Source organism: Leclercia sp. EC_58 (assembly GCF_019584355.1).
In the GTDB taxonomy this organism is placed as follows: domain Bacteria; phylum Pseudomonadota; class Gammaproteobacteria; order Enterobacterales; family Enterobacteriaceae; genus Enterobacter.
Window position 1 is genome coordinate 2,761,752 of sequence record NZ_VDAM01000001.1, and the last position, 175,345, is coordinate 2,937,096.

The window sequence follows — 175,345 nt, forward strand, 5'->3', positions numbered from 1 at the left end:
TGGCAAGGCTGGGACGGAAGTCACTGTCGTTCTCAAAATCGGTGGAGCTGCATGACAAGGTCATCGGGCATTATCTGAACATAAAACACTATCAGTAAGTTGGAGTCATTACCCATTTTATTTTAAATAAAGGGCGATTAATCAGGGAAATAATGCTCTCTGGTTAGCCGGGAGAGGCATTTTAATTTAAAGGGAAACGCAGAAGGGATGAGTTTTAGGACCGGAGGGCATCGGTCAACGTCATCATGAATAACAAGTAAAGTTGAGCGTAATAATGAAGAATCAATTTCGCGTAGCTGCAATTCTGGCGGGCACGCTGGCCTCTGGTGCCGCGTTTTCTAATAATATGACTACGAATCCGGGTGCTGGCGCGGGTACGCAAAATACCGGCGGGATTGTGGAGTTCAGCGGTGAAATCGTCGACGCCTCCTGCAATATCACCACCAAAAGCAAAGACGTGCAGGTGGACCTGGGGAAATGGGGCGCAAGCTATTTCACCGCAGCGGGCACCGAAACGACTAAAACCCCTTTCAAAATTGAGGTAGATAACTGTCCGGCGTCGGTGACGACAGTTGCCGTGCTGTTCGATGGTCAAAAAGATGCCCTTGATGCCACCCTGCTGGCGGTGGCCGGTGGGGCGAAAGGTGTGGGTATCAAATTGTACAACAACGGCGCATCCAGCTCTCAGGTTGCCCTGGGGACGGTTTCAGCAAGCGTTCCGGTTGCTTCCGGTAAAGCCACGGTACCCTTTTCCGCCGACTACGTCTCTACAGAGAAGACCGTTACCCCGGGTGCGGCTAATGGCGTTGCAAACTTCCTGATGGTTTACAACTGATCCCCGCATGAGCAGGCCCTGCGCCTGTTCATTCTCTTTTCTGTCCAATGGTACCTGCACGATGAAACAGCTTTTTGCCGCTGTGATGACCGCTTTTCTTCTGGTCTGCGCTACCGCGCAGGCCGGGGTAGTGATGGGCGGAACTCGCGTGATCTATGAGGAAGGAAAACGCGAAGCCACCATTACGGTGACGAACATGGATACCCGCGTTCCGTATCTGGTGCAGTCGTGGGTGGAAAACCAGGCCGCAGACGATAAACGCCCGGTGCCTTTTGTGGTTACGCCGCCGCTTTTTCGCCTCGATCCTGAGCAGGAGAACGTCCTGCGAATAAGCTTTACCGGGGGCGCATTACCCACAGACCGGGAGTCAGTGTACTGGCTGTGCGTGAAAAACATCGCCCCAACGCAAAAAGCGGCGTCCAACAAGCTCCAGATCAACGTGAAATCGAAGTTCAAGCTCTTCTGGCGGCCAAAAGGGCTGGGCGAGGCCAAAGACGCCTGGCAGAAGCTGACCTTTACCCGGCAGGGTAATCGGCTGGTGGCCCATAACCCGACGCCGTTTTATGTCTCCCTCTACAGCCTGACGGTTGGCGGCAAAGCGATCCCCGAACCGGGCATGATCGCGCCTCAGAGCAGCCAGACGTGGACGGGTGTCGGCACCGGGCAGGTGACGTGGCGCGCCATTAACGACTCTGGCGGTATCACTGACGCCGCGCAGCAGTAACCGGGGGCGAGGGTGAAAACGAACACTTCACGCCGCGACGGTGCGTTACTGCTGGCAACGCTCCCCACTGCGCTGTTGATGCTCTCGAGGCCCGGGGTGGTGCGGGCAGAAGATTACTTCGATCCGGCGGCGCTGGAGCTGAGCTCACCGCAGCAAAAAACTGCCGATCTGCACTATTTTGCCACCGCGGGCGGGCAGCAGCCCGGCACCTGGCCGGTCACCATCTGGGTCAATGACCAGCAGGTCAGCGAGGGGAATATCACCTTCGTGGAGGAGAATGGCACCCTTGCACCGGTGCTGACGGTGGCCCAGCTGGCGGAATATGGCGTCAATGTCAGCGCGTTCTCCTCATTTGAACGTCTGCACGACGGGGAGACCTTCACCCGTATCGACCAGTACATCCCCGACGCCAGCAGCCGGTTCGACTTCCCGACCCAGCGGCTGAACCTGAGTATTCCCCAGGCGGCAATGAATGTTCAGCGCGAGGGGGATATTGATCCCGCACGCTGGGATGAGGGAATACCGGCGGCGTTTGTCGACTACACGCTCTCCGGCGCGCAAACCGGGCAATCCACCCATAACGGTCGCTCCACCTTTCTCAACCTGCGCAGCGGGGTGAACCTCGGGCCATGGCGGTTGCGCAATACCTCATCCATGCAGTATGACTCCACCCGGCGCTGGCAGTCGCTCAGTACATACCTGCAACGGGACGTCGCCCCGCTGAAAAGCCAGCTGCGGATTGGGGATACCTACACCAGCGGGGAGGTGTTTGACAGCGTGCAGTTTCGCGGCGTCCAGCTGATGTCAAATGAAGAGATGCTCCCGGACAGCCAGCGCGGTTTTGCTCCGGTGATCCGCGGCGTGGCCCACAGTAACGCCAAAGTGACCATCTCCCAGCATGGCTACGTAATCTACGAAACCTACGTCTCGCCGGGGGCGTTTGCTATTAAGGATCTCTACCCGACCGCGCAGAGCGGCGACCTGGAGGTCAACGTGAAGGAGAGCGACGGTTCGGAGCGCACCTTTACCCAGCCGTTCTCGTCGGTGCCGTTTATGCTGCGGGAGGAGCGGGTAAAATACAGCCTCAGCGCCGGGCGCTTTCACGCAGGCAAGGATGAGAGCCGCACCCCGGCGTTTATCCAGAGCACGCTGTTTTACGGTTTACCGGCAGCCTTTACCCTTTTTGGTGGCACGCAACTGGCCGACGATTATCACGCGCTGGCCCTCGGGGTGGGGCATAGCTTAGGGGAGCTGGGTTCGCTTGGCACCGACGTGACGCTGGCGGGCACCACAACCCCTTCCGGCAAGCGCTACCGCGGCCACTCCCTGCGGGCGCAGTATCAGAAAAGTTTTGCCCGGGTGGGCACCTCGTTCAGCCTCGCCATCTACCGCTACTCCTCCAGCGGGTTTTACGACTTCAGTGAGGCGATGAGGCTGGAGAAACGTTACGGGCTGGTGGATAACAAACGCACCCGGGAAGAGGTTGCCATCAGCCAGACCCTCGGCGAGATGGGTAACCTGTCATTTTCCGCTTACGTTCAGGATTACTGGCATAACCAGAGCAGCGACAAAACGCTCCATGCCGGTTTTTACAGCGCCTGGAAAGGGGTCTCCTGGGGGCTGGGCTACTACTACACCCAGTCCAGCGGACACAATAATCCCGATCGCTCCTGGTCCTTCAATATCACCATTCCGCTGGGGGGGGCGCTTGCCAGCAGTTCGGTGAGCTACACCACCTCGTCGGATAATCGCGGCTATACCTCGCACCAGGTGTCGATGTATGGCTCGGTGCCGAAGAGCCCGAATCTCTACTACGCCGTGCAACAGGGCTACGCCAGCCAGGGGCAGGGGAGTAACAGCGGCGCATCCCTCGACTACCACGGCGGCTATGGTCAGGCCCAGCTGGGTTATCGGCACGATCGCGACAGCAGCCAGCTCACCTGGGGGGCGTCGGGCTCCATCGTCGCGCATCCGCATGGCATCACATTGGGGCAGAGTCTGGGCGACAGCTTTGCCATCGTGCGTGCACCGGGAGCGGTCAACGTGGCTGTTCAGAACGGCAGCAACGTTCATACCGACTGGCGGGGTTACGCGGTGGTGCCTGCGCTGACGGCCTGGCACAAAAACGTCATTACCCTTGATACCGAATCGATGACCAGCGACACCGACGTCGAACAGTTCGGCGCGACGGTGATCCCCGGCGGTGGGGCGGTGGTCGAGGCAAACTTCCGGACCCATATCGGCCATCGCGTGCTGTTTACCCTGCATGATCGTTCGGGGCCAGTGCCGTTTGGCGCCAGCGCCCAGCTGGCTGGCGATCGCAACGCCGCCACCGGCATGGTGGCCGACGGCGGAACGGTCTACCTGAGCGGTATTCCGGATACCGGCATCCTGGAGGTGAACTGGAATGACAAAGGGGAGGCCCACCGCTGCACGCTGCCTTTCCACATCGCCGCTGACCAGCCGGATGCGGTGAAGCGTATTGATGCAGCCTGTTTATCACAATGAGGATATTAACCATGCGGTTAGTCTGTTTACTTCTGACGGTCGCCGGGCTGTTCAGCCCTGGCCTATGGGCGGCTGCCTGCAATGGCGATACCGGCCAGATGACGATTAACGTTCAGAACATCAAATACCTGCCTTCGCTGCGTAACAACACCCAGATGACCAGCATCATGGCCGACAGCGGCAGCGGGTTTCGTTTTAGCTGCGATCAGGAGGCCCGGCAGGCCGGGGCGATAGCGGTGAAATATGAACAGGAGCGCACCGGGAATGAGACCTTCATCAATGGCCGAATGGTGTTTGAGTCGGCCATTCCGGGTATCGGCTATGCCCTGGGCTTTCAGTGTAACGGCGGGCCGATCCACTACCTGGATGGCTCCGGTATGCATGAGACGGACGTCTGTAACAGCAGCGAGAACCCCGCGCTGCTGCACCAGGAACATATCGTGGTGAAGGCGTTTATCACCTTCTTTAAAACCGGCAACGTCAGCCTGGTCAGCGGCAACCACACCAACGCCTCGCCGTTGGGGGCGGTCGGTAAACTCTATGTCGATATTCCCGGCTCAGGCACAACCGGCACGCCCATCAGCGCCGACCTGACGGCGATGAACGTGGATATCGGCGCGGTGGGCAGTTGTAATGTCACCACCCCGGCCATTTTTGTCGATTTAGGCAAGGTTAACCGCGCCGATTTTAAAGGAGTGGGGCAGACGGCGGGGACGGCGAAGACATTGACCATTCCAGTCTATTGTTCGCAGCCAGCGCAGATCAAAATTGGCTTTTTCGGCACCCCAGCCGCCACCGGCGTAACCGATACGCTGGCCATTACCCCGTCGCCGTCGAGCGCCAGCGGCGTGGGAGTCAGGCTGAGCTACGGCAATAATGGTGCCAGTGCGCCGGTCGCGGGCACCGCCCTGCACATCAACGAGGCCGGAAACCTGCCGGGTCTGGGACAGGTGACCGCGACAAATGCGGCCAGCGCCCAGCCTTTCCACTTTGTTGCCCAGCTGGTACAGACCGACCCGACCGTGACAGCGGGGTGGGCAAACACCACTGCTACCTTTGCGCTGGAGTATAACTAGCCCTGCGAACGGGCGTCGGTTCACGGGGGCCCGTTTTACATCTTCCCGTCAGGCCTGCAAAATAGCGCTCTCACTTTTCGCTAAAGATCATAACGATGAAAAAATCCCTGCTCTGTACGCTCCTCGTTTGCCTGTCCGGTTCTGCTCTGGCCACTTCCCCGGAGGAGTCGCAGGTCGCGGAGGCGGTGAAACCTACGCTTACCGCGCTGATGAACGACCAGTCGATCCCGGGCATGGCCGTTGCGGTCATCTACAAGGGCCAGACCTATTTCTTCATCCAAGGGCTGGCCGATGTCGCCGGGAAAAAGCCCGTCACCCGGCAAACCCTGTTTGAGCTTGGCTCGGTGAGTAAAACCTTTACCGGGGTGCTCGGCGGCGATGCGGTGGCGCGCGGGGAGATTGCCCTCAACGATCCGGCCAGCAAGTACTGGCCCGCGCTGTCAGGCAAGCAGTGGCAGGGCATCAGCCTCCTCCATCTGGCGACCTACACCGCAGGGGGACTCCCGCTCCAGGTGCCGGAGAGCGTGACCGATGCCGCAGCGCTGCAAACGTACTATCAGACCTGGCAGCCAGCGTGGACCCCGGGTACTAAACGCCTCTACGCCAACGCCAGCATCGGCCTGTTCGGCGCCCTGGCGGTCAAGCCCTCAAAGATGAGTTTCGAGCAGGCGCTTACCCGCCGGGTGCTGGAGCCGTTGAAGCTGAGCCACACCTGGGTGACCGTACCGGCAAGCGAACAGGCGAATTATGCCTGGGGCTACCGGGACGGTAAGGCGGTGCACGTCTCGCCAGGGATGCTCGATGCCGAGGCCTACGGGGTAAAAACCTCCATCGTGGATATGGCAGGCTGGCTACAGGCCAACCTGCAACCGGACAGCATTAAAGACGCATCGCTGAAAAAAGGGGTGGAGATTGCCCAGTCACGCTACTGGCAGGTGGGGGAGATGTATCAGGGGCTGGGCTGGGAGATGCTCAACTGGCCGGTCTCCTCCCGGACGCTGGAACAGGGGGCCGATAATAAATATGCCCTGGCCGCCCGCGAGGCCACCGCTATCGCGCCTCCACAGCCGCCGATGCAGGCCTCATGGGTACACAAAACCGGCTCGACCGGCGGATTCGGCAGCTACATCGCCTTTATCCCTGAGAAGAACCTCGGCATTGTGATGCTGGCGAATAAAAGTTATCCCAACAGCGAGCGGGTCAAGGCAGCGTACCGCATTCTTGCAGCATTGCAGTAAGGTTGATTGCCCTGAAAGGCCCGGCAGCGCTACGCTTGCCGGGCCAGTAGCGGGGCACCAACAAACTTCAACAGGTAAACGCCATCTCCTTCGCCAGCAGGAACGGACGAAGATAACACACCGTATTCGAGAGCGGGATCACCTCATCCGCCAGATTGATGTTTAACACCTCGCGAATGTACGTCCGGCGGCTGGTAATCCGCGCCCACAGCGCCGGGTACGCCGCCTGAATCTTCTCCTGCAAGGCCTGGTCCGCCAGAGCGACGCTCTCCTCGGCGCTCACGCCGGTATAGCCAGGAACCGAGGGGATGATATCGAGTTGCAGGATCATGCCGCTTTTTAACGTCTCGGCAGAGCCCGGGTAGATGGGGGAGGACATCCACTCCTCGTCGGCGCTAAGGTGCCCGGGATTAAGATGCCAGCCATACTGCGTTTTATTGAGCACCTGTTCGATATGGGCATACAGCTCGCCGCCCGGCATGCCGATTTTAATCTGCTCAAGCCAGCTGGCGACGGCGGCAAAATAGGGTTTCGCCACCCGATCCAGATAATCTTTCTGGCTGTCCGGCAGCTCGCTCTCGTCAGCAATCACAAACCCGGTCCGGCTGGACAGCCCACCCTTAAAGCCGGTGGTCATCGACAGCGGCTGCCCGCGCTCCAGCTTTTTATAGGTGGGGTAGAAATTTGCCTTCTCAAAACGCTGTCCGGCGGCGGCAATGGTCACCACCGTCTGATACTGGCCCTCTGCCGCCAGCCGCGCCCCCAGTTCGGTTTCGCGCATCCCCGGCTCCACCGCGTCCATGGCGTTCAGGATGCAGGTCGAGGCCAGATTTGCGCCATATTCATAATGCGCGATTTCGTTCTCGTTGTTGGTGATGCGGGCGCCGTTTTCGCCGCCGATAAACAGGTGTGTGGCGTTCTCAAGCGACGCATCGGTGCTGTTTTTCAGCGCCTCGACGATAAAATAAGGGAGATCGAAAAGCTGCCTGTTATCCGCTCCGGCTGCGGTAAACATCTTCCAGCCCACCAGTCCGATTCGGCCATGCGCATGCAGACCCGCTTCGCGAAACAGCGACTCCAGCGAGGTTTCATTATCCATCGGCTGATTGGGCAGCGAGAAAAACGGGCAGTGTTTGAGGGTAACCGGAATGCGGGAATGGCGGGCCATCTTGAGATTTTCATTGCCGAGGATCGCCGTCGCCGCGCCGCTCTTTTCCAGAATCAGCAGTCCCTCCTCAAAGCGCGGCACAAACCCGGTCAGGTACTCAAAGTTGCTGCCGTGTTCTTTGTCGGCATAGATCACCAGGGCGTCATAGCCCGCCTCGTTGATGCGGGCCAGCACTTTATTTTTGCGCTCAAGCAGGGTGGCATCGGTAAGCAACACCGGAGCCACATCGGTGAAGGTACGTGGCGCAGGAATGGTCTGCAGCTGGATCATGATTTCCCTCGTCGTCAGAAGGCGGATCAGGCGCTTTTTTGCGCATGAACCCGCACGGTGGAGGCAGGCGCGTTTACCAGCTTATTCGCCGGACGCACCGGGCGGCGCACCAGCTCCCCCTGGCAGTTAGGGCAGCGATGGTGAAGGTGGGTGTCGGCACAGGTCGCGCAGAAGGTGCACTCAAAGGAGCAGATCCGCGCGTCCAGATCATCAGGAGGCAGGTCACGATCGCACCATTCGCAGTTCGGGCGGAGTTCAAGCATGGTTCTTATCCTGTTGGGTGAGGGGCCTTCTTTTCACTATGCCAGAGAGTAAAAAAAGCCGCGACAGCATAATAGTAACGTGACGCGGGGAGCGTTAACTCCCCTGTTGCACGCTTCTGAAATCGTCAGGGGTATCGATATCAACAATAATCTCCGGGCGATCGAGGGCCACGCGCTGGTGTTTACCTTGCATCAGGGCCTGGCGCATGCTGCGGATAGCCGGACGGGAGATCGCCTGTTGCAGGCTGGCGCGATCAATCAAAACAGGGTGGCCGGGCGTACCGTGATAGTGCGGCAGGATCGCCCCCCCTGTGCGTAATGCCCACAGTTCGCGGTAAATCTCCCCGTCCAGGCAGGGCAGATCGCCGGGGGTAATAAAACAGTAATCCGTGCTCACCGCCCGGGCACCGGTTATCACCGAACTGACCAGTCCGTTTTCATAATCGGGATTATGAACCAGGATGACATTTTCCCGATGCTGATATCGCGCCTGTAGCTCCTGGCCGCGAAAACCGGTGACGAGAATAATGCGCGAGCAAAACTGCAGGGCGTTGTTGATACTGGCATCCAGAAGGGTCCCCTCGCGCCAGGGTAACATCATTTTCCACGTTCCCATGCGGGAGGAGAGTCCTGCGGCAGTAATAATACAGTCGACCGGCATTGTCTTATCCCTTTATCAACGTGAAAGAAGGTAAAGTGAAAATATACCGCAAATTTCGGGATTTAACGCGCTGACCGTCGCCTGCTAAAAAGCCCCCCAGAGGCGGGGGGCAATCCGCGCAATTTTCAGCGTGTCAGGTAGCGGGGGGCGGGTTCGCCGGTGCGGGCGCTGGCAAACAGCGCCAGCCGCGCCTCTTCGTAGCGCGTCCACAGGGCTTCATCGTGCATCGGCGGGATGGTGATCAGCTCGCCCTGATCGAGCCCCGCCAGCGCCGCATCCACCATATTGTCGGTGGTCATCACCGACCCGGCGGGCAGAGCGTCGGCGCTGATGCCGGACAGCTCCCAAATCTCCGTGGCCGTAGCTGCGGGCAATACCGCCTGGATACGCACCTGGCTGTCGGCAAACTCCTCCTGTAATCCGCGCGTAAAATTCAGCACCCAGGCTTTGGTGGCGCTGTACAGCGCGCTGCCCGCCCGGGCATGGATCGACAGTACCGAGGCGATATTAATCAAAGTACCGCGGTTGTTTTGCGCCAGACGCGGCAGCAGGGCATAAGTGAGACGCATCAGCGCGGTGGTGTTGAGCATATTGATCGCCTGATGCTGCGCCACATCCCCCTCGAGGAATGGCGCCATCTGCGCAGTACCGGCATTGTTGATCAGCGTGTCGATAGCGGCGTTGTTGCGCAACATCTCCTCCACAGCGCGGATCCCGCTTTCATCGGTAAGATCCGCCGTCAGGGTGGTGACCTTCACGCCATAGCGCTGCCTGAGCTGTTCCGCCAGCGCCAGCAGACGCGCCTCCCGGCGGGCCACCAGCACCAGATCGTAACCGCGAGCGGCGAGACGATCGGCGTAGACCGCGCCAATCCCGGAAGATGCACCTGTAATCAAAGCCGTTGAACGTTGCGTAGTCATTGTCGTACCTCTTGAAGGGGGAGAGTGGTTTTAATATGAAACTAAATAAACTGTGCGCCATTTGGTTTTATTATGCAACCATATCGCCGGGATTTTTTGATCTCTGCGTTGGGCGGTGGAGATGACCGTCCGCAAAAGCGCGGTTTTACAGTAAAGTGAATAGACAAACTCACGATCCCACCGTCGGTCCGGAACGGTCTCTCTCAGGAAGGGTATGAAAAAGCTGTTGCTGGTTCTCTTTGTCTTATCTGCATTTGCAGCGAACTCCATTCTTTGCCGCATCGCCCTGAAGAACGGCCATGCCGATCCTGAAACCTTCAGCATGCTGAGATTGCTGGGGGGAGCGGCAGTGCTGTTTGTCTGGCATCTGGCGCGGGGAAGGCTGAAAGAGATACGCTGGAAAATCATCGACGCCCTGCTGCTGTGCGCCTATGTTCTCTTTTTCTCGCTGGCGTACGTCCAGCTCAATACGGCGACAGGCGCATTGCTGCTGTTTGGCGCAGTCCAGGTCTGTATGATCGGCTGGAGCGTGGTAAAAGGCGAGAAACTGAGCGGCTATAAGGCCTGCGGGATCGTCATTGCCGTAGGGGGCATTATTACCTTACTGCTTCCTGGCGCGACGGCGCCTCCGCTAGCGGCGGCCATTACGATGGTGGCCTCTGGCCTCGCGTGGGGAGCCTATTCGCTGCGCGGCAAAAATATCCAGGCTGCGGCGGGAACGACGAACGGAAATTTCATCCTGAGCCTGCCGGTTATTCTCGTTGTGAGCCTGATACGACAGGCGCCAGTCCATATTGACGCCAGCGGCATCATCCTGGCCCTGCTTTCCGGCGGGCTGGCATCTGGCGTTGCTTACGTGCTCTGGTATGCCCTGGTCGGCACGCTCTCTTCAGCAACCGCCAGCACGCTGCAGCTGAGCGTTCCGTGTATTGCGGCGGCAGGGGGCGTGTTATTTCTTGGCGAGGTACCGGATCTGCGGATGTTGCTTTGCACGCTGGCGGTGCTGGCCGGAATAGCAATGGTTATCGCCGCCGATAACAAGAAGCGGCAACAGCCGGAAAAAAACGGTTTATGAACGGGCAGGAGGTAATGATTCTCCCGCCCTCATCTGGCTTTCACTGAGTAGTGATAAAATTTAAACCTATATATTTCTGTGTGTTTAATTGCATTATATAAGTGGGTAGATTATTTTTTGTACAGATCCAATAAAATTTGCCCTAACTGAAATAAATGTACAGACTTTACTTAATCATTTTTAAAAGAAGTAAAAATTTAACTTATTGATTTTAATGATTTATTGTATAAATGATTTTGTTGCTGCAATAATAGGCAGGGAGCATATATTAATAGCACGTTAACTAAATTATAATTCTTTCATATCCGGCAGATAGGTGAGGTTAGTATGCGGTTTATTGTCATGTTGTTAAGCGTTGTGGTTGCCACCCATGCCTGGGCGGGTGAACTGCCCAAACCTGCCGGTAAAGCGCTTTTAACCCTGTCCGGTAATATTCAAAATACAAACGAAGAGGGTAAAGCCGTTTTCGATGTCGCCAGCCTTGAGAAACTCGGGATGGTCAGTTTTCAGACCACTTCGCCCTGGTATAATGGACGTACAACCTTTACGGGTGTGCCGCTGCAAAAGATCATGGATTACGTTGGAGCAAAAGGCACCGTTGCTAAGGTCATTGCGCTCAATGACTATACCACCGTTATCCCGCTCAGTGATTTCAAAAAATACAACGTTATCCTTGCCTTGAAAGTCAACGGTGAATACATGCGTATCCGTGACAAAGGCCCGCTATTCATTGTGTATCCCTATGACAGCCTGCACGAGCTGAATAATCAAATTTATTATTCACGATCGGCATGGCAGGTCAGCAAAATGAATATTGAGTAGGAGTTCAGAAGCGCAACATGAACAGGATACTGGCGGGCATCATTTTTTTCCTATTTATCTCTACGGGATATATCTCTTTTCTTGTGCACGAGAGGCAACAAGAGCTACAAAAACTGACGCACTATACGGACTCATGGTCTGCAGCTCAGCTGGTATCAGAATTTTATCGATTCGAATCAACGCTTGGTCTTTACGCCAACGGTATTGACGCATTGACGATAGACGACGTGCGCCTGCGTCTTGACATTATGCTCAGCCAAAGCGGTTTAATGAAAGAAGGTGATCTGGGGCGCTATATCGCCAGCAATAAAGCCCATCATGAACTGGCGGTAAATATAGAAAATATTCTCAAAGATCTGGACGCTAATCTTGAGAAAATGGATCGTTCAGAGCTCCAGACATACCTGGTTCAAATGCACCTGCTTGATGCCCCTTTAAGCCGCCTGTCATCCAGTGCATTAGATAATGATATTAACTCGATCAATAAAGCTAATCTTAAAATACAGACATTATATTATATTTATTCAGCCGCTTCTTTACTGCTCATCATTTTGAGCGGCATTCTTGGGGTACTCATATTCTTCCAGAACAGAAATATTCTGACGGCGCATCTTCAGGTCAAAAGCCTTGCTGAAGAGCTGCAAAAATCTAAGGAAAAGCTGCAAATCCAGAATACGCAACTGGAATATGATGTTTACCATGACTCGCTGACAGGAATGAATAACCGTCAGTTTTTCTGGGAAAATATAAAGAAAATCATTCAGGTGGCAGAAAAAAATAATGATTCTGTAACGGTAATGCTGTTTGATTTAGATCGTTTCAAGGAGATCAATGATACTTATGGTCATGATGTTGGCGATATGTTGCTGCGCCAGATCTCCGAACGCCTGATTGCCATGAGCCTGACATCCGATACGCTTTATCGCTTAGGCGGGGATGAGTTTGCCTTTCTCTCAAGCGGTTTGACAGAGAGCAGCGCCGTTTCACGCGCGCGGAAAATATGTGCTTCCATCAACCAACCGTACACCATTTATAACACCATCATTAATATCGCCACCTGTGTCGGGATTGTTATCTCAGACACGGAACGCCGCTCCGACTTTCTCTATAAATTTGCCGATCTGGCCCTGTATGAAGCCAAAAAAGAGGGCCCCGGTCAGATAAAAGTCTTCCGGCCGATCATGTTACAAAAGCTGCAGGAGAGCAGAACCCTTGAGCACGATCTGGCGATGGCCTTAGCGAATAAAGAATTCGTGGTTTATTATCAGCCCATTGTCGATTCGTTCAGCCGGGAAATTTACAGCTATGAAGCCCTGGTTCGCTGGGTGCATCCATTAAAGGGCCTTCTGTCGCCCGATAGCTTTATTCCCGTTGCTGAAAAAACAGGCATGATTAATGAGCTCGGAAGATCGGTGCTTGAAATTGCCTGTCGGGAAGCGGCGACCTGGGTGGTTCCGGCAAAAATCTCCGTGAATGTTTCGCCTATCCAGCTCAGCAGCAAAGCCTTTGCCGGCATCGTGCTCTCCATTCTGGAGGAGACAGGGCTTTCGGCCAATCGTCTGGAGCTGGAGGTGACGGAATCCTCTCTCTTTACCGATAACGATACTCCGCTCAATACTCTCAACATGCTCAGAGCCCGTGGCGTGCAAATCTCCATTGATGATTTTGGTACGGGATATTCTTCCCTTTCGCGGTTGAGTAAGCTCGCCTTCGATAAAATTAAAATCGATAAATCCTTTGTGCATTCGATATCTGACCAGGACGACGCCCTGACCATCATCAAACTGATCACCGGTATGGCGAAGTCTCTTAATATGAAGGCGGTTGCAGAAGGGGTCGAAACGCAGGAACAGCTGGAAAGTCTTCAGGCGCTGGGCTGCGATCTCGCCCAGGGCTATCTGTTTGGTAAACCGCAGCCGGGAATCGATGGCAGGATCCGCAACGGATAAATCGCGTGGCTGAATGAAGGCGTGGTAAAAAAAAACATAAATGCCCGTCAGGGCATTTATGTTTTAAAAAGCGATTAATGGAAGAACAGTGCAATCAGGATAATGATTGGAATAGGTACGCCTAAAAAGAAGAGTAATAGTGAGCGCATTTTAAACCTCCTGCTTAATTAAGAATTATAAATCACGTTGACGACCACCGAAGGTCGCACACAGGCTGGCAACGAAAGCACCGGCCAGCAGCGCAATAAATGTCCAGAGCATCAGATAGCTCGTGGTTTTACGTGCGGCGTCAGCAGCTTGCTGCGCTTTCTCCTTCGTTTCTTTTAATTTAGCCTGGGCTTTGTCATAGGTGGTTTGTACACGCTGTTCAGCTTCTTGCTGACTGATACCCGTCTTTTGTACAATCAGCTGGGCAACATACTGACGATCTTCCGGCGGTAAGGTACCGGTGGTGATGCTATTGGCAAAAATACCGGTCACTTCACTTACCTGCGCAGGCGTTAATGGCTCAGCAGGTGCAGCTGGCGTGGCGGGAGCAGGCGCAGGTGCAGCGGTTGGGTCAGCAGGATCGGTGGCACCGTTTGCTGGTGCGGCCGGTGCCGGTGTGGCAGGGTTACTCGCCCTGAACATCGAATTCACAAAATAGTCCATGGATGAACCCGGTGCCTCAGACGAACTGTTCGCCATACCCGCCGCGCCAGCTGCCGTGGCCGTCGCAGCCCCGCCAGCAACGGTACCCACGACTTTAGCGCCGCCGCCAATCAGGGCGCCCACGGTGCTTGTAAACAGCGCTGCAGAAACCAGTGCCGCGACAGCCCAGGTTAAAAAACCGTGGGCAGTATCGCGGAAGTACACTTCATCGGTACGGGTATCGACCCATTTGGTACGCAGGCGCCCGGCTAAATAGCCGCCCATGCCCGACGCCACAATTTGTGTGAACGTCAGCCAGGCGATGGCTGCGATACCCACCGTACCGGCGTCGAGCCCGCGGTTTTCCCAGGGCGAAATCGTTGTCAGGCCCAGCCCGGTGCCCAGCATAAGTAAAATCAACGACAGGGAGGCCGCTGCCGCCGCGCCGGCAAAGATGGCACCCCATGATACGGCGCTGCTGTTCGTCGCAGGCAGGGGCAGCCGCGAATCGGGATACGTAGTGTTAACCGTGGCGTGTTTATGAATGTGAGTCATAGCTGTTGTCCTTTAATTAATCTTTGCGTTCGGAACCAGGAACTGATTGAAAAACAGGAAACATTATCAACTTGAACGTTTAAGTCCTTAAGGGACCGGATGATGTCATTTATAACGAGGAAGGCTGTAAAACTGACCGAAATAAAAAACAAAAATCAACGATCTAAGAATAGTTGATAATTTTGCGCCGGACGGCTTTTCAGCTTTAAAAATCCGTTACCGCTTCGGATAACGGATTTTATAATTAGCCTTGTTGTCGTCAGGCGCGTCAAAATAAAGGCAACAGAATTAGACTACGCCGGTACCGCCGTCTGAGCACCAGACCTGACCGGAGGCATACGAACACTCTTCAGATGCCAGCAGAACATAGAGCGGCGCAATCTCCACAGGCTGACCCGGTCTGCCCAGCGGGGTATCTCCCCCGAACTGCTGCACCTTCTCCTGCGGCTGTCCGCCGCTTGACTGCAATGGCGTCCAGTAAGGGCCCGGCGCCACGGCATTCACGCGGATGCCTTTCGGCCCAAGCTGTTTTGCTAGGGATTTGGTAAATGCCACGTTACAGGCTTTGGTCTGGGCGTAATCCAGCAGGATTTCGCTGGGCTTAAAGGCCTGAACCGAAGAGGTATTAATAATCACCGCGCCTTCCGACAGATGACGCAGAGCGGCGCGGGTGATCCAGAAGGGGGCATAAACGTTGGTTTTGAATGTCGCGTCGAAGGCGGCGGTGGTCAGATCTTCAATGGATTCGCAGAACTGCTGTCTGCCCGCATTGTTGACTAAAATATCGAGTCCACCCAGCTCCGTCACCGCGCGCTCAACCAGCGTCTCACAGAACGACTCTACCCGAATATCACCCGGGATCGCGACGGCTTTGCGTCCTTCCGCCTGAATCAGGGCAATAACGGCTGCAGCATCGGACTCCTCTTCCGGCAGATAGCCAATGGCCACGTCCGCACCTTCACGGGCGTAGGCAATCGCCACCGCGCGACCAATCCCGGAATCGCCGCCGGTAATCAGCGCTTTTTTGCCAGAAAGTCTGCCCGAGCCGGTATAACTCGTCTCGCCATGATCGGGGATTGGCTTCATCTCTGACGCCAGTCCGGGCGTTTGCTGCGGCTGCTCCACAAACGGGGGTTGTGGGTAGTTTTTTGAAGTGGTGTTTCCTGATGTCATCCCGACCTCCTTAATCAATGAATTTAAAGCGTAGCCACTGTGACGGAACGCACCTTTCTGGAAGGGATAATTCAGATTATTCTTCTTCTGGATATATTTTTGATTTTGTCTTCACTTTGTAAGATCACTAAACAAGCGCCCCCTATTTGGCCGTAAGCATGAGGGGGATGAGGTTATTTGTGCGGTTGTTTACGGGTAATACCGGAAATGAAGCGTCTGAGATGTTTTTTGGGTGAGCGTCTGCGTGTGGCGTTGATTTTTGCCGGTTCGACTACGACCTTATTCACTTCCGGGAGGATCGGCTTTTGGCCGCCCGAGCGAAGTTGCCAGAGTGCACCTGAATCGCCCTGAATAATCAACGCGCCTGAAATGAGGAGGGGAAATAAGATCTTCTTCATCCTCTTTAGCCTCTCTCCTGAACGAGCATGCAAGCAGGGCAGAGTTTCCGCCGACCCTCTGCCCGCTGTGCTACCTTATTTCTCTATCATCTGGATAATTTGATCCCGGTTGATCGCATGTTCATTTCCCGCGATATCTTCATAAGTAATGAGGCCATTATCATCATCAACTTCGGGTTTGCCGTGAGTAATAATCATCTCACCATTTTTCTTCTGTAAAACATAATCGCTTGAACATCCGGCGACGGTGAGGCTCAATAGCACCAGGCTTATTACAGCCACAACTTTCTTCATTACAACTCCTTATTTACTCAAGCCTGTCACAGGCACAATGATGCTGCACGCTAGTTAAATTGCGTCAGAAGCAGTGCAGCATAAATCACGAACATGAAAAAGAGCGTACCGATAACGACGCGTCGTTCGAGAGCCGAACTATTTTTGTCAGCACGCTTCTCTGGTTTATTTAACATGATTACCTCTTTTCGTTAGCCCACCATTACCCCTGAAACCCTTACCGGTAGGTTATATTTGTGGGTATGTTGTAAGAAGTTTTCTACTTTTGCAGCAGAGTCGTTCCATTCGTAGGCCTTATTAAGTAAGGCGTATTTCCCGGTGCCAAAACGATGGTAGGGCAGTAATTCGATAAATTTGAACGCGGGGCGATGCCAGGTCAGGGAATGTATCAGCATTAACAATTTTTCAGCCTGTTCGGGACTATCGTTAAAGTCTGGAATCACCGGGATACGGATAATAATCTGTCGATCTCCCTGCAATAATCTTTCAAGGTTGCGCAGGATGATCTTATTACACACCCCGGTATAGCGTTTATGCTGCTCGTCATCGGCGCTTTTCAGGTCATAGAGAATCAAATCGCAAACCGATGCGATCTGTTGAACGGCGCGCCACGGGGCGTACCCGGCGGTTTCAATTGCCGTGTGAATATCCTCTGCGCTAATTCGTTGGATGAGTTGTCTGGCAAAATCGGGCTGGGTACAGACTTCGCCCCCGCTGAGGGTGATGCCGCCCCCGGATTGACGAAACCAGGTTTCATCCGCCATGACGCGGTGAAAAACGGCCTCTGAGGTCAGTTTTTCCCCTGTCACATTGAGAGCACCAGCCGGGCAGCGCTCCTCGCATCGCCTGCAACCCTGGCACTGACGCGAGCGATCAAGCGTGTGCACACCGTCCACCCAACGATGTACGCCGGCCGGGCAGTGCAGGGCACATTTTCCGCAGTGAAGGCAGCGCTCAGCATGCCAGAAGATCTCGCTGCCAGGGTTGAGTCCTTCCGGGTTGGCGCACCAGCGGCAGCGCATCTGGCAGCCTTTCAGAAACACAACGCTGCGGATCCCCTGTCCGTCATGCAGCGAAAACCGCTGAATATGTGTTATCCAGCCGGATGCCGGCTCAGAAGCGACGTTGAGTGGTTCGGCTGATGATCTCATCCTGCACCTCTTTACTTAATTCAACGAAAAAGGCGCTGTATCCTGCGACACGGATCATCAGGTTGCGGTACTCCTCCGGATTTTGCTGCGCCTTCAGCAGCGTTTCATCATCCAGGTAGCTGAACTGCAACTGGGCATTTCCCAGGATACTGGCTGTCCGCAGCAGATGAATAAGGCTGTTTTGCCCTTCCGGCGTTTCCAGCATGCCGTACATAAGCTTGATGTTATGGACCATGCCGATATCCATCTCTTCGACATTGATTCGGCTGACCGAGTTGATGATCGCGGTGGGGCCCAGATAATCCGTCTGCTGGGCAGGGCTTATTCCATCCGCCAGCGGCTTGCCCGCAAGACGACCGGATGGAAGGGCGCCGGTTATTAGCCCGAAAGGCGTATTGTTCGAGATGGAGAGCGTGCCGAATGCAAAAGGTGCATACAGCATCCGGTACTGACGATGCTCCTTTTCCAGAAAGTGCACGCTTTCGCGGGCAATCTCATCCACGGCGGCAATGTCGTTACCGTATTTCGGCACCCGCAGACATGCAGTAAGGAGCGCCTCATAACCGACAAAATTATGGTCGAGCGCGTCAACAATCTGTTGAAGCGTGAAGCGGGAGGTTTCAAATACCAGCGTCTTGATGACCATCAGAGAGTTCACGAAGTCGGCAAGCCCCGTCCAGATAAGACCCGGCCCCGCATTCAGAAACGCGCCGCCCTGGGTGACATCCTTCGCGGTTGCCATACAGCCCTCGATGAGGCTCGACATCAGCGGTTTTCTGGCATGATCCGCATGCAGTTTCTGCACGATGAGCGTGACCTGCGCGGCCTTTCTGACCATAGCGGATAACTGGGCCATAACCGCACGTTTGACATCTTCATAGCAGTGGAACTGCGATACCTCGCCGGTGCGGGGGCCTGTCTGCTTCCCGGCGCGCGAGCGGCCGTTATGCAGCGCCATCTCGATCGCTGCGGTGAAGGTGGTATAACCCACCGAGGTCCACTGGTACACTTTGCCCGCTTTCTGTGGCTCGACGCAGCCCATCAGACAGTAGTCGCGGGCATCTTCATAGCTGAACCCTTTATGCAGCATCATGCGAATATGCGCATCATCGAAATGGCATGCCGGAAACCCCATTCCGCTGCGCACCACATCCACCACCTTGCGCATAAACGACTGCGGCGACTGATTGTGAATTCGCACGGCCAGGCCCGGCTGATAAATTTTTAATCGCGCGGAGCAGTCCATAATGAGCAGCGTGAGCGGATTGGTGGCATCGCCGCCTTCACGCTTCTGTCCGCCGACCACGAGGTTGATAAAGGGCTGATACCCGGCGAAATACATCGCCGTCGATTCGCTGCAAATCCACAGGGTTTCCGCCATCTTAATCAGCCAGCAGCAAAGCAGCTCTTCAGCCTGGGCATGCGTTAAGGTCCCGTCACTGAGATCGCGCTCCAGCAACGGCCAGAGATATTGATCGACGCGGCCAAGGGAGATCCCGGTCTGATTCTCTTCCAGCATAAACAGCGAATGTACGAACCAGATAGCCTGCAGAGCATCGTAAAAATGCTGCGGAGGATGTTCAGGGACACGCTCGCAAATCGTGGCAATATGCAGCAGTTCTTTCCGGCGAAGGGGGCGGGTCTCGGCCCCGGCCAGCTGGCGCAGATAACGCGCATAGCGCCGGCTGTAAGCCATCACGCCGTCACAGGTGTGCTGCACGGCGGTATAAAAATTAAACGCCTCGATGCCCTCGGAGGTGGCGGGATCGAGGGCGGCCAGGTGCGCGGCTGCCTCATCCTGTATTCCCTTTATCCCTTTGGTCAGCAGAATGTTGTCGTAGCCCGGGCAAGCGTCACCGCCGCCGTTTTGTGTTTTAATCGTGACGTCGCATATCGCATCGTCATGACACCACTCCCACAGCCCGACGGTTTTTAGCTGCGTCTCCGCCATCTCATCCAGTGAGCGGCCTTGCCAGTAAGGAAATACCTCTTCCCGCAGGATACGTTTCGTTTCGTCGTCAATCTGGTAGGGATCCTGGGCCCGGAAAGGGAGGTTATCCAGCTCGTCGGCCACCCAGCGCCAGCTTATTTCCGGCGAAACTTCACCCCCGCGCGCGCCGCCCGCAGGGTGGCTGACGATAAGCTCGTTTTCGGCGACATATAAAGGCGCGTTCTCGCAGGCATGACGAAACGCTAACGCCCTGAGCAGAATATTATCCATTCCCGGATTGGCCTGATAAACCCGGGTGACGCTAAGGGCACGATGGGCAGAAATAAAGGGCTTCGCCTGTAAAAAGGCGTCGCGCAGCCGTTCCACACGCGATGGAAGGGGGTTGCTATTCATACTGTCGATCCTTTAAAACGCAATCACAATGAGTCCGGCGACGATGCAGCCGATCCCCACCTTTTCCAGGGCGCTGCTGCGCAGTTGATAAAAAATGCTGCTCAGGAGTGAAATCATCACAATGCCGGTTCCTGACCAGGCGGCATAGGCGACAACCGGTGAAATCCAGCCCATTAGCATCGACAGGGCAAAAAAGGATGTCGCGTAACAAATCAGGCAGAGAACCGTTATCAGCGTATTTTTGAATGTATTGGTTTGCGGCAGCATCAAGGTGGCAATCACTTCCATTGAGACGGAAATAAAAAGCCAGAAAAAGCCAAATAAAATATTCACCATTTAAAACCACACTGTTATCTTTTTTGTTTGATAGCAAGATTGAGAATTAATGTGCCAATAATAACCATACCCACACCTATCCACGTATCCTGTGTCAGGGTGAAATCAAAGTAACGGGTTTGTATAAAGGTGATACTTATGATCCCGACCGCAGACCAGATAGCATAAGCCACACCTATATGAATCCTCCGCAGGGCGAGAGATAAAAAATAGTAGCTTACGCCATAACAGATAATGGCCAGTACACCAACGGAGATAATTTTAAAACTGTCAGAAAGCGATAATAATGTTGTCGCGACGATTTCAATGGATACGGCAGCAATAAGCGCAGTAACGCATCTGGTTAAAGTCATTGGATTATCCTTGGTTATAAGTCACCAATAGTGTTTGGTTCAGGTAACAGGATGCCGGGCAGAATTTAATCCGCTTATTCTATTCTCGGTGAATTAAATGAATACTGTAAAACAGGTCTGTTTAAATAATAAACACCCCCTCAATGACCAGACAGGCCTCGCCCGTCAGCGCCACGCGGCCCGTATCGTTAATATGGCAGATCAACTCTCCTTTACGGCTGCCGCCCTGTTGCGCATGGAGCGTTTTTTTCGCCAGCTTGTCGCTCCACAGCGGTGCCAGAAAGGTATGCGCTGAGCCGGTAACGGGATCTTCATTGACGCCCACCTGAGGCCCAAACCAGCGGGAGCGAAAATCAAACTGACGAGAAGGCGCCGTCACGACCACGCCGCGGGTGTTGAATTTCGCCAGGGCGGTGAAATCTGGCGTTAAGCCATCAAGTTGCGCTTCGTCATCCATGACCACGATCAGATCGGAGGCCTGCCAGATTTCAGTCGCCCCGGCAACGATGCCAAGCGCTGACAAAAGCCCGTCCGGGGCCACAATCCTGCGGGGGGTGACGAGGGGAAAATCCATCGTGAATTTTCCGTTATCAGAGGTAACGGTCAACTCACCGCTGCGGGTGAAAAAACGCACCGTCTTACCCGTCTCTTCGCAACGCAGAAGGACACTGGCTGCGGCAAGCGTCGCATGACCGCAAAGGTCGACTTCAACGGCAGGGGTAAACCAGCGAAGGGCGTAATCGTGCCCCTGCTTAACGACAAACGCCGTTTCGGAGAGATTATTCTCGCTGGCTATACGCTGTAACAGCGCATCCTCCGGCCACGCTTCCAGCAGACAAACCGCTGCGGGATTACCCGTAAACGGGCCCTGAGAGAAAGCATCCACCTGGTAAAAAGGAATGCGTTGCGGATAGCTATTTTTCATTCATCACCTCAAGATCGTTATAAACCGTATAGCGTGTCACACCCAGCGCCTGGGCCGCATGTTGCACGCCCCCCCTCATTTTAAAAATGCCTTTATCGCGCATCTCCGCAACGATTTTAAGACGTTGCGTTTTCTGAATTTTCTTTCCGGTAACGGTATGTTTTTCGATGATTTCCTGAATTGATTGCTCAACAAGGCCACCCAGGTTGAGATCGGCTGCATCCGTTTCGGCAGGCGCGGTGGCCATGATGATGTCGAGACTTTTGCGAATATGTTCATACGGCGAGGTGTCGACATTCATGCAGAAAGCCATCAGCGGATGGCCGTCATCGCTGTAGTAAATGGTGGAGGCGCTGTTGAGGATCTTCTCCGAGGCGGTCACGGTTTTATAATCTTTAACCGTCAACGATTTACGGCCCTCATTTTTACTGAGCAACAGGGCAAATCCCTTATCTTTCTCGGGGCCAGATAACAGGTGGTCGCCTTGACGTCTGCCGCTGACGTGCCCGTTAATGATTTTGACAATCGAGCATTCGGGCGTGGTGAGATTGTGTAAAACGGCTTCCTGATTGGCGGAGAGCGTACCCGCCAGCGCATCCATGGCAGCTTCCAGTGGCCCGGAAATCAGCTTAATTTGTTCTGCATATTCTGACTTCATCATTTTTCCTTCGTCTGGGTCATTGTCAGGGCCACGAGTTTACCATTTGCCACGCGAACCTTCGCCTCTGCAGGGGAGGGATGGGCTGGCAGTCTTAAATTATACTCATAATGTTTAATTATCAACAAAAAGTTGATTTGTGCTTTTTGCAGGGGTAAATTCACTGCCACTGATGGCGGGCTTTCCAGCCGGGAGCCTCTGAAAAGTGGGAACAAGTATGAAAATCATTGGACTTATAGCGTTAGCGGGTATCCTGACGGCGTGCAGTGTTATCCATCCCTTTGGTGATGCGACGGTGTATCAGGTCTATTCGGTCTCTTCTCACCCGGGGCTGGTGGGGCGCTACCACTGTCTGCGCGATGCCTTGTCGGCAGAGGGCTATGGCGTTGAGGTGATTTATCCTGAGGCGGATACCCCTAACTTTTTTGATATCAACAAAGCGCAGCAGCGGATCGCTCAGGTAGATATGTACCATGTACGCGGGTCAGAAGAGATCAGTATCACGCTCATTGCCGGGGCAAAAACAGATCTCCGTACGCTGGATGGCATCATGCAACCCTGTGTAAGACGGTAATAGGCTGAGGGGAAAGGCCATCCTAATGGGGCAATATGTTAGGATAAAAACAATCAGGCGCTAAATAAGAGGGAGAGGCATGATAAGAAAAAACAGAATCGTTGTGGATTATTCATTATCAGCCCTGGAGCGTACTAACGCTGGCAAGCTCATCAACGATCATAAAAAAGAACACCTCAAACCTTACGGTTCTCTTTTTCTCATTCATAAGGCTGCGGTCTTTGTTTTAGCTGTGGCGGCCTTATTTAATTTTATCACCCTGTTGCAGTTAAGCCTGCAAACCGCTCCCGACGGTGATTTTCTCGCCAGAACAAAAATGTTCAGTATCGCGCTGCTCGTGCTGTTTGGCGTCGCGTTGGCGCTGTTCAAACTCTATGATGTGGTCATGAATAAGGTCATGCAAAAGCAGCAGCAGGCTGAGCAGGAAGACGAGGAGACTTTACAGAAAGTGAAGCTCAACCGCTTCTTTATAGAAAATATCACTAACACCGCCAGCGTTAAAATCTATTGGGAAAAAGTGAAGGAAAGCTACAGGAAAGGGGGTTTTATTTTTATCCATATGCGCAGTGATAATTGTGTGGTGATACCCGAGAGAGTATTTGCCTCAGCAAACGAAGCCGCGGAGGTGTTTGACTTTATCAACGCGCAGATAGCGCAAAATAGATAATCGATGACAACCCAACAGCAGTTCAGCTTTGCGGTAATGACTCCAACTTACTGATAGTGTTTTATGTTCAGATAATGCCCGATGACCTTGTCATGCAGCTCCACCGATTTTGAGAACGACAGTGACTTCCGTCCCAGCCTTGCCACGCCACCCGACATGTACTGGCTGTCGCCAGTTGTCGAACCCCGGTCGGGGGTTCTCATCCCCCCAGCGGAGAATATAAAAGAAAAAAGCCCGTACTTTCGTACGAGCTCTCATCTCGAATATGGCGGTGAGGGGGGGGATTGACTCGCTGCGCTCGCCCTGCGGGCAGCCTGTTCGCTGCGCTCTCAGTCTGTCCAACTGGCTGTCGCCAGTTGTCGAACCCCGGTCGGGGGTTCTCATCCCCCCAGCGGAGAATATAAAAGAAAAAAGCCCGTACTTTCGTACGAGCTCTCATCTTGAATATGGCGGTGAGTTACGCACCACGCCTTCAGTAGCGGAGCAGGAAGGACATCTGATGGAAATGGAAGCCACGCGAGCACCTTAAAATCACCATCATACACTAAATCAGTAAGTTGGCAGCATTACCCAGCTTTGCCACCCGCCCGCTGGTGCCTTTTGCCCATGATTACACCCATGGTGAAACGGAGCCCTGGCACAGCCATACCTGCGCCCAGCTTCTGCATACCCTCAGCGGGGTGGTGCGGGTGGAGACCGGGCAGGGGGTCTGGATTGTGCCGCCGGGGCGGGGCGTCTGGCTGCCTGCCGGGACGCAACATCGGCTGCTGATCACCGGTGACGTGGCGGCCCGGACGCTCTTTATCGATCCCTTCGCCCGGGCGGATTTACCCTCGGTCTGCCAGGTTGTGCAAATCTCCACCCTGCTGCGCGAGCTGATCGTCGCCTCGCTGCAACTGCCGGAAAGCTACGCCGCGGGCAGCCGGGCGGAGCGCATTTACGAGCTGATCCTCGATGAAATCAGGGGGATCGGCGTACTGCCGTTTAACCTGCCGGAACCCCAGGCCCCCGCGCTGCTGGCCCTGTGCCGCCAGATCCAGGCCGAGCCGGGAACAAAATGGACGACGGCGCTGGCAGCAAAAACGCTCAATATCAGTGAACGCACCCTGCTGCGGCACTTCCGCCAGCAGACCGGTCTGGCATTCAGTGAATGGTTGCGCCGGGCGCGGCTGATGGAGGCGCTGAACCGCCTCGCGCAGGGGCAATCGGTGCTGCGGGTGGCGCTGGACCTCGGTTATGAGAGTCACAGCGCCTTTAGCGCCATGTTCCGCCGCACGCTCGGCGTGGCGCCTAGCGACTACTTCCCGCCCGAGGCGCTCTCCGGCAACGCATTCAGCAAAGCCTGAAGCGACGCCCGGGAAACATCGTTGTCGATGCCCGTTCCCCAGCGGCTGGCACCCTGCTTAAAGCTGCAGCGGATATAGGCCGCCGAGCGGCTTTCGCTGCATCTCCCGAGGGTATGCTCGTGATAATCCTCAATGGCGAAGGCCAGATGAAAACAGGTTTTTATCGCGCTGGCGGCGGCAGAGAGCAGGCCGTTGCCGTTCCCCTTCAGGATCACAATCCCGTCGGCGGTCTGGACGCGGGCCCACAGCAGCAGCCCGCCGTCGGCCTGGCTTTCGGTGCGGTAATCCAGCAGCTGTCGCGGGGCGTGCTGATGTGGCCCGTACAGCTCGCGATAAAGCTGCCACAACGCACTCAGCGTCATCTCGGTACCTTCCCGATCGGTGTGCGCCTGAACGTGGCGGCTAAAATCCTGTTGTAGGGCCCGGGGCAGCACCAGGCCATGATTTTGCTCCAGCATCCACGCCGCGCCGCTTTTCCCGGACTGGCTGTTCACGCGGATCACCGCCTCATAGCTACAGCCGATATCTTCCGGGTCAACCGGGAGATAGGGCATCTCCCAGCGCGGGGAGGCGGACTGTTCCCGGGCGTGAAATCCCTTTTTGATGGCGTCCTGATGTGAGCCAGAGAAGGCGGTAAAGGCCAGCTTACCGGCGTAAGGATGGCGGGGATGCACCGGCAGCTGGTTGCACTGCTCCACAAGTTCCACCACCTGCTTCATATCGCTGAAATCGAGCTGCGGCGAGATCCCCTGGCTGTAGAGATTCATCGCCAGGGTCACCAGACAGACGTTCCCGGTGCGCTCCCCGTTACCGAACAGGCAACCTTCCACCCGGTCGGCACCCGCCAGCAGGGCGAGCTCGGCGCTGGCAACGCCGCTGCCGCGATCGTTATGGGGATGGACGCTGATGCAGACCTCGCTCCGACGGGAGATGTGGCGGCAGAAATACTCGATCTGATCGGCATAGACGTTTGGGGTGTTGACCTCCACCGTGGCAGGCAGGTTGACGATCATCGGCCGTTCGGCAGAGGGTTCCCAGACATCCGCCACCGCCTCGCAGATGTGCAGGGCAAACTCCGGTTCGGTAAAGCAGAAGGTTTCCGGCGAATACTCATAGGTCCAGCGCGTCTGCGGGTTGGCCTCGCACAGCGCGCGTATCTGCCGCGTGGCGCTGACCGCCAGCTGCACAATCTCCTCCTGGCTCTGACGAAAGACCAGTTGGCGGAACAGCGGCGCGGTGGCGTTATAGAGATGCACCGTGGCGCGTTTTGCCCCATCGAGGGAAACAAAGGTGCGCTCAATCAGATCGCTGCGGGCCTGGGTAAGCACCTGAATGGTGACATCATCCGGGATGCGCTGCTCCTCAATCAGCTGGCGGACAAACTGAAAGTCCGTTTCGGATGCGGAGGGGAACGCCACCTCAATCTCCTTGAAGCCGCATTTGAGCAGCTGCTCCCAGAAGCGCAGCTTGCGGGGGATATCCATCGGTTCCGCCAGCGCCTGGTTGCCGTCACGCAGGTCGGTTGAAAGCCAGCGCGGGGCGTCGGTCAGGATCTTATCCGGCCACTGGCGGTCGGGTAACGAAATGGGGGCATAGGCCACGTACTTTTGCGAAGGGTTGCGCAACATAGGGGTTCTCCAGGTGATGTTCTGTTTTTTATCCTGGCGAAGAACGGGGCAGGGCACTGGCGCATAACTGACAACCTGTGGCGAGGAACCGCCATTTATTTCACTCCGAGCAGAGCCTGCTCCATCAGTTGCGCCAGCAGGGCCTGCGCCCGTGGCTCTGCCTCGCTGCCGTGCTGTTCGAGGGTGATCCCCAGCCTGCCCGGCGTGGGCAGGACGCTTCCCGCCACCCGCAGGCTGGCAGGCATCCCGATCCGGGTCCGCAGCGTCACGCCGAGCCCGGCCTGCACTGCCGCCCAGATCCCGCTCAGGCTGTGGCTGACAAAGACCACCCGCCAGGGAATGCCCGCCCGGTTCAGGCAGTCGATGGCGTGGGCGCGCATCAGGCAGGGGGTGTCGAACATCACCAGCGGCAGGGGCTCGCCTCGGGCAAGCAGGGAACGGATCTCCATCTCCGGGGGCTGGATCCACACCATCTGGCTCTGGCCGATCGACCGTCCCTTGCGTGGCTCGCTCTCGTTCTGCCACAGCAGCACCATATCCAGGGCGTGATCATCGAAGGCGTTGAGCAGTGCCCGGTTGCGATCCACTCTGGCAACGATCCGCACCCCCGGATGGTGGCGTCTGAATTTGCCCAGGATGCCCGGCATTAGCGACTCTCCAAAATCCTCCTGCATGCCGATGCGGATCTCCGCCTGCAGCAGCTCGCCTTTCAGCGCGAACTGCACCTCGTCATTCAGCGCCAGCATGCGGCGGGCGTAGCTCATGACGATCTCTCCGTTGCGGGTCAGCGTCAGGCCACGGCCCTTTTTCATGACCAGCTCTGCACCGCACTGCTGCTCCAGCTTTTTGAGCTGGGCGCTCACCGCCGAGGTGGAGCGGCAGAGATGGGTCGCGGCCAGGGCAAAGCTGCCGCATTCAATGCCGGTGACAAAACTGCGCAGCGCATCGAGGTCGAGCGTCGGAGGGAGCTTGTTCATAAATGTCCTGAAATGCGGGATGGTGGTGAAAATATAATTTGATTTTCAGGATGAAACTATGGGGCCAGAATCGCCTTACTGTCAATGCGGAGAGAACATCATGGCCACATCCCTTACTTCTGAAACCCTGAGCCGCGTCGCGCCGAAACTGGCCGAGCTGAGCAAGGAGGTGCTGTTCAATGACATCTGGAAACGCGACGCGCTCTCCCCGCGCGATCGCAGCCTCATCACCCTGGGCGCGCTGACGGCGCTGGGACGGGTGCAGCAACTGCCCTGGCATATCGACTTCGCCCAGCAAAACGGCCTGACCCGGGAGGAAATTACCGAAGTGTTCACTCATCTGGCGTTCTACGCCGGCTGGCCTGCGGCGGTCTCCGCTCTCGGCTGCCTGGAAGAGGAGTAACCCGATGCCCTTTACACGTATCTCCCTGCGTCCGGGGTACAGCGACGCGCAGATAGCACGGATCTCCGACATCCTCCAGCAGAGCCTGGAGGCGGAATTCGCGGTTCCGCCGGGGGACCGCTTCCAGATTTTCGAGGAGATCCCGGCCACGCGGCATCTATTCGATCGCCACTATAAAAGCGGCGGGCGCAGCGACAAGTTTATTCAGTTTCACATCCTGGCGGGCAAGCCCCGCACCGCTGCGCAAAAGCAAAATCTCTGCCGCCGGCTCTGTGAAGAGCTGCACAGGACGCTGGCTATTCACCCGGATGACGTGATGGTGATGATCCAGTTCAATACCGCCGAAGAGTGGAGCTTTAGTCGGGGACAGATGCTGTCTGAGGAGGGGTTATGATCGTTATGCAATATCGCTTCACGCTGCCAGCCGACTACGATATGACCATTATTGAACGGCGCATCGCGGAGCATGGTGCGAAACTGAACGGCTTTCCCGGCCTGCTGTTTAAGGCCTTCCTTGTTGCCAGACGCGATGCCGATTTTAGCGTGGAAAACCGCTATGCACCGCTCTACGTCTGGGAGAGTGTCGCCGCGATGACGCAGTTTTTACAGAGCCCCGGCTTTCGCAGGCTGACACAGGATTTTGGCTGGCCGCAGATCGACACCTGGCTGGCGCTGCGCCTGCCGGCTGTGGCAGAGGTGAAAAGTGCCGCCTGGCTGTCGATTGCCCTTGAGACGATCCCCGCGCACAGCGACCTGTCGGCAGTGGAACTGAACGCTCCGCTCTGCGGGTGGGATGTCAGCCGCTGGCAACTGTTGCAGGTGGATTTTGTCGGGGCGCCGCAGGCAGGAAAGGAGAATTATCGGGTTGCGTATGTGGCGAGTGAGGACATAGGTTAAGCCCTCCACCGTTGATTAGGCTTAACACTTGATACAAGGTGTCCGGCGAACCGGGCACCTGTTTTTTCCTTTCAAGGCTCTCTATTTCGGATGGACATAAAAGAATAGATGCTAAGGCGCTGGACGCTGGAAGGGCAAAATGCCGGTTACATATGGGATTTGCCCAGGATGGAGCGGCCTCAAAAGCTTCAAGCAATGCCCATCTATCCAGGATAATAGAATTCGATTCTGATGCCGCTCGGTTCGTAACACATCATATGCATTGATGGCCCCTCCCGGATTAAAGTGGGTTCAAATTCGATTTCAATCTGATTCGCCTTTAATAGGTCAACAAGCCTGAACAGATCCACTTTATTTTCGACCCGTAAAGCTAAGTGATGAAGTCCGACATTGGTTTTACGATTAAATGTAATGGGCTCATCGGTTTGTGTTTTCCATAGCGTGATGGTCAGCGCATCATCTCTTACGAAGATGGCGGGATAATCTTCACGTCGTTTCACTTCCTCCCAACCCAATATATTGGTAAAAAACGCAGCGCTTTCTTCAAGCTTAGCTACGGCTAAGCCGATATGTTGCACACCAGCAGTAACAGCCATCGTTGTGTTCTCCAGAGAAAGTGTTTTAGCCAACGTTTACATCACCCATCGGTAAAGACGTCTGGCGGATGTGGCGGTCAAGGAAGTCCCGAATATCAGACCCTATCTCTCTGGCGTGCGTTTCAAGGGCAAAGTGGCCCGTGTCGTAGAAGCGGATTTCCGCGTCTGGCAGATCGCGTTTCCAGGCTTCAGCGCCCGCCGCCATGAAAAAGGGATCGTGTTTACCCCACACGGCCAATAACGGGGGCTGATGCTGACGAAAATAGTGCTGAAACAGAGGATACATCTTCACGTTTGAGGCGTAATCCAGTAACAGGTCAAGCTGAATCTCGGCATTACCAGGCCGTAATACCTGCATTCCTTCAAGGGAATAGCCATCGGGTGAAACCAGGCTTTGATCGGCAACACCTTCCAGATACTGCCATTTGATTGAAGCCGGGGTCGGAAACTCACGCAGCGCATGCCGGTTTTCAGGCGTGGGCTCGCGCCAGTATCTCTGAATGGGTTCCCAGGCCTCGCCCAGGCCCTCTTCGTAGGCATTGCCATTCTGGGAAATAAGCGCTGTCACACGCTCCGGATGGGCTAATGCCAGCCGCCATCCGACAGGGGCACCGTAGTCATGAACCAACAGCGCATAGCGGTTGAGATTAAGTGCTTCGGTAAACCGGTCAATGGTTTCCGCGAGCTGGTCAAAGGTATAAGCATATTCACCGCGCGCTGGCGCCTCGGTAAAACCGAAGGCCGGCAAATCTGGCGCGATTAAGTGATAACGATCCGCCAGCTGGGCAAAAAGATCCCGAAACATAAATGATGAGCCCGCGAAGCCGTGAAGCATCAGCAATAGAGGCGATGCCGGATCGCCGGCCTCACGGTAGAAAACGTTAACATCACCTGCCTGTTTATAGCGGTAATGCACCGGCGTAGCGGGAGCAGATAAATCCGTAGTGGAAGAGATCATGATAAGCCTCATGTAACCTTTAAAGTGGTCATTTGAAGGTTACATGTAAATTTGGTAACCTGTCAAAATGATTTTATGAGTTACGGAGCGGTATGGAATTTAAACAACCTTCTTCTCAGCCCCTCTTCCTGGCTGACAACCTTGCGCTGGATTTTATTAACAGTGAATACGGGACAGGGGATGAACGGCACGACTGTTTTGAAGACGATACCCGCGTCATCGACTGGCTGGTGATAGCGGGGCTTGTGCCGAAAGGTACTAAGGCTCCTGATGGGCTCGTGGCGGAAGCCCGGCAGCTGCGCGATGCCGCCAGGGCAGTCGTGCATGCCGCGATGAAGTCCGTTGCGGCTGACCTGACGGTGATTAACCACGTACTCCAGGTGGGGCGTCCTGAGACGACTCTGCAGTGGGACAAAGAGACGCAGCGATACCGGATTACTGTTCGGCCGGAGGTGCTCAGCCCCGCAGGCCTGCTCTGGCCTGTTGCGGATGCGTTGGTGAAACTCATCGCTGACGATAAGTTTGAATACGTGCGGCAATGTGAAGCGCATAACTGTATTTTGCTGTTTCATGATTTGAGTAAATCCCATCGCCGCCGCTGGTGCAGTATGGCGACGTGCGGCAATCGCATGAAGGTAGCGGCATTCCGGAACAGGAAAAATTCGTAGCGATTCTGGACGAAAAGAGAATTGACTGAGGAGAACGATCGTTCTACCATTACTCTATGAACAAAAATACGACTGACACACGAGAAAAAATCCTCGCGTCCGCTGAAGAACTCATTTACCAGAACGGCATCCATGCCACCGGTATGGACCTTCTGGTGAAGACCTCAGGTGTGGCCCGGAAAAGCATCTATCGCTATTTCGCGAACAAAGACGAAGTGGCGGCTGCCGCGCTGAACGCGCGGGATGTCCGCTGGATGGAGTGGTTCAGAAGCGAGTGCGACAAAGGGGACACGCCGCAGGAACGTATCCTGAATATGTTCACCGTGCTTAAAGGCTGGTTTGAGTCGGAAGGATACCGCGGGTGTGCATTCATCAATACCGCCGGGGAAGTAGGGGACAGTGCCGATCCCATCCGCCAGATTGCCAGACTGCACAAACAGAAAATACTGGATTATGCCCTGGAGTTGACCGGGCAACTGAATATTGAGCACGCTTCAGCCCTGGCAAGGCAATTGCTGCTATTGATTGAAGGCGCTATAACCGTATCACGCGTCATGGGCGAATACAGCGCCGCCGATGATGCAAAAGATATTGCTCAATTGTTACTGAAACAGGTCTCGTAAAAGAGACCTGAACTCAGAGGGAAACAGACACTGAAACAGAAATAATTCATCCTCATACCTTTCATACTTATATTCTGTTTCTATGAACAGGATATAAAATTTCATAAAATATCTCCTCTCTTGTCGGATATTTATTCCCGACGCTATTCCCTGCCGCCTTTTTTCTATTCTGACCGGGTACGATTTTCGTATCGCAAAGGCCATAAAATTAAGGTGCTATAATCATATGCTTTTGTATATAAAAGGATTTAGTCGGCTTGCTTGTAAGGGGACGGTAAAATAAAAATATAGATAATGACATTTTTTATTTTTTTAATCCTTTTACAGACACACGCTTGACGAGGTAGAATGATCGTTCTACCATGAGTGCATGGACAACAGGAACTCTCTGGTAAATGGATATTGCGCGACTGCATATTGCAAAATCGCCATGAATGAAAAGGACGTTAAATAACAGGGGAAATAGTTTATGTCTGTCTCTCGAAAATGCGTATTAACCCTCTATCCCAATTTACGGGAGTCTTAACCATGTCTGATGCACAAATTCGTCCGCCACTGCCTCCGTTTACGCTTGAATCAGCAATTGAAAAAGTCAGGCTTGCTGAAGATGGCTGGAATAGCCGCGACGCTGAAAAAGTCGCGCTGGCCTATTCTCTGGATACCAAATGGCGTAATCGCGCAGAATTTGCGAATAATCGCGAAGAAGCCAAAGGCTTCCTGGAACGTAAATGGAAAAAAGAACTTGAGTATCGCCTGATTAAAGAATTATGGGCATTTGGCGGCAACCGCATTGCCGTCCGTTACGCTTATGAATGGCGCGATGATTCCGGTAACTGGTTCCGCTCTTACGGAAATGAGAACTGGGAATTTGGCGAAGATGGCCTGATGCAGCGCCGTTTCGCCTGCATCAACGATATGCCTATCAAGGAAAGCGAACGTAAATTCCACTGGCCGCTGGGGCGTCGTCCTGACGATCATCCAGGGTTATCGGAACTGGGTCTTTAACGTCCCGTTTTATTCCGCAACGCCCGACGACTGTCCTGGTCGGGCGTTTGTGTTGTTTCACTCAGTTATTTCGCCTGCGGATACTTCGCCACCACTTCACCTGGCCCCAGCTCCCGCCCATCACTTGCCACCATCGTGAGCTTGCGTAGCGGCTGGCGATCCCGCGCGTCCACCAGCACCGTACCGGTATCCCCCTCGGCGAACAGGTGTTCATTTCCCCACTGGGAGAGCGCCAGCAGCACGGTTTGCAGCTCGCGGCCTTTTGTGGTCAGCACATACTCCTGCCAGGCGCTGCCGTCGGAGGCGGGTTGCAACGTCAGTATGCCTTCGTCCACCAGCAGCTTCAGCCGGGTCGCCAGCATGTTTTTGGCGATGCCGAGGCTTTTCTGAAACTCACCAAAACGTGTAATGCCGCTCAGGGCATCACGCACAATCAGCAGGGACCACCAGTCGCCGATAATATCCAGCGAGCGGGCGACAGGGCAGGGGCTCTCTTCGAGGCGGGTACGTTTCACGGTCTCTCCTTATCAGCAGTAAGTTTAATTATAAAACCAATTACTCCCGCGTACAAAGCAAGCCGTCACTTTGCGGGCAGGCTCCAGGTAATTCGTCACAGATCTGTCACACTGTTAACGACAATAAACAGGTGAGGAATTAGGGATGAGAAAAGCACTAATCGCTGTCGCCGTGGCGGGCAGCATCGGGCTCTCTGGTGGCGTTCAGGCGCAAACCGCGCCGGAAGGGTATCAGCTGGAACAGATTCTGATCATGAGCCGTCATAACCTGCGTGCGCCGCTGGCCAATAACGGCAGCGTGCTGGAGCAGTCGACTCCGGAAAAATGGCCAGAGTGGGATGTGCCTGGCGGGCAGCTCACCACCAAAGGTGGGGTGCTGGAAGTCTACATGGGGCACTACATGCGTGAATGGCTGGCAGAGCAGGGGCTGGTGACCGCCGGGGAGTGTCCGGCAGCGAACAGCGTCTATGCCTATGCCAACAGCCTGCAACGCACGGTGGCGACCGCGCAGTTCTTCATTACCGGCGCCTTCCCGGGCTGTGATGTGCCGGTGCACCATCAGGAACAGATGGGCACTATGGACCCCACGTTTAACCCGGTGATCACCGACAACTCCCCGGAATTCCGCGAAAAAGCGCTCCAGGCGATGAACAAAGAACGCCAGGGGATGCAGCTTGACGAGAGCTACAAACTGCTGGAGCAGATGACCGACTACAAACAGTCTCCGTCCTGCAAAGAGAAACAGGTCTGTTCCCTGACGGACGCGAAAGATACCTACAGCGCCGAGTACCAGAAAGAGCCTGGCGTATCCGGTCCGCTGAAGGTAGGTAACTCGCTGGTGGACGCCTTCACCTTGCAGTATTACGAAGGCTTCCCGCTGGATCAGGTGGCGTGGGGCGAGATCAAAACCGACCAGCAGTGGCGGGTGCTCTCTCAGCTGAAAAATGGCTATCAGGATTCGCTTTTTACCTCGGCAGAGGTGGCGCGTAACGTGGCGAAACCGCTGGTGAAATATATCGATAACGCACTGGTCACCGACCGGGCGAAAGCGCCAAAAATCACCGTGCTGGTGGGGCATGACTCCAACATCGCCTCCCTGCTGAAGGCGCTGGATTTTAAACCCTATCAGCTGCACGGCCAGTACGAGCGCACGCCGATTGGCGGCAAGATCGTCTTCCAGCGCTGGCACGACAAAACCGGCAATCGCGATTTGATGAAAATTGAGTATGTCTATCAGAGTACCGAGCAGCTGCGTAATGCCCAGGTGCTGACATTAGAAGCCCCGGCCCAGCGCGTTACCCTGGAGCTGAATGGCTGTCCGGTGGATGCAGACGGATTCTGCCCAGTGGAGAGCTTTAATAAGGTATTGAATACCGCGGCGCAGTAAGTTCAGCCCCTCTCCCTGAAGGGGAGAGGGGCTGAAATGTCGGGTGGCGCTTCGCTTACCCGACCTACAAAATCCAACTCTGGTTCCGAATCCCGTAGGCCTGATAAGCGTAGCGCCATCAGGCGTTTTTTGTCCGCACGATTATCAGACGTTTTTACGCTCAATGGTCTGCTCGCCCCAGAACAGCGAGTCTTTGTCGGTTTTTTGGAAGGCTAACATCAGAACTTCATCATTACCTTCTTCCCAGATTTTCTCTGCCAGTTTTTCGTCATATTTTGCGACTTCAAAAATCGCCTCAGCGATCTCCGGTGACGTATTACGTAAGCGCGCAAATTCCCCGACGCGATGTGCTTTAGCTTCTTGAGTTGGCATAGTAATCCTCCTGTTGAGAGTTAACCTTTCAGTTTTGCAGCCAGGCCGGCGACATATTCACCCTGATAGCGGGCAATGTTCAGTTCTGCTTCCGAAGGCTGACGTGAACCGTCGCCCCCGGCAATCGTTGTTGCGCCATACGGCGTACCGCCGCGGAGCTGGGAAAGATCAAACAGTTCCGGGGTGCCGTAGCCGATGGGCACAATCACCATCCCGTGGTGCGCAAGGGTGGTCCAGGTTGAGGTGATGGTCTGCTCTTGTCCACCACCAGTGCCGGTGGAGCTGAACACGCTGGCGACTTTGCCGAGTAACGCATTTTTGGCCCACAATCCTCCGGTCTGGTCGAGGAAGGTGCGCATCTGGCCGGCCATATTGCCGAAGCGCGTTGGGGTACCAAAGATGATTGCGTCATAATCGCCCAGTTCCTGCGGGGAGGCCACCGGCGCGTCCTGCGCTTTACCGCCCGCTTTGGCAAAAGCTTCTGCCTGCATGGTTTCCGGTACGCGTTTGATCACCACCTCAACCCCCTCGATTTTCCTGGCGCCTTCCGCAACTGCATGAGCCATGGTTTCGATGTGTCCGTACATGGAATAGTAGAGCACCAGAATTTTCGTCATTTCGCTTCACTCCTCGCATGATTTTTACGGTCAGCGGCATGCTGCCCTCTTTTAAAGATATGACGTGACAGCGAGACTGCAAATCTGGACGCCATTTATTTGATTTTAAACAATAAAGAATGACAGACTTTCGTCGTAGCAAAATGAAACATTTTCACTAGGGCAAATTTTTGGAATGATAAGAAAGGCTTATGGTTCCGTTTCGGCAGGCTTCATACAAAAGGCTGATATCGTATTGCAGGATATTACGATTCGCTGGCCGAATGCGCCTGCTCCACTAAGCTTAAGTTCACGCGGCGCAGTTAAAGACTCTTTTTTAGCGTCGTCAGGTGGAAGAATTCGCTTTCACTGAATGCAGAATTAAATCTTATGTTTTTAACTCTGGAGGTCCGACATGGCAAACCATCGTGGTGGGTCAGGTAATTTTGCAGAAGACCGTGAAAGAGCATCAGAAGCAGGACGTAAAGGTGGCCAGCAAAGTGGGGGTAACTTTAAAAACGACCCTCAACGTGCATCCGAAGCTGGCAAAAAAGGGGGCAAAAATAGCCATGGCGGCAACAAGAGCAGTTAAGTTGCAGCCGTCTGAAGTAGGGGTCTTTTGACCTCTGGCACCCCCGCCGCCGGGATCCCCGGCGGTTTTTTTATGCCTGTTATTGAAGTGTTATCAAATTCCTTCCACACTAGCGGATTGACTCTTTGTGCTGGTGCCCCATGTCTCTCTCCCGTTATGCCTTTTCGATCAAACCGCAGGAAGCGATCCTGATCCTTATCACCATGTTCTGGGGTGGGACCTTTCTTGCCGTACAGTACGCCGTCACGCAGAGCGGCCCTTTCTTCTTTGTCGGCCTGCGTTTTGCCACGGCTGCGCTGACGGTGGCGCTCATTTCGCTCAAAACCCTGCGCGGCCTGACCCTGACCGAACTGAAAGCGGGGCTGGCGATCGGGGTGGCGATCGCGATGGGCTACAGCCTGCAAACCTGGGGATTACAGACTATTCCCAGCAGTAAATCGGCGTTTATTACCGCCATGTATGTCCCGCTGGTGCCGCTGCTGCAGTGGCTCTGCCTGCGCCGTATGCCGGGAATGATGTCCTGCATCGGCATTGTGCTGGCCTTTATCGGGCTGATCCTGCTGGCAGGGCCGGAAGATAACCTGCTGGCGCTCGGGCCTGGAGAGATGATCACCCTGGTGGGCGCGGTGGCGATTGCCGCCGAGATCATCCTCATCAGCGCCTGGGCTGGAAAGGTGGACGTCAAGCGTGTCACCGTCGTGCAGCTGGCGACCGCCTCGCTGGTGGCGTTTCTGACCATGATCCCAGCCGGGGAGTCGGTTCCGCCGATGTCGGCAGGGCTGTGGATGGTGGCCCTTGGGCTGGGGATTTTCAGCGCCATTATTCAGGTGACCATGAACTGGGCCCAGCGCAGCGTCTCGCCAACCCGGGCGACCGTTATCTATACCGGCGAACCGGTCTGGGCGGGGATCTTTGGCCGTCTGGCCGGGGAGCGCCTGCCGCTGCTTGCCCTGGTGGGTGCCGCCTTTATCATCGCGGGCGTGCTGGTGAGTGAGCTGAAGCTGAAAAGAAAAAAGAAGGCGCTGCCGGACGACAGCGCCACGCTGGATCAGTCCTGAGCCGCCACTGTGCCCTGCGTCACCCCCGCCATCCGGCGGCTGAGCAGGGCGTTAAGGGCAATCGCGCCAAAGGTGGCCGTGCCGATCCCGCCCAGGGTAAAGCCGCCGAGCGAAAGGGCAAAATCCCCCGCACCCAGCACAAGCGTTACGGCGACCATAATCAGGTTGCCGTTTTGACTGAGATCGACACGGTTCTGCACCCAGATCCGCGCCCCGGCCACCGCAATCAGGCCAAACACCACAATCGACGCACCGCCAATCACCGGCCCTGGGATGGTGTGGATCAAGGCACCGAATTTAGGTGAAAAGCCGAGCAGCACGGCAATCACCGCTGCCGCCACGAACACCAGCGTCGAGTAGACCTTGGTGACCGCCATCACGCCGATATTCTCGGCATAGGTGGTCACGCCGCTGCCGCCCACCGAACCCGACAGCATGGTCGCCAGCCCGTCTCCCACAAATGCTCGCCCCATATAGGGGTCCATATTGCGTCCGGTCATGCCGGCCACCGCTTTCAAATGGCCGAGGTTTTCCGCCACCAGGATCACCGCCACCGGGGCAATCAGCATGATCGCCTGGCCGTTAAAGGTGGGCGAGGTGAGTTGCGGAAGGCCAAACCACGCCGCCTGTTGCACGAGAGCAAAATCGACCGGTTTACCGAACCCGAAGACATTGGTCAGCAGACCGTAGAGCAGGCAGGCGAAGATCAGCCCCACCAGGATCAGCAGCCGCTGGATCATCCCCCGGGTAAACACCGCCACCAGGCCGATGCAGAGCACCGTCATCACCGCCATCCAGCTGTCAAAGGCGGAGCCGGAAACTCCTTTGACGGCGATGGGTGCCAGGTTGAGGCCAATCGCCATCACCACCGCCCCGGTGACCACCGGCGGCATCAGGCGTTCGATCCAGCGGGTGCCCAGCTTCATCACCACCAGACCGACCGCGGTGTAGATTGCCCCGCAGGCGATGATCCCGCCCAGCGCCACGCTCAGCTGCGGGTTTACCCCCTGGCCGGAAAAGCCGGTGGCGGCAATCACCACCCCGACAAAGGCAGCGCTGGAGCCGAGATAGCTCGGCACCCGTCCGCCGGTGATGAAAAAGAAGAGCAGGGTGCCAATGCCCGACATCAGAATCGACAGGTTAGGATCCAGCCCCATCAAAATGGGCATCAGCACCGTGGCGCCAAACATCGCCACCGCATGCTGTACCCCCATCACCGCGGTTTGCGCCAGCGGGAGACGTTCATCCGGCGCGACCACGCCGCTATCAGAGGAGGTCGATTTCAACTGCCAGTGAGGAAAACCGAATAGTGCCATCAGCTGCTCCTTAAGGAGGATTAACAGGCGGGTCGCATCAGCGCGTGGTAGCCGCGGTCAAACCACACCAGGCCCTGGGGCACCGGGTGGCGGGTTATTGCAACGATCTCGCAAAACAGAATGTCGTGGGTGCCGACGCTCACCACCTGGCTAATGCGGCAGTCGAACGAGGCCAGCGCCTCGTCGAGACGTGGACAGCCGGTGGCACCCGTCTGCCAGCCTGCTGCGGCAAAGCGATCGGCCATCGGGGTTTTGCCGCCAAACAGATTCGAGAGCGACTCCTGCCCGGCGCTCAGGGTGTTGACGCACAGGGTGCGGTTGTCGTTAAACACCGGCCACACCGAGGCGCTACGATTCAGGCACACCAGCAGGGTTGGCGGTGAGTCGGTCACGCTGCATACCGCGCTGGCGGTAAAGCCCGCCTGGCCGGCCGGGCCGTCGGTGGTGATGATATTGACCGCCGCGCCCAGACAGGCCATGGCATCACGAAACGTTTGTTTATCGATATTCATGGTGGCTCCTTATGCCAGCCCGCAGGCGTCTTCAAAACTCAGGCGGGGCAGTCGCCCGTAAAGTTTGCTGGTATCGCCGTAGCCGATGTTGATCAGCAGATTGCTTTTCAGGTTGCTGCCGGTGAAGAAGGCCGCGTCCACCTTCTCCCGGTCAAAACCGGACATCGGCCCGGTATCCAGCCCCAGTGCCCGGCAGGCAACGATCAGATAGGCCGCCTGCATGGTGCTATTGCGAAAGGCGGTCTCCTCGGCGAGCTGCGGGCTGGCGGTAAACCAGCTGCGGGCATCGCCGTGGGGGAACAGCTCCGGCAGCCGGTCGTAAAACTGGCTGTCCCAGGCAACGATAACCGTCACCGGGGCGGTGAGGGTCTTTTGCAGATTGCCGCTGGAGAGGGCCGGGCGCAGCTTCTCTTTACCTTCCGGGGTGCGGATAAAGACCATCCGCGCCGGAGAGCAGTTGGCGGAGGTGGGCCCCCACTTCATCAGGTCGTAGATTTCACGCAGCGTCTCGTCGCTGACCGGACGATCCAGCCAGCCGTTATGGGTTCGCGCTTCGGTAAACAGCGCATGCTGCGCCGTCGGGGTGATGGCTTCACTCATGGCAACTCCTTCAGTAAACGTTCGTGGCGGTGCAGCAGGCTGGCGAGCCCGTTTTGCAGCAGGGCGTTAAACGCCTCCGGCTCGGTCACGTTGCAGGCGTGTCCGCCCCGGGGCATCACGGTAAGCAGGCTGCCGGGCAGGGCGGCATGCAGCTCTGCTGAACAGACCGAGGGCACCAGCAGATCGTCGGCGGCGCAAAGTATCTGCACCGGGCAGTGAATGCGCGCCGTCAGGCGGCTGAAATCGGCCCGCTTCAGGGCATTCAGCCTGCGCAGGAGCGTGGTTTTGCCCTGGAAGTGGGCCAGGGCCAGCGCCTCTTCCGCCTCCATGCGCGGCTGACGGGCCGCCATCCAGTCGGCGGGATAGAGAAAGAGCGGCTGGGCTTCCACCCACGCCTGCGCCCCTCCGGCATGCAGCAGCCGCTCGCGGATCTGGAAGCAGCGGCGGGTATGGGGATGCAGCGTCAGCCAGCCGTTAACGCATACCAGGGCACCGATCGCCTCCGGGTGATCCACTGCCAGCTGCAGGCCGATTAGCGCCCCCAGGGCATGGCCCACCACGCTGAACCGCGCGATCCCTGCGAGAGAGAGCGCCTGCCACAGCTCGTCGGCCATCGCTGCCAGGGTGTAATCTTCCGGCAGCTCGCCGGGGTTATTGCCGGTGCCGCGCTGGTCGTAGCAGACCACCTGATACCCTTGCTCCAGGTCGGCGAGCTGAGGCAGCCAGTAGCTGCCGCTGCCCCCCAGTCCGGCGATCAGCACCACAACCGGCGCATCCGCAAAGGGCGGCGGTGAAATGGAAAGATTCATGGCAACCTCACCGGTCAATGTGGGCGATGGTGGCGATCTCCACCAGCGCCTCGGGTTTCACCAGCCCGCACTGAATGCAGAAGCGCGCCGGTTTATCGCCGGGGAAAAATTCGGCGTAGATCTCGTTAATCGCGGCGTAGTTTTTCCAGTCGGTAATAAAGATGCTGTTGAAGGTCACGTCCGCCATGGTCCCGCCCGCCGTTTCGATAACGCGCTGGATGGTCTGCAGCACGTAGCGGGTTTGCGCCTTTGGGTCATCGGGAAACACCACGTTGTTATTCGCGTCGAACGGCAGGGTGCCCGAGACGTAAACCACCCCGTCCGCGAGAGTGCCAGGGACGAAGGGGGCAATCGGCGTGCTGGTGCCCTGGGGGATAATCACAGATTTCGGCATAGGGTAGCTCCTCAGGCGATACGGGCATAAGCGGCAGGGGAAAGGGCGTCGCAGAAGGTGGCGACGTCAGTAACCCAGCCAAAAAAGGTTTCGATGTTGAACAGCGCGGCCTGCTGGGCAAATGCCGGCCCCGCCTGGTAGGTGGCGTCTTCCAGCACCACGCCGAAGTACTCCAGGAAGAAGCCGTCGCGCAGGGTGGACTCCACGCAGACGTTGGTGGCGATGCCGGTAAAGATCAGGTGGCGGATGCCGCGGCTGCGCAAAATGCTGTCCAGCGGGGTGTTGAAAAAGCCGCTGTAGCGCGGTTTCGGCAGCACGATGTCTCCCGGCTCCGGCACCAGCTCATTCACCAGCTGATAATCCCAGCCGCCTTTCGCCAGCAGCTTGCCGTGCAGCTCCGGGCGCTGGCGCATGGTTTTCAGCGCGTTCGATTTGTGGAAGTTGGGCGAGCCAGGGCCGCCCGCCTCCACATACTCTTCATCCCAGCCGTTCTGGAACCAGATAATCAGCATCCCGGCGTTGCGGGCGGCGGCCACCGCGGTGCGGATATTCTCGATCACCGGCCGGGTGGCGGAGACGTCAAACCCGGCGAGGTCGAGATAGCCGCCAGGGCTGGCGTAGGCGTTTTGCATATCCACCACGATCAGCGCACTCTGCTGGGCGTCAAAGGTGATGGCTTCCGGGCGTGCGGGCAGAGTGGTCATCACGCCACCTCCTTTGTCATAACCGGAATATGGGCGCGGCACTGCATCAGCGGCTGGATGCGCTCGCCAAAGGTTTCAATCCCGGCAATAAAATCATCAAAGGTCAGAAGCACCCCTTCGGCGCCCGGCACGCTGGCAACCTCATCGAGCATCCGCGCCACGCTGGCATAGGAGCCCACCAGGGTGCCCATGTTGATATTCACCGCTGAGGTCGGGTCGGCCATCTGCCGCACGTTGGTATCCGCTCCGGAGCGGGTGTCCTTCTGGCTCTGCTCGCTGAGCCAGCTCAGGGCTTCGTCGTCGGCCCCGGCTTTGTAGTGCTCCCACTTCGCCCGCGCCGCCTCGTCGGTCTCGTCGGCAATGACCATAAACAGCACGTAGGAGCCGACATCGCGCCCGGTTTTTTCAGCGGCCTGTTTCATGCGCGCAGCGGTAGGGGCAAAGGCCGTTGGGGTGTTGACCCCTTTGCCGAAGCAGAAGTTGAAGTCGGCATATTTCGCCGAGAACTCCATCCCGGCATCGCTCTGCCCGGCGCAGATCACCTTCATCGGCACCGACGGCTGGGGGCTGACGCGGCAGTCGTTCATGGTGAAGAACTCACCCTTGAAATCGCTCTTGCCGGTGCCCCACAGATCCCGCAGGACCTGCACATACTCGGTGAGGTAGTCATAGCGCTTCGAAAAATAGTCATCTCCCGGCCAGAGCCCCATCTGCTCATACTCCGGCTTCTGCCAGCCGGTGACGAGGTTAACGCCAAAGCGGCCGCCGGAGATGGTGTCGATGGTGGAAGCCATCCGCGCCACGATAGCCGGGGGCAGGGTCAGGGTGGCGGCGGTAGCGTAGATCTGGATGCGGGAGGTGACCGCCGCCAGCCCCGCCATCAGGGTGAAGGACTCCAGGTTGTGATCCCAGAATTCGGTTTTCCCGCCGAAGCCGCGGAGCTTGATCATCGATAGGGCAAAATCGAAGTGATAGTGCTCTGCCTTCTGCACGATGGCTTTGTTCAGCTCAAAGGTCGGCATGTACTGCGGCGCGTGGGTAGAGATCAACCAGCCGTTATTGCCAATGGGAACGAATACGCCAATTTTCATCACGAACCTCTCTTCATCTCAGCATGGGGTGAAAGTCAGACGTGGCGCTGCATCCTGCATCTCCTGTTCAGCCGCGTAGTCTCGGTTTTGCAAAGGGGATGCCAGTTTTGAAATCTGTAATGTTATTAGGGTGTTAAGAAATGGTTGATGAATTGCAGGTAATAAAAGTGGACTGTCTGGTCAAAATAGTTGCACACAAAGCAGGCAGTCGTGCGCGGTGGCGGTGCAGATAGTCGTGGTAAGGCAGGGGTTTTTGCTATGCTGGGAGCTGATCAACACGGAGTGAGCAAATGGCACAAGGCGCAGTGAAGACAGGCGGTAAACGTTCGCAGGCGGTGAGCGCGAAAAAACAGGCGATCCTCTCGGCGGCGCTGGAGACCTTCTCGCAGTTTGGCATCCACGGCACGCGGCTGGAGCAGGTGGCCGAGCTGGCGGGGGTGTCAAAAACCAATCTGCTCTACTACTTCCCCTCCAAAGAGGCGCTGTACGTCTCCGTTCTGCAACAGATCCTCGATATCTGGCTGGCCCCGCTGAAGGCGTTTCGCGAGGAGCTGACCCCGCTGGTGGCGATCCAGCAGTATATCCGCCTGAAGCTGGAGGTCTCCCGGGACTATCCCCAGGCGTCGCGACTGTTCTGTCTGGAGATGCTGCAGGGGGCACCGCTGCTGAAAACGGTGCTGAGCGGGGATATGAAATCGCTGGTGGATGAGAAGTCAGCGATCATAGCCGGGTGGGTCGCTACCGGCAAACTGGCGCCGGTCGATCCGCACCATCTGATCTTTATGATCTGGGCGGCGACCCAACACTACGCCGACTTTTCCGCCCAGGTGGAAGCGGTGACGGGCAAGACGCTCAAGGATGACGACTTTTTCCACAGCACGGTGGAAAACGTTGAGCGGATGATTATCGAAGGGATCCGGGTGCGTTAATTCCCCGGGGGCAGCGGGCAGCTTAAATCGCCCTCTTCGCACTGCATCAGCGTAGCCAGATAGGCTTCCCGTTCGTTGGTTTTATCCGCCAGGCACTGGTTCACAATCATCGGCTGAATGGAGCCGCCTTGAGTGCCGGAGCCGATAAAGGCGCAGTCGGCATCGCGTAGGGCGATCCACGCCTGTTGCGCCTTTTTCAGCAGCTCACGCTGGGGGGCGTCGGCGCGCTTGATGGCTGACTGATACGTCTGGTTCAGGGTTTTATCCGCGGCCTGATACTGCTGCGCGGTGCAGCTGTTCATCTCCGCCTGGGTGCTGGCGTTGGCGCACTCATCTGCTAGCGCGCTGGTGCTCAGCAGTAACGCGGCACCGGCGATAAAAGCTCGTTTCATCTTTCCCTCCCTATAAAAAAGCCGGATGCGCTGCGCTTATCCGGCCTACAAAAACAGAATGTCACCTCTGTAGCCCCGGTAAGCGTAGCGCCACCGGGGAGAGATTGCACGCTTAACCGATAGTCATCAGGCTGGCGTTACCCCCTGCTGCAGCGGTGTTCACGCTGAGCGAACGCTCCACGTACAGACGCTCCAGCTGCAGGTTGGTTTCACCCCGGGCGAAGCCCTGCACGGAGACAATCGCCCCGCTGCGGGCCGCAACCTGCTCGCACAGCTCGCGTAACTGGTCGGAGTCACCGTGATAGATCACCGCGTCAAACGGCTGGCTGGTCAGCACATCAGCTTTGGCGAAACGAATCCGTTCCGTCACCGCCTTCGGCAGCTGCTTCGCCAGGTCACGGTGCAGGCTATCTTCCGGCCACAGCACTTCACACCCGGTCGCCATCGCTGCCGCCAGCTGGATCAGCGCATCCTGCTCGTTATCCGCCACGCACAGCACACGCTCGCGCGGCATCAGCGTCCAGGTGTTGCGCTCGCCCGTTGGCCCTGGCAGTACGCGCTGGGTACCGGCCTGAGCCAGCTCGCCATACTCCTGACACAGCTCGCGCAGTTCAGGGCGTTTTTCCGCCCACGCTTTTAATGCTTCCAGCGGCTGGGTCAGCACCGTTTTCACCTGGGTGTCAACCGCGTACTGCGCATCCTGACGCGCCAGGGTAACGCCCAGCGCATTGGCCGGACGGTTCGCCAGCAGGCGATAGAGGTACATTGGACCACCGGCTTTCGGACCAGTGCCCGACAGCCCTTCGCCGCCGAACGGCTGCACGCCGACCACGGCGCCGACCATGTTGCGGTTCACGTAGAGGTTGCCGACGTTGGCGCTGCCGGTCACCTGGGCGATGGTTTCGTCGATACGAGTATGCACCCCCAGGGTCAGACCGTAGCCGGAGGCGTTGATCTGCGCGATCAGCTGGTCGAGGTTGTTACGGTTGTAGCGCACCACGTGCAGCACCGGGCCAAATACCTCTTTCTTCAGCTCATCGAAGCTCGCCAGCTCAATCAGGGTTGGCGCCACAAAGGTGCCGCTGGTCCATTCGCGGGCATCTTCGCTGTTCTCACGCACCGCCTGATAGACCGGACGGCCTTTGGCACGCATCGCCTGGATGTGGTTTTCGATGTTGGCTTTCGCTTCGGCGTCGATCACCGGGCCAATGTCGGTGGTCAGACGGCCAGGGTTGCCCATCCGGCACTCCGCCATCGCGCCACGCAGCATTTTCAGGGTGTGATCGGCCACTTCATCCTGCACGCAGAGCACGCGCAGGGCAGAGCAGCGCTGTCCGGCACTGTCGAAGGCCGAAGCCACCACATCCACCACTACCTGCTCGGTAAGGGCGGAGGAGTCGACGATCATCGCGTTCATACCGCCGGTTTCCGCAATCAGCGGCGTTGGACGGCCCTGGGCATCCAGACGGGTGGCGATGTTGCGCTGCAACAGGGAGGCCACTTCGGTGGAGCCGGTGAACATTACGCCGCGCACGCGGTTGTCGGCGGTGAGTTTGGCACCCACGGTCTCGCCGCGGCCTGGCAGCAGTTGCACGACGCCCGCCGGGACACCCGCTTCCAGCAGGATATTGATCCCCTGAGCGGCAATCAGCGGGGTCTGTTCCGCCGGTTTGGCCAGCACGCTGTTACCCGCGGCAAGGGCGGCGGCAATCTGGCCGGTGAAGATCGCCAGCGGGAAGTTCCACGGGCTGATACAGACCACCGGGCCCAGCGGGCGGTGGGTTTCGTTGTCGAAATCGTCACGCACCTGACCGGCATAGTAGTGCAGGAAGTCAACGGCCTCGCGCACTTCGGCGATGGCGTTGCTGAAGGTTTTACCCGCTTCACGCACCAGAATGCCAATCAGCTGCTGCATCTGATCTTCCATCAGCACCGCAGCGCGCTCCAGAATGGCTGCACGCTCCTGCGGCGGGGTGGCGAACCAGATCGGCGCGTTGTTCACCGCGCTGTCGAGGGCCAGATCCACTTCCTCTTCGGTCGCTTCGCGGACAAAGCCGACAATGTCTTTCGGTTCGGCCGGGTTGATCACCGGCTGCATTTCGCCATTGCTGACCGGCTGCTCCAGGATCGGTTTCGCCTGCCATTTTTGCAGGGCGCTGTTGAGCAGTGACGAGGAGAGCGATGCCAGACGGTGTTCGTTCGCCAGGTCGAGGCCCGCGGAGTTGATGCGGCCATTGCCGTACAGCTCGCGCGGCAGGGCAATCTTCGGATGCGGCAGACCCACCTGACCCTCCTGGGCGGCCAGCTTTTCCACCGCCTGTACCGGGTCCGCCACCAGCTCATCCAGCGGCAGGGTGGCATCGGCAATGCGGTTAACGAAGGAGGTGTTGGCCCCGTTCTCCAGCAGACGACGCACCAGGTACGCCAGCAGGGTTTCGTGAGTACCGACCGGGGCGTAGATACGGCACGGACGATTCAGTTTACCCTCGGACACTTTACCGGTGACCTGCTCGTACAGCGGTTCACCCATGCCGTGCAGGCACTGGAACTCGTACTGGCCCGGATAGTAGTTCTGACCGGCCAGCTGGTAGATGGCCGCCAGGGTGTGGGCGTTGTGGGTGGCGAACTGCGGATAGATCAGGTTCGGCACGCCGAGCAGCTTTTTGGCGCAGGCGAGGTAGGAGACGTCGGTGTAGACCTTGCGGGTATAGACCGGATAACCCTCCAGACCCTCCATCTGCGCGCGTTTGATTTCGCTGTCCCAGTAGGCGCCCTTCACCAGACGGATCATCAGGCGGCGACGGCTGCGGGTGGCGAGATCAATCAGGTAATCAATGACGAACGGGCAGCGTTTCTGGTAGGCCTGAATGACAAAGCCAATCCCGTTCCAGCCCGCCAGCTCCGGCTCGAAGCAGAGTTTTTCCAGCAGATCGAGGGAGATCTCCAGGCGGTCGGCCTCTTCGGCGTCGATGTTGATGCCGATGTCATACTGGCGCGCCAGCAGGGTCAGGGACTTCAGGCGCGGATAGAGCTCTTCCATCACCCGGTCGTACTGGGCGCGGCTGTAGCGCGGGTGCAGGGCGGAGAGCTTGATGGAGATCCCCGGGCCTTCATAAATGCCGCGACCGTTGGAGGCTTTACCGATGGCGTGGATCGCCTGCTGGTACGAGACCAGATAGGCCTGCGCGTCGGCGGCGGTCAGCGCCGCTTCGCCCAGCATGTCATAGGAGTAGCGGAAGCCTTTATCTTCCAGCTTGCGGGCGTTAGCCAGCGCTTCGGCGATGGTTTCGCCGGTGACGAACTGCTCGCCCATCAGGCGCATCGCCATGTCCACGCCTTTCCGGATCAGCGGTTCACCGCTCTTGCCTATAATGCGGTTCAGGGAGCGGGAGAGGCTCGCTTCGTTGTGGGTGGAGACCAGACGGCCAGTGAACAGCAGGCCCCAGGTGGCGGCGTTAACGAAGAGCGACGGGCTGCGGCCAATGTGCGAATGCCAGTTACCGTTGCTGATCTTGTCGCGGATCAGCGCGTCGCGGGTCGCTTTGTCCGGAATACGCAGCAGCGCTTCCGCCAGACACATTAACGCTACGCCCTCCTGGGATGAGAGGGAGAACTCCTGCAGCAGGCTCTGCACCATGCCAGCGCGGCCGGAGGCCGTTTTCTGGTTACGCAGTTTTTCGGCAAGCTGATACGCCAGGCTGTGCGCCTGGGAGGCGACTGGCTCCGGCAGACGCGCCTGTTCCAGCAGCATCGGCACGGCATCGGTCTCTGCGCGACGGTACGCGGCGGTAATGGCCGCACGGCTCACCGACTGGGGCAGGATCTGCTCGGCAAACTCAAGGAACGGCTGGTGAACCTCTTCGACCGCCTCGGCCTGTTCGTCGCTCTCGTTGGCGGCACCGGCCAGCAGGGCAGGCAGCTCTGGCAGATCGTCATTGCTCTCCAGTTTTTCCAGATAGTTAAAGATCGCCTGCTTGATTAACCAGTGTGGCGTGCGGTCAATTCGGGTCGCAGCCGATTTAATCCGTTCGCGGGTCGCATCATCCAGCTTAACCCCCATGGTGGTCATGCCCATGCCAAAAACTCCTGTGATTCAGTAGCGCTAGTGTAGTTAACGTGAAATATCCACTATGTTGCAACTTTGTGCAACCACGTTAAATGTGACCCGGTTTGCAAGCTGGAAAATGAATGGAATGTTACGTGATGGTTAACCGTAAAAAAGTTGTGGATTTTAGCGATCAACCCTGGTTTCATGCGGCGCTTAACACTTTTTGCAGGTGCAACCTCAAAAAACGTGAGCGAGTGCAACCTCCAGGAAACTGGTGTGAAACCGGGGATGAAATTCATGTAAATGCAGTGTTAAATCGTTTGTGTCATGGAGGCGCATACGGCAGGATACGCGCGGCCAACAGAAACACACATCATCACCCTCTCGTTCCGGGGGTGTAATAAAGACGGTCAAAAAGGCTGTCGAACATCTTTGCGGAGTATTTAAATGGCAATTAGCACACCGATGCTGGTGACATTTCTTATCTATATTTTTGGCATGATCCTGATAGGGTTCCTTGCATGGCGTTCTACCAAGAACTTTGACGACTACATCCTCGGCGGGCGAAGCCTTGGGCCGTTCGTGACGGCGCTCTCTGCGGGCGCGTCAGATATGAGCGGCTGGCTGCTGATGGGCCTGCCGGGCGCCATCTTCATCTCCGGTATTTCAGAAAGCTGGATCGCCATCGGTCTGACGCTGGGGGCATGGATTAACTGGAAGCTGGTGGCCGGGCGTCTGCGCGTGCACACCGAAGCCAACAACAACGCCCTGACCCTGCCGGACTACTTCACCGGCCGTTTCGAAGATAACAGCCGCATCCTGCGTATTATCTCCGCGTTGGTTATTCTGCTGTTCTTCACCATCTACTGTGCCTCCGGCATCGTGGCAGGCGCGCGTCTGTTCGAAAGCACCTTCGGCATGAGCTATGAAACCGCACTGTGGGCGGGCGCGGCGGCGACCATCCTCTACACCTTTGTGGGCGGGTTCCTGGCGGTCAGCTGGACCGACACCGTGCAGGCCAGCCTGATGATTTTTGCCCTGATCCTGACCCCGGTAATTGTGATCCTGTCGGTAGGCGGCCTGGGTGATTCCCTGGCGGTGATCCAGCAGAAGAGCATCGAAAACGTCGATATGCTGAAAGGGCTGAACTTTGTTGCCATCGTGTCGCTGATGGGCTGGGGGCTGGGTTACTTCGGCCAGCCGCACATCCTGGCGCGCTTTATGGCGGCGGATTCGCACCACACCATCGTCCATGCCCGTCGTATCAGTATGGCGTGGATGATCCTCTGCCTGGGCGGTGCCTGCGCGGTGGGCTTCTTCGGTATCGCCTACTTCAACAACAACCCGTCGCTGGCAGGTGCAGTAAACCAGAACGCCGAGCGCGTGTTTATCGAGCTGGCGCAGGTGCTGTTTAACCCGTGGATCGCCGGGATTCTGCTCTCCGCTATTCTGGCGGCGGTAATGTCCACCCTGAGCTGCCAGCTGCTGGTCTGCTCCAGTGCCATCACGGAAGATCTCTACAAAGCCTTCCTGCGTAAGGGCGCAAGCCAGAAAGAGCTGGTGTGGGTCGGCCGATTTATGGTGCTGGTGGTGGCGCTGGTCGCTATCGCGCTGGCGTCAAACCCGGAAAACCGCGTGCTGGGTCTGGTGAGCTACGCCTGGGCGGGCTTTGGTGCCGCCTTTGGTCCGGTGGTGCTGTTCTCCGTGATGTGGTCCCGCATGACCCGTAATGGCGCCCTGGCGGGGATGATCATCGGTGCGGTTACCGTTATCGTCTGGAAGCAGTTCGCCTGGCTGGGCCTGTATGAAATCATTCCGGGCTTTATCTTCGGCAGCATCGGGATCGTGGTCTTCAGCCTGATGGGTAAAGCGCCCTCTACCTCAATGCAGAAACGCTTTGCGGAAGCCGACGCGCAGTACCACTCCACCGCGCCGACGAAGTTGCAGGCGCAGTAAGTGACAGACACGCTATAAGCCGGGCTTGCCCGGCTTTTTTTATTGCTAATTTCCGTGATTTACGCTGATATCGCTGGGCAAATTACAATGAGGATAGCGAAGAATGAGACTTAAAAACGGACTTATGGCGGGCGCGCTTTTACTGCTGGCAGGCTGTAATGCCCCCTCTCACAGCACCGCGGACAACACCTGCAAAGCCGATAACCAGATGCAGCAGACCACCCTCTATTTCGGCCTGAACCGTCCGGCAGGGGAGGCGATCACCGGCCAGGAGTGGCAGCAGTTTGTGGACCAGGACGTCACGCCACGTTTTCGTGATGGCTTAACGGTGTTTGATGCCCGCGGGCAGTGGCTGGGTAACGATGGAAAAGTGGCGCGTGAGGCGAGCAAGGCGCTGATGCTGATCCACGGTAAAGATGCGCAAAGCGAGAGCAATATCGAGGCGCTGCGCGGGATCTATAAAACGCGCTTCGCCCAGGAGTCGGTGATGCGCGTTGACCAGCCGGTGTGCGTGCAGTTTTGATAAGACCGGGTGCGGCCTGTTTGCCGGGTGGCGCTAGCGCTTACCCGGCCTACTTATCCTGTAGGCCCGTGTAAGCGCAGCGCCGCCGGGCAACAAACTACAACACTAATCCCGCAAAGCTCGCCGATAACAGGCTCACCAGCGTCGCGCCGTACACCAGGCGCAGACCGAAGCGTGACACCACGTTGCCTTGTTTCTCGTTCAGCCCCTTAATCGCCCCGGCGACAATACCGATAGAAGCAAAGTTAGCGAAAGAGACCAGGAATACCGACAGAATGCCCAGCCCGCGCGGGGTCATCTCTGCGGCAATCTTTTGCAGCTCGATCATCGCCACGAACTCGTTCGCTACCAGCTTGGTCGCCATAATGCCGCCCGCGTGCAGGGCATCGCTCAGCGGGATCCCCACCAGCCAGGCCAGGGGATAGAAGACATAGCCCAGAATCTGCTGGAAGCTCAGGCCGAACAGGCTGGAGAAGAGGGCGTTGACGGCGCTGATCAGGGCAATAAAGCCAATCAGCATCGCCAGAATAATCATCGCCACTTTGAAGCCAGCCAGAATATATTCCCCCAGCATCTCAAAGAAACTTTGGGACTCATGCATCTTCTCCAGCTTAATTTCCGGCTCCGCTTCCGGGCGGGTCGGGTTAATCACCGTGAGGATGATAAAGGTGCTGAACATATTCAGGATCAGCGCCGCGACCACATATTTTGCCTCCAGCATCGTCATATAGGCGCCGACGATGGAGAGCGACACGGTGGACATCGCGGTGGCCGCCATGGTGAACAGACGACGCGAGGAGAGATCGCCCAGCACCCCTTTGTAAGCAATGAAGTTTTCTGACTGGCCCAGCGTCAGGGAGCTGATGGCGTTAAACGACTCCAGCTTGCCCATGCCGTTCACTTTCGACAGCAGGGTGCCGACAACGCGAATAATTACCGGCAGAATGCGCCAGTGCTGCAGAATGCCGATCAGTGCGGAAATAAAGATAATCGGACACAACACCCCCAGGAAAATAAACGCCAGCCCTTTTTCGCCCATCCCGCCAAAGACAAAGTTGGTCCCTTCGGCGGCATATTTCAGTAACGATTCAAAGAAGCCCGAGACGTACTGAATAACGAACAGGCCGCTTTCGGCATGGAGGAAAAAGAACGCCAGCGCAATCTCAATGACAATGAGTTGAATGACGTAGCGAATACGGACGTTGCGGCGGTCGAAGCTGACCAGCCAGGCCAGCGCAAGGATAACCACCAGCGCCAGCAAGAAGTGCAGAAATTGATACATAGTTGATTTTCAGCAGATTAATGAGGCGCATATTTAGCCACAGCCTGCTGTGAGCGTAAATGGGCATTTACGTTATAACTTATTCACCTTTTAGTCACTTATGTGACTATTTTCCCGGTACGGGTTTACATCCTGTCATCAAAATACAGCATATTTCGCTTGTATTTCTTATTGCCGTAATGATAATCACTATCACAAGAATTTACCTTTCTTTGCATGAGTTGACGGCGAAAAACATTTAAGGTGTCGCATGTTTGTTCCATTCCTCATTATGTTACGTGAAGGGCTCGAAGCAGCCTTAATTGTCAGTCTTATCGCCAGCTATCTGAAACGCACCCAGCGGGGCCGCTGGATCGGCGTGATGTGGATTGGTGTCTTCCTTGCTGCTGCCCTCTGCCTGGGGCTGGGCATTGCCATCAACGAAACCACCGGTGAATTCCCGCAAAAAGAGCAGGAGCTGTTTGAAGGGATCGTGGCGCTGATTGCGGTGGTGATCCTTACCTGGATGGTCTTCTGGATGCGTAAAGTGTCCCGTAACGTCAAAGTCCAGCTGGAGCAGGCGGTGGACAGCGCGCTGGCGAAGGGCAAGAGCCACGGCTGGGCACTGATCATGATGGTCTTTTTCGCCGTGGCGCGTGAAGGGCTGGAGTCGGTCTTCTTCCTGCTGGCCGCCTTCCAGCAGGATGTCGGGATCTGGCCGCCGCTGGGGGCGGTGCTGGGCCTGGCGACCGCGGTGGTGCTCGGCTTCCTGCTCTACTGGGGCGGCATTCGTCTCAATCTGGGCGCCTTCTTCAAATGGACCAGCCTGTTTATTCTGCTGGTGGCCGCCGGGCTGGCGGCGGGGGCGATCCGCGCCTTCCATGAGGCGGGCCTGTGGAACCACTTCCAGGAGGTGGCGTTCGATCTGAGTAACGTCCTCTCTACCCATTCGCTGACCGGCACCCTGCTGGAAGGGATCTTTGGCTATCAGGAGACACCGAGCGTCAGCGAAGTGGCGGTGTACTTTATCTATCTTATTCCGGCGCTGGGGCTGTTCTTTATGCCATCGCGCCCCAGCGCTCAGCCGTCGCGTACTGCGCCCTGAAGTGCTCATTGTAGTTACAACATACTCTAAAAGGTTAAGGGAAAAGTCATGGCAATCCATTTTCGTCGCAGTGCATTACAGGCTGGCGTGGCAGCGCTGATCGCTTCTGCATTCGCCGCACAGGCCGCGGATGTTCCACAGGTAAAAGTCACCGTCAATGATAAACAGTGTGAGCCGATGACCATTACGGTCAACAGCGGTAAAACCCAGTTCATCATCCAGAACCACAGCCAGAAAGCGCTGGAGTGGGAGATCCTCAAAGGGGTCATGGTGGTGGAAGAGCGGGAAAACATCGCGCCGGGCTTTAGCCAGAAGATGACCGCCAACCTTGAGCCGGGCGAATACGACATGACCTGCGGCCTGCTGACCAACCCGAAAGGCAAGCTGATCGTGAAAGGTGCCGCCACCGCCGATGCCGCCAAAGGCGACGCGCTGTTGAGCCTCGGCGATGCCATTACCGCCTATAAAGCGTACGTCACTAAAGAGACTGCGGATCTGGTCGCGGGCACCAAAGCCTTTACCGACGCGGTGAAAGCGGGCGATATCGAAAAAGCGAAATCCCTCTATGCGCCGACCCGTCAGCACTACGAGCGTATCGAGCCGATTGCCGAGCTCTTCTCGGATCTCGATGGCAGCATCGACGCCCGTGAAGACGACTACGAGCAGAAAGCTGCCGATCCGAAATTCACCGGTTTCCACCGTCTGGAGAAAGCACTGTTTGGCGACAATTCCACCAAAGGGATGGAGCAGTACGCGGAGCAGCTGAACAGCGACGTGCTGGAGCTGCAAAAACGCATCAGCGAACTGGCCTTCCCGCCGTCAAAAGTGGTGGGTGGCGCGGCAGGGCTGATTGAAGAAGTGGCCGCCAGCAAAATCAGCGGGGAAGAAGACCGCTACAGCCATACCGACCTGTGGGACTTCCAGGCCAACGTCGAAGGCGCGCAGAAGATCGTTGACCTGCTGCGTCCTCAGCTGCAAAAAGATAACAGCGCCCTGCTGGAAAAAGTGGATGCCAACTTTAAGAAAGTGAATACCATTCTGGCGAAGTACCGCACCAAAGAGGGCTTTGAGACTTACGACAAGCTGACCGATGCCGACCGTAACGCCCTGAAAGGGCCGATTACCACCCTGGCGGAAGATCTGGCTCAGCTGCGCGGTGTACTGGGTCTGGACTAAGTTGATGAACAAGCATGACGAGTACGACGTGGCTGAACCTTCACGACGTCGGTTGTTAAAAGGGGTAGGGGCGCTTGGCGGCGCCCTTGCTCTGGCGGGTGGCTGTCCGGTGGCGCATGCGGCAAAACCGCAGAGTGCGCCGGGCACGCTCTCCCCGGATGCGCGGATGGAGACCCAGCCGTTTCACGGCCTGCATCAGGCCGGGATCTTAACCCCGCAGCAGGCATCAATGATGCTGGTGGCCTTTGACGTGCTCGCCAGCGATAAAAGCGAGCTGGAGCGTCTGTTCCGTCTGCTGACCCAGCGCATTACCTTTCTGACCACCGGCGGCCCGGCGCCTGAGACACCGAACCCGCGTCTGCCGCCGATGGATTCCGGTATTCTGGGGAGCTATATCGCCCCGGATAACCTCACCATGACGGTGTCGCTGGGGGCATCGCTTTTTGATGACCGCTTTGGTCTGGCGGCGCAGAAACCGAAATCGTTGCAGAAGATGGTGCGCTTCCCGAATGACTCCCTGGATGCGGCGTTGTGCCATGGCGATCTGCTGATCCAGATCTGCGCCAATACTCAGGACACGGTGATCCACACCCTGCGGGATCTCATCAAGCACACCCCGGATCTGTTAAGCGTGCGCTGGAAGCGGGAAGGGTTTATCTCTGACCACGCCGCGCGCAGCAAAGGCAAAGAGACCCCGGTGAACCTGCTCGGCTTTAAGGATGGCACCGCCAACCCCAACAGCCAGGATGGGCCGTTAATGGATCGGGTGGTGTGGGTGACCGCCGATCAGGGCGAACCGGCCTGGGCGGTGGGCGGCAGCTATCAGGCTGTACGCATTATCCAGTTCCGCGTGGAGTTCTGGGACCGGACGCCGCTGAAAGAACAGCAGACCATTTTTGGCCGCGACAAGCAGAGCGGTGCGCCGCTGGGCATGAAGAACGAGCACGACGTGCCGGATTACGCCAGCGACCCGGAGGGCAATGTTATCGCCCTCGACAGTCATATCCGCCTCGCCAACCCGCGTACGCAGGAGACTGAACAAAACCTGATGATGCGCCGGGGTTACAGCTACTCGCTGGGGGTGACCAATTCCGGTCAGCTGGATATGGGGCTGCTGTTTGTCTGCTTCCAGCACGATCTGGAGAAGGGCTTCTTGACCGTGCAGAAGCGCCTGAACGGCGAGGCGCTGGAGGAGTACGTCAAACCCATCGGCGGAGGCTACTTCTTTGCGCTGCCTGGCGTACAGGATAAAAACGGCTGGCTTGCCCAGGGACTGCTTGAGACCTGATTCCCGTCCCGCTTACCCCTTAAGCGGGACAGTTTTTTCACGTCCCGCTATCTCTTTGTTATAATTCTGTAATATCCCCATAGCAGACTAAGTATCGCTGTCAGGCGAATCTTAAAAGTTGCATTCAGGTAAAAATAATGTTGCATTCATGCTAAATCCTGATGTACTTAGATTAAGAAAGCGGTAAACCTTACAGTGAACATGAATCACTCTGGAGATCGCGAATGGTTGGGTCCTCAACTGGACATGGTAAACGCAACAACCGCAGCACACGGCGCGGAGGCCCACACTCCGGCAGCGATCTCTTCACCGAAAAATTCTCCCCCTCCACAGCAAATCCTGATTTTTCCGACCTGACGAATGGTGAGCATAGCGATTCGGCCGGGTCATTTAACCAAGCAAGCTATGGCTTAGAAGGAAGCCAACCCTCAGATGTTTGTTCGCCTAATCGCACCGACTCTGGTGCGAGTGATGAATACCAACAACTCAAGGTGCTATCCATGGGAAGACAAAAAGCAGTGATCAAAGCTCGTCGTGAAGCAAAACGTGTGCTGAGACGGGATTCACGTAGTCATAAACAGCGTGAAGAAGAGTCGGTCACCTCGCTTGTGCAGATGAGTGGTGTTGAAGCAATTGGCATGGCGCGGGACTGCCGTGATACGACCCCGATTGCGGCACGCAACGACGCTCAGGCGCAGTACCTGAATGCTATCGAGAGTAAGTCGCTCATTTTCGCCACCGGGGAAGCCGGTTGCGGGAAAACGTGGATAAGTGCAGCCAAAGCGGCGGAGGCGCTGATTCATAAGGACGTCGATAAAATCATTGTCACCCGTCCGGTACTGCAGGCCGATGAAGATCTCGGCTTCTTGCCAGGCGATATTTCGGAGAAATTTGCCCCGTACTTCCGGCCCGTTTATGACGTGCTGGTGAAGCGTCTGGGGGCCTCTTTTATGCAGTACTGCCTGCGTCCCGAAATCGGTAAGGTTGAAATTGCGCCGTTCGCCTATATGCGCGGACGTACATTTGAAAATGCAGTTGTGATTCTCGACGAGGCTCAGAACGTAACTGCTGCGCAAATGAAGATGTTCTTAACGCGCCTCGGGGAGAACGTGACGGTTATCGTCAATGGCGATATCACCCAGTGCGACCTGCCGACGGGCGTTCCGTCCGGGCTGAGCGACGCGCTGGCACGTTTTGAGGAAGATGAGATGGTGGGCATTGTGCGTTTCAATAAAGACGACTGCGTGCGCTCGGCGCTGTGCCAGCGGACGCTGCAGGTCTATTCCCGGTAATGGCATAACCTTCTCGTTTTACTTTCTTCTGCAATCCCTTCCCGGCGCAATGCCGGGAAGCTGCGTCTGTCGAAACACTTCTGTTGGGTTGTCTATTTAAAGATCACATTATGATGATGTCATACTTATTTCGTATAGAAAATACCGGGTATTACGCAACGTTTTGCTGTATCTATAAGTCTTAACGTTAATTCAAAGGGTCTTTTTAATAAAAAGTGCAGAGGTGTGATATTAAATCATAATACCCACAAAATATGTATGAAAATCATGATCAGGCTAATTATAAATAATCGATTAAACGTGAATGTTGTCACAATTCATTACTGCCATGCGAATATTAAGTTGGTCTCTTTCCGGCTATTATCTATGTTTCGTAGTTATCCAAACACAATTCTATAAAGAAACTTCCAGGGAATCCGTTTTCTCTGGACCATCACGCTGAGGGCCATACATGAACGAACTGGTTGGTGCAATTAATGGTGTTATCTGGAGCCCGGCGTTAATATTTTTATGCCTGGGTGTCGGCCTCTATTTCTCATTGCGTAGTCGCTTTCTGCAATTACGCCATGTTAAACACATGGTCGCGCTGATGTTTCAGGGGCGCGCCACCGATGCAGGGGTGTCGTCGTTTCAGGCACTGACGATGACGCTGGCAGGACGTGTGGGGACCGGGAATATCGCCGGCGTAGCGACCGCCATTACCTTTGGTGGTCCTGGCGCGCTGTTCTGGATGTGGATGGTAGCCTTTTTGGGTGCCAGCTCTGCTTTTGTTGAATCCACGCTGGGTCAGGTTTATAAAGAGAAAATTAACGGTGAATATCGTGGCGGTCCTGCCTTTTATATTGAAAAAGGGCTGGGCGTAAAATGGTATGCATGGTTATTTGCTGTAGTGACTATTTTCTCCTGCGGTTTATTACTTCCAGGTGTACAGGCAAACTCTATTGGTGCCAGCCTGGATATTGCCTTTGGACTTAATCCGAATGTTACCGCCGCATTATTGGCCATACTGTTAAGCTTCATTATTTTCGGTGGTGTAAAAAGGATCGCCAGCTTTAGCAGCATGGTCGTTCCTTTTATGGCGCTCGGTTATATTATTGTGGCCTGCGTTATTATCGCTATTAATATTGAACAGCTGCCTTCCGTAATTCTGCTGATCTGGAAAAGTGCATTTGGCCTTGAAGCGGGCTTTGGCGCCGTTCTGGGGCAGGCGATCATGTGGGGCGTTAAGCGCGGGGTTTATTCCAACGAGGCGGCGCAGGGTACAGGGCCACATGCTTCATCAGCAGCCGAAGTCAGTCATCCGGCAAAACAGGGGCTGGTTCAGGCTTTCTCAGTCTATATCGACACGCTGTTCGTCTGCTCCGCTACCGGGTTTATGCTGTTGATCACCGGGTTGTATAATGTTCAGGGCGTCGACGGCGCGGCAATCTACACCGGCATCGCAGGCGTGGCGGCAGGCCCTGGCTATGTGCAGACCGCGATGGAAAGTATGATGCCTGGTTTTGGTAACTACTTTGTCGCCATTGCGCTGTTCTTCTTTGCCTTCACCACTATTATTGCCTACTACTATATTGCTGAAACAAATATTGCCTTTATCAACCGCAAAATTAACCGCCCATGGCTGACGTTCTTGCTGAAAATATTCCTGTTAACCTCCACGGTATATGGCACCGTGCGTACTGCGGATCTGGCATGGGGGCTGGGCGATATTGGGGTCGGATTGATGGCGTGGCTTAACATTATTGCAATTGTTCTTTTACATAAAAAAGCATTTGCCAGCCTTAAAGATTATGAAGCGCAGAAAGCGCAAGGTATCGATCCACAATTTGACCCGATCCGGCTTGGGATTAAAAATGCCGATCACTGGGTTAAGGAACGTAAAGATGAAACGGGTGTGAACCCGGATCAGACATCTCCTCTGCCGGGAGGCCGGACGGTAAGTTGATGGTGCGAAAAAAGCCCGTACGCAAGTACGGGCTTTTTTAATGGCGTTGTGAGGAAAAGCTCCCCCCACAAGCATGTAATATGCGAAAAAAAAGCCCGCATTTTCATGCGAGCTCTTCTTTAAATATGGCGGTGAGGGGGGGATTGACTCGCTGCGCTCGCCCTACGGGCAGCCCACTCACTGCGTTCGCGGTCTGTCCAACTGGCTGCGCCAGTTGTCGAACCCCGGTCGGGGGTTCTCATCCCCCCCAGGCGTGCAATATGCGAAAAAAAAGCCCGCATTTTCATGCGAGCTCTTCTTTAAATATGGCGGTGAGGGGGGGATTCGAACCCCCGATACGTTGCCGTATACACACTTTCCAGGCGTGCTCCTTCAGCCACTCGGACACCTCACCATATTGTTTTGCTGCCTTTCCTCTCGGGGGCAACGGGGCGCTACTATAGGGAGTCAGGCTAAAACGGTCAAGCAGATTTTCTGCTTTACTGCGCGTTCGGTTAAGCAATAAGCAGCTCCACGGTTTTCAGGCCGTGGAGCGGGCGATTAGCGCTGTGAATCGAGTGCTTCCCCGTTCTTCACCACCTCTTGCGCTTTACCGTAGCTTTCAATCAGCAGCTGATAAGCCGGGAAGATATGGGTATAGACTTCTGCCCATTGCATTGCATCTTCACGATTCCAGGTGCGCTGGATCTCCGAGGCGACGGCGGCAGTATCCATCGGCACGACGCCAGCCTGGACGATACGCGCCAGGGTGATCTCCTGCGCCATTTTACTGTAGGTGCCCGAAGCATCGATCACCGCAAACACTTTATAGCCGTCAGCCACCGCGCTGATCGACGGGAAGGCCATGCAGACGCTGGTAATGGTACCGGCGATAATCAGCGTTTTGCGCCCGGTCGCCTTCACAGCAGCGACGAAGTCCGGATTATCCCAGGCGTTGATCTCACCCTTACACGCCACGTACTGCGCATGGGGCGCATTGGCGTGGATCTCCGGGATCAGCGGCCCGTTTGGCCCTTGCGGTACGGAGGCAGTGGTGATCACCGGGATATTCGCAAGAGTAGCGATTTTTGCCAGCGCCGCGGCGCGGGCACGCAGCTCCGGCATCGGCATATCACCCACGGTCTGGAACAGGCCGCTCTGGTGATCGATAAGCAACATCACCGCATCATTCACATCAATAGCCGGACGGGCACCGTTAAAGTTAGCAGGGGTAGACATGATTCTCTCCTTTATTACATTCAGATCTGGCCGAAGCGGCCGGAATTGAAATCGCGAACGGCTTCGGCGATTTCGGTTTTACTGTTCATCACAAATGGACCATAGCCCACAATCGGCTCATTCAGCGGCTCACCGGCCATCAGCAGCACTTTGGCGTCGCTGCTGGCTTCCAGATGCAGCTTCTCCCCTTGCTGGCTCAGCACCACCAGTTGGGCTTCGCCCGCCTGCTCGGTGCCGTTTACCGTCACGCTGCCCTCAAGCACTACCAGCGCGGTGCTCCAGCCCTCGGGTTGGCTGAGCGTAAGGTGGCTACCCTGATGCAGGGCGATGTCCCAGACGTTCAGCGGCGAGTAGGTGTGCGCCGGACCGGTGGTCTCCTCGTAGCGTCCGGCGATCACCCGTAGCGATCCGCCGTTGTCAGGCAGTGTCACCACCGGGATCTGACGTTTTGTGATGCTCTGATAGCCCGGTGCCGCCATCTTGTCCTTCGCGGGCAGGTTGACCCACAGCTGCAACATTTTTAGCTCCCCTCCGTTTTGAGCAAAGGCGCTGGAGTGGAACTCCTCATGCAGGATGCCGGCGCCTGCGGTCATCCACTGCACGTCACCCGGGCCAATCACGCCGCCTTTACCGGTTGAGTCGCGGTGCTCAACTTCGCCGGAATAGACGATGGTCACCGTTTCAAAACCGCGGTGGGGATGCTGGCCCACACCGCGTTTCGCACCATCCGCCGGGAAGGAATAAGGCCCGGCATAATCCAGCAGTAAAAACGGGCTCAGTGGCTCACCGTGGGTCTGGTATGAAAACATTGAACGCACCGGGAAACCGTCGCCAACCCAGTGCGGCCGGGGTGCGGTATAAATGCCTGTTACGTTTTTCATCGTTTTCTCCTGTGTTCTGTTGATGTAATTAGCTTATATTCAGGGTTAATATCCCGGTAGATAGTGAAAATGACATGGACTGTTCCATTTATGGAACGATGAGGACGTTATGCAGGATCTCAATGATTTCGCGTGGTTTGTCAAAGTGGTCGAACACGGTGGTTTCGCGGCAGCCGGGCGGGCGCTCGACCTGCCAAAATCCCGACTCAGCCGACGGATTGCCCAGCTGGAGGCACGGCTTGGGGTACGTCTGATCCAGCGGACAACGCGGCAGTTTACGGTTACTGAAGTGGGGCAGACCTTCTATCAGCACTGCAAGGCGATGCTGATAGAAGCCGAGGCAGCGGAGGAGGCGGTCGCGGCCTTGCAGGCGGAACCGCGCGGCCTGGTGCGGATCACCTGCCCGGTTACGCTGCTGCACGTCCACGTCGGACCGATGCTGGCTAAATTTATGGCGCATTACCCCGGAATTAACCTCCAGCTTGAGGCGACCAACCGGCGGGTGGATCTGGTGGCTGAGGGCGTTGATATCGCCATCCGTGTGCGTCCTCGCCCGTTTGATGATAGCGATCTGGTGTTGCGGGTGCTTGCAGACAGAGGGCACTGCCTGGTGGCGAGTCCGCAGTTGATCCAGCGTCTGGGTATGCCGACCATGCCATCGGAGCTCAGCGCCTGGCCCGGGCTGAGTCTGGGGGAGGGGAGACAGGTTCATAAGTGGGCGTTAAGCGGGCCGGAGGGGGCGAAAGCGGAGATCCATTTTCAGCCGCGCCTGATGACTACCGATATGCTGGCGCTACGGGAAGCGGCGATAGCGGGCGTGGGGCTGGTGCAGTTACCCATTTTGATGGTCAAAGAGCAGCTGGCGTCCGGGGCATTAATAAAAGTGCTTGAAGAGTGGGAGCCACGGCGAGAAGTGATCCATGCGGTCTATCCCTCCCGGCGCGGGCTGTTGCCGTCAGTCAGGACACTGGTGGATTTTTTGACCGAGGAGTATGCGCGGATGGTAGAGGAGTGAAGCCAGGTTTGGGTTTCGTAGGTCGGGTAAGCGTAGTGCCACCCGACGCTTCCAGAGCGCGCGCTGTTGCATTAAGGCAAAACGCCTGATGGCGCTGCGCTTATCAGGCCTACGGGATCGAGGCTGGCTTTGGGTTTCGTAGGTCGGGTAAGCGTAGCGCCACCCGACATGTACTGGCTGTCGCCAGTTGTCGAACCCCGGTCGGGGGTTCTCATCCCCCCAGCGGAGAATATAAAAGAAAAAAGCCCGTACTTTCGTACGAGCTCTCATCTTGAATATGGCGGTGAGGGGGGGATTCGAACCCCCGATACGTTGCCGTATACACACTTTCCAGGCGTGCTCCTTCAGCCACTCGGACACCTCACCATATTGTCATCCCGTTGTTGCTGGGACGGGCGCTAATGTAAGGAAAAGCCTGACTTACGTCAATCAACTTTTTCAGTAAATTAGCGCGTTCAGACAAACTTCAGCCAACATGATTTTTAATTGCGCTGAAAGTGCCTTTTTTATCAGCAAAGACCCCACACCCAAAATTTGTTATGCTGCAATCCAGTTGATAATGAACATAAAACAGCGCAACAGAAGGCAATCGCAATGGACATTATTTTTTATCACCCGACATTTGATAACGCTTACTGGATAAAAACACTTTCGGCGGCGCTGCCGGGCGCGCGGGTTCGGGAGTGGAAGCGCGGCGATAACGAACCCGCAGATTATGCCCTGGTGTGGCACCCTCCGGTTGAGATGCTGCAGGGGCGAAACCTGAAAGCGGTGTTTGCCCTTGGGGCAGGGGTGGACTCGATCCTCAGCAAGCTCAAGGCGCACCCGGAAATGCTGGCGGAGTCGATCCCGCTGTTTCGCCTGGAAGATACCGGCATGGGCCAGCAGATGCAGGAGTATGCGGTCAGCCAGGTGCTGCACTGGTTCCGCCGCTTTGACGATTACCAGGCGCTGAAACAGCAGGCCCGCTGGGAGCCGCTGGCCGACTATCAGCGCGAAGATTTTACCATCGGGATCCTCGGGGCAGGGGTGTTGGGATCGAAAGTGGCCGAAGCGCTGGCACCGTGGGGCTTCCCGCTGCGCTGCTGGAGCCGCACCCGTAAAGACTACCCTGGCGTCACCAGCTTTGCCGGGAAGGAAGAGTTGCCGCAGTTTTTAGACGGCACGCGGGTGCTGATTAACCTGCTGCCGAATACGGCTGAGACGGTCGGTATCATTAATAAGGCGCTTATCAACCAGCTGGCGGACAACAGCTACCTGATGAACCTGGCGCGTGGTGTACATGTGGTGGAAGCCGATCTGCTGGCGGCGCTGGAGAGCGGCAAGCTGAAAGGGGCGATGCTGGATGTCTACAGCAAAGAGCCGTTACCGGCGGACAATCCCCTGTGGGCGCACCCGCGCGTAGCCATGACACCGCACATTGCGGCGGTGACGCGTCCGGCAGAAGCCATCGACTATATCGCCCGCACCATCTCGCTGCTGGAGAAGGGCGAGCAGGTCACCGGCCAGGTCGACAGACAGCGCGGTTACTGAGTCAAACCCGGCGATTGCCGGGTTTTTGCTGATAAACGCCCGTGATAACTGCTATCCTTTGGGAAACACGAGAGGAGAGAACGATGTACCCCGTTGACCTGCATATGCATACCGTCGCCAGTACCCACGCCTACAGCAACCTTCATGACTACATCGCCCAGGCAAAACAGAAGAACATTAAGCTCTTTGCGATCACCGATCATGGCCCGGATATGGCAGATGCGCCGCACTATTGGCACTTTGTGAACATGCGCATCTGGCCGCGGGTGGTGGATGGCGTCGGGATCCTGCGCGGCATTGAGGCCAACATCAAAAATACCCAGGGCGACATTGATTGTACCGGCCCAATGCTCACCTCTCTGGATCTGATCCTCGCCGGTTTCCATGAGCCGGTTTTCGCTCCTCAGGATCAAGCTACCCATACCGAGGCGATGATCGCCACTATCGCCAGCGGTAACGTACATATCATCAGCCATCCGGGGAACCCGAAATACCCGATTGATATTCAGGCGGTCGCGCAGGCGGCGGCGGAGCATCGCGTGGCGCTGGAGATCAACAATTCCTCCTTTATTCACTCCCGTAAAGGTAGCGAAGCAAACTGCCGGGCAGTGGCGGCTGCGGTGAAGGAGGCCGGTGGCTATGTGGCGCTGGGCTCCGATTCCCATACCGCCTTCACGCTGGGCGATTTTAGCGAATGCCGCAAAATCCTCGACGCGGTGGACTTCCCGGAAGATCGCATCCTGAACGTCTCCCCGCGCCGGCTACTCGATTTCCTGGAGTCGCGTGGCATGGCGCCAATCAATGAATTTGCTGATTTTTAACTGTGTAATGGACTAAATAAATGAATGAGTTTTCCATCCTCTGTCGCGTACTGGGTTCTCTCTATTATCGCCAGCCGCAGGATCCGCTGCTGGTGCCGCTGTTTACCTTGATCCGCGAAGGCAAGCTGGCCCAGAACTGGCCGCTTGAGCAGGATGAGTTGTTGCTGCGTCTGCAAAACAGCTGCGACATGCAGCAGGTCGCCGCCGACTACAATGCGCTGTTTGTTGGGGAAGAGTGCCGCGTGTCGCCGTATCGCTCTGCCTGGGAAGAGGGCGCGACCGAAGCCGAAGTGCGCGCATTCCTCTCTGAACGCGGAATGCCGCTGACCGATACCCCAGCCGACCACCTCGGCACGCTGCTGCTGGCGGCCTCGTGGATTGAAGATCATGCGGCGGAAGATGAAAACGAGGCGCTGGAAACCCTCTTCGGGGAGTACATCCTGCCCTGGTGCGGGACGTTCCTCGGGAAGGTTGAAGCGCACGCCACTTCATCTTTCTGGCGCACCATGGCGCCACTGACCCGCGATGCTATTGCCGCAATGTGGGATGAGCTACAGGAAGAGAACGAAGAGTGATTTAGATCACTATCTGAATGTAACGGCAAATCTCAATTTGCATATTATGTGTTCCTGATCTCATTTAATGGCCGCGTATCTGTTAAGATGCGCGCCATGAACATTCTACTTTCTATCGCAATCACGACAGGCATCCTCTCCGGTTTATGGGGCTGGGTTGCCGTCTCTCTCGGACTCCTCAGTTGGGCGGGCTTCCTTGGCTGCACGGCCTATTTCGCCTGCCCGCAGGGGGGCGTGAAGGGGCTGTTTATCTCGGCCTGTACGCTGATGAGCGGCGTGGCGTGGGCGATGATTATCATCCACGGCAGCGCGCTGGCACCTCATCTGGAAATCGTTGGCTACGTTATGACCGGCGTGGTGGCGTTTTTGATGTGTATTCAGGCAAAACATCTGCTGCTCTCGTTTGTGCCCGGTACCTTTATGGGGGCCTGCGCCACCTTTGCAGGGCAGGGGGAGTGGCGACTGGTGGTGCCTTCGCTGGCGCTGGGGCTGGTGTTTGGCTACGCCATGAAAAACAGCGGCCTGTGGCTGGCGGCGCGCAGGGAGAAGACGCGAAACGTCACGGCGTTGAGCGAATAAAAAAGGCGAGACCAGGGTCTCGCCTTTTTAATGCGCTTTCTGTCAGGATTCTGGCGGCGTCGACATCTCGCGGTATTTCGCCAGAATATCGTTTTTCACTTCATTTTTGTTTTGCAGGTCCCACAATCCGCGATCGATACCGTCGTTAATCAGGAAGATCACCCCGGTTTCGATAGCAGACATCAGGCAGAGCATGACCGGCTCGTTAGAGGTATAACCGATTTCGCCCTCCAGCAGACGCTGGTAGTCGATGAAACGGAACACCCCGGCCTGCACTTCATACGAGAGAATGGTTTTGCTGGTGGTCACGGAAGACAAAATCTCGCCGGTACTGACGTTGACCACTCGCAGGTTCACCGCAATCTGGTCAAGCTGGTACTGCGTATCGCCGCCAATACCGAAATACCGGGCCCCCACACCGCCCGATTTCACGTTACTTTCGTAGCCGATAATTGAACCTTCTACCATCACGTTCGCTGCTGTAAGCGAATGCAACGGAATACGGTTGTTCATCGCCACGGTGCCGTTATCCTGCGCAGCACGAATGATCTTACGTTCGTTGAGCAGGTTTTGCAGCCCCTGACGTTCCAGAGGAATAAACCAGCGAGAATCTTTTAACGCAGTAACCAGCATGGCGGTGGCGCTCTGCGGTACAGCCGTTGAGAAGTTACTTGCCGGATACGGTTTAAATTGCCCGGTTTCATCCTGAATATTATAAACCGACACGTAGATCTTACCCGTTGGCAATGGCAATTTGGTTAAATCACGATAGCTCTGGGCGCGAGGCATTAATGTCGGTTTTGCTGCTTCTTTTGGAGGAGCAGTTAAACAGCCGCTCAATAAGCACACTGCAACAAGGAGGAGAAAGCGCTGCATGATTATTATCCTTATCTCGACATTATTTAAAAGTCGGTAGAACCGCTTTGCAAGCCAGCAACCTGAATGGTGGACGTTTTCCCCGTTTTGCGGTCTGTCACGTTCAGCTGCATTTGTCCGTCCGCATTGGCAATGTCGACAATAAAGTCGCTGGTCACCATACGGCCGGGTTTGCCGGTATTAATATTGGTCAGCAGCCCGCCCAGAACCTGGGCCTGGATTGCCTGGGTAAAGTTATCCAGCGCACTCGGGGTTTCAATCCCGAAGTCGTCAGAGCCTGGATCCGTATAAGAGTTTTGTGCCTGGGCCGAGTTTAAAAGAAAAGAACCGTTATTAGGGTTTCCACCAAAGTTCGGGTTGCGGAACTGGAAGGTCATATTTCCGGCCCAGCTCAGAGATGGAATAAGCATTAAAGCTACTACTGCATGGACAACACGCATGGATGCCTCCGAATTAAAATTCGTCTGGTGCTAAATCGCCCGTACCCAGCAGAGCTTTATCGATCTGCAGGCGATTTAATGCCTCTTCGGTTTGAGCCAGAGCAAAGACCACATTTTTATCCAGGTCAGTTTTCGTGGGGAATAAAAAGGTCTGGAATATAACGTCCTGATTAACCGTTATGGTGATCCAGCTTCCCCAACGTGCGCTGGGCCGTTCATTGATAGTTAAGTTACCGGGATAATCACTTTCCCATTTGTCGCTGAAGCCGCGATAAAAAGCATGGCCGACTGCGGAGACGGTGTGGTCAGTTAACAATCCCGGGATCTCTACTTCAACCGCATGAAGATTCCCGGCAGCAAGCCATAAGCCTGCTGCGGCAATCAAACTCACTGTGCGTTTCATACTGTTAACGCCTGAGGTTATCATTCGCCCATGAAACCGCCTGAGTCCGGTTTTTGACAGCTATCTTCTTGAAAAGATTGTAAAGATGAGTCTTAACCGTATTTTCGCTGATAAATAACGAACGGGCGATTTCAATATTTGAAGCACCGATACGTAATTTATTCAGAATCTCTTTTTCGCGATGGGTCAGCAAAGCGGACTCTGAACTGTTATAGCGATAATTTCCGGAGTGCGTTATGAGGTAGCTGGCAAGTTTCTGCGAAAAGTAACATTCACCACGCAGTACCCCCTGCAGGCCCTCAACCACGCGCGTTTCGTCCTCATTGACATAAAAGACGCCATTGATATGTGGCCAACTTTCAATATCCCTGAAGGGGTATTCTTCCGGGGTATTTAACAACAACACACGGATATTGTTGTTTTTTCTGCTTAAAATATCTTGCCAGTATTGGATAAGTTTTTTATCCGCTTCCATCATATCGAAAAGAATAATGCTACCAGGCGCAATGTCATCGAAAGAGCGTTGAATGCTATGCAATTTTCCGCTCAACGATAAACTATGCTTTAAATGCTGTAGTAAAGCTGTCGCTTGTAAAGAAGGTTTGGTCACTAACAATAAAGTCTGACCATGCAAGCTTTGGACTTCATTAAACATGATGAAACCCCTTTTTATGAAACACCTGGCAGCTGCCCCCAATATATTATTGGGGGCACCAGAAGTACTGACAGATGTTGCACTGCTGTGTGTAGAAAAAAGACCATATCCCTTAGAGAGAAGGGAGAATTAATTCGCAATGCCGAACTTCTGTTTTCAATCTAGCTTTAACGTTTTTTAAAGCAAGTGTTAAACGTGTAACAGGATGTAAAAATCAATATTACTTTGTAAAAAATGAGTTCATAAATTGATTAAGAATCATCAAAAAGTTGTACATTACGATATTGATGCACACATTTTAAAAATCATAAAAATTCACTCAAGTGATTGATTGTAATGATTAATGTAAATTGAAGGCTATTAGCGATAAGGTATGAGACAGGGCAAAACGCTAAGCCTATTTTTACAATATGTAAACGTCTTAAGAAATCACGGACTTTGTCACGCAATCATGGATATATTCCGTTTCCTCTCCTCTGGACCAGACGAAACGGCAAATCCACGCATTTGAGGTTTTCCATTTTTGCAAAGGGAAAATGGCCCTTGCTAACCCCCTGTAAAATCGTTGTATCGCCACGGTATTTAATTTTAATTAATACTTTGGGGTGAACGGAAGAATAAAAATACAACTGGCGGGTGAGATATTAAAATTGTTTCGGCAGACATACTCTTCATCGTAACGCCGGGTTAACAAAATATTTGCTCTTGTTAACGCAGTTATTATACCACCAGGTCCAGGGTGATAACATGAAGAACAAGTTGTTATTGATGTTGACATTACTGGGTGCACCTGGATTTGTTTTCGCAGCGACTGATTTAGCTTCGGCAGAATACAATTTCGCGGTTAATGAGCTGAGTAAATCCTCATATAACCAGGCTGCAATCATTGGACAAGTTGGCGTAAATAATAACGCTAACGTTCAACAAAACGGCCAGAAACTGTTGTCTGTCGTTTCTCAGGAGGGCGGAAATAATCGGGCGAACATTGATCAATCAGGGAGTTATAACCTTGCTTATATTGATCAAAAAGGGAACTCGAACAATGCGAGTATTAATCAAGGTGCATATGGTAATACCGCAGTGATTATTCAGAAAGGTTCTGGTAATAAAGCGAATATTACGCAGTACGGTACGCAAAAAACGGCAGTTGTAGTACAGAGACAGTCGCAAATGGCAATTCGCGTCATCCAACGCTAGCTATTGAGCGATAATTAATCAATCCGATGGGGGCTTTACAATGAAACTTTTAAAAGTGGCAGTAATTGCAGCAATCGTGGTTTCTGGCAGTGCTATGGCTGGTTCTGTTCCACAGTGGGGTAATAACCATGGTGGTAACGGAAATAACAATGTCAGCCCAGAATCGCTGACCGTTTATCAATATGGTGGCCGTAACAATGTGGACGCTTTGCAAAGCGATGCACGTGGCTCTGAAATCACCGTTCGTCAGAATGGCTTCGGTAACGATGCCGATCTGTCTCAGGGTGCTGACAGCAGCGAAATCAGCCTGACCCAGCGTGGCCAGGGTAACGAAGCAACCATCAGCCAGTGGAGCGGTCGTGACCTCTCCGCGACTGTAAGCCAGTCTGGTGGTCGTAACGAAGTCGATCTTCGTCAAACTATGAACGGCGCTTCTGCTAACATCACTCAGGTTGGCTTCGGCAACACCGTGACTGCTGGTCAGTACTAATACTGCCGCTGTACGTCGAAAAAACAGGGCTGAGGCCCTGTTTTTTTTTGGGAGATGATAATGAATACTCTTTTACTACTTGCCGCGCTGACCAGTCAGATTACCTTTCAGACCTCCACCGAAGGTGAGAACGTGACCATTATTCCTCAGGTGACCGTCACAGAACCGTGTTTATGCCAGGTACAAATCCTCACCTCGCGCAGTGGCCCGGGCGGGCAGAGCACCTCGCGTCAGCAAAACACCGTCTCGTTACCGGCAAATAAAACGGTCAATCTTTCCCGTATGACTCTTAATTCCGGACCCAATGACAAGATAAACGTTATTGTGACGGTCTCGGATGGTAAGTCGTTGCATCTGTCGCAACAGTGGCCACCGTCGAAAGCCTGATGTTTAAAACATTCACAAAATCAATATATTGATTAAAGTGGCGCGGATGTTATTCCATTGTTATTCTCATGTTGCTGGCGTCGTCGATGCCAGTCGACAGCCCTCCATGAAGGGCGTTGTTTAAGCGTCAGGGACGATTATCATTGAGGATTACACTGATGGTTTCGTCCCGTATCACCCTGGCCGCAGCCTTTGTTGCTGCGGTCACGCTTACCCCAGTCTGCACGGCCAATGTCATTCATTTTATCGGACGGATTGTCGAAGATCCCTGTAATGTCACGCCTGATGGGCGCGCCTTAACCGTCTCCTGTCCGCAGAACAATAAAATGTCTGTTCAACAGGTCAGCTATAAAGATGCGCTCGAGGGCAGGGTGAATGCCGCAGATCTTGCCACTGTCAGCATGAGGTACATCAACCCGGAAAAATCGCTCGCCATTGTGCTGGTTGACTACCGCTGAGGCAGGGCCGTTTTCTCTTAACCGGACTTCCACAACCCAACCTCTGCGATACACTTAAGAAAAAACGGTATGCAGAGGTTGATTATGTACTCCCGAATTGAAGTCTTTCATGGTGATATCACCACGCTGCATGTGGATGTGGTGGTTAACGCAGCCAATCCTTCTTTGATGGGCGGTGGTGGCGTGGACGGCGCCATTCATCGGGCGGCAGGCCCCGCCCTGCTGGAGGCGTGTAAGCTGGTGCGCCAGCAGCAGGGCGAGTGCGCCCCGGGGCAGGCGGTGATTACGCTTGCCGGAAACCTGCCCGCCAAAGCGGTGATCCACACCGTTGGTCCCGTCTGGCACGGGGGAGAGCATCACGAAGCGCGGATTCTGGAGGAGGCCTACCGCAACAGCCTGAACCTGGCGGCGGCCAACGGTTATCAGACTCTCGCCTTCCCGGCAATCAGCACTGGCGTTTATGGCTATCCCCGCGCAGCGGCGGCTGAAATCGCCGTTAATACGGTTTCGGATTATCTCACCCTCAAGCCTCTGCCGGAGCGGGTATACTTTGTCTGCTATGATGAAGAAAATGCCCGACTATACAAGCGACTGCTTACCCAGCGAGGACAGGAAACCGACGCATAACACGCGACTTGGACGCGCGATTGCACCGGTCAGCTCTGCACATCCCGGCCTTTGTGGGCTTCTCCCTCTTGATAACAGTCTCGATGCCTTCGCCTGCCGTTACCGGCTGGTGGAGATGGCGGAAAAGACGCTGGATGTGCAGTACTACATCTGGGAAGACGACATGTCAGGACGCCTGTTGTTTTCCGTCTTATTATCCGCTGCCATGCGCGGGGTCCGCGTGCGTTTGTTGCTCGACGACAACAATACCCAAGGGCTGGACAGCATCCTGCGCCTGCTGGATGCACATCCCAACTTTGATGTCCGGCTGTTTAATCCCTTTTCGTTCCGCTCCCTGCGCGCGCTGGGCTATCTCACCGACTTTGCCCGTCTCAATCGCCGGATGCACAACAAGAGTTTCACCGTGGACGGCGAGGTCACCATTATTGGCGGGCGAAACATCGGGGATGCCTATTTTGGCGCAGGCGAAGAGCCGCTCTTTTCCGATCTGGACGTGATGGCCACAGGCCCGGTGGTGCAGGATGTGGCCAACGATTTTGAGCGCTACTGGAACTGCGCGTCGGTCTCCACGCTCCAGCAGGTGCTGGAACTTTCCGAGGCGGAAATTGAAGACAAAATCCATCCGCCTGAGGAGTGGTATCGCGACGACATCACCCGTCGTTATCTGGATAAATTACAGTCCAGCGACTTTATTACCAACCTCGAGGCGGGCAAACTGCCGCTGATTTGGGCTAAAACCCGGCTACTTAGCGACGATCCGCGTAAAGGGCAGGGCCGGGCAAAGCGGCACTCGCTGCTGCCCCAGCGCCTGATGGGGGTGATGGGCTCACCGTTGCAGCAAATCGATATCATCTCCGCTTATTTTGTCCCTACCCGGGCGGGGGTGGCGCTGCTGCTGCAGATGGTGCGTAAAGGGGTGAAAGTCGCTATCCTCACCAACTCGCTGGCAGCGAACGACGTCTCCGTTGTGCATGCCGGTTACGCCCGCTGGCGAAAAAAGCTGTTGCGCCACGGCATTGAGCTTTATGAACTAAAGCCCATTCAGGATGGCGTACCGCCGGCGCACGACCGCGGCATCACCGGGAACTCCGGCTCCAGCCTGCATGCCAAGACGTTCAGCGTCGACGGCGAGAAAGTGTTTATCGGTTCACTTAATTTTGATCCCCGTTCAACCATGCTCAATACCGAGATGGGCTTTGTCATTGAAAGCGAAAAGCTGGCAAGGATGATCCATACCCGGTTCGTGCGCAGCCAGCGCCATGAAGCCTGGCAACTCCGGCTGGATAAAATGGGACGTCTGAACTGGATTGAGCGTAAGGAGGGGCAGGAGATCGTGCATAAAAAGGAGCCCAAAACCCGCTTCTGGCAGCGGATGCTGGTGCGCCTGGCCTACTGGCTGCCGGTAGAATGGCTGCTGTAATGACGCGCCGGTTCAGCGACCGGCGCGCAACGGCTTAGCTGGTGACCTGCGGCGTTTTTTCCGTTTTGCTGGCCGGTTTGCCGGAAAAGAGAAAGCGCAGCAGCGGAATACGCAGATGAATTTCATACAGCACAATCGCAATGCCCACCACAAACACCAGCCCACAGATAAAGCCCAGCAGGTTAGAGTTGATATGCGGCGTAATGTAGGCGCCAAAGAACAGCGTTAACGGATGGTGCACCAGATAAATGAACAGCGAGGCGTTGACGAAATAGGTGACGCGCGCCGATTTAAAGTTCAGCAGGCGGTGACCCAGGGCAAAGACCACGTTCACCATCCACAGTCCCAGCAGCATGGTGATCACACTTTCGGTTTCATACATCCACGCATCGCCGCTGCCATAACGCTGGTTAAGCAGATAAGCGATAAACGCCAGTAGCGCGCCGAGCGTACAGCCGCGTGACGGAGTAGTAAACAGCGCTTTCAGCTTCGGATGCACAAACGCCAGGGCGCCAATCAGGAAGAAGGGCAGGTAGAAGAGCGTCTGCATCACCACAAAGCTAAACAGGCCGTCGCTGAGGATCGGTGAATAGATAATTAAAAGCGTGCGGCGCAGCGCGGCATAGACGATACCCAGGATTAAAAACAGTACCGACAGCTTGCCCCAGGTAATATCGGCAAAAAACGCCTCCGACCGGGCGCTGAGATGATGGCGCATGCGGCTGAAGAGCCACAGGCTGACCGTGGTCATCACCACCAGCACCAGCAGGAACCACAGGTGAGAAATCAGTTCCCAGGCGAGGGTGTTGTATTTATCGTACAGCGACAGGGTGTGCCAGCTCTCCGCTTTGCCTTTGACATGTTGCAGCATAATGAATTGCGGCAGCGTCAGCAGGGGAATGGCGGTAAGCATCGGAATACCGACGCGTTCCACGCGCACTTTCCACCAGCGCTTGAGCGGATAGCGCAAAAAAAGCATGTAAGAGAAGTAGCCCGAAATAACGAAAAAGACCTGCATCCGGAAGGAGTGGATAAAATCGTTAAACAGCGTCAGCCACCACGACGACTCTGCACTATTGACGTGCCAGACGTGGCTCGAATAAATCAAGGAAATATGAAACGGGATCCCCAGCAGCATGAGCCATGCCCGGATGGAATCAAGGAAATATTCGCGTTGTGCGGGTACGGTACTCATATGACGTTGCGCATTCTCAGACTTTTCGTCTTATCCCTAAGACCAATAGTGTTTACATTCGGTGCCAACCCTACACGAAGTCTGACACACTGTCTCCAGGATAAGCACGCAAAGTGAAAACGGGTTACTTTCACTTGCTTAAACCATGAGCCAGCACGCTGAACAAAGCGGTGATTATGTTGTCGGAATGCCTGATTTTCCATTAAAATGGATCGGATCGATATAAGCACACAAAGGGGGAAGTGCTTACTTATTATGAAACATAAACCACAAATGATGAAAATGCGTTGGTTAGGAGCGGCAGTCCTGTTGTCTCTGTATACCTCATCGGCCCTGGCCTTTACCATCGACGACGTCGCAAAACAGGCAAAATCGATGGCCAGTAAAGGGTACGAAGCGCCAAAAAGTAACTTACCCTCCGTTTTCCGCGACATGAAATATGCGGACTATCAGCAGATCCAGTTTAATCACGATAAAGCCTACTGGAATAAAATAAAAACCCCGTTCAAGCTCGAGTTTTATCATCAGGGGATGTACTTCGACACGCCTGTCACCATTAATGAAGTGACCTCTAACGCGGTACGCAAAATCAAGTACAGCCCGGACTACTTTAATTTCGGCAATGTGCAACACGACAAAGACACCGTGAAAGATTTGGGCTTCGCGGGCTTTAAAGTGCTTTATCCCATCAACAGTAAAGATAAAAACGACGAAATTGTCAGCATGTTGGGGGCAAGCTATTTCCGTGTGATTGGCGGCGGCCAGGTTTATGGCCTCTCTGCGCGTGGTCTGGCGATCGATACCGCGCTGCCGTCCGGGGAAGAGTTCCCACGCTTTCGCGAGTTCTGGCTCGAGCGTCCAAAACCAACCGACAAGCGCCTGACCATCTATGCACTGCTGGATTCCCCACGCGCAACGGGCGCCTATCGCTTTGTCATTATTCCTGGCCGCGATACGGTGGTCGACGTGCAGTCTAAAGTCTATCTGCGCGATAAAGTCGGCAAACTGGGCGTTGCCCCGCTGACCAGCATGTTCCTGTTCGGGCCAAACCAGCCTTCTCCTGCCACCAACTTCCGCCCGGAACTGCACGACTCTAATGGTCTGTCGATCCTTGCGGGCAACGGTGAGTGGATCTGGCGTCCGCTGAACAACCCGAAACACCTGGCGGTAAGTAGCTTCAGCATGGAGAACCCGCAGGGGTTTGGTCTGCTGCAGCGCGGTCGTCAGTTCTCCCGTTTTGAAGATCTGGACGATCGTTACGATCTGCGCCCAAGCGCCTGGATCACTCCGAAAGGCGAGTGGGGCAAAGGCAAAGTTGAGCTGGTAGAGATCCCAACCAACGACGAAACCAACGACAACATCGTCGCGTACTGGACGCCAGACCAGCTGCCGGAAGCCGGTAAAGAGATGAACTTCAACTACAGCATCACCATGAGCCGCGATGAAGACAAGCTGCATGCGCCGGAAAGCGCGTATGTTCTGCAGACTCGCCGCTCAACAGGGGATGTGAAACAGTCCAATCTGATCCGCCAGCCTGATGGCACCATCGCGTTTGTTGTCGATTTCACCGGCCAGGATATGAAGAACCTGGCGCCGGAAACTCCGGTCACGGCTCAGGCGAGCATTGGTGACAATGGTGAGATCGTTGAGAACAGTGTGCGTTATAACCCGGTCACCAAAGGCTGGCGTTTAACTCTACGCATTAAAGTGAAAGACGCGAAACAGCCGACTGAGATGCGTGCCGCCCTGGTCAACGCCGATCAGCCGTTGAGTGAAACCTGGAGCTATCAGCTACCTGCCAATGAATAAGATAACTGAGTATATCGATGCCATGCCGCTGACCGATATCGAGAAGGCGGCACTGCCGAAGGGTGACATCAGCGCGGTTCACACCGCGCTGGATGCCGATCATCATCCGTTTACGCGTGAAGATGATACCCCGCTGGGCTCGGTTAAAAGCCGTCTCGAACAGGCCTGGCCCGATTCACTGGCCGAAGGCCAGCTGATCCGCGATGACGAAGGGCGCACCCAGCTTGAGGCGATGCCGAAAGCGACGCGCTCCTCCATGTTCCCGGATCCCTGGCGCACCAACCCGGTGGGCCGTTTCTGGGATCGCCTGCGTGGCCGCGACACCAATCCGCGCTACCTCTCTCGCCTCTCTAAAGAGCAGCAGGCCAGTGAGGAAAAATGGCGTACCGTCGGCAGTATTCGCCGCTACATCCTGCTGCTGTTAACCATTGCACAGACCGTCGTCGCTACTTGGTATATGAAGACGATCCTTCCGTACCAGGGCTGGGCGCTGATCAATCCGGCCGATATGTTCGACCAGGATCTGCTGGTCTCGTTTATGCAGCTGCTGCCTTATATTCTGCAAAGCGGCATCCTGCTGCTGTTCGCCATTCTCTTCTGCTGGGTATCGGCCGGTTTCTGGACTGCGCTGATGGGCTTCCTGCAGCTGCTGATAGGCCGGGATAAGTACAGCATTTCGCACTCGACGGTGGGGGATGAACCCCTCAATCCTCAACACCGTACCGCGCTTATCATGCCTATCTGTAACGAAGATGTGGATCGCGTTTTTGCCGGCCTGCGCGCCACCTGGGAGTCGGTGAAAGCCACCGGTAACGCCGAGCACTTCGACGTTTACATCCTGAGTGACAGCTACAATCCGGACATCTGCGTGGCAGAACAGAAAGCGTGGATGGAGCTTATCGCCGAAGTGCAGGGCGAAGGGCAGATCTTCTACCGTCGTCGTCGTCGCCGTGTGAAGCGTAAAAGCGGTAACATCGATGACTTCTGCCGTCGCTGGGGTAGCCAGTATAGCTATATGGTGGTGCTGGATGCCGACTCGGTGATGACCGGTGAGTGTCTGACGGGCCTTGTGCGCCTGATGGAAGCGAACCCGAATGCCGGGATCATTCAGTCTTCGCCGAAAGCGTCAGGTATGGATACGCTCTATGCGCGTTGCCAGCAGTTTGCGACCCGCGTCTACGGGCCGCTGTTTACTGCCGGTCTGCACTTCTGGCAGCTGGGTGAGTCGCACTACTGGGGGCATAACGCCATTATCCGCGTGAAGCCGTTCATTGAGCACTGTGCGCTGGCGCCGCTGCCGGGCGAGGGCTCGTTTGCGGGTTCTATCCTGTCGCACGACTTCGTGGAAGCCGCGCTGATGCGCCGTGCCGGTTGGGGAGTATGGATCGCCTATGACCTGCCGGGCTCTTATGAAGAGCTGCCGCCGAACCTGCTGGATGAGCTGAAGCGTGACCGCCGCTGGTGTCACGGGAACCTGATGAACTTCCGTCTGTTCCTCGTGAAAGGGATGCACCCGGTACACCGCGCCGTGTTCCTGACCGGCGTAATGTCCTACCTCTCAGCGCCGCTGTGGTTTATGTTCCTGGCCCTGTCCACCGCCCTGCAGGTGGTACACGCCCTGACCGAGCCGCAGTACTTCCTGCAGCCGCGCCAGCTGTTCCCGGTCTGGCCGCAGTGGCGTCCTGAGCTGGCGATAGCGCTCTTTGCCTCGACGATGGTGCTGCTCTTCCTGCCGAAGCTACTGAGTATTGTGCTCATCTGGTGCAAGGGCTCGAAGGAGTACGGTGGTTTCTTCCGCGTGACGCTCTCCCTGCTGCTGGAGGTGTTGTTCTCCGTGCTGCTGGCGCCGGTGCGTATGCTGTTCCACACCGTGTTTGTGGTCAGCGCGTTCCTCGGCTGGGAAGTGGTCTGGAATTCGCCGCAGCGTGACGATGACTCTACCCCGTGGAGTGAAGCCTTTATGCGTCACGGCTCGCAGATGCTGCTCGGTCTGGTCTGGGCGGTGGGCATGGCGTGGCTGGACTTGCGCTTCCTGTTCTGGCTGGCGCCGATTGTCTTCTCGCTGATCCTCTCCCCGTTTGTGTCGGTGATCTCAAGCCGTTCAACGGTGGGGCTGCGCACCAAACGCTGGAAACTGTTCCTGATCCCGGAAGAGTATTCCCCGCCGCAGGTGCTGGTGGATACAGACAAGTACCTGGAGCTCAACCGCAGCCGTTCGCTGGAAGATGGGTTTATGCATGCGGTGTTTAACCCGTCATTCAACGCCCTGGCCATCGCCATGGCGACTGCCCGTCACCGTGCCAGCCGCGTGCTGGAGATCGCACGCGATCGTCACGTTGAGCAGGCGCTGAACGAGACGCCGGAGAAGCTGAACCGTGATCGTCGTCTGGTGCTGCTAAGCGATCCTGTCACCATGGCGCGGATGCATCATCGTGTCTGGGCCGCCCCGGAGAAATACTCTTCGTGGGTGAACTATTACCAGACGCTGAAGCTGAATCCGCAGGCGTTGAAAGCGAAGTGATGTGTCGGATGGCGCTACGCTTACCCGGCCTACAAAATCTGTAGGCCCGTGCAAGCGCAGCGCCGACGGGCAAATAAATACCGGCTCTTGAGCCGGTATTTTTATCTTTCGAGGTACTGGATGAGATTTTTCATCGTCATTACGATGGCGCTCCTGCTGAGCGGCTGCGGCAGTATTATCAGCCGGACGATCCCAGGGCAGGGACACGGCAATCAATACTACCCGGGCGTGCAGTGGGACGTTCGCGACTCCGCATGGCGCTACCTGACGGTGCTGGATCTGCCGTTCTCGCTGGTCTTTGACACGCTACTGCTGCCCATCGACGCTCAGCACGGGCCCTATGAGTAATTAACGCTCATCCCACTCATCCGCTGCGGTTTGCCCCTCTTCGGTATCCAGCGGCGGCTCGAGCTGGAATTCACCCTCATCCCATTCATGCAGGGTGTTCTCTTCCAGCCACTCCTGACGCAGCTCAATCTCGTCATAATCGCCATCAAACACCGCCTGAGCTGCTTCGCCGCTCAGTACGGGCAGGCACTCGCCGTCTTCGCCGTCATCGGCAAAAAATTCGGCCTGCCACATAATGTCCCCATCCTGCATGACATATTTCTGGATATTGAGTTGCTCAATATTCGCGTCATCTTCCTCAATGCCGGGATTATCAGCGAGAAACTCCTCGCGTGCGGCATCAATCGCTTCCTCTAAAGTGGCAAACATAGTCATCGGCGTCTCCCTGTGAATTGACGTGGTGTTCAGGGAAAGAATAGCTGATTCTCCATAATTGCAAGTATGAAAGCAGTAAAAGCCTTCACGCAGCTCTCTTAATCGGAAGAAGAGACCTTATCTGATTAAGGAATAGCCCTGGGCCGACGCACGGCACGGGACAGACTGAACCACGAATAGATGGCGTTGAAAAGCACCACGCAGGCGGTGACGATAAACACCGCACGAAAACCGTAGTTGGCGGCAATACCGGCGCCCAGAAGAGGGCCGGTGACGTTACCGATATCGCGGAACGACTGGTTATAGCTGAAGATGCGTCCGGCTATCTGATTGGTGGAGTTATAGACCAGCAGGGTCTGCACCGCAGGCAGCAGGGCGCCATCGGCCGCCCCGAGTAAAAAGCGCAGAACGCCCAACTGCCACGGCGATTGCACGAATGACATCGGGATGAGGAGCAGCACGGAGATCACCAGCGCGACGATCAGGATCCTTTCCGGACCAATCCGATCGCCCAGTTTCCCCAGCCGCGGGGCGCTGATCAGGGCAGCCACGCCGGGCACCGAGGCAATCATGCCGCTGATAAAGGCGATATTGCCCACGTGCCCGGCCAGGTCGCGCACGTAGAGCGTCAGGATCGGCGCAATGGAGCCGGTAGCGACCTGAATAATCATGGTGGTGACAAACAGGCTGATGACCAGGCGAGAATTTTTAAGCGAGGCAAAGACCTCGCGGGCATGCAGCATCTCTTTTTTCGGCACCGGGGTAAAATTTTCCCGGATACAGAATAAGGTCACCAGGAAGCAGGCAAACAGAACGCCCGCGGTGATAAAAAATACTGGCCGCAAACCGTAGCTATCCGCCAGTAATCCCCCGGCCAGCGGGCCAAGCAGGGCACCACTCACCGCACCAGTGGAGAGGGTTCCCAGCGCCCAGCCGCTTTTATGGCGGGGAATTTGCGTGGCGATGAGTGCGTTGGCATTGGGTACAAAGCCGCCCAGCAGCCCCAGCAGCGCGCGTAACACCAGAAACTGCCAGATGTTTTGCGCCAGCCCCATCAGCAGCATGATGATGGCCATCCCCAGCGCCGAACGCAGCAGCATAATTTTGCGCCCTTTGCGGTCGGCCAGCCCGCCCCAGAACGGTGAGGCGATGGCGGAGAAGAGAAACGTGATGCTGAACACCAGTCCGGACCACATATTGAGCGCGCTGTGGCCGCTGACGCCGAGCTGTTCTACGTAGAGCGGCAGAAAAGGCATCACCAGGCTAAATGCAGCGCCCGTAAGAAAGCAGCCCAGCCAGGCAACCATGAGGTTCCGCTTCCAGTTTATTGGCGTTTCTGAGGGAGACATAGCTATCCGCGTTATGATGCGCAGCGGCATCATTATAAAAGAAAGTAATAAGCCTGCTAATTATGCGCCTGGGTGATGGGTGCTGCAATGACGGTGAGCATTATAAGCTTAAAGGGAACTGCGGCCCGTAGGCCGCAAAGGAGGATTAATAGCGGGAAGGGACGCCTTCCGGACGGGTTTTAAAGCGGCGATGCAGCCACATATACTGTTCCGGTGCCAGCAGGATGCATTTCTCAACCACGCGATTCATCCACGCGGCGGTGGTTGTCGCATCGTCCAGCGGTGGAGAACATTCCGGTTCCAGCATCATCAGTTCATAGCCCTTGCCGTCAGGTTTGCGACGCGGCACAAAAGGAACAATCGCCGCGTTCGACAGACGGGCCAGGGTCCATGTCCCGGTGGTGGTGGCTGCCTCGTCGACCGCAAAGAAGGGCACAAAGACGCTGGCGGTCGGGCCGTAGTCATGATCCGGCGCGTACCAGATCACCTCACCGGATTTCAGGGCGCGGATCATGCCCTTGAGATCCTTACGGTCGATCATGCTCTTGTTGGAGCGCATCCGGCCCCAGGTTTGCAGCCAGTCGATCACCGGGTTGTCGTTCGGGCGATAGACGCCAATACCGGGCGCCTGCATACCAAACATCCGCGCGCCGATCTCCAGGGTCAGAAAATGGACGCCGATCAGCAGAACGCCGGTTTTATTGGCCTGCAGATTGTGCACCGGATCCATGCCGGTACCGGTCACTTCCGTCCAGCGCGCCATGCGCTTATTGGACCAGAACCAGGCCATGCCGGTTTCCATCAGCCCCATGCCGACGGATTCAAAATTTTTCACCACCATGGTGTCACGCTCATGCTCGCTCATCTCCGGGAAACAGAGTTCCAGATTACGGTGGGCAATGCGGGCGCGGCGGGACATAAAGCGCATCGCCAGTCGACCCAGACCGCAGCCAAGACGGTAGATCAGCGGGTAGGGCAGCTGCACCAGTAACCATAATAAACCGATGCCAGCCCAGGTCAGCCAGTAACGAGGATGTAGAAGCGCAATGGAAAATTTAGGTAGTTGAGTCATGTCGTTCCTGTTTGTGATACGTCCTGTTGGCGTAGTGTCGCATTTTTCCATTGATAACCAAAATGCATCGCTATGGAATGGTCATGAATAGAGCAAATGTTATACCCTCGGCATTTTAACGTGAGAAATGTAGCGCAAAATGAAGGGATGTAAATTCCCAATGTTTGCTATATGATGCCGACCGATTTTCATTCTTATACGATTGCAGGAACCGTACACCATGCCAGTGTTACACAACCTCATTTCGAACGAAGAGCTGAAAGCGCGCATGTTGGCTGAAACCGAGCCGCGCACGACGATCTCGTTCTATAAATATTTCACTATCGTTAACCCGCAGGCTACCCGCGACGCGCTGTACAAGGCGTTAACCGCCCTGAACGTATTTGGCCGTATCTATTTGGCCCATGAGGGCATCAATGCTCAGATCAGCGTGCCTGAAAGCAAGGTCGATGAGCTGCGCAGCTTCCTTTATGGCTTCGATCCGGCCCTGGACGGCCTGCGCCTGAATATTGCCCTGGACGATGATGGGAAATCCTTCTGGGTGCTGCGCATGAAAGTGCGCGAGCGCATTGTGGCGGACGGCATTGATGACCCGACCTTTGATGCCAGCGACGTGGGCGATTACCTGAAAGCGTCAGAAGTGAATGCCATGCTGGACGATCCTGACGCCGTGTTTATCGATATGCGTAACCACTACGAATATGAAGTGGGCCATTTCGAAAACGCCCTTGAGATCCCGGCAGATACTTTCCGTGAGCAGCTGCCAAAAGCCGTTGAGATGATGCAGGAGCATAAGGACAAAAAAATTGTCATGTACTGCACCGGCGGGATCCGCTGCGAAAAAGCCAGCGCCTGGATGAAGCACAACGGCTTTAACAAGGTGTGGCATATCGAAGGCGGGATCATCGAGTATGCCCGTCGCGCCCGCGAGCAGGGGCTGCCAGTGCGCTTTATCGGCAAGAACTTCGTCTTTGACGAGCGCATGGGTGAGCGCATCTCTGATGATGTGATTGCCCACTGCCATCAGTGCGGCACCGCCTGCGACACCCATACCAACTGCAAAAATGACGGTTGTCATCTGCTGTTTATTCAGTGTCCGGCCTGCGCTGAGAAGTTTAACGGCTGCTGCAGCGAGCTGTGCAGCGAAGAGAGCATGTTGCCTGAAGAGGAGCAGCGCCGCCGCCGTGCCGGGCGCGAAAATGGCAATAAGATCTTTAATAAGTCGCGGGGGCGTCTGAATACCCGCCTGGGCATTCCTGACCCGGAGTGACCCTGAAACCTTGCCCGGTCGCGTGACCGGGCGAGGGCATTATTTCTGCTGAACCCCTTCTACCGAAATGATCAGCTCTACGTCCTGCGACGCCGGGCCCAGATCGGTAGTGATGTTGAAGTCTTTCAGGTGAATTTTACCTGATGCCTCAAATCCGGCGCGTTTCCCGCCCCACGGATCGTCACCCTGACCAATCAGTTTTGCATCCAGCTTAACCGGTTTCGTTACGCCTTTCAGCGTCAGGTTGCCGGTAATATCCAGCCCGTCACCATCCTTTTTCACCTCGGTAGAGGTGAAGGTCGCCTGCGGGTATTTCGCCACGTTGAGGAAGTCTGCGCTGCGCAGATGTTTATCGCGCTCGGCGTGGTTGGTATCCAGGCTGTTGGTGTTCAGGGTCACGTTGACCTTATCATTCGCCGGATTGCTCTCATCAAAGGTGAATGAGCCATCGAAATCCTTGAATGTGCCGTACAGCCAGCTGTACCCCAGATGCTGAATACGGAAGTTCACAAAGGCGTGCTGGCCTTGTTTATCAATTTTGTAATCCGCTGCCACGGCGGCGCCGGTGGTGAACAGCAGAGACGCTAAGGTTAATCCCAGCAGGCTTTTCTTCATTTTATGCTCCAGAGTCAGGGGACGCTTTGCCCAACATACGTGTCAGGGTGGCGTCTTTGTCGATAAAGTGATGTTTTATGGCGGCAAGGCCATGTAATACGGAGAGAATGACTACGCCCCAGGCCAGCCATAAATGCACGGTTCCGGCCAGATCGGCCTGTGGGCCGGCATCGGCCAGCAGGGCGGGCACGTCAAACAGGCCGAAGACACTGATAGGTTTTCCGTCGGCGGTGGAGATCAAATAGCCGCTGATCAGGATGGCGAAAAGCAAGGCGTAGAGGGCGATATGCGCGGCGGCCGCGCTAATACGCGTAAAGCGAGTCTGGCTTTTCAACGCCGGCGGAACAGGGGAGACATGGCGCCACAGCAGCCGCACCACCAGCGCCAGCATCAGCATAAAGCCGATACTTTTATGCAGCTCCGGTGCCTGGTGATACCAGCCATCGTAATAGCTCAGGGTCACCATCCAGAGGCCAAGACCAAACATGCCGTAAACCGCAATTGCCATCAGCCAATGTAGACTCATGGAAATAACGCCATAGCGTGTGGGGGAATTTCGCACCTGCATTTTGAGCACCATTATTAATTCGCAAGCGCTAAAAATGGCGTGGGGAAAACATTAATGCAAATGATATTTACACATATTCAATATTAATTTTATTCGTTCAGTTATTTTGAATTAAAAACAGAAGTTATAGTCAATTACGCTGTAAAGGATTTTCGGGATTGGCTGATCTTTGGCGGGTTAAGACGTTTTTATGATGTTCAAATAATTTATTGCGAAATTATAGTTATTTTAAGAAGTGTCAATTTTTGTCAATGAATCTCATCAGAAAAATACAATATAAAGGATATCGAGGATTGCTAACAGCGACCACAGCAAAATATAGAGCATCAGGTGCTCGCGAATATTATTGACCAGATAGCTAACGATACGACGCATGAAAATACCGGTAAAAGGATGAAAGAAAGGCTTCGGAAACCCGAAGCCTGACACCATTATCGGCTAAAGCGAGACAGGGAGAAAGGCGTGAGATCAAACGGCGGAGCGATCTGCTGAGAAAATTGTGCGGCAATCTCACCCAGCACGCTGGCGAATTTGAATCCGTGCCCGCTCAGACCGGTGATCAGCAGTGTATTATCGTGGCCCGGCAGGGTATCAATGATGAAATCTTCGTCCGGCGTGTTGTCATAGGTACAGGCTGCTCCGTGTAACAGGCCACCGATACCCGGCAGGACATTGCGCAGGAATTTGAATGCTTCAGAGCCATCTCCAGGATACGCGCCAAACGGCTTACGTTCTTCCGGCGAGTTAATCACCTGCCCGCCGTTATGTTTGCCGATCTTCAGGGCATCTTTCTCGGACGGGAAGCCGTAAAACTGGTCGCCGTCAGGCAGCTCGCCGGTAAAGGCAGGGAAGTGATTCTGATGGCTGTAGCGCCCGTCAGCCTGGAACCAGGAGAAAACTTTGCGTACCGGCTGCACCGGCAGGCCGGGCACCAGACGTGAAACCCAGGTGCCGGCGCTCACCAACAGGCGGCTTGCGCTGTAGGGGCCTTCCGGGGTGTCAACGGTGACACCGTCGTCATGATGGGTAATAGCGCTCACCGGGCAGTTAAACAATTGGGCGCAACCCGCCTCTTTCGCCAGCGCAATCCAGGTTTTAATGGCCAGCTCGCTGCGCAGTACCCCAGATTCGGCCTCAAACAGACCGATATAACCTTCGGGCACCTGGATTTCAGGCCAGCGCTTCATTACCGCCGCCGCGTCCAGCCGCTCAAGATTGAGATTGAACTGGCGGGCGCTCTGCTCAACGTTCGCCAGGAATGACGAATCGGACGGCCCAAGATTGACCACGCCCGTGCGTTCAAAGACCGGCTCACCGCTGATTTGCGCCAGTTCATCCCACAGCGCCTGCGCCCGTAACACCAGCGGCACATAGCTTTCGCCTTCGCCGTAAGCGTGGCGCATCAGACGGGTATCGCCGTGGTGACTCCCTTCGGTGTGGGGTGGCATATGGGCATCGATCATCAGTACGTTCTGACCGGCTCGCGTTGCGTAATAGCCTGCCGCCGCGCCGACAGATCCGCTGCCAATAATAATAAGATCGTATTTCATGAGGCTCTCTTTACGCGTTTCGTTGATTAGCAGGGTAATTAAGAAGGCAGGGTTATACAAGGGAGAAATAAACGAGGCACCGTGAGGTGCCTGTTGGGTGAAAAAGTGTCGTGACGCTAGTGCCGCCGGTACTCATTTTCCTGGTAGTCACTGGATTCTATTTTTGCAATACCGGCTTCTAGAATAGAAATAAACTGACGCGCGACATCTGTGGTTAACCACAACGTCTGCCCAACTTCCGCTTCTTCGGTGTCAGGGTGATTTGGGGTCTGGTAATGCAAACGCAGCATCAGTGCGTCGTAGCTATCTACAGTACTGATATCCCAGCCTACAAGCGGATGGGTCTGGATGACTTCATTATTCTTTTCCATCATAACCCCCTGAATACGTGTTAAAAAGATAACGACTGTGAGGTTCAATGCGTGTTTTTCTGAAGCAATTTCAGTATATCAATAAATAAGGCTTCTGAAGGGAAAAAGAAACAGGCAGTCCAAAATATTTATGCGTTTTAGGATTGTTTGAACATTAAAACATCACCTTGCCGATGATTTTTGACAGAGTCAGTCAGAATATTCGTGCTTTTGACGTGAAAAGAGGAAAAAAAGCCGGGGCGACCCGGCAAAAAAACACAATGAAGGAGAAATTTAATCGGTAATAAACCAGTCGTCAGCGCTCTCCCAGGTTTCCTGTAAAATTTCGCTGATGCGCTCTTTATCATCTTTTGCGCCACCGATGACCGAGAGATTGTTTGACCCCGCATAACGCACGGTGACGGCACCTTCGCGTTCGGGAAAGGAGTTGTTTATACGGCGGGATAATTCACCCGCCAGTGCGTCCAGCGCACCAGCAGGCAAAGGCGTTGTTCTGGCAATGGTCACTTCAATACGCATAATTGCCCCCTGTGTTATATACTGTGTATTTATACAGTTATATTGTTGAACTTACAACAGGGGGCAAATAATTTTTAACGCTTCACCGTCCACTGTACGGTTTCACCTGCGAGGAAGGGGATCAGGGTGTCGTCAGTCAGGGGGATAGACTCCGCGACACTGCTCTCTTCGCGCACCAGCTCAACAAAGCTCTCATTCACTGGCAGACCATAGAAACGCGGCCCGTTCAGGGAGCAGAACGCCTCGAAATGTTGCAGGGCATTCATCTCGTCAAATACCTGCGCGTAGCTGGCAAGGGCGGTCGGGGCGTTAAAGCAGCCTGCACAGCCGCAGCTGGCCTCTTTCCGATGACGGGCATGGGGCGCGGAGTCGGTGCCGAGGAAGGCGCGCTCAAAGCCGCTGGCAACCAGCTCGCGCAGCGCCTGCTGGTGGACATTGCGTTTGAGGATCGGCAGGCAGTAGAGGTGCGGACGCACGCCGCCTACCAGCATATGGTTGCGGTTGAACATCAGGTGCTGCGGGGTGATAGTGGCCGCCAGAAGCTTATTGCCATCACGCACGTACTCCGCGGCATCTTTGGTGGTGATGTGTTCAAACACCACTTTCAGACCCGGCAGGCGCTGGCGCAGCGGCTCCATCACGGTTTCGATGAAGCGGGCTTCACGGTCGAAAATGTCGATGTCGGCGTGGGTCACTTCGCCGTGCACCAGCAGTGGCATCCCCAGTTTTTCCATACGCTCCAGCACCGGCATAATCGCGTCAATGCTGGTGACACCGTGGCTGGAGTTGGTGGTGGCGTTGGCCGGATAGAGTTTGGCGGCGGTAAAGACCCCTTCGCTAAAGCCGCGCTCAATCTCATTCGGATCGAGCGTGTCGGTCAGATAACAGGTCATCAGCGGGGTAAAATCGTGGCCGGCAGGCACGGCAGCAAGAATGCGCTGGCGATAGGCGATCGCCGCATCAACCGTGGTGACCGGCGGCACCAGGTTTGGCATGACAATCGCGCGGCCATAAATTTCACTGGTATACGGCACGACGGTTTTCAGCATATCGCCATCGCGAAGATGGATATGCCAGTCGTCTGGGCGGCGGATTTTCAAAACCTGGGATTGTGCAGTCATGGATAGGCTCCGGCTGAGTGAGATGATTTTTGCCGGACACAAAGAATAGGGGGAAACGTTTTCGTTTGCACTCTTTTCTGTAAAAAAAGGCGCCGAAGCGCCTCACAGGTTAATCGACGAAGGGGATGACAATCTCACCCGGCTTCACTTCGATACCTTTTGCATACTTTTTCGCCAGCGCTTCGCCCTGGCTGTTGTCTTCGCTCAGGATATAAGCCGGCTGGTGATTAAAGTAGTTTTGCAGGGACTGGTTCAGGTATGGCATCAGCGTCTGCAGAACCGGTTTCATCTTCTCCGGCGAGACCACAGCGTCGGTGATCTCCATCTGTTGCAGGTAGATGGCACCCTGATCCTTATTGAAGACCGGCAACGCTTTTAACTTCAGCTTGATATTGGCTTTCTGGCTGCCGAACAGCGAATTCATATCCAGACTGGCATCGCCGGAGAGCATCACTTTGTTTGGCTCTTCGCGGCCAATCTGGCTGGCAAGATTGCTCAGGACGATATGCGCATCGGCGACGCCGGGCACACCGATATCTTTCGCAAAGTTATTGCGCTTCTGCAGGGCCTGGTTGATCTCCTGTTCACTGACCGTGTACTGGGTGAGCTGATTACAACCAACCAGCAGACCGCTGATGATCAACGCAGTGGCAATAACAATCTTTTTCATGGTTTTCCTCGACATACTGGCGCTTCAATCCTGACGCGCCAGTATGTCAGGGGAGTGTCCCTCAGACCAGCAGAATAAACTGATAACGGCGAAGAACAGGAATAGTGCCTGAATCCCGGTCAGGCTCCGGGCTCCAGCACGCCGGGTGCAGCGCGCTTGTGGCTGAACTGCCAGCCCAGCGCGAAGAAAGTGGTTACCCCAATCAACGTCAGCATCATCCACGGCAGTTCAGGCTGGTTAAAGGCTTTCCCGGCATCGAACAGCCAGCCGCCCCCGGCATAGCCCAGCGCGCCACCAATCGCCAGACCGAGACGGCTGAAGCCCATATAGCTGCCCCGCGCGCGCGGATCGGCCAGCTCGGCGCTCAGCGTTTCGCGAGCGGGTTCGGCGATGATGGAGCCGATATAAAAGGTGCAAATCAGCATAAACAGCTGTTGCAGGGAGCTCACCATCCCAATGGGCAGCATGCTCAGAGACATCAGCAGCAGGCCCGCCATCAGGCGATGCTCCAGGCGGAAGCGTTTTTCGCTCCAGCGGGCAATAGGGTAGAGGAGGGTGAGGGAGAGGCAGGCCTCAATGGCGTACATCCACTTCACCGCCGCCGGCGAGCCGGCAATATCGTTAACCATGATCGGCAGCATCAGCATCACCTGTACGCCGAGCATGTAATAGCCCGCCAGGGTCAGCACATAGGTGATAAAACGTTTGTCGCGCCAGATGCGATCGAGCCCCTCCCGTACCGGCGCCTTGACGGTAGAGAGCTTCCAGGCGGGCAGCAGCCAGGCGTTAAAGGCCGCACACAGAATAAAAAGCACTGCACCTGTGGCGCAGACCAGCCGAAAATCGTACTGCAGCAGCCAGCTTCCCAGCAGCGCCCCCACCACCGCGCCCGCGCTGTCCTGCATCATCAGCAGCGAGAAAAAACGCCCGCGATGCCGGGGACGGATCAGCTTCACGACGAGCGCCGTGCGCGGCGGATCGAACAGCGTGCCGCCCAGTCCGGAGACAATACAGGAGACCCATAGCAGCCAGGGCTCATGGGCAATCGCCATGGTGGCAAAACCCGCCGCCCGCAGCAGCATGCCGGTGACAATCATCGGTTTGGCACCAAAGCGGTCGGCAATCGCGCCGCCAAACACCCCTAGCCCCTGCTGGACAAACTGGCGCAGCCCCAGCGCAATGCCGACCATCAACGCTGCCCAACCCATCTGATCCACAAAGCGAATGGAGATGAGCGGAAATACGACAAAAAAGCCGAGTACAACCAGCATGTTATCAACAAGCAGGAAATATTTACCCAGGCTCCGGGCCTGTGAGATATGGGACATTTCCCCTCCAGGGAAATATACCCGTCATACTTCAAGTTGCCGGTGCGTTGGCCTCCTCGCTCACCCCTGTCACTTACCGGAGTAAGCTCCAGGGGATTCGCTGCGTCGCCGCCTTCCTGCAACTCGAATTATTTAGGGTATCAAGATAATGAGCGCGCTAATATTCTGCGGTTTCGCCGGGTTTTTTCCCACTGCGCAGGCGACAATATTTTTTTATCAAAAAGGCATTTTGATTGAGGGTTTTCATCGAAAAATGTGAAAAGTCTTCAAAATGGTATGTCGCTGTTTTCCCAGACGGCAGCGGCGCAGGTATAGTAAAGCTAACGGGTCAAGGTTGTAACATGAAGGAGTTGTATCCATGTTTGGCTATCGCAGTAATGTGCCGAAAGTGCGTCTGACGACCGACCGGCTGGTGGTTCGCCTCGTGCATGAGCGTGATGCCTGGCGTCTGGCGGACTACTACGCTGAGAATCGTCAGTTTTTAAAACCCTGGGAACCCGTGCGGGATGAGAGCCACTGCTATCCTTCCGGCTGGCAGGCCCGGCTGAGCATGATCGCCGAGTTTCACAAGCAGGGCTCGGCGTTCTACTTTGCTCTGCTGGATCCCGATGAAAAAGAGATCATCGGCATCGCCAACTTCTCTAACGTGGTGCGGGGCTCGTTTCATGCCTGCTATCTGGGGTACTCCATCGGGCAAAAATGGCAGGGGCAGGGGCTGATGTTTGAGGCGCTGACCTCGGCAATCCGCTATATGCAACGTACCCAGCATATGCACCGCATTATGGCCAACTATATGCCGCACAATCAGCGCAGCGGCGGTCTGCTGGCGCGCCTCGGATTTGAAAAGGAGGGCTACGCCAAAGATTACCTGCTGATTGACGGCGAATGGCGCGATCATGTCCTGACGGCGCTGACAACCAAAGAGTGGAGCGCGGGGCGCTAAGGAACAGAGATGAAATACCAGTTAAGCGCCACAGAAGCGCGCGTCATTGGCTGCCTGCTGGAGAAGCAGGTCACGACGCCGGAGCAGTATCCGCTCTCGGTAAATGCGGTCACCCTGGCCTGCAACCAAAAAACCAACCGTGAACCGGTGATGAACCTTGCCGAACATGAGGTACAGGATCTGCTGGATGCGCTGGTGAAACGCCACTACCTGCGCACTGTCAGCGGTTTTGGCAATCGCGTCACCAAGTATGAGCAGCGTTTTTGCAACTCCGAGTTTGGCGCCCTGAAGCTAAACTCCGCCGAAGTGGCGCTGATCGCCACCTTGCTGCTGCGCGGAGCGCAGACCCCTGGCGAACTGCGCACCCGGGCGGCGCGCATGCATGAATTCGCCGATATGCAGGAGGTGGAGCAGACCCTCGAAGGCCTGGCGGCAAGAGAAGATGGCCCGTTTGTCCTGCGCCTGGCGCGCGAGCCCGGCAAGCGTGAAAGCCGCTATATGCATCTTTTCAGCGGAGAGGTTGAAACCATCGCCGCCGCCGTTGAGGCAGTGGCTCCCGCCACGGACGAAACCCTACTGGCCCGCGTTGAAGCGCTGGAAAACGAAGTCGAAGAACTGAAGCAGCGCCTCGATTCGCTGCTGGCACATCTGGGAGATTAACGGTGACAAAATTACGTGTGGGCGTGGTAGGGCTGGGTGGGATCGCCCAGAAAGCCTGGCTGCCGGTGCTGAGCGCCGCATCAGACTGGACATTGCAGGGGGCATGGTCGCCCTCGCGGGATAAGGCGATCAGGATCTGTGAATCGCTGCGTATGCCTTACTATGAGTCGTTGCAGGATCTGGCCCGCGCCTGTGATGCGGTCTTTGTCCATACCTCCACCGCCACCCATTACCAGGTGGTTAGCGAGCTACTGCATGCCGGGGTGCATGTCTGTGTTGATAAACCGCTGGCGGATAATCTGGCCGACGCCGAGCGCCTGATTGAGCACGCTGCACAGAAAAAACGCACCCTGATGGTCGGTTTCAACCGTCGCTTTGCGCCGCTCTATCAGCAGCTGAAAACCCAGCTGCACGGTGCGGCATCCCTGCGCATGGATAAGCATCGCGCCGACAGCGTCGGCCCCAACGATCTGCGTTTTACCCTGCTGGATGATTATCTGCATGTGGTGGACACCGCGCTGTGGCTGGCGGGAGATAATGCGCGTCTTACCGGCGGCACGCTACAAACCAACGAGCAGGGGGCGATGATCTATGCCGAGCACCATTTCAGCGCGGGCAATATGCAGATCACCACCTCCATGCACCGCCGGGCAGGTAGCCAGCGGGAGTGGGTCCAGGCGGTGACGGACGGCGCGCTGCTGGACGTAACCGATATGCGCGAGTGGCGCGAAGAGCGGGGCGCTGGGGTCGTTACCCCGGCTATTCCTGGCTGGCAGAGCACCCTGGAGCAGCGTGGTTTTGCGGGCTGCGCGCGCCACTTTATTGAATGCGTGCAAAATCAGAGGGTTCCTGAAACCTCGGGTGAACAGGCGATCCGCGCCCAGCGCATCGTGGAGAAGCTCTGGCGCGATGCCATGAGCGAATAACCCTCTGTAACATCTGCCCATAGCAATTCCTGTTTTTACGAGTAGACTAGGCGCGTTTTGCGTTTTCCAGGCCGGGTACGCATAGCGTCACCCGGCTAAATTACGCCTGCTTTGCAGGCGTTTTGTTTCAGGTAGTGGAAGCTCACGTTAATGAACCTATTAAAATCGCTGGCCGCCGTCAGCTCGATGACCATGTTTTCGCGCGTGCTGGGTTTTGCGCGCGACGCCATTGTGGCGCGGGTCTTTGGCGCAGGGATGGCCACTGACGCCTTTTTTGTCGCGTTCAAACTGCCCAACCTGCTGCGTCGAATTTTTGCCGAAGGCGCCTTTTCCCAGGCGTTTGTGCCCATTCTGGCGGAATACAAAAGCAAGCAGGGTGAAGACGCCACCAAAGTATTTGTCTCCTACGTCTCGGGGCTGCTGACCCTCGCGCTGGCCATCGTCACCGTGATTGGGATGCTGGCGGCACCCTGGGTTATCATGGTGACCGCCCCCGGCTTTGCCGATACCGCCGACAAGTTTGCCCTGACCACGCAGCTGCTGCGCATCACCTTTCCTTATATTCTGCTGATCTCCCTGGCGTCGCTGGTCGGGGCCATCCTCAACACCTGGAACCGCTTCTCGGTACCGGCCTTTGCGCCCACCTTCCTTAACGTCAGCATGATCGGCTTTGCGCTGTTTGCCGCGCCGCACTTTCATCCACCAGTACTGGCGTTGGCCTGGGCGGTGACGGTGGGGGGCGTGCTCCAGCTGGCGTATCAGCTGCCGCACCTGAAGAAAATCGGCATGCTGGTGCTGCCACGCATTAACCTGCGCGATGCCGGCGCGATGCGGGTGGTGAAGCAGATGGGGCCGGCGATCCTTGGCGTGTCGGTGAGCCAGATTTCACTCATCATCAACACCATCTTCGCCTCCTTCCTCGTCTCCGGGTCGGTTTCCTGGATGTACTACGCCGATCGCCTGATGGAGTTTCCCTCCGGGGTACTGGGGGTGGCGCTGGGCACCATTTTACTGCCCTCACTCTCCCGCAGTTTCGCCAGCGGCAATCATGACGAATATTGCCGCCTGATGGACTGGGGGTTACGCCTCTGCTTCCTGCTGGCGCTGCCAAGCGCCGTGGCGCTGGGGATCCTGGCGAAACCACTCACCGTCTCCCTGTTCCAGTACGGTAAATTTTCCGCGTTTGATGCCGCCATGACCCAGCGGGCGCTGGTAGCCTATTCCGTCGGGCTGATAGGGCTTATCGTGGTAAAAGTGCTGGCTCCGGGCTTCTATTCGCGTCAGGACATCAAAACCCCGGTGAAAATCGCCATTGTGACGCTGATTATGACCCAGGTGATGAACCTTGCGTTTATCGGCCCGTTGAAGCATGCCGGTCTGTCGTTATCCATCGGTCTGGCGGCCTGTCTCAACGCCGGGCTGCTCTACTGGCAGCTGCGTAAACAGCAGATCTTTACTCCGCAGCCGGGCTGGTCGCGCTTCCTGCTGCGCCTGGTGATTGCGGTGCTGGTGATGGCGGCCGCGCTGGTGGGGATGCTCTACGTAATGCCGGACTGGTCGCTGGGCACCATGCCGTATCGTCTGCTGCGCCTGATGGCGGTTGTGCTGGTGGGGGTAGTGGCCTACTTCGCCACCCTCGCGGTGCTGGGCTTTAAGGTGAAAGAGTTTACCCGCCGCACGGCGTAACGCAAAAAAAGGGGAGCGCCTGTCGGTGCTCCCCATTCCTGTGGCTATCGCCTGATTAAATCGAAATTTTCTTTCCGCCGCTGCGTGAGCTGGCTGTCTGGCCATCGGCGCCATACAGTCCTGTCTCCTGATGCGGCTTAAGCACGGCAAGCGCCTGCTGGTTACGAAGGATTTGCCCTTCCAGTAACCACCCGTTGTGCTGATTCAGATCGCGCAGATGCTGCGTTTTTTCAGTAATAGTTTGCCAGCGTTCGACGACATCATCATTTGCACTATGGCGCGCGGATTGCTCGCTGCGTCGCTGCTGTTCAAGGTAGTCCAGCGTGGCCAGCAGTGAGCTTTTATCTTCTGTAATGCGCTGCAGCGCGCTGCCATGAACATTTCCGGCAGAGAGCTGCTGCTGTTCGGCGTCCATGACCGTTTTCAGATCGTTCAACACGACCGTCATTTGATCCATTATTTCCGTCAGACGACTCATACAGTGGTTACTCTAAGAAACTTTGCGCATCCTGGATAAGCGCATCAGCGATTTTACTGGTATCCATTTTCAGCTCGCCATTGCGGATGGCGGTTTTCAGCGCTTCAACACGCTCCATGTTGATATCGTTGCTACCAGGCTGCATCAGTTTCGCCTGGGCATCGCTCAGCGTGACGCTGGTGCTGTTGGCGGTCGCCGATTTTTGCGGGCGAGTCTTTGCAGTGGCAGTGTCATTCATTTCGCGCGGTTGAACTGGGCTAACCGGCTTCAGGGGCGATGTACGATCAATGCTCATTATGTTGTCCTCATCGAGGGTTCGCGGCGTTGGCGCCTGACATCATCATTAAGTTACTTCTATATCGGCAGCCGCCGCATAATCTTTAAAAAGATTATAGGTTAATCAGAATATTCCCATCAGGATCCACCGTTCCGCTCACCACCTGGCCCGAAGACATTCTCACCCGGGCGTTTTGCGCAACCGCCGCATTGTTTAGCGCCTGACCTTCACCGTTAACGCTAAAGCCGTCGCCGCTGGCGATAACCATCACCCGCTGCCCGGCTTTGATCCGCCATGATTGACGCAGCATCGATAGCTGCAAAGGCTGCCCTGGCACCAGATCGCGCAGGCTGACGGCATTCTGCACCTGGTGAATATCCAGGATGGCCCGGGGTGGAAGCTGATCCAGCCTGCCGCGCTTCAGCGTCACGCTGTCCGGCTGCAGGGCGGCACCCCGGGGGATACTCCGGGACGCGACAACATAATCGCCCGTTGCCTGAACTGCAACCTGTATAAATCGTTTTTCATTGCCACATCGTGCGGTAACGCTGACGTTGCCCCACAGCTTCGTGTTGCCGAGAACGCTGAATGCAGGCGTCTCGCACGAAGGACGCATGCGGGCGGGTGTGCGAACCTGCACCGAAACCTCATCGCTGAACCCCGCCAGCCGCTGGGCAAAAAATTCCGTCAGCTGGGCGTCAAGATCCTGCGCCTGCGTGAGGGCGCTCCAGAGGAGCAGGGTTGCGGTGAAACCACGTTTGAGTGCCATATCGCCCGTTACCGTCGGTTTAATGATGAGCAGAATTCTACCTGTAGCGGTTTGTCATCAACGCAATAAATAGCGACGCATTTTGTGCTTATTCCGTCGATGAAGTAGACGGGGTGAGATTTAAGCTATCCACTGAAATTTTGCCATCAGCGGAGGAGACATGCTCGATAAACTCGACGCCGCGCTACGTTTTCAGCAGGAAGCGCTCAATTTACGCGCCCAGCGTCAGGAGATTCTGGCCGCCAATATCGCTAACGCCGACACCCCCGGGTTTCAGGCGCGCGATATCGATTTTTCCAGTGAATTAAAGAAAGTGATGGAGCGCGGTCGGGCCGAAAATAGCGGTGTCGCCCTTGCGCTGACGTCTGCACGCCACATTCCCGCACAGACCGTGACCACCCCGAGTATCGATTTACTTTATCGCATTCCCGATCAGCCATCCCTGGACGGTAACACCGTTGATATGGACCGGGAGCGTACGCAGTTCGCCGATAACAGCCTGCAGTACCAGATGGGGCTGACCGTTCTTGGCGGGCAGATTAAAGGCATGATGAATGTTCTGCAGGGAGGCAATGGTTAATGGCCTTACTCAATATCTTTGATATCGCGGGTTCAGCCCTGACCGCGCAATCGCAACGACTGAACGTCGCCGCCAGTAACCTGGCGAACGCCAACAGCGTGGCGGGTCCGGACGGGCAACCTTACCGCGCCAAACAGGTGGTGTTCCAGGTCGATGCCGCACCGGGCGCCGCAACCGGTGGGGTGAAAGTTGCCAGCGTAATTGAGAGCCAGGCACCGGACAAGCTGGTCTACGAGCCGGGCAACCCGCTGGCGGACGCCAACGGCTACGTCAAAATGCCGAACGTGGATGTGGTGGGCGAGATGGTGAACACCATGTCAGCGTCCCGCAGCTATCAGGCCAACGTTGAAGTACTGAACACCGTGAAGAGCATGATGCTTAAAACGCTCACTCTGGGCCAGTAAAGGAGAGATCAATGTCCATTGCAGTCAATGTAAATGACAGGTCGAGTGCCACAGGCGTCAGCGGCACTACCGGCAACAGTTCGCTTACCGGCAGCAACGCGTCCGATCTGCAAAGCAGCTTCCTGACGCTGTTGGTCGCACAGCTGAAAAACCAGGATCCAACCAACCCGATGCAGAACAACGAACTGACCACGCAGCTTGCGCAGATCAGTACGGTGAGCGGCATCGAGAAACTGAATACCACGCTGGGTTCTATTTCCGGGCAGCTCGACAGCAGCCAGTCGATGCAGGCCAGCACGCTGATTGGTCATGGCGTGATGATCCCGGGCTCCACCATTCTGGCAGGCAGCAGCAGCACCGACGGCACCAGCACCACCTCCACCACGCCGTTTGGTGTTGAGCTGCAGCAGAGCGCCGACAAAGTGACCGCCACCATCACCGACAGAAACGGTGCGGTGGTTCGCACTATTGATATCGGCGAACTGAAAGCCGGTGTTCATACCTTTACCTGGGACGGCACGATGACCGACGGCAGCAGTGCGCCAAATGGTTCGTATAACGTTGCTATCTCCGCCAGCAGCGGCAGTACGCAACTGGTGGCCCAGCCACTGCAGTTCGCGATGGTGCAGGGTGTGATCCGCAGCAGCAACGGTAACACGCTGGATCTGGGGACTTACGGTACAACTACGCTCGACGAAGTTCGGCAGATTATATAAGCCTTAACCTTTATCAGGAGTAACAAATGGCCTTTTCACAAGCGGTCAGCGGCCTGAATGCTGCAGCCACTAACCTCGACGTCATTGGTAACAACATTGCCAACTCCGCGACCTATGGCTTTAAGTCTGGTAGCGCGTCGTTCGCAGATATGTTCGCCGGTTCCAAAGTCGGTCTGGGCGTAAAAGTCGCCGGGATCACCCAGGACTTCAGCGACGGTACCACTACCAACACCGGTCGTGGTCTGGATGTGGCGATCAGCCAGAACGGTTTCTTCCGTATGCTCGACAGCAACGGTTCCGTCTATTACAGCCGTAACGGCCAGTTCAGCCTGGACGAAAACCGCAACCTGGTAAACATGCAGGGTCTGCAGGTGACCGGCTATCCGGCAGCGGGCAGCCCGCCAACGGTACAGACCGGCGCGAACCCGCAGCCGATCACCATTCCTAACAATCTGATGGCCGCCAAAGCGACCACCACAGCAGCGCAGCAGATCAACCTGAACTCCACGGACAGCGTGCCTAACATCCCGTTTGACGTGACCAGTGCTAACCCGGATTCAGACAGCTTCAACAAGAAAGGCACCATCACCGTCTATGACAACCAGGGTAACGCCCACAACATGTATGTCTACTACGTGAAAACGGCGGACAACAAGTGGGATCTCTACACCCAGGACGGTAGCGCCGCGAATGGCAAGATCACCAAATCTGCCCAGATGAGCTTCGACCCCAACGGTAACCTGGAAGGGGTGACTAACTACATCGCCCAAGGCACTACGCCGGAAACCTGGGCCCTGGACACCACCAACGTAAATACCAGCACGTCTATCAACGTAACCACCGATCCGCTGAGCGGCGCGCTGCCGGTGACCTTCTCCCTGAGCTTCCTGAACTCCATGCAGCAGAACACCGGGGCGAACAACATCGTGGCGACCAACCAGAACGGCTACAAGCCGGGCGACCTGGTGAGCTATCAGATCAACGACGACGGCACCGTGGTAGGTAACTACTCCAACGAACAGAACCAGGTGCTGGGTCAGATCGTACTGGCAAACTTCGCCAACAACGAAGGTCTGCAGTCAGAAGGGAACAACGTCTGGTCTGCCACGCAGTCTTCAGGCGTGGCGCTGCTGGGCACCGCAGGTTCCGGTAACTTCGGTACCCTGACCAACGGCGCGCTGGAAGCCTCCAACGTCGACCTGAGTAAAGAGCTGGTCAATATGATCGTCGCGCAGCGTAACTATCAGTCGAACGCGCAGACCATCAAAACCCAGGATCAGATCCTCAACACGCTGGTTAACCTCCGCTAAGTGGCTGACGGGATAGCTTAATGGATCACGCAATATATACCGCGATGGGCGCCGCCAGTCAGACGCTCAATCAGCAGGCCGTCACCGCCAGCAACCTGGCGAACGCCTCGACGCCGGGCTTTCGCGCGCAGCTCAATGCGATGCGCGCCGTCCCGGTGGAAGGGCTCTCCCTGCCGACGCGTACGCTGGTGACCGCCTCCACCCCGGGGGCCGATATGACACCCGGGCAGATGGACTACACCTCGCGCCCGCTCGATGTGGCGCTGCAGCAGGACGGCTGGCTGGCGGTTCAGACCGCAGACGGCGGCGAAGGCTACACCCGTAACGGGAACATCCAGGTGGACGCGGTCGGGCAACTGACCATCCAGGGACGTCCGGTTATTGGTGAAGGTGGCCCGATCACCGTGCCGGAAGGCTCGGAGATCACCATCGCGGCCGACGGCACCATCTCCGCCCTGAACCCGGGCGATCCGCCGAACACCGTCGCGCCGGTTGGCCGCCTGAAGCTGGTAAAAGCCGAAGGTTTTGAAGTGCAGCGTGGCGACGACGGCATGTTCCGTCTGACCCAGGCGGCGCAGGCCACCCGTGGCGCGACGTTACAGGCTGACCCGACCATTCGCGTCATGTCTGGCGTGCTGGAAGGCAGTAACGTTAAGCCGGTGACCGCGATGACCGACATGATCGCCAGCGCCCGCCGTTTTGAAATGCAGATGAAGGTGATTTCCAGCGTTGATGAAAACGCCAGTCGCGCCAACCAACTGCTGTCAATGAGTTAACAGGACTACTTATGATCAGTTCTTTATGGATCGCGAAAACGGGCCTCGATGCGCAGCAAACCAATATGGATGTCATCGCCAACAACCTGGCGAACGTCAGCACCAATGGGTTTAAGCGTCAGCGTGCGGTTTTCGAAGATTTGCTTTATCAAACCATTCGCCAGCCAGGGGCGCAGTCGTCTGAACAGACTACGCTGCCTTCCGGTCTGCAGATTGGTACCGGTGTTCGCCCGGTAGCGACTGAACGTCTGCACAGCCAGGGCAACCTCTCCCAGACCAACAACAGCAAAGACGTGGCGATCAAGGGCCAGGGTTTCTTCCAGGTTCAGCTCCCGGACGGGACCTCTGCCTATACCCGTGACGGTTCGTTCCAGGTGGATCAGAACGGCCAGCTGGTGACCGCGGGCGGTTTCCAGGTGCAGCCGGCGATCACCATTCCGGCGAACGCCCTGAGCATTACCATCGGGCGTGACGGGATCGTGAGCGTGACCCAGCAGGGCCAGGCTGCGCCGGTGCAGGTTGGCCAGCTCAACCTGACCACCTTCATGAACGACACCGGTCTGGAAAGCATCGGTGAGAACCTGTACATCGAAACCCAGTCCTCCGGCGCGCCGAACGAGAGCACACCGGGTCTGAACGGTTCAGGTCTGCTCTATCAGGGGTATGTGGAAACCTCAAACGTCAACGTCGCGGAAGAGCTGGTGAATATGATCCAGGTTCAACGCGCGTACGAAATTAACAGTAAAGCAGTGTCGACGACCGACCAGATGCTGCAGAAACTGACGCAACTCTAAGGTGTAGCCCGGTGCGGTTCACGCCGCACCGGCTCCCTGTTTTCGAAGATGAAGGCAATGCAAAAACACGCGGCGATTCGTTATCCGATAGTGACTCTCCTGGCCGTTACCCTCAGCGGTTGCGCCTGGGTTCCGTCTCAACCTTTGGTGCAGGGTGCGACTTCCGCCCAACCCATTCCTGGCCCGACGCCGGTAGTGAATGGCTCAATTTTCCAGACCGCGCAGCCGATTAACTACGGTTATCAGCCGCTGTTTGAAGACCGTCGCCCACGCAATATCGGCGATACGCTGACCATCCAGCTGCAGGAAAACGTCAGCGCCAGTAAGAGCTCGTCGGCGAATGCCAGCCGCGACGGGAAAACCAATTTTGGCTTCGACACTGTGCCGCGCTATCTCGAAGGACTCTTCGGTAACGCACGCGCCGATGCCGAGGCGTCTGGCGGCAACTCCTTTAACGGTAAAGGCGGCGCCAATGCCAGCAACACCTTTAGCGGCACGTTGACAGTGACCGTCGACCAGGTGCTGGCGAACGGCAATTTACATGTAGTGGGTGAAAAACAGATCGCCATCAACCAGGGCACGGAATTCATTCGCTTCTCCGGTGTGGTTAACCCTCGCACCATCAGCGGCTCCAACACCGTACCGTCCACTCAGGTGGCCGATGCGCGCATTGAGTATGTCGGCAACGGCTACATCAATGAGGCGCAGAATATGGGCTGGTTGCAGCGTTTCTTCCTTAACTTATCACCGATGTAATCGAGGTGACCTATGTTTAAATCCCTCTTCGGGTTCCTGCTGGTGCTGGTGGCGACATGTGCCCAGGCCGACCGTATTCGCGATCTCACAAGCGTACAGGGTGTGCGGGAAAACTCACTGATCGGTTACGGTCTGGTTGTGGGGCTTGACGGGACGGGCGACCAGACCACCCAGACGCCGTTCACGACCCAGAGTCTGAACAACATGCTCTCCCAGCTCGGCATCACGGTGCCCGCCGGGACCAACATGCAGCTGAAAAACGTGGCGGCGGTAATGGTTACCGCCTCTTTCCCGGCCTTTGCACGCCAGGGGCAAACCATCGACGTGGTGGTTTCCTCTATGGGGAATGCGAAAAGCCTGCGCGGCGGGACTCTGCTGATGACCCCTCTGAAAGGGGTGGATAGCCAGGTGTATGCCCTGGCGCAGGGTAACATCCTTGTCGGCGGGGCGGGTGCCTCCGCAGGCGGCAGCAGCGTGCAGGTCAACCAGCTTAACGGCGGCCGTATTACCAACGGGGCGGTTATTGAGCGTGAACTGCCGACCCAGTTCGGCAGCGGCAACACCATTAACCTGCAGCTGAATAATGACGACTTCACCATGGCGCAGCAGATTGCGGACACCATCAACCGCAACCGCGGCTACGGCAGCGCCACCGCGCTGGATGCCCGTACCGTGCAGATCCGCGTCTCCAGCGGCGGCAGTAATCAGGTGCGTCTGCTGGCGGATATCCAGAATATGGAAGTGAACGTCACGCCGCAGGATGCCAAAGTGATCATCAACTCCCGCACCGGCTCGGTGGTGATGAACCGTGAGGTGACGCTGGACAGCTGTGCCGTGGCGCAGGGCAACCTGTCGGTGACCGTCAACCGCTCGGCTAACGTCAGCCAGCCGGATACGCCGTTTGGCGGCGGTGAAACGGTGGTGACGCCGCAGACCCAGATCGATTTGCGTCAGAGCGGCGGCTCGCTGCAGAGCGTGCGCTCCAGCGCCAACCTGAACAACGTGGTACGTGCCCTGAACGCGCTGGGTGCCACTCCGATGGATCTGATGTCGATTCTGCAATCCATGCAGAGCGCGGGCTGCCTGCGCGCCAAACTGGAAATTATCTGATGCTGACCGATAGCAAACTGCTGAGCAGCGCGGCCTGGGATACCCAGTCGCTCAACGAACTGAAGTCTAAAGCGGGCAAAGATCCGGCGGGCAATATCCGCCCGGTTGCCCGCCAGGTGGAGGGGATGTTTGTCCAGATGATGCTGAAAAGCATGCGTGAAGCCCTGCCAAAAGATGGCATCTTCAGCAGCGACTCGACGCGTCTGTACACCAGCATGTATGACCAGCAGATTGCGCAGCAGATGACTGCCGGTAAAGGGTTGGGACTTGCCGATGTGATCGTTAAGCAGATGGCGGCCGCGCAGGGCGTGCCGCCAGAAGAGGCACCGCAGCAGGTGCCGATGAAGTTCGATCTGGAAAGGGTCACCAGCTATCAAAACCAGGCCCTGACGCAGATGGTGCGTAAAGCGGTGCCGAAGGTGCCTGAGAGCAATGATGAACCCCTTACCGGCGACAGCAAAGACTTCCTGGCACAGCTCTCCCTGCCGGCGCGTCTCGCCAGCCAGCAGAGTGGGGTGCCGCATCACCTGATTCTGGCCCAGGCGGCGCTGGAGTCGGGCTGGGGGCAACGCCAGATCCGCCGTGAGAACGGTGAGCCGAGCTTTAACATCTTTGGGGTGAAGGCCTCAGGAAGCTGGAAAGGGCCGACTACCGAGATCACCACCACGGAGTATGAAAACGGCGAAGCGAAGAAGATCAAAGCCAAATTCCGCGTCTACAGCTCCTATCTCGAGGCACTTTCAGACTATGTCGGCCTGTTGAGTCGTAACCCGCGCTATGCGGCCGTGACCCAGGCCGCGACGGCAGAGCAGGGTGCGCAGGCGTTGCAGAACGCGGGCTACGCCACCGATCCGCAGTATGCCCGCAAGCTGACCAGCATGATCCAGCAGTTGAAAGCGATGGGTGAGAAAGTCAGCAAAGCCTACAGCAACGATATCGAAAATCTGTTCTGAAAGTTCTCAAGTCCGGCTGGGGCCTGCCGATAATCTCCAGCAGGACTCATGTCTGAAAGTATAAAAGGAACCCCCATGTCCAGTTTGATCAACAGCGCCATGAGTGGCCTCAGTGCAGCCCAGGCTGCGCTGAATACCGCCAGTAATAACATTTCAAGTTACAACGTGACGGGGTACACCCGTCAGACGACGGTGCTGAGCGCCTCAAACAGCACCCTGACAGGCGGCGGTTGGGTTGGCAACGGCGTGTATGTCTCCGGGGTACAGCGCGAATATGATGCATTCATTACCAACCAATTGCGCACCGCGCAGAACCAGAGCAGTGCCCTGACGACCCGCTACCAGCAGATGTCCAAAATTGACGACATTCTCTCTGGCAGCACCAACAGCCTGGCGACCACCCTGCAGGGCTTCTTTACCAGTCTGCAGACCCTGGTGAGCAACGCCGAAGATCCGGCGGCGCGCCAGACCGTACTGGGCAAGGCTGATGGCCTGGTGAACCAGTTCAAGGTGAACGATCAGTATCTGCGCGATCAGGATAAGCAGATCAATACCGCCATCGGCACCAGCGTTGATCAGATCAACAACTACGCTAAACAGATTGCCAACCTGAACGACCAGATTTCCCGTCTGACCGGCGTGGGCGCGGGTGCGTCCCCGAACAATCTGCTCGACCAGCGTGACCAGCTGGTGAGCGAGCTGAACCAGATCGTGGGTGTTGAAGTCTCCGTTCAGGATAGCGGCACCTATAACGTCTCCTTTGGCAATGGCTACAACCTGGTTCAGGGCAGCACCGCTAATCAGCTGGCGGCTGTGAAGTCTAGCGCCGATCCATCCCGTACAACGGTGGCGTTTGTTGACGGCACCTCGGGCCCCGTTGAGATCCCGGAAAAACTGCTGACCAGCGGCTCTCTGGGCGGCATGTTGACCTTCCGTACCGAAGAGCTCGACGCGGCACGTAACACTCTTAACCAGCTGGCGCTCTCTTTCGCTAACGAGATGAACAGCCAACACGCAAAGGGCTTTGATCCAGAAGGTAACGCTGGCGGTGAGTTATTTAAAATTGGTGCTCCCGCGGTACTGGGAAACACCAAAAATACCGGCTCGGCCTCCGTCACTGCCGCCATTAACGTGGCAGACAGCGCTAAAGTACAGGCTACCGACTACAAGATGGAGTTTGACGGCGGCAACTGGAAGATCACCCGCCTCTCGGATAAAACCACGGTTAAGCCAGTTGATGACGGCAAAGGTAACTTGTCCTTTGATGGCCTGACGGTGAACGTATCGGGCACGGCGAATAACAAAGACAGCTTTATCGTTAAGCCTGTCGTCAATGCCATCGTCAATATGGATGTGGCGATCAGCGATGAGTCTAAACTGGCGCTGGCGTCTGACGCCACCGGCGGTGAAAGCGATAACCGCAACGGCCAGGCGCTGCTTAATCTGCAGAACAGCAAAGTGGTCGGCGGCAACAAGAGTTTTAACGATGCGTATGCCTCGTTGGTCAGCACCGTCGGCAGCAAAACCGCGACGCTGAAAAGCAGCAGCACCACCCAGGCAAACGTGACGACGCAGCTGAGCAACCAGCAGCAGTCGATCTCCGGGGTTAACCTCGATGAAGAGTATGGCAACCTCCAGCGCTACCAGCAGTACTACCTGGCCAATGCCCAGGTACTGCAAACCGCCAGCACGCTCTTTGACGCGTTAATCAATATTCGCTAAGGCCGAGGTGAACGATGCGTATTAGCACCCAGATGATGTACCAGCAGAACATGCGTGGGATCACCGACTCCCAGAGTAAGTGGCTGAGCTACGGTGAGCAGATGTCCACCGGTAAACGTATTAACCGTCCTTCTGACGATCCTATTGCTGCGTCTCAGGCGGTTGTGCTCTCGCAGGCGCAGGCGCAAAACAGTCAGTACACGCTGGCACGCTCTTTTGCGTCCCAGCGAGTCGGGCTGGAGGAGAGCGTTCTGGGCCAGGTGACCACTGCGCTGCAATCAGCACAGGATAAAATTGTTTATGCCGGAAACGGCTCCCTGAGTGATAACGACCGCAGTTCCATTGCCACCGATCTGCAGGGTATCCGCGACCAGCTGTTGAACCTGGCAAACAGTACCGATGGCAACGGACGCTATATTTTTGCCGGTTATAAAACGGATGCTCCGGCATTCGATCAGGCAACCGGAAAGTATGACGGCGGCGACACGCCAATCCGACAGCAGGTCGATTCTGCGCGTAATATGCAGATCAGCCATACCGGCCAGGAAGTGTTTGAATCTTTCACCAGCAACGCCGCGCCAGAACCAGATGGCTCTGCCCCGGAAAAGAATCTGTTCAAGATCCTGGATAACGTGATTGCGGCTCTGAAAACGCCAGTCAGCGGCGATCAGGGCAAGACTGATCAAATGAATCTGGACATTGATAAAGCAAACCGCGGCTTGCGTAACTCCCTTGATAACGTGCTGACCGTGCGTGCTGACCTGGGCACCAAACTGACTGAACTGGATGCACTCGATACGCTGGGCAGTGACCGGGCCTTAGGCCAGACTCAGCAGATGAGCGATCTGGTTGATGTCGACTGGAACGCTGCGATTTCCTCCTACACCATGCAACAAGCGGCGCTTCAGGCATCTTATAAAGCATTCAGCGATATGCAGGGTATGTCCCTGTTCCAGCTGAATAAATAACTGACTTGACCTTTAGAACATGGCTTGAAACTGGTTATGTTCTGTATGCCCAATCCGTTTTGCGGATTGGGCTTTTTTTTCAGGAATTTTGCAGGGCCGATGAGCGGGTGCGGACGTTTTCAGTCATACGGATAACCAGCGCCACGCCTGCTGTAATGGTCGCCAGCGCAATGACGCCCGGCCAACCGGCCATAGTATAGAGCTGACTGCCGAGCGCGGAACCTAACGCCATCCCGATAAACACACCGGTAAAGAGCAGAGCGTTCAGACGGCCACGGGCCTGGGGCTCAAGGCTATAAACCAGGTTCTGGTGAGCCACCAGGCTCGACTGCAGACCGAGATCAAAACCTACCGCGGCAACGGCAATCAGGATCAGCTGGCCCTGTACACCTAATGCCGGCATGAAAAACATCAGGGCGAAGGAGACGGTTACCAGCGCGGCACCCAGCTGAGTGACTTTACCGGCGCCCAGTTTATCCGCCAGACCGCCAGCGAGTGGCGCGGCCAGAGCACCTGCGGCACCGGCAATGCCATAGCCACCGGCAACGGCGCTGCCAAGACCGTAGTGTTCCATCAGCATCACCGCCAGAGTAGACCAGAAGGCGCTAAAGGCGATGGAGAGAAACCCCTGTGCCAGTGCGGCGCGGCGCAGAGCGGGGTAGCGATGCCACAGGTGTGCCATGGAGCGCATCAGCTGCGGATAACGCAGGTTCGACGGCACCGCGAAGCGGGGCAGAATAAACCACATCACGGCGGCGAGGATCGCAATACTGCCCGCCGCCAGCTGGTACATCACGCGCCAGCCAAAAGCTTCGCCTACCACGCCGCTCACCGTACGGGAGAGCAGGATCCCCAGTAACAGGCCGGTCATCACCGTACCGACGGTTTTTCCCTGTTTGCCCTCCGGGGCGAGGATAGCCGCAGCCGGAACAATGTCCTGCGCCATGGTGGCGGTCATCCCAATCAGCAGGCTGACCAGCAGCAGGGAGTGGATCTGAGCCGTCAGGCTACAGGCCAAAAGCAGTAATGCCAGCGCGATGCTTTTCACCACAATTAGGGTGCGGCGATCATAGCGATCGCCAAGCGGCAGCAGGAAGAGGATCCCCAGCGCATAGCCCGCCTGCGTCAGAGTGGGCCCCATCCCCATCCCTTCAATACTGAGATGCAAATCTGCGCCCATCAGCGGCAGTAGCGGCTGAGCATAATAGATGGCGGCGACGCTAAAGCCCGCACCGATGGCAAGGATGAAAATTACCCAACGGCTGACGGCTGGGCTCAGGGTACTGGAGTTCATATGCAGTTCCTCATTTCGGGTGTGTCGCTATTCTTTATCACCCCGCCTTGCGGTGGTAGCTGGCCCGGTGTTAAAACACTTATACGTGTAACGTATAACCGGATTAAAAATGAAACGTTCGGAGCGTATAGACCGGGTAGAGCTGATGCGTACTTTTGTGCGTATCGTGGAAACGGGCTCTCTTTCAGCTGCCGCGGTGCAGATGGCGACCAGCCAGGCCACCGTCAGCCGTCGTCTTCAATCGCTGGAGACGCTGCTGGGCGTGCGCCTGATCCTGCGAACGACACACGCCATGAAGCTGACGGATGACGGCGAACGCTGCTATCAGCATGCCCGGCGGGTCATTGACAGCTGGTACGCGCTGGAGGATGAAGTCGGGCAAACAGAAGATGAGCCGGTCGGGGTGCTTCGCGTGCGTGCGCCGCATGCCTTTGGACAGGAGCAGTTGCTGGAGCCATTGACGGCGTTCCTGCTGCGCTATCCACGACTCAATGTGGAGTGGATGCTCAATGACCGCTCGGCTGATTTTTTAAGTGACAATATCGACTGCGCTATCCGGGTAGGGGCGGAGATCGACCCGGCCACGGTGTCGGTATTGCTGGCCGAGGTACCGCGCAGCATTGTGGCGTCACCCGAGCTGCTGGCACGGTTTGCGCCTGTAGAAAAACCGGAAGATCTCTCCGCGCTGCCCTGGGTGGCGCTCAATACTTTTTATCGTCAGCATGTTGAACTGTTCAGTGCGGAAGCCGCACAACCGCTGCGGGTGGCTATCTCCCCGCGCTTAAGTACCGACAGCCTCTACGTGGCGCGTAAAAGCGCGCTCACCGGGCTGGGCGTTGCCGTGGTCTCAAGCTGGACTGTCGAAGCGGATATCCGTGAGGGCAGGCTGATTCATCTGGTGCCTGACTGGCAGCCCGCCGCGTTGCCGGTTCATCTTGTCTATCCGTGGTCTCGCTACTATCCGGCGCGATTGCGTCGTTTTCTGGAGATGATGAGAGAGGTGATGCCTGAAATCGCAGGGATGCGCAGGCCAGAGCAGAAGCAATAAAAAAGCCGACCCGAAGGTCGGCTTTTGCGCTTAAGCAGGCTTATTCAGCCGGCTGTGGACGCGTGGCTGGCGCAGTGGCGTGATGGGTGGCACTGTGACCGCCTGCAGAGCCTTTACCGTCAAATTCAAATGCCGGACGTACCCAGTCACTCTGGCGCGGCGCTTCCGGAACATATTCCGGTGCCGGCGCTCGGGTCATTGGGGCCGTCGCGTGATGGGCTTCAGCATGAACCTGAGCGGCTGGCGCTGGCTTCACTGCAGGAACCGGCTTCACTTCTGGCTCGTCGACGTGAGCGACGTCAGTGACTTCAGGTTCCACTTCAGCTGCCTCAACCGGTTCAACATCGATTTCAATCTCAGGTTGAACTTCCGTTTCTACTTCAACTTCCACGACCGGCTGCGGCTCGACGGCTGCTTCGGTGGTTTCAGCCGATTCAACGGCAGCGGCTTCTTCGACAGCAGGTTCAGCTACGGCAGCATCTTCTGCAATCTGCTTCGCGACGACCGCATCGTCAGGCGTGACGATCTGCGGCTGTTCTGTCACAGGCGCAGCAATCACTTCCGGATGTGAAGTTTCGATTTCAACAACCTGCGGCTCTGGGATCACAACGGCAGCAGCGTCAGCGATCGCTTCAACCGCGACTGGCGTAACAGGGGTTGCAGTTTCCTGAGCGACGTTCTGCTCTTCAAACTGTGGCTCCTGAGGGCGAGCTACCGGATAACGGATCCAGGCTTTACCTGATGCCATTTCTGGTGAGGCACAGGCAATAGCCAGCGGCATTGGCGACTGCAGCGGATAACGCTCGTCACGATAACGACGGCGACGCTGACCACTCACGCGCAGGTGACGCGGAGAGCGACGTGAACGGCGCGGCATGCCGGCGTTTTCACGGCCTTCAGCGTTTTCTTCCTGCTCTGGTGCGTTTTCAATCACCGCAGGCAGGTCAACTTTAGCCAACTCGGTACGCTGTGCCGGTTCGGCCTGTGGTGCGATCGCTTCAACCGCAGCTTCTTCCGCCTGAGAGTGGAAACGCACTTTCTGGCTCATCTGACGCTGCTTACGGCGCGGCATCACCTGAACGCGTTCTTCCTGTTCAGTATCCTGAGCGGTCTCTTCGTCGCGATTCAGGGCTTTAACTTCCTGCTGAGCCTGACGCTTGTCATCGTTACGACGACGGTTACGTTCGCGGCGCGGCTGCTGCTCATCACGCTGTCTGCCTTTGTCAGACTCTTCGCTGACCGGCTGGCGAATTTCACGCTCTTCCGCGTTCTGCTGCGGCTTCTCGCGGCGGTTGCGACGGTTTTCGTCACGTCCTTCACGGCGCTCGCGACCTTCGCGGTTGTCACGATTGTCACGGCTTTCGCTGCCCTCACGGCCTTCGTTGCTCTCTGAACGGTTATCGCGGCGCTCATTGCGGTCACGACGGTTGTTCTGGCGTTTACGACGATCCGGTGAACGCTCCTGTTTCTCTTCTTTCTTCTCAACCGGTGCCGGGGCAGGCTGCGGCTCTTCACCCGCAAACATCTTCTTCAGCGCATTGAGGAAGCGGCTCAGCAGACCAGGCTGTGCAGCCGGTTGGCTCACTTCTGCCGTCGGTTTGGTTGCAGGTTTAGCCGCCACGGTCTCCTGCGCTGGCGCAGGCGGTGCTTCCGGCATCACAAACGCTGCCAGTGCAGGCTGTTCAGGCAGTTTACGCTCCGAGTACTCTTCCTCGGACGGCAGTGCCATCGCCTCTTCATGCAGCTTAGGCAGCATGTAGCTCAGGGTGGAGGTCTCTTCGCCTTTGCGCACGCGCAGCACGGAGTAGTGCGGGGTCTGCATCTGATCGTTAGGCACGATCACGCAGCGTACGCCACCCAGACGGGCTTCGATCGCACTTACCGCGGCACGTTTTTCGTTCAGCAGGTAGGAGGCAATCGGTACAGGCACAATGGCGTGAACTTCTTTGGTGTTCTCTTTCAGCGCTTCTTCTTCGATAAGACGCAGGATAGAGAGGGACAGCGATTCGTTGTCACGCACGGTGCCGGTACCGCTACAGCGTGGGCAGACGTGGTGGCTGGATTCACCCAGTGACGGGCTCAGACGCTGGCGGGACATCTCCAGCAGGCCAAAACGGGAGATATGGCTGATCTGGATGCGCGCACGATCCTGACGCACCGCTTCACGCAGGCGGTTTTCCACCGCGCGCTGGTGACGTACCGGCGTCATGTCGATGAAGTCGATAACGATCAGACCGCCCAGGTCACGCAGACGCAGCTGGCGGGCAATCTCATCGGCCGCTTCCAGGTTGGTGTTGAAGGCCGTCTCTTCGATATCGCCACCGCGGGTTGCACGTGCGGAGTTGATGTCGATGGCGGTCAGCGCCTCGGTGCTGTCGATAACGATAGAACCACCGGATGGCAGACGGACTTCACGCTGGAAGGCGGATTCAATCTGCGATTCAATCTGGTAGTGGCTGAACAGCGGGATCTCACCGGTGTACAGTTTGATTTTGCTGGTGAAATCGGGACGACCCAGTGCGGCAATGTGCTGGCGAGCCAGCTCAAGTACTTTCGGGTTATCAATCAGAATTTCGCCAATATCCTGACGCAGATAGTCGCGGAAGGCACGCACGATAACGTTACTTTCCTGGTGGATCAGGAACGGAGCAGGGCGGCTTTCAGCGGCTTTCTGAATCGCTTCCCAGTGCTTCAGACGGAAGCCCAGGTCCCACTGCAACGCTTCGGCAGATTTGCCCACGCCTGCGGTACGGACAATCAGACCCATGCCGTCTGGCAGCTCCAGGCTTGCCAGCGCTTCTTTCAGCTCGGTACGGTCATCCCCTTCGATACGGCGAGAGATACCCCCCGCGCGCGGGTTGTTTGGCATCAATACGAGGTAGCTGCCTGCCAGGCTGATAAAGGTAGTCAGTGCAGCGCCTTTGTTGCCGCGCTCTTCTTTATCAATCTGGACAATAACTTCCTGACCTTCACGCAGAACATCTTTGATGTTAGGACGGCCATGGGCATTATAGTTGGAAGGGAAGTACTCGCGAGCGATCTCTTTCAGCGGGAGGAAACCATGACGCTCGGCACCGTAATCGACAAATGCGGCCTCAAGGCTGGGTTCAATGCGGGTGATTTTGCCTTTGTAAATGTTCGCTTTTTTCTGTTCGTGTCCAGGACTTTCGATATCCAGATCGTACAGACGCTGCCCATCCACAAGGGCGACACGCAACTCTTCTTGCTGAGTTGCGTTGATTAACATTCTTTTCATCGTAACTTACTCATTATTCTTACATTGACGACTAAGCTGCGGGCAAGGTGACGCTTTCCGGGGTATGAACCGATGGCCTCGTGTCTATTCACGTCGCCAACCTCACGGTTGTCGCTCGCTTAAGAGGCGCAAAGTGTCGGTTGCCTGTATTTCATACGGAAATACAGCGCGATTATCAGGGGAATAGCCTGGGTAAAACTCTCCAGAGAAGATTCCATTTACCGGTAAGTACTGCAACCCGCAGCCCGCTAACTGTCTGAAAGATCAATACGTCTTACGCCATTGCTGCGTGGATGATCGGTCAGACAAAATTGGTCATTCCGTCGATATCCTTGCTTAACCAGGATTTAACACGGAAAACTGCAGCATTATTCCATTGCTAACCGGGTTATAGCAAGATGACTTTTGCCAATTATCACCCGGTTACTCACAGTTTTTTCACTTCTCTCATAGGATTGGTTTAATAACCACCAAATCGATTGCGTGAACGAAACAGTAACAGGGTAAAACTAAATATAAGCATAGAAAAATGAGTGGCGCTAATGGCTGCCGATAATTAGAATCGCCCCCCATGAAAACAGAGACTCCAGCCGTAAAAATGGTTGCCATTACCGATGATGAAGCGGGGCAACGCATCGACAACTTTTTGCGCACCCAACTGAAGGGCGTGCCAAAGAGTATGATTTATCGCATCTTGCGTAAGGGTGAGGTGCGTGTGAATAAGAAGCGCATTAAACCTGAGTACAAACTGGAAGCGGGTGATGAAGTGCGCATCCCGCCCGTACGTGTAGCCGAGCGGGAAGAGGAGGCGGTATCGCCGCATCTGAATAAAGTCGCCGCGCTGACGGATGTGATCTTATATGAAGACGATCATATCCTGGTACTCAACAAACCTTCCGGCACAGCCGTTCACGGCGGCAGCGGATTGAGCTTCGGCGTGATCGAAGGTCTGCGCGCGCTGCGTCCCGAAGCCCGCTTCCTTGAGCTGGTTCATCGCCTTGACCGCGACACCTCTGGCGTACTGCTGGTGGCGAAAAAGCGTTCGGCGCTGCGTTCGCTGCATGAACAGCTGCGTGAGAAGGGGATGCAGAAGGATTACCTCGCGCTGGTGCGTGGCCAGTGGCAATCCCATGTCAAAGTGGTCCAGGCTCCGCTGCTGAAAAACATTCTGCAAAGCGGTGAGCGTATCGTTCGCGTGAGTCAGGAGGGTAAGCCGTCTGAAACTCGCTTCAAAGTCGAAGAGCGTTATGAATTCGCTACCCTGGTGCGCTGCAGCCCGGTGACCGGTCGTACTCACCAGATCCGTGTTCATACCCTGCATGCAGGTCACCCCATCGCTTTCGACGATCGCTATGGTGACCGTGAGTTTGATAAGCAGCTGGCAGGTACGGGCTTGTCTCGTCTGTTCCTGCATGCCGCCGCGCTGAAGTTTACCCATCCGGGTACCGGCGAGGTGATGCGTATCGAAGCGCCTATGGATGAGCAGCTGAAGCGCTGTCTTAAAGTTCTGCGCGGTTAATTGCTGGGTGGCGCTGCGCTTACCCGGCCTGGGAAACCGTAGGTCCGTGCAAGCGTAGCGCCGCCGGGCGAAGCAGCGGGCTAGGCCATTAACGGGTTATAATGTTCCCGGCGCAGCATCTGGCACAGCGCAATCAGCGGTAATCCCACCAGGGTGTTCGGGTCGCGCCCGTCCAGCCTGTCAAACAACGCAATCCCCAGCCCTTCGCTCTTAAAGCTGCCCGCGCAGTTTAACGGACGCTCTTTACGGACGTAGTCATCAATCTCTTGTTCGCTGAGATGGCGGAAGTGAACGTCAAAGGGCTCGCATTCCGTCTGCAAATGGCCCGTTGAGCTGTTATAGAGAGCCAGGCCGGTATAGAACGTGACGATATTACCGCGGGCTTTCAACAGCTGCTGACGCGCATTCTCTTCGGTATGCGGTTTACCGGTGATAGCACCATCCAGGACGCAAACCTGATCGGAACCTATAATAAGATGGTCAGGAAATTGCGCTGCCAGGCTTTTTGCTTTTTCCTGCGCCAGACGTACCACCAGATGCCGTGGCGATTCACCGGGTTGTGGGCTTTCATCCACATTCGGTGCGGCACATTCAAAGGGTACGCCAAGCTTTTCCAGCAACACGCGGCGGTAGGGTGAAGTCGAGGCGAGAATAAGATTTGGCATATTTTTTTCACCAGATATAGCGTATCGATGCCAGCCATTTTAAACTACAGGCCGCAATGTGTGCGAATAATTGGCAAAAGGCAGCCTGAGGTTGCCTTTTTCTTTGACTCTATGACGTTACAAAGTTAATATGCGCGCCCTATGCAAAAGGTAAAATTACCCCTGACTCTTGATCCGGTTCGTACGGCTCAAAAACGCCTCGATTACGAAGGTATTTATACCCGTGACCAGGCTGAACGTATTGCCGAATCCGTAGTCAGTGTGGACAGTGATGTGGAATGCTCCATGTCGTTCGCGATCGATAACCAGCGCCTCGCCGTATTAACCGGTGATGCAAAGGTTTCGGTTACGCTCGAGTGTCAGCGTTGCGGGAAACCGTTCCCACTTCATGTTCACACAACATATTGTTTCAGTCCGGTTCGTTCAGACGAACAGGCTGAAGCACTCCCGGAAGCGTATGAGCCGATTGAGGTTAACGAATTCGGTGAAATCGATCTGCTGGCGTTAGTTGAAGATGAAATCATCCTCGCTCTGCCAGTGGTTCCGGTGCATGATTCTGAACACTGTGAAGTGTCCGAGGCGGACATGGTCTTTGGGGAACTGCCTGATGAAGCGCAAAAACCAAACCCATTTGCCGTATTAGCCAGCTTAAAGCGTAAGTAATTAAGGAGTAAGGTCCATGGCCGTACAACAGAATAAACCAACCCGTTCCAAACGTGGCATGCGTCGTTCCCATGACGCACTGACTGCAGTTACCAGCCTGTCTGTAGACAAGACTTCTGGTGAAAAACACCTGCGTCACCACATCACTGCTGACGGTTTCTACCGCGGCCGCAAGGTTATCACTAAGTAATCACGCGTTTGCGTGATTAGGCTTAGTGAGGGTTTCCCCGTGTAAACGGGGATATACCGAACCAGGCTGCGACGATACCTTGACACGTCTAACCCTGGCGTTAGATGTCATGGGGGGCGATTTTGGCCCTTCCGTGACAGTGCCTGCAGCATTGCAGGCACTGAACTCTAATTCGCAACTCGCTCTCCTTTTAGTCGGTAATCCCGACGCTATCACGCCATTACTCGCAAAAGCTGACTTCGAACAACGTTCACGTCTGCAGATTATTCCTGCCCAGTCAGTTATTGCCAGTGATGTCCGGGCCTCACAGGCGATCCGCAGCAGCCGCGGAAGTTCAATGCGCATCGCGCTTGAGCTGGTTAAAGAGGGCCGCGCACAAGCCTGTGTCAGCGCCGGCAATACCGGCGCGCTGATGGGGCTGGCAAAATTACTGCTCAAACTGCTTGAAGGTATTGAGCGCCCGGCGCTGGTAACGGTACTGCCGCACCAGCAAAAGGGCAAAACGGTGGTGCTGGATTTAGGCGCCAACGTCGATTGCGACAGTGTGATGTTGGCGCAGTTTGCCGTTATGGGCTCGGTGCTGGCAGAGGAAGTGGTAGGGATTTCTCATCCCCGCGTTGCTTTGCTGAATATTGGCGAGGAAGAGACCAAAGGCCTCGACAGCATCCGTGAAGCGTCCGAGCGGCTAAAAAATGAGCCATCCATCAACTATATTGGATATCTTGAAGCCAACGAATTATTGACCGGAAAAACGGATGTACTGGTGTGTGACGGGTTTACAGGAAACGTTACATTAAAAACCATGGAAGGGGTGGTGAGAATGTTTCTTTCTCTGCTTAAATCGCAGGGAGAGGGGAAAAAACGGTCATGGTGGCTGATTTTATTAAAGCGTTGGTTACAAAAGAGCCTGGCGCGGCGATTCAGTCACCTCAACCCCGACCAGTATAATGGCGCCTGTCTGTTAGGATTGCGCGGCATTGTGATTAAGAGTCACGGTGCGGCCAATCAGCGAGCGTTTGCCGTCGCGATTGAACAGGCAGTGCAGGCGGTGCAGCGACAAGTCCCACAGCGGATTGCCGCTCGCCTGGGATCTGTATTAGCAAAAAGTGACTGAGCGTACATGTATACGAAGATTTTAGGTACCGGCAGCTATCTGCCAAAGCAAGTGCGAACCAATGCCGATCTGGAAAAAATGGTAGACACGTCTGACGAGTGGATCGTCACACGTACAGGTATCCGCGAACGTCGTATTGCCGCGCCAGATGAAACAGTTTCCACCATGGGCTATGAAGCCGCCCAGCGCGCGCTGGAAATGGCGGGTGTCGATAAAGATGACATCGGTCTGATTATTGTTGCGACCACTTCCGCCACGCATGCCTTCCCAAGCGCTGCGTGCCAGGTGCAAAACATGCTGGGCATCAAAGGCTGCCCGGCGTTTGACGTTGCCGCTGCCTGCGCAGGCTTTACCTATGCGCTGAGCATTGCCGATCTATATGTGAAATCCGGCGCAGTGAAATATGCGCTGGTCATCGGCGCGGACGTTCTGGCTCGCACCTGCGATCCAAACGATCGCGGGACGATCATTATTTTTGGTGATGGCGCGGGTGCTGTCCTGTTAGGACAATCTGAAGAGCCGGGCATCATCTCAACGCATCTGCATGCTGACGGTCGCTACGGCGAGCTGTTAACGCTGCCAAATGCGGATCGTGTCAACCCGGACAGCGCCATCTACCTGACTATGGCGGGTAACGAAGTCTTCAAAGTGGCAGTGACCGAACTGGCACACATCGTTGACGAGACGCTGGAAGCCAATAATCTGGAGCGTTCCGCTCTTGACTGGCTGGTGCCGCATCAGGCTAACCTGCGCATTATTAGCGCCACAGCGAAGAAACTCGGCATGTCTATGGATAACGTTGTGGTGACGCTGGATCGTCATGGCAATACGTCTGCAGCATCAGTACCGTGCGCGTTTGACGAAGCTGTGCGCGATGGACGAATTCAACAGGGCCAACTGGTCTTGCTCGAGGCCTTCGGTGGCGGTTTCACCTGGGGTTCTGCGCTGGTTCGTTTCTAGAAAGGATAAAAAAAATGACGCAATTTGCTTTTGTATTCCCCGGACAGGGTTCTCAGGCCGTTGGAATGTTATCTGGATTGGCGGAGCAGTTTCCGGTAATCGAAGAGACTTTTCGTGAAGCTTCTGATGCGCTGGGCTACGATCTTTGGGCGCTGACCCAGCAAGGGCCAGCCGAAGAGCTGAATAAAACCTGGCAGACGCAGCCTGCGTTGCTGACCGCATCGGTCGCACTGTGGCGCGTATGGCAGCAGCAGGGCGGCAAAACGCCAGCGCTGTTAGCTGGTCACAGCCTGGGTGAGTATTCTGCGCTGGTTTGTGCGGGTGTGATTGCGTTTGCGGATGCTGTGCGTCTGGTTGAGATGCGCGGCAAATTCATGCAGGAAGCGGTGCCGGAAGGCACGGGCGGCATGTCAGCCATTATTGGTCTGGATGATGCTTCTATCGCAAAAGCGTGTGAAGAATCCGCAGAAGGCCAGGTCGTTTCACCGGTGAACTTCAACTCCCCGGGCCAGGTGGTTATCGCCGGCCATAAAGAGGCGGTTGAGCGTGCAGGCGCAGCCTGTAAAGCCGCGGGCGCCAAACGTGCGCTGCCGCTGCCGGTGAGCGTACCGTCCCACTGCGCGCTGATGAAGCCTGCTGCAGACAAGCTGGCCGTTGAGCTGGAAAAAATCACCTTCAGCGCACCGACCATTCCGGTGGTCAATAACGTTGATGTGCAATGTGAAACCGCGCCAGAGGCCATCCGCCACGCGCTGGTTCGCCAGCTCTACAGCCCGGTTCAGTGGACGAAAACCGTTGAATTTATGGCAGCGCAGGGCGTAGAGCACCTGTATGAAGTGGGCCCGGGTAAGGTCCTCACCGGTCTGACTAAACGTATTGTTGATACCCTGACCGCATCGGCGATTAACGAGCCTGAAGCACTGTCAGCGGCACTTGCGCAGTAAGAAGAGGAATACCATGAGTTTTGAAGGAAAAATCGCACTGGTCACCGGCGCAAGCCGTGGTATTGGTCGTGCTATCGCTGAAACCCTCGTCGCGCGTGGCGCGACAGTGATCGGCACCGCCACCAGCGAAAATGGCGCGCAGGCTATTAGTGACTATCTGGGTGCGAACGGTAAAGGTCTGATGTTGAATGTGACCGATCCGGCATCTATCGAATCTGTTCTGGGAAATATTCGCGCAGAATTTGGCGAAGTGGATATTCTGGTCAATAATGCCGGAATCACTCGCGACAACTTACTGATGCGAATGAAAGATGATGAGTGGAACGATATTATCGAAACCAACCTGTCATCTGTGTTCCGTCTGTCAAAAGCGGTAATGCGAGCTATGATGAAGAAGCGTCATGGGCGTATTATCACTGTCGGTTCTGTGGTTGGTACCATGGGAAATGCTGGTCAGGCAAACTACGCTGCGGCGAAAGCAGGCCTGATCGGTTTCAGTAAGTCGCTGGCGCGCGAAGTTGCGTCCCGCGGAATTACTGTAAACGTTGTTGCTCCGGGCTTTATTGAAACGGACATGACGCGTGCGCTGACCGATGAGCAGCGTGCGGGTACGCTGGCGGCAGTTCCAGCGGGTCGTTTAGGCGACCCTAAAGAAATCGCCAGCGCGGTTGCATTTTTAGCTTCTGACGAAGCGAGTTACATCACTGGTGAGACTCTCCACGTCAACGGCGGAATGTACATGGTTTAACCACGATAGAAAATATTTGCGTTATGAGGGGGAATGGCCTCAAAATAACGTAAAATCGTGGTAAGACCTGCCGGGATTTAGTTGCAAATTTTTCAACATTTTATACACTACGAAAACCATCGCGAAAGCGAGTTTTGATAGGAAATTTAAGAGTATGAGCACTATCGAAGAACGCGTTAAGAAAATTATCGGCGAACAGCTGGGCGTTAAGCAGGAAGAAGTGACCAACAATGCTTCTTTCGTTGAAGACCTGGGCGCAGATTCTCTTGACACCGTTGAGCTGGTAATGGCTCTGGAAGAAGAGTTTGATACTGAGATTCCGGACGAAGAAGCTGAGAAAATCACCACCGTTCAGGCTGCCATTGATTACATCAACGGTCACCAGGCGTAAGTGAACATCTCCAGGCGGTCATTCGACCGCCTGAGTTTTTTCTTTTGTAGTCCCTCGTTTTTCTTTTTTTATCCCTCCCTGGAGGACAAGCGTGTCTAAGCGTCGTGTAGTTGTGACCGGACTTGGCATGTTATCTCCTGTCGGCAATACCGTAGAGTCCACCTGGAAAGCTCTCCTTGCCGGTCAGAGTGGCATTAGCCTAATCGACCATTTCGATACTAGCGCCTATGCAACGAAATTTGCTGGCTTAGTAAAGGATTTTAACTGTGAAGAGATCATCTCGCGCAAAGAACAGCGCAAGATGGATGCCTTCATTCAATATGGAATTGTCGCTGGCGTTCAGGCCATGCAGGATTCTGGCCTTGAAATTACGGAAGAGAACGCAACCCGTATTGGCGCCGCTATTGGCTCCGGGATTGGCGGCCTTGGCTTAATCGAGGAAAACCATAGCTCTTTAGTCAATGGTGGCCCACGTAAGATTAGCCCGTTCTTCGTTCCGTCAACGATTGTTAACATGGTGGCAGGTCACCTGACCATCATGTATGGCCTGCGCGGTCCAAGCATTTCGATTGCAACTGCCTGTACGTCTGGTGTGCACAACATCGGCCAGGCGGCGCGTATGATTGCTTATGGCGATGCTGACGCGATGGTCGCTGGTGGGGCAGAAAAAGCCAGCACCCCACTGGGTGTGGGCGGTTTCGGTGCAGCGCGCGCGCTGTCTACCCGCAACGATAATCCTCAGGCGGCGAGCCGTCCGTGGGATAAAGACCGTGATGGTTTTGTGCTGGGTGACGGTGCAGGCATGGTCGTACTGGAAGAGTACGAACATGCGAAGAAACGCGGCGCGAAAATTTATGCAGAAGTCGTCGGCTTCGGCATGAGCAGCGATGCCTATCACATGACTTCTCCGCCAGAGAATGGCGCAGGTGCTGCGCTGGCCATGGTTAACGCTATCCGTGATGCGGGTATCGAGCCGGGTCAGATTGGCTATGTGAATGCGCACGGTACTTCTACGCCTGCGGGCGATATCGCTGAAGCGCAGGCCGTTAAGTCTGTGTTTGGCGATGCAGCCCGCCGCGTCATGGTCAGCTCCACCAAATCCATGACCGGTCACCTGCTGGGTGCGGCGGGTGCAGTTGAGTCTATCTACTCCATCCTTGCGCTGCGCGATCAGGCTGTTCCGCCAACCATCAACCTGGATAACCCGGATGAAGGTTGCGATCTGGACTTCGTTCCGCACGAAGCGCGCCAGGTCAGCGGTATGGAGTACACCCTGTGTAACTCCTTCGGCTTTGGCGGCACCAACGGCTCTCTGATCTTTAAAAAGGTCTGATGCTACCCTGTCGTTAGTGCAGTAAAAAAAGGTCCGCTTGTCGGGCCTTTTTTATTCGGTTTTCTTCCCTTGTCCAGAGCCATCCTTCCTGCCAGACTATTCGACCATCTTAAAGGAGCCACCATGTTCTTGATAAATGGTATAAAGCAGGCACAGCTTCCGGCGAGTGACCGGGCGATTCAGTTTGGTGACGGATGCTTCACAACGGCCCGCATTGTCGAAGGCAAGGTCTGTTTGCTTGAGGCGCATCTGCAACGATTGCGGACGGCCTGTGAAAAACTGTTCATTCCCTTTGCCCAGTGGACGGCGTTAGAAAATGAAATGACAGACCAGGCACACGGCGTCGAACGGGGCGTATTAAAAGTGATTATTACCCGGGGAAGCGGCGGAAGAGGATACAGCGCGGCTGGCTGTCAGGATCCGGTTCGCATTCTGTCGGTATCTGCCTGGCCTGCCCATTATGATCGCTGGCGCAAGGAAGGCATTACCCTGGCATTAAGTCCGGTGAGGCTGGGACGTAATCCGCAGCTTGCGGGGATAAAACACCTCAATCGGCTTGAGCAAGTGCTGATTCGCTCCCATCTTGAACAGACCGACGCCGATGAAGCGCTGGTTCTTGACAGCGAAGGGTTCATTACGGAATGCTGTGCGGCGAATTTATTCTGGCGGCTGGGTAAGGATGTGTTTACCCCCCGTCTGGATCAGGCTGGCGTTAACGGCCTGATGCGGCAGTTTTGTCTGCGGCAACTGGCGCATTCCGGATTTCGCGTGGTCGAAGTGCAGGCGCGCGAGGCTGCGCTGACCGATGCTGACGAGATCGTCGTATGCAATGCGCTGATGCCAGTTGTGCCGGTGCGCCAGTATGGTTCTCACCATTTTACATCGCGTGAGTTGTACTCGTTTTTAGCCCCTCTGTGTGAGCAAACCAGATAGTCATGAAGAAAATGTTGCGCTTTATTCTCCTCGTCGTTGTCGTGCTGGGCATTGCCGCTGGCGTGGGGATGTGGAAAGTTCGCCAGCTGGCGGAGAGCAAAATCCTGATCGCCGACGAGACGGTATTTACCCTGAAACCCGGTACCGGACGGCTGGCGCTGGGTGAACAGCTGTACGGCGACAAGATCATTAACCGCCCGCGGGTATTCCAGTGGCTATTACGCGTGCAGCCGGAGCTGTCGCATTTTAAAGCCGGTACGTACCGCTTTACCCCAGGAATGACCGTGAAGGAGATGCTGGAGCTGCTTGAAAGCGGTAAAGAGGCGCAGTTCCCGCTGCGTTTTGTTGAAGGGATGCGTCTGAGCGACTACCTGAAGCAGCTGCGCGATGCGCCCTACATCAAGCATACGTTGCCGGACGACAGTTATGCCGCCGTCGCCGAGGCCCTGAAATTTGAACACCCCGACAGGATAGAAGGCTGGTTCTGGCCCGATACCTGGATGTACACCGCGGGCACCACCGATGTGGCACTGTTGCAGCGTGCGCATAAAAAGATGGTTGCAGCAGTGGATAAAGCCTGGGAAGGGCGGATGGAAAACCTGCCGTATAAAGATCAGAATCAGTTCGTGACCATGGCCTCTATCGTCGAGAAAGAGACGGCAGTCGCCAGCGAACGCGATCAGGTGGCCTCTGTGTTTATCAATCGTCTGCGTATCGGTATGCGTCTGCAGACTGATCCTACGGTGATTTACGGGATGGGTGAGAACTACAAGGGCAACATTTCGCGTAAAGATCTCGAAACCCCAACGGATTATAATACCTATGTCATTAGCGGATTACCCCCGGGGCCGATTGCCACGCCGGGTCAGGCATCGTTGAATGCCGCCGCGCATCCGGCCAAAACGCCGTATCTCTATTTCGTCGCGGACGGAAAGGGTGGACATACTTTTAACACCAATCTTGCCAGTCATAATCGTTCGGTCCAGGACTATCTGAAGGCACTTAAGGAAAAAAATGCGCAGTAATTACATCGTCATTGAGGGGCTGGAAGGCGCCGGGAAAACCACCGCACGCGACACGGTCGTCGAGACGCTGAAACAGTGTGGCATCGAAGAGATGATCTTTACCCGCGAACCGGGCGGCACACAGCTGGCGGAAAAACTGCGCAGTCTGGTGCTGGACATTAAATCGGTCGGCGATGAAGTGATTACGGATAAAGCCGAAGTCATGATGTTCTACGCCGCGCGTGTCCAACTGGTCGAAACCGTCATCAAACCTGCGCTGGCGCGTGGGTGCTGGGTCATTGGCGATCGCCACGATCTCTCCACCCAGGCGTACCAGGGCGGTGGCCGCGGCATTGACCAGACGATGCTCGCCACGCTGCGCGATGCGGTGCTGGGGGATTTCCGCCCGAACCTGACGCTCTATCTCGACGTGACGCCAGAAGTGGGCCTGAAGCGCGCCCGCGCCCGTGGCGAACTGGATCGTATTGAGCAGGAGTCGCTGGACTTCTTCAACCGTACCCGCGCCCGCTATCTTGAGCTGGCCGCACAGGACAGCACCATCCGCACCATCGACGCCACCCAACCACTGGAAGCGGTGATGGACGCCATTCGTAAAACGGTCACCGACTGGCTGAAGGAACAACAGGCATGAAATGGTATCCATGGTTGCGCCCGCATTTAGAACAGCTGGTGAACAGCTACCAGTCCGGTCGGGGGCATCATGCGTTACTGATCCAGTCGCTGCCAGGAATGGGCGATGATGCGCTGATCTACGCCATCAGCCGTTTTCTGATGTGCCAGCAGCCCCAGGGGCATAAGAGCTGTGGCCAGTGCCGCGGCTGCCAGCTGATGCAGGCGCAGACGCACCCGGATTATTACGCGCTTGAGCCAGAGAAGGGCAAAACGACGCTGGGTATTGATGCGGTTCGCGCGGTCAGCGAGAAGCTCTACGAGCGCGCGCGGCTCGGTGGGGCGAAAGTGGTATGGGTCAAAGATGCCGCCCAGCTGACCGAAGCGGCGGCCAACGCGCTGTTAAAAACCCTGGAAGAGCCGCCGGAAAATACCTGGTTCCTGATGGCCTGCCGTGAGCCCGGACGGTTGCTGGCGACTCTCCGAAGCCGCTGTCGCTTGCATCATCTCAACGTGCCGCAGGAGGCGTGGGCTATCAGCTGGCTTGCGCGGGAAGTGACAACGTCACAAGAAGCAGCGCTCAGCGCGCTACGTCTGTGCGGCGGCGCGCCTGCAGCCGCGCTGGCGCTGTTGCAGCCCAACGTCTGGGGGCAACGCGAACAGCTTTGCCAGGCGCTTGGGGCTGTACCTGACAGTGGTGACTGGATGAGCCTGCTGCCGGTACTCAATCATGAACAGGCGCCCGATCGTCTGCACTGGCTGGCGGCGTTGTTGCTGGATGCCCTCAAAATTCAGCAAGGGGCGACCTTGATCAGCAATGCTGATGCCTGGCAAGGGGTTAACAGCCTCGCCCGGCGCCTGCCAGGAGTGGCATTACGGGCTATCCTTCATGACGTATGTCAGTGTCGCGAACAATTACTCAGCGTAACGGGGCTGAATCGGGAGCTTGTGCTGACCGACCTGTTACTCACTATCGAGCATTACCTGCAACCGGGCACAACGCTGCCTGTATCCCATCTCTGAGAGAGACATTATGTTTTTAGTCGACTCACACTGCCATCTTGATGGCCTGGATTATCAATCCCTGCATAAAAACGTCGATGACGTGCTGGAAAAAGCCGCAGCCCGCGATGTGAAATTTTGTCTGGCGGTCGCCACGACGTTACCAGGCTACCGCACCATGCGTGAGCTGGTGGGCGTGCGCGACAACGTCGTTTTCTCCTGCGGCGTGCATCCGCTGAACCAGGATGAGGCCTATGACGTCGAGGATTTACGCCGTCTGGCGGCGGAAGAGGGCGTCGTCGCGATGGGCGAAACCGGGCTGGACTATTTTTACACCCCGGAAACGAAAGCCCGTCAGCAGGAATCATTCCGCGATCATATCCGTATTGGCCGGGAGCTGAACAAGCCAGTGATTGTCCACACCCGCGATGCCCGTGCCGATACGCTGGCGATCCTCTCAGAAGAAAAGGTTACGGATTGTGGTGGCGTACTACACTGTTTCACTGAAGACAGAGAAACAGCGGGCAAACTGCTGGATTTGGGTTTTTATATCTCGTTTTCGGGGATCGTGACGTTCCGTAACGCAGAGCAGCTTCGCGACGCTGCGCGATACGTCCCGCTCGATCGCCTGCTGGTGGAGACAGATTCCCCTTATCTGGCACCGGTACCGCACCGCGGTAAAGAGAACCAACCCGCGATGGTACGGGATGTGGCCGAGTATATGGCCGTTTTGAAAGGCGTCGATGTTGAAGAACTGGCACGCATTACCACTGATAACTTCGCCAGTCTGTTTCACATCGATCCCTCCCGCCTGCAATCAGCATGAATCGTCAGTTTTTTTTGGGCTCGTAATTAATAGCTAAAGCGAGTAAAGTTCACCGCCCGAACAGGGGCGGTGAATGCGTTTCTGGTAACATTTAGACACCTATTTTGTAAAAAACTGAAAGTTTCTCAGGTAACGAACGCTGAAACGTGATAGCCGTCAAACAAAGATCCGCAGATTTATTTTACTCTGCGTAATAAATAAAGGGCGCTTAGATGTCCTGTCCACGGCACGGTTCTCCCCCCGGGCCAATGCGTGAAAACGTAAAAAAAGCACAAATACTCAGGAGCACTCTCAATTATGTTTAAGAATGCATTTGCTAACCTGCAGAAGGTCGGTAAATCGCTGATGCTGCCGGTATCCGTACTGCCTATCGCAGGTATCCTGCTGGGCGTCGGTTCTGCAAACTTCAGCTGGCTGCCAGCCGTAGTTTCTCATGTGATGGCGGAAGCAGGCGGTTCTGTTTTTGCCAATATGCCACTGATCTTCGCTATCGGCGTTGCGCTTGGCTTCACCAATAACGACGGCGTATCTGCGCTGGCCGCTGTAGTTGCCTACGGCATCATGGTTAAAACCATGGCTGTGGTTGCACCTCTGGTGCTGCACCTGCCACCGGAAGAGATCGCTGCTAAACACCTGGCTGACACCGGAGTTCTGGGCGGTATCATCTCGGGTGCAATTGCGGCGTATATGTTTAACCGCTTCTATCGCATCAAGCTGCCTGAGTACCTGGGCTTCTTTGCAGGTAAGCGTTTTGTTCCAATCATCTCTGGTCTGGCGGCGATCTTCACGGGTGTGATCCTCTCCTTCATCTGGCCACCGATTGGTTCCGCTATCCAGACCTTCTCTCAGTGGGCGGCTTACCAGAACCCGGTTGTGGCGTTCGGTATCTACGGCTTCATCGAGCGTTGCCTGGTGCCGTTCGGTCTGCACCACATCTGGAACGTTCCTTTCCAGATGCAGATCGGCGAATACACCAACGCTGCGGGCCAGGTCTTCCACGGCGATATCCCACGTTACATGGCAGGCGACCCAACTGCAGGCAAACTGTCTGGCGGCTTCCTGTTCAAAATGTACGGCCTGCCAGCTGCTGCGATTGCAATCTGGCACTCTGCTAAACCAGAGAACCGTGCAAAAGTGGGCGGTATCATGATCTCCGCAGCGCTGACCTCGTTCCTGACCGGTATCACCGAGCCGATCGAGTTCTCCTTCATGTTCGTTGCGCCGATCCTGTACATTATCCACGCGATTCTGGCTGGTCTGGCATTCCCAATCTGTATCCTGCTGGGTATGCGTGACGGGACTTCTTTCTCGCACGGTCTGATCGACTTTATCGTCCTGTCCGGTAACAGCAGCAAACTGTGGCTGTTCCCAATCGTTGGTGCATGCTACGCGGTTGTGTACTACACCATCTTCCGTGTGCTGATCAAAGCGCTGGACCTGAAAACGCCAGGTCGTGAAGATGCAACAGAAGACAGCAAAGCGGGTGCGACCAGCGAAATGGCTCCGGCACTGGTTGCAGCCTTCGGCGGTAAAGAGAACATCACTAACCTGGACGCATGTATCACTCGTCTGCGTGTAAGCGTTGCTGATGTTGCGAAAGTTGACCAGCCGGGTCTGAAAAAACTGGGCGCAGCTGGTGTAGTTGTTGCAGGTTCCGGTGTACAGGCTATCTTCGGTACTAAATCCGATAACCTGAAAACCGAAATGGATGAGTACATCCGCAGCAACTAAGTTGTGACCTGGGGAGACTAAGGCAGCCGAATGGCTGCCTTTTTTATATCTGTAGTTTGTGGCATGCCGGGTGGCGCTACGCTTACCCGGCCTACAAAGGCAACAACCGCACAAATCGTAGGCCGGGTAAGGCGCAGCCATCACCCGGCAAACAAAGGCAATAACCGCACCAACCGTAGGCCGGGTAAGGCGTAGCCACCACCCGGCAAACAAAGGCAATAACCGCACCAACCGTAGACCGGGTAAGGCGCAGCCGCCACCCGGCAAACAAAGGCAACAACCGCAGGAACCGTAGGCCGGGTAAGGCGCAGCCGCCACCCGGCGAACAGCGCGCACAAAAAAGGGAGCCATTGGGCTCCCTTAGACGCTGCATGCTTTATCAGAACTGATAGCTTGCGGTCAGGCTCACGTTACGCGGTTCGCCATAGACAATTTCGCCCTCAATGTTAGTGTCGTAAGTCTTATCAAAGAGGTTATTCACATTACCCTGCAGGGAGAAGTTCTTCGTCACCTGATAACGCGTGAAGAGATCCACCAGCGCGTAGCTGCCCTGCGAGGCACTCCAGGTGCCGTAAGGGGTGTCCTGATAGGTGTAAACACTGTTTTGCCAGTTAACGCCGCCACCAACGGTCAGCTCAGGCATCGCCGGCAGGCGGTAGCTGGTAAAGAGTTTCACCGTTGTCCGCGGCAGCTGCGGGTTTACCGCCTTGCCATCATTATCTTCCGCCACGTAACGCGTTGCGCCAAAGGTCATCTGCCAGTTATCGGTCAGCGCACCGTTGATTTCAAACTCCACGCCTTTACTCACGGTACCGTCTACGCTCTCGTAAGCTGTATCCGTGGAGCCCTGAATCGTCCGGCCGGTGCTTTGGCCCAGATTGTCCTGCTCAATGCGGAAGACAGAGAGCGTGGTGGTCAGACGGCTGTTCATCCAGTCAGATTTCAGGCCCGCTTCGTAGTTATTCCCGGTGATCGGATCAAGGTATCTACCTGAGCTGTCACGGTAGTTCTGCGGCTGGAAGATAGAGGTGTAGCTGGCGTAGGCTGACCAGTTGTCATTGATGTCGTAGACCAGACCGGCATAAGGGGTGGTGTGGTTCTTCTCCATGCCGTAGGTCAGGGTTTCAATGCTCCAGTTGGTATAACGGGCACCAAGAATTAAATGCAGAGGATCGGCCAGTGAAATGCGCGTCGCGGCGTAGAGCGATTTCATATTCGTGGTGTCATCCTGGGCCAGCGACTGGGATCCCCAGTTGGTTTCCGGGAAGTAACCGTTGTAGTCGTAGAAACTGCCGAACTCATCCGGATAGACGTTGGCCCACGAGTTGGTGTAGCGGTTCGTCTGACGGCTGAAGCTGCCGCCAATCATCATGGTGTGCTGACGGCCCAACAGCTCGTAGCCGCCGTCAGCGAAGAGATCCACTGCGTCTACTTTACGCTTGCCGCTGTTCCAGCCGGTGCCACCAATATAATCATAGCCCGGGCCATAGTTCGCATAAGGGCCTTCCAGCATACCGGTGCTTTTATTGACGTAAGCATCCAGATACATCGCTTTACTGTCGAATTTCGCTTCGGTATGAGTCCCATTCAACGTGGCCTGCCAGTTGTCGGCAAAGCGCTGCTTCAGTGTGAAGAAGACCTTATTGAACTCTTTGTCGTTGTAAGCCCAGTCAGGTGAGGTGCTGTGCGCACGATCGTAATGTCTGACGCTGCCATCGGTGTTCCAGCGCGGCAAACCACCCCACGTCTGGTTATTGATGTCGATACGCTGGTATTCGTAGCCTGCCGACAGTGAAGTGCTGGTGCCCAGGTCAGCGTCCAGAATACCGGAGAAGAAGGTGCGTTTCTGATTGTAGTTGTCGAGCCAGGAGTCGCTGTCCTGATAACCCGCCACAATGCGCGCCCGTAGGTTGCCATCTTCCGTCAGTGGACTTTGCATGTCCATCACGTAACGTTGCTTGTTCCAGCTACCGTACTCTGCAGACAAGTTGCCTTTAAATTCACGGCTGGTGGCATGCTTGCGCACCATATTGATGGCCGCCGACGGGTTACCCGTTCCGGTCATCAGGCCGGTGGCGCCGCGCACGACCTCGACGCGTTCAAACAGCGCCATATCTGACTGGGAATCACCCAGATTCCAGCGCGACTCAAAATAGGTTGGGATGCCATCGACCATGTAGTTGTCGATTTCGAAACCACGGGAGTAATAGTTGCTGCGATCGGAGTCAGTCGTGCTTTTGCTGATCCCCATCGTGCTGTCCATCACTTCGCCCAGGGTCTGAAGCTGCTGGTCTTCCATACGTTGTTCGCTGACGATGGTGACCGACTGCGGGATGTCACGTTGGATCATCTGCATTTTGGTGCCCACGGACGTGCTTTTTACGCTGTAGTCCTGGCTGTCATCGACGGAGGCGTCTGACTGAGAAGAACCATCAACAATGACGGTATCTTCAGTGGGGGCGGCGAAAGCGGTGGCTGGCATCAATGCCATAGCAATGCAGGCTGCCAGCAACGAAGGTGTTGCGACAGACCGGGATTGCCCTTCCCTGGATTGAATGGTGAAAGACATCATTAAACCCTTATTTACGGTGAATGGTGTGCATCAGTCCCGTATCGACGGACTGAAATCATTTTTCTAGGTATAAATTGCGCATGAAAATGCAAATGCGAAATATACGCATTCGACTTATCACTGTAAACAGATGTTGCGGCGGCAAGTGAAATAATGTTTCAGAGTGGGTAGAGGGGAGGTGGTTACTCCGCGAGCAGATCGGGCCGCATACGCAAAGAATTCGTGGGATAAGGTTGAAAGGACAGGAGAAAGTCGCTCATACTCTTTAGTCTTGCCACAAAAGATTGCGCCTGCACCGGGCGGGTTGTTTCCGGGCTCGTCGCCAGATTAATGAATAAGGAAAACCTCATGGCTGAAGAAACCATTTTCAGTAAAATTGTCCGCCGCGAGATCCCGGCAGATATCATCTATCAGGATGAACTGGTTACCGCTTTTCGCGACATCTCCCCCCAGGCGCCTACGCACATCCTCATTATTCCCAATATTCTGATTCCGACGGTAAATGACGTGAAAACTGAGCATGAACTGGCATTAGGCCGTATGCTGACAGTAGCAGCGAAAATCGCTGAGCAGGAAGGCATTGCCGAGGACGGTTACCGTTTGATCATGAACTGCAACCGCCACGGTGGTCAGGAAGTTTATCACATTCATATGCATCTGCTGGGCGGTCGTCCGCTGGGCCCGATGCTGGCGCATAAAGGTCTTTAAGATGCAAAGAGGATGGATGGCGGCGCTGGTGATAGCGTTGGCAGGATGCAGTTCGCAACCGTCGATACCCGTCAATGACGATCAAACGCTGGTTATGGAGTCATCGGTGCTGGCGGCAGGGATTACCGCCGATCAGCCTTCGCTTTCGGTCAGCGAAATTCAACCGTCCGCCTCCTCTGTGCTGTTCAATGAAAGAGATGCGCCAGTTACCGTGCACTACCGTTTTTTCTGGTATGACGCCCGCGGCCTGGAAATGCATCCACTTGAGGCGCCGCGCAGCGTAACCATTCCGGCAAAATCGTCGGTTAAGCTATATGGCAGCGCAAATTATCTGGGTGCGCATAAGGTCAGACTTTATTTATATCTCTGAGGGGTGAATTTTGATTAAACAGATCGGTCGTTACGCGCTTGTCACGGCTTTTGCACTGTTCCTGTCGGGCTGTATTAGCCGCACTGAGCAACCACCAGCACCGGTGGAAGAGGTCAAACCGGGCGTCGAGCAGCCGGTTCAGCCAACCCAGCCGGTTCCTGTTGTTCCTACCGTGCCGAGCGTTCCTGCGCAGCCTGGTCCGATAGAGCATCAGGAAGAGCCCGCCCAGCCTGCACCGCGTGAACGTCACTACGACTGGAACGGCGCAATGCAGCCTATGGTCGGTAAGATGCTGCAGGCGCAGGGCGTTAACGCAGGCAGCGTGCTGCTGGTGGACAGCGTCAACAACCGCACTAACGGCAGTCTAAATGCTGGTGAGGCGACCGAAACGCTGCGTAATGCGCTGGCCAATAACGGCAAATTTACGCTGGTGTCCGCGCAGCAGCTCGCTGTCGCCAAGCAGCAGTTGGGCCTTTCCCCGCAGGATAGCCTGGGCTCACGCAGTAAAGCCATCGGCATTGCCCGTAACGTGGGCGCGCAGTATGTGCTTTACTCCAGCGCAACCGGCAATGTCAATTCCCCGGCGCTGCAGATGCAGCTGATGCTGGTGCAGACAGGTGAGATTATCTGGTCGGGTAAAGGTGCAGTTCAGCAACAGTAACCTGCCGCGCGACACGCTGCTGTCGCGCTATTTTCCGCAGTTTCGCATCGTCGCGCCGCCGTCCCATGCCGGGTTGAGCGGCGCGAGCTGCATTATTGAGCATGCTGCGCGTCGTCTGGTGTTACGCCAGCGTCATGACGCCCTGGCAACGCCTGCCCATTTTCGCCGTCAGTACCATGCCCTGCGCCATCTTCCCGCCGACATTGCTCCTCAGCCGCACTTTTACAGTCCGGGCTGGATAGCGGTGGACTATCTGGCGGGGGAGGTCAAAACCAGGTTGCCCGCCGCACCCGCGCTGGCTGGGATGCTGTATCATCTCCATCAACAGCCCGTGTTTGGTTGGCGTATTATCCTGATGCCGCTACTGGAACAGTACTGGCTCCAGGCCTCGCCCTCCCGGCGCACGCCGTTATGGCTGCGATGGCACAAACGCCTGCAAAAACGGGGGGAGCCGCGCCCACTGCGGCTGGCGCCGCTGCACATGGACGTTCATGCCGGTAATATCGTGCATACGGACGCCGGCATCCGGCTGCTGGACTGGGAGTACGCGGGCGACGGAGATGTGGCGCTGGAGCTGGCGAGCGTCTGGACGGAGAGTGACGCAGAGCGTCAGCAGCTGCTCGCCGCTTACGCCCATGCTGCTCAGCTTGACCTGACACCGCTGCAACGTCAGGTGAAGCGCTGGCGTCCCTGGGTACTGATGCTGATGGCAGGCTGGTTTGAGCTACGCTGGCAGCAATCACAAGATAAACAATTTATGACGCTGGCCGATGAGATCTGGCGCCAGTTAGAAACAACAGAATAAGAGAGGTTCGTGTGGGTCCGGTCATGTTGGATGTGGAAGGTTATGAGCTGGATGCGGAGGAGCGCGAAATTCTGGCGCACCCGCTGGTAGGTGGCTTGATCCTGTTTACGCGTAATTATCACGATCCGGCGCAGCTGCGCGAGCTGGTTCGCCAGATCCGGGAGGCCTCCCGTCACCGGCTGGTGGTGGCGGTGGATCAGGAGGGGGGCCGCGTGCAGCGATTCCGCGACGGCTTTACCCGTCTGCCCGCTGCCCAGTCGTTTGCCGCGCTGCTCGGGCTGGAAGAGGGCGGCAAGCTGGCACAGGAGGCGGGCTGGCTGATGGCAAGCGAGATGATCGCCATGGATATTGATATCAGCTTTGCCCCGGTGCTGGATGTCGGCCATATCAGCGCCGCCATCGGTGAGCGTGCATACCATGACGAACCGCAGAAGGCGCTGCAGATGGCGACCCGCTTTATCGACGGCATGCACGAGGCCGGGATGAAAACCACGGGGAAACACTTCCCGGGTCATGGCGCCGTGACGGCGGATTCCCACAAAGAGACACCGCGTGACCCACGGCCACAGGCGGAGATCCGCGCCAGGGATATGTCGATTTTCAAATCGCTTATCAGCGACAATAAGCTTGATGCCATCATGCCCGCGCACGTGATCTATGCCGACGTTGATCCGCGTCCGGCCAGCGGCTCGCCGCACTGGCTAAAAACCGTCCTGCGCCAGGAACTCGGTTTTAACGGCGTGATTTTCTCTGACGATCTGTCGATGGAAGGGGCAGCGATCATGGGCAGCTACGCTGAACGCGGTCAGGCATCGCTGGATGCAGGTTGCGATATGATCCTGGTCTGCAATAATCGTAAAGGCGCAGTGAGCGTGTTAGATAACCTGTCGCCGATCAAGGCTGAACGTGTTACACAATTGTATCATAAAGGTTCTTTTAGCCGTCAGGAACTGCGGGATTCAGCACGCTGGAAAGCCGTCAATGCGCAACTTGAAGCGCTTCATGAGCGCTGGGAAGCGCATAAAGCGGGGCAATGATCCCTCCTGACAAGCGTAGTGTGACGAGGATACGATGATCATCTATTTGCACGGTTTTGATTCGAACAGTCCCGGGAATCACGAGAAGGTCCTGCAACTGCAGTTTATCGATCCGGATGTGCGGCTGATTAGCTACAGTACGCGCCATCCGAAACATGATATGCAGCATCTGCTGAAAGAAGTGGACAAAATGCTGCAACTGAACGTTGATGACCGTCCGTTGATTTGTGGCGTTGGCCTTGGGGGTTACTGGGCGGAGCGCATTGGGTTCTTATGTGACATTCGCCAGGTGGTGTTCAATCCTAACCTGTTCCCGAACGAGAACATGGAAGGCAAAATCGACAGGCCGGAAGAGTATGTTGATATCGCCACCAAGTGCGTGAGCAATTTCCGCGAGAAAAATCGCGATCGCTGCCTGGTGATCCTCTCCCGCAACGATGAGGCGCTCAACAGCCCACGGGCAGCGGAGCTGCTGCATCACTACTACGAAATTGTCTGGGATGAAGAGCAGACCCACAAGTTCAAAAACATTGCCCCTCATCTGCAGCGGATCAAAGCGTTCAAGACCTTAGGATAAGGCTCATTTTTTCAACCAGGCCCGGCCACCTACGTGAGCCGGGCTTTCTTTTTGCTAAGCTTGGGTGAATTTTAAGCGGCAAAACTTGATGCACATCAATTTTGGTATGACCAATGCACCGAACATGTTATTCTCATGGTCGTGGGATGGTTTCAGAGCTGTAACCTGTTGTTAATTAAAGGTTATTTTCATAACTTTTAGTTAACAATTGGTTAATAATTTAGGGGGTCACGTTGACTACACCATTGAAAAAGATAGTGATTGTGGGCGGCGGCGCAGGCGGGCTGGAGCTGGCTACGCAGCTGGGCAAGAAGCTCGGACGCGGCAAAAAAGCCAAAGTGACGCTTGTCGATCGCAACCACAGCCACCTGTGGAAACCGTTGCTGCACGAAGTTGCCACCGGTTCTCTGGATGAGGGCGTTGACGCGCTGAGCTATCTGGCGCATGCGCGCAACCATGGGTTCCAGTTCCAGCTGGGTTCAGTGGTCGATATCAACCGTGAAAGCAAAACCATTACCCTGGCGGAGCTGCGTGACGAGAAGGGCGAACTGCTGGTACCGGAGCGTAAGCTGGCGTACGACACCCTGGTGATGGCACTGGGCAGCACCTCCAACGACTTCAACACGCCGGGCGTGAAAGAGCACTGCATCTTCCTGGATAACCCGCATCAGGCGCGTCGTTTCCATCAGGAGATGCTGAACCTGTTCCTGAAGTATTCCAATAACCTCGGCGCAAGCGGCAAGGTGAATATCGCTATTGTCGGCGGTGGCGCGACGGGCGTTGAGCTCTCTGCGGAGCTGCACAACGCGGTGAAACAGCTGCACAGCTATGGTTACAAAGGCTTAACCAACGACGCGCTGAACGTGACGCTGGTGGAAGCGGGCGAGCGTATTCTGCCTGCGCTGCCGCCGCGTATCTCCGGCGCGGCGCATAACGAGCTGACCAAACTGGGCGTACGTGTTCTGACTCAGACGATGGTCACCAGTGCCGATGAACAGGGTCTGAACACCAAAGATGGCGAACACATTAAAGCCGATCTGATGGTTTGGGCGGCAGGCATTAAAGCCCCTGATTTCATGAAAGAGATCGGCGGGCTGGAGACCAACCGCATTAACCAGCTGGTGGTTGAGCCGACGCTGCAAACCACCCGCGACCCGGATATCTTTGCCATCGGCGACTGCGCCTCTTGCGCCCGTCCGGAAGGTGGGTTCGTGCCACCGCGCGCCCAGGCCGCACACCAGATGGCCAGCCTGGCGCTGCACAATATCCTGGCGCAGGCGAAGGGCAAGCCGCTGAAGAACTATGTCTATAAAGATCATGGTTCTCTGGTGTCGCTCTCGAACTTCTCCACCGTCGGTAGCCTGATGGGTAACCTGATGCGCGGTTCGATGATGGTAGAAGGCCGTATTGCCCGCTTCGTCTACATCTCGCTGTACCGTATGCACCAGATTGCGCTGCACGGCTATTTCAAAACCGGGCTGATGATGCTGGTAGGCAGCATCAACCGCGTGATCCGTCCACGACTGAAGCTGCACTAACGCCTTTGCCCCTTCGCTCCCGCGAAGGGGCTTTTTCAGCATATCGTTCTGCAAATCGCCCTCACAAAGTCTAAGAGTCCTCCTAAACCGGCTCATTTTGCGCTTGTTCCCACATTTTTAATCCTTTCTCTGATTTGCCTGCACACACCTTTAGTTGCAGAATTGTTACTAATAGCAATACAAAGGAGAACGTCACATGAATAAATCCATGGTGGCAGGTATAGGGATTGGCGTGGTCGCCGCATTAGGTGTGGCGGCAGTTGCCAGTCTTAATGTTTTTGATCGTGGCCCGCAGTATGCGCAGGTGGTTTCGGCTACGCCTATTAAAGAGACGGTGAAAACGCCGCGTCAGGAGTGCCGGAATGTGACCGTAACGCATCGCCGTCCTGTACAGGATGAAAACCGTATTGCCGGTTCTGTACTGGGTGCGGTGGCCGGTGGGGTGATTGGTCATCAGTTTGGCGGCGGACGCGGTAAAGATGTCGCGACGGTCGTGGGCGCCTTGGGTGGCGGTTACGCGGGGAATCAGGCGCAAGGTGCCCTGCAGGCGCGTGATACTTACACCACCACCGAGCAGCGCTGTAAGACGGTCTACGACAAGTCAGAAAAAATGCTCGGTTACGATGTGACCTACAAAATTGGCGATCAGCAGGGCAAGATCCGTATGGATAAAGATCCCGGCACGCAGATCCCCCTTAATGGCGACGGCCAGCTGATACTGAATAACAAAGCATAAAAAAATCTGTTCTCTACATTTAGCTCCTCATTCGCTCAGGCTGGGGAGCTTTTTTTGCGCATAAAAAAGACCTTAACAGCGGCGCGATGTGCGCCAGAGGTAAGGTCTTTCCTGGAGATGCTGCTGGGTGACAGGGGTTAAAGGTCGAATTCATTATACTGGCGCAGTAACATAAATCCCGTTATCAGTACGGAAAGAAAAGCAAATAAAACTGACCCACCACATAAAACCCAGAGACCGTATAACAATGTAATGACTATTAGTACCTTAAAAAAAGGTAATAGCAAAATCATTATATTCTCCTTCTGAATGTGAATAGCCAGAACGCCTTTGTCATAACTAATGCACCTAATCATTAGCACATCAATAATCACAGGTTAAGCATAGCAAGCGGTGAAGCCGTGGTGATAGCTTTTAACTATCTTTCTATGAAGTATAGCGGAAGCTGCGGTGAGAAAAGGGGGAGCAGGGCGGCAGACCGCCCTGAAAATCAGACTTTCAGCAGTTCAGGCCATAACCGCAGGGTTATCTGGGTGACAGTCAGCAGTTTTTCCAGGCTGGCCCCTTCGCGGGCACTGATGGACATACCCTGCAAAATGCAGCTCAGATATTGGGCAAGTTTCTTCGGATCGCACTGCACCGGGATCTCACCGCGCTGCTGACGCTGCTGTAAAAACTGGCACAGCGTCTCTTCCTGCATGGCATGGCGAGATTTAACCGTATGGGCAATCTCTTCAGAAGAGGCTGCAAGCGTGGCCGACGTGTTAATCATAAAACAGCCCGCAGGGGTATCTTTGCTGGTAAAGCAGGTCGCCACCGCGGTGAAATAGTCTTCCAGCGCCCGTTCAACGGGCTTCTCCTCGCAAAATAGCTGCGCTTCATGGCGGGCGGCGAAACGGCTGATATAGCGATCCAGCACCGCCCGGAACAGCCCCTCTTTATTGGTAAATTCTGCATACAGCGTAGGCGCTTTCGCCCCCGTCGCGGCAACCAGGTCAGCCAGTGATGTGGCTTCATACCCATGCTGCCAGAACAGCGTCATGGCCTTGTCCAGCGCCGCTTCCCTGTCGAACACTTTTGGTCGGCCACGGCTTTTCTTTTCGCAACGCGTGTCATCGGTTGTCATGAGCCGTTGTACCTCTGTTGGATTGTTGAACGACCATTATAAAAATAATCCCTTTCCGCAGCCAGCGCCGCATGAATAAAAATTTATTCATCATATCAATATGAATTTAAACGCTTTTAAAATTATTTTAATGATCGTTATAAAAATAAATTGACGTGTGATGTAGATCACATCTATCATTTTGTTATCGATCGTTAAGTTAATTCTTACGACATCCCGTTCACTTGCAAAAGGTCCTTATCATGAAAAACGTAAAAACAATCATCGCCGCTGCAGTACTCAGCTCACTCTCATTTGCCAGCTTCGCTGCGGTTGAAGTTCAGTCTACCCCTGCCGATCAACAAAAGGTGGGCACCATCTCTGCGAACGCCGGGACTAACCTGAGCTCTCTTGAAAGCCAGTTAGCGCAAAAAGCGGATGAAATGGGGGCGAAATCTTTCCGTATCACTTCCGTAACCGGCCCGAACACCCTGCACGGTACCGCAGTGATCTACAAATAAGCATGGCTTAACCCTCATTAATGCCACTGCGAAAAAAAACGCTCTGCCTGTGCAGAGCGTTTTTTTATCTGTTAAGGCTACAGCGCCTGGGTAGTGGGGTGAGGAGTCACATCTACCGGCATACCCGAACGCGCTTCCATGGCGCGCTCCATAACGACCTCGTCAGCGCTGGCTTTAAAGCCCTGCTGCGCAGCATTCAGGACAATCGGTAGGGTCTGGGGATCGTCATTCAGCGCTTTTGACAGCGGCTGATGAACCTCCACCAGGCGTACGCCGCCAGGCTCTTCCGAGACCTTAATCGGCGTGTTCATGATATTCACTTTTGTACCGGGCTGGACCACGCGGAACAACGTCTCGATGTCATTGTCCCGCAGGCGAATACAGCCGGAGCTGACGCGCATACCGATACCAAAATCGGCGTTGGTACCGTGCAGCAGATAGACCCCACCGTAGGCCGCCAGGCGAATGGCGTGATGACCCATCGGGTTATCCGGTCCGGCGGGGACCACCGCTGGCAGATCGATACCCTGGGCTTTATAGCGGGCGCGGATGTTGGCGGTTGGAGTCCAGGTCGGATTGGCGCGTTTGTCCGACACCGTAGTGACCATGGTTGGCGTCAGGGTATCGCCCCCCAGCTGACCAATACCGATGGGGTAAACCGTGACCTCGTTTTTACCCGGCGGATAATAGTAGAGCCGCAGTTCAGCCAGGTTGATCACAATCCCTCCCCGCGGGGCATCGGGAAGAAGGGTCTGAAGCGGGATGGTCAGGACACTGCCTGCACGGGGGACGTAGGGATCGACACCCGGGTTAGCCTGCAGCAGCGCCAGGAAACCTACGTTATATTTTTTGGCAATCGCCTCCAGCGAACCGCCATCGTTTTCCACCACATGAAAACGATTTTCGCCCACCAGCCGACTACCCGCCGGGGGCAGGGGCCAGGTATTCGCCCGGGCGGGCAGGACAAGCGCTACGGTCGCGAGGAGCGCAACCACCGATATCCAACGGGTAAAACGCGACGTTTTTATCATCACCAGAATCCATAGCAATAAAGATTATTATTATCTGAACGTTAATTGATAATTATGGCGAATGAGTGTGTCGGGAAGTCCAGGGGGATTGCAAAGAGTTGTAAATTGCGCAGGGAAAATCATGCCGGGCGACCCGATGGTAGCCCGGCACAGGGTCAGGCTACGGCATTCTCTTCAAGCTGACGCATAAAGTTACGTACCCAGTCCATGCGGGTTTTGCGCTCCGCCAGATCCTGGGTGAATTTCAGGCGCGTCGGCCCATCGAGCCGGAAGTGCTGGGGCTGTTTTTGCAGCAGGCCGATCAGCCACATCGGATCGACGTGGTTCTTCTCGGCAAACTCAATCATGCCGCCTTTTTCATTCCCCTCCAGCTTGCGGATCCCGAGCTTCTGCGCCTGCTGGCGTAAACGGGCGATATCCAGCAGGTTACGCGCTGCATCCGGCAGCAGGCCAAAGCGGTCGATCAGCTCCACTTTTATCTCTTCCAGTCTGGCTTCGTCTTTGGCGCTGGCGATGCGTTTGTAGAACGACAGGCGGGTGTTAACGTCCGGGATAAAATCATCCGGCAGCAGGGACGGCATCCGCAGTTCCACTTCCGTTTGCTGGCTGGTGAGATCTTCCAGCGACGGCTCGCGCCCCGCTTTCAGGGCATCGACGGCGTTTTCCAGCAGCTCCATATAGAGCGAGAAACCGATGGTTTCCATCGAACCGCTCTGATCTTCCCCAAGCAGTTCGCCTGCGCCGCGGATCTCCAGGTCGTGGGTGGCCAGCGCAAAACCGGCGCCCAGATCTTCCAGCGAGGCGATGGCTTCGAGACGCTTCTGCGCATCGGGGGTCATCGCTTTCGGGTGTGGGGTCATCAGCCAGGCATAGGCCTGATGGTGCGAACGTCCGACACGGCCACGCAGCTGGTGGAGCTGGGCCAGGCCAAAGTGATCCGCTCGCTCAATAATGATGGTATTGGCGGTAGGAATATCGATACCGGTTTCGATGATGGTGGTGCAGACCAGCACGTTAAAGCGCTGGTGATGGAAATCGTTCATCACCCGTTCCAGCTCGCGCTCGCGCATCTGGCCGTGGCCGATGGCGATCCGCGCTTCCGGCACCAGCTCCGCCAGCCGGTCGGCCGCTTTCTGGATATTCTCGACATCGTTATAGAGATAATAAACCTGGCCGCCGCGCAGCACTTCACGCAGGATCGCCTCGCGCACCACCAGGTTATCGTACTCGCGGACAAAGGTCTTCACCGCCAGACGGCGGGCAGGCGGCGTGGCGATAATCGACAGATCGCGCATGCCGCTCATCGCCATATTTAACGTGCGCGGGATCGGCGTGGCGGTGAGGGTCAGAATATCGACATCGGCGCGCATCGCTTTGATGCGCTCCTTGTGGCGCACGCCGAAGCGGTGCTCCTCATCGACAATCAGCAGCCCCAGATCTTTCCACTTCACGTCGCTCTGCAGCAGTTTATGGGTGCCGATCAGAATATCGATCTTGCCCTCGCTTGCCTGCTCCAGGATCTGCGCCTGCTCTTTGGCGCTGCGAAAACGCGACATCATCTCGATGCGCACCGGCCAGTTAGCAAAGCGGTCGCGGAAGTTGTCGTAATGCTGCTGCGCCAGCAGGGTGGTAGGCACCAGCACCGCCACCTGCTTGTTGTTCTCCACCGCCAGGAAGGTGGCGCGCATCGCCACTTCGGTTTTACCGAAGCCCACATCGCCGCAGACCAGACGATCCATCGCCAGCGGCTGACACATGTCGCTCAGCACGGCGTTAATTGCCTGGGCCTGATCCGGGGTGGTTTCAAACGGGAAGCTGTCGCAGAAGAGCTGATACTGCTCTTTATCATGTTTGAAGGCGTAGCCCGCCTTCGCCGCGCGCTGGGCATAGATATCCAGCAGCTCCGCGGCTACGTCGCGCACTTTTTCCGCCGCTTTTTGCCGCGCCCGCGCCCAGGCATCGCCGCCGAGCTTGTGCAGCGGGGCATTTTCTTCCGCACCGCCCGCATAGCGACTGATCAAATGCAGGGACGACACCGGCACATAAAGTTTGGCGTCGTTGGCGTACAGCAGCATCAGGTATTCACCCTTGATGCCGCCCGCTTCCAGGGTAGTCATCCCCGCATAACGGCCTACGCCATGCTCCAGATGGACAATCGGCTGGCCGGGATGCAGCTCCGCCAGGTTGCGGATCAGCGTGTCCGGGTTGATGGTGCGGCGGTTGTCCTGACGACGGCGCGCCACGCGCTCACCCAGCAGATCGCTTTCGCAGATCAGCGCCAGATTATTGAGCGTATCAATAAACCCATGTTCGGCGGCGCCGATCATCAGATAGCGTCCGTTGCCGCTGGCCTCGTCCAGGCGCAGGATCCGCTTCGGCGCGACCTTAATGCGGCCAAGCAGCTCGCCCAGTGCCTCACGGCGCCCTTCGCTTTCCACAGAGAAGATCACCGGGCCGGTAAAGGATTCGAGGAACTTACGCAGGTTATCCAGCGGCGATTTGTTCTGCGCCTGCACCGCGAGGTCTGGCAGCGGCTGATAGGCCAGGTTGGTATTGGCAGCTTTCTCCGGCAGGCTGTCGGTTTTGAGCTGCATGCGCGGCCAGCGTTTCAGCTCGCTGAACAGCTCATCGGTGCGCAGCCACAGCAGCTCGGGCTCCAGCAGCGGGCGCATCGGATCAACCCCCCGATTTTCAAAGCGGGCGCGGGTTTCACTCTCGAAACGGTTGGCGCTGGTCTCCAGATCGCCGGTGTTAAGCACCAGCGTGTTGGCCGGGAAATAGCTGAACAGGGCTGGCAGCGGCTCGCTGAAGAACAGCGGCTGCCAGTATTCGATCCCTGACGGCAGGGTGCCTTTGCTCACCTGCTGGTAGATATGCTCGGCGTCGCGCTTGACGTCAAACTTATCGCGCCACTGGCTGCGGAAGAGCTCAATGGCGGTTTTGTCGGTCGGGAATTCGTGGGCTGGCAGCAGGTTGATGGCCTCCACTTCCTCCAGCGTGCGCTGGGTATCGGCATCAAACAGGCGCAGGCTGTCGATTTCGTCGTCGAAAAAGTCCAGACGATAAGGTTGTTCACTGCCCATAGGGTAGAGGTCGAGCAGCGCGCCGCGGGTGGCGTACTCCCCGTGCTCCATGACCTGATCGACATGGCGATAGCCCGCGCTGTCGAGCTGTACGCGCAGGCCATCCCTTGAGAGGCGCTGGCCTTTTTTCATCACCAGCGCGTGACCGTGCAGATAGCTGTGCGGGCAGACGCGCTGCATCAGGGTATTGACCGGCACAATCAGCACGCCGCGCTGCATGGAGGGCAGCTGATACAGCGTGGAGAGGCGCGAGGAGATAATCTCCTGGTGCGGGGAAAAGCTGTCGTAAGGAAGCGTTTCCCAGTCGGCAAGGCTGGTGACCAGCTGATCGGTGAACTGGCGGATCTCATCATGCAGACGCAGGGCGTTTTGCATGTCCGGCGCGACCAGTACCACCGGGCCCTGATGACGCTCTGCAATTTCCGCCACCAGCGTGGCGCAGGCTGCCCCGGTCAGTTCACCTAACTGGCGTTGGTCGCCCGCTTTGACGGGCAGGGAAAAACGATTTTGTTCAGGCATGGCTTTGTCAGGATCTCGTATGGGCATATCACTGATACACAATGTCTTTATTATCCTTGATCGTTTTACATTAGCAAACCGTAACCGCACACAGCGCAAAGCCGCCTCTCAAAGGGACGCTAGCGTGTCGCCTGAACCAGCGTCAGCCGGGCAGGTGGGGTAAAGAAAATATCTCCGGCCAGCGCGCGGGAGAGGTTACGCGCCCCCAGCCCCACCAGGGTGCAGATAAGCAGGCTGGCAAACGGGTAGAAGAGCACCAGTGTCAGCTCTGCCCACACCGGCCACGCGCCAGCATTCAGCTGATGAATCATAAACAGGCTGACCCCTTCAATAAGAATGCGGTGGGTGGTGTAAATCGCAATGGTATTGGAGCCGACTACGTTCAGCACATTGTCAGGTCCCACGGCGAAACGCTGCTCCAAGCGGTAGAACAGAGCCATAATCAGCAGGATCGACAGCAGCGACAGCGGCAGGGGAACCCCGACAAACCACAGCACGACGGAGACCGCCCCGAACGCCGCTACCGCCAGCGCGTCACGGCGCCACACACGGGCCTGCATCCACGCCATCAGCTGCACGCCGTACCAGGCGCCGAGACTGTAATAGATCATATTGCGCACCACGCTGTTCATCCCCCACCACGGCAGCGGCACAAAGTTGATGGCGATGCTGGCGAGCGCCAGCAGCCCGATAAGCGGCAGCTTCCAGCGGCTCAGCAGCTTGCAGAGCGTAAAATAGACCACCAGCGCGTAGAGATACCAGAGGCTGGTGCTGGCAGTGAGCATCCCGGTGATAAAGCCGGTCAGCGAGTCGGCATAGGCGGCGTTCGAGGCGGTATTGAGATCCCGCTCCGGTGCCAGCCACGCATTGAGATGGGTCAACGCCTGCCACTGTAATACTCCCCACAGCGCCAGCACCCAGATAATGCTCCAGAGCCGTTTGTCCAGGCAGGTTTTCCAGTCGACCTCGTCAATGTAGCGCCGAACCAGATACCCTGAAATAAAGAAGAACACCGGCATGCGGAAGGGGGCAAGATAGAGATTGAACGTTACCCAACATTTGGCGAGCAGCACCGAAAGGGGAGCATGCAGCGCCTCAAGATGGGGATAAAAGGTGATCACCGAGTGGTAAATCACCACCAGGCAGATGCAGAGTCCTTTTATCTGGTTAATCCATAGAGCTTTTTGTTTCATCGCGTTCCGGGTCCTGTTATTACCTTAATCGAGCGGGTAAGTGTGTTGCGCGGCGGGCGGGATGTAATGGGTAAGAGTCTGTATCCGGATGCTTTTCAGAAAAGCTGCAAACACCTGCGCGGGACAGGGCATCTTACGAAAGGGGGATATTGCGCTGATTTACCGTGCTTTTTCAGACAAATGATAAGCAAAGCTTACGGTTTCAGTCATTTACCCTTAGCGGATTCGCTTATATACTCGTGGGTCTGCTATCAGCAAACAGACGGATTTCATGTACCAACCTGTCGCACTATTCATAGGCTTACGTTATATGCGTGGGCGCGCCGCGGACCGCTTCGGTCGCTTCGTCTCCTGGCTTTCAACCATTGGCATTACGCTTGGCGTGATGGCGCTGGTGACGGTTCTCTCCGTCATGAACGGCTTTGAGCGCGAGCTGCAAAATAACATTCTGGGGCTGATGCCGCAGGCCATCCTCTCATCCAGCAGCGGGTCGGTGAATCCGCAGCAGCTGCCACAAAGCGCCGTCAAGCTCCAGGGCGTAAGCCACGTGGCGCCGATCACCTCCGGTGACGTGGTGCTACAGAGCGCCCGCAGCGTGGCGGTCGGGGTGATGCTCGGCATCGACCCGGCGCAAAAGGATCCCCTGACGCCGTTTCTGGTTAACGTCAAACAGAGCGATCTGGCTCCCGGCCAGTACAACGTCATTCTCGGCGAACAGCTTGCCGGCCAGCTCGGCGTCAACCGCGGCGATCAGTTGCGGGTGATGGTGCCGTCTGCCAGCCAGTTTACCCCGATGGGGCGTCTGCCGAGCCAGCGCCTGTTTAATGTGATCGGCACCTTCGCCGCTAACAGCGAAGTGGACGGCTATCAGATGCTGGTCAATATCCAGGACGCGTCGCGCCTGATGCGTTACCCGCTCGGCAACATCACCGGCTGGCGTCTGTGGCTCAACGAGCCGCTGAAGGTCGATGTGTTAAGCCAGCAAACCCTGCCGGAAGGCACCAAATGGCAGGACTGGCGCGAACGCAAAGGCGAGCTGTTCCAGGCCGTGCGCATGGAAAAAAACATGATGGGCCTGCTCCTGAGCCTGATTGTGGCGGTTGCCGCCTTTAACATCATTACCTCGCTGGGCCTGATGGTGATAGAGAAGCAGGGCGAAGTGGCGATCCTGCAAACCCAGGGGCTGACGCCGCGGCAGATCATGGCGGTCTTTATGGTGCAGGGCGCCAGCGCCGGGATTGTCGGCGCGCTGCTCGGCGCCGTGCTCGGTACGCTGCTGGCCAGCCAGCTCAATAATTTAATGCCGATTATCGGCGCGTTGCTTGACGGCGCGGCACTGCCGGTGGCCATTGAGCCGCTGCAGGTAGTGGGCATTGCGCTGGCTGCGATGGCCGTTGCCTTACTCTCTACGCTTTATCCTTCATGGCGCGCTGCTGCCACCCAACCCGCTGAGGCTTTACGTTATGAATAAGATCCTGTTGCAATGCGACAACCTGTGCAAACGCTATCAGGAAGGCACGGTGCAGACGGACGTCCTGCACAATGTCAGCTTCAGCGTCGGGGAAGGGGAGATGATGGCGATTGTCGGCACCTCCGGCTCCGGGAAAAGTACCCTGCTGCACCTGCTTGGCGGGCTGGATACGCCGACCTCCGGCGATGTGGTCTTCTCCGGCACGCCGCTGAGTACCATGTCATCGAGCGCCAAAGCCGATCTGCGTAACCGCGAGCTGGGCTTTATCTATCAGTTCCACCACCTGCTGCCGGACTTTACGGCGCTGGAAAACGTGGCGATGCCGCTGCTGATCGGCAAAAAGAAACCGGCTGAAATCAACGCCCGCGCCAGCGATATGCTGAAAGCGGTCGGGCTGGGCCACCGCGGCAATCATCGGCCTTCCGAGCTCTCCGGCGGCGAGCGCCAGCGTGTGGCGATTGCCCGTGCCCTGGTAAATAATCCGCGCCTGGTGCTGGCGGATGAACCGACCGGTAACCTGGATGCCCGCAACGCCGACAGCATCTTCCAGCTCCTCGGCGAACTCAACGCTTCTCAGGGCACCGCCTTCCTGGTGGTGACCCACGATCTGCAGCTGGCAAAACGCATGTCCCGCCAGCTGGAGATGCGTGACGGTCGCCTGAATACCGAACTGACCCTGATGGGGGCAGATTGATGGCTTCACCGTTATCGTTACTCATCGGTCTGCGTTTTAGCCGGGGTCGCCGCCGCAGCGGCATGGTGTCGCTCATCTCGGTCATCTCCACCGTCGGTATCGCGCTGGGCGTGGCGGTACTGATCGTTGGCCTCAGCGCCATGAACGGCTTCGAGCGCGAGCTAAACAACCGCATTCTGGCGGTGGTGCCGCACGGCGAAATTGAGCCGGTTAACCAGCCGTGGAATAACTGGAACGACGCCCTGAATAAAGTGGAAAAGGTGCCGGGCATTGCTGCCGCTGCGCCGTATATTAATTTCACCGGGCTGGTGGAGAGCGGCGCAAACCTGCGCGCTATCCAGGTGAAAGGGGTGAACCCGCGCCAGGAAGAGAAGCTCAGCGCGCTGCCGCAGTTTATCCAGAAAGAGGCCTGGGCCAACTTTAAGGCTGGCGAACAGCAGATCATCCTCGGTAAGGGCGTGGCCGACGCGCTGAAAGTGAAGCAGGGCGACTGGGTCTCGATCATGATCCCGAACGCCAGCGCCGATCATAAACTGCAGCAGCCGAAGCGTGTACGTCTGCATGTAACCGGTATTTTGCAGCTAAGCGGCCAGCTCGATCACAGCTTTGCCATGGTGCCGCTGGAAGATGCGCGCCAGTATCTCGATATGGGCAGCAGCGTCACCGGGATCGCCATCAAGGTCAACGACGTCTTTAACGCCAACAAACTGGTGCGCGACGCCGGGGAAGTGACCGACAGCTATGTTTACATCAAGAGCTGGATCGGCACTTACGGGTATATGTATCGTGATATCCAGATGATCCGCGCCATCATGTATCTGGCGATGGTGCTGGTGATCGGCGTGGCCTGTTTTAACATCGTTTCTACCCTGGTGATGGCGGTGAAAGACAAGAGCGGCGACATCGCGGTGCTGCGTACCCTCGGCGCAAAAGATGGTCTTATTCGTGCCATCTTCGTCTGGTATGGTTTGCTGGCGGGGCTGCTGGGCAGCCTGTGCGGTGTGGTCATCGGCGTGGTGGTTTCATTGCAGCTGACGCCGATCATCAACGGTCTTGAGGCCCTGATTGGGCATCAGTTCCTGTCGGGCGATATCTATTTTATTGACTTCCTGCCATCTGAATTGCACTGGCTGGACGTTTTTTATGTGCTGGTTACAGCACTTTTACTGAGTCTGCTGGCAAGCTGGTATCCGGCGCGTCGCGCAAGCCGAATTGATCCGGCGAGGGTATTAAGTGGCCAGTAATTACGTCATGATCCGGTGAGCGTTGCCGCCGGGTCAAAAGAGGAATGCACTATGTATTATGGATTTGATATTGGCGGCACCAAAATTGCGCTGGGCGTATTTGATACCAACCTGAAAGTGCAGTGGGAAACCCGGGTTCCCACTCCCCACGAAAGCTACGATGAATTTTTAACCGCCATTGCCGCGCTGGTGGCCCAGGCCGATGAACGCTTCGGCGTGAAGGGCTCGGTGGGCATTGGCATTCCGGGAATGCCGGAAACCGACGACGGTACGCTGTACGCTGCCAACGTCCCTGCTGCCAGCGGTAAGCCGCTGCGCGCCGATCTGACCCGCCTCCTTGAGCGCGACGTGCGCCTCGACAACGACGCCAACTGCTTTGCCCTCTCCGAAGCCTGGGACGATGAGTTCCAGCAATACTCACTGGTGATGGGGCTGATCCTCGGCACCGGCGTCGGCGGCGGGATTGTGGTGAACGGCAAATCGGTGACCGGACGCAGCTATATCACCGGCGAATTTGGTCATATTCGCCTGCCGGTGGATGCGCTGGAAGTCGTGGGGCGTGATTTCCCGCTCATCCGCTGCGGTTGCGGCCAGCACGGCTGCATTGAGAATTACCTCTCCGGCCGTGGATTTGCATGGCTTTATGAACACTTCTATCATCAAAAACGTCAGGCTCCGGAAATCATTGCCCTCTGGGAGCAGGGGGATGAACAGGCTGTAGAGCACGTTGAGCGCTATCTCGATCTGCTGGCGGTCTGTCTGGGGAATATCCTGACCATTGTCGATCCTGACCTGCTGGTGATCGGCGGAGGATTATCGAACTTTACGGCCATCGCCGAACGGTTGTCCGGTCGCTTGCCGCGTCATTTGTTGCCGGTTGCCCGCGTCCCGCGCATTGAGCGCGCACGACATGGCGATGCCGGAGGAATGCGCGGCGCCGCATTCCTCCATCTCACCCGTTAGCCATACGAGGTTTTTATGCTGTCGCGACGGTCACTTCGACTCAGCCGTTTTCGCAAAAACAAACGTCGCTTGCGTGAGCGCTTACGCCAGCGAATTTTCTTCCAGGATGTGGCAATGCCGGAATTGATGGAAAAACCAAGAGTACTGGTCCTGACCGGGGCGGGGATCTCCGCAGAGTCGGGCATTCGAACGTTTCGCGCGACCGACGGGTTGTGGGAAGAACATCGGGTTGAAGATGTGGCGACGCCGGAAGGTTTTGCCCGTAATCCGCAGCTGGTGCAGGAATTCTACAATGCCCGCCGCCGTCAGTTACAGTCGCCGGAGATCGCCCCTAACGCGGCGCATCTGGCGCTGGCTAAACTCGAAGAGGCGTTGGGGGATCGTTTCCTGCTGGTGACGCAGAACATCGATAACCTGCATGAGCGCGCGGGCAACCGCAACGTGCTTCATATGCACGGTGAATTGCTGAAGGTGCGTTGCTCCAGCAGCGGCCAGGTCTTTAACTGGACCGGCGATGTGACCTCCGATGACAAATGCCACTGCTGTCAGTTCCCGTCGCCGCTGCGCCCGCACGTGGTGTGGTTCGGCGAAATGCCGCTGGGAATGGACGAGATCTACAGCGCGCTGGCGATGGCGGATCTGTTTATCGCCATTGGCACCTCCGGGCATGTCTATCCGGCGGCGGGATTTGTTCACGAAGCGAAGCTGCACGGCGCGCACACGGTGGAGCTGAACCTTGAGCCGAGCCAGGTGGGCAGCGAGTTTGAAGAGAAAACCTACGGGCTTGCCAGCGAGGTGGTGCCGCAGTTTGTGGATAAGCTTCTTAAGGGATTGTAAGTGGTTCACTGCGCGAAGAGCAGACGCTTTTCGCGCAAATTTTCAAGGAAAGACAGGAACAGGTTATGGATAACCCGCTAATTATATCGGCCATTATTTTTATTGTGGCGGTAGGGATAGGGCTGTGGAGCCAGTATTGCCTGCCTCGCCTTTCTGACAGCAGAAATATTCTGTTCATTCTCTTTTTGTTCCTCGGCATTGTCTCCGCCGGCTCGTGTATATTTAACCTGGTATACCTGCTGTTTACCGGGCAACTTGCGCATGGCGATGTGCAACTGTTTGGCACGATTATTACGCTGGTGGTGCTGTGGAAGCCGCTGATGTATGTGATTGGCAAAATTGATGACGCGTTGCAAAAAATATCGGAGTAAATAGTTGAGCGGCGCGAATTAACACCAGAATATCCGCAAGGCCCTGACAACAACGCAAGACCTTACGCAGTAAAATAAATAATTAATCTATTGTTTATCTGTTGTTGATTCGACCAGCGCCTCATCAGACCACGGCGTCTCCGGCAGCCTGCGCATAATTCGCCTCATTGCCAGAGCGTCCAGTAAAATAGTTGGCACCATAATAAAAGAGATGAGCCAGAAAAAAGGATTCCTGACGGGGAAAATGGTTGTCCATTTATCCTGTTCATTGACACGCGACAATGTCCGGCTACTCAATCTCGTCACGCAATATTTAAAAGAGTAGTTATTTTCTATCGATATTAAATTAACGGGCGTCATCAGGCCATTCATATAGTTTCTGCACCATGCCCAGGATTCAGCATAACTCAAAAGAGTATCTGCAATATCGGTAGAGAAGCGAGAGACTTGATAAAATAAAGGCGCGTTATCATCGCTGATGATCACCCAGTTTTTTCTTCCGTCGGTTGAGGGGGCTTGCCACTTATACCATGTCCGGGAACCCGCGGTTCCGGAACCGTTACTAAAATGGGCTTCAATGTCCTTCCAGTCATAAATCAGCGTTTCGACAGGCCATTTCGCAAAGATATTACGCGTGGGACGATACGTTTGAACATACACGCGTTGGCGTTTGCGATTCAGCCTGACGAGTAACGTTTTAGGGTGGGTCATGACGACACGCAATGCGTGGATGCTGCTATAGAACATCAGGATGAGTATAATCTCAACCAGAATAAATATGGGAGAATACCCAATAATTGGGCCAATAAAACAAATAGATAACAGAAATGGGATTAATGTCAGAAGCGGCATCGTTACGCCAAGCCATTCGCTTCTGGGGACGTTTCTTATAATATCGCAATAAATATCATTGACGGCGACTACACCGAATAGGGGCGGCGCTTTTCTCTGCCTTTTTTTTGACATAATAAGTCCTTTTATGATGTTCCCTGTAATCCTTTAAATCAGGAAACTCAATGCCCATGTCTTGTTAACGGTAGTAAAAATAATGTCGATGCAGAAAAAAGAGAATAAAGAACGTTATTGTTCAGCTTCATATGTACTTATCCTTGTACCATTGAGTTATGCCGGGTCGAAACCCGGCATAGTATTGCATTAACGACCCGCCTTCAACTTCTGGTAATACTCTTCATACAGGCGGCTGGCGTCGCCCACATCGTTCTGCCACTCGCCTTTACTGATGGTCTGCGCATCCGGGTAGAGCGACTTGTCATTTGCAACGGTCGGGCTCAGCAGCTTGCGGGCGGCGAGGTTTGGCGTCGGGTAGCCGATGGTCTCTGCCACCTGTTTTGCCACATCCGGGCGCAGCAGGAAGTTAATTAGCTTCAGGGCACCGTCCACGTTTTTGGCATTGGCCGGGATAGCCAGGCTATCCATCCAGAAGATCCCGCCCTCTGCAGGCCACACCACTTCCAGCGGCGTACCGGCCTGACGCGCGACGTAGGCCGACCCGTTCCACAACATCCCCACGTTGACTTCCCCTTCCATATACGGGTTCGCCGGGTTATCGGAGTTGAAGGCGGCCACGTTAGGCATCAGTTTTTGCAGCTCGTGGTAAGCCGCTTCAATCTCTTTCGGATCGGTGGTGTTGCCAGAGTAACCCAGCTTACGCAGCGCAATCTGGAACACTTCGCGGGCGTCGTCGGTCAGCAGCAATTCGCCTTTATAGTCCGGTTTCCACAGGTCGGCCCAGCTCGTCACCGATTTAGGATCCATCGCTTCACTGTTGATCCCGATTGCCGTTGCGCCCCAGATGTACGGAATGGAGTAATCGTTATTCGGGTCAAACGGCTTGTTGAGCATCTCCGGATCGAGGTTTGAAAAATTGCTCAGCTTCGATTTGTCGATCTTCTGGATCATGCCCTCTTTGCGCATCTTGTCGACGAAATAGGTCGACGGGACCACCAGGTCGTAGGCGCCATCTTTATAGGTTTTGAGCTTGGCATACATGGTTTCATTCGACTCGTAGGTCGAGTAGATAACCTTGATGCCGGTCTCTTTAGTGAACTGCTCCAGCAGGCCTGGCGGCACATACTCGGTCCAGTTATAGAAATAGAGCGTTTTACTGTCGTCCGCGTGCGCAGCGCTAATACCCATTGCGAGAGCGCCTGCCGCGAGCAGGTGGCGTGACCATTTTTTCATTAATACGTCCCCTGAGATTTTGTTTTATCACGAGCAATAAGCTGGCTGGCGATCACCAGAACCAGCGATAACATCAACAGTATGGTCGCCAGCGCGTTCACCTCCGGTGAGACGCCGACTTTCACCATCGAATAGATCTTCAACGGCAGAATTTCATAGCTCGGCCCGGTGACGAATGACGAAACCACCACGTCATCCATCGACAGGGTAAAGCTGAGCAGCCATCCCGCGGCCACGGCGGGCATCGCCAGCGGCAGGATAATTTTGCGCAAAATGGTCATCTCGCTGGCACCCAGATCTTTCGCTGCCTCCAGCATCCGCACGTCAAAGCCTTTCAGACGGGAGTAGACCGTCACCACCACAAACGGCAGGCAGAAGGTGATGTGCGAGAAGAGCAGGGACCAGAAGCCCAGTTGCACCCCCAGCAGCATAAAGAGCACCAGCAGCGAGATAGCCATTACGATGTCCGGAGACATCATCACCACAAACAGCATGCCGCTGACGAAAGGCTTACCGCGAAAACGGTAGCGATAGAGCGCCACTGCCGTCAGGGAGCCAATCAGGGTGGCGAGGGTGGCCGAGAAGATCGCCATCGTCAGGGAGTGCTGCGCCGCCTGCAGCAGGCTGTCGTTATTTACCAGCAGGCTGTACCACTGGGTGGTAAAACCCTGCCAGTTAATGCCAAAGCGCGAGCTGTTAAAGGAGTTCACGATCAGAATAATGATCGGAATGTAGAGGTACGCATAAATCGCGGTCATAAAACCGCCGCGGAGCAGTCGACCGATCATTCAAGTTCCCCTTTACTGTTAAGCAGCCGCGACGCGCGCCAGTAGACCAGCAGCATCAGGCCCATCACCAGGGTCAGGGTGATACTGGTGGCCGAACCGAACGGCCAGTCGCGAATATTGAGGAACTGGCTCTTGATGACGTTACCGATCAGCAGGTTTTTAGCCCCGCCCATCAGGTCAGAGACGTAGAACAGCCCCATCGCCGGCAGCATCACCAGCAGGCAGCCGGCAATGATCCCCGGCATGGTCAGGGGGATGATAATGCGGATAAAGGTCTGGATTTTGCTGGCGCCCAGATCCCTTGCCGCCTCCAGCAGGGGTTTGTCCAGCTTCTCAATGCTGGAGTAGAGCGGCATCACCATAAACGGCAGCAGGATGTAGACCAGCCCCACAATCACCGCGCCGGGAGTGAACATGATGCGGATCGGGGTATCAATGATGCCCAGCCACAGCAGAAACTCGTTCAGGTAGCCTTTGGTGCTGAGAAAGATCTTCAGGCCGTAGATGCGGATCAGCGAGTTGGTCCAGAAGGGCACAATCAGCAGGAACAGCAGCAGCGGTCGCACTTTCGTCGGCAGCTTCGCAAGGAACCAGGCAAAGGGATACCCCAGCACCAGGCAGGCGACGGTGGCTATCAGCGCCATATTGAGCGAATGGAGCAGGACCTGGAAATAGAGCGGGTCCAGCAGGCGCGCGTAATTTTCCAGCGTAAAGACCAGCGAGACAAAATGGGCGTCGTCACGGGTCAGGAAGCTGGTCGCGATGATCATCAGGTTGGGTAAAAAGACAAATAACACAAGCCAACCGACGATAGTGGCGATCACCACATTCTGGAATTTACTTGTGTTCTTCATCAGCCAGCACAACCTCCCAGCTTTCTACCCAGTTAATGACCATTTTTTGATTGAGCGAGTGGTCGAAATCGGGATCGTCTTCGTTAAAGAATTCGCTGACCATCACCATCTTGCCGTTTTCCAGCTCAACGACCGACTCAAGCGTCATGCCTTTGTAGTTGCGCTCGCGGATATAGCCGATTAGCCCTTCGACTTCGGTTTCGTCGTGGATCTCATCAACGCGCAGATCTTCCGGACGCAGCAGGACGTTCAGCTGCTGTCCCGGCTCAACGGCAAAATTGACGAAGATATTGCAGGCGCGGCCCTCGACGTTAGCCAGCACCCGCTGGTCGTCGAGTCGTTCAATAACGGTAGCACTGAAGATGTTGATTTCGCCAATAAAGCTGGCGACAAACAGGTTTTTCGGCTCCTCGTAAATTTCACGTGGGGTGCCGTCCTGCTCGATTTTGCCGTCGCGCATCACCACGATGCGATCGGACATGGTCAAAGCCTCTTCCTGATCGTGGGTGACAAAGACAAAGGTGATCCCGAGCTTACGCTGCAGCGCCTTTAATTCGTTCTGCATCTGCTTGCGCAGCTTGTAGTCCAGCGCGGAAAGGGACTCATCCAGCAGAAGCAGGCGCGGTTTGTTAACCACAGCGCGGGCGATGGCGACACGCTGTTGCTGTCCACCCGAAAGCTGGTGTGGTTTACGCTGAGCGAAGGCTTCAAGCTGGACCATACGCAGAGCCTCGGTGACGCGCGGGGTGATTTCGCTGGCGGGCGTTTTTTGCATCCGCAGGCCAAAGGCGACGTTTTCAAAAACCGTCATGTGCGGGAAAAGCGCGTAACTTTGAAAGACGGTATTGACGTGGCGGTGTTCAGCAGGCACCTGGGTAATGTCCTGACTGTCCAGATGGATGTGACCGCGATCGACGTTATCCAGCCCGGCGATAAGGCGAAGCACTGTCGTTTTACCACAGCCTGAAGGGCCAAGTAGTGTAAGAAATTCGCCGTTGTTGATCGTTAAATCGAGGTCGGAAATGACGGTTTTTCCGTCAAAGCTTTTACGAATTCCGGCCAGTTGCACCAACGGTGACAGTGAAGCTGGTTGTGTATTCAATTTTTGATTCAGTCCCATATCGACGCTGCAAATGCTTATCGCAGCGGGGTTTGTGGTTAACCACCTTGGTGAAACGTAATGAGGGCGGACATTCTACGGGAAAGCGCTGCAATCGCCAATCCTTGTTACCCATTGATAAGCTACATTTATTAGCAAACGACGAGAGAAACGGAAATATTCTCGTTTACGGGATAAAAGTGACCTGACGCAATATTTGGGTTTTGCTGCTTACTGATAATGTTGTCACGAAAAGTGAGGGTGACTGCATGGATAAATTACTTGAGCGTTTTTTACAGTACGTATCGCTGGATACCCAATCTAAGCCGGGTGTCCGCCAGGTGCCAAGCACCGAAGGGCAGTGGAAGCTGTTGCAGCTGTTAAAAAACCAGCTGGAGGAGTTGGGGCTCGTTAACGTGACCTTAAGTGAAAAAGGGACGGTAATGGGCACGCTACCTGCGAATGTGAGCGGTGATATTCCTGCCATTGGCTTTATTTCCCATGTCGATACCTCACCGGATTTTAGCGGTAAAAACGTCAATCCGCAGATTGTTGAGAATTATCGGGGCGGTGATATCGCCCTTGGCGTCGGTGACGAAGTGCTGTCGCCGGTGATGTTCCCGGTATTACACCAGCTGCTCGGCCAGACGCTGATCACCACCGACGGCAAAACGCTGCTGGGGGCTGATGACAAAGCGGGCGTTGCCGAGATCATGACCGCGCTGGCGGTGCTGAAGAACAACAACGTGCCGCACGGCGATATCCGCGTGGCCTTTACCCCCGATGAAGAGGTGGGCAAAGGGGCGAAGCATTTTGACGTTGAGGCGTTCGATGCCCGCTGGGCCTACACCGTTGACGGCGGTGGCGTGGGGGAGCTGGAGTTCGAGAACTTCAATGCGGCGTCGGTGAATATCCGTATCGTCGGCAACAACGTCCACCCAGGCACCGCGAAAGGGGTGATGGTGAACGCGCTATCGCTGGCGGCGCGCATTCATGCCGAAGTCCCGGCAGATGAAAGCCCGGAACAAACCGAAGGCTATGAGGGCTTCTACCACCTCACCAGCATCAAAGGGACGGTGGACCGCGCGGATATGCACTACATCATCCGTGATTTCAACCGCGAAGGGTTTGAAGCGCGCAAACGCAAGATGATGGATATCGCGAAAAAGGTGGGCAAAGGACTCCACCCGGACTGCTACATTGAGCTGGTCATCGAAGACAGCTATTACAATATGCATGAAAAGGTGATCGAGCATCCTTACATCCTTGAGGTGGCACAGCAGGCGATGCGCGACTGCGACGTCGAGCCGCAGCTCAAGCCGATCCGCGGCGGCACAGATGGCGCGCAGCTCTCCTTTATGGGGCTGCCGTGCCCCAATCTGTTCACCGGAGGCTATAACTATCACGGCAAGCATGAGTTCGTGACCCTCGAGGGGATGGAAAAAGCGGTGCAGGTGATTGTGCGGATTGCGGAGCTCACCGCAAAACAATAGTCGCCGTTTGACGCCGGGTGGCGGCTACGCCTTACCCGGCCTACGGTATACGCGTAGGCCGGGCAAACAACGTGCCGCCCGGCATTTCCACACATGAGGAGGGAACCTCATATGTCAAACTACCGTCGACATTATGTGCCAGGCGGAACCTGGTTTTTCACCGTTAACCTGCAAAACCGGCGCAGCGATCTGCTGACGCGTCATATCGATACGCTTCGTGCGGCAACGCAAGGTGTTAAACGCCGCAAACCCTTTCTGATTAATGCCTGGGTGATCCTGCCGGAACATATGCACTGTATCTGGACGTTACCCGAAAATGACACGGATTACTCCGGCCGCTGGAGAGAAATCAAAAAGACCTTCACTCGCGTGCTGGGGATGTCAGGCATCTGGCAGCCACGCTTCTGGGAACATACCATCCGGGATGACAACGACCTGCGGCGACATACAGATTACATCCATATCAACCCGCTGAAACATGGCTATGTGACGCGCGTGAAAGCGTGGCCATATTCCACCTTTCATCGCGATGTGCGGGATGGAGTATATCCGGAGGATTGGGCTGGGGAGATAGAGGATTTTGACACCGGAGAGCGGCGATAAAAAAGCCGGGTGGCGGCTACGCCTTACCCGGCCTACGGGTGCGATTTTGTAGGCCCGGTAAGCGAAGCGCCACCGGGCGTTGTCACAGACGACGTTGTAGGCCGGGCAAAGCAGTGCCGCCCGGCAACCCACAAACGACTCAGTCCTCGAAGAACCAGTACCCGCTGTTCACCAGCGCGGCCATCATCGCGAGGAACGACGGATCGTCCAGCGCATCGCCGAAATGATCGGCAGTCAGCACCATATGGCTGGCAAGGGCCTCCAGCGCCGGACGGTGCGGGGAATCCAGCTGCTCGCCATTGACGTACACCGCTTCGCCAATGCGTAACACCCGCAATCCACCCAGACGCGCCAGCTTGTCGCCCTGCTGAAGTGCATCATAGATTTCATCCGGCTGATACGGCGGTTCCGGCAGGGAGACGTCCAGCTCGTGACGGGACTGGCTGATAAACTCCCCGAACCACTGGTTGAAATGTTCCGGCTGGTTGATCATCTCCAGCATCATTCCGCGCAGCTGATCCAGCTCCTGCGGCAGAATATCGGCCGGATGTTCGCGGGAAGGGACCGCCGGATCGCTGAAGCGGTGGCTGCCCAGTTCACGCTGCAGAACATAGTCGGCAAACCCGTTGATCATCTCGCGACCGCTTGGGGCACGGAAACCAACCGAATAGTTCATCGAGTTCTCAAGGGAGTAACCCTCATGCGGGAAACCCGGTGGAATATAGAGAATATCGCCCGGCTCCAGCTCTTCGTCGATGATGCCGACAAACGGATCGACCTGCAGCAGGTCGGGATGCGGACAGTGCTGTTTCATCGGCACCTTTTCACCCACGCGCCAGCGGCGGCGGCCGGTACCCTGGATAATGAACACATCGTACTGGTCCAGATGCGGGCCAACGCCGCCCCCGGGCACAGAGAAGGAGATCATCAGATCGTCCATCCGCCAGTCGGGCAGGGCGCGGAATGGCAGCATCAGGGCTGCGGCGGGCTGGTGCCAGTGGTTAACCGCCTGCACCAGTAACGACCAGTTGCTCTCGCCCAGGTGGTCGTAGCTTTCAAACGGGCCGTGGCTCACCTGCCATTTACCGTCCTGATGGCTGACGAGACGACTGTCGACTTCGCTCTCCATGGCCAGGCCAGCCAGCTCATCGGGAGAGATCGGATCGACGAAGTTGGCGATGCCGCGTTTCAGGACAACCGGACGTTTTTGCCAGTAACGTTCGATAAAGTCGGGCCAGTTAAGAGCTAATTGATAATCCATATTTATATTCCGCAGGCTTTTAATGACTCGGATTATAACGGAAGCTCGGCAGCCTGCGTGTGAGAATCACGCTTTTTTCACCCGGGGGTTTAACTATCGTCGCTTGTCAGATGCTGGCGACCAAAAATTACCTCCATTCGGGCACCGCCCAGCAGGCTGTCGCTGGTTTCGATTCTGCCGCCATACTGCTCCACAATGTCCCGGGCGACCGAAAGACCGACCCCCTGGCCCGGGCGCAATGTGTCGGCGCGCTGGCCGCGATCGAAGACCTGGTCACGTTTGCCCTGAGGGATCCCGGGGCCATCATCCTCAACGATAACATGCAGCTGGTCCTCTCCCTGACGGGCGGAGACTTCAACAAACTCCAGGCAATATTTACAGGCGTTATCCAGCAAGTTGCCCATCACTTCCATAAAGTCATTTTTTTCGCCGACGAAGCTGATTTCCGGGGAGATATCGAGGGTAATGTTCACCCCCTTGCGCTGGTAAACTTTGTTCAGCGCAGAAGTCAGACTGTCGAGCAGCGGGGCGACGGGGTGCAGCTCCCGGCTCAGCAGGGTGCTGCCGGTGCGCATGCTGGCCCGGTGCAGATAGTAACCAATCTGCTGGGAGATACGGCTGATCTGCTCCAGCATCACGGGTTCTGCTTCTTCGGCGCTCAGCTTCGCGCTGCGCAGGGATCGCATCGTGCTCTGCATGACCGCCAGCGGGGTTTTCAGGCTGTGGGTCAGATCGGTGAGGGTGGTGCGGTACTTATCGTAACGTTCGCGCTCGCTTTTCAGCAGCCGGTTAAGATTGCGCACCAGGCTGGTGAGTTCCCGGGTAGTGTTCGGGTCGAGTTTTTCACGGTGATGTTCTTCCAGCTCGCGCACCTCTTTCGCCAGCGACTCGATAGGGCGCAGGCTCCACCAGGCGGCCAGCCACAGCAGGGGAATCACCAGCAGCAGGTTGGCGGCGAGCACGTAGACGAACCAGTTCCACACCATATAGGAACGTTTAAGCTCAACCGGAATGGTGTCGATGACCACAATCGTCAGCTGGGGCATCTGGAGTGTCGCGGGGTAAATATTGACCGCCACCGAGTGGGTCAGCTCGCTGTCGTCGTCATCCTCGCGGATCTCGGCCAGCTCCCGCTGCATGTTCCGGTCGTTACCGACCAGCACGCTGGTGGCATCAACATTGGCTTCCAGCTCATGAAAGCCGTTGGCTCTTAACCACTCCGGGCGGATGCTTTTAATCAGCCACGGCACGTCGCGCTGGGCCCAAAGCAGCTTGCCTTTTTCATCATAAATCAGCGACATGGTCGGGCTCTGGCGATCCAGATGCTCCGGCATATCGATGCTGATTTTATTGTCTTCCCATCTGGCGAGGGTATAGAAGAGATTGCTTTCGCCACGCAGCAGGCGGAAGGTAGTTTTGTCGAAACTGACGCTGTAGCCCACCAGCGCGACCATGCCGTAGGCCAGGGAGAGCACCAGCACCACTACTGCTGTCGCCAGCAGGAATCGAAACCGCAGCGACAGCGGCAGAAAGTGACGCAGGAGATTTTTCATTTAGCGTAATTCGAAAAGATAGCCCTGCCCGCGCACGGTGGTGATGACATCCTCCGGGTACTGCGCCTGAATTTTCTTACGCAGACGCCCCATCAGAACATCGATGGTGTGGCTTTCGCGCAGCTCCGCGTCAGGGTAGAGCTGGAGCATCAGGGAATCTTTGCTCACCACCTTGCCGCTGTTACGGATCAGCGTCTCCATAATGGTGTACTCAAAAGCCGTCAGCTTAATCACCTCGTCATTTATCGCCAGTTCGCGACGGGAGAGATCGACCTGAAACGGCGGAATGGAGATCACCTGCGAGGCCAGACCGCTGTTGCGGCGCATCAACGCCTGCATGCGGGCGGCAACTTCTTCAATATGGAAAGGTTTGGTGACGTAGTCATCGGCACCGGCGCTGAGCACTTCAACCTTATCCTGCCAGCCTTCGCGGGCGGTTAAAACCAGTACCGGCAAAGAGACATCGTGGCTGCGCCAGCGGCGGATCAGCGACAGACCATCTTCATCAGGCAGACCCAGGTCAACGATGGCGATATCGGGCAGATGTTCATTGAGATAGTAATCGGCTTCTTTGGCATCTTCAGCATCATCCACCTGATGCCCCATCTCCTGAAGCTGAACTTTCAGGTGATGACGTAGCAACGCATTATCCTCAACAACCAGTACGCGCATCATCGCTTCTCCCTAATATGAATGGTCAGAGTAGTTTAACGCTGATTATGTTGCGGCGGGGATAAACATTTCGTAAACCGGGGGAAAGGAACCCTCTTTCCGGGCGGAAAGAGGGTAAAAAGCGTTATTTCAGCTCATCAACCATCGCAATGGCGCGACCGATGTAGTTTGCCGGGGTCATCGCTTTCAGACGGGTTTTTTCCTCTTCTGGCAGGGCCAGACCGTCGATAAACTGCTTCATGCCTTCGGCATCCACGCGCTTGCCGCGGGTCAGCTCTTTCAGTTTTTCGTACGGCTTCTCGATACCATAGCGACGCATTACGGTCTGGATTGGCTCCGCCAGCACTTCCCAGTTGTGATCCAGTTCGTCGAGCAGACGCTCGCGGTTCACTTCCAGCTTGCTCACACCCTTCAGGGTAGACTGATACGCAATCAGCGCGTAGCCGATGCCCACGCCCAGGTTACGCAGCACGGTGGAGTCGGTCAGGTCGCGCTGCCAGCGGGAAACCGGCAGTTTGCTGGCCATATGCTGCAGCAGCGCGTTTGCCAGACCCAGGTTACCTTCGGAGTTTTCGAAGTCGATTGGGTTGACCTTGTGCGGCATGGTGGATGAGCCGATTTCACCGGCGATGGTCTTCTGCTTGAAGTGGTTCAGGGCGATGTAACCCCAGATGTCGCGGTCGAAGTCGATCAGAATGGTGTTGAAGCGCGCGATGCAGTCAAACAGCTCGGCAATGTAGTCGTGCGGCTCAATCTGGGTGGTGTACGGGTTCCACTGGATCCCCAGAGAGGTAACGAACTCTTCGCTGAACTGGTGCCAGTCCACTTCCGGGTAGGCTGCGATGTGGGCGTTATAGTTACCCACGGCGCCGTTGATTTTACCGAGGATCTCCACCTGCTCAAGCTGGCGATACTGACGCTCCATACGGTAGGCGACGTTCGCCATCTCTTTGCCGATGGTGGACGGGGTTGCAGGCTGACCGTGGGTACGGGAGAGCAGCGGGATATCGCGATACTCCACCGCCAGGGCTTTTACCGCGTCGATGATTTTGCGCCAGTATGGCAGCACCACTTCTTCACGCGCGGTAGAGAGCATCAGCGCGTGGGAGAGGTTATTGATATCTTCTGAGGTGCAGGCGAAGTGAATAAATTCTGATACCGCGTGCAGGGCCGGGACGCTTGCCACTTTCTCTTTCAGGAAATACTCAACCGCCTTCACGTCGTGGTTGGTGGTGCGCTCAATGGTCTTAATGCGCGCAGCATCTTCTTCATTGAACTCTGCGACGATTTTATCGAGGTAATCGTTTGCCTGGCTGTCAAAAGCAGGAACTTCCTTGATTGCTGCCTGCGCGGCCAGCTTTTGCAGCCAGCGTACTTCAACCTGTACACGGAATTTCAGCAGACCATATTCGCTGAAGATCCCGCGCAGCGCGCTGACTTTATCGCCGTAGCGTCCATCGACAGGGGAAACGGCGGTCAGTGAGGATAATTCCATAGTTCGCAACTCCGGGAGGTTAACAATGAGCAAGAATTTGTTTTGCCTGAGTAGTCAGGCGATTACGAGAAAACATTAGCTGTAGGCGGCCACCGCCGACCTGTTGCCACAGTACCGCGGCACGAATACCGGCGAGCAGGGAGGCGCGTACTTTGGCCTGTACCTGTGGGCTTTGCAATACGGCAGGGGAGCCGGTCACCTGGATGCGCGGACCCAGTGGGCTGATAACATCCACATAGATGCCCGCCATGGCGCTGAGTAAGGTGTCGGACTGTAGCTCGAAATGTTCCAGCTGGCGCTGCAGGCCGGTAATGCGCTCACCGAGGGTATCCATCGCCCCTTTGGCGGCATTCAGCTTACGCTCCAGCACCATCATGCTGAGGGTATAACGCGTCAGTTCGGCGTTGAGCCCCTGACGGTTGCTAGCATTTAACACGCCGAGCAAGGTTTCCAGACCGAGACGAAGATTCGCTTCGCTACCACCAAACACGACGAGGGTTGAACTGGGGTTCAGATCCACGACGCTGTTGAGCGAAACGTGCAGCGCGTCAGCATCGCAGTGACCCTGATGCGCCAGCTGTTGCACCAGACGGGCAGACTGGCAAATTCCCGCCAGCGCCAGGGTGATGTCATAATAATTCTTCGCCACACTTGCTCCTTTCTGTGTGTTATCGCATTAAACCGCGGTCAGCGGCAGGCGTTGTTCGATGATACCGCCGCCAAGGCAGATTTCACCGCTGTAGAAGACAGCAGACTGACCCGGCGTCACGGCGGCGACCGGCTCGTCGAAACGCACTTCAATGCGTTCGTCATCAAGCGCAGTCACGGTGCAGGGGATATCGGTCTGACGGTAGCGGGTTTTCACCGTGCAGCGCAGCGTGCCTTTCAACGGCTCGCGATCGACCCAGTGCAGCTGTTGGGCAATCAGCCCGACGGACATCAGACGCGGATGGTCATGACCCTGGGCCACAATCAGAATATTGTTTTCGACATCTTTATCGACAACGTACCACGGATCTTCGCTACCCTCTTTGATACCGCCGATACCGAGGCCCTTACGCTGGCCCAGGGTGTGATACATCAACCCCTGGTGCTCGCCGATGGTATCGCCATCTACGCTCACGATCTTACCCGGCTGGGCAGGGAGATAGCGGCCCAGGAACTCACGGAATTTGCGCTCGCCAATAAAGCAGATGCCGGTAGAGTCTTTTTTCTTCGCGGTAATCAGATCCAGCTCTTCTGCGATTTTACGCACTTCTGGTTTTTCCAGCTCACCCACCGGGAACAGGCTTTGGGCAATCTGTTCGTGGCCGAGGGTATAGAGGAAGTAGCTCTGATCTTTGTTGCCGTCGAGCCCGCGCAGCAGCTGGCTTTTGCCGTCGACATCCGCGCGGCGCACGTAGTGGCCGGTGGCGATGTAGTCAGCACCCAGATCTTCAGCGGCGAACTCGAGGAAGGCTTTAAATTTGATCTCTTTGTTGCACAGAATATCCGGGTTTGGCGTGCGGCCAGCTTTGTATTCAGCCAGGAAATGCTCGAACACGTTATCCCAGTACTCTGCGGCAAAATTGACGGTGTGCAGTTCAATGCCGAGCTTGTCGCATACCGCCTGGGCATCAGCCAGATCCGCGGCGGCCGTGCAGTATTCCTCGCCATCGTCCTCTTCCCAGTTCTTCATGAACAGGCCTTCAACCTTATAGCCCTGTTGCAGCAACAGCCAGGCAGAGACGGAAGAATCGACGCCGCCGGACATGCCGACGATCACTTTTTTTTGGCTTTCAGACATTGGAATACTCACGACATTGAACTTCAAGGCGGCGTATTCTATCACGCGCCCCCGGCATTGACACCCTCTGTAAACGGCCAGTTAAATTCGCCGATGGTCTCCAGCGGCAGACGCTGGCCGGTCAGATAGCTGCGAATGCTCTCCGCAACCAGCGGGGAGCGCAGATTTGTTGCGTTGAGGATGGTGTCGGCATCCACCCACAGGCAACGATCGATGTCGCTGTCGTGCGGCTCAGTGGCGCACGTTTCGTTAAGCTCAATGGCGAACAAAAAACGGATAAACGGCGTTTTGTCCGGCGCGATCCATTGATGGAGGCGGATGAAATGTTGCGGCCTGGCATGAATGCCGGTCTCTTCCCACAACTCACGCTGCGCCGCCTGGACCAGCGTCTCGTCGGCTTCAAGGTGGCCCGCAGGCTGATTCCAGAGCGCTTTGCCGTTGATGGTCTCTTCCACCACCAAAAATTTGCCCTGGGCGTGGACAATTGTGGCCACTGTGACATGCGGTTTAAACATGAGGCTCTCCTTGTTCGGTAACATCCCGCCACTCACCGTTGGCGAGGTTATCCAGCGTGTAATTGCCCATGGCGTAGCGGATCAGGCGCAACGTCGGATGGCCGACATGCGCCGTCATGCGCCGCACCTGGCGGTTACGGCCTTCATAAAGGGTGACTTTGATCCACGAAACGGGAATCGATTTGCGCTCGCGGATCGGCGGATTGCGCGGCCAGAGCCACTCTGGCTCATTCACCAGCTCAATGCCTGCGGGCAGGGTAGGGCCGTCGTTCAGCGTAACGCCGTTACGTAAAGCACTTAGCGCCGCGTCGTCCGGCACACCCTCGACCTGCACATAGTAGATTTTGCCGGTGCGTTTTCCCGGCTGGGTGAGCCTGGCCTGCAGCTCGCCGTCGTTGGTGAGCACCATCAGCCCTTCGCTGTCGCGATCGAGTCGGCCTGCGGCATAGACCCCCTGAACGGGGATGTAATCCTTCAACGTGCTGCGTCCGGCTTCGTCGGTAAACTGCGGCAGGACATCGTAAGGTTTATTGAACAAAACGACGCGTGTTGGCGCGCGTTGCTTGCGTGGTCTGGACGCTTGTCGGGTGCTGAATCGTTCAACCCGGTGATTTCTAAAAGAAGTTTTCTGCATGGTATTTTCAGACGTTATCAATTGCCGCATTATAGCCTAATAACGAATGCCTTTCATGGCGCCAGACATTCAGGTACTATCGGTGGGCTCATTACAAATTATTAACATAAGATCAGTAACAACCAGAAGCGCTCGAAGGAGAGGTTAATGGAAAGCAAAGTAGTTGTTCCGGCGGAAGGTAAAAAGATCACCCTGCAAGACGGTAAGCTGAACGTTCCAAACAATCCGATTATCCCGTTCATCGAAGGTGACGGTATCGGTGTTGATGTAACCCCAGCGATGCTGAAAGTGGTGGATGCCGCTGTTGAGAAAGCCTATAAAGGCGAGCGTAAAATTTCCTGGATGGAAATTTACACCGGTGAAAAATCTACCCATGTTTACGGCCAGGACGTCTGGCTGCCAGCTGAAACGCTGGACCTGATTCGTGACTACCGCGTTGCCATCAAAGGCCCGCTGACTACCCCAGTTGGTGGCGGTATTCGCTCCCTGAACGTTGCTCTGCGTCAGGAACTCGACCTGTACGTCTGCCTGCGCCCGGTACGTTACTACCAGGGTACCCCAAGCCCGGTTAAACACCCAGAACTGACCGACATGGTTATCTTCCGTGAGAACTCCGAAGATATCTATGCGGGCATCGAGTGGAAAGCGGACTCCGCAGAAGCCGAGAAAGTGATCCAGTTCCTGCGCGAAGAGATGGGCGTGAAGAAAATTCGCTTCCCTGAACATTGCGGTATCGGCATCAAGCCGTGCTCCGAAGAAGGCACCAAGCGCCTGGTTCGTGCAGCGATTGAGTACGCGATCACCAACGACCGTGACTCTGTGACCATCGTTCACAAAGGCAACATCATGAAGTTCACCGAAGGTTCGTTCAAAGACTGGGGTTACCAGCTGGCGGCGGAAGAGTTCGGTGGCGAGCTGATCGACGGCGGCCCATGGCAGAAGATCAAGAACCCGAACACCGGCAAAGAGATCATCATTAAAGATGTCATCGCCGATGCGTTCCTGCAGCAGATCCTGCTGCGTCCGGCTGAATACGACGTTATCGCCTGTATGAACCTGAACGGTGACTACATCTCCGACGCCCTGGCGGCGCAGGTTGGCGGTATCGGTATCGCACCAGGCGCGAACATCGGTGACGAGTGCGCGCTGTTCGAAGCCACCCACGGTACCGCACCGAAGTATGCTGGTCAGGATAAAGTGAACCCAGGTTCTATCATCCTATCCGCAGAAATGATGCTGCGTCATATGGAGTGGTTCGAAGCCGCAGACCTGATCGTTAAAGGTATGGAAGGCGCGATCAACAACAAGACCGTGACCTATGACTTCGAACGTCTGATGGAAGGCGCTAAGCTGCTGAAATGTTCAGAGTTTGGTGACGCGATCATCGAAAACATGTAATCCGTATTTCGGGTTGTATGCAAACGGGAGCCTGTTGGTTCCCGTTTTTTATTATTAGCTTTCGAACGGTTATCAAAATTTTATCAAAACAAGTTATCAAAACCCCACCCAAAAATCCTATATCGCGATTGTCGTCCAGTCCTTCCCGCGGTCGTCGTTGTAGCGATCGGTCTGCTGCTGTGACTTGTGGCCGAGCAACTTTTTAGTGTCAATTCCCTGTTCCTTATAAAGACGTTCCGATAGCGATCGCTGCTCATGGAATGTCGCCGGCGTTCCTTCCCTCCAGTCGATCCCTGCCTTATCCCGGGCCTTACTAAAATTCATTGTGAGTGTGTTCGCTTTAACCTGGGCACCACGCTCTGCTTGCGACGTTGCCCTGAAAAAATGGACAAGGTAAGGGCTAACCGCATAATCACGACAGCGCGATATAACATCCCGCAAACTCCAGTTGATGGCGTTCAGGCGGAGCGATAACGGGATCGCGATTTTGCTTCCTGTTTTCTCCTGAATAATGTGCAGCTGATCATCCCAGACATCGCTAAATTTCATCCTCGAAATATCACCCAGGCGTTGGCCGGTTACCAAAGCCAGCAACATAGCGTTACCCATATATTGGTGGTTGGCGTCTGCAATCTCGAAAATCCGCTGCCATTCCTCAAGGCTAAGTCGCTGCCGGGTGATTCTACGTCTGGGCTTTTTAGTGGCTGACGCAGGATCGTAACCCGGGGGAACCTCACCTGCGTGTTGCGCCTCTTTAAATATATCGACCAAAACGGTTCGAATAACCTGAGCCATTCTCGCCTGACCCGCCGCAATATATTCATCAAGAATTTGGGCGATATCGCGTACATCAACGGATGGCAACAATTTCATACCAACGCGTTCACGCAGTAGAGCCGCTGGCTTATTTTTTTGTTTGAATGTGTTTAATTTAATATCACCTGAAGCCAGGCGCTCTTCCTGAATTTTCCAGTATCGGTCGAGCCATGTTGAAACCGTGATCGCTTTTCCTTTGCTTGTGGCGATCCTGTCACTGATCGCCAAAATCTGCCGGGTTCTCTGTTCTGCCAGACGCGCGTTTGCCTCAGTAGCAATCGCAATGGCCTCCACTTCGTCAGTGCCCAGCGCATGGAACTTGCCGGTGATTGGATGCTTATAGCGCCAGTAAACCTTGTTCACCTTCCTGCTGTAGAGAGGGTAAAGGTTCGGGACAGAGACATTGTTTTTACGTGGTCTGGCAGCCATCGTTCAAAATCCTTTGCAGCAATATGGAGTCGTTCTTCTTAACTACCGGCGCGGCCAGTTCCCCTACCAACTCAGCATCCTCACGAACGCGCCATAAGCGGCCCTGCTTCATTGCTGGTGGAGAAAACTGGTTCTGTTTCGCATAACGTCGAAGTGTCGACACGCTTGGAGGGTTGCTTCTGTATTTTTCAGCGGCCCACTCTTCGAGAGTTAACATCTGGATCATATGCTTTACCTCATAATGGCCCAGTAACGGGCCATTGGCTGAAATATTCTAATCAGATTGCTGTCAGGCGCTGCCAGATAGCCGAAACGTATTTGACCTGGTGACGGGCGTCCGCCAGAGCGTTGTGCTGATCACCCTCAAAAGGGATTTCATATCGAGAGTTCAGCCCAATAGCTTTGCCCAGTTCGACGACGGTACGCACGTCCCGGTAGTTCCAGTGCGGGATCGGGAATGGTGTGTCGGCCAGCTCGAATGCCGCTTCCAGAAGAGAACAATCAAACGAACTACCATTCCCCCAGAGCTGAACACTCCTCGACCCGTTAGCCGCGTTTTCAGCAATGAAATCGAGGAACTGCTCAAGCGCTTCCACCAGACCGACCGTATCATCCACCACGATTGCAGATCGGGCTTCCGGCGATTGCTTCAGCCACCAGAGGATGGTGCTGGCGTCCGGCCTGGCCCCGAAAGACATCGACGATTCGAGGTTAATCACCTGGTAAAACTCTGCCCCAGCCTTACCGGTTGACGGATCGAAGAATACTGCACCAACTGAAACGATCGGTGCGCCTGGCTTTTTACCCATGGTTTCGAGATCCACCATCAGGTGCGTGAACATGGTTTGCGGATTTGAGGTGTCAGCCCCCAGCGTCTCCAGTTCCTCTTTCAGATCCCCTTCCATCGCCGCATAGGTTGCATTGCCAACCGCGGCGCCACAGTCAGGGCAACCGCCACAGCCGGTGCAAACAGTCTCAGCTACGGCATCTGTTTGCGGATCAGTTGCATCAACGCTTTCGCCTGGCGGAACCGCGTCACCAGTTTCTCCTTCCGCCGGGTCAGTCTCTTCCATCTGCACATCGCTGGTGGTCTCCTCTGTAACCGATGAACGGTCATCATTTTCTGGTTGTTTTTCGTTCATCAGGCCTTCGATGGAGAACATGCCGTCACCGAGGTTTGCGACCTGTGGCTGGCTGGTAGCGGCGTTCGCCCACTTCGGCAGGGTCTGCGTTTCAGCTTCACTCTCATCAGCGAGTTTCTGCTCACCCGCCTCTGCCCATTTCGGCAGTGGATGTTCTTCAGCAGTTTGGGTTTCCTCAGGTTGTGTGGCCGGGAGAGGCAACAGCTCAGTTGCAGCGTTGAATTCAGCTGTCATTGTCCGGTTCACGAACTCCAGATGCGCAGCAGGCGTCAGGTGGATATTCTCCGGCGCAATGCGCACCAGGTTGAAGATGGCCGCGCGGTTCACTGCCAGAATGCCGGGCTGATTACGCAGGATCTTGCTCCATGACTTCCAGTCTTCCTCTTTATTCGACACTATCTCTTTCGCGCGACGGAGAATGCCGCCCGGGATCTCCTGATGGTTGAAGTCCATCGGAAGCAGGGCGCAGGCGATCTCCAGATCAAGGGTATCCAGGGTATGGTGCGCATCAGAGCTGCGGTCAGTTACATACCCGCCGTCGGCATTGGTCCCAGCGTCAGTACGCTGCACGAGGTTAATGCGGTTGCCGGCGAGCCATTCACGCGTCAGGATACCGCGGTCGATATATGGGGTGGTTACCCATGCCTTTGTGAACTGCAAAAGCAGGCCCAGCTCATGGCGCTTTTCCATGCTGAACACTTTGCGGATGGCGTTCGTGTAGCGCCAAAGATCTTTGGTGTCGAAAGCCTTAACTTCTGCAAAATTTTCAGCAGCGAGCAGCAGGTCCTGGACATAACCATTGTCGGTATCCATTTCCAGTGCGTGCAGCTCTGCATTCTCGCTGCGGGTGATGTGGTGGCGCAGTTCGTCTACCGTCAGCTGGGCAAGCAGCTGTTTGCGGAAAGGCATTTTGCAGACGGGGTAGTGGGCACCACCATCATCATGCTCGCTGATCTTCAGGCCATGTTCATACAGAGGTTTTGGGGCTTCATCCTTGGCTGGAAGCTTGCCGCTCTTCCAGTCCTCAACCAGCTGGTTACGATCCTCGGCGTTGATCCAGCCCGACATGAAGGCGGCCAGAAGCCCGGATTCGTGTTCTTTGTCCTGCGGGAAAACGTCTTTGACGGCCTGCACCAGTTTCCACTCGGCATGCAGGCTGAGATCGCTAATATCAGCTACGTCATTTTTGGCCTGCAGCAGATTCTGGAAGTAAGCATTTCCCTCATCGGTCGTCAGTTCGTTTGCGACGATCTGCTGTTCCTGGCTGATCTCCGAAACGTATTTGTCACCCAACAGATGGACGGCGAAGCGGACAGCCGGGGTGCGGTTTTCAAGCAGGGAAGTGCTGCAGGCATTTGCAGTATCAGCGGAGGTTACCGTCGCGGCAGGGTTATCTGCATCGCTGGGGACTGCTGGCAGAGTGTGGCGCGGGGTCACAAATTTGGCACGTAACTGGTCTAAGGCATAAGCCGGTTGCTGTTCTTCGGCAGTCGCTGAATCAGAGGTTTTGCTATCGGGGATCACGTTCCATGTGCGCTGGTCGTCGGCCAGGGCGTAGCGCTTACAGAACTCAAAGCAGACGGAGCCTTCCTCTGGCAGAGCGTTAATAACTGGCATGTCGGTGCGGACAGGCTTGGCGTAGTCCTTACCGCGGCCAGTTTCGATGCCAGCATCTTCCAGTGCAACATCGAGTGTCAGGGCTGCGCGCGCTTCGCTTTTCGCCGTGAACCAAATCACTGCATCTTGCTTACCTGATTTCTGGGTTGCCTTAATCTGATAAAAAAATTCCATGGTGGAGCCTCTTTTGGGTGTAAGATACCCAACAGCTAATGAGCGCTGCTTAGGTAGTGGTCATTGGTCAAAACTCGATTCCGGAAAGCTTTGGTCGGCTGACCGGGTACTTAACCCGCCTTGCGCGGGTTTTGTGCTTATTGGGCGCTGGGCTTGTTCGCCAGCTGAGAGATAAGCACTCCATCAAGTGCATCAAGCACCGGGTCGAACGTGGTATTCGACGGGATCTTGCTGACTGCGCGGATGACTGCTGAAACTGAGATATCACCTTCACGAAGGCTATATCCGCCGCCCGGTCCTCTGTGCGAGGTGACCAGCTTGCCGCTGCGCAGTCGCTTAAAAATTTGCTCCAGGTAGGAAACCGAGAGCTTCATTTCTTTACTCAATGTGGCCAGCGGAACTGGTGTGCCGCAGTAGATTCTGTCCAGAACTGCAACAGCCTGGACAGACGCCATCACTCGTTTCATTCCAAATTCCATGGTCTATCCCTTCACCGGATCCCGGCCGTAGCCAGGGTTATCTTCAATGGCATCCTGCAGAACCTGAATCGCTTCGCCGTATGGAAGGGTCAGTGCCAGCTTAATCGCCGTCCCGAACGTCTCCGCTACCAGTTCAAACTTCTGAGCCAGGCGGTTCGCTTCCTCGGTCTGCTCCTCAACAGCCTTCATTTCAAACTGGTGCTCCTGCCAGACTTCATCCATAACGTCTTCTTCAACTTCACTGCGCAGCGCTTCTTTAACTTCAAGAACAGGCAGGAAGCCGATTAACTCCTCTGCCGGTGCGGTGCTGTATCGCAATGCCAGTTCGTTCGCTGACATAAATCCTCCGGAAAAAGGCCCGCCACGGGCGACGGGCAAAGAGAACTTTTCCAATTTAACCAGAACAGGTCATCGACTCCTGTCTGGTTGAGATGGCGGGATTACCATCACGATGCCATGTGCACCTGGCATCAGGCTGGCAACAGCCATTGGTCGAAACTCGATTAAAAATGTAACGCTGGCTGTTGGTCGTCAGCCGGTTTGTACGGGTAACACTGTCCTTTCACGTGCTGCTCTGCGGCAGCTGCTTCACAAACCGCCTCGGTGTTATAAACGCCGAGCATGATGTCTGAGCATTCCCCGGTGAGGGCGCAGACGGTAACGATTAAGGCGAAAAACGAGGTCATGCGTTGAGCTCTGGATTGCCTTTCTGCGCCATGAAGTAACAGAACTTGCGGATCAGAACTTCAACGATGTTGAGGCGAATAGCCTGCTGTTTAACTGGGATGCGTGCGTAGTCAATCATGGTTATCTCCTTGTTGCCCTTTGCGTCTGGCCGACGGAACGGTAAAGCCTGCTGCGCGATAGTTTTGTCATCTCATCCGGTGTTTCATATGCCGCCGGCAGCTACTACGTGGGCGTCCTGCCTGGATGACTTACTTGCTGCTTGGTGTGCTCGAAGTTTCACATGGCGTGAATATCACGTCAATACAAAAAGTGAATTTTATTTTTCACAAAACGTGAGGATTTTGATTTAAGGACGAAAAAAAACCAGCCGGGTGGCTGGTTATGGATGGTATGAGTTAATTAGCTATTTGTATCAGACTGGTCATCCATTGGCTTGAATCTTCCGCGAAGGTACTTCTCAACGTATTCATCAATTTCTTTAAGCCTGACCTGGAAGATATCAATCATTCTGTCTTGCTCAGTTTCAGGTAATTGTTTGAACAAATTGAGCATTACTCTTTGTTTTTCTGTAAGCCATTTATCTTCATCACCACGCTCACCGAAAAGCAGTTCGCCTGGTGAGGTGCCTAATATTCTGGCTAAAACCATTGCATCGTCAGCACCAACGTTCCTCAACCCGGATTCGTAATTGGCGAGACGAGACGCAGCTGACCACCCGCATAACTTTGCAGCTTGGGCCTGGCTCAATCCCTTTTGAATGCGCAGCGTTCTAATACGCTCGCCGATCTGTTCTGCAATTGTCTTCATGAGTCGATTTTATCACGCATAGTGAATCTTTATCGATTCACGATTATGTTGACATGCAATTCACGATATGTGAATAATGTTCACATCTTACAGGAGAGTCGGATGAACCTAATTTCTCACTATCGCAAAAAAGCAAACATTTCCCAGCTGGCGCTTGCACAACAGATTGGTTGGAACCAACCGCGTTTGGCGAACTATGAATCGAATCTGAGAACGCCAAGCCTGGAAGACTCCCGCCGTATCGTAGCCGCGCTAAATGCTCTGGGGGCACGCTGTTCATTAGATGAGGTTTTCCCACCACTAACAGATGGTTAAGGAGTTCAAATGCAAGCCATTACATATGAGCATGATAACCAAAAGGCTATCGCTCCGCTGAAAACTAAAAATCAGTATGAACCTCGCCGCAGAGACAATTTACGGCGCCAGGTGATCCTGACAGCAGTGCGGGAATGGGAACTTACTATTCCCGGTCAGGCTCAGGACGTTGTTACCCAGCAGGTGGCCGAACAGTGGGCAAAAGAGGGCGGGCGAGGCATCACTGTGAATAAACAGAACCTTTATCGTTACCTGAAAAACGAAACCAACTCTACTAAGTACACGGGTTACGTCATGAAGCTCGCTAACGCAATCAGCATCGCCATGCCGATTGAAATCGCCAGAAAGCATGGCCTTCGCCAGGGTAAAACCGAAGCCGAATTAGAGGCAAGCGCAATGAAAGAATGCAGCGAGGCCCTACAGGCGAAGCTACTTGGGGCTCCTTTGCAGAAACTGGAAAAGGAGATCCGTGAAGCAGCAATAGCTTTGTTCAGCCTTTTGCCATCCGATACGGCGGGACCACTACTGGCAAGTATTAGTGCCGTAGCGCCACAGTTCTTGTAATCGAGTTTTGACCAATGACTACCAGCTTTGCTGGTTAATACGAGGATATAGATGGCCCGTATCAGAACAGTGAAACCTGAATTCTGGACAGATGAGAAGGTGGTGGAGTGTTCAATTCCAGCCCGCTTGCTGTTTATCGGGTTGTTTAATTTCGCTAATGACCTGGGCTGCCTGGAACGATCACCGAAGCGCATCAAGATGCAGATATTCCCGGCAGACAGTATCGACTGCGAGCCGCTCATCTGCGAGCTGATTACTCATGGATTGCTCATTGAGTATTCAGTGAGTGGTAGTGATTACCTGTGCATTAAGGGCTTTTCCAAGCATCAGAAAATCAATCGTCCATCAGCCACAAAAATACCGTCGCCGCTTGCACTCACTGAGCCCGAAGTAAAAAACGAAGGTGGAATCAGTGAGGACTCAGTGAGCCCTCATGGAGTTATCAATGAGTCCTCACTGACGGATACGGATACGGATACGGAAGGGAAAGTAATAACCCCCTCTCTTAGCGAGCGCGAAGACAAAAACCTGGTTCAGCCTCATCAGGACGAACCTCAAAAGCCGAGATATCTCGAAGGGCTGGATGAGCCGATCGGTAAATTCACTATGACCAGCGCGTGGCTGCCATCCAGAGATTTTCGCCAGCGCGCCGCGATGTGGGGGATCGCATTACCAGAACCTGTTTACCACCCAACGGAGCTCGCTGAGTTCGCATCGTACTGGGAGTCAGAAGGGAAGGTGTTCACGCAGGTCCAGTGGGAACAGAAATTCGCACGGCACATCGTGCTGGTGAGATCGAAAAAACAACCGGAAACCGGAGGTAAAGACAATGCAGGAGTTCGGGGAGAGCCTACAGCATCCAGGGCTGTTCAGCAGATTCAGTCAGCCCACGCAGAGTGGCGCCGCCGTAATGGACTTGATGGCAACGGAAACGGCATGGCGCCTGTGGCAGGTCATGGGGGAAATATTCTCGAACCGGTGGACGCAGAAGAATGGGGCGGAGCCTTCGGCGCTCTGGATAGCCCAAATCGGTTCGATGAATGAGCAGCAAATCAAGCTGGTCTGCCAGCAGTGCATGGAGCGTTGTGCCGCTGGCAACACATGGCCGCCAGATCTCGCTGAGTTTGTATCGCTGGTTTCAGAGAGCGGTGCCAACCACTTCGGCCTGACGTCCGACAGTGTCATGAGTGAGTACCGCCGCTGGCGTAACGAGTCCTACCGGTACTCAGGTAGCGATAAATATCCGTGGCCGCAGCCGGTGCTGTACCACATCTGCATTGAGATGCGCAGAACGGGCGTGGAGCGCCAGATGACAGAGGGGGAACTGAAGAAACTGGCAGAGAAGTTGTTAACCAAGTGGAGCAAGCACGTCAGTAACGGCCTTTCGGTACCGCCGATTCGCCGCCAGCTTGCAGCACCGCAGCACCCGGCAGGGCCAACTCCGGCACAGCTGCTGATGGAAGAGTACAAGCGCCGCAAAGCGGCAGGTTTAACCAACTAAATCGAGTGATGACCAATGACCAAACCATTAACCCAGAAAGAGCAGGTGGCAGTTTTTGTGCGCTACCAACCGAACTGCGCCGTTGGCGACGTTTCTGAAGCACTGGATATGTCAGGTGCAACAGCGGGCAAGCTGCTGCGCGAACTGAGTGACGACGGAGTGATAACCCGCTCCCGCAACAGCGTTCAGTACACCTATGCGGCGGTACCGCATGCCGACATTCCGGATGTGATCCTTCCGTGCATGGAGGAGAAAAGCGACCCGATCAAGATGCAGGCTGCCGAGCAGAAGGCGAAGGCGCTGGAAGAAAAGGGGCTGTGGCGCCGCGCTGCAGCGGTGTATTCGGACATGTTCGGCATTGCCTGCAGTTCTGTGGAGGTTGCCCGTATCGCCAAACGCCGCAAAGAGTGCCTGCGCCAGGCGGGGAGGGCATAGCCGATGGCCAGTAACAACCTCTGGACAATCATCCGCGCTATCCAGCACGGCGGTGAGATCACCCCGCGTCAGGTTCGCCGGCTGCTGGGGTGCGACAGCAAAAAGGCCTGTCGCCTGCTGGAGCATCTCGTTGCTGCTGGTGCTGTGAAGAACATCGGCCAGCGCCGCCACCCGGTCTACGTCATGCAGCCAGGCGGGGAAGCGCGCATCAAGCCAATGGCGGTGGCGCGCCAGCGGTCCAGCATTGCAGACGTATGCCGGAACAGCGCCGCAATGAAGCGAGTTTTAATGGTTTGGGGGAGAGCATCAGCATGAGCGCTATTCAGGCAGTAAAGTCGTTTTTCGGAATTGGCGTTTCCAATCAGTTCCCTACGTTAGTTCGAATGCATGAAAAAAAGCGAAACGCATTCGACATGGTCGTGTTCCCATACATCGACCTATCCAACCCCATGCAGGCCACACTTTTCATGAAGGCAGCCAAGGAAATGCGGGAGCACATGACGGGGCATTACTGTCGGGTAGATATTTGCCCGATAAACGAAATCATCCAACTTGCCGGCATGACGCTGTGGGGAAGGGCGGCTGACGCTCACGAGTGGTTGCACAAGCTCCACTGCGTTCGATTCAGGGATATGCATCCCGATATTGCGATGCAGGTTCCACATCGCATCAACATGGTATTTGCAAATGGCGATTATCAGTATCCGTGGGAGGCAGCCCAATGAGCTACGTCTTCCTGATTATGGTTTTATCAAGCCAGAGCATGAACATGCAGGTCGAGCCGATGGAGAACATGGCTCAGTGCCAGGCGGCCATAAAAGCACTGGCCGTTGCAGACCGGGAGCGCTCCTGGAATGAAACGTCACCGCGTATCAACAACATCAAATGCGTTGAGGTGAACTGATGGAGCATATGCTGCAATACGCAACAAAGCGGATCGTCGAACTTGAAAGCCTGCTGCTGGTGGATGTGACAGAAACCATATGGCCTGCCGAGGTGGGCATTGTATACGGCCAAGTTGAAAACGCCGGGGATCTCCCGGCGCATCACCAGCGCCGCCTAAAGCATCACATCAACCGCATGTGGCTGGAGAAAATGCCGGTACCGGCCATCGTTACCGCGGCCCGGTCGCTGGCTGCCGCCATGGAGGAATACGCGTGAGAGAAATCATCGTTGATAACTTTGCCGGTGGCGGCGGGGCGAGTACGGGTATTGAGCTGGCGATCGGCCGCAGCGTGGACATTGCCATCAACCACGACGAGAACGCCGTGGCGATGCACACCACAAACCACCCGGACACGCTGCACTACTGCGAATCCGTTTTCGATGTAAACCCCCTGCTGGCGACCGCTGGCCGCCCAGTGGGGCTGGCGTGGTTCTCCCCGGACTGCCGTCACTTCTCGAAGGCCAAAGGCTCGAAGCCGGTGGAGAAAGAGATTCGTGGTCTGGCGTGGATCGTCATTCGTTGGGCGCTGGCGGTGCGCCCGCGCGTGATGATGCTGGAGAACGTGGAAGAGTTCAAAACGTGGGGCCCGCTTATCGTATCGGCAGACGGCGGGCAGCGCCCGAACCCGGAACGCGCTGGAGAAACCTTTGAGGCGTTCTGCGGCATGCTGTCCGGCGGCATCCCCGCCGGGCATCCGGCGCTGGTAGAGTGCTGCGAGTTCCTGAGCATTGCCGCCGACGGTGAGCAGGCGCAGCAACTGGTTGCCGGGCTGGGCTATGCCGTCGATTACCGCGAGCTGCGCGCGTGCGACTTTGGCGCGCCGACCATCCGGAAGCGGTTCTTCATGGTGATGCGCTGCGACGGTGTGCCGGTGACCTGGCCGCAACCGACCCACGGCGACCCGAAAACGACAGCAGTACAGGGTGGAAAGCTGGCGCCATGGCGCACAGCTGCCGAGTGTATCGACTGGTCTATCCCGGCACAGTCCATCTTCGACCGCAAAAAGCCGCTGGCGGAGAACACGCTCAAGCGCATCGCCCGCGGCATCCAGCGCTTCGTGATTGATAGCGCATCGCCGTTCATCGTGAAGTGCAATCACACCACGACGAAAGGAAAATACGACTGCTTCCGCGGGCAGGGGCTGGCAGAACCGCTGCAGACCATCACCAAAACGCATGGCTATGCGATCGCCACCCCAGTGATGGCTCCGCTGTTTGCTGGTACCGGTGGGTCTGAATTCCAGATGAGGCCGCGCCCGGTTAACAAACCGTTCTTCACTCTGCTTACGCAGAACCGGACCAATGTCCTCGCGCCCGTACTGGCCCCGCTGGTTGCCCGGCAGTTCGGTGCCAGCACTGGGCACCGCGCCGACGAACCGAGCGCCACGATCACTGCTGGTGGTGGTGGTAAATCGCAGCTGGTGGCCGCAAATCTGGTTAAACATTATGGCGGGAATTATCAGGGGGCAGGAATAGGTCTGGATGAACCCACGCACTCAGTAACGACTGTCGACCATCACGCCGTTGTCGCAGCGCACCTGATGGTCAATAACACTGGTCACCCAGGCGGGGCCGCTGACCAGCCTGCGCACACTGTTACAACGGGCAATCACCACGCTGCGGTCACTTCTCATCTGGTGATGCTGCGCGGCACCTGCCGCGACGGCCGGGTGGTTGATGCGCCAGCGCCGGGGTTAACCACGGGCGGCCTGCATGTCGGGAATGTTGAAACCAGCCTGGCGACGGGTGGCTATGACGAGCAGCGCGCGGCGCAGGTGCTGGCATTCCTGCGGGAGTATTGCGGCGTGGATTCTGACGGGCTGGTGACTGTGGATGGCGTGGTATATCGCATCGTGGATATCGGCATGCGCATGCTGCAGCCAGCGGAACTGTACCGCGCCCAGGGCTTTCCGGAGTGGTACATCATCGACCAGGACTACCGCGGCGTGAAGTACGCGAAGGATAAGCAGGTGGCCCGCTGCGGCAACGCCGTGCCGCCGCCGTTCGCTGAAGCGCTGGTAAGGGTGAATTTGCCGGAGATGTGCGAACAACGGGAGTGGGCTGCTTAGGTAATGACTCCAACTTACTGATAGTGTTTTATGTTCAGATAATGCCCGATGACCTTGTCATGCAGCTCCACCGATTTTGAGAACGACAGTGACTTCCGTCCCAGCCTTGCCA

General features: G+C 55.8%; 187 protein-coding genes, 2 tRNA genes, 1 other RNA gene and 1 pseudogene. 103 read left to right on the plus strand and 88 right to left on the minus strand.

The window, feature by feature from the left end; genetic code table 11:
* The 6 genes from FHC51_RS13440 to ampC form a co-directional block, all read left to right on the plus strand.
* Window positions 1-98, plus strand: a 98-nt coding sequence (locus FHC51_RS13440) for an IS1 family transposase (protein WP_000851394.1), incomplete at its 5' end; no start/stop codon positions are given.
* A gap of 176 nt (window positions 99-274) precedes the next feature.
* Window positions 275-835, plus strand: coding sequence for a fimbrial protein (locus FHC51_RS13445; RefSeq protein ID WP_156238337.1), 561 nt, complete (start codon window positions 275-277; stop codon window positions 833-835).
* A 61-nt stretch (window positions 836-896) separates the two neighbouring features.
* A complete protein-coding gene (locus FHC51_RS13450) occupies window positions 897-1,559 on the plus strand; it encodes a molecular chaperone (RefSeq protein WP_114387490.1) in 663 nt (220 codons plus the stop codon).
* A gap of 78 nt (window positions 1,560-1,637) precedes the next feature.
* Window positions 1,638-4,067 carry a fimbria/pilus outer membrane usher protein gene (locus FHC51_RS13455; protein WP_220436691.1) on the plus strand — a complete coding sequence of 810 codons (2,430 nt, stop codon included), beginning with the start codon at window positions 1,638-1,640 and terminating at the stop codon, window positions 4,065-4,067.
* Between the two features lie 11 nt (window positions 4,068-4,078).
* Entirely contained in the window at window positions 4,079-5,143 is a 1,065-nt protein-coding gene (locus FHC51_RS13460; RefSeq protein WP_220435758.1) for a fimbrial protein, read from the plus strand.
* A gap of 95 nt (window positions 5,144-5,238) precedes the next feature.
* Complete coding sequence (gene ampC / locus FHC51_RS13465) at window positions 5,239-6,381, plus strand: CMY2/MIR/ACT/EC family class C beta-lactamase (protein WP_220435759.1); 1,143 nt, start codon at window positions 5,239-5,241, stop codon at window positions 6,379-6,381.
* Between the two features lie 67 nt (window positions 6,382-6,448).
* Here ampC and FHC51_RS13470 read toward each other — a convergent pair whose 3' ends face one another.
* From FHC51_RS13470 to FHC51_RS13485, 4 genes are all read right to left on the minus strand, one after another.
* Entirely contained in the window at window positions 6,449-7,819 is a 1,371-nt protein-coding gene (locus FHC51_RS13470; RefSeq protein WP_220435760.1) for a Xaa-Pro peptidase family protein, read from the minus strand.
* 26 nt (window positions 7,820-7,845) lie between these two features.
* On the minus strand, window positions 7,846-8,082 hold the full coding sequence (locus FHC51_RS13475) for a DUF1272 domain-containing protein (RefSeq protein WP_103823625.1): 237 nt from the start codon (window positions 8,080-8,082) through the stop codon (window positions 7,846-7,848).
* A gap of 94 nt (window positions 8,083-8,176) precedes the next feature.
* Complete coding sequence (locus tag FHC51_RS13480; RefSeq protein ID WP_220435761.1) at window positions 8,177-8,743, minus strand: NTP transferase domain-containing protein; 567 nt, start codon at window positions 8,741-8,743, stop codon at window positions 8,177-8,179.
* Between the two features lie 125 nt (window positions 8,744-8,868).
* Window positions 8,869-9,663 carry an SDR family oxidoreductase gene (locus FHC51_RS13485; RefSeq protein WP_220435762.1) on the minus strand — a complete coding sequence of 265 codons (795 nt, stop codon included), beginning with the start codon at window positions 9,661-9,663 and terminating at the stop codon, window positions 8,869-8,871.
* Between the two features lie 214 nt (window positions 9,664-9,877).
* Between FHC51_RS13485 and FHC51_RS13490 the strand changes: the two genes are divergently transcribed.
* The 3 genes from FHC51_RS13490 (at window position 9,878) to FHC51_RS13500 (ending at window position 13,509) form a co-directional block, all read left to right on the plus strand.
* Entirely contained in the window at window positions 9,878-10,738 is an 861-nt protein-coding gene (locus FHC51_RS13490; protein ID WP_220435763.1) for a DMT family transporter, read from the plus strand.
* Between the two features lie 327 nt (window positions 10,739-11,065).
* On the plus strand, window positions 11,066-11,560 hold the full coding sequence (locus FHC51_RS13495; RefSeq protein WP_103823629.1) for a molybdopterin-dependent oxidoreductase: 495 nt from the start codon (window positions 11,066-11,068) through the stop codon (window positions 11,558-11,560).
* A gap of 17 nt (window positions 11,561-11,577) precedes the next feature.
* Window positions 11,578-13,509: a bifunctional diguanylate cyclase/phosphodiesterase gene (locus tag FHC51_RS13500; RefSeq protein WP_220435764.1), complete on the plus strand. Its 1,932-nt coding sequence runs from the start codon at window positions 11,578-11,580 to the stop codon at window positions 13,507-13,509.
* Between the two features lie 174 nt (window positions 13,510-13,683).
* On the opposite strand, the gene FHC51_RS13505 is transcribed toward FHC51_RS13500, so the two are convergent.
* The 10 genes from FHC51_RS13505 to FHC51_RS13550 form a co-directional block, all read right to left on the minus strand.
* Entirely contained in the window at window positions 13,684-14,694 is a 1,011-nt protein-coding gene (locus tag FHC51_RS13505) for a hypothetical protein (RefSeq protein ID WP_220435765.1), read from the minus strand.
* Window positions 14,695-14,982: 288 nt separating this feature from the next.
* The gene (locus tag FHC51_RS13510; protein WP_114315395.1) at window positions 14,983-15,867 is read right to left on the minus strand and encodes an SDR family oxidoreductase; all 885 of its coding nucleotides are present in this window, start codon (window positions 15,865-15,867) and stop codon (window positions 14,983-14,985) included.
* Window positions 15,868-16,040: 173 nt separating this feature from the next.
* The gene (locus tag FHC51_RS13515; protein WP_114387480.1) at window positions 16,041-16,265 is read right to left on the minus strand and encodes a hypothetical protein; all 225 of its coding nucleotides are present in this window, start codon (window positions 16,263-16,265) and stop codon (window positions 16,041-16,043) included.
* 75 nt (window positions 16,266-16,340) lie between these two features.
* Window positions 16,341-16,559, minus strand: a complete 219-nt coding sequence (locus tag FHC51_RS13520) for a YgdI/YgdR family lipoprotein (protein WP_103178994.1) — start codon at window positions 16,557-16,559, stop codon at window positions 16,341-16,343.
* Between the two features lie 191 nt (window positions 16,560-16,750).
* Window positions 16,751-17,710 (minus strand): glycyl-radical enzyme activating protein, encoded by a 960-nt coding sequence (locus FHC51_RS13525; protein ID WP_220435766.1) that lies wholly within the window; start codon window positions 17,708-17,710, stop codon window positions 16,751-16,753.
* Window positions 17,673-20,054 (minus strand): choline trimethylamine-lyase, encoded by a 2,382-nt coding sequence (gene cutC / locus FHC51_RS13530; protein ID WP_220435767.1) that lies wholly within the window; start codon window positions 20,052-20,054, stop codon window positions 17,673-17,675. The genes FHC51_RS13525 and cutC overlap by 38 nt, the downstream gene beginning before the upstream one ends.
* 12 nt (window positions 20,055-20,066) lie before the next feature.
* Window positions 20,067-20,390 (minus strand): multidrug efflux SMR transporter, encoded by a 324-nt coding sequence (locus FHC51_RS13535; protein ID WP_114315392.1) that lies wholly within the window; start codon window positions 20,388-20,390, stop codon window positions 20,067-20,069.
* 14 nt (window positions 20,391-20,404) lie between these two features.
* Window positions 20,405-20,743, minus strand: a complete 339-nt coding sequence (locus FHC51_RS13540; protein ID WP_220435768.1) for a multidrug efflux SMR transporter — start codon at window positions 20,741-20,743, stop codon at window positions 20,405-20,407.
* A gap of 121 nt (window positions 20,744-20,864) precedes the next feature.
* Window positions 20,865-21,668, minus strand: coding sequence for a PhzF family phenazine biosynthesis protein (locus FHC51_RS13545; RefSeq protein WP_220435769.1), 804 nt, complete (start codon window positions 21,666-21,668; stop codon window positions 20,865-20,867).
* Window positions 21,658-22,326 carry a transcriptional regulator gene (locus FHC51_RS13550; RefSeq protein ID WP_156240153.1) on the minus strand — a complete coding sequence of 223 codons (669 nt, stop codon included), beginning with the start codon at window positions 22,324-22,326 and terminating at the stop codon, window positions 21,658-21,660. Before FHC51_RS13550 ends, FHC51_RS13545 begins: the two co-directional genes overlap by 11 nt.
* Before the next feature lie 217 nt (window positions 22,327-22,543).
* Here FHC51_RS13550 and FHC51_RS13555 point away from each other — a divergent pair, with 217 nt between their 5' ends.
* Both FHC51_RS13555 and FHC51_RS13560 read left to right on the plus strand, forming a co-directional pair.
* Window positions 22,544-22,900 carry a hypothetical protein gene (locus tag FHC51_RS13555; protein ID WP_103823640.1) on the plus strand — a complete coding sequence of 119 codons (357 nt, stop codon included), beginning with the start codon at window positions 22,544-22,546 and terminating at the stop codon, window positions 22,898-22,900.
* 79 nt (window positions 22,901-22,979) lie between these two features.
* Entirely contained in the window at window positions 22,980-23,567 is a 588-nt protein-coding gene (locus tag FHC51_RS13560; RefSeq protein WP_255584853.1) for a YcxB family protein, read from the plus strand.
* Window positions 23,568-23,614: 47 nt separating this feature from the next.
* Here FHC51_RS13560 and FHC51_RS13565 read toward each other — a convergent pair.
* Both FHC51_RS13565 and FHC51_RS23260 read right to left on the minus strand, forming a co-directional pair.
* Window positions 23,615-23,713 (minus strand): annotated as a pseudogene (locus tag FHC51_RS13565) (IS1 family transposase); the annotation flags it as partial.
* Window positions 23,714-24,002: 289 nt separating this feature from the next.
* A complete protein-coding gene (locus FHC51_RS23260) occupies window positions 24,003-24,083 on the minus strand; it encodes an IS1 family transposase (RefSeq protein WP_220436693.1) in 81 nt (26 codons plus the stop codon).
* A 41-nt stretch (window positions 24,084-24,124) separates the two neighbouring features.
* On the opposite strand from FHC51_RS23260, the gene FHC51_RS13575 reads away from it, so the two are divergent.
* Window positions 24,125-24,913, plus strand: coding sequence for a helix-turn-helix domain-containing protein (locus FHC51_RS13575; RefSeq protein WP_220435770.1), 789 nt, complete (start codon window positions 24,125-24,127; stop codon window positions 24,911-24,913).
* Here the strand turns inward: FHC51_RS13575 and leuA are convergent.
* Both leuA and FHC51_RS13585 read right to left on the minus strand, forming a co-directional pair.
* Window positions 24,865-26,541, minus strand: a complete 1,677-nt coding sequence (gene leuA / locus FHC51_RS13580; RefSeq protein ID WP_220435771.1) for a 2-isopropylmalate synthase — start codon at window positions 26,539-26,541, stop codon at window positions 24,865-24,867. The two genes, FHC51_RS13575 and leuA, sit on opposite strands and share 49 nt — an antisense overlap.
* Window positions 26,542-26,636: 95 nt before the next feature.
* Window positions 26,637-27,518, minus strand: a complete 882-nt coding sequence (locus FHC51_RS13585; protein ID WP_220435772.1) for a LysR substrate-binding domain-containing protein — start codon at window positions 27,516-27,518, stop codon at window positions 26,637-26,639.
* 100 nt (window positions 27,519-27,618) lie between these two features.
* Here FHC51_RS13585 and FHC51_RS13590 point away from each other — a divergent pair, with 100 nt between their 5' ends.
* From FHC51_RS13590 to FHC51_RS13600, 3 genes are read left to right on the plus strand one after another with little or no spacing between them, the layout of a single operon-like run.
* On the plus strand, window positions 27,619-27,921 hold the full coding sequence (locus tag FHC51_RS13590) for a carboxymuconolactone decarboxylase family protein (RefSeq protein ID WP_103179005.1): 303 nt from the start codon (window positions 27,619-27,621) through the stop codon (window positions 27,919-27,921).
* Between the two features lie 4 nt (window positions 27,922-27,925).
* On the plus strand, window positions 27,926-28,315 hold the full coding sequence (locus tag FHC51_RS13595; protein WP_220435773.1) for a tautomerase family protein: 390 nt from the start codon (window positions 27,926-27,928) through the stop codon (window positions 28,313-28,315).
* Window positions 28,312-28,818, plus strand: a complete 507-nt coding sequence (locus tag FHC51_RS13600) for a DUF4865 family protein (protein ID WP_220435774.1) — start codon at window positions 28,312-28,314, stop codon at window positions 28,816-28,818. Before FHC51_RS13595 ends, FHC51_RS13600 begins: the two co-directional genes overlap by 4 nt.
* A gap of 203 nt (window positions 28,819-29,021) precedes the next feature.
* Here FHC51_RS13600 and FHC51_RS13605 read toward each other — a convergent pair whose 3' ends face one another.
* Together FHC51_RS13605 and FHC51_RS13610 are read right to left on the minus strand one after the other, a co-directional pair.
* Window positions 29,022-29,414 (minus strand): VOC family protein, encoded by a 393-nt coding sequence (locus tag FHC51_RS13605; RefSeq protein WP_220435775.1) that lies wholly within the window; start codon window positions 29,412-29,414, stop codon window positions 29,022-29,024.
* Between the two features lie 25 nt (window positions 29,415-29,439).
* Window positions 29,440-30,372, minus strand: coding sequence for an alpha/beta fold hydrolase (locus tag FHC51_RS13610; RefSeq protein WP_220435776.1), 933 nt, complete (start codon window positions 30,370-30,372; stop codon window positions 29,440-29,442).
* A 92-nt stretch (window positions 30,373-30,464) separates the two neighbouring features.
* On the opposite strand from FHC51_RS13610, the gene FHC51_RS13615 reads away from it, so the two are divergent.
* The 3 genes from FHC51_RS13615 to FHC51_RS13625 all read left to right on the plus strand — a co-directional run bounded on the left by FHC51_RS13615 (window position 30,465) and on the right by FHC51_RS13625 (window position 32,668).
* A complete protein-coding gene (locus tag FHC51_RS13615; RefSeq protein WP_220435777.1) occupies window positions 30,465-31,040 on the plus strand; it encodes an ABATE domain-containing protein in 576 nt (191 codons plus the stop codon).
* Window positions 31,041-31,096: 56 nt separating this feature from the next.
* Complete coding sequence (locus FHC51_RS13620) at window positions 31,097-31,663, plus strand: TetR/AcrR family transcriptional regulator (RefSeq protein ID WP_103179011.1); 567 nt, start codon at window positions 31,097-31,099, stop codon at window positions 31,661-31,663.
* A gap of 528 nt (window positions 31,664-32,191) precedes the next feature.
* The gene (locus FHC51_RS13625; RefSeq protein WP_103179012.1) at window positions 32,192-32,668 is read left to right on the plus strand and encodes a DUF1348 family protein; all 477 of its coding nucleotides are present in this window, start codon (window positions 32,192-32,194) and stop codon (window positions 32,666-32,668) included.
* A 65-nt stretch (window positions 32,669-32,733) separates the two neighbouring features.
* On the opposite strand, the gene FHC51_RS13630 is transcribed toward FHC51_RS13625, so the two are convergent.
* The gene (locus FHC51_RS13630; protein ID WP_103823651.1) at window positions 32,734-33,183 is read right to left on the minus strand and encodes a helix-turn-helix domain-containing protein; all 450 of its coding nucleotides are present in this window, start codon (window positions 33,181-33,183) and stop codon (window positions 32,734-32,736) included.
* 145 nt (window positions 33,184-33,328) lie between these two features.
* Here FHC51_RS13630 and agp point away from each other — a divergent pair, with 145 nt between their 5' ends.
* Window positions 33,329-34,570 carry a bifunctional glucose-1-phosphatase/inositol phosphatase gene (gene agp, locus FHC51_RS13635; RefSeq protein WP_220435778.1) on the plus strand — a complete coding sequence of 414 codons (1,242 nt, stop codon included), beginning with the start codon at window positions 33,329-33,331 and terminating at the stop codon, window positions 34,568-34,570.
* A gap of 144 nt (window positions 34,571-34,714) precedes the next feature.
* Here agp and FHC51_RS13640 read toward each other — a convergent pair whose 3' ends face one another.
* Window positions 34,715-34,942 (minus strand): YccJ family protein, encoded by a 228-nt coding sequence (locus FHC51_RS13640; protein WP_103179015.1) that lies wholly within the window; start codon window positions 34,940-34,942, stop codon window positions 34,715-34,717.
* A gap of 20 nt (window positions 34,943-34,962) precedes the next feature.
* Window positions 34,963-35,559, minus strand: a complete 597-nt coding sequence (gene wrbA, locus FHC51_RS13645) for an NAD(P)H:quinone oxidoreductase (protein ID WP_103823653.1) — start codon at window positions 35,557-35,559, stop codon at window positions 34,963-34,965.
* Between the two features lie 394 nt (window positions 35,560-35,953).
* Here wrbA and FHC51_RS13650 point away from each other — a divergent pair, with 394 nt between their 5' ends.
* Together FHC51_RS13650 and FHC51_RS13655 are read left to right on the plus strand one after the other, a co-directional pair.
* Entirely contained in the window at window positions 35,954-36,130 is a 177-nt protein-coding gene (locus tag FHC51_RS13650) for a general stress protein (RefSeq protein WP_032617468.1), read from the plus strand.
* 140 nt (window positions 36,131-36,270) lie between these two features.
* Window positions 36,271-37,188, plus strand: coding sequence for a DMT family transporter (locus FHC51_RS13655; RefSeq protein ID WP_220435779.1), 918 nt, complete (start codon window positions 36,271-36,273; stop codon window positions 37,186-37,188).
* Here the strand turns inward: FHC51_RS13655 and rutG are convergent.
* From rutG to rutA, 7 genes are read right to left on the minus strand one after another with little or no spacing between them, the layout of a single operon-like run.
* Entirely contained in the window at window positions 37,179-38,504 is a 1,326-nt protein-coding gene (gene rutG, locus FHC51_RS13660) for a pyrimidine utilization transport protein G (protein WP_220435780.1), read from the minus strand. The two genes, FHC51_RS13655 and rutG, sit on opposite strands and share 10 nt — an antisense overlap.
* A gap of 20 nt (window positions 38,505-38,524) precedes the next feature.
* Entirely contained in the window at window positions 38,525-39,016 is a 492-nt protein-coding gene (rutF, locus tag FHC51_RS13665; RefSeq protein ID WP_103823656.1) for an NADH-dependent FMN reductase RutF, read from the minus strand.
* Between the two features lie 9 nt (window positions 39,017-39,025).
* Window positions 39,026-39,616 (minus strand): malonic semialdehyde reductase, encoded by a 591-nt coding sequence (locus tag FHC51_RS13670; RefSeq protein WP_103823657.1) that lies wholly within the window; start codon window positions 39,614-39,616, stop codon window positions 39,026-39,028.
* A complete protein-coding gene (gene rutD / locus FHC51_RS13675; protein ID WP_220435781.1) occupies window positions 39,613-40,425 on the minus strand; it encodes a pyrimidine utilization protein D in 813 nt (270 codons plus the stop codon). The genes FHC51_RS13670 and rutD overlap by 4 nt, the downstream gene beginning before the upstream one ends.
* A gap of 7 nt (window positions 40,426-40,432) precedes the next feature.
* Entirely contained in the window at window positions 40,433-40,819 is a 387-nt protein-coding gene (gene rutC / locus FHC51_RS13680) for a pyrimidine utilization protein C (protein ID WP_220435782.1), read from the minus strand.
* 11 nt (window positions 40,820-40,830) lie between these two features.
* Complete coding sequence (gene rutB / locus FHC51_RS13685) at window positions 40,831-41,523, minus strand: pyrimidine utilization protein B (protein ID WP_220435783.1); 693 nt, start codon at window positions 41,521-41,523, stop codon at window positions 40,831-40,833.
* The gene (rutA, locus tag FHC51_RS13690; protein WP_220435784.1) at window positions 41,523-42,614 is read right to left on the minus strand and encodes a pyrimidine utilization protein A; all 1,092 of its coding nucleotides are present in this window, start codon (window positions 42,612-42,614) and stop codon (window positions 41,523-41,525) included. Before rutA ends, rutB begins: the two co-directional genes overlap by 1 nt.
* A 290-nt stretch (window positions 42,615-42,904) precedes the next feature.
* On the opposite strand from rutA, the gene rutR reads away from it, so the two are divergent.
* The gene (gene rutR / locus FHC51_RS13695) at window positions 42,905-43,543 is read left to right on the plus strand and encodes an HTH-type transcriptional regulator RutR (RefSeq protein WP_114315378.1); all 639 of its coding nucleotides are present in this window, start codon (window positions 42,905-42,907) and stop codon (window positions 43,541-43,543) included.
* Here the strand turns inward: rutR and FHC51_RS13700 are convergent.
* Window positions 43,540-43,935: a lysozyme inhibitor LprI family protein gene (locus tag FHC51_RS13700; RefSeq protein WP_114387461.1), complete on the minus strand. Its 396-nt coding sequence runs from the start codon at window positions 43,933-43,935 to the stop codon at window positions 43,540-43,542. The two genes, rutR and FHC51_RS13700, sit on opposite strands and share 4 nt — an antisense overlap.
* A 112-nt stretch (window positions 43,936-44,047) precedes the next feature.
* Window positions 44,048-48,010 (minus strand): trifunctional transcriptional regulator/proline dehydrogenase/L-glutamate gamma-semialdehyde dehydrogenase, encoded by a 3,963-nt coding sequence (putA, locus tag FHC51_RS13705; RefSeq protein ID WP_220435785.1) that lies wholly within the window; start codon window positions 48,008-48,010, stop codon window positions 44,048-44,050.
* A 420-nt stretch (window positions 48,011-48,430) separates the two neighbouring features.
* Between putA and putP the strand changes: the two genes are divergently transcribed.
* Window positions 48,431-49,939 carry a sodium/proline symporter PutP gene (gene putP / locus FHC51_RS13710; protein WP_220435786.1) on the plus strand — a complete coding sequence of 503 codons (1,509 nt, stop codon included), beginning with the start codon at window positions 48,431-48,433 and terminating at the stop codon, window positions 49,937-49,939.
* Between the two features lie 103 nt (window positions 49,940-50,042).
* Entirely contained in the window at window positions 50,043-50,462 is a 420-nt protein-coding gene (locus FHC51_RS13715; RefSeq protein ID WP_103823666.1) for a DUF3574 domain-containing protein, read from the plus strand.
* A 97-nt stretch (window positions 50,463-50,559) separates the two neighbouring features.
* Here the strand turns inward: FHC51_RS13715 and FHC51_RS13720 are convergent, their stop codons facing one another.
* The gene (locus tag FHC51_RS13720; protein ID WP_103179030.1) at window positions 50,560-51,744 is read right to left on the minus strand and encodes a NupC/NupG family nucleoside CNT transporter; all 1,185 of its coding nucleotides are present in this window, start codon (window positions 51,742-51,744) and stop codon (window positions 50,560-50,562) included.
* A gap of 250 nt (window positions 51,745-51,994) precedes the next feature.
* On the opposite strand from FHC51_RS13720, the gene efeU reads away from it, so the two are divergent.
* From efeU to FHC51_RS13745, 5 genes are all read left to right on the plus strand, one after another.
* Window positions 51,995-52,828 (plus strand): iron uptake transporter permease EfeU, encoded by an 834-nt coding sequence (gene efeU, locus FHC51_RS13725; RefSeq protein WP_220435787.1) that lies wholly within the window; start codon window positions 51,995-51,997, stop codon window positions 52,826-52,828.
* Window positions 52,829-52,876: 48 nt separating this feature from the next.
* Window positions 52,877-54,004, plus strand: coding sequence for an iron uptake system protein EfeO (gene efeO / locus FHC51_RS13730; RefSeq protein ID WP_103823668.1), 1,128 nt, complete (start codon window positions 52,877-52,879; stop codon window positions 54,002-54,004).
* A gap of 4 nt (window positions 54,005-54,008) precedes the next feature.
* Window positions 54,009-55,292, plus strand: coding sequence for an iron uptake transporter deferrochelatase/peroxidase subunit (gene efeB, locus FHC51_RS13735; RefSeq protein ID WP_220435788.1), 1,284 nt, complete (start codon window positions 54,009-54,011; stop codon window positions 55,290-55,292).
* Between the two features lie 500 nt (window positions 55,293-55,792).
* The gene (phoH, locus tag FHC51_RS13740; RefSeq protein ID WP_220435789.1) at window positions 55,793-56,584 is read left to right on the plus strand and encodes a phosphate starvation-inducible protein PhoH; all 792 of its coding nucleotides are present in this window, start codon (window positions 55,793-55,795) and stop codon (window positions 56,582-56,584) included.
* A gap of 451 nt (window positions 56,585-57,035) precedes the next feature.
* Entirely contained in the window at window positions 57,036-58,529 is a 1,494-nt protein-coding gene (locus tag FHC51_RS13745; protein ID WP_220435790.1) for a sodium:alanine symporter family protein, read from the plus strand.
* A 126-nt stretch (window positions 58,530-58,655) separates the two neighbouring features.
* On the opposite strand, the gene FHC51_RS13750 is transcribed toward FHC51_RS13745, so the two are convergent.
* The 4 genes from FHC51_RS13750 to FHC51_RS13765 all read right to left on the minus strand — a co-directional run bounded on the left by FHC51_RS13750 (window position 58,656) and on the right by FHC51_RS13765 (window position 60,628).
* Window positions 58,656-58,792, minus strand: a non-coding RNA gene (locus FHC51_RS13750) — RtT sRNA.
* A 43-nt stretch (window positions 58,793-58,835) separates the two neighbouring features.
* Window positions 58,836-58,923, minus strand: a tRNA-Ser gene (locus FHC51_RS13755).
* A gap of 146 nt (window positions 58,924-59,069) precedes the next feature.
* Window positions 59,070-59,747: an isochorismatase family protein gene (locus FHC51_RS13760; protein ID WP_220435791.1), complete on the minus strand. Its 678-nt coding sequence runs from the start codon at window positions 59,745-59,747 to the stop codon at window positions 59,070-59,072.
* Between the two features lie 20 nt (window positions 59,748-59,767).
* The gene (locus FHC51_RS13765; RefSeq protein WP_220435792.1) at window positions 59,768-60,628 is read right to left on the minus strand and encodes a pirin family protein; all 861 of its coding nucleotides are present in this window, start codon (window positions 60,626-60,628) and stop codon (window positions 59,768-59,770) included.
* A gap of 109 nt (window positions 60,629-60,737) precedes the next feature.
* Here FHC51_RS13765 and FHC51_RS13770 point away from each other — a divergent pair, with 109 nt between their 5' ends.
* Complete coding sequence (locus FHC51_RS13770) at window positions 60,738-61,643, plus strand: LysR family transcriptional regulator (RefSeq protein ID WP_156238367.1); 906 nt, start codon at window positions 60,738-60,740, stop codon at window positions 61,641-61,643.
* 278 nt (window positions 61,644-61,921) lie between these two features.
* Here the strand turns inward: FHC51_RS13770 and FHC51_RS13775 are convergent.
* Window positions 61,922-62,009, minus strand: a tRNA-Ser gene (locus FHC51_RS13775).
* A 228-nt stretch (window positions 62,010-62,237) separates the two neighbouring features.
* On the opposite strand from FHC51_RS13775, the gene ghrA reads away from it, so the two are divergent.
* From ghrA to FHC51_RS13795, 4 genes are all read left to right on the plus strand, one after another.
* A complete protein-coding gene (gene ghrA / locus FHC51_RS13780) occupies window positions 62,238-63,176 on the plus strand; it encodes a glyoxylate/hydroxypyruvate reductase GhrA (protein ID WP_220435793.1) in 939 nt (312 codons plus the stop codon).
* Between the two features lie 83 nt (window positions 63,177-63,259).
* Window positions 63,260-63,997 (plus strand): phosphatase, encoded by a 738-nt coding sequence (locus FHC51_RS13785; RefSeq protein ID WP_103823676.1) that lies wholly within the window; start codon window positions 63,260-63,262, stop codon window positions 63,995-63,997.
* 20 nt (window positions 63,998-64,017) lie between these two features.
* Window positions 64,018-64,572 (plus strand): molecular chaperone, encoded by a 555-nt coding sequence (locus FHC51_RS13790; RefSeq protein ID WP_103179043.1) that lies wholly within the window; start codon window positions 64,018-64,020, stop codon window positions 64,570-64,572.
* Window positions 64,573-64,668: 96 nt separating this feature from the next.
* Window positions 64,669-65,151: a DUF1097 domain-containing protein gene (locus FHC51_RS13795; protein WP_201304715.1), complete on the plus strand. Its 483-nt coding sequence runs from the start codon at window positions 64,669-64,671 to the stop codon at window positions 65,149-65,151.
* Between the two features lie 42 nt (window positions 65,152-65,193).
* On the opposite strand, the gene csgG is transcribed toward FHC51_RS13795, so the two are convergent.
* Genes csgG through csgD form a run of 4 tightly spaced genes read right to left on the minus strand, consistent with a single transcriptional unit; the run spans window position 65,194 to window position 67,525 of the window.
* Entirely contained in the window at window positions 65,194-66,027 is an 834-nt protein-coding gene (gene csgG / locus FHC51_RS13800) for a curli production assembly/transport protein CsgG (protein WP_220435794.1), read from the minus strand.
* Between the two features lie 26 nt (window positions 66,028-66,053).
* The gene (gene csgF / locus FHC51_RS13805) at window positions 66,054-66,467 is read right to left on the minus strand and encodes a curli production assembly/transport protein CsgF (RefSeq protein WP_103823677.1); all 414 of its coding nucleotides are present in this window, start codon (window positions 66,465-66,467) and stop codon (window positions 66,054-66,056) included.
* Window positions 66,468-66,480: 13 nt separating this feature from the next.
* Entirely contained in the window at window positions 66,481-66,870 is a 390-nt protein-coding gene (csgE, locus tag FHC51_RS13810; RefSeq protein ID WP_156238369.1) for a curli production assembly/transport protein CsgE, read from the minus strand.
* A 4-nt stretch (window positions 66,871-66,874) separates the two neighbouring features.
* Entirely contained in the window at window positions 66,875-67,525 is a 651-nt protein-coding gene (gene csgD / locus FHC51_RS13815) for a biofilm master transcriptional regulator CsgD (protein WP_103823679.1), read from the minus strand.
* A gap of 747 nt (window positions 67,526-68,272) precedes the next feature.
* Here csgD and csgB point away from each other — a divergent pair.
* The 6 genes from csgB to FHC51_RS13845 all read left to right on the plus strand — a co-directional run bounded on the left by csgB (window position 68,273) and on the right by FHC51_RS13845 (window position 72,104).
* A complete protein-coding gene (csgB, locus tag FHC51_RS13820; RefSeq protein WP_103823680.1) occupies window positions 68,273-68,722 on the plus strand; it encodes a curli minor subunit CsgB in 450 nt (149 codons plus the stop codon).
* A gap of 40 nt (window positions 68,723-68,762) precedes the next feature.
* A complete protein-coding gene (gene csgA, locus FHC51_RS13825; protein ID WP_103823681.1) occupies window positions 68,763-69,212 on the plus strand; it encodes a curli major subunit CsgA in 450 nt (149 codons plus the stop codon).
* A gap of 60 nt (window positions 69,213-69,272) precedes the next feature.
* Window positions 69,273-69,599, plus strand: a complete 327-nt coding sequence (gene csgC / locus FHC51_RS13830; protein WP_103823682.1) for a curli assembly chaperone CsgC — start codon at window positions 69,273-69,275, stop codon at window positions 69,597-69,599.
* A 158-nt stretch (window positions 69,600-69,757) separates the two neighbouring features.
* The gene (locus FHC51_RS13835) at window positions 69,758-70,057 is read left to right on the plus strand and encodes a type 1 fimbrial protein (RefSeq protein WP_255584858.1); all 300 of its coding nucleotides are present in this window, start codon (window positions 69,758-69,760) and stop codon (window positions 70,055-70,057) included.
* A gap of 84 nt (window positions 70,058-70,141) precedes the next feature.
* Entirely contained in the window at window positions 70,142-70,684 is a 543-nt protein-coding gene (ymdB, locus tag FHC51_RS13840) for an O-acetyl-ADP-ribose deacetylase (protein ID WP_103823683.1), read from the plus strand.
* Window positions 70,620-72,104 (plus strand): phospholipase D family protein, encoded by a 1,485-nt coding sequence (locus FHC51_RS13845; protein WP_168194521.1) that lies wholly within the window; start codon window positions 70,620-70,622, stop codon window positions 72,102-72,104. Before ymdB ends, FHC51_RS13845 begins: the two co-directional genes overlap by 65 nt.
* 34 nt (window positions 72,105-72,138) lie before the next feature.
* Here FHC51_RS13845 and mdoC read toward each other — a convergent pair whose 3' ends face one another.
* On the minus strand, window positions 72,139-73,299 hold the full coding sequence (mdoC, locus tag FHC51_RS13850) for a glucans biosynthesis protein MdoC (RefSeq protein ID WP_220435795.1): 1,161 nt from the start codon (window positions 73,297-73,299) through the stop codon (window positions 72,139-72,141).
* Window positions 73,300-73,572: 273 nt separating this feature from the next.
* On the opposite strand from mdoC, the gene mdoG reads away from it, so the two are divergent.
* From mdoG to FHC51_RS13865, 3 genes are all read left to right on the plus strand, one after another.
* Window positions 73,573-75,108, plus strand: coding sequence for a glucans biosynthesis protein MdoG (mdoG, locus tag FHC51_RS13855; RefSeq protein WP_220435796.1), 1,536 nt, complete (start codon window positions 73,573-73,575; stop codon window positions 75,106-75,108).
* Complete coding sequence (mdoH, locus tag FHC51_RS13860) at window positions 75,101-77,629, plus strand: glucans biosynthesis glucosyltransferase MdoH (RefSeq protein WP_220435797.1); 2,529 nt, start codon at window positions 75,101-75,103, stop codon at window positions 77,627-77,629. Before mdoG ends, mdoH begins: the two co-directional genes overlap by 8 nt.
* A 120-nt stretch (window positions 77,630-77,749) precedes the next feature.
* Window positions 77,750-77,977, plus strand: a complete 228-nt coding sequence (locus tag FHC51_RS13865) for a YceK/YidQ family lipoprotein (protein ID WP_114387444.1) — start codon at window positions 77,750-77,752, stop codon at window positions 77,975-77,977.
* Here FHC51_RS13865 and FHC51_RS13870 read toward each other — a convergent pair whose 3' ends face one another.
* The 3 genes from FHC51_RS13870 to FHC51_RS13880 all read right to left on the minus strand — a co-directional run bounded on the left by FHC51_RS13870 (window position 77,978) and on the right by FHC51_RS13880 (window position 80,773).
* Window positions 77,978-78,352 (minus strand): MysB family protein, encoded by a 375-nt coding sequence (locus tag FHC51_RS13870; RefSeq protein ID WP_039032335.1) that lies wholly within the window; start codon window positions 78,350-78,352, stop codon window positions 77,978-77,980.
* Between the two features lie 125 nt (window positions 78,353-78,477).
* Window positions 78,478-79,701 carry a multidrug efflux MFS transporter MdtG gene (gene mdtG / locus FHC51_RS13875; protein ID WP_220435798.1) on the minus strand — a complete coding sequence of 408 codons (1,224 nt, stop codon included), beginning with the start codon at window positions 79,699-79,701 and terminating at the stop codon, window positions 78,478-78,480.
* A gap of 145 nt (window positions 79,702-79,846) precedes the next feature.
* The gene (locus FHC51_RS13880) at window positions 79,847-80,773 is read right to left on the minus strand and encodes a Kdo(2)-lipid IV(A) acyltransferase (protein ID WP_220435799.1); all 927 of its coding nucleotides are present in this window, start codon (window positions 80,771-80,773) and stop codon (window positions 79,847-79,849) included.
* Window positions 80,774-80,993: 220 nt separating this feature from the next.
* On the opposite strand from FHC51_RS13880, the gene FHC51_RS13885 reads away from it, so the two are divergent.
* Window positions 80,994-82,043 carry a rhodanese-related sulfurtransferase gene (locus FHC51_RS13885; protein ID WP_103823690.1) on the plus strand — a complete coding sequence of 350 codons (1,050 nt, stop codon included), beginning with the start codon at window positions 80,994-80,996 and terminating at the stop codon, window positions 82,041-82,043.
* A 39-nt stretch (window positions 82,044-82,082) separates the two neighbouring features.
* Here FHC51_RS13885 and FHC51_RS13890 read toward each other — a convergent pair whose 3' ends face one another.
* The 9 genes from FHC51_RS13890 to mdtH form a co-directional block, all read right to left on the minus strand.
* A complete protein-coding gene (locus FHC51_RS13890; RefSeq protein ID WP_220435800.1) occupies window positions 82,083-82,658 on the minus strand; it encodes a YceI family protein in 576 nt (191 codons plus the stop codon).
* Between the two features lies 1 nt (window position 82,659).
* Window positions 82,660-83,226, minus strand: coding sequence for a cytochrome b (locus FHC51_RS13895; protein WP_156238375.1), 567 nt, complete (start codon window positions 83,224-83,226; stop codon window positions 82,660-82,662).
* A 261-nt stretch (window positions 83,227-83,487) separates the two neighbouring features.
* Window positions 83,488-83,601: a YceO family protein gene (locus FHC51_RS13900; RefSeq protein WP_103823691.1), complete on the minus strand. Its 114-nt coding sequence runs from the start codon at window positions 83,599-83,601 to the stop codon at window positions 83,488-83,490.
* 56 nt (window positions 83,602-83,657) lie between these two features.
* On the minus strand, window positions 83,658-84,776 hold the full coding sequence (solA, locus tag FHC51_RS13905) for an N-methyl-L-tryptophan oxidase (protein WP_220435801.1): 1,119 nt from the start codon (window positions 84,774-84,776) through the stop codon (window positions 83,658-83,660).
* A 116-nt stretch (window positions 84,777-84,892) separates the two neighbouring features.
* Window positions 84,893-85,147: a biofilm formation regulator BssS gene (gene bssS / locus FHC51_RS13910; RefSeq protein ID WP_103179063.1), complete on the minus strand. Its 255-nt coding sequence runs from the start codon at window positions 85,145-85,147 to the stop codon at window positions 84,893-84,895.
* 273 nt (window positions 85,148-85,420) lie between these two features.
* Window positions 85,421-85,666, minus strand: coding sequence for a DNA damage-inducible protein I (gene dinI / locus FHC51_RS13915; protein WP_103823692.1), 246 nt, complete (start codon window positions 85,664-85,666; stop codon window positions 85,421-85,423).
* 74 nt (window positions 85,667-85,740) lie between these two features.
* On the minus strand, window positions 85,741-86,787 hold the full coding sequence (gene pyrC, locus FHC51_RS13920) for a dihydroorotase (RefSeq protein WP_220435802.1): 1,047 nt from the start codon (window positions 86,785-86,787) through the stop codon (window positions 85,741-85,743).
* Window positions 86,788-86,896: 109 nt separating this feature from the next.
* The gene (locus FHC51_RS13925; RefSeq protein WP_114315358.1) at window positions 86,897-87,457 is read right to left on the minus strand and encodes a lipoprotein; all 561 of its coding nucleotides are present in this window, start codon (window positions 87,455-87,457) and stop codon (window positions 86,897-86,899) included.
* Between the two features lie 119 nt (window positions 87,458-87,576).
* On the minus strand, window positions 87,577-88,785 hold the full coding sequence (mdtH, locus tag FHC51_RS13930) for a multidrug efflux MFS transporter MdtH (RefSeq protein WP_220435803.1): 1,209 nt from the start codon (window positions 88,783-88,785) through the stop codon (window positions 87,577-87,579).
* A gap of 358 nt (window positions 88,786-89,143) precedes the next feature.
* On the opposite strand from mdtH, the gene rimJ reads away from it, so the two are divergent.
* The 4 genes from rimJ to murJ all read left to right on the plus strand — a co-directional run bounded on the left by rimJ (window position 89,144) and on the right by murJ (window position 93,000).
* Window positions 89,144-89,728, plus strand: a complete 585-nt coding sequence (gene rimJ / locus FHC51_RS13935; protein WP_103179068.1) for a ribosomal protein S5-alanine N-acetyltransferase — start codon at window positions 89,144-89,146, stop codon at window positions 89,726-89,728.
* Between the two features lie 9 nt (window positions 89,729-89,737).
* Window positions 89,738-90,388: a YceH family protein gene (locus FHC51_RS13940; protein WP_220435804.1), complete on the plus strand. Its 651-nt coding sequence runs from the start codon at window positions 89,738-89,740 to the stop codon at window positions 90,386-90,388.
* A 2-nt stretch (window positions 90,389-90,390) separates the two neighbouring features.
* Window positions 90,391-91,314 carry a Gfo/Idh/MocA family protein gene (locus FHC51_RS13945; protein WP_220435805.1) on the plus strand — a complete coding sequence of 308 codons (924 nt, stop codon included), beginning with the start codon at window positions 90,391-90,393 and terminating at the stop codon, window positions 91,312-91,314.
* Between the two features lie 150 nt (window positions 91,315-91,464).
* Window positions 91,465-93,000 carry a murein biosynthesis integral membrane protein MurJ gene (gene murJ / locus FHC51_RS13950; RefSeq protein ID WP_220435806.1) on the plus strand — a complete coding sequence of 512 codons (1,536 nt, stop codon included), beginning with the start codon at window positions 91,465-91,467 and terminating at the stop codon, window positions 92,998-93,000.
* 55 nt (window positions 93,001-93,055) lie between these two features.
* Here murJ and flgN read toward each other — a convergent pair whose 3' ends face one another.
* From flgN to flgA, 3 genes are all read right to left on the minus strand, one after another.
* Complete coding sequence (gene flgN / locus FHC51_RS13955; RefSeq protein WP_103179072.1) at window positions 93,056-93,478, minus strand: flagella biosynthesis chaperone FlgN; 423 nt, start codon at window positions 93,476-93,478, stop codon at window positions 93,056-93,058.
* A 7-nt stretch (window positions 93,479-93,485) separates the two neighbouring features.
* Window positions 93,486-93,773, minus strand: coding sequence for a flagellar biosynthesis anti-sigma factor FlgM (gene flgM / locus FHC51_RS13960; RefSeq protein WP_103179073.1), 288 nt, complete (start codon window positions 93,771-93,773; stop codon window positions 93,486-93,488).
* Between the two features lie 94 nt (window positions 93,774-93,867).
* Window positions 93,868-94,524 carry a flagellar basal body P-ring formation chaperone FlgA gene (gene flgA, locus FHC51_RS13965; protein WP_220435807.1) on the minus strand — a complete coding sequence of 219 codons (657 nt, stop codon included), beginning with the start codon at window positions 94,522-94,524 and terminating at the stop codon, window positions 93,868-93,870.
* Window positions 94,525-94,684: 160 nt separating this feature from the next.
* Here flgA and flgB point away from each other — a divergent pair, with 160 nt between their 5' ends.
* The 11 genes from flgB (at window position 94,685) to flgL (ending at window position 104,613) form a co-directional block, all read left to right on the plus strand.
* Entirely contained in the window at window positions 94,685-95,104 is a 420-nt protein-coding gene (gene flgB / locus FHC51_RS13970) for a flagellar basal body rod protein FlgB (protein ID WP_103179075.1), read from the plus strand.
* Window positions 95,104-95,508, plus strand: coding sequence for a flagellar basal body rod protein FlgC (gene flgC / locus FHC51_RS13975; protein WP_220435808.1), 405 nt, complete (start codon window positions 95,104-95,106; stop codon window positions 95,506-95,508). The genes flgB and flgC overlap by 1 nt, the downstream gene beginning before the upstream one ends.
* Window positions 95,509-95,519: 11 nt before the next feature.
* Window positions 95,520-96,224: a flagellar hook assembly protein FlgD gene (gene flgD / locus FHC51_RS13980; RefSeq protein ID WP_103179077.1), complete on the plus strand. Its 705-nt coding sequence runs from the start codon at window positions 95,520-95,522 to the stop codon at window positions 96,222-96,224.
* Between the two features lie 26 nt (window positions 96,225-96,250).
* The gene (flgE, locus tag FHC51_RS13985; protein ID WP_220435809.1) at window positions 96,251-97,534 is read left to right on the plus strand and encodes a flagellar hook protein FlgE; all 1,284 of its coding nucleotides are present in this window, start codon (window positions 96,251-96,253) and stop codon (window positions 97,532-97,534) included.
* Between the two features lie 20 nt (window positions 97,535-97,554).
* Window positions 97,555-98,310 carry a flagellar basal body rod protein FlgF gene (locus FHC51_RS13990; protein ID WP_103179079.1) on the plus strand — a complete coding sequence of 252 codons (756 nt, stop codon included), beginning with the start codon at window positions 97,555-97,557 and terminating at the stop codon, window positions 98,308-98,310.
* Between the two features lie 11 nt (window positions 98,311-98,321).
* Window positions 98,322-99,104, plus strand: a complete 783-nt coding sequence (gene flgG / locus FHC51_RS13995; protein WP_032617536.1) for a flagellar basal-body rod protein FlgG — start codon at window positions 98,322-98,324, stop codon at window positions 99,102-99,104.
* A gap of 57 nt (window positions 99,105-99,161) precedes the next feature.
* On the plus strand, window positions 99,162-99,860 hold the full coding sequence (gene flgH / locus FHC51_RS14000) for a flagellar basal body L-ring protein FlgH (RefSeq protein ID WP_039028917.1): 699 nt from the start codon (window positions 99,162-99,164) through the stop codon (window positions 99,858-99,860).
* Window positions 99,861-99,872: 12 nt separating this feature from the next.
* The gene (locus tag FHC51_RS14005; RefSeq protein ID WP_103179080.1) at window positions 99,873-100,970 is read left to right on the plus strand and encodes a flagellar basal body P-ring protein FlgI; all 1,098 of its coding nucleotides are present in this window, start codon (window positions 99,873-99,875) and stop codon (window positions 100,968-100,970) included.
* The gene (gene flgJ / locus FHC51_RS14010) at window positions 100,970-101,923 is read left to right on the plus strand and encodes a flagellar assembly peptidoglycan hydrolase FlgJ (RefSeq protein ID WP_103823705.1); all 954 of its coding nucleotides are present in this window, start codon (window positions 100,970-100,972) and stop codon (window positions 101,921-101,923) included. Before FHC51_RS14005 ends, flgJ begins: the two co-directional genes overlap by 1 nt.
* Before the next feature lie 75 nt (window positions 101,924-101,998).
* The gene (flgK, locus tag FHC51_RS14015) at window positions 101,999-103,645 is read left to right on the plus strand and encodes a flagellar hook-associated protein FlgK (RefSeq protein WP_220435810.1); all 1,647 of its coding nucleotides are present in this window, start codon (window positions 101,999-102,001) and stop codon (window positions 103,643-103,645) included.
* A 14-nt stretch (window positions 103,646-103,659) separates the two neighbouring features.
* Entirely contained in the window at window positions 103,660-104,613 is a 954-nt protein-coding gene (gene flgL / locus FHC51_RS14020) for a flagellar hook-associated protein FlgL (protein ID WP_220435811.1), read from the plus strand.
* A gap of 79 nt (window positions 104,614-104,692) precedes the next feature.
* On the opposite strand, the gene FHC51_RS14025 is transcribed toward flgL, so the two are convergent.
* A complete protein-coding gene (locus FHC51_RS14025) occupies window positions 104,693-105,907 on the minus strand; it encodes an MFS transporter (RefSeq protein ID WP_220435812.1) in 1,215 nt (404 codons plus the stop codon).
* A gap of 109 nt (window positions 105,908-106,016) precedes the next feature.
* Between FHC51_RS14025 and FHC51_RS14030 the strand changes: the two genes are divergently transcribed.
* Window positions 106,017-106,955, plus strand: coding sequence for a LysR family transcriptional regulator (locus tag FHC51_RS14030; RefSeq protein WP_156238387.1), 939 nt, complete (start codon window positions 106,017-106,019; stop codon window positions 106,953-106,955).
* 40 nt (window positions 106,956-106,995) lie between these two features.
* Here the strand turns inward: FHC51_RS14030 and rne are convergent, their stop codons facing one another.
* Window positions 106,996-110,211, minus strand: coding sequence for a ribonuclease E (rne, locus tag FHC51_RS14035; RefSeq protein ID WP_220435813.1), 3,216 nt, complete (start codon window positions 110,209-110,211; stop codon window positions 106,996-106,998).
* A 571-nt stretch (window positions 110,212-110,782) separates the two neighbouring features.
* Here rne and rluC point away from each other — a divergent pair.
* On the plus strand, window positions 110,783-111,730 hold the full coding sequence (rluC, locus tag FHC51_RS14040; protein WP_103823711.1) for a 23S rRNA pseudouridine(955/2504/2580) synthase RluC: 948 nt from the start codon (window positions 110,783-110,785) through the stop codon (window positions 111,728-111,730).
* Between the two features lie 80 nt (window positions 111,731-111,810).
* Here rluC and FHC51_RS14045 read toward each other — a convergent pair whose 3' ends face one another.
* Complete coding sequence (locus tag FHC51_RS14045) at window positions 111,811-112,395, minus strand: nucleoside triphosphate pyrophosphatase (protein WP_103823712.1); 585 nt, start codon at window positions 112,393-112,395, stop codon at window positions 111,811-111,813.
* 141 nt (window positions 112,396-112,536) lie between these two features.
* On the opposite strand from FHC51_RS14045, the gene yceD reads away from it, so the two are divergent.
* The 14 genes from yceD to ptsG all read left to right on the plus strand — a co-directional run bounded on the left by yceD (window position 112,537) and on the right by ptsG (window position 124,864).
* The gene (yceD, locus tag FHC51_RS14050; protein WP_103179089.1) at window positions 112,537-113,058 is read left to right on the plus strand and encodes a 23S rRNA accumulation protein YceD; all 522 of its coding nucleotides are present in this window, start codon (window positions 112,537-112,539) and stop codon (window positions 113,056-113,058) included.
* 16 nt (window positions 113,059-113,074) lie between these two features.
* Complete coding sequence (rpmF, locus tag FHC51_RS14055; protein WP_003857964.1) at window positions 113,075-113,248, plus strand: 50S ribosomal protein L32; 174 nt, start codon at window positions 113,075-113,077, stop codon at window positions 113,246-113,248.
* A 79-nt stretch (window positions 113,249-113,327) separates the two neighbouring features.
* Complete coding sequence (gene plsX, locus FHC51_RS14060; protein WP_220436695.1) at window positions 113,328-114,362, plus strand: phosphate acyltransferase PlsX; 1,035 nt, start codon at window positions 113,328-113,330, stop codon at window positions 114,360-114,362.
* A 6-nt stretch (window positions 114,363-114,368) separates the two neighbouring features.
* Entirely contained in the window at window positions 114,369-115,322 is a 954-nt protein-coding gene (locus FHC51_RS14065) for a beta-ketoacyl-ACP synthase III (protein WP_220435814.1), read from the plus strand.
* A 14-nt stretch (window positions 115,323-115,336) separates the two neighbouring features.
* On the plus strand, window positions 115,337-116,266 hold the full coding sequence (fabD, locus tag FHC51_RS14070; protein ID WP_103823714.1) for an ACP S-malonyltransferase: 930 nt from the start codon (window positions 115,337-115,339) through the stop codon (window positions 116,264-116,266).
* Window positions 116,267-116,279: 13 nt separating this feature from the next.
* Window positions 116,280-117,014, plus strand: a complete 735-nt coding sequence (gene fabG, locus FHC51_RS14075; protein WP_103179093.1) for a 3-oxoacyl-ACP reductase FabG — start codon at window positions 116,280-116,282, stop codon at window positions 117,012-117,014.
* A 154-nt stretch (window positions 117,015-117,168) separates the two neighbouring features.
* Window positions 117,169-117,405, plus strand: a complete 237-nt coding sequence (acpP, locus tag FHC51_RS14080; protein WP_000103754.1) for an acyl carrier protein — start codon at window positions 117,169-117,171, stop codon at window positions 117,403-117,405.
* A 91-nt stretch (window positions 117,406-117,496) separates the two neighbouring features.
* Window positions 117,497-118,738, plus strand: a complete 1,242-nt coding sequence (gene fabF / locus FHC51_RS14085) for a beta-ketoacyl-ACP synthase II (RefSeq protein ID WP_103179094.1) — start codon at window positions 117,497-117,499, stop codon at window positions 118,736-118,738.
* A gap of 123 nt (window positions 118,739-118,861) precedes the next feature.
* On the plus strand, window positions 118,862-119,671 hold the full coding sequence (pabC, locus tag FHC51_RS14090; RefSeq protein WP_220435815.1) for an aminodeoxychorismate lyase: 810 nt from the start codon (window positions 118,862-118,864) through the stop codon (window positions 119,669-119,671).
* Between the two features lie 2 nt (window positions 119,672-119,673).
* Window positions 119,674-120,696, plus strand: a complete 1,023-nt coding sequence (gene yceG / locus FHC51_RS14095; RefSeq protein WP_103823717.1) for a cell division protein YceG — start codon at window positions 119,674-119,676, stop codon at window positions 120,694-120,696.
* Window positions 120,686-121,327 (plus strand): dTMP kinase, encoded by a 642-nt coding sequence (gene tmk, locus FHC51_RS14100; protein WP_156654283.1) that lies wholly within the window; start codon window positions 120,686-120,688, stop codon window positions 121,325-121,327. The genes yceG and tmk overlap by 11 nt, the downstream gene beginning before the upstream one ends.
* Window positions 121,324-122,328 (plus strand): DNA polymerase III subunit delta', encoded by a 1,005-nt coding sequence (holB, locus tag FHC51_RS14105; RefSeq protein WP_220435816.1) that lies wholly within the window; start codon window positions 121,324-121,326, stop codon window positions 122,326-122,328. The genes tmk and holB overlap by 4 nt, the downstream gene beginning before the upstream one ends.
* A 10-nt stretch (window positions 122,329-122,338) precedes the next feature.
* Window positions 122,339-123,133: a metal-dependent hydrolase gene (locus tag FHC51_RS14110; protein WP_114315343.1), complete on the plus strand. Its 795-nt coding sequence runs from the start codon at window positions 122,339-122,341 to the stop codon at window positions 123,131-123,133.
* A gap of 297 nt (window positions 123,134-123,430) precedes the next feature.
* Window positions 123,431-124,864, plus strand: a complete 1,434-nt coding sequence (ptsG, locus tag FHC51_RS14115) for a PTS glucose transporter subunit IIBC (RefSeq protein WP_103823721.1) — start codon at window positions 123,431-123,433, stop codon at window positions 124,862-124,864.
* A gap of 379 nt (window positions 124,865-125,243) precedes the next feature.
* Here the strand turns inward: ptsG and fhuE are convergent, their stop codons facing one another.
* Window positions 125,244-127,433 carry a ferric-rhodotorulic acid/ferric-coprogen receptor FhuE gene (fhuE, locus tag FHC51_RS14120; protein ID WP_220435817.1) on the minus strand — a complete coding sequence of 730 codons (2,190 nt, stop codon included), beginning with the start codon at window positions 127,431-127,433 and terminating at the stop codon, window positions 125,244-125,246.
* 351 nt (window positions 127,434-127,784) lie between these two features.
* Here fhuE and hinT point away from each other — a divergent pair, with 351 nt between their 5' ends.
* From hinT to FHC51_RS14160, 8 genes are all read left to right on the plus strand, one after another.
* Window positions 127,785-128,144, plus strand: a complete 360-nt coding sequence (gene hinT, locus FHC51_RS14125) for a purine nucleoside phosphoramidase (protein WP_139156331.1) — start codon at window positions 127,785-127,787, stop codon at window positions 128,142-128,144.
* Between the two features lies 1 nt (window position 128,145).
* Window positions 128,146-128,514 carry a YcfL family protein gene (locus FHC51_RS14130; RefSeq protein WP_103179104.1) on the plus strand — a complete coding sequence of 123 codons (369 nt, stop codon included), beginning with the start codon at window positions 128,146-128,148 and terminating at the stop codon, window positions 128,512-128,514.
* Between the two features lie 10 nt (window positions 128,515-128,524).
* On the plus strand, window positions 128,525-129,175 hold the full coding sequence (gene lpoB / locus FHC51_RS14135; RefSeq protein WP_103179105.1) for a penicillin-binding protein activator LpoB: 651 nt from the start codon (window positions 128,525-128,527) through the stop codon (window positions 129,173-129,175).
* The gene (gene thiK, locus FHC51_RS14140; protein ID WP_220436696.1) at window positions 129,156-129,980 is read left to right on the plus strand and encodes a thiamine kinase; all 825 of its coding nucleotides are present in this window, start codon (window positions 129,156-129,158) and stop codon (window positions 129,978-129,980) included. The genes lpoB and thiK overlap by 20 nt, the downstream gene beginning before the upstream one ends.
* 11 nt (window positions 129,981-129,991) lie before the next feature.
* Window positions 129,992-131,017 (plus strand): beta-N-acetylhexosaminidase, encoded by a 1,026-nt coding sequence (gene nagZ, locus FHC51_RS14145; RefSeq protein ID WP_159339144.1) that lies wholly within the window; start codon window positions 129,992-129,994, stop codon window positions 131,015-131,017.
* Between the two features lie 34 nt (window positions 131,018-131,051).
* The gene (ycfP, locus tag FHC51_RS14150; RefSeq protein ID WP_032617568.1) at window positions 131,052-131,594 is read left to right on the plus strand and encodes an alpha/beta hydrolase YcfP; all 543 of its coding nucleotides are present in this window, start codon (window positions 131,052-131,054) and stop codon (window positions 131,592-131,594) included.
* Between the two features lie 233 nt (window positions 131,595-131,827).
* Complete coding sequence (locus tag FHC51_RS14155) at window positions 131,828-133,132, plus strand: NAD(P)/FAD-dependent oxidoreductase (protein WP_103823726.1); 1,305 nt, start codon at window positions 131,828-131,830, stop codon at window positions 133,130-133,132.
* Window positions 133,133-133,328: 196 nt separating this feature from the next.
* Window positions 133,329-133,868: a glycine zipper 2TM domain-containing protein gene (locus FHC51_RS14160; protein WP_103823727.1), complete on the plus strand. Its 540-nt coding sequence runs from the start codon at window positions 133,329-133,331 to the stop codon at window positions 133,866-133,868.
* A 490-nt stretch (window positions 133,869-134,358) separates the two neighbouring features.
* Here the strand turns inward: FHC51_RS14160 and FHC51_RS14165 are convergent, their stop codons facing one another.
* Entirely contained in the window at window positions 134,359-134,994 is a 636-nt protein-coding gene (locus FHC51_RS14165) for a TetR/AcrR family transcriptional regulator (protein WP_156238398.1), read from the minus strand.
* 242 nt (window positions 134,995-135,236) lie between these two features.
* On the opposite strand from FHC51_RS14165, the gene bhsA reads away from it, so the two are divergent.
* Window positions 135,237-135,494 carry a multiple stress resistance protein BhsA gene (gene bhsA, locus FHC51_RS14170; protein WP_103179112.1) on the plus strand — a complete coding sequence of 86 codons (258 nt, stop codon included), beginning with the start codon at window positions 135,237-135,239 and terminating at the stop codon, window positions 135,492-135,494.
* A 77-nt stretch (window positions 135,495-135,571) separates the two neighbouring features.
* Here the strand turns inward: bhsA and FHC51_RS14175 are convergent, their stop codons facing one another.
* The 3 genes from FHC51_RS14175 to FHC51_RS14185 all read right to left on the minus strand — a co-directional run bounded on the left by FHC51_RS14175 (window position 135,572) and on the right by FHC51_RS14185 (window position 141,320).
* Window positions 135,572-136,525, minus strand: a complete 954-nt coding sequence (locus tag FHC51_RS14175) for a L,D-transpeptidase family protein (protein ID WP_255584861.1) — start codon at window positions 136,523-136,525, stop codon at window positions 135,572-135,574.
* Between the two features lie 155 nt (window positions 136,526-136,680).
* Complete coding sequence (gene mfd / locus FHC51_RS14180; protein WP_220435819.1) at window positions 136,681-140,127, minus strand: transcription-repair coupling factor; 3,447 nt, start codon at window positions 140,125-140,127, stop codon at window positions 136,681-136,683.
* A gap of 119 nt (window positions 140,128-140,246) precedes the next feature.
* Window positions 140,247-141,320, minus strand: coding sequence for an acyltransferase family protein (locus tag FHC51_RS14185; protein WP_220435820.1), 1,074 nt, complete (start codon window positions 141,318-141,320; stop codon window positions 140,247-140,249).
* Between the two features lie 271 nt (window positions 141,321-141,591).
* Here FHC51_RS14185 and lolC point away from each other — a divergent pair, with 271 nt between their 5' ends.
* The 6 genes from lolC (at window position 141,592) to FHC51_RS14215 (ending at window position 146,900) form a co-directional block, all read left to right on the plus strand.
* Window positions 141,592-142,791: a lipoprotein-releasing ABC transporter permease subunit LolC gene (lolC, locus tag FHC51_RS14190; protein WP_220435821.1), complete on the plus strand. Its 1,200-nt coding sequence runs from the start codon at window positions 141,592-141,594 to the stop codon at window positions 142,789-142,791.
* Entirely contained in the window at window positions 142,784-143,485 is a 702-nt protein-coding gene (gene lolD, locus FHC51_RS14195; protein WP_114315333.1) for a lipoprotein-releasing ABC transporter ATP-binding protein LolD, read from the plus strand. Before lolC ends, lolD begins: the two co-directional genes overlap by 8 nt.
* Complete coding sequence (gene lolE / locus FHC51_RS14200) at window positions 143,485-144,729, plus strand: lipoprotein-releasing ABC transporter permease subunit LolE (protein WP_114315332.1); 1,245 nt, start codon at window positions 143,485-143,487, stop codon at window positions 144,727-144,729. The genes lolD and lolE overlap by 1 nt, the downstream gene beginning before the upstream one ends.
* Before the next feature lie 51 nt (window positions 144,730-144,780).
* Entirely contained in the window at window positions 144,781-145,692 is a 912-nt protein-coding gene (gene nagK, locus FHC51_RS14205; protein ID WP_220435822.1) for an N-acetylglucosamine kinase, read from the plus strand.
* A gap of 15 nt (window positions 145,693-145,707) precedes the next feature.
* Entirely contained in the window at window positions 145,708-146,529 is an 822-nt protein-coding gene (gene cobB, locus FHC51_RS14210; RefSeq protein ID WP_220435823.1) for a Sir2 family NAD+-dependent deacetylase, read from the plus strand.
* A 65-nt stretch (window positions 146,530-146,594) separates the two neighbouring features.
* Entirely contained in the window at window positions 146,595-146,900 is a 306-nt protein-coding gene (locus tag FHC51_RS14215; protein ID WP_220435824.1) for a hypothetical protein, read from the plus strand.
* An 87-nt stretch (window positions 146,901-146,987) separates the two neighbouring features.
* On the opposite strand, the gene FHC51_RS14220 is transcribed toward FHC51_RS14215, so the two are convergent.
* The 5 genes from FHC51_RS14220 to potA form a co-directional block, all read right to left on the minus strand.
* Window positions 146,988-147,866 (minus strand): DUF6708 domain-containing protein, encoded by an 879-nt coding sequence (locus FHC51_RS14220; RefSeq protein WP_220435825.1) that lies wholly within the window; start codon window positions 147,864-147,866, stop codon window positions 146,988-146,990.
* A 189-nt stretch (window positions 147,867-148,055) separates the two neighbouring features.
* Window positions 148,056-149,102: a spermidine/putrescine ABC transporter substrate-binding protein PotD gene (potD, locus tag FHC51_RS14225; protein WP_220435826.1), complete on the minus strand. Its 1,047-nt coding sequence runs from the start codon at window positions 149,100-149,102 to the stop codon at window positions 148,056-148,058.
* Window positions 149,102-149,890 (minus strand): spermidine/putrescine ABC transporter permease PotC, encoded by a 789-nt coding sequence (gene potC, locus FHC51_RS14230; RefSeq protein ID WP_103179124.1) that lies wholly within the window; start codon window positions 149,888-149,890, stop codon window positions 149,102-149,104. The genes potD and potC overlap by 1 nt, the downstream gene beginning before the upstream one ends.
* Window positions 149,887-150,744, minus strand: a complete 858-nt coding sequence (gene potB, locus FHC51_RS14235; protein WP_103823740.1) for a spermidine/putrescine ABC transporter permease PotB — start codon at window positions 150,742-150,744, stop codon at window positions 149,887-149,889. Before potB ends, potC begins: the two co-directional genes overlap by 4 nt.
* Window positions 150,728-151,864, minus strand: coding sequence for a spermidine/putrescine ABC transporter ATP-binding protein PotA (potA, locus tag FHC51_RS14240; RefSeq protein ID WP_220435827.1), 1,137 nt, complete (start codon window positions 151,862-151,864; stop codon window positions 150,728-150,730). Before potA ends, potB begins: the two co-directional genes overlap by 17 nt.
* Before the next feature lie 248 nt (window positions 151,865-152,112).
* On the opposite strand from potA, the gene pepT reads away from it, so the two are divergent.
* Together pepT and FHC51_RS14250 are read left to right on the plus strand one after the other, a co-directional pair.
* Window positions 152,113-153,336: a peptidase T gene (pepT, locus tag FHC51_RS14245; RefSeq protein ID WP_156238407.1), complete on the plus strand. Its 1,224-nt coding sequence runs from the start codon at window positions 152,113-152,115 to the stop codon at window positions 153,334-153,336.
* Window positions 153,337-153,447: 111 nt separating this feature from the next.
* Window positions 153,448-153,939, plus strand: coding sequence for a transposase (locus FHC51_RS14250; RefSeq protein WP_220435828.1), 492 nt, complete (start codon window positions 153,448-153,450; stop codon window positions 153,937-153,939).
* Window positions 153,940-154,078: 139 nt separating this feature from the next.
* Here FHC51_RS14250 and FHC51_RS14255 read toward each other — a convergent pair whose 3' ends face one another.
* The 8 genes from FHC51_RS14255 to rluE all read right to left on the minus strand — a co-directional run bounded on the left by FHC51_RS14255 (window position 154,079) and on the right by rluE (window position 161,885).
* Window positions 154,079-155,200, minus strand: coding sequence for a cupin domain-containing protein (locus tag FHC51_RS14255; protein WP_220435829.1), 1,122 nt, complete (start codon window positions 155,198-155,200; stop codon window positions 154,079-154,081).
* An 89-nt stretch (window positions 155,201-155,289) separates the two neighbouring features.
* On the minus strand, window positions 155,290-156,753 hold the full coding sequence (gene phoQ, locus FHC51_RS14260) for a two-component system sensor histidine kinase PhoQ (RefSeq protein ID WP_220435830.1): 1,464 nt from the start codon (window positions 156,751-156,753) through the stop codon (window positions 155,290-155,292).
* The gene (gene phoP / locus FHC51_RS14265) at window positions 156,754-157,425 is read right to left on the minus strand and encodes a two-component system response regulator PhoP (RefSeq protein WP_039028964.1); all 672 of its coding nucleotides are present in this window, start codon (window positions 157,423-157,425) and stop codon (window positions 156,754-156,756) included.
* A gap of 124 nt (window positions 157,426-157,549) precedes the next feature.
* The gene (gene purB, locus FHC51_RS14270) at window positions 157,550-158,920 is read right to left on the minus strand and encodes an adenylosuccinate lyase (protein ID WP_103179175.1); all 1,371 of its coding nucleotides are present in this window, start codon (window positions 158,918-158,920) and stop codon (window positions 157,550-157,552) included.
* 19 nt (window positions 158,921-158,939) lie between these two features.
* Window positions 158,940-159,569, minus strand: a complete 630-nt coding sequence (gene hflD, locus FHC51_RS14275) for a high frequency lysogenization protein HflD (RefSeq protein WP_220435831.1) — start codon at window positions 159,567-159,569, stop codon at window positions 158,940-158,942.
* A 27-nt stretch (window positions 159,570-159,596) separates the two neighbouring features.
* Window positions 159,597-160,706: a tRNA 2-thiouridine(34) synthase MnmA gene (gene mnmA, locus FHC51_RS14280; RefSeq protein ID WP_139157103.1), complete on the minus strand. Its 1,110-nt coding sequence runs from the start codon at window positions 160,704-160,706 to the stop codon at window positions 159,597-159,599.
* A 41-nt stretch (window positions 160,707-160,747) separates the two neighbouring features.
* On the minus strand, window positions 160,748-161,221 hold the full coding sequence (locus FHC51_RS14285) for an NUDIX domain-containing protein (protein WP_220435832.1): 474 nt from the start codon (window positions 161,219-161,221) through the stop codon (window positions 160,748-160,750).
* A complete protein-coding gene (rluE, locus tag FHC51_RS14290; protein WP_220435833.1) occupies window positions 161,214-161,885 on the minus strand; it encodes a 23S rRNA pseudouridine(2457) synthase RluE in 672 nt (223 codons plus the stop codon). The genes FHC51_RS14285 and rluE overlap by 8 nt, the downstream gene beginning before the upstream one ends.
* Before the next feature lie 117 nt (window positions 161,886-162,002).
* On the opposite strand from rluE, the gene icd reads away from it, so the two are divergent.
* A complete protein-coding gene (gene icd / locus FHC51_RS14295) occupies window positions 162,003-163,253 on the plus strand; it encodes an NADP-dependent isocitrate dehydrogenase (protein WP_220435834.1) in 1,251 nt (416 codons plus the stop codon).
* Between the two features lie 117 nt (window positions 163,254-163,370).
* On the opposite strand, the gene FHC51_RS14300 is transcribed toward icd, so the two are convergent.
* The 8 genes from FHC51_RS14300 to FHC51_RS14330 all read right to left on the minus strand — a co-directional run bounded on the left by FHC51_RS14300 (window position 163,371) and on the right by FHC51_RS14330 (window position 169,404).
* A complete protein-coding gene (locus tag FHC51_RS14300; RefSeq protein ID WP_149335803.1) occupies window positions 163,371-164,498 on the minus strand; it encodes a site-specific integrase in 1,128 nt (375 codons plus the stop codon).
* Window positions 164,479-164,724, minus strand: a complete 246-nt coding sequence (locus FHC51_RS14305) for an excisionase (RefSeq protein ID WP_032617596.1) — start codon at window positions 164,722-164,724, stop codon at window positions 164,479-164,481. Before FHC51_RS14305 ends, FHC51_RS14300 begins: the two co-directional genes overlap by 20 nt.
* Before the next feature lie 52 nt (window positions 164,725-164,776).
* Window positions 164,777-167,431, minus strand: a complete 2,655-nt coding sequence (locus tag FHC51_RS14310) for an exonuclease (protein ID WP_220435835.1) — start codon at window positions 167,429-167,431, stop codon at window positions 164,777-164,779.
* Between the two features lie 137 nt (window positions 167,432-167,568).
* Entirely contained in the window at window positions 167,569-167,910 is a 342-nt protein-coding gene (locus FHC51_RS14315) for an Rrf2 family transcriptional regulator (protein ID WP_220435836.1), read from the minus strand.
* Between the two features lie 3 nt (window positions 167,911-167,913).
* Window positions 167,914-168,249, minus strand: a complete 336-nt coding sequence (locus FHC51_RS14320) for a hypothetical protein (protein WP_220435837.1) — start codon at window positions 168,247-168,249, stop codon at window positions 167,914-167,916.
* A gap of 164 nt (window positions 168,250-168,413) precedes the next feature.
* Window positions 168,414-168,596, minus strand: coding sequence for a DUF1482 family protein (locus tag FHC51_RS14325; RefSeq protein ID WP_032651367.1), 183 nt, complete (start codon window positions 168,594-168,596; stop codon window positions 168,414-168,416).
* Complete coding sequence (locus FHC51_RS22945) at window positions 168,593-168,715, minus strand: hypothetical protein (RefSeq protein ID WP_255584864.1); 123 nt, start codon at window positions 168,713-168,715, stop codon at window positions 168,593-168,595. Before FHC51_RS22945 ends, FHC51_RS14325 begins: the two co-directional genes overlap by 4 nt.
* 281 nt (window positions 168,716-168,996) lie before the next feature.
* Window positions 168,997-169,404 (minus strand): helix-turn-helix domain-containing protein, encoded by a 408-nt coding sequence (locus FHC51_RS14330; protein WP_039028969.1) that lies wholly within the window; start codon window positions 169,402-169,404, stop codon window positions 168,997-168,999.
* Window positions 169,405-169,506: 102 nt separating this feature from the next.
* Between FHC51_RS14330 and FHC51_RS14335 the strand changes: the two genes are divergently transcribed.
* The 10 genes from FHC51_RS14335 to FHC51_RS14375 are packed head-to-tail and all read left to right on the plus strand — an operon-like array spanning window position 169,507 to window position 175,233.
* Entirely contained in the window at window positions 169,507-169,719 is a 213-nt protein-coding gene (locus FHC51_RS14335) for a helix-turn-helix transcriptional regulator (protein ID WP_032651371.1), read from the plus strand.
* A gap of 9 nt (window positions 169,720-169,728) precedes the next feature.
* Window positions 169,729-170,283 (plus strand): toxin YdaT family protein, encoded by a 555-nt coding sequence (locus FHC51_RS14340; protein ID WP_039028970.1) that lies wholly within the window; start codon window positions 169,729-169,731, stop codon window positions 170,281-170,283.
* Between the two features lie 51 nt (window positions 170,284-170,334).
* Window positions 170,335-171,327, plus strand: a complete 993-nt coding sequence (locus FHC51_RS22950; protein WP_039028971.1) for a DnaT-like ssDNA-binding domain-containing protein — start codon at window positions 170,335-170,337, stop codon at window positions 171,325-171,327.
* A complete protein-coding gene (locus FHC51_RS14345) occupies window positions 171,239-171,784 on the plus strand; it encodes a replication protein P (RefSeq protein WP_156126864.1) in 546 nt (181 codons plus the stop codon). Before FHC51_RS22950 ends, FHC51_RS14345 begins: the two co-directional genes overlap by 89 nt.
* Before the next feature lie 15 nt (window positions 171,785-171,799).
* Entirely contained in the window at window positions 171,800-172,219 is a 420-nt protein-coding gene (locus FHC51_RS14350; RefSeq protein WP_032651376.1) for a PerC family transcriptional regulator, read from the plus strand.
* A gap of 3 nt (window positions 172,220-172,222) precedes the next feature.
* Window positions 172,223-172,534, plus strand: a complete 312-nt coding sequence (locus FHC51_RS14355) for a hypothetical protein (RefSeq protein WP_220435838.1) — start codon at window positions 172,223-172,225, stop codon at window positions 172,532-172,534.
* Complete coding sequence (locus FHC51_RS14360; protein WP_220435839.1) at window positions 172,531-172,944, plus strand: hypothetical protein; 414 nt, start codon at window positions 172,531-172,533, stop codon at window positions 172,942-172,944. The genes FHC51_RS14355 and FHC51_RS14360 overlap by 4 nt, the downstream gene beginning before the upstream one ends.
* On the plus strand, window positions 172,941-173,123 hold the full coding sequence (locus FHC51_RS14365; RefSeq protein WP_220435840.1) for a hypothetical protein: 183 nt from the start codon (window positions 172,941-172,943) through the stop codon (window positions 173,121-173,123). Before FHC51_RS14360 ends, FHC51_RS14365 begins: the two co-directional genes overlap by 4 nt.
* Window positions 173,123-173,380: a hypothetical protein gene (locus FHC51_RS14370; protein WP_220435841.1), complete on the plus strand. Its 258-nt coding sequence runs from the start codon at window positions 173,123-173,125 to the stop codon at window positions 173,378-173,380. The genes FHC51_RS14365 and FHC51_RS14370 overlap by 1 nt, the downstream gene beginning before the upstream one ends.
* Complete coding sequence (locus FHC51_RS14375) at window positions 173,377-175,233, plus strand: DNA cytosine methyltransferase (RefSeq protein ID WP_220435842.1); 1,857 nt, start codon at window positions 173,377-173,379, stop codon at window positions 175,231-175,233. Before FHC51_RS14370 ends, FHC51_RS14375 begins: the two co-directional genes overlap by 4 nt.
* Window positions 175,234-175,247: 14 nt before the next feature.
* On the opposite strand, the gene FHC51_RS14380 is transcribed toward FHC51_RS14375, so the two are convergent.
* A partial coding sequence (locus FHC51_RS14380; RefSeq protein ID WP_000851394.1) for an IS1 family transposase occupies window positions 175,248-175,345 on the minus strand: 98 nt, incomplete at its 5' end.

What these genes read in the sequence shown, in the direction of transcription:
- FHC51_RS13890 (WP_220435800.1), bottom strand. Translation starts at nt 82,658, where the DNA reads ATGAAGAAAAGCCTGCTGGGATTAACCTTAGCGTCTCTGCTGTTCACC.
- phoP (WP_039028964.1), bottom strand. Translation starts at nt 157,425, where the DNA reads ATGCGCGTACTGGTTGTTGAGGATAATGCGTTGCTACGTCATCACCTG.
- FHC51_RS13835 (WP_255584858.1), top strand. Translation starts at nt 69,758, where the DNA reads ATGGTTTCGTCCCGTATCACCCTGGCCGCAGCCTTTGTTGCTGCGGTC.
- csgE (WP_156238369.1), bottom strand. Translation starts at nt 66,870, where the DNA reads ATGAAACGCACAGTGAGTTTGATTGCCGCAGCAGGCTTATGGCTTGCT.
- FHC51_RS13590 (WP_103179005.1), top strand. Translation starts at nt 27,619, where the DNA reads ATGGCCACATCCCTTACTTCTGAAACCCTGAGCCGCGTCGCGCCGAAA.
- FHC51_RS13500 (WP_220435764.1), top strand. Translation starts at nt 11,578, where the DNA reads ATGAACAGGATACTGGCGGGCATCATTTTTTTCCTATTTATCTCTACG.
- FHC51_RS13600 (WP_220435774.1), top strand. Translation starts at nt 28,312, where the DNA reads ATGATCGTTATGCAATATCGCTTCACGCTGCCAGCCGACTACGATATG.
- rutC (WP_220435782.1), bottom strand. Translation starts at nt 40,819, where the DNA reads ATGCCGAAATCTGTGATTATCCCCCAGGGCACCAGCACGCCGATTGCC.
- FHC51_RS14315 (WP_220435836.1), bottom strand. Translation starts at nt 167,910, where the DNA reads ATGGAATTTGGAATGAAACGAGTGATGGCGTCTGTCCAGGCTGTTGCA.
- ptsG (WP_103823721.1), top strand. Translation starts at nt 123,431, where the DNA reads ATGTTTAAGAATGCATTTGCTAACCTGCAGAAGGTCGGTAAATCGCTG.
- FHC51_RS14185 (WP_220435820.1), bottom strand. Translation starts at nt 141,320, where the DNA reads ATGAAACAAAAAGCTCTATGGATTAACCAGATAAAAGGACTCTGCATC.
- purB (WP_103179175.1), bottom strand. Translation starts at nt 158,920, where the DNA reads ATGGAATTATCCTCACTGACCGCCGTTTCCCCTGTCGATGGACGCTAC.
- FHC51_RS13990 (WP_103179079.1), top strand. Translation starts at nt 97,555, where the DNA reads ATGGATCACGCAATATATACCGCGATGGGCGCCGCCAGTCAGACGCTC.
- FHC51_RS14160 (WP_103823727.1), top strand. Translation starts at nt 133,329, where the DNA reads ATGAATAAATCCATGGTGGCAGGTATAGGGATTGGCGTGGTCGCCGCA.
- FHC51_RS13535 (WP_114315392.1), bottom strand. Translation starts at nt 20,390, where the DNA reads ATGGTGAATATTTTATTTGGCTTTTTCTGGCTTTTTATTTCCGTCTCA.
- FHC51_RS14175 (WP_255584861.1), bottom strand. Translation starts at nt 136,525, where the DNA reads ATGATAAAAACGTCGCGTTTTACCCGTTGGATATCGGTGGTTGCGCTC.
- FHC51_RS13670 (WP_103823657.1), bottom strand. Translation starts at nt 39,616, where the DNA reads ATGAGTGAAGCCATCACCCCGACGGCGCAGCATGCGCTGTTTACCGAA.
- icd (WP_220435834.1), top strand. Translation starts at nt 162,003, where the DNA reads ATGGAAAGCAAAGTAGTTGTTCCGGCGGAAGGTAAAAAGATCACCCTG.
- FHC51_RS13885 (WP_103823690.1), top strand. Translation starts at nt 80,994, where the DNA reads ATGCCAGTGTTACACAACCTCATTTCGAACGAAGAGCTGAAAGCGCGC.
- potC (WP_103179124.1), bottom strand. Translation starts at nt 149,890, where the DNA reads ATGATCGGTCGACTGCTCCGCGGCGGTTTTATGACCGCGATTTATGCG.
- cobB (WP_220435823.1), top strand. Translation starts at nt 145,708, where the DNA reads ATGCTGTCGCGACGGTCACTTCGACTCAGCCGTTTTCGCAAAAACAAA.
- FHC51_RS14300 (WP_149335803.1), bottom strand. Translation starts at nt 164,498, where the DNA reads ATGGCTGCCAGACCACGTAAAAACAATGTCTCTGTCCCGAACCTTTAC.
- FHC51_RS14045 (WP_103823712.1), bottom strand. Translation starts at nt 112,395, where the DNA reads ATGCCAAATCTTATTCTCGCCTCGACTTCACCCTACCGCCGCGTGTTG.
- FHC51_RS14330 (WP_039028969.1), bottom strand. Translation starts at nt 169,404, where the DNA reads ATGAAGACAATTGCAGAACAGATCGGCGAGCGTATTAGAACGCTGCGC.
- FHC51_RS13770 (WP_156238367.1), top strand. Translation starts at nt 60,738, where the DNA reads ATGCAGGATCTCAATGATTTCGCGTGGTTTGTCAAAGTGGTCGAACAC.
- FHC51_RS14360 (WP_220435839.1), top strand. Translation starts at nt 172,531, where the DNA reads ATGAGCGCTATTCAGGCAGTAAAGTCGTTTTTCGGAATTGGCGTTTCC.
- lolC (WP_220435821.1), top strand. Translation starts at nt 141,592, where the DNA reads ATGTACCAACCTGTCGCACTATTCATAGGCTTACGTTATATGCGTGGG.
- FHC51_RS13510 (WP_114315395.1), bottom strand. Translation starts at nt 15,867, where the DNA reads ATGACATCAGGAAACACCACTTCAAAAAACTACCCACAACCCCCGTTT.
- FHC51_RS14370 (WP_220435841.1), top strand. Translation starts at nt 173,123, where the DNA reads ATGGAGCATATGCTGCAATACGCAACAAAGCGGATCGTCGAACTTGAA.
- FHC51_RS13525 (WP_220435766.1), bottom strand. Translation starts at nt 17,710, where the DNA reads ATGAGATCATCAGCCGAACCACTCAACGTCGCTTCTGAGCCGGCATCC.
- mdoG (WP_220435796.1), top strand. Translation starts at nt 73,573, where the DNA reads ATGATGAAAATGCGTTGGTTAGGAGCGGCAGTCCTGTTGTCTCTGTAT.
- rutR (WP_114315378.1), top strand. Translation starts at nt 42,905, where the DNA reads ATGGCACAAGGCGCAGTGAAGACAGGCGGTAAACGTTCGCAGGCGGTG.
- FHC51_RS13900 (WP_103823691.1), bottom strand. Translation starts at nt 83,601, where the DNA reads ATGCGTCGTATCGTTAGCTATCTGGTCAATAATATTCGCGAGCACCTG.
- rne (WP_220435813.1), bottom strand. Translation starts at nt 110,211, where the DNA reads ATGAAAAGAATGTTAATCAACGCAACTCAGCAAGAAGAGTTGCGTGTC.
- FHC51_RS14005 (WP_103179080.1), top strand. Translation starts at nt 99,873, where the DNA reads ATGTTTAAATCCCTCTTCGGGTTCCTGCTGGTGCTGGTGGCGACATGT.
- FHC51_RS13490 (WP_220435763.1), top strand. Translation starts at nt 9,878, where the DNA reads ATGAAAAAGCTGTTGCTGGTTCTCTTTGTCTTATCTGCATTTGCAGCG.
- flgD (WP_103179077.1), top strand. Translation starts at nt 95,520, where the DNA reads ATGTCCATTGCAGTCAATGTAAATGACAGGTCGAGTGCCACAGGCGTC.
- rluC (WP_103823711.1), top strand. Translation starts at nt 110,783, where the DNA reads ATGAAAACAGAGACTCCAGCCGTAAAAATGGTTGCCATTACCGATGAT.
- FHC51_RS13450 (WP_114387490.1), top strand. Translation starts at nt 897, where the DNA reads ATGAAACAGCTTTTTGCCGCTGTGATGACCGCTTTTCTTCTGGTCTGC.
- yceD (WP_103179089.1), top strand. Translation starts at nt 112,537, where the DNA reads ATGCAAAAGGTAAAATTACCCCTGACTCTTGATCCGGTTCGTACGGCT.
- FHC51_RS13795 (WP_201304715.1), top strand. Translation starts at nt 64,669, where the DNA reads ATGAACATTCTACTTTCTATCGCAATCACGACAGGCATCCTCTCCGGT.
- flgB (WP_103179075.1), top strand. Translation starts at nt 94,685, where the DNA reads ATGCTCGATAAACTCGACGCCGCGCTACGTTTTCAGCAGGAAGCGCTC.
- bhsA (WP_103179112.1), top strand. Translation starts at nt 135,237, where the DNA reads ATGAAAAACGTAAAAACAATCATCGCCGCTGCAGTACTCAGCTCACTC.
- yceG (WP_103823717.1), top strand. Translation starts at nt 119,674, where the DNA reads ATGAAGAAAATGTTGCGCTTTATTCTCCTCGTCGTTGTCGTGCTGGGC.
- mdoC (WP_220435795.1), bottom strand. Translation starts at nt 73,299, where the DNA reads ATGAGTACCGTACCCGCACAACGCGAATATTTCCTTGATTCCATCCGG.
- FHC51_RS14215 (WP_220435824.1), top strand. Translation starts at nt 146,595, where the DNA reads ATGGATAACCCGCTAATTATATCGGCCATTATTTTTATTGTGGCGGTA.
- fabG (WP_103179093.1), top strand. Translation starts at nt 116,280, where the DNA reads ATGAGTTTTGAAGGAAAAATCGCACTGGTCACCGGCGCAAGCCGTGGT.
- FHC51_RS13640 (WP_103179015.1), bottom strand. Translation starts at nt 34,942, where the DNA reads ATGCCAACTCAAGAAGCTAAAGCACATCGCGTCGGGGAATTTGCGCGC.
- flgN (WP_103179072.1), bottom strand. Translation starts at nt 93,478, where the DNA reads ATGAGTCGTCTGACGGAAATAATGGATCAAATGACGGTCGTGTTGAAC.
- FHC51_RS14250 (WP_220435828.1), top strand. Translation starts at nt 153,448, where the DNA reads ATGTCAAACTACCGTCGACATTATGTGCCAGGCGGAACCTGGTTTTTC.
- FHC51_RS13940 (WP_220435804.1), top strand. Translation starts at nt 89,738, where the DNA reads ATGAAATACCAGTTAAGCGCCACAGAAGCGCGCGTCATTGGCTGCCTG.
- lolE (WP_114315332.1), top strand. Translation starts at nt 143,485, where the DNA reads ATGGCTTCACCGTTATCGTTACTCATCGGTCTGCGTTTTAGCCGGGGT.
- flgK (WP_220435810.1), top strand. Translation starts at nt 101,999, where the DNA reads ATGTCCAGTTTGATCAACAGCGCCATGAGTGGCCTCAGTGCAGCCCAG.
- FHC51_RS13760 (WP_220435791.1), bottom strand. Translation starts at nt 59,747, where the DNA reads ATGTCTACCCCTGCTAACTTTAACGGTGCCCGTCCGGCTATTGATGTG.
- FHC51_RS13625 (WP_103179012.1), top strand. Translation starts at nt 32,192, where the DNA reads ATGTCTGATGCACAAATTCGTCCGCCACTGCCTCCGTTTACGCTTGAA.
- pabC (WP_220435815.1), top strand. Translation starts at nt 118,862, where the DNA reads ATGTTCTTGATAAATGGTATAAAGCAGGCACAGCTTCCGGCGAGTGAC.
- FHC51_RS13540 (WP_220435768.1), bottom strand. Translation starts at nt 20,743, where the DNA reads ATGACTTTAACCAGATGCGTTACTGCGCTTATTGCTGCCGTATCCATT.
- csgB (WP_103823680.1), top strand. Translation starts at nt 68,273, where the DNA reads ATGAAGAACAAGTTGTTATTGATGTTGACATTACTGGGTGCACCTGGA.
- ycfP (WP_032617568.1), top strand. Translation starts at nt 131,052, where the DNA reads ATGATCATCTATTTGCACGGTTTTGATTCGAACAGTCCCGGGAATCAC.
- FHC51_RS14335 (WP_032651371.1), top strand. Translation starts at nt 169,507, where the DNA reads ATGAACCTAATTTCTCACTATCGCAAAAAAGCAAACATTTCCCAGCTG.
- bssS (WP_103179063.1), bottom strand. Translation starts at nt 85,147, where the DNA reads ATGGAAAAGAATAATGAAGTCATCCAGACCCATCCGCTTGTAGGCTGG.
- FHC51_RS13605 (WP_220435775.1), bottom strand. Translation starts at nt 29,414, where the DNA reads ATGGCTGTTACTGCTGGTGTGCAACATATCGGCTTAGCCGTAGCTAAG.
- FHC51_RS14030 (WP_156238387.1), top strand. Translation starts at nt 106,017, where the DNA reads ATGAAACGTTCGGAGCGTATAGACCGGGTAGAGCTGATGCGTACTTTT.
- FHC51_RS14345 (WP_156126864.1), top strand. Translation starts at nt 171,239, where the DNA reads ATGGGGGAAATATTCTCGAACCGGTGGACGCAGAAGAATGGGGCGGAG.
- efeU (WP_220435787.1), top strand. Translation starts at nt 51,995, where the DNA reads ATGTTTGTTCCATTCCTCATTATGTTACGTGAAGGGCTCGAAGCAGCC.
- FHC51_RS13720 (WP_103179030.1), bottom strand. Translation starts at nt 51,744, where the DNA reads ATGTATCAATTTCTGCACTTCTTGCTGGCGCTGGTGGTTATCCTTGCG.
- FHC51_RS14255 (WP_220435829.1), bottom strand. Translation starts at nt 155,200, where the DNA reads ATGGATTATCAATTAGCTCTTAACTGGCCCGACTTTATCGAACGTTAC.
- FHC51_RS14350 (WP_032651376.1), top strand. Translation starts at nt 171,800, where the DNA reads ATGACCAAACCATTAACCCAGAAAGAGCAGGTGGCAGTTTTTGTGCGC.
- rluE (WP_220435833.1), bottom strand. Translation starts at nt 161,885, where the DNA reads ATGCGGCAATTGATAACGTCTGAAAATACCATGCAGAAAACTTCTTTT.
- FHC51_RS13870 (WP_039032335.1), bottom strand. Translation starts at nt 78,352, where the DNA reads ATGACTATGTTTGCCACTTTAGAGGAAGCGATTGATGCCGCACGCGAG.
- csgG (WP_220435794.1), bottom strand. Translation starts at nt 66,027, where the DNA reads ATGCAGCGCTTTCTCCTCCTTGTTGCAGTGTGCTTATTGAGCGGCTGT.
- mdtG (WP_220435798.1), bottom strand. Translation starts at nt 79,701, where the DNA reads ATGTCTCCCTCAGAAACGCCAATAAACTGGAAGCGGAACCTCATGGTT.
- flgG (WP_032617536.1), top strand. Translation starts at nt 98,322, where the DNA reads ATGATCAGTTCTTTATGGATCGCGAAAACGGGCCTCGATGCGCAGCAA.
- pepT (WP_156238407.1), top strand. Translation starts at nt 152,113, where the DNA reads ATGGATAAATTACTTGAGCGTTTTTTACAGTACGTATCGCTGGATACC.
- potB (WP_103823740.1), bottom strand. Translation starts at nt 150,744, where the DNA reads ATGAAGAACACAAGTAAATTCCAGAATGTGGTGATCGCCACTATCGTC.
- acpP (WP_000103754.1), top strand. Translation starts at nt 117,169, where the DNA reads ATGAGCACTATCGAAGAACGCGTTAAGAAAATTATCGGCGAACAGCTG.
- FHC51_RS14165 (WP_156238398.1), bottom strand. Translation starts at nt 134,994, where the DNA reads ATGACAACCGATGACACGCGTTGCGAAAAGAAAAGCCGTGGCCGACCA.
- FHC51_RS13845 (WP_168194521.1), top strand. Translation starts at nt 70,620, where the DNA reads ATGAAGAAAATGCCCGACTATACAAGCGACTGCTTACCCAGCGAGGAC.
- FHC51_RS13895 (WP_156238375.1), bottom strand. Translation starts at nt 83,226, where the DNA reads ATGCAGGTGCGAAATTCCCCCACACGCTATGGCGTTATTTCCATGAGT.
- holB (WP_220435816.1), top strand. Translation starts at nt 121,324, where the DNA reads ATGAAATGGTATCCATGGTTGCGCCCGCATTTAGAACAGCTGGTGAAC.
- phoQ (WP_220435830.1), bottom strand. Translation starts at nt 156,753, where the DNA reads ATGAAAAATCTCCTGCGTCACTTTCTGCCGCTGTCGCTGCGGTTTCGA.
- cutC (WP_220435767.1), bottom strand. Translation starts at nt 20,054, where the DNA reads ATGAATAGCAACCCCCTTCCATCGCGTGTGGAACGGCTGCGCGACGCC.
- rutF (WP_103823656.1), bottom strand. Translation starts at nt 39,016, where the DNA reads ATGAATATCGATAAACAAACGTTTCGTGATGCCATGGCCTGTCTGGGC.
- putA (WP_220435785.1), bottom strand. Translation starts at nt 48,010, where the DNA reads ATGGGCATGACCACCATGGGGGTTAAGCTGGATGATGCGACCCGCGAA.
- FHC51_RS13480 (WP_220435761.1), bottom strand. Translation starts at nt 8,743, where the DNA reads ATGCCGGTCGACTGTATTATTACTGCCGCAGGACTCTCCTCCCGCATG.
- FHC51_RS14365 (WP_220435840.1), top strand. Translation starts at nt 172,941, where the DNA reads ATGAGCTACGTCTTCCTGATTATGGTTTTATCAAGCCAGAGCATGAAC.
- FHC51_RS14340 (WP_039028970.1), top strand. Translation starts at nt 169,729, where the DNA reads ATGCAAGCCATTACATATGAGCATGATAACCAAAAGGCTATCGCTCCG.
- FHC51_RS14325 (WP_032651367.1), bottom strand. Translation starts at nt 168,596, where the DNA reads ATGACCTCGTTTTTCGCCTTAATCGTTACCGTCTGCGCCCTCACCGGG.
- flgH (WP_039028917.1), top strand. Translation starts at nt 99,162, where the DNA reads ATGCAAAAACACGCGGCGATTCGTTATCCGATAGTGACTCTCCTGGCC.
- mnmA (WP_139157103.1), bottom strand. Translation starts at nt 160,706, where the DNA reads ATGTCTGAAAGCCAAAAAAAAGTGATCGTCGGCATGTCCGGCGGCGTC.
- FHC51_RS13545 (WP_220435769.1), bottom strand. Translation starts at nt 21,668, where the DNA reads ATGAAAAATAGCTATCCGCAACGCATTCCTTTTTACCAGGTGGATGCT.
- flgC (WP_220435808.1), top strand. Translation starts at nt 95,104, where the DNA reads ATGGCCTTACTCAATATCTTTGATATCGCGGGTTCAGCCCTGACCGCG.
- ghrA (WP_220435793.1), top strand. Translation starts at nt 62,238, where the DNA reads ATGGACATTATTTTTTATCACCCGACATTTGATAACGCTTACTGGATA.
- ampC (WP_220435759.1), top strand. Translation starts at nt 5,239, where the DNA reads ATGAAAAAATCCCTGCTCTGTACGCTCCTCGTTTGCCTGTCCGGTTCT.
- rutG (WP_220435780.1), bottom strand. Translation starts at nt 38,504, where the DNA reads ATGGCACTATTCGGTTTTCCTCACTGGCAGTTGAAATCGACCTCCTCT.
- dinI (WP_103823692.1), bottom strand. Translation starts at nt 85,666, where the DNA reads ATGCGTATTGAAGTGACCATTGCCAGAACAACGCCTTTGCCTGCTGGT.
- solA (WP_220435801.1), bottom strand. Translation starts at nt 84,776, where the DNA reads ATGAAATACGATCTTATTATTATTGGCAGCGGATCTGTCGGCGCGGCG.
- FHC51_RS13865 (WP_114387444.1), top strand. Translation starts at nt 77,750, where the DNA reads ATGAGATTTTTCATCGTCATTACGATGGCGCTCCTGCTGAGCGGCTGC.
- FHC51_RS14025 (WP_220435812.1), bottom strand. Translation starts at nt 105,907, where the DNA reads ATGAACTCCAGTACCCTGAGCCCAGCCGTCAGCCGTTGGGTAATTTTC.
- efeB (WP_220435788.1), top strand. Translation starts at nt 54,009, where the DNA reads ATGAACAAGCATGACGAGTACGACGTGGCTGAACCTTCACGACGTCGG.
- FHC51_RS13495 (WP_103823629.1), top strand. Translation starts at nt 11,066, where the DNA reads ATGCGGTTTATTGTCATGTTGTTAAGCGTTGTGGTTGCCACCCATGCC.
- FHC51_RS13475 (WP_103823625.1), bottom strand. Translation starts at nt 8,082, where the DNA reads ATGCTTGAACTCCGCCCGAACTGCGAATGGTGCGATCGTGACCTGCCT.
- mdtH (WP_220435803.1), bottom strand. Translation starts at nt 88,785, where the DNA reads ATGTCCCATATCTCACAGGCCCGGAGCCTGGGTAAATATTTCCTGCTT.
- FHC51_RS14110 (WP_114315343.1), top strand. Translation starts at nt 122,339, where the DNA reads ATGTTTTTAGTCGACTCACACTGCCATCTTGATGGCCTGGATTATCAA.
- lolD (WP_114315333.1), top strand. Translation starts at nt 142,784, where the DNA reads ATGAATAAGATCCTGTTGCAATGCGACAACCTGTGCAAACGCTATCAG.
- rutD (WP_220435781.1), bottom strand. Translation starts at nt 40,425, where the DNA reads ATGAATCTTTCCATTTCACCGCCGCCCTTTGCGGATGCGCCGGTTGTG.
- mfd (WP_220435819.1), bottom strand. Translation starts at nt 140,127, where the DNA reads ATGCCTGAACAAAATCGTTTTTCCCTGCCCGTCAAAGCGGGCGACCAA.
- FHC51_RS13515 (WP_114387480.1), bottom strand. Translation starts at nt 16,265, where the DNA reads ATGAAGAAGATCTTATTTCCCCTCCTCATTTCAGGCGCGTTGATTATT.
- FHC51_RS13445 (WP_156238337.1), top strand. Translation starts at nt 275, where the DNA reads ATGAAGAATCAATTTCGCGTAGCTGCAATTCTGGCGGGCACGCTGGCC.
- rutB (WP_220435783.1), bottom strand. Translation starts at nt 41,523, where the DNA reads ATGACCACTCTGCCCGCACGCCCGGAAGCCATCACCTTTGACGCCCAG.
- mdoH (WP_220435797.1), top strand. Translation starts at nt 75,101, where the DNA reads ATGAATAAGATAACTGAGTATATCGATGCCATGCCGCTGACCGATATC.
- flgM (WP_103179073.1), bottom strand. Translation starts at nt 93,773, where the DNA reads ATGAGCATTGATCGTACATCGCCCCTGAAGCCGGTTAGCCCAGTTCAA.
- agp (WP_220435778.1), top strand. Translation starts at nt 33,329, where the DNA reads ATGAGAAAAGCACTAATCGCTGTCGCCGTGGCGGGCAGCATCGGGCTC.
- efeO (WP_103823668.1), top strand. Translation starts at nt 52,877, where the DNA reads ATGGCAATCCATTTTCGTCGCAGTGCATTACAGGCTGGCGTGGCAGCG.
- FHC51_RS13620 (WP_103179011.1), top strand. Translation starts at nt 31,097, where the DNA reads ATGAACAAAAATACGACTGACACACGAGAAAAAATCCTCGCGTCCGCT.
- FHC51_RS13925 (WP_114315358.1), bottom strand. Translation starts at nt 87,457, where the DNA reads ATGAAAAAGATTGTTATTGCCACTGCGTTGATCATCAGCGGTCTGCTG.
- wrbA (WP_103823653.1), bottom strand. Translation starts at nt 35,559, where the DNA reads ATGACGAAAATTCTGGTGCTCTACTATTCCATGTACGGACACATCGAA.
- FHC51_RS13745 (WP_220435790.1), top strand. Translation starts at nt 57,036, where the DNA reads ATGAACGAACTGGTTGGTGCAATTAATGGTGTTATCTGGAGCCCGGCG.
- FHC51_RS13880 (WP_220435799.1), bottom strand. Translation starts at nt 80,773, where the DNA reads ATGACTCAACTACCTAAATTTTCCATTGCGCTTCTACATCCTCGTTAC.
- FHC51_RS14320 (WP_220435837.1), bottom strand. Translation starts at nt 168,249, where the DNA reads ATGTCAGCGAACGAACTGGCATTGCGATACAGCACCGCACCGGCAGAG.
- FHC51_RS14355 (WP_220435838.1), top strand. Translation starts at nt 172,223, where the DNA reads ATGGCCAGTAACAACCTCTGGACAATCATCCGCGCTATCCAGCACGGC.
- FHC51_RS13485 (WP_220435762.1), bottom strand. Translation starts at nt 9,663, where the DNA reads ATGACTACGCAACGTTCAACGGCTTTGATTACAGGTGCATCTTCCGGG.
- flgE (WP_220435809.1), top strand. Translation starts at nt 96,251, where the DNA reads ATGGCCTTTTCACAAGCGGTCAGCGGCCTGAATGCTGCAGCCACTAAC.
- FHC51_RS13610 (WP_220435776.1), bottom strand. Translation starts at nt 30,372, where the DNA reads ATGATCTCTTCCACTACGGATTTATCTGCTCCCGCTACGCCGGTGCAT.
- csgF (WP_103823677.1), bottom strand. Translation starts at nt 66,467, where the DNA reads ATGCGTGTTGTCCATGCAGTAGTAGCTTTAATGCTTATTCCATCTCTG.
- fabD (WP_103823714.1), top strand. Translation starts at nt 115,337, where the DNA reads ATGACGCAATTTGCTTTTGTATTCCCCGGACAGGGTTCTCAGGCCGTT.
- potD (WP_220435826.1), bottom strand. Translation starts at nt 149,102, where the DNA reads ATGAAAAAATGGTCACGCCACCTGCTCGCGGCAGGCGCTCTCGCAATG.
- flgL (WP_220435811.1), top strand. Translation starts at nt 103,660, where the DNA reads ATGCGTATTAGCACCCAGATGATGTACCAGCAGAACATGCGTGGGATC.
- FHC51_RS14305 (WP_032617596.1), bottom strand. Translation starts at nt 164,724, where the DNA reads ATGATCCAGATGTTAACTCTCGAAGAGTGGGCCGCTGAAAAATACAGA.
- csgC (WP_103823682.1), top strand. Translation starts at nt 69,273, where the DNA reads ATGAATACTCTTTTACTACTTGCCGCGCTGACCAGTCAGATTACCTTT.
- fhuE (WP_220435817.1), bottom strand. Translation starts at nt 127,433, where the DNA reads ATGTCTTTCACCATTCAATCCAGGGAAGGGCAATCCCGGTCTGTCGCA.
- FHC51_RS13555 (WP_103823640.1), top strand. Translation starts at nt 22,544, where the DNA reads ATGAAAATCATTGGACTTATAGCGTTAGCGGGTATCCTGACGGCGTGC.
- phoH (WP_220435789.1), top strand. Translation starts at nt 55,793, where the DNA reads ATGGGAAGACAAAAAGCAGTGATCAAAGCTCGTCGTGAAGCAAAACGT.
- csgD (WP_103823679.1), bottom strand. Translation starts at nt 67,525, where the DNA reads ATGTTTAATGAAGTCCAAAGCTTGCATGGTCAGACTTTATTGTTAGTG.
- rpmF (WP_003857964.1), top strand. Translation starts at nt 113,075, where the DNA reads ATGGCCGTACAACAGAATAAACCAACCCGTTCCAAACGTGGCATGCGT.
- leuA (WP_220435771.1), bottom strand. Translation starts at nt 26,541, where the DNA reads ATGTTGCGCAACCCTTCGCAAAAGTACGTGGCCTATGCCCCCATTTCG.
- ymdB (WP_103823683.1), top strand. Translation starts at nt 70,142, where the DNA reads ATGTACTCCCGAATTGAAGTCTTTCATGGTGATATCACCACGCTGCAT.
- FHC51_RS14310 (WP_220435835.1), bottom strand. Translation starts at nt 167,431, where the DNA reads ATGGAATTTTTTTATCAGATTAAGGCAACCCAGAAATCAGGTAAGCAA.
- flgJ (WP_103823705.1), top strand. Translation starts at nt 100,970, where the DNA reads ATGCTGACCGATAGCAAACTGCTGAGCAGCGCGGCCTGGGATACCCAG.
- FHC51_RS13655 (WP_220435779.1), top strand. Translation starts at nt 36,271, where the DNA reads ATGTCTCTCTCCCGTTATGCCTTTTCGATCAAACCGCAGGAAGCGATC.
- FHC51_RS13785 (WP_103823676.1), top strand. Translation starts at nt 63,260, where the DNA reads ATGTACCCCGTTGACCTGCATATGCATACCGTCGCCAGTACCCACGCC.
- FHC51_RS13585 (WP_220435772.1), bottom strand. Translation starts at nt 27,518, where the DNA reads ATGAACAAGCTCCCTCCGACGCTCGACCTCGATGCGCTGCGCAGTTTT.
- FHC51_RS13470 (WP_220435760.1), bottom strand. Translation starts at nt 7,819, where the DNA reads ATGATCCAGCTGCAGACCATTCCTGCGCCACGTACCTTCACCGATGTG.
- FHC51_RS13505 (WP_220435765.1), bottom strand. Translation starts at nt 14,694, where the DNA reads ATGACTCACATTCATAAACACGCCACGGTTAACACTACGTATCCCGAT.
- FHC51_RS22945 (WP_255584864.1), bottom strand. Translation starts at nt 168,715, where the DNA reads ATGATTGACTACGCACGCATCCCAGTTAAACAGCAGGCTATTCGCCTC.
- csgA (WP_103823681.1), top strand. Translation starts at nt 68,763, where the DNA reads ATGAAACTTTTAAAAGTGGCAGTAATTGCAGCAATCGTGGTTTCTGGC.
- flgA (WP_220435807.1), bottom strand. Translation starts at nt 94,524, where the DNA reads ATGGCACTCAAACGTGGTTTCACCGCAACCCTGCTCCTCTGGAGCGCC.
- putP (WP_220435786.1), top strand. Translation starts at nt 48,431, where the DNA reads ATGGCAATTAGCACACCGATGCTGGTGACATTTCTTATCTATATTTTT.
- FHC51_RS13765 (WP_220435792.1), bottom strand. Translation starts at nt 60,628, where the DNA reads ATGAAAAACGTAACAGGCATTTATACCGCACCCCGGCCGCACTGGGTT.
- nagK (WP_220435822.1), top strand. Translation starts at nt 144,781, where the DNA reads ATGTATTATGGATTTGATATTGGCGGCACCAAAATTGCGCTGGGCGTA.
- FHC51_RS13650 (WP_032617468.1), top strand. Translation starts at nt 35,954, where the DNA reads ATGGCAAACCATCGTGGTGGGTCAGGTAATTTTGCAGAAGACCGTGAA.
- FHC51_RS13455 (WP_220436691.1), top strand. Translation starts at nt 1,638, where the DNA reads ATGCTCTCGAGGCCCGGGGTGGTGCGGGCAGAAGATTACTTCGATCCG.
- FHC51_RS22950 (WP_039028971.1), top strand. Translation starts at nt 170,335, where the DNA reads ATGGCCCGTATCAGAACAGTGAAACCTGAATTCTGGACAGATGAGAAG.
- FHC51_RS13715 (WP_103823666.1), top strand. Translation starts at nt 50,043, where the DNA reads ATGAGACTTAAAAACGGACTTATGGCGGGCGCGCTTTTACTGCTGGCA.
- FHC51_RS13595 (WP_220435773.1), top strand. Translation starts at nt 27,926, where the DNA reads ATGCCCTTTACACGTATCTCCCTGCGTCCGGGGTACAGCGACGCGCAG.
- FHC51_RS13550 (WP_156240153.1), bottom strand. Translation starts at nt 22,326, where the DNA reads ATGAAGTCAGAATATGCAGAACAAATTAAGCTGATTTCCGGGCCACTG.
- FHC51_RS13615 (WP_220435777.1), top strand. Translation starts at nt 30,465, where the DNA reads ATGGAATTTAAACAACCTTCTTCTCAGCCCCTCTTCCTGGCTGACAAC.
- FHC51_RS14220 (WP_220435825.1), bottom strand. Translation starts at nt 147,866, where the DNA reads ATGTCAAAAAAAAGGCAGAGAAAAGCGCCGCCCCTATTCGGTGTAGTC.
- FHC51_RS13790 (WP_103179043.1), top strand. Translation starts at nt 64,018, where the DNA reads ATGAATGAGTTTTCCATCCTCTGTCGCGTACTGGGTTCTCTCTATTAT.
- FHC51_RS13560 (WP_255584853.1), top strand. Translation starts at nt 22,980, where the DNA reads ATGATAAGAAAAAACAGAATCGTTGTGGATTATTCATTATCAGCCCTG.
- FHC51_RS13460 (WP_220435758.1), top strand. Translation starts at nt 4,079, where the DNA reads ATGCGGTTAGTCTGTTTACTTCTGACGGTCGCCGGGCTGTTCAGCCCT.
- murJ (WP_220435806.1), top strand. Translation starts at nt 91,465, where the DNA reads ATGAACCTATTAAAATCGCTGGCCGCCGTCAGCTCGATGACCATGTTT.
- FHC51_RS14130 (WP_103179104.1), top strand. Translation starts at nt 128,146, where the DNA reads ATGCAAAGAGGATGGATGGCGGCGCTGGTGATAGCGTTGGCAGGATGC.
- tmk (WP_156654283.1), top strand. Translation starts at nt 120,686, where the DNA reads ATGCGCAGTAATTACATCGTCATTGAGGGGCTGGAAGGCGCCGGGAAA.
- rutA (WP_220435784.1), bottom strand. Translation starts at nt 42,614, where the DNA reads ATGAAAATTGGCGTATTCGTTCCCATTGGCAATAACGGCTGGTTGATC.
- FHC51_RS13520 (WP_103178994.1), bottom strand. Translation starts at nt 16,559, where the DNA reads ATGAAGAAAGTTGTGGCTGTAATAAGCCTGGTGCTATTGAGCCTCACC.
- FHC51_RS14065 (WP_220435814.1), top strand. Translation starts at nt 114,369, where the DNA reads ATGTATACGAAGATTTTAGGTACCGGCAGCTATCTGCCAAAGCAAGTG.
- potA (WP_220435827.1), bottom strand. Translation starts at nt 151,864, where the DNA reads ATGGGACTGAATCAAAAATTGAATACACAACCAGCTTCACTGTCACCG.
- rimJ (WP_103179068.1), top strand. Translation starts at nt 89,144, where the DNA reads ATGTTTGGCTATCGCAGTAATGTGCCGAAAGTGCGTCTGACGACCGAC.
- hinT (WP_139156331.1), top strand. Translation starts at nt 127,785, where the DNA reads ATGGCTGAAGAAACCATTTTCAGTAAAATTGTCCGCCGCGAGATCCCG.
- FHC51_RS13700 (WP_114387461.1), bottom strand. Translation starts at nt 43,935, where the DNA reads ATGAAACGAGCTTTTATCGCCGGTGCCGCGTTACTGCTGAGCACCAGC.
- pyrC (WP_220435802.1), bottom strand. Translation starts at nt 86,787, where the DNA reads ATGACTGCACAATCCCAGGTTTTGAAAATCCGCCGCCCAGACGACTGG.
- FHC51_RS14285 (WP_220435832.1), bottom strand. Translation starts at nt 161,221, where the DNA reads ATGTTTAAACCGCATGTCACAGTGGCCACAATTGTCCACGCCCAGGGC.